Source organism: Paraburkholderia dipogonis (genome assembly GCF_042680985.1).
Lineage (GTDB): Bacteria > Pseudomonadota > Gammaproteobacteria > Burkholderiales > Burkholderiaceae > Paraburkholderia > Paraburkholderia phytofirmans.
In genome coordinates, this window is sequence record NZ_JBHUFR010000023.1 from 56156 (window position 1) to 237048 (window position 180893).

The window sequence follows — 180893 nt, forward strand, 5'->3', positions numbered from 1 at the left end:
ACGATACCGCGCGAGCCGGGCAGCAGCTCGCGCCTGGCGAGATGGTCGTAGAGAAAGAGACCGGCGCGGATCAGCCAGGCAGGGCGCAGATCGGGCATGTGCGGCATCACGAAGCGCAGCGGCCACATGATGTGCGGCGCGGCGCGCAGCAATGTCTCGCGCTCCTGCAGCGCTTTTCGCACTAGCCCGAACTCGCGGTATTCGAGGTAGCGCAAGCCGCCGTGGATCAGCTTCGTGCTGGCCGACGACGTGTGCGCCGCCAGATCGTCCTGTTCGCAGAGCAGCACCGACAGGCCGCGGCCCGCCGCATCGCGAGCAATGCCTGCGCCATTGATCCCGCCGCCCACGACGAGCAAATCGTATCTCGAGCCTTGCGTCACCTGCTGTGTCCCCTGCGTGGTATCCGGAAATTGTTTAGAAAGTCTATCGAACTGATAGTGTTCGTTTTCGAACTTTAATGAACATATTCGAAAAAGTAAAGTTCGGTTTGTTTGGACGCCCCTCTAACGGTTGTCCGGGTAGTGGCGCAACGCGCGGCCACGGACGATACTCTCGGCAGCAGCCATTTCGAGGTGAATTCATGCGTGGACTTTTGATGATCGGCACCGCAGTGCTTCTCGCGGGGTGTGTGAGCTCGCCGAGCCTGAGCGGAACGAGGGGCGCGCCGTCGTTCGCGTCGTTGCAGCAGATGTGCAGCGCCCAAACGGTCGACTACGGCAACGACGCACAAGGCGTCTACGCCGCGATGTTCGACGCGTACGTGGCGAACCGGAGCGGCAAGCTGTCGAAGGAAGATTTCTGCGCGTTCCAGACGGCGATCGCGCAGCGTCACGCGAGCCAGGGCGTGAGCAGCGATCCGCAGGTGCGCAATCAGTGGGTGGCGTTCTTCACCGATCAGCGGGCCAGGGCGCTGAGTTGGCGCGCGGCCGTCGATCCGACGTTGCGCAACGGTTGAACCTGAACGCGAGCGCTGTCTTTCCGCTCGCTTATTTCTATTTGTTTAACCGGCTCGCTTCGCGCGCAGTCAGCGCTAGCTGTGCTGCGCCTGCGCGCCGCGCCATAACATGCGGCGAATTTGCGCGAACACGGCTTCGCGCGTGAGCGCATTAACGGCGCCCGCAGGTTGCTGCGCCTGCGGCAGCGGCAACTGATTAGCCAGCGCCAGCATGGTGAAGCCGTGCAGACTCGCCCAGTACGCGTAACCGATCAGCTGCGGATCGCCTTCCAGAATGCCCGCGGCTACGAGCTTCTCGAAGTGCTCGCCGAGCATGCGCCACGCGCGCTGTGAGGCGGCGGCCAGTTCCGGATAAACACTTGCGTGCTGAGACAGATCGAACATCAACCGATAGGCGTGCGGTTCGTCGAGTGCGAACGCCACGTAGGCTTCGCTTACTACCGAGTGATCCGTTTCCGGGGCGGTCCGTGCCGCCGCTTCGAGGCGCGCCGCGAAGCGATTGAACGCCGCGGCGCGCACCATCGCGAGAATCTCGTCCTTGTCGCGGAAGTAGCGATAGGGCGTCATGGCGCTGCAACCCAGTTCTCGCGCCAGTTCACGCATCGTCACGCCTTCGGCGCCGCGCGTCGCGAATGCATTCTCGGCCACGCGCCGCATGGCTTCGCGGAATTGCTGGATGTCGTCGGGGGAGAGCGTTTTGGGCATGCGCGAGGGCAGAAAGTCCGTCGCGTCAATTTACTGTGTAAATGATTTGGGCACAACAAAGCGGACGCCGGACGGCGTCCTGCTTTTCAAACGAAGAGAGATTCAAAGTAGCAAAAGCGCGTGCCATGAAAGCACCGCGCGTGCGCCGTCACGACGCCGGACGTCAACCACCCCGTCCGGCCGCAAGACGCAATGAAAGCAACACAACTAGGAAAGACGCTTGATGGCCCGCAATGCGCTGTCGCCGCTTTCAGTCACGCGCCATTGTTCGTTGCCCGATGCGAGCCGTTCGAGTTGCACCAGCTGGCGTTCCAGCAGTGCGTCGAGTTCTTCTCGCTCCATATCGACCTGGTTCGGAGCATCCTTGACGAGCAACAACGTGGCGAATTCATGCGGACTTAGCATTGTTCTCTCCATGTCAAGCAAACGCGGACGGCCTTGCCGGCGACTGGCTCTTGCCAGTGAAGTCCGCAAAGAATCAGGCGGGAGGTGCGGCCCAAACGACAGTTTCACGCAACCGGCGCTACGCAGAATGCGGAAAGTACGCCGGGGAACTGGAGTGTAGTCAACCGCACGTTAAACACCAAATCGTCCCCAGTAAATTCTCCCTTTGACAATTGTGTGCGTGAGCGGCGGTTAGGAGCCGCGGCCAGATCCTTGATTTCACTCGAAGTTTCGCGTGCGCTGCAACATGGCGAAAAACGCCTGGCGTCACTCGGCGATATACACCTGGCAATTGGCGGCTGCGAGCGTTTCGGTCATCTCGGCTGGCGGTGCAATGTCCGTAAACAAGGCGTCGATCTGATCGAGATGGCCTTGGCGGACTAGCGCCGGGCGGCCGAATTTCGAGTTGTCGGCGGCGAGGAAAACGGTGCGCGCGTGCTGGATGATCGCCTCGGCCACCCGCACTTCGCGCGTATCGAAATCGCGCAGCGTGCCGTCAGTTTCAATGCTCGACGTGCCGATGATCGCGAAGTCCACCTTGAATTGCCGGATGAAATCGATCGCCAGTTCGCCGACGATCCCTTTATCCCACGGCCGCACAATGCCGCCCGTCACCAACACCTCGCAATCCGGATAGCCGCTCATCATGCTGGCGACGTTCAGGTTGTTGGTGATCACGCGCAGGCCGCGGTGCCGATTGAGTGCGCGCGCCACTTCTTCGGTGGTGGTGCCGAGATTGATGAAGAGCGAGGCCTGATCGGGAATGTGAGTGGCCACTAACGCCGCGATGCGCCGCTTCTCGTCATGGAACATGCGCTGACGCGCCGTATAGGATACGTTTTCGGAACTGGTCGGCAGACTTGCGCCACCGTGATAACGGCGCAGCAGGTTCATATCGGCGAGCCAGTTGACGTCGCGGCGGATCGTCTGCGGCGTCACGTCGAAGTGGGCCGCGAGGTCGTCCACGGTCACGAAGCCGTCGCGTTGCACCCACTCCAGCAGTTCCTGTTGCCGGGCATTGAGAGTCAGGCGGGGGTCTCGGGTCATGTGTCTCGGTTTCGTGGGTTTTTGTCCGCGCTGCCCGCCGCCGGCACGCCAGGCTGAACCGGTAAGCGAGTGATGCGTGAATGGCGTGAGCGTATTGTAAGACCTCCACGCGCCTTGTCTGCCAACTCGTGCGACGTGCATAAGATAGAGGACGACTGCGCGTCGATCTATTCAGCCTGTTTACGCATTTATTCATTTGATAAATGAATTTGTTTTTTGGGCCGGATCACGATGCAATCCGAGGTTCCGCGGCTGATTCATGCGTCATCCCGTCTCACCCCGCGTTCGATCTGTCTTCCAATGGTTTCCGGCGTTTTCCGCAAGCCGGGCCGCGCTTTCGAGAGTGTTCGACATGACTGGCTTCAACTGGCAAAACCCTTATCCGACGCCGCGTCTGCCTGTATTCGCGCGCAACATCGTTTCGACTTCGCATCCGCTCGCGGCGCAAGCCGGGCTGCGCATGCTGTGGAAGGGCGGCAATGCCGTCGATGCGGCGATCGCGGCCGCCGCCGCCATCACCGTGGTCGAGCCGGTCTCGTGCGGACTGGGCGGCGACGCGTTCGCGCTGGTGTGGGACGGCAAAAAGCTGCATGGTCTGAACGCGTCGGGCGTGTCGCCGGCGGCGTGGAATGTCGACTACTTCAAGCGCAAATACGGCGAGGAAAACGGTCTGGCGAAGCAACCGAAACGCGGCTGGGACGCGGTGACGGTGCCCGGCGTGATCGCCGGCTGGGAAGCGCTGCATCAGAAATTCGGCTCGCTGCCGTTCGCCGACCTGATGGAGCCGGCCATCGAAATCGCCGAGCGCGGTCACGCGGTGGCGAGCATCGTCGCTTATAAGTGGGCGGCCGCCGTGCCGGAACTGAAGGACCTGCCGGGCTTTGCGCAAACCTTCATGCCGCGCGGCCGCGCGCCGGAAGTGAGCGAACTGGTGCGCTTTCCCGGCCACGCGAAGACGCTGCGCAAGCTCGCCGAACAGGGCCCGCGCGCGTACTACGAAGGCGAGATCGCCGAGCAGATCGCCGCGTTCGCCCGTGAAGGCGGCGGCGCGCTGACGCTCGACGATCTGCGTAGCTACAAAGCGGATTGGGTCGAGCCGATCGGCAAGGATTATCGCGGCTACACGGTGCACGAGATTCCGCCGAACGGGCAGGGCATCGCGGCGCTTATCGCGCTGGGCATCCTCGAAAAATTCGATGTGAAGGAACTGGCGGTCGACAACGTCGAATCGCAGCACTTGCAGATCGAAGCCATGAAGCTGGCCTTCGCCGACGTCTACCGCTACGTCGCCGATCCGCGCTCCATGGAAGTCACGCCGGAACAGATGCTCGACGACGCCTACCTCACCTCGCGCGCCAAACTGATCGATCACAAGCGCGCCACGCAGTTCGACTTCGGCATGCCGAAGGCCGGCGGGACGATCTACATGTCGGTGGCGGACGAGCGCGGCATGATGGTCAGCTTCATCCAGTCGAACTACATGGGCTTCGGCTCGGGCATCGTGGTGCCGGATAGCGGCATCGCCATGCAGAACCGCGGCTGCGGTTTCTCGATGGACCCGAAGTCGCCGAACGTGGTGGAAGGCGGCAAGCGGCCGTTCCACACCATCATCCCGTCGTTCCTCACGCAGCAGGTGAACGGCCAGCAGGAAGCGGTGATGAGCTTCGGCGTGATGGGCGGCGACATGCAGCCGCAAGGCCATCTGCAATCCATCGTGCGAATGCTCGACTACGGTCAGCAGCCGCAGGCCGCTTGCGATGCGCCGCGCTGGAAGGTCAATCGCGATTTTACGATCGACATCGAATCGACGCTCGATCCGAAGACCGCCGAGGCGCTGCAGAAGCTCGGCCACACGATCAAGTCGGTCGACGATCCGTACATGGACTTCGGCTCCGGCCAGTACATCTGGAAGCTCGATCGCGACGATCCGGAGCGCGGCTATGTGGCGGCAAGCGATAGCCGCCGTGACGGGTTGGCTGCTGGGTTTTAGGCCAGCACTCATGCGCAAGGCGAGGCGCCGCTCAAGGCTACGCTTCGCTGCATGCACGGGCGATTCCGCGGGCATCGCCCGCTGCGCGCTAAACGCATCGCATAGATCAAATACACCGGTTGCCGGCGGCGCTCGCTTCCCGCGCGCCAGGCGTCCGGCATCAGGCATCGAGCATCAGACAGAGCAGGAGACATCATGCAGACCCACGCGTCGCCTTCGGCGACAGCTTCCCCTCATTCCGCGCACGCGCCGCTTTCCAAAGCGATGGTGCGGCGGATCGTGTTTTCGTCGTCGGTCGGCAATGCGCTCGAGTGGTTCGATTTTCTGGTCTATGGCTACTTCGCGACCATCATCGCCAAAGAGTTTTTCCCGATGCAGGACGAGTGGCTCTCCACGCTGCTTGCCATCGCCACCTTCGGCATCTCGTTCCTGATGCGCCCGCTGGGCGCGGTCGTGCTCGGCATCTACGGCGACCGCAAGGGCCGCAAGGCGGCGCTGACGCTCGCCATCGCGCTGATGATGGTCGGCACCTTCACGATGGCGGTGATGCCGCCGTATGCGTCGATTGGAATCGCCGCACCGATCCTGATTCTGCTCGCACGGCTCGTGCAAGGATTCGCGGTGGGCGGTGAGTTCGGCAGCGCGACCGCTTTCATGGTCGAACATAGCGCGTCGCGCCGCGGTTATTACGCGAGCTGGCAGTTCGCGAGCCAGGGGCTTGCGGCGATTACGGCCGCCGCGTTCGGCTCGTTGTTGACCGCATGGATGCCGCCCGCGCAACTGAATGACTGGGGCTGGCGCCTGCCGTTCGTGTTCGGTTTGCTGGTCGGCCCAGTGGGCTATTACATCCGTTCGCACCTCGACGAGACGCCGGAGTTCCTCGCGCTGCGCGAGGCGCGTGAAGCGGCCGGCGCTCGCTCGACGGCAAGCGAAGAGAAGGACGCGTCGTTCGCCAGCCAGTGGGTCAACCTGCTGCTCGCGGTCGGCATCGTCGCGCAGTCCACGGTGGGCGTCTATGTACTGCAGCTCTACATGCCGATGTACGCCGTCAAGCAGTTGCACATGCCGGCGGCGGCATCGTTCGGCGTGGTGGTGCTCAACGGCGGCCTGCAATTCCTGCTCTCGCCGGTGATGGGCGCGTTGTCCGATCGCATCGGCCGGATTCGCATCATGCTAACCACGTCCATTCTGATGGGCACGCTGATCTATCCGATGTTCGCGCTGCTGCAGTCTCATCCGACCATCGGCTGGCTGCTCCTGTTGCAGGGCACGGCGGGCATTTTCAAGGCGGCTTATTCCGGGCCGATGCCCGCATTGATGTCCGAAATCTTTCCGACGCAAGTGCGCTCGACCGGTCTTTCAATCGGTTACAGCATCGGCGTGACGATCTTCGGCGGCTTCGCGCCCACGATCGTCGAGACCTTCATTCATTTGACCGGGGACAAACTTGCGCCAAGCTACTACGTGTTGATTGCCGCGGTGCTGTCGGGTCTTTCGCTCGCGGTCGTGGCTTGGCGCATGCGCCGCGTGCGTCTGACGCAGGGCGTTCAGATCGCCTGATCGCGAGCCTTGCGCCGCTGATTCAAAGCGCGGCCATGCCCGTCAAACTTGACTGACGAGCTATCGTCACAGACTCAAGCCAGCTCTTCGAGCTGGCTTTTTTTGTGCCTCGCGCGCCGCGCCATTGTCCGACCGAATGATTCGACTACCACGCCATTGGAACTGCGGCGGCTCGGCATGGTCTGTGCTGGGTTATCTGCAGAGTTGCGAAACACCGACTAAGATGCAAGATACAAGGGGTTAACTCTAATTCAAGGCGCTGTATCAGACACGGCGGACCGGCCCGGCCGAAAGCGGGCGGTTTCGAGCAAGCTCCGCGAGTCGATACAGCTTTCGGAGCAAGACACGATGCACACTGAGCTGAACCATGTCATGCCCTGGCGGATCGAGGACATCGACCTCACCCGCATTGATCGGCAAAAGGCCGTCGCCAACGAAGATTTGCTGCTGTTGCTGTGCGCGTCTTCGTTTATCGAAAGCGGCTCCGATCTGTACACCAGCAATCTGAGCACTTTCTTTAACGGCGATCCTGAAGTCTCGGCCTGGCTCAACCAGGAGTGGGAGCCGGAAGAGCTGCAGCATGGCCGTGCGCTCAAGACGTATATCGCTTACGTGTGGCCCGAATTCGACTGGGACACGGCGTTTCGTAATTTCATGGAAGAGTATTCGCTGACCTGCTCAGTGGAGGACTTCGAAAAGACCCGCGCGCTCGAGATGGTCGCGCGCTGCGTGGTGGAAACCGGCACGGCGACCTTGTATCGCGCGATCGGCGAATGTTCGGACGAACCGGTGCTCAAGCAGATCACCGACAACATCCGCACCGACGAAGTCCGTCACTACAAGCACTTTTTCAAGTACTTCAAGAAGTACAACAAGATCGAAGGCAACGGCAGGCTCGCCGTGCTCGGCGCGCTCATGCGCCGCGTCATGGAGATCAAGAACGAAGACTCGGAGATCGCGTTGCGGCACGTGTTCGCGACGCGTTATCCGGAGCGCGTGCACGACTCGACCTATAACCGCGAGCGCGCGGCGCGTATCAATGCGCTGGTGCGGCGCAATCTGTCGGCCGACATGTGCGTGAAGATGCTGCTCAAGCCGCTCGATCTGCCGGCGCGGATTCAGCCCGGCGTGCATTACCCGCTCGCCAAGATCACGCAGCATGTGTTCTTTCGCTGATCGCCTGGCGCGAATCGCCGGCGTTGCAAATGGCCCGCTGATGCGGGCCATTTGCGTTTCGAGGCATGATGCAGGCTGGCTCACTTTTCTTCCGATCGACATCATGAGCGATTCCTCCGCACCCGAACGTCCAGTCGAACAGACCGTGTTCGATGAATGGCCCGATGCCGTGCGCGCGTTGTTCGACGGTTCGTCGCTGGCGAGCAAGACGGGTTTTACCGCGTCGCTGCTGAGCGTCGATACGAATGGCCATGTGCGCACGTCGCTGCTCGGCGTCGGCGAGTTGTACGCGCCTGATTCGCGCACGTTATGCATCGCGTTGTGGCCGCAAGCGAGGGCGACGCGCGCCATCGCGCAAAGCGGGCGCGCAGCGCTCACCTTTGTCTGCGACGCGGCGTTCTATCAGGTGCAGTTGCTTATGACGCCGCTAGCGAGCGTCGCGGGCGATGACAGCGGGCTTGTCTATCTGCACGGTTCGATCGACACGGCGGAGGCGCAAAGCGTCCGTTATGCGCGCCTGACGAGCGGCATTACGTTCGAACTGGAAGGGGAGGGAAAGGCGGTGCTCGATCGATGGGAACAGCAGATCGGGCACCTGAAGCAAGCAGCTGCCGCGGCGGGCCGGTAGTTCTCGATGCGAGACCCCGGCCGGCGACGTCGGCTAAGCCTTGAAGCCTAACGGCCGCGCTGACCGCTGCGCGTGGGCTGACCACCGCGCGGCGCGTCGTTGCGCGGCTTGGCGCCGCCCAGCAACGCACCCGGATTGCCGCCTTGCGGTTTCGCGCCTTGCGGCTTGCGCGGCGCATGCTGCGCGGCGCTGCCCTCATGCGCGACTGCGCGCGGCCGGTCGTCGTGACGCTGACCGTCGCGACGCGGCTGGCCGCCATTGCCGGCCGGCTTCGCACCTTGCGGCTTCGGCTGCTGTTGACCGTTCGCCGGGCGTTGACCCGAGCGCTGCGCCGGTTTCGCCGAACCTGCGCCATCACGTTTCGGTGCGCCTTGACCCTGACGCGGCGAACGACCACCGCCGCCGCCGCCCTGGCCGCGACGCAGAATCGGTTCTGGCTTCGCAGTCGGGTCCGGTTCGAAACCGGCGATCACTTCCTGCGGTACCGGACGCTTGATCAGCTTCTCGATGTCCTTCAACAACTGCAGTTCGTCGACGCACACCAGCGAGATCGCCTCGCCCGTCGCGCCTGCACGGCCCGTGCGGCCGATACGGTGCACGTAGTCTTCCGGCACGTTCGGCAGATCGTAGTTGACCACGTGCGGCAGCTGGTCGATATCGATACCGCGCGCGGCGATGTCGGTCGCGACCAGCACCTGCAGCGTGCCGTCCTTGAACTCGGCGAGCGCGCGCGTGCGGGCCGACTGGCTCTTGTTGCCGTGAATCGCCAGGGCGCTGATGCTGTCCTTGGTCAGTTGCTCGGCAAGACGGTTGGCGCCGTGCTTGGTGCGCGTGAACACCAGCACCTGAAACCAGTTGTGCTGCTTGATCAGATGCGTGAGCAGTTCGCGCTTCTTGTCGCGATCCACCGGGTGAATCTTTTGCGCGACCGTTTCGGCCGTCGTATTGCGGCGGGCGACTTCGATCAGCGCCGGCGAGTCGAGCAGATTGTCGGCGAGCGTCTTGATCTCGTCGGAGAAGGTGGCCGAGAACAGCAGGTTCTGCCGCTTCGGCGGCAGCTTCGCCAGCACGCGCTTGATATCGTGGATGAAGCCCATGTCGAGCATGCGATCGGCTTCGTCGAGCACGAGAATCTCGAGATGTGACAAGTCGATGGTCTTCTGCTGCATGTGGTCGAGCAAACGGCCCGGCGTCGCGACGACGATATCCACGCCGCTGCGCAACGCGCCGATCTGCGGATTGATGCCGACGCCGCCGAACATCACGGTCGACTTCAGCTTCAGATACTTGCCATACGCGCGCACGCTTTCTTCGACCTGCGCGGCCAGTTCACGCGTAGGCGTGAGAATCAGTGCGCGCACCGCGCGCTTGCCCGAGCCGGTCGTCACGGCGGGCATGGTGTTCAGACGTTGCAGGATCGGCAGCGTAAAGCCGGCGGTCTTGCCGGTGCCGGTTTGCGCGCCGGCCAGCAGGTCGCCGCCATTGAGCACGGCGGGAATCGCTTGCGTCTGGATCGGAGTCGGCGTGGTGTAGCCGAGTTCGTGTACAGCGCGGACCAACGGTTCGGACAAGCCGAGGGAATCAAAAGACATAAAAGATCTTTGCAATGCAGTTTCGCGAACGGCACACATGGGCTCCGGTAGGCATAAATGCCACACGAACACACCCGCTTGGCGTGTTCGGGGCCGAAGCCCAGATCCGTTCGCAGAGAAATCGGCGGCACGCGGGAAACGCGTGCCGAATGCTTCAACGCGCTACGCAGACACGTTGACTGGCCTTAAGTTGCATTTCGCCGCCGTGGGGTGTCATGCGACGTAGCGCGCGACACTGACGAATTGACACAGACTGCCCGCCAGTACGAACAGGTGCCAGATACCATGTCCATGCCGGATGCGCTCGTCGTTGATGAAGAAGTAGATGCCGACGCTGTAGATGACTCCGCCGGCCACGAGCCAGGCGGTACCCGCTGCCGGTAAGGCTTCAACCAGCGGGCGGACAGCCACGAGCGCGAGCCATCCCATCAGAACATACAGCACCATCGAAACGCTGCGGGTGCGTCGCCCCAGCGTCAATTCCTGCACGATGCCGAGAGCGGCAAGCCCCCAGCTTACGCCGAATAGCGACCAGCCCCACGGTCCGCGCAAGGTGACGAGCGTGAACGGAGTGTAGCTGCCGGCGATCAGCAGGTAGATCGCCGAATGGTCGCATTTCTGCAGAACCGCCTTCGCACGCGGATTGCGCACACTGTGGTAAAGCGTCGAGATAGCATACAGCACGAACAGCATCGCACCGTACACGCTGAAGCTGACCACCTTGTACGCGTCGCCGTCGAGCGCGCCCATCGTTACGAGCGTTGCAAGACCCGCCACCGACAGCACGGCGCCGACGAGGTGGGTAATGCTGTTAAAACGCTCCCCGACATGCACGATTCTTATCTCCTGCCCAGTTTCACAAGCGCCCCAGACCTGTCGCTTCGCGCCAGGCCCCCCGCAGAGGCGAGAAAACTTGGGGCGGGCCGGCGTTTTCTCAGGGTAACTACTGCCCCCATGATACCGGTCCTTCAAAAACAAAGGGCGCGGCCGCGAATTTCGCAGGCCGCGCCCCGGGTGCAACCAACGCTGCTTAGTCGAGCGGCGCCGAACGCAGATCGGACACTTGCTGCGGCGAGACGGCCGTACCGTGGTTGCCCCACGACATACGGATGTACGTCACAACCGCCGCGACTTCCTGATTCGACAGAGCTTGTGCGAACGGCGGCATGCCGTACGGATGCGGGTTGGCATCCGTGCTCGGCGGGTAACCGCCGTTCAGCACCATACGGATCGGGTTGACCGCCGAAGGCATCTGAATCGACTGGTTGTTCGCGAGCGGCGGGAAGGCCGGCGGCATGCCGAGGCCATTTTCCGCGTGACACTTCGCGCAGTTGTCGGCGTAGATCTTCTGACCTTGCTTCAACAGTTCGCCGCCGAACTTTTCCGACGTTTCGAGCTGCAGCGATTCCGGCGCTTCGCTCTTCTGCGGAATTGTCTTGAGGTACGTGGCCATCGCGTTGATGTCCGCGTCCGACATGTACTGCAGGCTGTTGTGAACCACTTCGGCCATCGGGCCAAACACCGCGCCGCGGTTCGACACGCCCGTCTTCAGCAGATCGGCGATGTCTTTGGTTTCCCAGTCGCCGAGGCCGGCTTCCTTGTTCGACGTGAGCGACGGTGCGTACCAGTTCTGCAGCGGGATCAGGCCGCCGGCAAACGCCGCCGAACTGACCGGGCCGCCCATGGCGTTGATCGACGTGTGGCACATGCCGCAATGACCGAGGCCTTCGATCAGGTACGCGCCACGGTTCCATTCGACCGATTTGGTCGGATCCGGCTTGTACTCGCCTTCACGGAAGAACAGCGTGCGCCAGCCGATCAGCATGTTGCGCTGGTTGAACGGGAATTTCAGTTCGTGCGGACGACTCGGTACGTTGACCGGCGCGACCGAACGCAGGTACGCGTAGATCGCGTCCGAGTCGGCGCGCGTGACCTTCGTGTAGCTGGTGAACGGGAAGCCCGGATACAGCAGGCTGCCGTCTTTCGAGCGGCCGGTATGCATGGCGCGATAGAAGTCGTCCTGCGTCCACTTGCCGATACCGTACTGGTCGTCAGGCGTGATGTTCGGCGTGAACATGGTGCCGAACGGCGTGGCCATGGGCAGGCCGCCGGCGAACTGCTTGCCGCCGCGCACCGTGTGGCAGGCGATACAGTCGCCGGCACGGGCGAGGTACTCGCCTTGCTTGATCAGCGCGGCCTGATCGGCGGGCGTTGCCGCCATGGCCGTGCCGTTATGCAGGTGGTCGCCGCCCGACCACAGGACGGGAACGAGTGCGGCAGCCGCAACGACGACGACTGCCGAGAGGGCGAACAAAGACTTGCGTTTCATTTGAGTGTCTCTCCCGGTGCCTTATTGCGGTTCGCTGCCGCAGGCAAGCGGAGTCTTCATCGAGCGGGCTGGAGCCGGCACGGGGTTTTGTGGGGCCTGTTGCGTGGAAAGCCAGGCGGCAACGGCGTTCACGTCTTCGTCGGTCAGACGCGTGGCGATGGTGTGCATGCAATCAGGCGCGATGGCATGGCGCGAGCCCGAGCGCCATGCGCCGAGCTGCGCGCTGATGTAGTCGGAGTGCAGGCCGACCAGACCCGGAATAGCGGGCTGCATGCCGGTCAATGTCTTGCCATGGCAGGCCGCGCAAGCCGGAATCTGCTTCGAGGTGTCGCCGTTCAGCACGATTTGCTGGCCGCGCGCGAGCGTGCTCGACGATACCGTCGGCTTGGCCGGCGGCGGATACGGAGGACGTTGTTGCGAGAAATACGTGGCGATCTGATGAAGGTAGTCGTCCGAGAGATACGTGACGAGGTAGTTCATGGGCGGGTACTTGCGGCGCCCTTCGCGGAAATTTTGCAGCTGGTTGTACAGATAGTCGGCCGGCTTGCCCGCGAGGCGAGGAAAGTAGTCGTTGTCCGTACCTTGGCCATGCGTGCCGTGGCAGGCCGTGCAGCCTTGCACGCGCGCTTCCATCGTATCGGGGGCTTTCGGTTGAGTCTGCGCTTTCGCAGCGCTATAAACGCCCGCGGAGCCGATCAGCAGAAGGGCGAGCAACGGGCGGAAAATGCGTCTTGAAGACACGCGTAACTCCATCAAAATCGGGGACCTGACCGAACTTCGAGCGGCTCGGTGTGAAGGGCAGCCGGCGCTGCGGCGACGCAGCATTCTATCATCGAAGGGTGATGATGACTATTTGGCACATTAGAGAAGGTTCCTGCTGTCACAGCCATGCGACAGTTTGACGCGCACAAGCGTTTCACGCTGCCTAACTGTTATCCAAAATTTGTCTGAGCGATCAAGGGCGCAAGGCCTGGCCGTGCACGAACTATCCATAAACCAGGTTGAACCGACGCCCGCGCGAACCATCGAAGCGTACACTTCCGGGCGCGCCGGACTTCGTCCGGTCTCGACGCGCCTGGGTCCGACGCCCACTGTTTTCCTGATCATCCGCTATCGGCCTTAAATGAAGCTACTTAATTTTTCCCGTCCGGCGTTGCGAGCGTCGATGCTCGGCGCCGCGGCGCTGCTCGTGACTTCCACGGCATTCGCCCATGCGCATCTGAGCTCGAGCGAGCCCGCCGCCAACGCCGAAGTCGCCGCGCCCTCCCAAGTGACGATTCATTTCACCGAGCCGCTCGAACCGGCTTTCAGCAAGATCGCGCTTGCCGACGCCAGCGGCAAGGCGGCCGCGCCGGCTGAGTCGCAGGTCGACAAGCAGGACGCCCGGGTCATGCATCTGCCGCTACCGCAGTTGAGCGCCGGCCGCTACGCGGTGCACTGGATCGCGGTAGCCACGGACGGCCACCGTACCCAAGGCGACTTTGCGTTTATCGTCAAATGAGCATCGACGGACTCTGGATCGGGCAGGTCGCCATGGCCGCGCTCATGAACGTCGCGTTTGCGTTTGCCGTCGGTTCGGCGTTGCTCGGCGCGTGGCTCGCCAAGGACGCCCAGCAGAAGATTTCGCCCGCGCGCCTCGCCTGGCTGCGCGCGCAACGCTCGATGCTGACGGCCACCGTCGTGCTGGTGCTCGCGGATCTCGGCTGGCTGCTGTATCAGGCCGCGTCGATGAGCGGCGTCGGGTTGCCGTCCGCCATCGGCGTGGTGCCGACCGTACTGACGCAAACCCATGTCGGTTACGGCTGGAGCCTTGCGTTTGCTGGCGCGCTGGTGCTGCTCGGCACGGCCATGGCAAGTCATACGGGCATGCTGCGCAATGCGCTCCTGTGGCTCGCGGTGGTCGCGATCGCCGCCGGCAAGGCGTCGCTGGGTCATGCGGCGGATGCCGGCCCGGCATCCGCCGCAATCGCCATGCAAACGCTGCACGTGCTAGTCACCAGCGTGTGGGGCGGTCTGGCGATGGCGGCGGGGCTCGCGGTTCTGCCAGCACTCGGCGCCTCGACCGCGCGCGGTATGTTGATCCGCACGGCGACGCAGGTGTCGAACGTGTCGGTGGTGGCGGTTGCGCTCGTGCTGCTCTCCGGCATCTTCAACGCGGTGCGGGGTTCGGGCGGCTCGTTCGAGGCGATTGAACTCAGCACGTGGGGACATGTGCTGATGCTCAAGCTTGCGCTGGTCGCGCTTGCGCTCGTGCTCGGCGGACTCAACCGCTTTCTGGCGCTGCCGCGCCTGCGCCGCACGGCCTCGACTATGGACGCCCACACCTTCGTCAACGTGCTGTATCTGGAGGCGCTGGCGATGATCGGCGTGTTCGTCGCGGCGGCCGCGCTGTCGCATAGCGTGCCGGCGTTCGCCGCGCTCGGGCTCGGCTGACGGCATGGCGCGAGGTCGTGGCGAATCGCGCGACATGAGCGGCGGCACCTGAAGCGCAATCGCGTCCGCAAGGGTTCAGGTCCGCAACGTCTCGCAAGCGCGACGTCGGCCACATAAAAAAGCGCCGCACGGCAAAAGCGTGCGGCGCAATACACACGGTCGCCTGGCGGTGGCCAGCAATCCGTTACTACACTTTTCAGGCGGCGAGCACGCGGCTCGTCCGCTCCAGGGTCTCCTCCGGAAACATCTCCTGCTGCAGCTCGCCGGCATCGCTAAACCACTGGCAGATCAGCCAGTTGCCCGGCGCGAACAGCACCGGGCCGATCCAGGTGACGGTCATCGGGCGGCCGCCTGACTTCAGCTTCAGTACGTCGCCCGCGCGAAACGTGGGTTTTGGCCGCCTCATGAGCCGCTTGGCCATTTGCATGGCGAAGCTGCGCTTATTCGAAACCAAGCCGATGGCCGAGGATCGGCGCGCAAAAGAGCGCGATGGCGCAGCCTGCGGCTTTGCCTTCCAGTTCGGCGCCCGCGGCGCGCGAGCCGTACATATGCGTCAGCAGATCGAAGAGTTGCGGCAGGCAGTACAGCACCGCGGCGCCGATGAAGCATTTCTCGACGACCGAGATGCGCCAGCCGCGTTCGAATGCGAGCGCCGCGCCGATAATGCGCAGCACGCCGAACACCACCAGCGCGCCGACGGCGGCCTGTTCGCGAAGCAGATAGTCTGGAAGGAATTCGCCCATGATTTTCCCCGATGCATTTGTTGTTTGAATGCATTTGAGCAAGGAGCGCGCCATGTTTCTGTCTGATGCCGAACGGACGGCTTGAAAACCTTTCTGGACAAGGCTTTGCGGGGATGCGCGCGGGTCTGGGCGAAGCGCGATAAACGCGCGTTAGAGCCGGTTCGGTCCGGGATGTTACGTTACTGCGACGACCCACGCGTCACGTCACCGTAACGCGCGGGCCGCATCGGCGATGCGGTCGCCGACGCAAACAAAAACGCCGCCCGCAGGCGGCGTTCCTTCACGCAATTACCATTCGGCGACGCTGCCATCCTCATGGCGCCACACCGGATTGCGCCAGCGATGGCCGACCTTGGCCATCTCCCGCACTTTCTCTTCGTTGACCTCGATGCCGAGGCCCGGGCCTTGCGGAATCGACACGAAGCCGTCTTCGTATTTGAAGACTTCCGGGTTCTTGATGTAATCGAGCAGATCGTTGCCCTGGTTGTAGTGGATGCCGAGGCTCTGTTCCTGGATGAACGCGTTGTAGCTCACCGCGTCGATCTGCAGACAGGTCGCCAGAGCGATCGGGCCGAGCGGGCAATGCAGCGCGAGCGCGACGTCATAGGCTTCCGCCATCGACGCGATCTTGCGGCACTCGGTAATGCCGCCCGCGTGCGACGCGTCCGGCTGAATGATGTCGACGTAGCCGCCCGATAGGATGTGCTTGAAGTCCCAGCGCGAGTAAAGACGCTCGCCCAGTGCGATCGGCGTGTTGGTCTGATTGACGATGTCGCGCAACGCTTCGGCGTTCTCCGACAGCACCGGCTCTTCGATGAAGAGCAGCTTGTACGGGTCGAGTTCTTTCGCCAGCACCTTGGCCATCGGCTTGTGCACGCGGCCGTGGAAATCCACGCCGATGCCGATGTTCGGTCCGACCGCCTCGCGCACGGCCGCGACGTTGTTGATGACGCCTTGCACCTTGTCGAAGGTGTCGATGATCTGCAACTCTTCCGAGCCGTTCATCTTCACGGCCTTGAAGCCGCGTTCGACCACGGCGCGTGCGTTATTGGCCACGTCGCTCGGACGGTCGCCGCCGATCCACGAATACACCTTGATCTTGTCGCGCACCTGGCCGCCGAGCAGCGCATGAATCGGCACGCCATGATGCTTGCCCTTGATGTCCCACAGCGCCTGGTCGACGCCGGCGATCGCGCTCATGGTGATCGGGCCGCCGCGATAGAAGCCCGAGCGGTACATGACCTGCCAGTGATCCTCGATCAGAAGCGGGTCTTTGCCGATCAGGTAGTCCGACAGTTCTTCCACGGCGGCCGCCACCGTGTGCGCGCGGCCTTCGACCACGGGCTCGCCCCAGCCGACGATGCCTTCGTCGGTTTCGATTTTCAGGAAGCACCAGCGCGGCGGAACGATGAAGGTTTCGACCTTGGTGATTTTCATGGTGTGCGTCTCCTTTGTCGGCCGGCGTTGGCGCTTTAGCGGCTACTCCGGCCCCGTGCAAAGCATTGGCCTTAGGCGTCTGCGAACTATTCGAGGATTCACATGCTACAACAAAAGCGCATTTAAGTACTATTAATAGTATTATTGGCCAGATAGTGGCAAGGCCTGCATCTCGGCATGCGTTGTCGAAGCAGTGATCTCACGGTTGAGATGCCGGATAATCGCGCTCGTTTCCGGGCTCGGTTCCTCTATTAATAGCGCCGCAAGGCCGCCAGGAGAAAGCTATTCAGCACGATCTGCATGGGCGTGTCGCCCATCGGCTGGCGACCGCGATTCTGCGCGGCGACTACGCGCCCGATTCGATCCTGCCGCGCGAAGCGGAGTTGATGGAAACGTTCGGCGTGAGCCGCACGGTGCTGCGCGAGGCATTGCGCACGTTGACTTCGAAAGGGCTGATCGAATCGCGTCCGCGCGTGGGAACGCGCGTGCGTCCGAAACGCGCGTGGAATCTGCTCGATGTCGACGTGCTCGACTGGTACTCGCGGGTCGCCGAGCCGATGGCTTTTGCGCTCAAGCTGCAGGAAATGCGCGAGATGATCGAGCCGTATGCCGCGAGTCTGGCGGCGGCTTCCTATACGGACGACACTTTCTACGCGCTCGCCGCGTCTCACGAAGCGATGGTGGCGGCGCGCAATGTCGACGAATGGGTGCGAGCCGATCTGCAGTTCCATTTGAGCGTGCTGACCGCGTGCAGCAACGAATTGCTGATTCCCCTCGGCACGCTGATCGAGCGCACCCTCGAAGCGCAACTGCGCCTGAATGCAAAACGCGCGGAGGTGTTCAACGCGTCGCTGGCCGAGCATACGGCGGTGTTCGAAGCGATTCGCGATCGCGACGCAGCGGCGGCGCGGGCGGCGATGGCGGCGCTGTTGGGTGTGACGCGCGGGCGGATTGAAGCTTAGACGCGGGCATCGCGCGCAGTCCGCCGCGACGGCGACTCGTCTTAGTCCATCGCGGCATGCGCCACCGACGCATCCGCCGCCTTATGCGTGGGGCGAATCAACAGCAGAAGCGGAATGACCAGCAGCGTCGCCATGAACATCAGCTTGAAGTCGTTCAGATACGCGATCATCGATGCCTGCTGCGTGATCGACGCGTTCAGTGCGGCCATGTCGTAATTCGAGCCGTTGTTGAGCATCGGCTGGACGGCGGGATTGAAGGGCGTGATATTGGCCGCGAGGTCCGCATGCGAAACCTGCGTGTTGCGCGTCATCAGCGTTTGCACGATCGAAATGCCGATACTGCTGCCGATATTGCGCATCAGGCTGTACGTCGCGGTGCCGTCCGCGCGGAGTTCCGGCGTGAGCGTCGAGAAGGTCAGCGCGCTCAGCGGCACGAACACGAGCCCAAGCCCGAAGCCCTGAATCACCCCGGGCCAGACAATGTCCGACGCCGACAGCACGATCGTGTAATGCATCATCTGCCAAAGCGCGAACGCCGAGATCAGAAAGCCGGTAAGCAGCAGAAGCCGTGCGTCGATCCGCTTCAGCAGGCGCCCGGCGAACAGCATGGCGACCATCGTGCCCGCGCCGCTCGGCGCAGTGACGAGGCCGGTGGTCGCGACCGGATAGTTCATCAGGTTCTGCAGCATGGGCGGCAGCAACGCTCGCGTCGCGTACATCACCGCGCCGATCACGAAGATGAAAAACGTCCCCGTGGCGAAGTTCGGGTCCTTCAACAATTCGTATTTGAAAAACGATTTCTTGCCGACCGTGGCCGTGTGCACGAGGAAAAACGCAAAGCTGATGGCCGCGAGCAGCGCCTCGATGACGATTTCGTTCGAGCCGAACCAGTCGAGTTGCTCGCCGCGATCGAGCATGGCCTGCAATGCGCCGATCGCGAGACCCAGCGTGGCGAAGCCGAAGGCGTCGAACTTCGCATCGTGTTTCGGTTCGCGCGCGGGCAGGAAGGTCGCCACACCGAACAGCGCGAAGGCGCCGATCGGCACGTTGATGAAAAACACCCAGCGCCAGTTGTAGCTGTCGGTGAGCCAGCCGCCGAGCGTCGGCCCGAGAATCGGTCCGACCATCACGCCCATGCCCCACACGGCCATGGCCTGCCCCTGCTTCTCGCGCGGGTTGATGTCGAGCAGGATGGACTGCGACAGCGGCACCAGCGACGCGCCGAAAATCCCTTGCAGCAAACGCGACGCGACGATCTGCGTGAGCGTCTCCGACAAACCGCACAGCGCCGACGACACCGTGAAGCCGCCGATCGCGAAGATCAGCAGACGCTTGACGCTCAGCCGGTCGGACAGCCAGCCAGTGAGCGGCGTGGCGATCGCCGCGGCGACGATGTACGAGGTCAGCACCCACGTGATTTCATCTTGCGACGCGGACAGCGTGCCCTGCATATGCGGCAGCGCCACGTTGGCGATCGTGCTGTCGAGCGTCTGGATCAACGTCGCCAGCATGATTGAGACGGTGATCATCGGGCGGTTGAGCGGCGCGGCGGCGCTGGCCGCCGGGGTGTCGGAAGACATGAATGAGCGGGTCGTCGATATACTAAGCATGCTTAGTATATCGGTTGCGCGCGTGCCCGCCATCGGGAATTATGCGGAGCCTGAATTACGCCCGTTTCAACGCTGAAAAACGAAGGTCTTTCGTATAATCCGCGCATGAAAACCCAACTCGATGAGCGCTTCGGCTTTCTGATTTCCGACGTCGGCCGCCTGACAGGCAAGCGTTTCGACGACCTCGCGAAGTCGTCGGTCGACTTGACGCGCGCGCAGTGCCGCGTGCTGGCCTATCTCGCGCACTACGGCGACATCAATCAGGCGCGGCTCGCGGACCTGCTTGAAGTCGCGCCGATCTCGGCGGGTCGTCTGCTGGATCGAATGGAAGAGGGTGGCTGGATCGAGCGGACCGCCAATCCGCAGGACCGCCGCGAGCGTCAGGTGCACATGACGCCGAAGGCCGAACGCACGCTCGGCAAGGCGCGCAAGGTCGGCGACGAAGTCGCGCTCGAAGCGCTGAACGGCTTCACCGATGAAGAAGCGAAGCAGTTGATCGCGTTGTTGCAGCGGGTGCGGGGGAACCTGAGCCGGTTGGTGGAGGACCGGTGACAGGCGGCGCGCTTCGGCGCGCCGCGTGCCGACTATTTCGACTCCGGCGTCCCCGACGCTCCCGACGGCGGCACCAACTCGAAACACGCCGGCGGCGCAACGGATGTTCTCGTTTTTGCGTCGGTCTGCTGCGGGTCGATACATTTGAAGGCGCTCTGATCGCGCTGGACGAAAATCGTGTCGGCCGGCCCCGCGTTGCCATGAGCGCCGTTCACGACGGCGACGATCTTGTAGCCGTCCTGGAGCAGCGTGGATAGCGTGGTCGCGCTGGTGCGCCACTGACTGTCGGGCGATGTCTGAGCCTGAGCGGCGCCTGCGGCAGTGCCGCTGAGAAACGCGATGGAAGCGGTAGCCACGGCAAGCGCGGCGGTGCGGAACGTCATCAAGAAACCTCCTTGAAGTTGCTGTAGTTGCAGTTCGGAAAGCCAAAACAAAAAAGCCGCTGAACCTTGCGGATCAGCGGCTTTTTCTTGCAACTGGTGGCGAATCAGGGACTCGAACCCCGGACCTGCGGATTATGATTCCGTCGCTCTAACCAACTGAGCTAATTCGCCGAAAGAAGCGAGATTATGCGGACGGCGCCGGAGGCTGTCAACCCCCGGCGCACAACTTTTTCAAGAAGCCGTTCCGTCCATCACACGCGTCAATCCTTCGCGTAGATGTCCGAGTCCTTGGTCTCCCGGACAAACAGCATGCCGACCACGAAAGTGACGAGCGCGATCACGATCGGATACCACAGCCCGGAAAAGATATTGCCCTTCGCCGCCACGATCGCGAAGGCGGTGGCCGGCAGGAAGCCGCCGAACCAGCCATTGCCGATGTGATAAGGCAGCGACATCGAGGTATAGCGGATACGCGTCGGGAACATCTCCACCAGCATCGCCGCGATCGGGCCGTAGACCATCGTCACGTAGATCATCATGATGGTCAGGATCACCACGGTCATTGGCCAGTTGATCTGCGTGGGATCGGCCTTCGGCGCGTAACCGGCGGTCTTCAGCGTCGTCGCGAGAGTCTTGTCGAACACCTTGCCTTGATCCTTGGCGTCGGCGGCCTTGCCGTCATACGTGTTGATCACCGTATCGCCGACCTTGATCTCCGCGAGCGTGCCCGCCGGCGCGGCCACATTCTCGTAGTTCAAGCCGGCCTTCGAGAGTGCGCTCTTGGCGATGTCGCAGGAACTCGTGAACTTCGCGGTGCCGACCGGGTTGAACTGGAACGAGCACTCGTCCGGATTCGCGATCACGACGATCGGCGCTTTCGCGGTCGCCGCTTCCAGTGCCGGGTTGGTGTAGTGCGCCAGCGCCTTGAACAGCGGGAAGTACGTACACGCGGCGATCAGCAGGCCGGCCATGATGATCGGCTTACGGCCGATGCGATCGGACAGCGAGCCGAAGAACAGGAAGAACGGCGTGCCGATCAGGAGCGCGATCGCGATCATGATGTTGGCGCTGCTGCCGTCCACCTTCAGCGTCTGCGTCAGGAAGAACAGCGTGTAGAACTGGCCCGTGTACCAGACCACGGCCTGGCCGGCGGTGAGGCCGATCAGCGCGAGAATCACGACCTTCAGGTTCTTCCACTGGCCAAAGGCTTCCGACAGCGGCGCCTTGGAGGTCTTGCCTTCGGACTTGATGCGCTCGAACACCGGCGATTCGTGCAGTTGCAGACGAATCCACACCGACACGGCCAGCAGGAGGATCGAGACGATGAACGGAATGCGCCAGCCCCAGGCGCCGAACGCGTCTTCACCCATTGCCGTGCGCACGCCGAGAATCACCAGCAGCGACAGGAACAGGCCGAGCGTGGCGGTCGTCTGGATCCAGGCCGTATAGAAGCCACGGCGTCCCGCCGGCGCGTGTTCGGCCACGTAGGTGGCCGCGCCGCCGTACTCGCCGCCGAGCGCGAGGCCTTGCAGCATCCGCATCGCAATGAAGATCACCGGCGACGCGAAGCCGATCGACGCGTAGCCCGGCAGGAAGCCGACCAGGAACGTCGACAGGCCCATGATCACGATGGTCACGAGGAACGTGTATTTGCGCCCGACCATATCGCCGAGCCGCCCGAACACGATCGCGCCGAACGGCCGAACCGCGAAGCCGGCCGCGAAGCTGAGCAGCGTGAAGATGAAGGCGGCAGTCGGGTTGACGCCGGAGAAGAAGCTCTTGCTGATGAAGGCCGCTAGCGAGCCGGCCAGATAGAAGTCGTACCACTCGAACACCGTACCCAGCGACGATGCGAAGATCACCCGCTTCTCTTCGCGCGTCATCGGCACGTGCGAGATTTGCCCGCCAACGGTAGCCATATTGTCGTCTCCAATATTGATATGCACGCGGTTCGCCGGTAACGGCGTTCCCGTGAAACGGATTATTGGAGTGGAAACTTACGGCGTACTGACGTGGCGGGGTGAAATTGCAGCATGTCTGTGTTGTGGGTTTTCGGCAAACATGCGCCTATCGGGCGGCAAATCGTCCTAATTCGCGCTCAACGTATCTCAATAGTGAGTCGGCACGCTGGCGCGTTCAAGTCGCGTTAGGGTAAGTCCCGCCCCGTTCATGCACATGCAAACTGACGCGCACGAGCGTGCCGGCAAGCCGCGGCGAAGTTTGATAGACGTTGTCGTCGATTGTCAGCTCGCCGCCGTGCATGGTCGCGATCTCGCGGACGATCGCAAGTCCGAGGCCGCTGCCGTCGCCTTCGCGGCCGAGAATCCGGTAGAAGCGCTCGATCACCCGAGAGCGCTCCGCGACCGGAATGCCGAGCCCGGTGTCCTCGACTTCCAGATGCACGAGCCGCGCTGCCGCGTCATGCCGCACCCTGACGGTAATGCGCCCGCCCGGCGGTGTATAGCGGATGGCATTGTCGATCAGGTTGGACAGCATTTCGCGCAGCATGACCGGATTGCCGTCTACTTCGACGGGTTCTTCAGGCGCTTCGAAGCCCAGATCCATCTGCTTGGCGAGCGCCGCCTGGACCCAGTCGCGCACTGCGTTGCGCGCGACCTCCGTCACTTCGACCGGTGTGAAAATCTGGCCTGACATGCGGTTCTCCGCGCGCGCAAGCGCGAGCAGTTGCGTGACGAGCCGCGCGGCATGCTCCGAACTGGTGGCGATCTGCTCGAGCGAGCGATGCACTTCCGCTGAGGCGTCCTGACGCAGCGCCAGTTCGGCCTGCGTGCGCAGGCCGGCAAGCGGCGTTTTCATCTGATGCGCGGCGTCCGCGATAAAGCGCTTTTGCAGCTCCATGTTCTGTTCGAGCCGCGTCAGCAGATCGTTGAACGAGGTCACGAGCGGCTCGATTTCCGGCGGCGCGCGGCGTGCCTCGAGCGGCGACAGGTCGTCCGGGCGGCGCGCGCGGATATGCGCTTGCAGCGCGTGCAGCGGCGCGAGGCCGCGCGAAAGTCCGAACCACACCAGCAGGATGGCGAGCGGCAGAATCACGAACTGCGGCAGGATCACGCCTTTGATGATGTCGTTGGCGAGCTGGCTGCGTTTGTCGAGCGTTTCGGCGACCTGCACCAGCACGGGTTGCGCGCCGGGCGTCTGCGGAAACTCGACGGTCGTGTAGGCGACGCGGATATCGTTGCCGCGCAGCACGTCGTCACGAAATTCGACGAGACCCGGCTGCGGGCGGTCTTCCTCGTGCGGCAGCGGCATGTCGCGCTCGCCGCCCACCAGTTCGCCGCGCGTGCCGAGCACCTGATAGAACACGCTGTCCACATTGTCCGCGCGCAGAAAGTCGCGCGTGGAGTCGGGCAGCGTCAGTTCCGCCACGCCGTTCACCGGATGAATCTGGCGGGCCAGCACGTAAGCGTCGGTTTCCAGTGCACGGTCGAACGGGCTGTTCGCGATCGACTTGGCGACCAGATAGGTGACCGCGAGACTCATCGGCCAAAGCAGCAGCAGCGGCGCCAGCATCCAGTCGAGAATCTCGCCGAACAGCGAGCGCGGGCGGGCCTCGGCGGCGGCTTCGGTTTCGTCTGGCGGGGCGAACGGATTGGCGTAGCGCTCGTCGCGCGCCTCGTCGAGGTCCGCCGCGTGCGCCGTAGCGCGGTCTGCGCGTGCGGACATGGGCGTCCTCTATTTGTAGTGATGGCTCGCCGGCATCGCGCCGGACGGCGGCGAGGCGGGCGGTTCGGGCTCGGCGGGCGGGGGTGTGGTCATGGCGTTCGTGCTCGCGCTTACGCTCGCCGGCGACGCCGCTTTCTCGAGGCAATAACCCAGACCGCGCACGGTGATGATGCGCACGCCGCTCGGCTCGATTTTCTTGCGCAGGCGATGCACGTAGACCTCGATCGCGTTGTTGCTAACTTCCTCGCCCCATTCGCACAGATGATCGACGAGTTGCTCCTTCGAAACCAGCCGGCCGATCCGCTGCAGCAGCACTTCGAGCAAACCCAGTTCGCGCGCCGACAGATCGATCACCTGCTCGTTGACATAGGCGATCCGGCCGACCTGGTCGAACGACAGCGAGCCGTGCCGCACGACCGTCGGGCCGCCGCCGGCACCACGCCGCGTCAGTGCGCGCACGCGTGCCTCGAGTTCGTTCAGCGCGAAGGGTTTGGCCATGTAGTCGTCGGCGCCGAGGTCGAGACCTTTGACGCGTTCGTCGACGCTGTCCGCGGCGGTCAGGATCAGCACCGGCAGGGTGGAATTGCGCGCGCGCAGGCGCCGCAACACATCGAGGCCGGACATGCGCGGCAGGCCCAGATCGAGAATCAGCAGGTCGAAAGATTGCATCGACAGCGCGGTATCCGCCTCGACGCCGCTCTTCACATGGTCGACGGCATAGGCCGATTGGCGGAGTGATCGAACCAGACCGTCCGCGAGTATGCTGTCGTCTTCGGCAATCAGAATTCGCATGGTGCGCCAGCCTGGCCTTGCCGGCACCGTGGGGTGTCCCCCGGCGCACAGCGGTCTCCGAAAATTATTGTGGGTAGTTGGGCAGCGCGACGGTAAAAATGCGCGTTCGCATGAGAATCGTGCTTGCCAAAACTACTGTTTTTTTATACAGTGTCTGGGTTTCGTGTGCTGTCCTTTCAAAGTGGGCTGCACATCTGCCTCAGACGCCGTTCATCATAGCAAAGGACGATTCATGGAAGAAAGCAAGAAAGGCTCGGCTGGACTGACGGCTGAAAAGAGCAAGGCACTCGCTGCCGCACTCGCACAGATCGAAAAGCAGTTCGGCAAAGGGTCGGTCATGCGACTCGGCGCGGGTGAGGCGGTCGAAGACATCCAGGTGGTCTCAACCGGATCGCTCGGCCTTGACATCGCTCTGGGCGTCGGCGGTTTGCCGCGTGGCCGTGTGGTCGAAATTTATGGCCCGGAATCGTCCGGTAAAACCACGCTGACGTTGCAGGTCGTCGCCGAAATGCAGAAGCTCGGCGGCACGGCAGCGTTTATCGACGCGGAACACGCGCTGGACATCCAGTACGCGGGCAAGCTCGGCGTGAACGTGAGCGAGTTGCTGGTTTCGCAGCCGGATACCGGCGAACAGGCGCTCGAAATCGCCGACGCACTCGTACGCTCGGGCTCGATCGACATGATCGTGATCGACTCGGTCGCGGCACTCGTGCCGAAGGCTGAAATCGAAGGCGAAATGGGCGATTCGCTGCCGGGTCTGCAAGCGCGTCTCATGTCGCAAGCGCTGCGCAAGCTCACCGGCACGATCAAGCGCACGAACTGTCTCGTGATCTTCATCAACCAGATCCGCATGAAGATCGGCGTGATGTTCGGCAACCCGGAAACCACCACGGGTGGTAACGCGCTGAAGTTCTACGCGTCGGTGCGTCTGGACATTCGCCGTATCGGTTCGATCAAGAAGAACGACGAAGTGATCGGCAACGAAACGCGCGTGAAGGTGGTGAAGAACAAGGTGGCTCCGCCGTTCCGCGAAGCGATTTTCGACATTCTTTACGGCGAAGGCATTTCGCGTCAGGGCGAAATTATCGATCTGGGCGTGCAGGCCAAGATCGTCGACAAGGCCGGCGCGTGGTACAGCTACAGCGGCGAACGTATCGGTCAGGGTAAGGACAACGCGCGTGAATTCCTGCGCGAAAATCCGGATATTGCTCGCGAGATCGAAAACCGTATCCGTGAATCGCTGGGCGTGAATGCCATGGCTGAAGCCGTGACCGGCGCAGCCGCTGAAGTCGCGGACGAAGAAGAGTAACCATCACGTGATACGCAAGGGCCGGCCGTTGTCCGATTCCGGACGCCACGCGGACGGCCCGCGTGATGAAGGCGACGAGTCGTTCGATCCGTTCGAATCGTTCGACGCACACGACCGCGCTGCGGGCCGCAATCCGCAGCGCGCGCAGTTTGAATCCCCATCGCCCGCAGGCTCGGATCCTTCCGAAACCACCTACACCCGCTCACGTCGCGTTCCTGGCGAGGCGAAACCCGGGCAAGACGAAGCCAAACAATCCAAACGTCCGGCACGGTCCTTAAAAGGCCGCGCGCTCGGCTATCTATCCCGCCGCGAATACAGCCGCACCGAACTGGCGCGCAAGCTGAAGCCGTTCGTCGAGGAAACCGATTCGCTCGACACCGTGCTCGATGCGCTGGAAGCGGAAAACTGGCTGTCCGATTCGCGCTTTGCCGAAAGTCTGATCCATCGCCGCTCGTCGCGATTGGGCGCGAGCCGGATCGTCGGCGAATTGAAGCAGCATTCGGTCGACCAGACGCTCGTCGAAGAGGCCAGCGCGCAATTGCGCGAAACCGAACTCGCCCGTGCGCATGCCGTTTGGCAAAAGAAGTTCGGCCGCCTGCCCGAAACGCCTGCCGAACGGGCGAAACAGCAGCGCTTTCTGGCCTCGCGCGGATTTTCAGGCGCCACGATCGGCAAAATCCTCAAGGGAATCGACGAGGAGTGGAGCGGCGAGTAGCCGCGTCGTCCGTCGTTCGCGTACAAACCCTTTGGGACGGTGCGTTCCGCTCCCAGCCGCGCACGGCGCGGCCGTGCGCGATCCGACCTGTCCCAAATACCCAGTATGCTAAAATTCGTGGGTTTTCCAATCCGGCCTTTCCTTCCCGCATGCCGCTCTCCCAGCCCGTGTCCCGTCAGTTGCGCCATCGTCGCGCAATCAGAGCGGAAGCCTATGAGCGAGCCGATGGCCTGTGGGATGTGGAAGCGTGCTTGACTGACGAGAAACCGCGCGACGTGATGCTTGCGTCGGGCGTCCGGCCCAATGGTCAGCCGATCCATGAACTCTGGCTTCGCATCACCATCGATCGCAAGCTCAATGTCGTCGACGCCGAGGCGTCGTCCGACTGGGTGCCCTATCCAGGTTTGTGCCAAGCCAGCAATCCCGCCTACCGTGCCCTCATCGGGCTCAATCTCCGTCAAAACTTCCGTCGTGAGTCTGCCCGTTTGCTCGGCGGCACGGCAGGTTGCACGCATCTCACCGAGCTGTGCGCGATCCTGCCGACCGCTGCGATTCAGGCATTCGCGGGTGAAGTCTGGAGTACCGGTGACAGCACGCCGGGCGCGAACGCAGGTTCAGGAGACGGATCGTCTAACAGCACAGGCGAGCATTCCAACGACAAACCGCCATTCCAGCTGGGACGCTGCCACGCGCTGCGTTTCGACGGCGAGGCGGTGCAGCAGTTTTATCCGCGCTGGTATGGCCGCGCTCCGTATACAGCGGATCGCGCGGCATCGTCAGGCGCAGGGGCAGTCCGCCAGACAGGCGCGGGCGGCAACGCGTCCGGCATGAACGACGGCAGCGGAAACGAAGTTCAATCCAACTCTCAGACTGAAGGGAATCACGCATGAAGATTCACGAGTACCAGGGTAAGGAAATCCTGCGGAAATTCGGCGTCGCGGTACCGCGCGGCAAGCCGGTCTTCTCGGTGGATGATGCGGTCAAGGCCGCGGAAGAGCTCGGCGGCCCGGTATGGGTCGTGAAGGCTCAGATCCACGCGGGTGGCCGTGGCAAAGGCGGCGGCGTGAAGGTCGCCAAGTCGCTGGATCAGGTTCGCGAGTACTCGGAACAGATCCTCGGCATGCAGCTCGTCACGCACCAGACCGGTCCGGAAGGCCAGAAGGTGAATCGCCTGCTGATCGAAGAAGGCGCTGACATCAAGAAGGAACTGTATGTCGGCCTCGTGATCGATCGCGTTTCGCAGAAGATCGTCGTGATGGCATCGAGCGAAGGCGGCATGGACGTCGAAGAAGTCGCGGAAAAGACCCCTGAGCTGATCCACAAGATCGCCGTCGACCCGGCGACCGGTCTGAAAGACGCCGAAGCCGACGAGCTGGCCACGAAGATCGGCGTGCCCGCCGCTTCGCTGCCGCAAGCGCGCGCGATCCTGCAAGGCCTGTACAAGGCATTCTGGGAAACCGACGCATCGCTGGCCGAAATCAACCCGCTGATCCTGACCGGCGACGGCAAGGTCATCGCGCTGGATGCCAAGTTCAACTTCGATTCGAACGCCCTGTTCCGTCACCCGGAAATCGTCGCGTATCGCGATCTGGATGAAGAAGATCCGGCTGAAGTCGAAGCGTCGAAGTTCGACCTCGCGTACATCTCGCTCGACGGCAACATCGGCTGCCTCGTGAACGGCGCCGGCCTCGCGATGGCAACGATGGACACCATCAAGCTGTTCGGCGGCGAACCGGCGAACTTCCTGGACGTTGGCGGTGGCGCCACGACCGAGAAGGTCACGGAAGCGTTCAAGATCATGCTGAAGAACCCGAACCTGACCGCGATTCTGGTCAACATTTTCGGCGGCATCATGCGCTGCGACGTGATCGCGGAAGGCGTGATCGCGGCGTCGAAGGCCGTCTCGCTGAAGGTGCCGCTCGTGGTCCGCATGAAGGGCACGAACGAAGACCTCGGCAAGAAGATGCTCGCTGAATCCGGTCTGCCGATCATCGCGGCGGACAGCATGGAAGAAGCGGCTCAGAAGGTCGTCGCGGCTGCTGCGGGCAAGGCGTAAGCCGTTCCCGAGCGCGTTCACCAGGATTACGAATGGCGGCGTGCACGCGCTGCGGGCGAGAACATTCCGCCTCGCGGCGCCGCCGCATGACGCCAAACGAACAGAGGTCAATACATGTCGATTCTGATTAACAAAGACACCAAGGTCATCACGCAGGGCATTACCGGCAAGACCGGTCAGTTCCATACGCGTGCTTGCCGTGAATATGCAAACGGCCGCGAAGCGTACGTTGCGGGCGTGAACCCGAAGCGTGCCGGCGAAGACTTCGAAGGCATTCCTATCTACGCTAGCGTCGCTGAAGCCAAGGCTGAAACGGGCGCGACCGTGTCGGTGATTTACGTGCCGCCGGCAGGCGCTGCGGCTGCGATCTGGGAAGCCGTCGAGGCCGACCTGGATCTGGCGATCTGTATCACGGAAGGCATTCCCGTTCGTGACATGATCGAGCTCAAGGCACGCATGCGCGCCGAAAACCGCAAGACGCTGCTGCTCGGACCGAACTGCCCGGGCACGATCACGCCGGACGAGCTGAAGATCGGCATCATGCCGGGTCACATTCACCGCAAGGGCCGCATCGGCGTCGTGTCGCGTTCGGGCACGCTGACGTACGAGGCAGTCGGCCAATTGACGGCGATCGGCCTCGGCCAGTCGTCGGCAGTCGGTATCGGCGGCGACCCGATCAACGGTCTGAAGCACATCGACGTGATGAAGATGTTCAACGACGATCCGGAAACGGACGCCGTCATCATGATCGGCGAGATCGGCGGTCCGGACGAAGCCAACGCGGCTGAGTGGATCAAGGACAACATGAAGAAGCCGGTGGTCGGCTTCATCGCCGGCGTCACGGCGCCTCCGGGCAAGCGCATGGGCCACGCCGGCGCGCTGATCTCGGGCGGTGCGGATACGGCTGAAGCGAAGCTGGAAATCATGGACGCGTGCGGCATCAAGGTCACGAAGAACCCGTCGGAAATGGCGCGTCTTCTGAAGGCAATGCTGTAAATCGAAATTCGCGTGCTGTCACGGCGCGTTTTTTGATACGCTTACGAAGTCCTTTCGTGAGCATGCGGTTCAAAAAGCGGGGGAGTGTAGACTCCTCCGCTTTTTTATTGGCCGCTCGCCGCATTTCTTTCTTATTCTTTCAATCATGCTCGAGTTCTTCGCCACGCTTCACTGGGGCGCCGTCATCCAGATCATCGTCATCGACATTCTGCTGGGTGGCGATAACGCGGTCGTGATCGCGCTGGCCTGCCGCAATTTGCCGCCGTCGCAACGCACGAAAGGGGTGCTGTGGGGCACGGCAGGCGCGATCGTGCTGCGCGTGGCGTTGATCGCGTTCGCGGTCGCGCTGCTCGATGTACCGCTGCTCAAGTTCGCGGGCGGACTGTTGCTGTTGTGGATCGGCGTGCGTCTGATGGCGCCCGCGCACGACCTGCATGAGAACGTCAAGCCGGCCGACAAGCTGATGTCGGCAATCAAGACCATCATCGTCGCGGACGCGGTGATGAGCCTCGACAACGTGATCGCGATCGCGGGCGCGGCTGAGGCTGCCGATCCCGAGCACCGTCTCGCGCTGGTGATTTTCGGCCTGGTGGTGAGCATTCCGTTGATCGTGTGGGGCAGCCAGCTTGTTCTGAGGCTGCTCGACCGCTTCCCGATCGTCATTACGCTCGGCGCCGGGCTGCTGGGCTGGATCGCGGGCGGGCTGATCATCAACGACCCGGCAGGCGATCGTTGGCCGATCCTCGATACGCCGTGGGCCGAATACGGCATGAGCATCGCGGGGGCGTTGTTCGTCGTCGTCCTCGGCTATCTGCTCAAGCGCCGCAACGCCCATCGCGCGGCGGCTTGAGACGCGCTCCGGTGCCGACATGAGTCGAACCACGCTGCAACGTTAGCCGTTCGGCTGACTGTCTGACACGAACGCCGCTGGCTACGATTGATACGCCTGTTCCCGATCCGTGGGGCAGGCGTTTTCGTTTCAGGAGCCTGCCGATGATCTTCACTTTGCCTTATCCACCTTACTCCCAGTCCTCGCTGGCCACGCGCTCACGATCTTGCCGGGCTGCCTGGTCAGCGCGGCTCGCGCGCGCCTGCCGACGCCTCGGCTTCGGTTTCACGCTGATCGAACTGATGATCGTGCTCGCGATCGTCGGCGTGATCGCCGCTTATGCGATTCCCGCGTATCAGGACTATCTGGCTCGCAGCCGCGTCGGCGAAGGGCTCTCGCTGGCGGCGTCCGCGCGGCTGGCGGTGGCTGAAAATGCCGCGAGCGGTAACACGTTCAGCGGCGGCTATGCCTCGCCGCCCGCCACCCGCAACGTCGAATCCATTCGGGTCGACGACGACACCGGCCAGATCACCGTCGCCTTCACGACGCGCGTCGCAGCGGTGGGTTCGAACACGCTCACGCTTGTGCCGTCGGTGCCCGACAATGCCGATGCGCCGACTGCGCGCGTCGCGTTGAGCAAGGGCAGTGTGCAGGCGGGCGCGCTCACGTGGGAATGTTTCGCGGGCGGCAAGGCGGCGTCCTCGCTGCCGGCGCCGGGCGCAGGTCCGGCACCCGCCGACGCGCCCACGTTGCCGTCGAATCTCGCCCCACCGGAGTGCCGTTCATGAGCGAATGCGACATGAGCGCGCGATAACCGCGCGAGTGAGGCGGCGTCGCAGTCGTCCGCACGTAAAAGGCTGATTTTTGGGATATTTCAGCCGGGCCGGCGCACAGCAGGAGAATTTTTTTGTATAGTGCGCCGGTTGCTGACGCCCACCGGTTCCTCGATGCCCACCCCTTTCGCGCGCTATCTGTCTTTCAATTTGTTGGCTCTCGCGTTGGTGCTGCCTTATGCAGTTGTCAACCATACGTATCCGATTCCGACCTTTTACGCTGAATTTACGGCACTCGCCTTGTATCTGGCGACCGGCGCGGGTGTCGTGCTGCTGGTGGCGAGCGCCAGGCCGCGTGTGACGTTCGCCTCGCCGGTGGTCGCGCTGGTGCCGTTGCTGTTTGGGCTGCTGCTGGTGGCGCAATCGGTGGTATTGCCGGTCTCGCAGCCTTCGATGAACTGGCTCGGCGGTGGCTATCTGCTGGCGGCCTTCATGGCGACGCATGCCGGTTATGGCTTCACGCGCGCCAAGCTCAACGAGACCGCGCTGCGCTGGGCGGCGGGGGCGTTGATCGTCGGCGGGCTGTTTGCGGTGTTTTGCCAGGTCATCCAGTTGTTTCACCTCGAAGTGCGCGTGTCACCGCTCGTGGTCGCCTATAACGTGACCGTCGAGCGCCGGCCGTTCGGCAACATGGCTCAGGCCAACCACCTCGCCACCTACATCGCGTTCGCGATGGCGGGCGCGCTGTTCCTCGTGCAAACGCGTCGGATCGCCGTAAGCATCTGGTTCCTCGTGTCGACGATTTTCGCGGTGGGCCTTGCGCTGACCGTGTCGCGCGGGCCGTGGCTGCAGATGGGTGTGATCGTGGTGGCAGGTTTCTGGATGGCGTTCGCGCAGATGCGCGACCAGTCGCAGGTGCGCCGCGGCAACCGCGAGTGGATCATTCCAATTGCGCTGGCCGTGCTGTTTTTCGTGATCAACGCGCTGATCCGTTGGGCCAACGTTCGCTATCACCTGGAACTCGGGCAGTCCGCGGCGGAGCGTTTTCAGGACGCCGGCCAGATCGCGCCGCGCCTCGCGCTGTGGAAATACGGCTGGACGATGTTCAAGACGCATCCGCTGCTGGGCGTCGGTTGGGGCGAATTTCCGAGCTATCAGTACGAGTTTGCCAAGTCGCTCGGCGGCGTCGAGATCGCCAATAATTCGCACGACATTTTCATCGATTTGCTCGCGAAGACCGGTTTGGTCGGGCTGGCGATCGTGCTGTTCGGTCTGATTACGTGGCTCGTGCGCGTGGTGCGCGCGCCGCAAAGTTCGGCACGCGTATTCGGCATTGCGCTGATCGGTGTGCTGGTCATGCACGCGCTGGTCGAATATCCGCAGCAGTACATGTTCTTCCTGTTGCCGGCCATGTTCGTGTTCGGCCTGCTGGAAACGCGGCCGCTGCGGTTCGTGCCTGCACGGCTGTCGTTCGGCGTCTTTGCCGTGGTGGTGTTCGGCGGGTTGGCCGCGCTGTATCCGGTGTATCGCGACTATGCGCGCGCCGAGGTGCTGTACTACGGCCAGCGTCCCGCCGAGCAATATCGCGCGGCCCCGTCGTTCCTGTTCCAGGCGTGGGGAGAGTATGGTCTGGCGACGCTTTTGCCGATGAATTCGACGGATCTGCCACACAAGCTCGCCATGCACAAACAGGCCATGGCGTTGTTGCCGGGCGAAACCGTGTTGCGTCGCTATGCGGTGCTGCAAGCGTTGAGCGGTGATCAGGCTGGGGCACTCGATACTGTCGAACGCCTGAAGATTTTTGCCACGGAACTGAAGGACTGGCCGTCGCAACTGAGTTACGTGTACCAGCTTTGCGACGAGCAGAAAACGCTGACCGGTTTCAAGGCGGAACTGGTCAAGCGCTACGGCATACCAGCAGCCGACGTCAACGAGGACGACGACAGCGACGAGGAGTGAGCGCTACGTTCGCTTCAAGGCTTCAAGGCTTCAAAGTTGGCGCGGGTTGACGACTCACGCAGTCGTCAACCCGCCACCCAATCCCCCGATTTCCCGCCATGCTTTTCCATCACCTTCACATCGGTGATGGTCATGCCGCGATCCACAGCCTTGCACATGTCGTACACGGTCAGTAACGCCACCTGCACGGCAGTCAGCGCTTCTGGTCGAGATGCTTATCCAGCAAGGTTCCCTGTTGATTATCAGGTTCGCCAGCACCGGCCTCAACACAGCCAATCAGTGAGTTTTTTCCAACGCAGTTGGACAGAATTTGGACAAGCAAACCCGCTTGCCCTCAGACACCGTAACCGAAAAGTCTCGTCGCGGCAACGGCGTGACCAATTCCTAGGGCAATCCTCGTGGCCGCCCGCCTGCAGAAATATTTGTTTGCCGCTGTTGAAATTCGCCAACCGGCCTCATATACTCCTCGGCCTGCCGCGAAGGTGGCGGGTTTCGTTTCGGATCCAATGTATGTCCGGGACGAAAAGTTACAACGCTGAGCCGCTGATAGGGCCTTCACGGCCCTTCGCCAGCCGATCTTGATCGTGCTGTTTTGTTCGGTGTTTTTTTAATACTTGAGTCGACTTCTATTGCGCATAGGCGCAAGGCAGCCGCTCAACTTAAGGAAACCCAACAAAATGAGCATCGAACCTGCATTTTTCTCTTACGGGCCGTTGGCCCCGAACGCGGTCCATCCGCGAAATCTCTCTCTTTTCGGTGATAAGTCCGTCCGCCGCAGCACGCCGGGCGACGACTTTGCTCGCCATGCTCTGTCTGCTCTCGCAGGAGGCCTGCAATGAGCGATATCGCCATTCCACGGGTCGATACGCCTTCTGGCGAGCAACAGATCGAGGTCGTCACCCTGAAGGACATTCAGGACCTGACGGCAGCAGTTTCGTCGCCGCCCTTCGAACAGATCGCCGCTCTTGCGCTCGACCATTTCGATGCGGTGGTCGTCGGCGTTCTTGGCCTTGACGGTGAATATCGTGGCAAGGAGTTCGTCGCCTTCAACCCGAAGCGCAACGACGCCAGCCTCGGCTCGTTCAAAATCAATAGGGAGACCGGTCGCTTCGGTGACTTTGCCGTGGACGGCTGCGCGGGCGGTGATCTGATTTCGCTCTCAGCGTTTTGCTGGGGGTGCAGCAATTCTGAAGCAGCAAAGCGGTTGCTCGATGAGCTTGCGAAGATGGACCTGGAACGGGGTGGCGCTCGTTCGTTTCCTGCGCCGCATCGTGCGACGACAGTTCCCCGTCAATCTGACGAGAAGGTTCTCGTTCAGCCTATTCCAACCGCCGCACCGCCGCTCAATCCGGAGGCCTTCGTGTACCAAGGGGAGAGCTTGGCGGCATGCTATGACTATGTGGATCAAGACCTTCGGCTGTACTTTTCCGTACTCCGCATCCGGAAATCGGACGCCAGTAAAACCTTCCGGCCCGTCAGTGCGTGGCAGCGACCGGACGGCAAGTATTTGTGGAAGGCGGAGATGCCGGCTGGGCTTCGCCCGCTGTTCGGTTTGTCCGGTTTGAAAGGATCAGAGAAGCGCACCACCGTTTTCGTCGTTGAGGGGGAGAAGACTGCGTTGGCATTGCAACAGATGCTTCCTGAATCGCCGGTCCTGACGTCGGCAGGCGGAGCAAGGGCTGCAAGTAAGTCCGACTGGTCGCCGCTTTCAGGATGTGACGTAGTCATCTGGCGGGACAACGATGAAGCGGGGCTGAAGTACCAACAGGATGTGACTGCACAGATCCGCGCGGTCGAACCGACCACGCCGATAGCTGTCGTCAATGTCGAAGCGCTGTTGCGAGCCGTGTGCGCCATGAAGGGATGGGTATATGACGACCAGATTGCCGAGCTGAAGGGCTGGGATGCCGCCGACGTTGCTGCGCTGGGCCTTGACACGTCGGTTATCACCGCTGCCATCGAACAGGCGATCGAGGTTCTTCCGGTGGATGCCCAAACTTCGGTCGTTTTGGACCGTGCGGACGAGACGACAATCGCTGGCGTTACGTGGCGATCGGGGAAGGAGTATCGGATAACCGCTGACGCCATTCAGGTTCTCAAAAAGACGGACAGCAAGAGTTTTTGGGTCAATGTCTGTTCGAAGCTGGAGATCGTCCGTCAATTGCGTGACGAGGAAGGGGCTGGTTGGAGCTTGGAGCTACGGATCCATGCTCCGGACGGAACGTCGAACACGATTGTCCTGCCGAGATCCCGATTCACGGACGCGCAGAGCCTCAAGGCGGAACTGATGGACCGCGGAGTGCTCATTTACAACTGGTTGGAACTTCAGGACTATCTCGGACATGCGATGCCGCTGGAGACGCACAAACTTGTACGAACTCCAGGTTGGCACGGTGGCGCATACGTTCAGTCATCAAAGACGTATGGTAAGCCTGATGAGGCCTTGGCACTCGACGGTATGGCCCCTGCTTGCAACGGTTTCGGGCAACAAGGTGCCCTAGATACCTGGAACAACCAGATCAGTCGACTGTGCATCGGTAACTCTAGGTTGATGTTGGCCGTGTGCGCTGCTTTGGCGGGGCCGTTGTTGCCTCTTGTTGGTGTTGAGAACGGCGGTTTTCACCTTGTCGGACCGAGCAGCGTTGGCAAAACAACGGCACTGCGGGTTGCAGCTTCAGTCTTCGGTCGACCGGACGGCTTTATTCGTTCGTGGCGTTCGACTTCGAACGGCCTCGAGTCGGTCGCCGCTGGCCTAAACGATTGCGTATTGCTGATTGACGAGATGAACCAGGCAACTCCACAGGAGGCGGGGGAAGCTGTTTATATGTTGGGCAACGGTCAGGGCAAGATCCGTATGACTCGTCACGGCGTCGCTGGTCGGCTGCTCCAGTGGAGGCTCTTGTTTATGTCGACTGGAGAGATTCCGTTGCAGCAACACTTGGAGTCGGCAGGAAAGGCCGTGCGGGCCGGGATGGAGGTCAGGCTGTTGAATATCCCGGCAAACGCGGGGTGTGGCCACGGTATGTTCGACACCCTGCATGGCTTCCAAACCAGTAAGACTCTGGCAGATCACTTGCACGCGTCGACGTCGGTAACGTATGGTGTCGCTGGCGATTCGTGGCTGGCTTATCTGACTGGCCAGATGACCGCGCACGGATACGAAGCCTTTCGTGACTCGATGCGGAACCGGTTGACGCATCTCGAAAGTCAGTTCGCCCGTCCGGATGCAGATGGTCAGGTCAACCGTGCTGCCCGACGTTTCGCATTGCTGGCTCTTGCGGGCGAGATGGCCAATGAGGCAGGAATTGGAGGTTGGGCGCCGGGCGATGCCACTGCAGCGATGCAAGTATGCTTCAACGCTTGGGTCGCAGAACGCGGCGGCGTGGGCTCCAGCGAGGAGGCGCAGGCGCTGAGGCAGGTGCAGCATTTTTTCGAGCAGTACGGACAGTCAAGTTTTCAGCGTATCGAGTCCAGCCCGATGATGGGCGACGAGTCGGCGAGCGAGTACCGTGCGATTCCTCAGCGTGCCGGATATTACCGTCAGGCAACTGACGAGTTCTATGTCCTCGCAGAGCCTTTCCGGAATCGTGTGTGTGCTGACCTGAATCTGAAGCTCGTCACTCGAGTGTTGCGTGGATATGGGCTGTTACTTGGCGGCTCTGACACAGCGACGACTGTTCGACTGCCAGGCCTGCCAAACCCGATCCGGGCCTATCGGATCTCCGGGCGGATAGTGGGCTATGCTTCAGAGCGACAACAGGATGCTGGACTAGCCAGCCATCCCGACTAAAGCAGCGGAAAGAGGTGACGGCGGTGACAGCGCCGTGACGGATGGCAAGCACGGGAAAGCCCCGCCGACATTGGCTTGTGACAATGTGACGGTTGTGACGGGTAGAAATATATGCTGCAGGCCATCGATTCCGATGAAGTCGAAAGGAGATCGGTGCCAGCGATCTTTTGCCAATTCAGCTCCAACACTGTCACAAGCGTCACAACGTCACAACCGCGTGGCGGCAAGGATTCAGTCCGTCACATTTCGGCTGACGACCGACACGGCTGTCACATAGCATTTCGTTCCGATCTGGGGGCTTCCCTCGCTGGCATCGCTCCCCGCTCCGGAAACACCACATACTCCAAATTGTCCGCCAGCCCGTCCGGCACCTTCGTGCTTCAGAACCTGCTTGGCCATTTCCGAGCAGCCAGCCTTGCTTTCCTGAATCAGTTTTCGCCTGCAAAAGAACGCGGCTTACTATGGTTTGCCGCTTAAGTCAGAGCTTGTCGTCCACACAGCGATTGCAGGAAAGTCGGAACCTTCGCCTTACTGGTAACCTGCACACGAGCGATGACGGTGTGGTCGACCCGAGCCAGCCCGTATTGCTGAGCGATGTCGGCTTGTAGTCGACACCATAGGTGACTTGTCGTCTCAGCGTCGACCATCGCCCGGTGTGCACGACCGGAGTTCGGCAATCGCAGCAACTCCGCCAGGCTTGATAAACGGTGACTTTGAGCGTGGGGGTAAATACGCCTCGCCGCGAGCATCGTACATGCAAAAGAATGTTCTGCTGACATCCCCAGAAGCGCCAGCTCAGTCTGCCAAAACCTTCGATCAAAACCCGCGTTGTGAGCCACGACGGGATGTTTGCCGACGAACAGGGCTGCTTCACGCATCACCTTCGACACGGAAGGTGCCAATACAATCATCTCGTTCGTGATGCCCGTCAGGCTAGCGACATCGGATGGGATGCGCCTGCCCGCGTTCATCAAACTCTGATAGCGGTCGACGATCTGTCCGTCACGCAAAAGAATGACGGCAATCTCGGTGGCCCGGTCGCCCTGATTCGGTGAGAGTCCGGTTGTTTCGAAGTTCCAGAACCGCAACGGTTTGCATATTTCTTCCCTTCGTTAGTCAACAGCCCAGCCGGCGGCGATCAGGTCGTCAACGGACCCGTAGAGATGTGTCTCACCACTTCTCTTGTCTGTCACTGTCAGGGTGCCCGTCATCAAGTCCCTCAAACCGATGTGGCCGAAGCGATCATCGGCATTTTTCAAATGCAGGTTGCCATCCAGCGTTACAGGCAACGACTGCAGAGCGCCCCGAGTTTGCTCGATCAACGTTTCTGACCACGGATTGTTCATTGCGTATGGTTCCCGTAAATTCACTTTTTTCCAACGAATGTAGCTAAAACAACGCCTGTTCCAATCGCTCCGCAATTAACGCAGATCGCATCTCAATGAATTCAAGGAAATTATCAAAGCTATATGACTGCATTTGAGGAATGCGATGCCGGGCCTTGAAGTTTGCGTCCTTGCCTGGCAACCATTCATCAAACGGTGTTGCGTTCTTTTCGAGATTTTCACTCGCTGTTAGTAGCTGGAGATTTGCGAGCGAATTGAAGCTCTGTAGGTAGCTCCTTATTTTCGCCTCATCATATCCGCGGTGTCTCAACCTCGCCTCGGTGAATTCCGACTTCGGGAAGATATGGTCTTCATGGTAGGCGTTATCTTTCCAATCTCTGTCAGGGTATAAAAGCGACAGGATTAAGTAGCTGTACTTCGTGCAGTAATTGATTCCCAGCAAATTCTCGACTTCAGCTTTTGAGAAGCGAGTTTCGACGCCGAGGCGCCTATTCAGAGCCTCATACGGGAATGTGCTCAGATCGGAGACTGTGCTGAACACTTCTTGAAGATTTCTCAGAGTCGTGTCCGACGATCCACCAAATACATTCTTCAACAACGTCATCGCCAACCACTTCTGGATACGCACTTGGTTAGCGACATCAGTAGCATTCGTGGACGATACGGAACCTTTGTTTCCCGACAGGCCGATATATAGAGCAACTGGAAGCAATGCTATTTTTGAAACCAAATTCTTATCACTGTACCCAAATTTGCCAATCAGATTGACTGTCGTGCCGACGCAAGCTTTGATGTTTTCCCAATTGTCCTCAATTCTTTCAAGATTGATTCTATTGAAATTTTTGACCTTGTATTGAATCGGTAGACCTTCCGTCAGGTACAGGCAGGATTTAAGAACAAAATCCTTGCCGAAAGAGTAGCCTCCATTTATAGCGTTAATTTCGTCTGTAAAAGAGTGAAGCTCTTCACGCGCATTAAGATATCGCCATTTTGCAGTAGCAGCGGATAGCAAAATATCACTGTATTCTAGCTTCTTGCCGCCAGTGTTTGTCCGAATGAAGACTTCAACGACCTTGTCATAGTCCTGCGACTTTTCTTCATAGTAGTTAAGTAGGCGTGCAGTATGGATCTTTGAGTGCAGCCTTCCGATCAACGCATTAGCGCTATCCCTTTGGTCCTCGGAGAATGCGGCGAGTTGAGTCTTAACATTCTTCTTGGCATCTTCCGCGTCATCAAAATTAAGAATATCGCCCACTAGATACCAATGCTGCGGGGAAGGATCCCGCGGATCCGGTTCAGAACTGCTCCTAAACTTGAAGTCATAGGTCAGCTCTTCGGGATTGTCGCCCTTCTCGGCAGCTTTAAGCAAGTTCAGATAAAGCTTAGTTTTGTTCCACTTGTAATAGAAGTAGCGATACGAGCCCTTTAGCCCAAGAAAAAGAGATGTCAATCGTTGTTGACCATCAAGGACCAGATAGATATCCTGGTTAATACCGTTAAGATTCGCCTCTTTGTTGTGCGGATTCTCTTGGTCAAATTCCCGAATAAATTCGTAAGCGGCCCATTGATTTTTATTCTCTTCCCTAATCTTCCAAAAAAGGAAGACACCGATAGGAAAATCTCCCATTAGGGAATCGAACAATCTCTCGATTCCGTCGGTATCCCATACATACTCTCGCTGCATGGCAGGCAAAAATGTAGTGCGATTGACGAATTCGGATACAACTTCACTTATTGTTTTCGGGTTGTAGCTCATACAGGTTTTGCGTTGAGATTAAATTAGATTCCCACCTCGGATACTTCACTCGAAGTGATTCAGCATGTGCGGATTAAAAGTGCAGGGTGTGGCTCACGGAGCATCACGCTACAAAGAGCAATCGCCTCTGCATGCAAAAAACCGGAAGCATTGATGTAGTCCATGGAATGTCGTTGATAGGAACTCAACTTTCCGTTCTCTTTTTTATTACCGCTCTGGTGTTATTTAAGACGCGTATATTTTCTTGACTTAGGTCTTGCCCGCTACCGACCTCTCCAACCCCATAGCATAGAGTTTCTGTGCGAACGCCGTCTTCTCTTCCTCAGACATACCTTTCATCAACGCTTCCAACTCTTGTCGCACGGCGTCGTTTGTCATGGTCTTCATCCTCGTCATGTGTGGACGTCTGGTTGGCCCAACCACTTGTCTACGGGCGGGCGTATCTTTCTCTACCGTGGCTAGTATCAAATTATTCTGCCGATCGCTCAAGTCACCTGCAATGTTTAGCGCATTTGTTGTTCAGGAGCTCCTGCTTCGGAAAAAGCATGAGCCCGGCGTCACTTATCTTCGCCTTACCGAAGCAACACCAACTCCGGCACAGCTTCAGCACCACACCAAACGATCGCATTCTGCTCGTACCGCTCGCCAAGCGCCATCGCAGCTTCAAGCGAAATCCCTAACACGAGAAGACTCGGTTCGCCCCAATGGTCCGTCGGATGTTGTCCTAGACCGTCAACGAATTTCAGACCGAGCTGACGAAGCTCATGCGAGAGGGCTTCCTGCCGTTTGGCATTGTCCTCATCACTACACCGTCTACTGTACGGATTCCACGCAGTAATGAAGGCGCTAGACACAACGCCCTCGTCTCTGTGCAGGGCAGCGAGGGCTTCATTCTTCTGGCCGACCTGCAAGGTAATTGGCGGGGCGCTTTCGACGCAGAAGTGTGTTTCACGATATGCTTGGATCGTGGCCGGATCGATGTTCGACGGGGTGGTCATAAGTGCCTGTTTGTTTTCTAGTCCGCTTAGTGGGACCAGTCTTCGTGTGCCAATGGCGCTCGATTTAACTCTTCGCGGTGCGCTCTCCAATGCGGCAAATGACGATCCATCAACGCCATGAAGCGATCGTTGTGGTGGCGCTCCATCAAGTGAACCATCTCATGAACGAGAATGTATTCGAGACATTGGGGCAGCTTCTTCGCTAGTTCAAGATTCACCCAAATACGGCCGGCATCGATGCTGCAGCTACCCCACTTCGTCTTCATCTTTTTGATGCCCCACGCAGCAACCTTGATACCCAGCAGCGGTTGCCATTTTTCCAGCAGCGCGGGAATTTCCGCCTTCAACTGCTCTCGGTACCAACGCTCGACGACTTTGAGACGCTGTTCGGCGTTCGTCCCCGGCCGGACCTGGATCTCCATCGTGGTTTTGTTGCGCAGTACGACCGTTGCTGGGCTGTCGTGATAGACAACTCGGATGCGGTAGCGACGCCCCTGAAAGTAATGGCTTTCGCCACTGACCATCTCCCGCTTAGACTGCCGTGGCTGGGCGTCGAACTTCTCTCGCTGCCGCCGTATCCACCCGAGCTTTCCGATTACCGCCAGGCGAATCGCGTCGTCGCTGACTGAGAGCGGCGCGGCAACGCGCACTCGTCCGTTCGGGGGGTAGACCCCGAGATGCAAGTTCTTGATCGACTTGCGGACGATTTCGACCGACAGTCCGCTCACCTTTATCTTGTGGTGAAGCTCAGTAACCATGTTGGCTCTTCACGAGATCGAGAATTGCATCAATCCGTTGATCGTCTTCGCCCAAGACCAACCTAATAGCGTTGCGGATCTTCCGGGTCTTCATTGTGTTGCTTCGCCAGTCGTCCTGACGGGCAACCAGAACCGCGTGATCGACGTTCACTGCGAGAGCTTCGTCCTTGTCCAGATTGTCGTACAGGGCCTTTTGCTCGGTGGTCTTCAGCGAAGCAGGGTAGGCAGACCCTGACGTCGGGTTTTTTGCCTTCTTGGCCAGGTTGACCAACTCGGCGAGATACTCCTCATAAGCAAGGGCATCAGCCTTGCGTTTCTCGATCAGAGCATCGAGTAACTCGGACATTTTCTCGTAGTACTTTGGATTTATGGCTTGCTCGTCGATGATAAGCTTACGAACGTTGTTCTCAATTGTTTCTGCCACCGCATCCTTGCTCTCACGAATCCCTTTTGGAAGCTTGTCTACAGCCCCGGCGCCGCGTTCAACGATAAGCTGGATCAAGGACATATCATCGAATGCGGAAATCGTCTCGCTGTCGTCAGCTCGGATGTAGGTGTCAATCAGGTGGCGCATGGCCGGTTCGTACATCTTGAGATCGATATAGTCTCCGCTGGCGAGTTTGACCTCGTTGCGAACCTTTTCGAAGTGACTCGTCTCCTCCTTCAAATCGGCAATTTCTGTCGATGTATAGCCTGCCGCGTCGAGATCGTTGGCGACGGCGGAGTAAGCGCGTATGAAGGCTGCTGCAAATTTGTACAAGGCGAGGCGTTTCGGCTCGTTCTCTTTCAACTGCGCGGCGTTACCGGAGTCTTTGGCACAGAAATATCGAAGATACGCCGCCGTGTCTTTGGGCGTTTCAACGGGTTCGCAAAGAGCCTTGATGGCCTCACGACCTTCTTCGAGATGCTCACGAGCCTTGGTCAGGCGATCCTCCAGCAGTCCGGCAACGTCGTCCTTGTCGTAGCCGTCGAGTGCACCTGCCGTGTAATCGTGAACAGCGCTACCGATGCTCTTGAATAGGTCCTTGTAGTCGATGATGTAACCATATTCCTTGTCGTCGCCATCGAGTCGGTTCACACGGCAGATTGCCTGGAACAAACCGTGATCCCGCATCTGCTTGTCGATGTACAGATAGGTTGCAGAAGGCGCGTCAAAGCCAGTCAAAAGCTTGTCGACGACGATCAGCAACTTCATCTGTCCCGGTTCGTCGATAAATTTCTTCTTGACGTCTTTTTCGAGCGAGTCAGGATCATGACCGTTCAGCATCTCGTTGTAGATTTTGTACTGGCGCAGCTTCTCAGTCGTCCCTTCAGTGCTTTCCCCCTTTATGTCCGCTGTTGATGGTTTGTAGCTGGTAACGATCGCACACTTGCCTGCAAGGTCGGTCTTGCTGAACAACTCATAATACTTGCAGGCCTGATAGATGCTGCCAGACACGAGCATGGCGTTGCCGTGGCCGCTCATCAGCCTGTCTTTCGTTGCCATGTCCATCAAAATGTCGGCAACGATCTTCTCGAGCCTAGACTGGCTGGAGAGCACCCGCTGCATGGTTCCCCATTTCTGCTTGAGCTGTGCCTTGGCAAGGTCCGTCAGCTCCTTCGTCTTAGACTCGAACCACTGATCGATCTTCTTCGGCGACGTGATGTGCTGGTCGACGTCGCGGGCTTCATAGCGGAGATCGAGGACCACTCCATCACGAACGGCTTCGTCGAACTTATACGTATGAATGTACGTTCCGAAGACTTCGAGGCTCGTGGCCTTATCGGCCTTGAGCAGTGGAGTGCCGGTAAAGCCGATGAACATCGCATTCGGCAGGATCGCCTTCATCGCTTTGTGCAATTCTCCGGATTGAGTACGGTGGCACTCGTCAACGAAAACATAGATGTCGCCCTTCGCTCGGAAGTCGGCCGGAAGCGCTCGCTTTAGCTCTTCGACGTACGCAGAAATGTCGCCACTATCTTCCTTGCCGCCGAACTTGTGGATCAGCGAGCAGAGCAGCCAAGGTGTCGTAGCATTGAGCTTTGAAATCAGATCGGCGCCGCTCTTCGTTCGATAGATTTCCTCGTTGACGCCCTTGAAGACCTTTTCGATCTGTTCATCAAGCTCTGTCCGGTCGGTGATGACGAGGACACGGGCATCCTTGACGTTTTCCCGAATCCACTTTGTCAGCCAGACCATCGTGAGGCTTTTGCCCGAGCCCTGTGTGTGCCAGATGATGCCGCCTTCCCGACGCTTCACGTGACTCTGCGCCGCCTTCACCCCGAAATACTGGTTTTGCCGGGAGAGCTTCTTGATACCTGCGTCGTACACGATGAAATCGTGAATCAACTCAAGGAAGCGAACCTTGCTGCAAACCTGGGTGACGTGACGGTCGAGCAAATTGTCGATCGGACTGTCTTCCTTCCAGGCGAGGTAGTACTTCTCCGGCGTTTCGATTGTCCCGTATCGCAGGCCTTCAGTGTCGTTGCCCGCCATGACGAACTGCATGGTCGAGAAGAAGTGCTGAATGAAGACCTTCTTCTGGTTGTCAAGGTTTTGTCGGATGCCCTCCGAAACCGAGACGGTGGATCTCTTCAGTTCAAGCACGCCTAGAGCGATGCCGTTTACATACAGCACGATGTCTGGGCGCTTTGCGCTGGCCTTCGCATCGGCACCACTGACAGTCACTTCCTCGGCAATGGCGAAATCGTTGCTGAGAGGCTGCTTCCAGTTGATGAGCCATACCGTCTGAACCTGTTCACCAATTTCTGGTTTGACCTGAACTCCATAGCGGAGCATCTCGTATATAGCCTTGTTCCGGTCATAGATGCTTTTGCTCTGGTCGCCAGCGGCCTTGTCGAGAAGATGGATTGCACGGGCGATGAGGGCGTCGTCGTAGCCACGCCGCTTGAGGAAGCTAGTCAGCAGGGCGTGGTCGATGTTCCGGTTACCGACACGGTCGATCCAGTTGCCGAGATACTCATACCCCAGCGAGTCCCGGAACAACTGAACGACACGTTCCTGCGTCTTCTTCTCGATTTGGCCGACAGTGCTCATAGGAGGCGAATTTTCCCAGTTAGCAGTTCCTGCATCATGCCTTGCTTCAGGGCACGAGTTTTGTCTTGTTTTTGTTTGAGCGCTGCGATTTCCGCGTCCATGTCAGAGAGGGCTGAGGCGATGGCTGCTTGCTCTTCCTTTGTCGCCGGGATTTGCGCCTCGAATGCGTGAACATCGTTTCGGTTTAGTGTGGGCACACCCGAACCGGTTGCAAACCTATCCAAGCCAATTCGCTTGTACAGATAAAAAATAAATCGTGGATCATTCCCCTTGAAATTGGTAACCCACAGAGCGGTGTTGTGAGGCCAGTAGTGACCCTCTACGTAGGTAACGTTCCCAATTGTTCCGGACCGACCAGTAACTACGCCAGGGCCGGTAACCCGATAGTCTGAGTGGTTGTTGAGCATGCCATTAGAGTAAACGACGGGGTAGCCACCTCGTTGCAATTTTGAAGTTGGTAAATCGAAACCGCGCTGGAGCGGTGCAACGTCTTTCAAGCGCTTCACCACCCACTTCCCACTAAACCCCGGCAAACGTTGCTTACCCGTGAGCAATTGCTGCATCGTGGCCTGCTTGATGTCACGCTTTTTGGTGATGAGTTGACCAAGCGATGAGATCAAGGCATCGACGTCAGACAGGACCTCAGAAATGGCCGCTTGCTCCACGGGGGGCGGCATCGGAACCTGAAAGTTTCGGATCTGTTCGACATTAACCCGTTTGAAGGTCGATCCGACCATTGAATTATCCAGCTGTCCAGCAATAATAGAGGACTTGAATACTTCCTGAAGGTAGTCAGTTGAGTGTACTGGACTCTTTTTTCGTAAAAGGCAAACGTCCTGCCCCATTGCGAATGGTGGATGCCATTCCTTAACTTGGGCGAGTTCGCCTACCGTAGCATTTCGACTCATGATTAGGTCGCCAGCTTGAGGTTTTCGTCCTCCCTCAATGAGTAGCGAGTAGTATCCTACTGTCGTTTGCTTGGCATTCCGCAGATCTACGAATCGGCTTTGTACCTCTCCAATGCTGGCAATCGGAATCCCATAACTGACGAACCGTGCCGTAACATGCTTACAGTCGGTCACTCCCCAAAACAGCGCCAGGCTGCCGGCTTCCCATTCATCGGGAATCACTCCCACCTCGGTCCGTTTGTACCCCGGCTTCAGTTGCATGCGAACCCCATCTTCTTCAGGTGCTCATCGACACGGGCGGCGAGTGCGTCAACCTCATCGGTCAGCTTAGGCAGTGGTGTTGCGTATCGGTCAGCCAGCTCCTTGATACGGTCAGTCAGAGCCTGTGATACACAATCAAGCTCGGTCTGGACGTCTGCGGCGAGCGTAGCAAGCCACTTGTCGTCCACGACCAACGTCTTGGTATCGTCTTCGGTCAGCTTGCTGTACTGGGCAGCAACCTTGGCATCCAGCGCCCTCAGTGCATCCTTCACTTTCCTGCTCGCCGCAGCCTCCAGCTCGATCAATTCAAGGTACTTGTTCAGAAGCTTTTGCTCATCGGCAGCATCTGAATCCTTCTTGATTTCGGCCAGGCGGGCTTTGACGGTGACTTTTGTCAGCTTGCTCTTTTCGGTCTTGGCATCGGCCAGCAACCCGTCTTCACCGCCATGTTCCTCGTCAAGCTCTTCCATCTGGCGGGAGATAGCATCTCGCTCAGCCTCGAGCTGTTCGATGGCCTTCGCCTCTTCATTGAAGTAGGGACCAACGATAAGCGAAGTCGGCATCAGATCTGTGTTCGGTTTGCCGTCGGCCAGTGCAGTCCAGCCATCATGAACCAACATGTACACATCGTCCTGCATTGTCTCAGCCCAGTACGTCATCAAGTGCTGGTAGACGTCATAGGCATCGAGAAGCGGTACGGCCTTGAACGTGTCGAGCAGGCTTTCCGAGATGGTCTCGATCAATGCCTTCGGATGGTCCCCAACCTTGATGCCGCTGAGAAGCGAGTGGTTTCCTTCCTTCCATTCATCGAAGTGGGAATGCACCGTTTCTATGAAAGACTCGAACTCCGCATGGCCGAAGATTGTTGCCTTGATCTCGCTCGCCGGAACTTTCAGTTCACTATAGGCAGCCCGATTCGTAGCGCCAAACAGAGCCGACCGGACATTCGGCAGCACTTCCCAGTAGCCGGCGAGGTCGTCAATGTCGTGGTTCGGAATACCGCCGAGCAGGTGAGCTGCGATATCTTGCAGATCTTCGGGCTCGGAACTGTCGATATACCTCGGGATATTGAGGTTGAAGTCGTTGTCAGCGATTTCCGAAACGGGCACAAGCCGCGAGAACTTCGGTATTTCGGTCTGCTTGTTGAATGCGTCAACGATCTTGTGAATGTCCTGGGCTCGCAGGCGATTCTTGTTGCCGTCCTTCACGTAGCCCTTGCTGGCATCAATCATGAAGATGCCCTTGCGGGCTGCAGCGTGTCCCTTGTCGAGAACAATGACGCAAGCCGGAATGCCCGTCCCGTAGAAGAGGTTAGCCGGGAGACCGATGATGCCCTTGATGTAACCCTGCTGCACGATTCGCTTCCGGATGACACCTTCCGCACCGCCCCGGAACAGAACTCCGTGCGGCAGAATCACCGCTCCCTTACCCGTGCTTTTTAGCGAGGTCAGAATATGAAGCAGGAAAGCGTAGTCGCCGTTCTTTTCTGGGGGAGTGCCGTAGTCAAATCGATGATACAGATCATTGGCCGGATCGAAACCGTTGCTCCAAGCCTTCGTCGAAAACGGAGGATTTGCGACGACGAAGTCAAAGGTCTTGAGATACCCGTTCGGCTGGACGAAGTGGGGGCTGGATAGCGAATTGTCCCTCCAGATTTCCGCCGTGGGGCAATCATGAAGGATCATGTTCATCTTGGCCAGTGCGGACGTGGCGTTGTCCATTTCCTGGCCGTAGATTGTTAGGTCGACGCCAGCAGAGCCCTTAGCCTCATCGTGAGCTTTGATGAGCAGCGATCCCGAGCCGCATGTCGGGTCGTAGATCGTCTGGTCGGAGCTCGTAGCGCTATCGATGCCGATCACTTTCGCCATGATGCGGGACACTTCTGCCGGGGTATAGAACTGTCCCTTCGACTTTCCTGACTCCGTGGCGAAGTGACGCATCAGATACTCGTATGCGTCGCCGAGAATGTCATCGCCTTCCGCCCGGTTCGAGCTGAAGTCGAGAGCGGGGTTGTCGAAGATGGAAACGAGATTGGACAAGCGATCAACCATGTCCTTGCCCCGGCCGAGCTTATCGGGGTCGTTGAAGTCGGCTACGTCGATTACGCCTTTGAGATCATTTGCTTCAGCGAGCTTGCTAATGATCTTATTGAGCTTGTCGCCAATTTCCTTATCGCCCTTCAGGGCAACCATGTCGGAGAAACTGCCACCGTCAGGGACGTCGAGCAGGGCGTCCGGTTGACCCGCATATTTGTCGGAAACGTACTTGACGAACAACAGGACCAGCACGTAGTCCTTGTACTGGGAGGCGTCCATGCCGCCACGAAGTTCGTCGCAGCTCTTCCAGAGGGAGCTGTACAGTTCGGATTTTTTGATCGCCATAGATTGTCTTATGCGTGATGTTGCGGATAAATCGCCTGCCTAGGCGAGGTTTTTCCAAGAGTGCCGTCTATCTTGCTGCCAGCATGGCCTTGCTGCCGAAGCTCGCCCCGATTATCATAAATGGATTGATTATACGAACTTCATTCAGCGAACCTGCTTTCCGGGGAGAATTTTTGAAATTCGAACTCCGAAAAAGTGTCTCAGAGCGCCTTCAGGGGGATCCGGACACTAGGCACAGCCGCTGAGATCGCCCGCGGGATCATGTCCATCTATCCGGCAGAGCGAGCCAAAAAGCTTGCCGGCAGTAGCGTAATTGAAAGCGACGAACAGCCTGCATCCTTGCAGAACCAGATTTTGAGCTTAGACTGGGATCCGGTATCTCGCTACGGAGCTAACGCGTTTCCCCACCCTGACGGAAAAATCAAGGTGAATGAACTTAACGTGTTTGTGAGCGTTGGCGGAACAGCGACCGAGCAACAGGAAGCATTCGTCCGCGCCGTCGAGGATCGGCTCCGCAGCGAAGGTCTCATCCCGCACACAGTTGGTCGGAACACCTTCAGTGCAGATGCGCCTCTGAAGACGGTTACAGCACTTCTGGACGAATGCTGCGGCACCGTCGTGATCGCCCTTGAGCGAAAGTACTTTCCATCTGGAATAGAAAGGCGTGGTGGCCTTAAGGAAACGCTTCTCGCCGACGTCAGATTTGCAACGCCGTGGAATCAAATTGAAGCCGCCATGGCATACAGCCGTGGTCACCCGTTGATGATAATCGTCGAGCAAGGAATATGCATGGAGGGGCTCCTTGAGCCCGGTTATGACTGGTATGTTCAATCAGTCAAGCCTGATGTCTCCGCGTTATCGACAACGGAATTCAACGGTGTCCTTTCGAGTTGGAAGCAAAAATTGTCAAAACCTCAGACGAGGCCGGCTGCGAAAAACCCAGCGGAGCTGACGATAGGCCAGCTTGTTGGCAGCATGAAAGCGGCACAACTCTGGAGCTTCCTCGCCGCAATAGCTGCGCTAGTGGCCGGCGCCTTTGCCCTTGGCGCAACGCTACATGGCGGCTGAAACTGATATGGCTCGCAGATCCTCAATGGGTGCTAACTTCGGTGTCGAGTTTGGCCACGTCGAACCCCACAATCCATTCGCCTCAGTGAAGAGCCAGCCGGGCCAGAATGTCAGCGTCGAATAGGCGGTGCGGGAAAGTGTGTGAGCGAAGCTTCGACTGATAGTAAAGCGGATCTTACGTAAGTACAAACACCCGCGAGATCAGGAGGAAGAGGCGGTGTAGATGGCGCTTCAGCAGGCTGAGAAGCTGAGTGCGGAGTGGGCGTAATAAGGGCCGGGCAACGGCAATTCGATAAAGCAAGCGTCAATCAAAAACAAAAGGAACAAGCTGCATGCCAGAGAATGACCATATCGCTCGACAAGCCGAGCTTGTTGCGAGTGAACTTTTCAGCGAATTTTTTTGGGAAAAAGTTGGGCCGACGAACCACGACTGGCCTTGTGAAGATCAACAGCGACACGAGGTTAAGACTCATCCTTGTGATGTCGTTTACTACTACGATGAGCCGTATTCCCCTCTCCGAACTTATGTTCATTGTGACCTGAAAAGTTACGCAAAGGGGACGATACAACAGGCAGCTGTGAAAGCCGCTGCCGAAAGCCTGGCAAAACAGATCGCTTGTGCCGACAGAAGTGACGACTGGCGACGACTTCATGTCCATGAACATGTTACGTACTCAGTTTGCGGACTTCTGTTTGTCTACAATCATGATGGGGAATACGAAGCCAATTTTCAGTCGAATCTTCTCGGAATTGACCCGGAAAAATTGCAGCTCCCGAAGGGGGCAAGACTTTTCGTCCTGGGGCCAAAGGAAATCTTTTGGCTGGATAACATTAGGAGTGAGGTTCAGCGAATGCGCGGCAAGAGAGTGCCAGACCTGCCGCCACCTGAATACTGCTCATATTTTCACCCTCAATTGATTCGTAGGGCGAACCTTCAAGCAGAGAAGGCAAAAGCTGCTACGCTTGAGACGCTTACCTCGCCGATCATCATTCTTGAGCACCGCGACCCAAGGGGCGGGGCGAATCGGGGGGTAGTCGTGTTTTACTCCCGTCCCGGTGAGACTTCGGACGAGTTCATGTATCTCATCGACACACTGAGGAAGTATGAACTTCTTGACAGCAGAACGAGCGTCGTGATCAAGACGTTAGGGGCTTCGCCGATCTCTTCCCCGACATTCCAAAAGGCTCAACAGCAGTTTATTGAAGGCTTGGCTGGCGCTGACGTCTACACTGATCTCGGAGGCTACGTAGATAACATTCGGTATGAGCCAATGACAGAAATAAGGTCGACGTACTCGACGATTGACTTGGGGACGTGGGAATGAGCGAGTTTCTAGATCACCTTAGCGCAAACGACAACGATATATATGACTTACTCATTTCTGGAAGGCCGCGCCTGACAGAGTCTGTATTGCGAGAGTTTGCGCGGGATCGTGGCATCTTCTGCTCTCCAGATGAGACCCGCGAGAGCTTGGCGGACTATCTTTCTATCTTACCCCACGGCTACCACGATGTAGACGCCATCGTTCGACGTCGTGAGCCCGTCCATCGTCGTGAAAAAACGACTTACGTGCGATTGGGGGCGGAACTTTCGGTGGAAGAATTGCGACTGGCTGCCGATGAATACGCGCGTGCGGCGGGTGCAAGTGAGAAGGTCATTCATCGGCCGAAGGCGCAAGGGGGCTTTGCTGTCAATGTGGTGTATGACGAATTCAATCATGCACGTGCCCGCCTGTTGCAACGTGAGCGACATGAAGCAGAGATCGAATTTCTTGTTCAAGGTGGCCAAACTGTCATTCGTCTTCCGGCCACTGACAAAGCGAAACGAGTCGCCCGGATGATTAAGGAAGGGGTGGAGCGAGAGCGGAAGGCGGTCATTCAAGAGGAGAGTATCGAACTGACTGGCTTAACTACACCAGGTTTGCGATCTCGCTTTTTCACCCGGTTGATCTCTTCACTGCCCGGATTCAAGCTTAAGAATGTCATGAGCCTGAAGGTGTCGTCTCACCGCTCAGAAGACTCCGAGGAGGACGAGGCGTTAGATTTGGAATCCGCTGGAGACGATGATGCAAGCACGGAGATGTTCGCTGCCGTTGTTCACAGTATGGCCCTTAGCGGACATAACCTCGTGCAATCGCAAGAGTATAAAGACCTTACGTCAAGAGGCTTTTTCATTACGTCGATTTCGTGGCGTTCAGAACACGCTAGTGAGCCCGCAGATATTATTCAGTTCGATGCTGGGTTTGAGGATCGCAAGCAAGGGGTCGGTTTCAAATACGCTGTCCAAGGTGCGTTTCGAGCGCATAAAGGCACGCATCGTAAAACAATCACCCATATCGTAGATGCCGAAAAAGCTGGCCTGTTGGCACTCCTTGAGGGAACTGCACAGATGGTGCTCAAAGAACTATTGGAAGAAGCACGGGAAGAAACCGAGACGAGCGTAGCGGAGGGCGATCAATGAACAGATTTCGGTGGCTCCATTCGGAATGGCCGGTATCAATGCGGGTGCTCGCTAGGCGGATTAAAGCAAAGCCATTCGATGATAGGTCGGCCCACGGTTTCGTCCTTGACCGCGCCAGGGATGACTACTTGGAGGCTCGTTACATTGAGCGCATAGAGTATACGGATACGATCGTGGATCCGTTCGGCAAAGAGCTCTTGTTCCCGCGAGTAGAATTTCGGCAGAGTTCCTTCAGAGCAATGGCAATAAATCCAGGACTTGAACTGAGAAATCCCCCGAGAAGTACTCAAGCATTGCTGAATCGTCTTTCTGAGGCTGTCGATTTCGAAGTTGCAATCAACCAGATCGACGTCAATGTAATGGATTGGGCAACACGGTTCCAGCATGCCGCACAAGCAGTGACGGTCGTTGACTCCATGCAAGTGAATGCGCTCGAGTTGGAGCCGGGGGTTGTAGCTAAGGCTATTATTAAGGGTGACAAGGATACCCGCAGCGCTTGTGCCACGCTAACCAACGGTCACAGACATACCCTTGAGAAGGTTCAGTTACGTCTGGCAGAGCGACACGAGGGAACAGTCGTTCTCACGAATTCCGGGTCTGCCACACTGAACGCAAACGATCCGACGGAAATCCTGGAGACTGCGTTGCGAGTGTCACTAAACCAAGCGGCTGGGTATATCTAATCGGCCTGCGCTTTTACTAGAGCCGCCCGCATTCGAACAATCTGCCGTCGTACGCGGGCGCCAAAGCCTTGGCGAGTGCGGAGGTTTTTCAAAAGCGGCACCAACCGGCGGACTCGATACGTTCGGGAGGGCTAAAAAAGCCCCTGCCGAGGCAAGAGCAAAGGAACGCCTTACCGCCCCAGAAAACAGCGCAGCAGCTTGTGCCCGAGCCACAGCCAGACTAACCCCACAACGATAAGCCCAAACGGCGCAACGGTAAGCAGCAGCATTAATTTAATGAGAATCATGGCGCCCCTCCCGTCACCGTCGCCGCCTTCCGTGCGAGCTTGTCCTTCAAGCTGGCCGGAACAACGCCGTTGCCAGACTCGACCGAAGGCTCAGGCACACCGTCCGCTTCAGGATAGAACTCTTCCACAACAGCAGGCACGTCTTCGCCCGACTCTTCGAACGCACCGTTGCCAAACCCCAGCCTGGCCGCCTCATCAAGCGCAGCCTGATCGAAGCCCGAGGCCTTGCGTTGGCTGTCGAGTTCCCGGGCACGACCAATAGCTTGTTCCAACGTCAGCCCCGACTGAACAAGGATGTCGACATAGTAGATTGCGGAGCGGTAGCTCCGGGTCGTCGATTTTCCTCTGAGCTTGAGTTCAAGTGGCATCGTCGACAACAAACCGCCTGACACTGCGCTGAAGTAGCGAAGCCTCGCAGCCACGGTTCTGATCGAGTTAAATGACGTGGTGCGGAAGATGAAGGAGCCCAATTCATCCTCCTCGCCCATCACGACGTTCAACCGACCGTAGGGTTTGCAGTAGCCGTTGCTGTATTGACAAGCATCGGGCGACGGACACGGCAACGACATGACGCCTTCGTTTGTGACGCGCTTGCATGTCTCGCCATTGCCAACGCAGATGGGCCTTCCGGTTTCCCGGTCGAACATCGAGAATTCCGCTCGAAGGTTCAGTTCCGGATCGTTGAACAGCACACGCACCGGAATTGCCCTCAGCTTGGCCCCCCCGTTGGCCTGGCGGAGCGCTTCGTCGAGCGGATGAAGAACCCAACCATCTCGATTCTGCACTTGGCTGGTCAGCTGGAACTCGTCCGACTTCTCGGGCAGACGTTTTCCGTTTTTCTCCACAACCCGGCCAATCGAGATCCGCCCGATGACAGGCGGCGTGATCGCAAGACCTTTCAACATAGTTGCCTCCTTGGGCTAGACTGAGACGAGAAACCGGCGTGAACCGGGTTTCGTGATGGCGTACTGCGATACCAATTCCTGGTGGTCGGCGAGTAGCTTCTTCAGGTGGATGCCGGAACTGTCCTTGCTGCGTTTGAACGACACTTCGCCAGTCTCGAAGACCGCACGGGATGCGTCGCCCATTGCCTGCTGGATGCTTTGCTTGAGCTCAGATTCAAGCTGTTCTCGGGCTTCGATTTCGGCCCTGACCGTGACGAGATCAGCAAACGTCGCTGACAGACTGCGGTCGTCGGAGAAGTCGACCGTGCTCCCGGCGTCTTTCGGAAACAGGCAACGCAACGCTCGATCAGCCGAGTCAGAGCCGTCAGCGGGCGGAGGCGTGTCGCTTTCGACGTATTGCCAGAACCGCGCTTCGAGTTCGATAAGTCGGGCAATGAGGGCGTCGTCACGTTTGATGTGATGCACCTCCAGTTTCTGGCCACATAGCAACACAGCAACGTGAGCAGCCTGCTTTCCGGTGACGGCGAGTTGATGCTGCACTTGAAGTTGAACGTACTCCGGTACGCCGTTACGCCAGAGCCGGGACCCGAACTCGCCGGCTGTTTTACATTCGAGGATCTGCACGTCAGCGGCACCGACAACTTCACGGTCCAAGTTCGCCAGCATGAATCCAACCGTGGGGTGCCGGAGAACAGCATTGACCTTCCGAACACGGTTGCCTGTTTGTTGGCTATAAGCTGCAGCGACGATGGGCTCAAGCAAGGTCCCCCAGAAGACCGGATGTGTGGTGTCGTTCGGGTCAGGCTTGTCGAGGTCTGCGTCACGCCCCGTTTTTTCAAGCCACAGCTCCAGCATGGATTTGTACGGGTTAAGGCCAACTGCCGCCGCTGCGTCGGAACCACCGATACCGTTCTTACGAACAGCAAGCCAGTCTTCTCGATCGAGATTCAACGTGTTGATTAGTCGAAGCGCAGGCCGATTTTTGACAGGCTTGTCTGCGCTGATTGCAGTGCTCATGTTTCTCTCCTAGAAATGAAAGAAGCCCGGCGAACCGAAGTTCAACCGGGCAGTTGGTGCTGCAGTGGATATGAGGAAATCTATGCTACGAGTCGGACCGCTTCGTCCCATGCCTTCTGCTTCAAAGTTGCACCGGCGCCAAACCATGCAGCATCTTGACGAGAGTCTTCGCTACGAGATCGGCGTTCGTGGTCGACATACTGGGTGACGGCGTTGAGAAGCCCCCAGGCGGTCCCTGAAGCTGAAGCCATGTCTGCGCCCTTGCCACGTCCGGCGAACAGCTCCTGGACTGCTTTGATGGCTCTGTCGTTTACTGCTAAGGGCGCACCGCCGTCTGCTGCGCTCGTCGGGTAAGTGAGGACTCGACGGAAATACGCTTCGGCTGTTGTGGGTCGAACCTTACGCTCGGACAGTGCTTTCATGCGGATCATGAATGCGTCCCAAGACGAGATGGCAACGCCTAGCTGACGCTTTACCGCTTCGCCGTCAAATTGGCTGCGATGCGGAACCTTGATGGCACTCGTGTTGTCTCCAAGCGCTATGGCGAGCGTGTTGTGACATACGACTCTGACGGACGTAAACTGCGCTGTTGTCGCCAGCGTTCCGTCGCAGGCCGTAGCCAGCAGCAGATAGCCGTTCACTTCGTCACGACCTTTGAGCGAGACGGACTGCCCGGTACGAGCCAGCGCCCACAGCTTGCGCCCGCCTTTGAGCACCCCCGCCGTTTCCAACTCGAAGCCTCCGACTTCCGTCAGGTCCTTGTAGAAGGACAAAATCTCGCCGGGCTGAACGCACTGGTAGCGATTCGACACGACGGACAGCGGCTCTTTCGTATCGCTCCGATACAGCACCTTCTGTTCCGGAAAAGCGTGGATACTTCCGAGACCATCACGACCAGCCACAAAGCGAACCTCCGCTTCTTCTATTTGCCAATTCATACCTGCCTGCTTCGCCCAGACTTCGAGGGGCTGGTTCGGGGCCAACTGATTGCCGAGGCCATGCCAGGGAGTATCCCGAACGTACGCCATGCTTTGTACCAAGTGCATTTTTGACTCCTTGAATAGACGAGCGCATCCAGCCCAGGGCGAAACCGGGCGATGCGAATCAATGAACGTGAAAAGGTCCCGCCAGAACGGCAGGACGAAAGAATCAGGCGCGGGTCAGCAGTTGGCGAAGTCCGGTCCGTACCCATCCTCTTCTCGACGAAGATTGCCAGTCAGTCGATCCTTCAGATATGCGGCGACTGCGCTGACGGCTTCGATCAACACGACCAACAGAAAGCTTACGACTGCGTTTTTCATGGTGACTCCTTGGTTGAACGGAAGCGGGGTGCTTCCTCTATTGTTCTTGTACCAAGGGGCTGCTCGAAAATTGAGCGATGGCCGATGGCAGTCATCGGCACGTCCGACGGCAACTGCCTAGCCAACCCGTAAATTTTCAAAAATTCATGGGTTCCGAAATCTCGCAGAGCATTGTCTGTCTTGGCTTTTCTGGAATTGGAAATCTCTTATATATAGATACGAATACGCAGCTATGCAGACGGCGCCGCCGACCAACGCAGCATCAAAGCCGGCACATAGGATGGGCGGTGCGTCATTTTCGCAACAGGTGCGGAAAGCCACACAGGTGTTGCACTGATCTTGGTAATCTTTTGCCGTGGTAGGGGCCGATGGCATTGCGTCACTTCGGCATGAAGCGTGATTCGATACCTGCCAAAAGCACTTGTCGACCGGAGGTCTTCACTATGCAGAGATGGATCACAAACTGGGCTGTACGCCACGCCCCTACGCCCGAAAAACAGGCTGAGCGTGCCCTAAGTGACTTACGCATGGAACTGTTTCAGGCCGAGCAACATGTGCTGGACGCGCAATTGCGTGCAGATTACTACCGAGCTCGCCTTACCTTTCTTGAAGAGGTGACGAAGAAAGGTATCGAGCAAGTTTCCGATCAGCGCAAAGGTCAACAAGAGGCGACACCGCCGTTGCGTTCAGGGCTCAAGCTCACGGCAGCGCAATAACTTCGGTCCGCAGCAAGGCGAAGCCACTACTCCTTCCAGATCTCGCTGTCGAGACTGAACTGCTCGATAACTCCCTCGACGAGTTGTCGGCGGTAGGCTGGAAGGCTGCGCAGTTGCCGAAGCAAATCCAGTTCTTCTGATGTCGGTTGAATTTTCTCGTCAGTTGGCCTAGTGCCCCTCGGTGGACGGGAGCGCTTCATGTCCGTCACACCGTATCGGAGCCACTGCTCCGATACATCCAACCAATCTGCCAAAGTCTTGATTTTGTCGACTGTCGGGCGAGCCGTGCCCGAGAGCCATTTTTGCGCTGCTTGAGGCGTGATCGGCTCTGCGGGGTGCCTGAGATTGAACTGCGTAGCAAGTTGCGACGCAGTTTCGATTTTCTTCGAGCTGCGCTTAAGGGCTTGTTTCAGCCGCGTGGCAAACGCCTTCTTTTCATCCAATTCTGGCATCGGCGCAGTGTCCGACAGATGCCACTTGTCGTGATAACCATATGGTTGTTACGGAAAACCAGATGGTTTATTCTTGCGTATCAAAATCGATAAGCGCGCAAGGGGCCATTTGTGTCAAATAAGAATGACAAGGCGTCCGCCGATAACGGGGCTGCCGTATGACTTGGGAGTTTGAGAATGCAGTGCCTCAGGGGGGCAAGAGTCCAGGTTTTGCGATCGTACTGAGCCTCTTCTGCGTCGGCGCGGGCCAAGTCTATAACGGTGATGCAACGAAAGGCGGATTCATGTTTCTCGCTGCGGTGGCCGGGGGCGTGGTGCTCGGTTTTGGGGCGTGGCTGCTAATAATTCCGCTCATCATTTATGGCATGGTCGACGCCAGCCAGACTGCGAATGCAATCAACGCTGGACTTGTACGCTCCGCCGAGGAAAGGAAAGCCGCCGCTGTGGCAGCAGCGAAGTATGAAGCCGAAACCGTATCGGCTCAGGACTTCGTCACGCAGATCGAGAAGTTGCACAGACTGTCAAGCAGCAACCTGTTGAGCGCAGAGGAGTTCGCAGAGCGGAAGAAGCAGGTTCTGCTCATGCTGCACACGCGCCGACCACGAGAGTCCGCCGAGGACTTTCTTACTGTTCTGATTCCCTTGGCTCGGAGCGAGGCACTGTCGGGCGACGAGCTGATGCAGATTAAGTCACTGGTCCTGTGATGCGGATGATGGAAATCACATTTCGCTCACTCCCCCCGGCAGAATACAGTCGATGGCGTGCCGTGAACTGCTGTCAGTCGTGGTCTGCATAGTCCTCGTTTTGATCATTATCGTCCCGATCATCGTCATCGTCATCGTCCGCGTCGTCGTCTTCATCGCCGGTACCTTCGCCTTCGGGCCGATTCAGGGGATCGTTAATATTGTCCTCGGCATAATCGACGCCATCGTCATAGTTGTCTTCGGGGTCTTCATACGGGGCGTGCTTCGTCATGACGTGCTCCTTGCAATCAATGGGCGGGACAGCTCCGCAGTTTCGGGCCGTGATGCCAGACCACGGTAACCAGGCCGACAAGTCTCTGAACCGGAGGATGGTCAAAAAAACCCTAGGCCACACAGATATCCGAGTCAATCGGCGTCAAATGACCCAGAGGTGTTGCAGGATCTGCACCTGTGACGGCCGTGACTGCATCGATGCTGAACCGTGACAGCGTAAGCCGGTATCACACAACGGATGTGACATTGTGGCGTTTGTGACACCCGTGGCCGGCATGGTCCGGTTGGCCCAAGGACCAGCACTTCAACCAGTTCTCCCCGATCAGCATGAAGTCTCGGGGGGCGACTATATGTTTTGTTCTGTCACAACTGTCACATTGTCACAAGCCTTTACTGGCAAGGCTTTGCGGGTTTTGTTGACCGTCACGACCTCGTCACAAGCGTCACGAAATCCCGTGCTTGCGGGCGACAGAACAAAAATATCGCATTCGATCATCCATCTGCTGTTGGCGAACTAAGATAAGTGTAGGCAAGAAATTGACAACAATTTGTCTTGCACTTGACAAGAAAGAAGGACAAAAGACAGCATGTTTAACATCCCAAATCACGTACGTACCGCAGTGGATCGGCTGGGCGGTCCGACCAAAACCGCACACGCAGCCTCGGTGAGTAACGCCACAGTCCACAAGTGGCTCAACGCAGGCCGAATCCCGAACATCGATAAGGCACTGATCATCGCAGCGACGTCAAACGTCGACGTCCAGCTATTGCGAGGCACACGTTGATGGATATCGCTACGCTTAGAAACGTGCTCGACCATCGAGTCGAGATCAGTCCGGTAACCGGACGGCCTAGGTTCAAGGCGATGCACAACGATGTCTTGTTCTATATCGAACGGTTGGGCGGAAGCGCCAAGGCGGCTGCTGCGCTGGGCGTCTTTCACGCTGACGTGGAACTGTGGATCGACGAACACCACGTCCCACAGCCGTTCGCCGACCAGATCCATAAGCTTACCGGCGCATACGTGTCATTGATTCGGGAGCCGCCAACGGTCGTGATCGGGGATGCATGCGTCTGGCCGCCGGTTCGGAGCGGCGACATCCAGATGAAGCTTGGCCTGCCGCCGCTTGCCGAAAACGGATCGACTACCTTGGCTGGACGCTAGTCGAGCTTCCGGGCTAGCGCCTCGGCACTTGGGTGGTAGTACCGTTTGAGCATTTGAACGGTCTGATGGCCTGTGACCGAGGCGAGTTCGACCACGTTCGGCAGCTTCTCAGCGAGCCGAGTCGTTGCCATGTGCCTCAGATCGTGAAAGCGGAAGTTTTCGATTTTTGCTCGGTGACACGCCTTTTTGAAAGCTGCGGCGACCGCCATCGATGTGATCTGGAACACCGGTCCTTCGGCGCTGTGGGGCAGGCCGGCAAGTAGGTCCACCGCCCGAATTGAAAGTGGGACTGTCCGGGCGCTACCATTCTTGGTCAGTGGCAGGAAAGCCGTGCGGGCAACCAGATTTACGTTTTGCCAGTTCAGTTCCAGCAATTCACCGCGTCGCATGGCCGTTTCCAATGCAAGCAGGACGAGGGGGCGCATCCAAGGACTACGGCGGCCCCGAGGCATCAATTCGTCGAGCAGCGTGTCCAGCTCATGCGGCCTAAGCATTCGATCCCGTCCACGTGGTGTCGCCGGCTTGCGGACCATTTCGCACGGGTTACTGATCTGGACTTGCCATTCACGGCGAGCGTGATTGATGGCGCTGGAGATGAGGGCGAGGTCACGTACCACGGTGGCCGGAGAGACCGTCTGCAGCCTCCAATCCCTGAATCGCGCAATGACTTCCGGTGTCAGATTAGCCATGCTGTAACCGGCGATCCGCTGACGCTGAATGGCCCGAATTCGGATGTGTTCGTCGGCTGCACCACGCTTGCCGGGTGTAACGGTCTCTCTGTATCGCTCGAGAACGTCCCGAAACGAAGTGTCGTTTCCACCCTTTTGCGGCAAGTGGATCCCTCGATCAAGGTTAGTTTCGACAGAGCGAGCCCATTGTGCCGCAGCGGTTTTGGAGTCAAATGTCTGGACTTCCGATGGATAGCCCTTGCGGGCGATGCGGACCTGCCACCGTCCGTTTCGTTGCCTGATTGATGCCATACGCCTTCCCATTTGGACAGGCGTTGGACAAAACTCGATTTCCGGGCTGGCGACGACCGCAACAATGCTGCGCTTTGGTGTATCCGGTCGACGGTCGAGGCGAAGCGGCGCGGGAAGAATATTCAGGCAGATCAATCGTTTGGATCAACTCGCCACCCAATCCCCCGATTTCCCGCCATGCTTTTCCATCACCTTCACATCGGTAATCGTCATCCCACGATCCACCGCCTTGCACATGTCGTACACCGTCAGCAGCCCGATCTGCACGGCAGTCAGCGCTTCCATCTCCACGCCCGTTCGCCCCAGCGTTTCTACCTGCACCGTGCAATGCACGCCCGGCAGCGTGTCATCGAGTTCGAAATCCACTTTCACGCGCGTCAGCGCGAGCGGATGACAGAGCGGAATCAGGTCGGCAGTGCGCTTCGAGCCTTGAATCGCGGCAATCCGCGCGATGCCGATCACGTCGCCCTTCTTGGCATTGCCGTCGCGAATCAGTGCAAACGTCTCCGGCAGCATGCGAATCGAGCCGCGCGCAACGGCGATGCGCCTGGTCTCCTGCTTGCCGCCGACGTCCACCATATGCGCCTGGCCGGCTGCGTCGAAATGAGTGAGTTCAGGCATGGTTGGGCTCCTTAAGAGGGCGCCTATCATAGCAGTGCGGCAAAGGCGTGCGGCGACGGTGCGCTTCCAGGGACCAAGGGCCCCGCGCCATGATTCGCGATCGGCGTAGGCGATGCGGCAATCGCCCGAATCCCCATGACACGAATCACATGAATTCCCGCGACGACTGATTACAATTGCCCCATGCCCGCTATCTTAGTCCGAGCGGCGGGCGTCGCTTTCGACTTCGTCAACTCGACCTCGCGATGCGTCCGAAACGGTTCCTCGCTGCGTTGCTCTCAATCGCGCTGGCCGCGCCGCCAGGCGCGTTCGCGCAATCGCCCGGCGGCTCGAGTATCGCGCTCAACACGTTGCCCGCGGAGCCGCCGCTAGTCAGCGGCCCGGCCGATGCCTACGCCGATCCGCTCGTGCCGTCCGACATCGCGCAGGGCGTGTTCGGCGTGTACGGCGGCGCGCAGAGCCGCTTTTCCGGCAATACCGGCGTGAACACCAATTGGCGCGCACCGATCGTCACGCAGCAGCTCCCCGATCTCGGCAACGGCGGTTCCGGCTCAATTACGCCGCAGGCCGAGCGCAAGCTGGGCGAGCGCGTGATGCGCGAACTGCGCCGCGACCCGGACTATCTCGACGACTGGCTGGTGCGCGACTATCTGAACTCGGTTGCCGCGAAACTTGCCGCGGCGGCGAGCGCGCTGTATATCGGCGGATATCGTCCGGACTTCGATCTGTTCGCCGTGCGCGACCCGCAGATCAACGCCTTCTCGCTGCCAGGCGGTTTCATCGGCGTGAACACCGGCCTGATCGTGGCCACGCAGACCGAGTCCGAGCTGGCATCGGTGCTCGGTCACGAAATGGGACACGTGTTGCAGCGGCATATCTCGCGCATGATCACGACCGGCGAACGCAGCACCTATGCGGCGCTCGCGGGCCTATTGTTCGGTGTGCTGGCCGGCGTGCTCGCGCATAGCGGCGACCTCGGCAGCGCGATTGCGATCGGCGGCCAGGCGTACGCGGTCGACAACCAGCTGCGCTTTTCGCGTTCCGCCGAGCACGAAGCGGACCGCGTCGGCTTTCTGCTGCTTGCCGGCGCCGGCTACGATCCCTACGCGATGACGACATTTTTCGGCCGCCTCGATCGTGCCGCGATGAGCGACACCGGCATTCCGGCGTATGCGCGCACGCATCCGCTGACCGGCGAACGGATTGCCGACATGGAGGACCGTGCGCGCCGCGCGCCTTACCGGCAACCGCATCAGTCGGCCGAATATGGTTTTGTGCGGGCACGGTCTCGTCTGCTGCAGGATCGCTCGCGCAGCGAGTACGGCGACGAGATTTCGCGCCTGCGCTCCGAGATCGAAGACCGCACGGCGGTCAACGTCGCGGCCAACTGGTACGGAATCGCGTACGGGCAGATGCTGCTCGAACGTTACGACGACGCGTCGGCGTCGCTGGCGTCGTCCCGCGCGGCGTTCGCGACGGGCGAACAGGCCGGGGGCGGCACGGCGCGCAGTTCGCCGAGCCTCGACGTGCTGGCCGCCGACATCGCGCGGCGCGCCGGCCGCGACGACGAGGCCGCGCGTCTGGCCGAGCTGGCGCAGAAGAGCTGGCCGCAGTCGAATGCCGCCATCGACATGCATATCCGTACCTTGCTGACCTTGCACCGTTTTGCCAATGCTCAGGCGCTTGCGCAAAAGGAGACCCGTATCCAGCCCGATCAGCCGGCCTGGTGGCTGTATCTCGCCCAGGCTAGCGCGGGCACGGGCGACGTGTTGACACAGCATCGCGCGATGGCTGAGAAGTTCGCACTCGAGGGCGCGTGGCTTTCGGCGATCCGGCAATTGAAGGATGCGCGCGATCTGAAGACGATCGGCTACTACGACCTCGCGACCGTCGACGCCAGGCTGCATGAGATGGAAAGCCGCTATCAGGAGGAGCGGCTGGACGAGAAGAGTTGAGCGCGGCCTGGTTGCCGGCGCTTAACTGGGTTCAGCGCACTGGCCTCGTCGAAGCACAGCGCCGCGCGCAGGTTAGTGCTTAAGCGCCCGCAGCCGCCGGACTCGGCACAAACCCAAACCGCGCGGCAACGTCGCCTCGCCGCACAGCCTGCAGCGGCAATACAACCTGATTGTTCCAGCGAAACTCACCGCTCATTGAATCGTCCGCCAGCGTTGCGTAATCGGAGAACACTTCCAGATCGTGGTCGTGCAAGACGGCGATTCTCGGCGGCGTTGCGCCGTCGGCAAAGAGAATGCCGCCTTCTTCATCGACGAACACCGCGGTCGGCTCGAATGGGCCGCCAGCCTGATCCTGCAGAGCAAGCACGCTGCGGGCCTCGACGCCGGCACCCGCCGATAGCCTGACCACCCACGGCGTATAGCCCAACTCAACGTACACCCGCTGCGGGCCGTTCTGGAAATACCACTGCCCGCGCTCGTCGGCGTCGTAATTCCGGTTGATGAACGCGAGCAGCGCTTCGTGGCGGATCGGCGTGCCCGGCGAACCACTTGCCTGCGCGGCCTCGTCGCGCATGCGCCAGTTGCCGCGCCTGTCGAGCATCAGCCACCCCGTGCAACTCGGCACATTCGGCCATTTGGCCAAGGCCTGCTTGACGATGTCATCCATGATCGACGTGTCGCTCCAGATAGCCGAGCACGCGCCGCGACAGCCAGTCGATGCGGCCCGGAAACGGCCCAGTCATAAAGCCGGCGTGGCCGCCATGCTCGGGTTGGTCGAGTTCCACCGCCGCCGACACTTCATGCCGCGACGGCAATGCCGCAGCCGGCAGGAACGGATCGTTGCGCGCGTTCAGCACCAGCGTCGGCACCTGAATATGCGGCAGCAGGGGGCGCGTGGTCGCCGTGCTCCAGTAGTCGTCGGTATCGCGAAAGCCGTGCAGCGGCGCGGTCACCACGTTGTCGAACTCGTACATGGTGCGGCTCGCGAGCATCGCGTCACGATCGAACAGGCCCGGAAACTGAACCAGCTTCTGCTCGGCCTTTTGCTTGAGCGTCTTCAGGAAGCTGCGCGCGTAGACAAGGCCGAAGCCCTGCGACAACGCGCGGCCGCCGGCATGCACGTCGATGGGCGTCGAGATCGCCGCGGCGGCCGAGATCACCGACACAGCGTCTTCGCGCCGCTCGCCCAGCCAGCGCAGCAGCACGTTGCCACCGAGCGACACGCCCGCCGCCACGATCGGCCCGCGATGCGCGGCGCGCAAGCGCCGCAGCACCCAGTCGACTTCGTTGCTGTCGGCGAGATGATAGAAGCGCGGCATGCGGTTCAACGCGCCGCTGCAACTGCGAAAGTGCGGCACGACGCCGTGCCAGCCGTACTCGCGCGCGGCCGCCATCAACGAAGCGGCGTAGTGCGAGCCCGAACTGCCTTCGAGGCCGTGAAACAGCACGAAGAGCGGGGCGGTGTCGGCGGGAACGTGAGGAGCGGCGCCAAGCTGGGCGTCATGTTGCACCCAGTCGAGGTCGATGAAATCGCCGTCGGGCGTGTCCCAGCGCTCACGCCGGAACGAGACGGCGGGACGGCGTGCGAACAGCGACGGGACGATGGTTTGCGCGTGCCGGTTCGGCAGCCAGAGCGGCGCGCGATAGAGCAACTCGACGGCGGCTTCGACCGTCGCTCCGGCGGCGGCCGCGGCGCGCGCGGTGCCGGAAGCCGCGGATTGATCGTGCGTCGTGCCCAAAAGGGACTTCCTGCGGGGCGTGCTCATGCCTGCTTCAGAACAAAAAAGTAAAACGCGCGGCGCACGTCAGTGCAGCGACCCCTGGCCATGCCGCATCTTCGTGGCGAACTGGCTGGCGGCCTCGTTGGGCATCGGACTCGCGTGAATGTGCGCGATGCGCCATTCGCCGCGTTCGTGGACCATCACATAAGTCGTGAACACCATGGCGGGCATGGCCTTTGGGTCGGCCGGCCGGTGCGCTTCGGCAATCGCGTAGACCACCGTGCCGAGGCTGTCGTAGACGCGGATATCAAGCGGTTCGATGGAAACCCGCGCGGTTTCGAGCTGGACCTGCAAGCCCGCGCGAATGCTGTCGAGGCCGTGCAGGTGGGAGCCGTCGGCGCAGATGCAGCTGACGAACTCTTCATCGATCCACAGGCCCATCAAGCTGTCGATATTGACCTCGGCGACGGCCTGGTAATAGGCGTTCAGGGTATCGGCGGCGGCTTCGAAGATATGGGCAAAACGTGGCATGGCTCGTCAGTCTCTTGTGCGCGGCGCGCGGTTGCGGGACAGCGGTCAGCGGGACGGTCCGGGGCACCGGACCGTCGCACCCGAGCGCCAGAATGCCCGCGCCGCAAGGCGCGAACATGACGCGACGCGCTCATGGGCGTGCGGTGTTGCGTGCAAGTGTCAGCGCGTTCAGCGTTGCGCCAGCAACATGCCGCGCAAATCGCCGAAGACCTGCTCGGCGCTCAACTGCTTCAGGCAGTTCAGATGACCGAGCGGACACTCGCGCTCAAAACAGGGGCTGCATTCGAGATGAAGCCATTGTACCTTCGCAAGCTCGGACAAGGGCGGCGTGTGGCGCGGATCGGTCGAACCGTACACGGCCACCAGCGGCCGGCGCAGCGCGGCGGCCACGTGCATCAAGCCGGAATCGTTGGTGACGACAGCGTTGGCGCGCGAGATCATCGCGCACGCCTCGCCCAGAGCGGTCTGGCCGCACAGGTTGCGCACATTCGGCGCGCGCTCGGCGATGGCCTGCGCGAGCGGCGCGTCTTTCGGCGAACCCAGCGCGACGATCTGCGTGTACGGGAACGACTGGCCGACCATTTGCGCGAGCGACGCGAAGTGCTCGGGCGGCCAGCGTTTGGCCGGCCCGTATTCGGCGCCTGGGCAGAACACCAGCAGCGGCACGCGCGTGTCGAGATTGAAGCGCGCCGAGACACGCGACGCCTCGTTCAGGTCCGCGTCGAGGCGCGGCATCGGCAGGTCGTCGGGCAGCTTGGCGCCGGGCGCGTAGGCGAGGGCGGCGTATTGGCCGACCATCGGCGGGCGCTCGTCCTTGCGCGGATTCGTATGACGCACGTTCAACAGCCCGTAGCGGCTCTCGCCGGTATAGCCGATGCGCAACGGGACGCCCGCCATCCACGGAATCAGCGCCGACTTGAGCGAGTTCGGCAGCACGTAGGCGGCGTCGTAGCCGACATCGCGCAAGTCGCTCGCCAGTTGCCAGCGGCGCAGCATTTGCAGCTTGCCGTGCGCGAGGTCCGTGGCGTAGACGTCGCGGATTTCCGGCATGCGTTCGAGTACAGGCGCGACCCACGAGGGCGCGACCGCGTCGATGACGATGCGCGGATGCAATTTCACGAGGCGCGCAAACAGCGGCTGCGCCATCAATGCGTCACCGATCCAGTTCGGTGCGATAACCAACGCGCGACGCATCAGAGTGAGTGTCCGGTGTCGAAACGAAACCCCGCGCACGACGTGCGCGAGGTTCGGGGTGTCAATGGGAATAGGCGGAACGCCGCAGCGGCGGCGCGCTTACGACGCGCTCGACCAGCCAGCGGCGTGCCGGGGCAACGCCTCAACCGGTTAGCGCGCGGTGTTCGGGATCAATGACCCTTGACCACTTCGCCGTCGCGCAGCTTGTAACGCGTGCTGCAGTACGGGCACTTGGCTTCGCCATGCGTGACGTCGATAAAGACACGCGGATGCGCGCTCCAGCGCGGCATGGCCGGGTTCGGGCAATACGCCGGCAGGTCTTTCGCCGACAGTTCGACCAGCGGCATTTCCTTGATTTCGCTCATGAGACGTTCTCGTTGTATGCAGGGTGCGTGCGGCGCGCCGGTTGATCCCGGCGCAGCGCGCGTTAGATCTTGGTCAGCCAGTTCGCGTACTTGTCGCTCTTGCCGTTCACGATATCGAAGAAGCCCGACTGCAGCTTCTCCGTGATCGGGCCGCGTGCGCCCGAGCCGATCGTGCGGTTGTCGAGTTCGCGGATCGGCGTGACTTCGGCGGCGGTGCCGGTGAAGAACGCTTCGTCGCAGGTATAGACCTCGTCGCGCGTGATGCGCTTTTCGATCACCTGGATGCCCGCGTCGCGCGCCAGCGTGATGACCGTGTCGCGCGTGATGCCGTCGAGGCACGACGACAGGTCAGGCGTGTACAGCTTGCCGTTGTTCACGAGGAAGAAGTTCTCGCCCGAGCCTTCCGACACGTAGCCGTCCACGTCGAGCAGCAGTGCTTCGTCGTAGCCGTCGGCGATGGCTTCCTGGTTGGCGAGGATCGAGTTCACGTACCAGCCCGACGCCTTGGCGCGGACCATCGACACGTTCACGTGATGGCGCGTGAACGACGAAGTCTTCACGCGGATGCCCTTGGCGATACCGTCTTCGCCGAGGTAAGCGCCCCACGGCCAGGCGGCGATCGCCACGTGGATGGTGTTGCCCTTGGCCGACACGCCGAGCTTTTCCGAACCGACCCAGATGATCGGGCGCAGGTAGCAGGATTCGAGCTTGTTTTCGCGGACCACTTCGCATTGCGCGGCGGCGAGCGTTTCATGGTCGAACGGCACGTCCATCTGGAAGATCTTGGCCGAGTTCAGCAGGCGCTTGGTGTGTTCCTGCAGACGGAAAATCGCGGTGCCGCCGTCCGCCGTCTTGTAGGCGCGTACGCCCTCGAAGACGCCCATGCCGTAATGCAGCGTGTGGGTGAGCACGTGGATCTTGGCATCGCGCCAGTCGATGAGCTTGCCATCCATCCAGATCTTGCCGTCGCGGTCGGCCATTGACATACGATTCTCCAGCGGGTGCGTTGTTAGGCGTAGCTAAGTCAGGTATAGCCAGGACCCGCATTTTAACGTCTTTTGCACACGGAACGGGCATTTGGGCGCATTCCCGACGCTATAATCCAGCGCACGCATAATTCATATCCGGATGCGCCAGCGGGTGCTTGAAGACCTGGCGCCGACTTCCCATCGTTGCAGCGCCCTTGGGCGCCCGCGTTTCGCCCCCATGCTCGCTCGCCTGTCAGATACCAATCGCCGTGCCTTTCGCGAAGGCGCGCGCGACTATTCGCCCACCCTGATGGCGATTTTTTCCTGGGGGCTGGTCACCGGCATCGCCATGAGCAAATCGGTGCTTACGTTGCCGCAGGCGCTCACGATGTCGCTGCTGTGCTACGCGGGCTCGTCGCAACTGGCGGTGCTGCCTTTGCTCGCAGCCAGGCTGCCGATCTGGACCGTGCTGCTCACGGCGGCGATGGTCAATACGCGTTTCGTGATCTTCAGCGTCGGACTCGCGCCGCATTTTTCGTATCTGCCGATGTGGCGGCGCATCGTGCTCGGCTACTTCAATGGCGACGTGATCTATCTGCTGTTCCAGAAGAAGAGCTTTCCGACCGGCTATGTGCCGGGCAAGGAGGCGTACTACTGGGGCATGGCGATTTGCAGCTGGCTATCGTGGCAGGTGTCGTCGATCGCCGGGATTCTGCTGGCGAGCCTGATTCCCGATAACTGGGGCCTCGCGCTGGCGGGCACGCTGGCTTTGCTGCCCATCATGGTCTCGGCAATCGCGACGCGCTCCACGCTGGTCGCGGTCGGCATCGCCGGTGTGGTGTCGCTGCTCGCTTTCGATCTGCCATACCGGCTCGCGCTGCCGCTCGCGGTGATCGCGGCAATCATCGCCGGCAGCGCCGCCGACCTGATGGTCGAGCGCGCCGACTTGCGCCGCATCCGCAACAGCGCCGGAGATTCCCGATGACATCCATGCAGATCTGGCTGGCCATTTTCGGCATGACCCTGGTCACCACCGTGACACGCGCGATGTTTCTAATCGGCGGCGAACGCACCGTTTTGCCGGCGCGGGTGCAGCGCATGCTGCGTTATGCGCCGGCTGCGGCGCTCGCCGCCGTGGTCCTGCCGGATGTGCTGGCGACGCCGGACGGTTTGTCGTTCGCGCCGTCGAACCATGAGTTCTACGCCACGCTGGCCGGTCTCGCGTGGTTTTTGTGGCGGCGCACCATGCTCGGCACGATTGTCGTCGGAATGGTCGTGTTCACGCTCTTGCGCCTCTTCCTGTAGTTGAAGAGGCCGGAAATGCTGCGTTGTGACGTAAACGCCGTTTGCTTCAAATACGGGACATTCGCCCGGCCGCGGGTCAGATGGCTGTGTGGATCAGTTAAAATGCTTGTTTCCGGGATAAGCGCGCCGCTGCAAGGCGCGCGGGCCGCGGCCTGGCCGCCGGCACCCGATTCAGTGGAGCCGCTGCCGTGCCTGAGCGCTGGAGTTCACCGCACTTGAGTACCGCGCGCCGTCCGCCACCGCCTTCCCATCAACTCGCACACACACGCCCATGAACAAGGTATTGCGTCTCTCCGATCTGATCGCCGAAGGCAAGCTATCCGGCAAACGCGTGTTCATCCGCGCCGATCTGAACGTGCCGCAGGACGATCAAGGCAACATCACCGAAGACACCCGTATCCGCGCTTCCGTGCCGGCCATCAAGGCCGCGCTCGACGCAGGCGCCGCCGTGATGGTCACTTCGCACCTGGGCCGCCCGACCGAAGGCGATTTCAAGCCGGAAGACTCGCTGGCGCCGGTCGCGAAGCGTCTGGCCGAACTGCTCGACCGCGACGTGCCGCTGGTGGCGAACTGGGTCGAAAACGGCGTGAACGTCGCGCCGGGCTCGGTGGTACTGCTGGAAAACTGCCGCGTCAACAAGGGCGAAAAGAAGGATTCCGACGAGCTCGCGCAGAAAATGGCGAAGCTCTGCGACATCTACGTGAACGACGCGTTCGGCACCGCGCACCGTGCTGAAGCGACCACGCACGGCATTGCCAAATACGCGCCCGTGGCGTGCGCCGGCCCGCTGCTGGCCGCCGAACTCGAAGCGCTCGGCAAGGCGCTGGGCGCGCCGAAGCGTCCGCTGGTGGCGATCGTCGCCGGCTCGAAGGTGTCCACCAAGCTGACCATTCTGAAGTCGCTGGCCGACAAGGTCGACCAACTCATCGTGGGCGGCGGCATCGCCAACACGTTCATGCTGGCTGCCGGCCTGAAGATCGGCAAGTCGCTCGCCGAGGCCGATCTGGTGAACGAAGCCAAAGCCATCATCGACGCCGCGAAAGCTCGCGGCGCCTCGGTGCCGATCCCGACCGACGTGGTCACGGCCAAAGAGTTCTCGCCGACCGCCAAGGCTGAAATCAAGGCCGTCGCCGACGTTCAAGACGACGACATGATCCTCGACATCGGACCGGAAACGGCCAAGGTGCTCGCGGCGCAACTGGAAAAAGCCGGCACGATCGTGTGGAACGGCCCGGTCGGCGTGTTCGAATTCGACCAGTTCGGCAACGGCACCAAAACGCTGGCGGATGCGATCGCCAAGTCGTCGGCGTTCTCGATTGCCGGCGGCGGCGATACGCTCGCGGCGATCGCCAAGTACGGCATCCACGACAAGATCAGCTATATCTCGACGGGCGGCGGCGCCTTCCTCGAGTTCCTCGAAGGCAAGAAGCTGCCGGCCGTCGAAGTTCTGGAATCGCGGGCTTAACGTGGCGACGCGCTCCCCAACGGCAAAGTCTGCAAAAGCGCGCGGCGGCAAGCCGCGCAACACCGCAGCAGCATCGGCAGGGGAGCGCGCGGCGCGCTCCGCCGCCACTCCGGCAGCGGCCGACCCCGCGCTTGAATTCGCGACCGGCCCAATTAGCGCCGAACAGCAGCAAGAAGAATCCGGGGCGTCCCTCGCGCGCGCGGAGTTGACCACTGCCGGTGAGGCAGCGGAATTGTCCAGCGCAGGTGCTGTGCAAACCGCTTCGCCATCCGCAGAACTCCCCGACGAAGAACTCGCCCCGCCACCGGCACCCCCCGTGCTGGTCTCGAACACCGCTTCATCCAATAAAGCGACGCTGGTTTCAACCGGCGCGCAGCCCCCGGCAGCATCCTTCGGTGCGCAGCCTCCGCATCCGACTCGCAGCGCTCTTTCCAGCGATCTCACCCAGACGAGGAGACTCATGCATCGCGCCACCAAGATTGTCGCCACCATCGGCCCGGCTTCCAATACGCCGGAAATCCTGCTGCAAATGATTCAGGCAGGGCTGGACGTGGTGCGGCTCAATTTCTCGCACGGCACCGCCGACGACCACCGCCAGCGCGCCGAATTCGTGCGCGAGGCGGCCCGTCAGGCCGGCCGCGAAGTCGCCATCATGGCCGACCTGCAAGGCCCGAAAATCCGGGTCGGCAAATTTGAAAACGGCAAGATCATGCTGGTCGCCGGCGAGCCGTTTGTGCTCGACGCCGACTGCGAACTCGGCAACGAGCAACGCGCCGGTCTGGACTACAAGGACCTGCCGCGCGACCTGAAACCGGGCGACGTGCTGTTGCTCAACGACGGCCTGATCGTGCTGAACGTTTCGCGCGTGATCGGCAACGAGATCCACACAGTCGTCAAGATCGGCGGCGAGCTGTCGAACAACAAGGGTATCAACCGCCAGGGCGGCGGCCTGTCGGCGCCTGCGCTGACCGCGAAGGACATGGAAGACATCCGCACGGCCATGTCGCTCGGTGTGGATTATGTCGCGGTATCGTTCCCGAAGAACGCCACCGACATGGAAATGGCTCGCCAACTGGCGAACATTGCCGGCGCGCCGTTCGGCATCAAGCCGAAGATGATCGCCAAGATCGAGCGCGCGGAAGCCATTCCGGCGCTGCAGGGCATTCTCGACGCATCGGACGGCATCATGGTCGCGCGCGGCGATCTGGCCGTGGAAGTGGGGAATGCCGCAGTCCCCGCGCTGCAAAAGCGGATGATCCGTATGGCGCGCGAATCGAACAAGTTCGTGATCACCGCCACGCAGATGATGGAATCGATGATCCACGCGCCGGTGCCGACCCGCGCCGAAGTGTCGGACGTCGCCAACGCTGTGCTGGATGGCACGGACGCGGTGATGCTGTCGGCGGAATCGGCGGCGGGCAAGTATCCGGTGCAGACCATCGAGACCATGGCGGCGATCTGTGTCGAAGCCGAGAAGTCGGAGCAGTCGGAGCTGGACAAGGATTTCCTCGACCGCACGTTCACGCGGATCGACCAGTCGATCGCGATGGGCGCGCTGTTCACGGCGTTCCATCTCGGCGCGAAGGCGATCGTGGCGTTGACCGAATCCGGTTCGACCGCGCTGTGGATGTCGCGTCACTGGACCCACGTGCCGATTTTCGCGCTCACGCCGCGAGTCGGCAGCGAGCGGGCCATGGCGTTGTACCGCAACGTGACGTCGCTGCACCTGGACACCAACACTGATCGCGACACGGCATTGCAGCAGGCGTTGGAGACGGTGGTCAGCAAGGGTTACGCGTCGCGCGGCGATATGGTGGTGCTGACCGTCGGCGAGCCGATGGGGCAGGCCGGCGGGACGAATACGCTGAAGATCGTGCGGGTCGGCGAGCCGTATTGAGCGCGACTGGCGCGTGGGATGGGGGCGGTGCTGAAGCGCCGGCTCCTATCGACATGCGTTCTGCTCGATCGGCACGCTCTGCGTCAAACTTGATTGGCCGAAGCAGGCTGCCATGCTCCGCGAGAGGCGGCGCACGGGCTCCAATCGCGCGTCGAGCGGTAAGGACCGCTCCGCGCTTTAGAGACTGTGTGAACGGGCATGCAGCTTGCTGCGAGACCAATTCGCCCAAAAAAAGATGCCGACGGCACAAGATTTCGTTTCAATCTATGGAGTTATTGCATGCCTCTCGTATCAATGCGTCAACTGCTGGACCACGCTGCTGAAAACGGCTACGGTCTTCCGGCATTCAACGTGAACAATCTGGAGCAGGTTCAGGCGATCATGGCGGCGGCCGACAAGGTCAACGCCCCGGTCATCATGCAGGCGTCGGCCGGCGCGCGTAAGTACGCGGGCGAAGCGTTCCTGCGTCATCTGATCGAAGCCGCGGTCGAGTCGTATCCGCACATTCCGGTCGTGATGCACCAGGATCACGGCCAGTCGCCGGCGGTCTGCATGGCGGCGATCCGCAGCGGTTTCACCAGCGTGATGATGGACGGCTCGCTCGAAGCCGACGGCAAGACGGTCGCGTCGTACGAGTACAACGTGGACGTGTCGCGCAAGGTCGTGGAAGCGGCTCACTCGATCGGCATCACGGTGGAGGCGGAGCTGGGCGTGCTCGGTTCGCTGGAAACCATGAAGGGCGACAAGGAAGACGGCCACGGCGCGGAAGGCACGATGACGCGCGAGCAGTTGTTGACCGACCCGGAGCAGGCCGCCGATTTCGTCAAGCTGACCCAGTGCGACGCGCTGGCCATTGCGATCGGTACCTCGCACGGCGCGTACAAGTTCAGCAAGAAGCCCACGGGCGATATTCTGTCGATCCAGCGCATCAAGGAAATCCACCAGCGCATTCCGAACACCCATCTGGTGATGCACGGTTCGTCGTCGGTGCCGCAGGAACTGCTGGCTGAAATCCGCGAATTCGGCGGCGACATGAAGGAAACCTACGGCGTGCCGGTCGAGGAAATCCAGGAAGGCATCAAAAACGGCGTGCGCAAGGTCAATATCGACACCGACCTGCGACTGGCCATCACCGGCGCGATCCGCCGCTACATGGCGACCAACCCGGGCAAGTTCGATCCGCGCGATTACCTCAAGCCGGCGCGCGAAGCGGCAATGAAGATCTGCGTCGAGCGCTACACGCAATTCGGCTGCGAAGGCCAGGCTGGCAAGATCAAGCCGGTTTCGCTTGATAAAATCGCGGAGAAGTACAAAGCAGGCGAGCTTTCGCAAGTCGTCCGCTAAGCTGTCAACAGGCTCCGCGCCTGGCCGTTTGGCCAGGTTGTCGTTAGACCGCCGTTCCCGCATCATCCGGGGAACGGCGTTTCCCTTTTGTTCCGGTCACACTTTTTGCCTCACTTTTAGCGAACCACGACGATGTCTACCCTCTACGAATCCACGCTCCGCTCGCTGCCGTTGCTCGGCCGCGGTAAAGTCCGCGACAACTATGCGGTGGGCAACGACCAGTTGCTGATCGTCACGACTGACCGTCTGTCGGCGTTCGACGTCATCATGGGCGAGCCGATTCCGAATAAGGGGCGCGTGCTCAACGAAATGGCGAACTTCTGGTTCGAGAAATTGAAGCATGTAGTGCCGAACCACCTGACGGGCGTCGCCCCCGAATCCGTGGTGGCGGCCGACGAGGTCGAGCAGGTCAAGGGCCGTGCGGTCGTCGTGAAGCGTCTGGAACCGATCCTCGTCGAAGCCGTGGTGCGCGGTTATCTGGCGGGCAGCGGCTGGAAAGACTACCAGGCAACCGGCTCGGTGTGCGGCGTCGAACTGCCGCCGGGCCTGCAAAACGCGCAAAAACTGCCCGAGCCGATTTTCACGCCGGCGGCCAAGGCCGAAATGGGCCATCACGACGAAAACATCACCTACAACGAGATGGAGCGCCGCATCGGCACCGAACTGTCGGCCACGATCCGCGACATCTCGATCAAGCTGTACAAGGAAGCGGCTGATTACGCGGCCACGCGCGGCATCATCATCGCGGATACGAAGTTCGAGTTCGGCCTGGACAGTCACGGCAAGCTGTATCTGATGGACGAGGCGCTGACCGCCGATTCGTCGCGCTTCTGGCCGGCCGACCAGTATCAGGTCGGCACGAATCCGCCGTCGTTCGACAAGCAGTTCGTGCGCGACTGGCTCGAAACCCAGCCGTGGAAGAAAGAGCCGCCGGCGCCGAAGCTGCCGGACGACGTGGTCACGAAGACGGGCGAGAAATACCAGGAAGCGCTCGAACGCCTGACCGGACATAAGCTCGCCTGATTGCGCGCACGGTTGGCGCCGCGCGAGAAAGCGCGCGCCGCCGTGGCTGGTCCGCTCCAGAGCAAGCCGCCTCTGCAATCACGGCCTCGCCGGGCGGCGCTAAGCGAAGACTTTGTGGCGCTTCTAACCAGGCGCCGGGCCGCCGCTAACCGTTCCGCTCCGCCGGGGCGTCTGGCGCGAAGCGATAGAGCCGGGCGCTCTCAAGAAACAAGGAAGCCGTAAGATGAGTGAAGCACAAACCGCCCATACGCATGGCGCGCCGGTTATCGGCGTGCTGATGGGCTCCAGTTCCGACTGGGAAGTCATGAAGAACGCCGTGGCCATTCTGCAGGAATTCGGCGTGCCCTACGAAGCCAAGGTCGTGTCCGCGCACCGCATGCCCGACGAAATGTTCGCCTATGCTGAAAGCGCGCGTGAGCGCGGCATTCGCGCGATCATCGCCGGTGCGGGCGGCGCGGCGCATCTGCCGGGCATGCTGGCTGCCAAGACCACGGTGCCGGTGCTCGGCGTGCCGGTGGCGAGCAAGTACCTGAAGGGCGTGGATTCGTTGCATTCGATCGTGCAGATGCCCAAGGGCGTGCCGGTTGCCACGTTTGCGATCGGTGAAGCAGGCGCGGCGAACGCGGCGCTGTTCGCGGTGTCGCTCCTGAGCGGTACGAGCGACGAGTATGCGCAGAAGCTGGCTGCGTTCCGCGTGCGCCAGAACGAAGCGGCTCACGCCATGGTGTTGCCGGCGCTGTAAGCGCACAGACTGATTGCTTGAAGACGTCCCCCTGTCCGACCCCCGGCCGGGTGCCTGCCGCCGCATTGCACGCACGCATTGCACAGAGCACCCGGCCGCGACCGACCACTAAGATGAACCCAGACAACACACCGGTTTCACCGATTCTGCCCGGCGCATGGCTTGGCATGGTCGGTGGCGGCCAGCTCGGCCGCATGTTCTGTTTTGCCGCTCAGGCCATGGGCTACCGCGTCGCCGTGCTCGATCCGGACGAAAACAGTCCGGCGGGCACCGTCGCCGATCGCCATTTGCGCGCGCCTTACGACGACGAAGCGTCGCTGACCGAACTCGCGCGGCTGTGCGCGGCGGTGTCGACCGAATTCGAGAACGTGCCGGCCGCGAGCCTCGACTTCCTCGCGCGGACTACGTTCGTGAGCCCGGCCGGGCGCTGCGTCGCCGTGGCGCAGGACCGTATTGCGGAGAAACGCTTCATTGCGTCGTCGGGCGTGACGGTCGCGCCGCACGTGGTGATCGAATCGTCGGATGCGCTGGCCGCGCTCGACGACGCGAAGCTCGAAGCCGTGCTGCCGGGTATTCTCAAGACCGCCCGCATGGGCTACGACGGCAAAGGCCAGATTCGCGTGCGCAACGCTGAGGAAGTGCGCGAGGCGCATGCTTCGCTCGCGGGCGTGCCGTGCGTGCTGGAAAAGCGCTTGCCGTTGAAGTTCGAAGTGTCCGCGCTGATCGCGCGGGCGGCGAGCGGCGCGTCGGTGGTCTATCCGCTTGCGCAGAACACGCATCGCGACGGCGTGCTGTCGCACACCATCGTCCCGGCGCCGGATGCGAGCGCCACGCTCGTCCAGCAGGCGCAACAGGCTGCGCTGCAAATCGCCGACAAGCTCGGTTACGTGGGCGTGCTGTGTGTCGAGTTCTTCATTCTCGAAGACGGTTCGCTGGTGGCCAATGAAATGGCGCCGCGCCCCCACAATTCCGGCCACTACACGGTCGACGCCTGCGCGACCAGCCAGTTCGAACAGCAGGTGCGCGCCATGACCTGTATGCCGCTAGGCGACACGCGCCAGCATTCGCCCGCTGTCATGCTGAACATTCTCGGCGATGTGTGGTTCCCGGACGGCCCGAAGCGCGCGGCGGTCACGCCGCCGTGGCACGAAGTCGCCGCCATGCCGGCAGCGCGTCTGCATCTGTACGGCAAGGAAGAGGCACGGTGCGGCCGCAAGATGGGCCACGTGAATTTCACGGCGCCAACGCTCGAAGAAGCGCGCACGGCCGGTCGCGATTGCGCGCGGCTTCTGCACATCATCACGAGCTGACACGAGCACCATGCCGGATCAACAGAAACACGCCGAAGGCGCATTGCCTGTGAGCGCCGGGCAGATCGAACACGCGGCGGCGCTGCTCGACGCGGGCGATCTGGTCGCGTTTCCCACGGAGACGGTCTACGGTCTCGGCGGCGACGCCGAGAGTCCCGATGCGGTCGCTCGTATTTACGCGGCGAAGGGCAGGCCGGCGAATCATCCGGTGATCGTGCATCTCGCGCCGCAGGGCGACCCGAACTACTGGGTCGAGCATTTGCCTGCGGAAGCGCAGCGGTTGATCGACGCGTTCTGGCCGGGCCCGCTCACGCTGATCCTGAAGCGCGCCGCGCGTATTCCCGCGGCGGTGAGCGGCGGTCAGGATTCGGTGGGATTGCGCTGCCCGTCGCATCCCGTTGCGCAAGCCTTGCTCGATGCGTTTAACGCGTTGCGAGGCGGACATGGCGGTGTTGCGGCGCCGTCGGCGAACCGGTTTGGACATGTGAGCCCGACCACGGCGCAACATGTGCGCGACGAGTTCGGCGGCGCGATTTACGTACTGGACGGCGGCGCGTCGGATGTCGGTATCGAATCGACCATTCTGGATTTGTCGCGCGGCTTCCCGGCGTTGTTGAGGCCGGGGCGTGTGACACCGCAAGATATCGCCGACGTGCTCGGCGAGGCGCCGCGCTTGCCCGACGGCTCGGACGCGACCGCGCCGCGGGCTTCGGGCACGTTGAAGGCGCATTACGCGCCGCGCACGCCGTTGGCGCTGTTGCCTTTCGTCGCGCTGGAGCCTTTGCTTGCCGCGCGGCAAGCGGATGAGCGCGTGGCGCTGGTGGCGCGTGCGTCGCGAGCCGGACATTGGGCAGACGCCCAAGGCGTGCATTTTATCGCCGCGCCTGAAGATCCGCATGTCTACGCGCGCGAACTGTATGGTTTGCTGCGGGCGCTGGATCGCGCGAACGTGACGCGGATTCTGATCGAAAAGCTGCCGGATACGATCGAGTGGATCGCGGTCAATGACCGGCTTGGCCGGGCGGCCGCAGCGTTCGAAGCACAGGGGTAGTGCCGGCAGTGCCCGGCTGCATCAGCCGCCGGAACTCTCATTCAACCCAGCAAAGAAAAACGGCGGATCGAGCCTCGATCCGCCGTTTTGCCTGCAACGTGTTGCCTGATTATTTCCCCAACCCCGTAGCAGCGATCTGCTGCTGCACGTACTGCGCGAACAGCGCGTGCAAATGCGTGCTCGGGTGCACCGTGTCCGCGAACATATAGGTCTGGTCAGCGCCAGCCACCGTATAAGTCTGCGGCGAGCAGAACAGCGACGAACCGAACTGGGCGCCGTACTGAGCCGGCGTCAGCCCGTTCGTTGCGCTCGGATTGGCCGTGGCGTACGCGGTTGCGTTGTTCTGCATCGACGTCAGGTTACACGCCGTGCCGGTGTTCGACACCGTGAAGCCCAGCGCCTGATAGTTCGGCAATTGCTGATCGATCCAGGTGAACGCGTCGGCCACGATGACCTTGCCCGTACCCACCAGGCCGAGGGCCGTCAGGTTCTGCACCAGCAGATAGTTATACGCGGCGGTAATGCCGGACAGCAGTGCAGCCGAGCCGGGCGTGCTTGCGTTGGCGGCGACGCCGAGCGGCGTGTTGCCGATGTCCGGCACCGTCGAAACGACCACGTGAGTCGCGCCCGAGTTGACGATCTTCTGGACTTGCGCGGCAAGCTGCGTGGCGGCCTGCGCGATCTGCGGGTTGGCCAGCTGCTGCAGGTAGCCGACGATAAACGCCACCTGACCGGCCTGTGAGTTCGGCAGTTTGCCGGCCTGCACGAGCAGCGGGTACTGCGTTTGCAGCGCGGCGCCGAGCGCTGTCAGATTGGCGGTGGTGCCCGCGAACTGGAAGATGTCGTTCGCGCCGCCGTTGATCAGCACCAGTTGGTTCGCGTTGAAGCTCGTATGCGCGCCCAGGTAGTTGGCCACCTGTGTCACGACCGGAACGGTCGTCGCGGCCATGTTGTTGGGCGCCCAACCCTGGCCTTGGGCGTTGACGACGTCCGAGCCGCCTTGCGCGTAGCCCAAGCCACCCGCTGCGACCAGCGGCTGGCCGAAGCCGCCGAGGTACGCCGGCGTCAACGTGTCGCCGTAGTATTCCGCGACCTTCTGGGTCCACACTTCACCCGGGTTCGTAGTGAAGCGGCCGCCGCCGAAGCTGCCTTGAATGACCGGCGAATACGTGCCGACATCCGACAGGCTGTCGCCGAACGACACGACCTGCAATTTGACTCCGCCTGCGGGCGTGCTGCTCGCGTTGTTGTTATTGTCGCTACCCCCGCCGCAAGCCGCGAGCAGAGCGAATGCCGTGCTGGCCATGGCGATCTGCGTGACACGCAGCCAATGTTGTTTCCGCGATGCTGTTTGCTTCATGTTGACGACATCTCCTCGTATGTGTGGCCCTTATGCCATGTGTTGCAGGCAGCGCCCACCGCTTAGGCGGCGTGACGACAGCTTACAGAATCTTCTACGGCCTGCGTGGTGTTTGAAACGCGGCCGTATGGTCTTGCTTCACGCGCATTGCCTCGCCCGGATTTTCACCTGAATCGAAGCGTGCTCCCGCAGAACCGGCAGCGCGCCGCGCATGATAATCCGCCGCCCACGCGGGCGGCGCAAACAGCGCGCGCAGTTTGTTGCGCCAGCCGCGCACGCTCGCGAAGTCGACCGCCATCGACGCCCATTCGTGAAACGTCGCCTTCAGCGGGTTGTAAGTGTGAAGCGGTTCGACAATGCCGTAGACCGGCGCATCGCGCGAATCCTCCTCGACGTAGCTGCCGAACAGGCGATCCCAGATCACCAGCACGCCGGCATAGTTGCGGTCGATATAGCGGTCGTTGCGCGCGTGATGCACGCGATGGATCGACGGCGTATTGAACACGTATTCGAGCCAGCCGAGTTTGCCGATGGCCTGCGTATGCACGAAAAACTGAAAGCCGAGATTGATCAGCACGATCGCGACGATCTGCTTGGGCGGAAAACCGAGCACGGCGAGCGGCGTCCAGAACAGCCACATGCCGGCGATTGGATACATCAGGCTCTGGCGGAACGCGGTCGAAAAATTCATGCGCTCCGACGAGTGATGCACGACATGCGCGGCCCACAACCAGCGCACGCGATGACTGCAACGATGGAACACGTAGTAGAGCAAATCCTGCGCGATAAACAGCACGACGAACGAGACCCAGCTCGCCTGCCATGTGTAGAGGCGATAGTGATCGTAGAAGAACGCGTAGACCGGAATGATGGCGAGCCACGCGAGCTTGTCGGCGGCTTGTTGCATCAATGCGAGCGCGGCGTTGCAGAACGTGTCGCGCCAGCTATAGAGTTGCGCGCCCGGCCGCGTGCGCCGCAGGTGCCACGCCTCCCAGCCGATGCATGCGAGAAAGACTGGCGCCATGGCGAGCAGCAGCAATTCGGCATCGAATTGCATCGTGTCTTCCTCCGTGGTCCCTGGCCGCCGCGCTGTGCGCAGCGGATGTTGTCGTTTTTGTTCGAGCGGGACCGTAGCCGATGCACAGGCCCGGCGCCACTTTCAGCGTATTACGCGCGCCTCGAACACTGCCCGACAGCGTACACGCTTGAGCACGTCGCCGCGCGCGGCTTCGCTAGAAGGAACACTCAGTGAGCGCCGCGCTTGTGCGGGTTTTTCCTGGGCTTGATGCCGCGTGATTCGACGACCGGATCGGACACCTTGGTGAAGCCCTGCGACGGTCCTTGATACACCCATTCGAGCAGCGCATCGTGCGCGGCGCGCGCGGCTTCCGAATGCGGATCGTTGATCAGGCTGACCACCACGTAACTGTTACCATCCGCCGAAGCCACGTAGCCCGCAATTGCGCGGACGTCGCGCAAGGTGCCCGTCTTGATGTGCGCATTGCCGCCCGCGCCCTGGTTGGTCAAGCGGTTTCGCATGGTGCCGTCGACGCCCGCGATCGGCAGCGACTCCACGAACACCTGCGCGACCGGACTCGCGTTGGCTCGCTGCAGTAGATCAGCGAGCGAGAGCGCGGTGACATGCTCTTCGCGCGACAGGCCCGAGCCGTTGTCGAGCGTCAGATATTCCATGTCGACGCTGTCGCGGCGCAGAAACGCCTGAATTGCGCGCGCCGATTTGGCGGTTGTCGCGGGCCCCTTTTCCTCGGCGGCGCCGATCGTCAGGAACAGGTTGCGCGCCATCGTGTTGTTGCTGAACTTGTTGATGTCGCGAACGATGTCGGATAGCACCGGCCCCTGGTGCGTCGCGACCAGTTTGGCGCCGACGGGCACCGCGCCTTCGCGCGTCGCGCCGCTGAACGTGCCGCCGGTTTGCTGCCATAGCGCGAGAAAACCGCCCGCGAAAAACGCCGAGTGGTCGAGTACCGCGACGTTGATCGTGCGCGGGCCGCAACGCATCGAATAGTCGCCGCTGAACGAGGCCACGACGGTGCCGTTCGGCTGCGGTGTGACGGTGGGCGACACCGAGGCCGCGTCGCCGCGGCACGGGCCGTTCACCGCGTGCATCTGGTTGTCGATCTGCAACTGCGCGAGCGCGGGCAGCACGTCGATCGCCACGCTGCCGTCGGGCGACGGCGTCAGCGTGAACGACAGCGACTTGAATGCATACAGCAGCGGATCGGGACCGACGTTGTACGGCGCGGTGGTGTCGTCGTCGAAGGGCGGCAGGTCGCGCGTGGACGGATCGAAGTAGCGCTTGTCGAGCACCAGCCCGCCGTCGATACCGTTGATGCCCGCCTTGTGGATCTTCTGCACGAGGTCGATCAGTTCTTCCGGCACGAGCTTCGGATCGCCTGTGCCCTGAATGTAGAGATTGCCGTGCAGCACGCCGTTGGCGTCGATGGTGCCGTCCGCGTAGGCGCTAGTGCGCCACCGGTAGTCGGGGCCGAGTATCGACAGGCCCGAGTAGGTGGTGACGAGTTTCATCGTCGAGGCGGGCATCATCGGCTTGCCGGCGTTCAGCGCGAGGATCGGCGTGCGATCGCCTACTTTCTCCACGACCACACTGATCGACGACAACGGCACGTGCGCGCGCTGCAAGCCGAGCATCACCGATTGCGGCAAGACGGTAGTGACGTTGACGCTTGGACGCGTGGCCTTGACGCGAGCCTGCGCGGCGAGCGGCAGCGATGCGGCAAAGCCGAGCGCGGCGCAGGCGAGCAGCCAGGCCGAGGCGCGCGGCGCGAAGCGGCGCGGCAGATGCATAGCGGAAGTGGTGGCCGTGGTCGAAGCGGCGCTAGCCGCGCCAGCGGACCACGCCGTATGCGTTCTCGTAGCGGCGGAAGCAGAAGCGGATCGCGCACGCAGCGCGACACGATGTACATGTGTGATGCGGCGTGCAAGAGAAACCAGAAATGCGTGCGTCATGAACGGGCGAAAAAGCAGAATGTCAGGGCGTGGGGCACGCGGCGACCCAAGGCGGCGCCGATGGATCGCGTTGGCGCGTGGACGAAAACGCCGGCCGCGCGAAGCAAAGCGCCCATTGTAGAGAGTTGCCGCCAGGCTGCGGTGGAAAATGCGCCACGCGGCGCGTAGGCGGGGAGCGGGCGCTAGAATGCGGCATCATCGAACGATTCGGAACGGATAACCATGCGCATCTTGCTAGTCGAAGACGACCGGATGATTGCTGAAGGCGTGCGCAAAGCGCTGCGCGGCGAAGGCTTCGCGGTCGACTGGGTGGAAGACGGCGAAGCGGCGCTCAGCGCGGCAGGCAGCCAGCCTTACGATCTCGTGTTGCTCGACCTGGGGCTGCCCAAACGCGACGGTCTCGACGTGCTGCGCACGCTGCGCGCGCGCGGCCACGCGCTGCCGGTATTGATCGTGACCGCGCGCGACGCCGTGGCGGATCGTGTCAAAGGCCTCGATGCCGGCGCCGACGATTACCTCGTCAAACCTTTCGATCTCGACGAACTCGGCGCTCGCATGCGCGCGCTGATCCGGCGTCAGTCCGGACGCAGCGATTCGACCATCCGGCACGGCAACCTGACGCTCGATCCGGCCTCGCATCAGGTCACGCTCGACGGCGCGCCGGTCGCGTTGTCGGCGCGTGAATTCGCACTGCTCGAGGCGCTGCTCGCGCGTCCTGGCGCCGTGCTCTCGAAGAGCCAGCTCGAAGAAAAAATGTACGGCTGGGGCGAGGAGATCGGCAGCAACACCGTCGAGGTCTACATTCACGCGCTGCGCAAAAAACTCGGCGCGGAGCTGATCCGCAACGTGCGCGGTCTGGGCTACATGATCGCGAAGGACGCCTGAACTCATGCGTTCGATTCGCCGTCAATTGCTGGTCTGGCTGCTGGCGCTGGTGCTGCTCGGCGTCGGCATCGCGGGTTGGCTGATCTACCGGCAAGCGCTTGCCGAAGCCAACGAACTTTTCGATTACCAGTTGGAGCAGATCGCCGCGGCGCTGCCGTCGGAACCGTTCTCGCAAGTGCTCGGTTCGCGCGACACCGGCGACGAAGGCATCGTGCTGCAAATCTGGAATCGCAACGGCGTGCTGATGTACTACTCGCGTCCGCGTGCGCCGCTCGCGCCGCGTGCCGAACTCGGCTTTTCGACCGAGCACACGGATCGCGGCGAGTGGCGCGTGTATGGCGCGATCGTCGGCGATAACGTGGTGCAGCTGGCGCAGCCGGTTTCCGTGCGCAACCGGCTCGCCGCGAATGTCGCGTTGCGTACGCTGTGGCCGTTGATCGTGCTGCTGCCGTTGCTCGGACTCGCGGTATGGGTGGTGATCGGTCGCGGTTTGAGGCCGTTGCGGCGCGTGACGACGGCGCTCGACGCGCGTCATCCCGAGGCGCTCGATCCCTTGCCGGACCAACGCCTGCCGCTCGAAGTGCAGCCGCTCGTGCGCGCGCTGAACGGACTGCTCGAACGGCTCGCGACCGCGCTCGACATTCAGAAAGCCTTTGTCGCCGACGCCGCGCATGAATTGCGCACACCGCTCGCCGCCGTGCAGATTCAGGCGCAACTCGTGGCGCGCGCGAAAGACGACAGTGGCCGCAGTGAAGCGCTCGCCGATCTGCAAGCCGGCGTGACGCGCGCTACACGTCTTGCCGAACAACTGCTGGCGCTCGCGCGTTCCGAACCGGACGGCCTCGCCGCCACCGACGCGATCGATCTGCGCGCGCTGCTGCAGGATTGCGTGGTGGCTTACGCGCCGCTTGCGCTCGATCGCGGCGTCGATCTCGGCATCGAGGCAACGGAATCCGCCACCGTGATCGGCGACGCCGACGCGCTGCGTGTGATGTTCAACAACCTCGTGGATAACGCAACCAAATACACGCCGCGCGGCGGACGTGTGGACGTCGGGCTGCATGTCGAAGAAGGGCACCCGGTCGTGCGGATCGCCGACAGCGGACCGGGGATCGAACCGGCCGAACGCGATCGCGTGTTCGACCGTTTCTATCGCGCGGGCGCAGGCGCGAATCGCGCTCGCACCGATGTGGCGGGCAGCGGCCTCGGTCTGGCGATCGTGCGCCGCATCGCCGTGCAGCATCATGCGGCCGTATCGCTCGACGAATCACCCGCGGGCGGCTTGCAGGTCAGCGTGCGCTTTTGAAGGCAAGGCTTTCTGTTCGTAAAGAGACTTAAACAAGGCTTAAACAAGCCTAAATAACTGGATGGAAGCGGATCTGTCGCTGCTTAAGACTCTTTTAAGCGATGCCCCGTACGCTTCGAGACATCCAAAGTCTCTTTCTCCCAGTCAGGAGTACACGATGAACGCGAAAACCTTGTCCCGCAGCGCTGTTGCAATCGCTGTCGCCGTAGCGCTTTCCGCCGGCTATGTAGCGGGGCATCGCGACGTGCCCGCGCCGCAGGTCATCTCGCCGGCGCAAGCCGCGATGATGCCCGCTGAAGCCGCCGCCAAAACCGGCATTCCCGACTTCTCGGGCCTCGTCGAAACTTACGGCCCGGCCGTGGTGAACATCAGCGCGAAGCACGTCGTCAAGCAGACGGCGCTGCGCGGCAATCCGGGCAATGGCAACGGCGGCGGCAATCAGTTGCCGATCGATCCGAGCGATCCGTTCTACCAGTTCTACAAGCACTTCTTCGGCGGCATGCCGGGCATGCAAGGCGGCGACGGCGGCGATGCGCCCGATCAGCCGAGCGCGAGCCTGGGCTCGGGATTCATCGTCAGCAATGACGGCTACATCCTGACCAATGCGCACGTGGTGGACGGCGCGAACGTCGTCACCGTGAAGCTGACCGACAAGCGCGAATTCAAGGCGAAGGTGGTCGGCGCCGACAAGCAGTCCGACGTCGCCGTGCTGAAGATCGACGCGAGCAACCTGCCGACCGTGAAGATCGGCGATCCGCGCCAGAGCAAGGTCGGCCAGTGGGTCGTCGCGATCGGCTCGCCTTACGGTTTCGATAACACGGTGACCTCGGGCATCATCAGCGCGAAGTCGCGCTCGCTGCCTAACGAGAACTACACGCCGTTCATTCAGACCGACGTGCCGGTGAATCCGGGCAATTCCGGTGGCCCGCTCTTCAATCTGCAAGGCGAAGTGATCGGTATCAACTCGATGATCTACTCGCAGACGGGCGGCTTCCAGGGCCTTTCGTTCGCCATCCCGATCAATGAGGCGATCAAGGTCAAGGACGACATCGTCAAGACCGGCCACGTGAGCCGTGGACGCCTGGGCGTCGCGGTGCAGGGCATGAATCAGACGCTCGCCAATTCGTTCGGCATGCAGAAGCCGCAAGGCGCGCTAGTCAGCTCGGTCGATCCGGGCGGCCCGGCGGCCAAGGGCGGTTTGCAGCCTGGCGACGTGATCCTGTCGGTGAACGGCGAACCTGTTGGTGACTCGGCCGATCTGCCGGCGCAGGTCGCGGGCCTGGCGCCGGGTACTTCGGCGACCGTGCAGGTCTGGCGCGACAAGGCCACCAAGGACCTGAAGGTGACCATCGGCTCGTTGGCTGATGCGAAGGTCGCCTTGGACAAGGCCGATCAGCCGACCCAGTTGCAAGGCCGGCTCGGCGTGGCGGTGCGGCCGCTGACGCCGGAAGAGAAGAGCGGCGCGTCGGTCTCGCACGGTCTGCTGGTGCAGCAATCGGGCGGCGCGGCGGAAAGCGCCGGCATTCAACCGGGCGACGTGATTCTCGCGGTCAACGGCCGGCCCATTTCGAGCGTCGATCAACTGAAGCAGATGATCGCCGGTGCCGGCAACAGCATCGCGTTGCTGATTCAGCGCGACAACGCGCAGATCTTCGTGCCGGTCGATCTCGGCTGACGAGTCGCGCGCGGCGGACGGCGCAGTCGCTCGAGCGGTTGGAAGTTTGACCGACGTTGCGGCTGATCTCATCGCGAATCGAAGTAATGCTTGCCGGTCCGTTGCATTTACTGCCAGCGGACCGGCAATTTTTATTTGGACCTTTGCATCGAAGAAGAGCGCTGTGCGCCACACGGCGTGGCGCATGGCGGTTTCCATTGACGCAGCCGGCGGCTTGGCACGCAGGTTGCGTCTGCCTTGATCCGGGCCCATTGCGGGACCGGATAAGCAGGCATAGGACCTCAACAAGGAGCGAACCGATGAAAACCCAACGCAATCAGCGAAGGATCGTAGCCGCCGCGGTTGCCGCAGCGCTCACGCTCGGTCTGGCGGGTGGCGCATACGCACAGCAGGCAAGCGAAACGACCGGCGGCACGACCACCGATCAATCCAGCGCGGGCAACGCCAACGGCGGCGGCCTGCCGCAAATCCAGCAGCAAGGCGACGTCTCGTTCGTGTCGGGCGGCGTCGGTCTCGACGAATCGAAGGCACTGCAGCAGGCGCAAAGCCAGTGGCCGCTGTCGCTGCGCTTCACGGGCCCGGGTTCCGACTTTCTCGCCGACGTTCATGTGCGCGTGGTCGATGCGCATAACGGTGAGGTGCTGAGCACCACGTCGCGCGGGCCGTATATGCTGGTGAAACTGCGCCCGGGCCGCTATACGGTGCATGCGCAGTACAAGGACCGCGACCAGTCAAAACCGGTAACGGTGCCGGCCAAGGGCACCGCGAGGGCCGCCTTCTACTGGAACACGCAGTAAGCCGGGCGCCGTTCTGGGCGGTGATGTGGCCAGCGCCGCACTCCGCGCAGGAAGGTTGCGCAATCGGCCGGACTTTGGCCGATAATGAAGCCACGGGTACCCCCGTGGCTTTTCTGTTTGCATGACCGCACACCATCACGGAGCCGAGACATGAGCGATGCCTTGACACCTCACGGGAGCTCAGGCGCGAGCACGGGCGGGCACACCATCGCGATCACCGGCAACACTCACCGGGTGCGGATGATCCACGGCGGTGTGACCATGGCCGATACGCAGGCGGGGCTGACACTGTCGGAAACCGGTCTGCCGGACGTGTTCTATTTCCCGCGTTCGGACGTGAACATGGCCAGGCTCGAGCGCTCGTCGCACACCACGCACTGTCCGTTCAAGGGCGACGCGTCGTACTTCCATCTGCGCACGGAAGACGGGCTGATCGAGAACGCCGTGTGGAGTTACGAAACGCCGCTCGAGTCGGCGATGCAGATCAAAGGGTATCTCGCGTTTTACGCTTCGCGTGTCGACCGCATCGATCAGACGTCCTGATCCCGCTGTCGCGCGTTCATCGGGGAGGCTGCCATGGAACTGAACGACGCGTTACGGATTCCGCTTGGCGCATCGGACGTCTGGGAGGCGTTGCAGGATCTTGCGCTGCTGCGCGCCAGCCTCGACAACTGCGAGTCGTTCACGCGCCTCGCGCACGGCGAATACGAATTGATCATGACCGTGCCGCTCGGTCCACTGCGCGCGCGCTACCAGGCGCGTGCCCACGTGGCCGGCCAGGATTCGGGTCCGGCGGACGCGCAGCGCCGCACCATCAACTTCAAAGCCCGCGCCGAAGGCATCGGCGCCTTGCGCGGTCAGATCGAAATACGCTTGCGCGCGGACGAAAGCGCGCACGGCGCCGATAGAGAGCGCGGTACGCGGATCGATTACACCATCTGGGCGACCTCGTCCGGCCCGCTTGCCGAACTGCCGACGCGGCAACTCGAAAACGCGCTGCATCAATTGGCCGACGACTTTTTCACCGAGTTCGAGGCTGTCGTGCGCGCCAAGCATGGGCAAGGTCCGAATCGCGCGCGCGGTTCGGCGGCGCGCCGCCAGCATGTGTTCCTGCGGCCGATCACGCTCGGCAATATGGCGCGGCGCGTGCGCTCGGATCACGGCAATGCGCTGCCCGGGCGCGCGGCCAGCGCTTCGCATGGAGCCGCGCATGGTGTATCGCATGGGGTCCCGCATCACGAGCCGAGTCCGCATGCGGTCCCGAACTGGGCCTGGGCCGCGATGATCTTTCTGGTCGCGCTACTGCTGTATGTCGCGCGCTGGATCAGCGAGCATTGAGTCTGATGGTGTCTGTCGTAGTTGTGGCGCGAGCGGTGGTTAGCGCCGCTGTCGCGCCGATGCGACTACGAAATCCTGGTGGCGTGCTACGAAACGTCGTCGGCTGAGTACAGGCGCGCGCGTCTTCACACTCACCCTCACACGCCGCGAAATTCCCGTCGCCATGCCGACGGCGACGTGCGGAACGCCTCCGCGAAATGTTGCCGTAACGAAGCGGTCGAGCCGAAGCCCGCGATGCCCGCGATCGCTTCCACCGACTCGTCGGTGCTCTCCAGCAATTGCTGCGCGCGAGCGAGCCGCTGCGCCAGCAGCCATGCACCGACAGTGGTGCCCGTGGCGAGCCGGAAGCGTCGCGTGAAGGTACGGCGGCTCATCAGCGCGCGCCCGGCCAGCGTGTCGAGCGTATGCGGCAACGTCAGATTGCCGCTCACCCAATCGAGCAGACCCGACAGCCGGTCGCCGCGCACATTCGGCGGCATCGGTTGCTGAACGTATTGCGCCTGGCCGCCTTGCCGATGCGGCGGCACCACCAGCCGACGCGCGACGTGATTCGCCACTTCGGCGCCGCACAGCTTGCGCATCACATGCAGACAGCAGTCGAGGCCGGCGGCGGTGCCGGCCGAGGTCAGCACATTGCCGTCGTCGACATAGAGCACGTTCGGGTCGAGGCGCACGCGCGGGTAGCGGCGCGCGAAGTCGTCGGCCCACGCCCAGTGCGTCGACGCCGGACGGTCGTCGAGGATGCCGGCGGCCGCCAGCACGAACGCGCCGAGGCAAAGCCCGACCAGTTGCGCGCCGCGCGCGTGGGCGGCGCGCAGCGCGTCGAGCAGCGCGGCGGGCGGTGTTTCGGCTGGGTCGCGCCAACTCGGCACGATGATCGTGTCCGCATCGGCGAGCGCTTCGAGTCCATGCGTGACGGCGATCGAAAAGCCGGCGGTGGTGGTCAGCGCGCCCGTTTCGGCCGCGCAGACGCGGAAGTCGAACTCCGGCACGCCGCCGCCGCTGCGGTCTTCGCCGAACACCACGCAGGGCACCGAAAGATGGAATGGACTGATGCGGTCGAACGCGACCACCGCGACGATGTGGCGCAGCGGTTCGCCGCGTGTCGCGACAGAGGAAGCGGAAGCAGAAGCAGAAGCAGAAGCAGAAGCAGAAGCAGAAGCAGAAGCAGAAGCAGAAGCAGAAACGGGCGTGGCCATCAGTCACCTCGAATTCCGACGATGGCCCGATTCTAGCGAATCTTGTCATTCGGGTCGCTGTCGGGAAGTTGGCCGCGAGGGAACAATGCAGTCATCGCCGCTGCTCGTTCCGAGTCCAAACCGGAGCCGGCCGCACCCCCTTTACCTGACCGAGGAATCTTGCCATGACCACACCGCGCCGTGCGCTGATCGTCATCGACGTGCAGAACGAATACGTGACCGGCGATCTGCCGATCGAATACCCGGACGTACAAAGCTCGCTCGCCAACATCGGCCGCGCGATGGATGCGGCGCAGGCCGCCGGCGTGCCGGTGGTGGTCGTGCAGAACTTCGCGCCGGCCAGCTCGCCGTTGTTCGCGCGTGGCAGCAGCGAGGCGGAGCTGCATCCCGTGGTGGGCGAGCGCGCTCGCGATCATTACGTGGAAAAGTCGCTGCCCAGCGCTTTCACCGGCACCGATCTCGCCGACTGGCTCGCCGCGCGTCAAATCGACACACTGACGGTGACCGGCTACATGACACACAACTGCGACGCGTCGACCATCAACCACGCGGTTCACTCGGGGCTGACCGTCGAATTCCTGCACGACGCGACGGGTTCGGTGCCGTATGAGAACAGCGCGGGTTTCGCCAGCGCGCAGGACATCCACCGGGTGTTCAGCGTGGTGCTGCAGTCGCGTTTCGCGGCGGTGGCGAGCACGGACGAGTGGCTCGCGGCGTTGCAGAGTGGGACGCCGTTGGAGCGGGGCAATATCTATGCTTCGAATCAGAAGGCAAGGGCGACGCGGGCCGCGGCGTAAAGAAAGCGCGGACGGTGGAGGCGTCCAGCGCTGCTATATAAGAATGCGGCGCTACGGCTCGGCGGGACAAACCAAGTAGAGAATGCGACATCACGCATGCCGCGCGTGAAACCAAGGCGGCGGGTCGCGCACCCGTCCGCCTTTTTTGCGTCGATCGCTTTCGTCAGGCGATCGGCTAACCGCCGCCGCTCCGCTGCGCATGCCCATTGCGCAACGCAGGGCTCAGCTTCAGCGCGTCGAACATGCCTTCGACCATCTGCAGGGCATGGGCGCCGAAATCCGTGGCGTCGGGCAAAAACAGCATGTCGCGCAGCGAACCGCTGACAAAGGCATGCACCATCGCGGCCGCCAGCTTCGTGTTCAGATCCGCGGGCAGTTGTCCTTTGGAGATGGCATTGCGCAGACCGCCTTGTATTTTCTGAAGCCCTTCGCGCATGTTGGTTTGATAGCGGACCATCACCGGGCCCATTTCCTCGACCAGCTCGCATTTCAGAAACAGGATGTCGAACACGCGCCGGCGACGCGGATCGTTGGCGGTGTCGCGTAGACAGACCGTGCAGATTTCCATCAGACGTCCGAGCGGATCGGGCTCGTTGGGATCTTGCGAGGCGGCTTTGAGTTCGTCCAGCGGCAAAAGCACGCGGTCGAACATTTCAGTGAACAGATCGCTTTTATGCGCGAAGTGCCAGTAGATCGCACCGCGCGTGACACCGGCGGCCTGCGCGATGTCGGCAAGCGACGTGCGCGATACGCCTTTCTCGAAGAAGACCCGTTCAGCCGCGTCAAGGATACTGTTGCGCGTCTCCTGCGCCTCTTCTTTGGTTCTTCTGACCATGTTGGAATTGACCTGCCCTGATTGTGGGGTTTTCCCGAGCGTTTTTAAGTACGCCCGATGACAATCCGTCTGCGGTTGAGCGAATTCTGAAGCAATCTTGCAAGCCCCCCCGGCCAGCAAGAGAATGAACGCACTTATACATGCATTCGTGAATGTATATATAATAGCATCCCACGATCGGATAGCCCAAGCCGTGACGACACGTTAATATCCGTCACTGTTGCCTTTCAAAACGCTCTTCGCGCCGTGCCCGGACGGGCGGCGCCGTGCGGCATTTCCCCGGTATGGCGCATTTCGCTCAGGATGCCCTGCAGGTTCGGTGTGCGTCCGCGGGTGTCCGGTCAGGCGTCGCAAGACGCATGTGTGCGCTGTCGTCCCCGGGGTAGGGATGCGCGCACTTTTTCATTCTCAGTCTTTGACAGAGGTCGCTCCATGCGCGTCGAACGGGTTCCATTCCGCTTAATCAGTGCCGCGACGGCTGCCGTATTGCTGGCAGCGTGCGGACCAAAACAATCTGCCCCGCCGCAACAGACGCCGGAAGTCGGCGTCGTCACCGTTCAGCCGACGGCCGTGCCCGTCGTCACCGAATTGCCCGGCCGCACCAGTGCCTTCCTCGTCGCGCAAGTGCGCGCGCGGGTCGACGGCATCGTGTTGCGCCGCGAGTTTACGGAAGGCGGCCAGGTCAAAGCGGGTCAACGTCTGTACAAGATCGATCCGGCGCCGTACATCGCCACGCTGAACAACGCGAAGGCAAGCCTGGCGAAGGCGCAGGCCAACCTCGTGTCGACCACGGCGCAGGCCAATCGCTACAAGGTGCTGGTTGCCGCCAACGCGGTCAGCAAGCAGGACTACGACAACGCGGTGGCTTCGGAAGGCCAGGCCGCGGCTGACGTCGCCGCGGGCAAGGCGGCGGTCGACACGGCGCAGATCAACCTCGGCTACACGGATGTGGTTTCGCCGGTGAGCGGTCAGGTCGGCATCTCGCAGGTCACGCCGGGCGCGTACGTGCAGGCAAGCGCCGCCACGTTGATGGCGACCGTGCAGACATTGGATCCGGTCTATGTGGACCTGACGCAATCGAGCCTCGACGGGCTGAAGCTGCGCCGCGACATGCAGGAAGGGCGCCTGAAGACCACGGGTCCGGACGCCGCCAGGGTGTCGCTGATTCTCGAAGACGGCCGCACCTATTCGGAGAAGGGCAAGCTGCAGTTCACCGACGTGACGGTCGATCAGGGTACCGGTTCGGTGACCGTGCGCGCGATCTTCAAGAACGCGGACAAGGTGCTGCTGCCGGGCATGTTCGTGCGCGCGCGCATCGAAGAAGGCGTCAACGAGAATGCGCTCGTCGTACCGCAAGTCGGCATCACGCACGATCAGAAGGGTCAGCCGACCGCGCTGGTCGTCGGTGACGACAATAAGGTGGCGTTGCGTCAGCTGGTCACGTCGGGCACGTACGGTTCGAACTGGGTTGTCGAAAGCGGCCTGAAGCCGGGCGACCGCGTGATCGTGCAGGGCACCGACAAGGCGAAGCCCGGCATGCAGGTCAAGACCGTTGCCGCGCAACTTCCCGCCACACCCGCTTCCGGCGCTGCTGCTCAGAGCGCGCCGGCCGCCAGCGGTGCTGCGCAGACGGCACAACCTGCCTCCGCTGCATCGGGCGCGTAATAACAGGGAGCCCGCCTCATGGCAAAGTTCTTTATTGATCGCCCGATTTTTGCATGGGTGATCGCCATTATTCTGATGCTCGCGGGTATCGCGTCGGTCTTTACGTTGCCGATCGCGCAGTACCCGACCATCGCGCCGCCGGCCGTGCAGATCAGCGCGACGTACCCGGGCGCATCGGCGAAGACGGTGGAAAACACCGTCACGCAGGTGATCGAGCAGCAGATGAGTGGTCTCGACCACTTGCTGTATCTGTCGTCCACCTCGGACGACTCGGGTACGGCAACCATCACGCTGACGTTCGCGGCCGGCACCAATCCTGACATCGCGCAGGTGCAGGTGCAGAACAAGCTGCAGCTCGCCACGCCGCTCCTGCCGCAAGCCGTGCAGCAGTTGGGCACCAAGGTCACGAAGTCGAGCAGCAGCTTCTTGCTGGTCATGGCGTTCGTGTCCGAAGACGGCAGCATGAACAAGTACGACCTGGCGAACTACGTCGCGTCGAACATTCAGGATCCGGTCAGCCGTATCGACGGCGTGGGCACGGTGACGCTGTTCGGTTCGCAGTACGCCATGCGGATCTGGCTGGACGCGAACAAGCTGACCAACTTCGGCCTCACGCCGGTGGACGTCGAAACCGCGTTGCAAGCGCAGAACGTGCAGGTCGCGGGCGGTTCGCTCGGCGGCACGCCTTCCGTGCCGGGCCAGGTGCTGCAGGCCACCATCACGGAAGCCACGCTGCTCAATACGCCTGAACAGTTCGGCAACGTGCTGCTGAAGGTGAATCAGGACGGTTCGCGTGTCCGCATCAAGGACGTGGCCCGCATCGAGCTGGGCGGCGAAAACTACAACTTCGACACCAAGTACAACGGCCAGCCGACGGCAGGCTTCGGTATTCAGCTCGCTACCGGCGCGAACGCGCTGGCCACCGCGAAGGCGGTGCGCGCGAAGATCGATGAACTGTCGAAGTACTTCCCGCACGGTCTGGTCGTGAAGTATCCGTACGACACCACGCCGTTCGTGCGCCTGTCGATCGAAGAAGTGGTCAAGACGCTGCTCGAAGGTATCGTGCTGGTGTTCCTGGTCATGTACCTGTTCCTGCAGAACCTGCGCGCCACGCTGATCCCGACGATCGCCGTGCCGGTGGTGCTGCTGGGCACGTTCGCGATCATGGGTCTGGTCGGCTTCTCGATCAACACGCTGTCCATGTTCGGCCTCGTGCTGGCAATCGGCTTGCTGGTGGACGATGCAATCGTGGTGGTGGAAAACGTCGAGCGGGTGATGCAGGAAGAGGGCTTATCGCCTCGAGATGCAACCCGCAAGGCGATGGATCAGATTACCGGCGCGCTGGTCGGCGTGGCGCTCGTGCTGTCGGCGGTGTTCGTGCCGGTGGCGTTCTCGGGCGGTTCGGTCGGCGCAATTTACCGGCAGTTCTCGCTGACGATCGTGGCGGCCATGGTGCTGTCGGTGCTGGTTGCGTTGATTCTGACGCCGGCATTGTGCGCGACGATTCTCAAGCCGATCGAACAGGGGCATCAGGAAAAAACCACCGGCTTCTTCGGCTGGTTCAACCGCACCTTCAACAAGAGCCGCGACAAGTATCACTCGGGCGTGCACCACGTGATCAAGCGCTCGGGCCGTTGGCTGATCATTTATATGGTGGTGATTTTCGCGGTCGGCCTGCTGTTCGTGAAGTTGCCCAAGTCGTTCCTGCCTGACGAAGACCAGGGCACGATGTTCGTGCTGGTGCAAACGCCGTCGGGCTCGACGCAGGAAACCACGGCGCGCGCGTTGAAGGACGTGTCCGACTATCTGCTCAATACCGAGAAGAGCATCGTCGAATCGACCTTTACCGTGAACGGCTTCAGCTTCGCCGGCCGTGGCCAGAATGCGGGTCTCGTGTTCGTGCGGATGAAGGATTACTCGCAACGTCAGCACTCGGATCAGAAGGTGCAGGCGTTGGTGGGCCGTCTCTTCATGCACTTCGGCAGCTACAAGAACGCGCTGGTGTATCCGGTGAATCCGCCGTCGATTCCTGAACTCGGCACGGCCGCGGGTTTCGACTTCGAATTGCAGGATCGCGCGGGCGTCGGACACGAAAAGCTGATGGAAGCACGCAATATGTTGCTGGGCATGGCGGCGAAAGATCCGACGCTGGCTCAGGTGCGTCCGAACGGCCTGAACGACACGCCGCAGTTCAAGGTGGATATCGACCACGAGAAGGCTTCGGCCCTCGGCGTGTCGCTGTCCGCGATCGATCAGACGTTCTCGATCGCGTGGGCGTCGCAGTACGTGAACAACTTCCTCGATACGGACGGCCGGATCAAGAAGGTGTATCTGCAAGGCGACGCGCCGTTCCGCATGAAGCCGGAAGACCTGAACGCGTGGTACGTGCGCAATACCGCGGGTGGCATGGTGCCGTTCTCGTCGTTCGCCAGCGGCACGTGGACCTACGGTTCGCCGAAGCTGGAGCGCTACAACGGTATTTCCGCGGTGGAAATCCAGGGTGCGGCGGCACCGGGCAAGTCGACCGGTCAAGCCATGACGGCCATGGAAGCGCTCGTGGCGAAGCTGCCGGCCGGCGTGGGCTACGAGTGGACGGGTCTGTCGCTGCAGGAACGCCAGTCGGGTTCGCAGGCGCCGATTCTGTACGGCATCTCGATCCTCGTCGTGTTCCTGTGTCTCGCGGCACTGTATGAAAGCTGGTCGATCCCGTTCTCGGTGATCATGGTGGTGCCGCTCGGCGTGATCGGCGCACTGCTGGCCGCTACGCTGCGCGGACTCGAGAACGACGTGTTCTTCCAGGTAGGTCTGTTGACCACGGTGGGTCTGTCGGCGAAGAACGCGATTCTGATCGTGGAATTCGCCCGCGAGCTGCAGCAGGGTGAAGGCATGGGGCCGATCGAGGCCGCGCTGGAAGCAGCGCGTCTGCGGTTGCGCCCGATTCTGATGACCTCGCTCGCGTTCATTCTCGGCGTGATGCCGCTCGCGATCAGCAACGGCGCGGGTTCGGCCAGCCAGCACGCGATCGGTACCGGCGTGATCGGCGGGATGTTGACGGCGACCTTCCTCGCCATTTTCATGATCCCGATGTTCTTCGTCGTGATCCGCGCGAAATTCGGCGGCGAAAAGGAAGACCCGGATGAGGCGCTCGCACACTACAACCAGCACCATCCGCATGACGGCCAAGGCGGCGGTTCGGCGGGCGGGTCGGCTGATGAAGGCTCGGGCAAGGACGGACATTGAGATGCAAAAACACTCTCTGATTGCAGTGGCGGTCGCGCTGTTCGCCGCGGGTTGCACGATGGCGCCGAAGTACGAGCGCCCGGCGGTGCCCACGACGAGCACCTTCCCGACCGGCGGCGTGTACGACACGCAGCCGGGCGCGACCCAGCCGGGCGCGAGCCAGACCGACGCGACCCAGACGGGCAAGCAGCAGCCCGGGGTGACGAACGCCGCGCGCAGCGCGAACGGCCAGGCCGCGGTGGATATCGGCTGGCGCGATTTCTTCGTCGATCCGCGTATGCAGCGGTTGATCGAGATCGCGCTGAAGAACAACCGCGATCTGCGCGTGTCGGTGCTGAACATGCAGGCGTCGGCGGCGCAGTACCGCATCGTTCGCGCCGGTCTGCTGCCGACGCTCGAAGCCGCGGCTTCGCAAAGCAAGCAACGTACGCCGAAGAATCTGTCATTCGCGGGGCAGACGATCACCAACACGTATTCGGTCGGTCTGAACGCGTCTTGGGAAATCGACTTCTTCGGGCGGATTCAGAGCCTGAAGGATCAGGCGTTGGCGCAATACCTGGCTACGGCTCAGGCGCGCAAGGCGGCGGAAATCTCGCTGGTCTCGCAGGTCGCGACCCAGTACATGACCGTGCTCGAGCTCGACGATCTGTTGAAAGTCACGCAGAACACGCTGAAGACCTCGCAGGAATCGTATCGGATCGCCAAGCTGCAGTTCGACAACGGCACCGGTTCGGAGCTGGATCTGCGTCAGTCGCAAACCGTGGTCGAGCAGGCTCAGGCCAACCTGCAGCAGCAGATGCGTCTGCGGGCGCAAGCGGATAACGCGCTCGTGCTGCTGATCGGCGAGCCGTTGCCGGACGATCTGCCTCCGGGCATGACGCTGGACAACCAGAACCTCCTGACCGATATTCCGGCGGGTCTGCCGTCCGACCTGCTGACGCGCCGTCCGGACATCATGGAGGCCGAGGAAAATCTGCTGGCCGCCAACGCGAACATTGGTGCGGCGCGCGCGGCGTTCTTCCCGAAGGTCTCGCTGACCGGCAGCTTCGGCACGCTCAGCCCGTCGCTCGGCGGTCTGTTCAAGCCGGGTTCGGCGGCGTGGAGCTTCGCGCCGTCGATCACGCTGCCGATCTTCGAGGGCGGCCAGAATCTCGCCAACCTCGATCTCGCCAACATCCAGAAGAAAGTCCAGATCGCCACGTATGAGAAAGCGATCCAGTCGGCCTTCCGCGATGTGGCGGACGCTCTGGCAGCGCGTGGCACGTACGATCAGCAGATTCAGGCGCTGGAGCGCAATACGTTTGCCGAACAGCGCCGGCTGGATCTGTCGAACCTGCGTTATACGAACGGTGTCGACAGCTATCTGACCGTGCTGACCGCGCAGACCGATCTGTATTCATCGCAGCAGTTGCTGGTCACGGCCCGCATGGAACGTCTGCAGAACCTGGTGACGTTGTATCAGGTACTCGGTGGCGGCTGGATTGAACATAACGGCGATCAGCCGCGTCCGGCCGATGCACCGGTCGATTACGGTGCGGCAAGCGCGCCGGTGGCGGCTTCGGCGGCCACGGCGGGTTGAGACTCGATGTAGCGTCGGGTGCGTAGGGCGGGTTTCAGTTTCAGGAAAGCCGTCCTGCGCGGCCCGTCATAAAAAAACGCCACGGCAATTGCGCCGTGGCGTTTTTTTTATCCGCAGCGCTTGCGTGATCTCTCGTTCGCGCAAGCGCCCTAAGCGTTGTGTGCCGCTCAGTGCACGTCCACTGCGCGCAGCATATCGTCGCCGCGCGGTTCGTTGCCGCCGCGTCCGTCGAAATCATGTCCGGCGCTGCGAATTTCGCACTGTGCTTTTTTCTCGCTCTTCACGCCGTTGAAGATCAGATTCAGCACCACAGCCGACACCGACGCCAACAGAATCCCGCTATGCAACAGCGGCGAGAGCGCCGGCGGCAGCTTCGAGAAGAAATGCGGCGACACCACCGGCACGAGACCCAGGCCGATACTGACCGCGACGATGAACAGGTTGTGGTGATTCTTCACGAAGTCGACCTTCGACAGCACCTTGATGCCGTTTGCCGCGACCATGCCGAACATCACGATGCCCGCGCCGCCGAGCACGAAAGCCGGCACTGACGCGACCACTTGCGCCATCTTCGGGAACAGGCCCAGCAGCACCAGAATCACGCCGCCCATCGCGCAGACAAAGCGGCTTTTCACGCCGGTCACGCCGATCAGGCCGACGTTCTGCGAGAACGAGGTATGCGGGAACGAGTTGAAGATACCGCCGATCAACGTGCCCAGGCCGTCGACGCGCAAGCCGCGCACCAGCGTCTTCTGATCGACCGGACGGTCCACCATGTCGCCGACCGCGAGGAACATGCCGGTCGATTCGATGAAGGTGACGAACATCACGGTGACCATCGTCGCGATCGAGAGCGGATCGAAGTGCGGCAGGCCGAAGTGGAACGGCATGACGAAGCCGACCCACGGCGCGTGCGTGACGCCTTCCATGTTGACGCGGCCGATCGCCAGCGCGATCACGAAGCCGGCGACAATGCCGAGCAGCACCGAGATATTGGCAAGGAAGCCCTTGGCGAACTTGTTGATCAACAGAATCAGCATCAGCACGATCAGCGAGAGGCCGAGATAGATCGGATTGCCGTAATCAGGATTGCCCACGCCGCCTGCCGCCCAGTTGATGCCGACTTCCATCAGCGACAAACCGATCACCGAGATCACCACGCCGATCACGACCGGCGGGAAGAACCGCAGCAGCTTGCCGACCGCGGGCGCGAGCAGAATGCCGACCACACCGGCCGCGATCGTCGAGCCGAAAATATCGAGAATGCCGAGCGAGGGATTGGTGCCGATCGCGACCATCGGACCGACGGCCGCGAATGTGCAACCCATGATGACCGGCAGACGAATGCCGAAAATCCACAGACCGAGCGTCTGAATCAACGTGGCGATGCCGCAGGAAAACAGGTCGGCGCTGATCAGGAACGCGATCTGGTCTTTCGGCAACTTGAGCGCCGCGCCGATGATCAGCGGCACTGCGACGGCGCCGGCATACATCACCAGAACGTGCTGAATGCCGAGCGTGAGCAACTGGCCTGCGGGCAGTCGTTCGTCGCACGGGTGAACCGTGTTCGATTGCATATCGTCTGTCTCCACCATCTGAGTTTTTGGGATGGCTCCAAGGTATCGGGGACTAAAAAGCGCAACAAGACCACTGGGGCCTATTCCGGCATTCCCGGTGACGATATGCGTGGGGGCGTTTTGAAAGCCAAAAGAAATGCGCGGACCTGGTCCATCGGCGGTCAGCCCCTTGCAGTGGCGATGTGCGGCGGTGCGTCGCGCGAGTCCGGATTGACGCGATATGTGTGAGAATCAATGAGGTGTATCTCGCTCACCGCATAGTCCTGTTTTGATGTGACTCGCGGCGCAGGCGGGTTAACCCGCGATTCGCGATTTTCGGCGTGCGTTTGGGCATGCTTTTCAAGCGCCGCGCCGATGCGGAAAAATACGCTTTTCGGGCAGCTTTCGCGTGCCCGTATTCATCCTCAATTTGACGCTCTATCGCCCATGAGTTTTCTCGGCATCGACCTCGGCACCGGTTCCCTCAAAGTCGCAATCGTCGACGAAAACGCTCGCGAGCAGGCGGTGGCGAGCGTCGCGTATCCCATCGAAACGCCGCAGGCGGGTTGGGCGGAGACATCGGTGCAAACGTGGTGGCGCGCGCTATGCGAAGCCGCCGCGCGTTTGCCCGAGGGCTTGCGTCGCGATGTGCGGGCCATCGGTTTTTCCGGGCAGATGCACGGCGTCGTGTTGACCGACGCAGCGGGCGAGGCCGTGCGGCCCGCCATGCTGTGGCCCGACACGCGCGCGCTGACCTTGCTCGACGCGTGGCCCGAGCCGCAGCCGAATCCAGTTGCGCCGGGCATGGCCGGTCCGTTGCTGCGCTGGATCGTGTTGCACGAACCGCAGTCCGCGAGCCGCACGCGCTGGGCGCTGCAGCCGAAAGACTGGCTGCGCGTCGCACTGGGCGGCGCGGTGGCGACCGATCCCTCCGACGCCTGCGCGACCGCGCTCGCCGATCCGGCCGGCGTGTGGGACGCGGCGCTGCTCGATCGGCTCGAGATTCCGCACGAATGGTTCGCGCCGCTGGCGCCGTCCTATGCGGCGGGTGGTGTGTTGTCGGAGAACGCGGCGCGGGCGCTGGGTTTGCGCGCTGGCATCGTGCTCGCCACCGGCGCGGCCGACACGCCTTGCGCCGCGCTCGGCAGCGGGCTCGCGCACGATGGCGATGCGTTGCTGACCACTGGCACCGGCGGGCAAATCGTCGTGCTGGCCGAGCACGCGCCCGCGGCGGTCAAGGGCTTGCATCGTTATCGCGCGGCGAGCGATCACTGGTATCGGATGGCGGCGATGCAGAACGTCGGCATCGCGCTCGAACGTACGCGCGGGTGGCTGTCGTATGAATGGGCCGATGCGTATCGGGACGCGTTCGGTGACGCGACGAATGCGACGAACGCGACCACCACATCCAATGCGAACACAGCGGCCGCATCCGGCCTCACGTTCCTGCCGTACCTCACCGGCGAACGCACGCCCTGGCTCAATCCGATGGCGCGCGGCGGCTGGCTCGGCCTCGCGCTCGATCACACGCGCGGCACGATGATGCGTGCCGCGTTCGAAGGCGTCGCGTTCTCGCTGCGTGCCGGCCTTGACGCGATCCGTGCGAGCGGCGCGACGGTGACGGCATTGAAGCTGGCGGGTGGCGGTTCCGTCGACGCCCGCTGGCGCCAGTTGCTCGCCGATGCGCTGAATGTCGAGTTGCACGCAGTCGATTGTCCGAATGCGGCGCCGCGTGGCGCGGCGATTCTCGGCGGTCTTGCAAGCGGGCATTGGCACGCGCGCGATCTTGCCGCGCTTGCGCCGGGCGCGACGCGTGTCGCAAGTCCGCGAGGCGATGCGGCGCTTGCCGAGCGCTATGAGCGCTTTCTCGATCTCTACGGACGAGTCGAAACATGGTTCGCCGGCACGCCGTCGCAATGAGCGAATGTCATGTCAGGTTCAGACAATGGCGTGACGCACTTTGCAATACTATTACGTTTTTCGCGCGCTAACGTATGAGTCGGCGCAGTGCGCCGAACGCCGATGATGACGTGCCCGAGTAAGGCGCACGCATGAGGCGCACGAACCAACCGCAGCACCGAATCGCAACACATGCGCGCCGCAACGCAGTCCGCCGCGACGCGCCTTGCCTCGACAGACTCATAGGAGCATTCACGATGAAGACCAAAGCAGCAATCGCATGGAAAGCCGGCGCGCCGTTGACGATCGAAGAAGTCGATCTGGAAGGGCCTCGTGCCGGTGAAGTCCTGATCGAAGTGAAGGCCACGGGCATCTGCCATACCGATTACTACACGCTCTCCGGCGCGGACCCCGAAGGCATCTTTCCGGCGATTCTCGGGCACGAAGGCGCGGGCGTGATCGTCGATACCGGTCCAGGCGTCGGCACGCTGAAGAAGGGCGATCACGTCATTCCGCTCTATACGCCGGAATGCCGTCAGTGCAAGTTCTGCCTGTCGCGCAAGACCAATCTTTGTCAGGCAATCCGTTCGACGCAAGGCAAGGGTTTGATGCCCGACTCGACCTCGCGCTTCTCGCTCGACGGCAAGCCGCTGTTTCACTACATGGGCACGTCGACGTTTTCGAACTACATCGTCGTGCCGGAAATCGCGGTGGCGAAAGTGCGTGAAGACGCGCCTTTCGACAAGATCTGCTACATCGGTTGCGGTGTGACGACCGGTGTCGGTGCGGTCGTGTATTCGGCGAAGGTCGAGGCGGGCGCGAATGTCGTGGTGTTCGGTCTCGGCGGCATCGGTTTGAATGTGATCCAGGGCGCGAAGATGGTCGGCGCGGACAAGATCATCGGTGTGGACATCAATCCGGGACGTGTCGAACTGGCGAAGAAATTCGGCATGACGCACTTCATCAACCCGAACGAAGTCGAGAACGTGGTCGATCACATCGTGCAGCTCACCGATGGCGGCGCGGACTACTCGTTCGAATGTATCGGCAACACGAAGGTGATGCGTCAGGCGCTCGAATGCACGCATAAGGGCTGGGGCCAGTCGTTCATCATCGGCGTGGCGGCGGCGGGTGAAGAGATCAGCACGCGGCCGTTCCAGCTGGTGACGGGCCGCGAGTGGAAAGGCTCGGCATTCGGCGGCGCGCGCGGCCGCACCGATGTGCCGAAGATCGTCGACTGGTACATGGAAGGCAAGATCAATATCGACGATCTGATTACGCACCGTCTGCCGCTCGAGCGCATCAACGAGGGCTTCGATCTGATGAAGAAGGGCGAGTCGATCCGCTCGGTCGTGCTGTACTAAACCGGAGGTTCCTCATGCTCGAACTCTTGTCATCGCATGCCTGTCATGGCGGCGAGCAGCGCATCTATCGGCACGACTCGCAGACCATCGGCCTGTCGATGCGCTTCTCCATCTATCTGCCGCCGCAGGCCCTGCAGGCCAACGCGAACGTGCCCGCGCTGTTCTATCTCGCGGGTCTCACTTGCACGGAAGAAACCTTTCCGGTCAAAGCCGGCGCACAGCGCTTTGCCGCGCAGCACGGCATCGCGCTGATCGCGCCGGATACCAGTCCGCGCGGCGCGGGCGTGCCGGGCGAAAGCGCGGCGTGGGACTTCGGCGTGGGCGCGGGCTTTTACGTCGATGCCACCCAGCCGCCGTGGGCGCAGCACTACCGGATGTACTCGTACGTGCGGGACGAACTGCGTGAAACGGTGCTCGCGAATCTGCCGGTGGACGGCGCGCGGCTAGGCATTTTCGGGCATTCGATGGGCGGTCACGGCGCGTTGATGCTCGCGTTGCGCAATCCGGAGATCTATCGGTCGGTGTCGGCGTTCGCGCCGATCGCCGCGCCGACGCGTTGCCCGTGGGGCGAGAAAGCGTTCAGCGGCTATCTGGGCGACGACCGCGAAGCGTGGAAGCAGTACGACGCGAGCGAACTGGTCGCGCGTACGTCGCGCAAGTTCCCGGAAGGGATTCTGGTCGATCAGGGGCTCGCGGATCAGTTCCTCGCGGAGCAACTGAATCCGGATGTGTTCGAAGCCGCTTGCGAGGCCGCAGGTCAACCGCTGACGTTGCGTCGCCATGCGGGCTACGACCACGGCTATTACTTCATCTCGACGTTCATCGAGGGTCATCTCGCGCATCACGCGAAGGTGCTGCTCGGCTGAAGTCGCGCAGGACGACGATGGCGCTATGCAGATGCAATGCCGCCATCGTCCCTGAAGACTCAATGCCGTCTCAACAAACTCCCGCCGTACACCGCCGCCGACAGCACGGTGATCCAGAAGCTCGTCGGCCAATCGGTATAGAACGCGAGCGTCAAACCGAGCCACGCCTGCAGCAGCGCGAACACCGCGGCGAGCACGAGACCCGCTGAGAGGCGCGTCGTCATGTTCTGCGCGGCGGCGGCCGGGCCGACCATCAGCGTGAACACCAGCAGCACGCCGACGATCTGCGTGCACGCCGCCACGGCGAGCGCCGCGATTGCGAGAAACAGCACGGACACGAGGCGCAACGACACGCCCTTGGCTTCGGCCAGCTCCGGCTGCAACGAAGCGAACAGCAGCGGCCGCATGATCGCCGCGAGCGCCAGCAAACTCACGACGCCCAAGCCCGCCAGCACGCCGAGCGTCGACGCATTCACGCCGAGCACGTTGCCGAACAGCAGCGCGGTGACCTGAGTCGCGTACGCGGTGAAGAAGTGCAGAAACAGCAAGCCGAAACCGAGCGACAGCGAAAGGATCACGCCGATCGCCACGTCGCGTCCGGCGAGGCGTTCGCCGAGCGCGCCCATGCCGACGCCCGCCGCCAGAGTGAAGCCGATCATCCCCCAGATCGGAGAGATGCCGATCAGCACCGCGCCGGTCGCGCCGGTGAAGCCGACGTGCGAGAGCGCGTGGCCCGCGAAGGTCTGTCCGCGCATCACCAGAAAATAGCCCACCACGCCGGCCAGCACCGCGACGATCCCCGACGCCGCGAATGCGTTCACCATGAAATCGTATTCAAACATCGTGCTTGTGTCCGTCGCGTGAGTCGTGCTGATGTGAGTGGCCATGCGAATGGGAATGCGCGTGGCCGTGGCCGCCGTTCTCGTCGTGTTCGTGCTCGTGATCGTGCTTTTCCACTTCGACGTCGCCGGACATCACGAAGATGCGGCCGTTCACGCGCATCACGTCGATCGGCGAGCCGTAGAGGCGCGACAGGACCGGCCGCGTGATCACTTCGTCGACGGTGCCGAGCGCCGCCACGCCGCTGCCGAGATACAGCACGCGATCGAGCGCGTGCAGCAGCGGGTTCAGTTCATGCGCCGAAAACAGCACCGCGATGCCGAGTTCCTGTTGCACGCGCCGCACCAGTTCGACCACGCTCTTCTGATGATGCGGATCGAGACTGATCAACGGCTCGTCGAGCAGGAGCAGCTTCGGATTGCCGAGCAGGCACTGCGCGAGCAACAGCCGCTGACGCTCGCCGCCCGACAGTTCCGACAACGGCCGCTCGGCCAGCTTGCGGCCGCCCACCAGATCCAGCACGCGTTCGACATCGGCGCGCGTGGTGGCGTCCGCATGCGGCAAGCCCCAGCGATGGCCGTCGGCGGCCATCGCGACGAAATCGCGGCCACGCACGCGGCGGCCGGCCAAGGCAGTGCGTGTCTGCGGCATATAGCCGATCGACGCGTTGCCGCGCTCGACCGATTGTCCCAGCACGCGGATCGCGCCCTGAGCGGCAGGCACGAGACCGAGCACGGCGCGCATCAGCGTCGTCTTGCCCGCGCCGTTAGGCCCGAGCACGCCGATAAATTCGCCCTGGTTCACCACGAAGCCGGTGTCGCGCAGAATCGTGCGGTCGCCGAGTTCGAGCGTGACGTGTTCGAGTTCGAGCACGGGTGCGGTGCTGGGCACACGCGCTGGCGCGCCGCGGCCAGTCTGGGTCATGGGGTTTTTCCTTTCGCGCCTGAAGCCGCAGCCGCACTGGCGCCGTTCGCATCGCCCGCGGCCAGCGCCGTGCCCAGCGCGTCGAGCTGCGTCAGCATCCACGTCTGATAGGTCTTGCCGGCCGGTTCGGTCTCGGTGACGCTCATGGTCGGCACCTTCGATTGCTGCGCGAGCTTCAACATGCGTTTGGTCAGGGCCTCGGTTGCCTGGCTGTTATAGATCAGAACACGCACGCGCTTTTCGCGCAGGTCGCGTTCGAACGCGGCGATGTCGGCCGCGCTGGCTTCGGTGTCGTTCATGGTGGCGAGCTGGAAGCGCAGATTGCGCATCGTCAGGCCCACCGCGTCGGACATGTAGCCGAACACCGGTTCGGTTGCCGTCACCGGCACGCCCGCGTAGCGGCCATGCAGCTCGGCGACCTTGGCGTCGACCGGTTTCAGCGAATCGAGAAACTTCGCGAGGTTCGCATCGTACGCCGACTTGTGCGCCGGGTCAGCCGCGACGAGCGCCTCGCTCACCGCGCGCGCCACTTTCGGCATGGTCGCCGGTTCGTACCAGAGGTGCGGATTGTCGCCGCCTTTCTTGCCGACGAGATCGGCCGCGACGATCGTCACGCGCTTCGCTCCCTTCGACGCCGCCAGCATTTTTGCCATCCACGGATCGTAGTCGGCGCCGTTGTAGACCACAAGGCTCGCATGCTGCAACGCACGCGCGGTCTTCGGGCTCGCTTCGAACAGATGCGGGTCCTGGTCCGGATTGCTGAGGATGCTCGTCACGTCGACGCGATCGCCGCCGAGTTGCTGCACCACGTCGCCGTAAAAATTCTCTGCCGCGACCACTGGGATTTTTGCATCTGCGGCCATCGCCGCGTGGCCGAACGCGAAAACGGCGGCGCTTACCGCGACGTACTTCGACAGCTTCAGCGCACGCTGTGCCCCGTTCAACATCGAGCCGAATTTCTTCATCGTTGTGTCCTGCTGCGTGAGAGTTGAATGAACCACTGACGTTATGAGGGACGTGTGCGTTATGCCGGCTTCATGGCGGCTGAAGCACCCGTGGGCCGCGCCGCGCGAGCACACAGCGCGCATAGACCGCTCAGTTCGACCACCTGCCGATGCACTTCGAAACCATGTGCCGGCGCGCTATGCGACAACTGTTCGGCGAGGTCGTCACCGGGAATCTCGACGGTCGCGCCGCAGCCGTCGCACATCAGAAACTGGCTGCGATGCGGCACGCCGACTTCGCAGCAGGCCACGAACGCGTTCTTCGATTCGATCCGATGCACGAAGCCATGCGCGAGCAGAAAATCCAGCGCGCGATATACGGTTGTCGGCGGCACACGGCCGCGTGCCGGCTCGAGCGCATTTAGCAGTTCATAAGCGCCGACCGGCCGCTCGCTGGCGACAATCGCCGCGTACACCTGACGACGCAGCGGCGTCAGCGCGAGCCCGTGCAACGCGGCATGCGCTTCCGCATGCGCGAGGCGCACGGCATGGTGTTCTGCAGCGGATGTGGCCATCGGCGGAGACTCCTGACGAAACGGTAGCAAGCGAAATCACGACCATTCGGCTTCGAAAGCGAAGCAAGGTCGCAATGATATAACGTATCTCGAAATTTTGGCAGCGGGACGAGCAGAAAGCAGATTGGCTGTCTTCGATTTCTCGTACTAGTGTTGTTCGGGGTGGATGAGGGGGTGCCGGAATCCTGCCGCGCTGCACCATCGAAATCTGCTCGGGCGCCTTGACATGGCCCGGTGCGTATCCGATCATTCGATCACTAACAGAGCAATTGTTCGCGCGATGAGCGTTCGCTCACCGCGCCTCAAGAAGCGAAACGAACCGGAGACGAGCAGTGGCGGCACGATTGCAAGACAAGGTGGCCATTCTGACGGGCGCGGCAAGCGGAATCGGTGAAGCCGTGGCGCGCCGATATCTGGACGAAGGCGCGCGCTGCGTGCTGGTCGACGTGAAGCCGGCCGACAGTTTCGGCGATTCGCTGCGTGCCACTTACGGCGATCGCGTGCTGACCGTGAGCGCCGACGTCACGCGCCGCGACGATATCCGGCGCATCGTGGCGAGTACGTTGGAGCGCTTCGGGCAAATCGACATTCTCTTCAACAACGCGGCGCTGTTCGACATGCGCCCGATCCTCGACGAATCCTGGGACGTGTTCGACCGCCTCTTCGCGGTCAACGTGAAGGGCATGTTCTTCCTGATGCAAGCCGTGGCGCGAAAGATGGTCGAGCAGGGCCACGGCGGCAAGATCATCAATATGTCGTCGCAAGCGGGGCGGCGCGGCGAGGCGCTCGTGTCGCACTACTGCGCGACCAAGGCGGCCGTGCTCAGCTACACGCAATCCGCGGCATTGGCGCTTGCGCCGCACAAGATCAATGTGAACGGCATCGCGCCGGGTGTCGTCGATACGCCGATGTGGAACGAAGTCGACGCGCTCTTCGCGCGCTATGAAAACCGCCCGCTCGGCGAGAAGAAACGCCTTGTCGGCGAAGCAGTGCCGCTCGGCCGCATGGGCGTGCCGGACGATCTGACCGGCGCCGCTCTGTTCCTCGCCTCGGCGGATGCCGACTACATCACTGCGCAAACCCTGAACGTCGACGGCGGCAACTGGATGAGCTGAGTCCGCGCCGTTCATCGTCATTTTCGTAGAACAAACGCTGCACTACATAACGTACGAGAAAGGAGACAAACACATGAAGCCAGCCCTCAAATCCACGCTAAAGGCGCTCAGTGCCGGCGCTGTCGCATGCTTTGCATTGAGCGCGTCGGCGGCGACTGTGACGATCGCCACGCTGAACAATCCGGACATGATCGAGTTGAAGAAGCTCTCGCCCGAATTCGAAAAAGCGAATCCGGACATCAAGCTGAACTGGGTGATTCTCGAAGAAAACGTGCTGCGTCAGCGCGCCACGACCGACATCACGACCGGCAGCGGCCAGTTCGACGTGATGACGATCGGCGCGTACGAAACGCCGCAATGGGGCAAGCGCGGCTGGCTCACGCCGCTCACGAACCTGCCCGCTGATTACGATCTGAACGACGTCGTGAAGACGGCCCGCGACGGCCTTTCGAGCGGCGGCCAGTTGTATGCGCTGCCGTTCTACGTCGAAAGCTCGATGACGTATTACCGCAAGGACCTGTTCGAGAAGGCCGGTCTGAAGATGCCCGACCAGCCGACTTACGACCAGATCAAGCAATTCGCCGACAAGCTCACGGACAAAGCCAACGGCATTTACGGCATCTGTCTGCGCGGCAAGGCGGGCTGGGGCGAAAACATGGCTTACGGCACGACGGTGGTGAACACCTTCGGCGGCCGCTGGTTCGACGAGAAATGGAACGCGCAGCTCACCTCGCCGGAATGGAAAAAGGCGATGACCTTCTACGTCGATCTGCTGAAGAAGGACGGCCCTCCGGGAGCGAGCTCGAATGGCTTCAACGAGAACCTGACGCTGATGTCCTCCGGCAAGTGCGCGATGTGGATCGACGCCACGGTGGCGGCCGGCATGCTCTACAACAAGCAGCAATCGCAGATTGCCGACAAGGTCGGTTTCGCGGCGGCGCCGGTCGCGGTCACGCCGAAGGGTTCGCATTGGCTGTGGGCCTGGGCGCTGGCGATTCCGAAGTCGTCGAAGCAGGCTGACGCGGCCAAGAAGTTCATCACGTGGGCCACGTCGAAGCAATATATCGAACTCGTCGCGAAGGACGAAGGCTGGGCCTCGGTGCCGCCGGGAACGCGTAAATCCACCTACGCACGCGCCGAGTACAAGCAGGCAGCACCGTTCGGCGACTTCGTGCTGAAGGCGATCGAAACGGCGGATCCGGAGCATCCGACGCTCAAGCCGGTGCCGTACACCGGTGTGCAGTTCGTCGGGATTCCTGAGTTCCAGTCGTTCGGCACCGTGGTCGGTCAGAGCATCTCCGGCGCGATTGCCGGCCAGATGACGGTCGATCAGGCGCTGGCAGCCGGCAACGCCACTGCGGATCGCGCGGTGAAGCAGGCCGGCTACCAGAAGTAAGCCACGGTCGTTACGTGGCACGCGCCGGCTGACGCCCGTCAGCCGGCTTACGCGGCACAGCGGGCCTTTCCGCCACACGTGCGCCGCGACATCGTAGGGTGTCGTCGCGGCTTCGGGCGGCGGTCCGCGCATTACCGAACAGGTGGTCAATCATGCGTCCTCTGCGCCTACCTCTCATGCATGCCCATCCCCAGACAGAAAAAGAACGCGAAACCCGCAAAGCCAACTCCGCCCGCTGGCTAGCCACGCCTTCGGTCGCGGTGCTCGTGCTGTGGATGGCGATTCCGCTCGCGATGACGATCTGGTTTTCGTTCTCGCGTTACAACCTGTTGAATCCGGATCTGAAAGGCTTCGCGGGTTTCGACAACTATAAATATCTTGCCAGCGATCCGTCGTTCGGCCCTTCGATCGGTCACACGCTCGAACTGATCATCTCGGTCCTCGTGATCACGGTGGTGGGCGGCGTGCTGATGGCGATTCTGTTCGACCGCAAGTTCTACGGGCAGGGGGTCGCGCGGCTGCTCGCCATCGCGCCGTTCTTCGTGATGCCGACCGTGAGCGCGTTGATCTGGAAGAACATGATCCTGCATCCGGTGTACGGCCTGATCGCGCAGGGCATGCGCGCCATGGGCATGCAACCGATCGACTGGTTCGCCGAATATCCCCTGACTGCCGTGATCATGATCGTCGCGTGGCAGTGGCTGCCCTTTGCTTTCCTGATTCTGTTCACCGCGATCCAGTCGCTCGATCAGGAGCAGAAGGAGGCGGCACGCATCGACGGTGCGGGTCCTTTCTCGATGTTCTTCTACATCACGCTGCCTCACCTGAAACGGGCGATCGCGGTGGTGGTGATGATGGAAACGATTTTCCTGCTGTCGATTTTCGCCGAAATCTACACGACCACGGGTGGCGGTCCGGGCACCGCGACCACCAACCTGTCGTACCTGATCTATTCGCTGGGCCTGCAACAGTTCGACGTCGGTCTCGCTTCGGCGGGCGGCATTCTCGCTGTCGTGCTGGCCAATATCGTGTCGTTCTTCCTGGTGCGGATGCTCGCGAAGAACCTTAAAGGGGAGTACGAAAAATGAGCCAGGTTGCCTCTACCCCGGTGTCGAGCCCGACCGCCATGACGGTCCCGGCGAAGTCGCCGTTCGCCGCGATCCGACGCGGCATTCCCGGCGTGATCGCGTGGCTCGTCGCCTTGTTGCTGTTCTTTCCGATCTTCTGGATGACGATCACCGCATTCAAGACGGAGCAGCAAGCGTATGCGTCGTCGCTGTTTTTCACCCCGACGCTCGATAGCTTCCGCGAGGTATTCGCGCGCAGCAATTACTTTTCGTTCGCGTGGAATTCGATACTGATCTCCGTGGGCGTGACGGTTCTGTGCCTGATCCTCGCGGTGCCGGCGGCGTATGCGATGGCCTTCTTCCCGACCCGCCGCACGCAGAAAGTGCTGCTGTGGATGCTGTCGACCAAGATGATGCCGTCGGTCGGCGTGCTGGTGCCGATCTACTTGCTGTGGAAAAACAGCGGTCTGCTGGATTCGGTGTCGGGTCTCGTGATCGTCTACACGCTGATCAATCTGCCCATCGCAGTGTGGATGTCGTTCACGTACTTCGCGGAAATTCCGCGTGACATTCTCGAAGCCGGCCGGATCGACGGCGCCGCGACGTGGCAGGAAATCGTCTATCTGCTGATGCCGATGTCGCTGCCTGGGCTCGCCTCGACTGCGCTGCTGCTCGTGATCCTTTCGTGGAACGAAGCATTCTGGAGCATCAACCTGTCCAGTTCGAACGCCGCGCCGCTGACCGTGTTCATCGCTTCGTATTCGAGTCCTGAGGGTCTCTTCTGGGCCAAGCTGTCCGCCGCTTCGCTGCTGGCGGTCGCGCCGATCCTGATCGTCGGCTGGCTGTCGCAGAAGCAACTGGTGCGCGGCCTTACCTTCGGGGCGGTCAAATGACGGCAGGCACGAGTGGAAGCACGCTCGCCGGCAATTTCGCGCTGATCTGCGATTGCGACGGCGTGCTGATCGACAGCGAAGCCGTGGCGGCGCGCATGCTGGTGCACGAACTCGAAGCGCGCTGGCCCGGCACCGACGTCGAGCCGGTCGTGCTGCCGCTGCTCGGACTGCGCATCGAGAAAGTGTTGCAAGGCACCGCGGCGCAGCTCGGCAAAAGCCTCAGCGGCGAGGATATCGATTCGATCCGGCAAGCAGTGGAAGCGGCGGCGATGCAGGCGTCGACGGTCGAAGGCATCGAAGCCGCGCTGGCTCAGGTGCCGCTCACCAAAGGCTGCGCCAGCAACAGCTTTCGCCCGTATGTGGAAACGGTGCTGACGCGCACGGGCCTCGTAAGATTTTTCGGCGATCGCCTGTTCTGCGCCGACGCGGTGCCGAATCCGAAGCCCGCGCCCGACGTCTATCTGGCGGCGGCCAAGGGTCTTGGACTCGCGCCGTCGGCATGCCTCGTGGTGGAGGACAGCGTCACGGGTGTGACGGCCGCCACTGCGGCGGGCATGACGGTGCTCGGTTTCATCGGCGGCGGTCACGCGAGCGATGCGCAGATCGATAAGCTGCATGCGGCCGGCGCGCGTCACGTCTTCGACGACATGCAGCAGTTGCCGGAACTGGTCGCGCAATGGACGCTGAGTGCGACGGCGGCCGCGCCATAAGCGGGCGGCATCGAAAGCGAATCACTGTAGCTGCCTGAGCGTCTCAAACAACTCAGGCAACCGAAATATCGGACAGGCAACACATAGCATTACACGGAGACACATCATGGCAAGCGTAACTCTGCGCAACATCAGGAAGGCGTACGACGAAAACGAAGTGATGCGCGACATCAACCTCGATATCGCGGACGGCGAGTTCGTCGTGTTCGTGGGCCCGAGCGGTTGCGGTAAATCGACGCTGATGCGGATGATCGCCGGCCTCGAAGATATCAGCGGCGGCGATCTGACCATCGACGGCATGCGCGTGAACGACGTGGCGCCCGCCAAGCGCGGCATCGCGATGGTGTTCCAGTCGTACGCGCTGTATCCGCATATGACGCTGTACGACAACATGGCGTTCGGCCTGAAACTCGCCGGCACCAAGAAGCCGGAGATCGACGCCGCGGTGCGCAACGCGGCGAAGATCCTGCACATCGACCATCTGCTGGATCGCAAGCCGAAGCAGTTGTCGGGCGGGCAGCGTCAGCGCGTGGCGATCGGCCGCGCGATCACGCGCAAGCCGAAAGTGTTTCTGTTCGACGAACCGTTGTCGAATCTCGACGCTGCCTTGCGCGTGAAAATGCGCCTCGAGTTCGCGCGTCTGCATGACGAACTGAAGACCACGATGATCTACGTGACGCACGATCAGGTCGAGGCCATGACGCTGGCGGACAAGATCGTGGTGCTGTCGGCGGGCAATCTGGAGCAGGTCGGCAGCCCGACCATGCTATATCACGCGCCGGCCAACCGTTTCGTCGCGGGATTCATCGGTTCGCCGAAGATGAACTTCATGGAAGGCGTGGTGCAGTCGGTCACGCATGACGGCGTCACGGTGCGCTACGAAACCGGCGAGACGCAGCGCGTCGCGGTGGAACCGGCCGCGGTGAAGCAGGGCGACAAGGTGACGGTCGGCATTCGCCCCGAGCATCTGCACGTAGGCATGGCCGACGACGGCATCTCGGCCCGCACGATGGCGGTCGAGTCGCTCGGCGACGCGGCGTATCTGTACGCGGAATCGAGCGTCGCCCCGGACGGATTGATCGCGCGCATTCCGCCGCTCGAACGTCATACGAAAGGCGAGACGCAAAAACTCGGCGCCACGCCGGAGCATTGCCATCTGTTCGACAGCGCAGGGAAAGCATTCCAGCGTAAGATCGTCGAAGTGCTGGCCGCGTGACGATTGTGAAAGCGGCGGGCGCGCCGCTTTCCTTTCAACCACGCCCCGGAAACGCTCATGGCCGCCTACGTCGTCATTACGCGCGAGAAAACGCTCGACCCCGCAAAGCTGGACGAATACAAACAGGTTGCGCCTGCAACCTTCGAGCAGCATCCGGTCATGATGCTGGCGAGCCACGGCCGCAAGGAAGTCGTGGAAGGTCCGCCGATCGACGAAATCCTGATCCTCGAATTCGCCAGCTACGACGAAGCGATTGCCTGGTATCGCAGCCCGGAGTATCAGGCCGTCAGCGAAACGCGTCTGCAGGGCGGGGAATACCGGATCATCATCACCGAAGGCCTGCCGGCGATGTAGCGCAGCTTTGGCGCAGGCCGTCCGCTTACGCCTCGAGCGCGGCTCTCGCGCATGATTCGTCGGTCACCAATCCTGACAGCCAGCCGCCTTTGAGCACCGCGATCAGCGCTTCACGTTTGCGCTCCCCGCCAGCAAAACCAATGGTCGGGCGCTGCGGCGGCGAGTCGAGCGCGATGCTCGTCACGCGCCGGCCGGTCGGCGATTCGACGTGCGCGCCGGCTGCGTCGATCGGCAGTCCGAGCATTTCAGCCACCGCGCCGTTCTGCGTCAACTCTTTCACTTCGGCCGATGTAATGAATCCGTCTTCGAGCAGCGGACATTTCGGCCCGATATTGCCGATGCCGACAAACGCCACGTCGGCCTGCGCCGACAGCGATTCGACGATCCGATAAAGCCGGTGATTGCACCACTGCGCGCGTTCCGCTTCGCTATCGGCGAGCAGCGGCGCGGGCAGCAGAAAATGCTTTCCGCCCGTCTTCTCCGAAATGTGCAGCGCGACGTCGTAGCGGTTCGAGGAGCCGTCCTGGGCGATCGCTCCGACCATCGATACCAGCCGATGCTGCGGACGGTCAAGCTGGGCGATCTGATCGACGGCGGCCTTCAGCGTCCGGCCGCTGCTCACCGCGACCACCATCGGTTTTTCCTCGCCGAGATAGCGCTCCATCACCTGCGCGCCGGCCACCGCCAGCTTGCGGTCGACCTCGTCGGAGGTGTCGCTATCGATCGGCACCACTTCGCACATGCTCAGGCCGTAGCGCTTCGACAGTTGATCGGCGAGCGCGAGGCAGTCCGCCAGTTTGTGATCGACGCGCACACGAATCAGATTCTTTTCCACCGCGAAGGCGACCAGCCGTTGCGCGACCGGGCGCGACACCTGCAGCTTCTCGGCGATCTCGTTCTGGGTGTTGCCGGCGACGTAGTAGAGCCACGCGGCGCGGGTAGCAAGATCTAATTTTTCTGTGGACTTGGGCACGGTGACGGTTCGCTTGAAGTGCGCCGATGATAGCAGCCGGTCGTCGCGCTTCAACTAACTCTGGCGCGGCAACCGGCTGCGGATTGCCGGTCAGGCAAGCGGTTGCCGCGCGGGGTCGAACAACGGCCGCACGTGGCGGTAGAGCGCGCGATACGCTTCGAGCCGCGCGCGCAGTTCGGCATGGCGGCGCGGGTTCGGTGTGAACTCCTTGGCGATCGGCGGCTTGGTCAGCACGGTGGCCGGATCGCCGCCGGCCGCCAGCCAGCCGAGGCGTGCCGCGCCGAGCGCCGCGCCGGTCTCGCCGCCGCCGTGCTTGCGGGTGGCGGTGTCGAGGGCGTCTGCGAGCAATTGGGCCCAGTAGTCGCTGCGGGCGCCGCCGCCGAGCAGCGACAGCGCCTTTGCTTCCGTGCCGGCCGCGCGCAGCGCGTCGAGGCCGTCGGTGAGCGCGAGCGTGACGCCTTCGAGCACCGCGTAGCCGAGCAACGCGCGATCCGTTGCGTGCGTCATGCCGAAGAACACGCCTTGCGCATACGGGTCGTTGTGCGGCGTGCGTTCGCCCGACAGATAGGGCAGAAAGAGCGGTGCGGTGTTCAACGCGTCTGCGGGAAGCGCCTCGATTTCGGCGAGCAGGGTCGGTTCGTCGGTGGAAGTCAGCTTGCAGACCCAGCGCAGACAACTCGCGGCGGAGAGCACCACGCTCATCTGATGCCAGCGATCCGGAATCGCGTGACAGAACGCGTGCACCGCCGAAGCCGGATTCGGCCGGAAGCTGTCGCCGACCACGCACAGCACGCCCGACGTGCCGAGTGAAACGAAGCCGTCGCCGGGTTGCGTCGCGCCGATGCCGATCGCGCTGGTGGCGTTGTCGCCGCCGCCGGCCGCGACGATAACGCCGTCGCTCAGGCCAAATTCACGCGCAACCGATGGCAGCAGCGTGCCGGACGGCTCGCTGCCTTCGGCGAGGCTCGGCATCTGCGCACGCGACATATTGCAGGCCGCGAGCAGCGAGTCCGACCAGTCGCGTTTGGCGACATCGAGCCACAGCGTGCCGGCCGCATCGGATGGATCGGACACCTTGCCGCCGGTCAGTTGCAGGCGCAAGTAATCCTTCGGCAGCAACACGCAGGCGGTTTGCGCAAAAATCTCGGGTTCGTGGCGCGCGACCCAAAGCAGCTTCGGCGCGGTGAAACCGGGCATGGCGAGATTGCCGGCCACGCTGTGCAACTCAGGCGCGCGCTCGGTCAACTCCGCGCATTCCTTGTCGCTGCGCATGTCGTTCCACAGGATCGCGGGACGCAGCACGCGGTCCTGCGCATCCAGCAGCACGGCGCCGTGCATCTGACCCGACAGGCCGATGCCGCGAATCTGCGCGAACTCGTCAGGATGCCTGGCGCGCAACGCGGCGAGCGCGGTACGCGTACCAGCCCACCAATCTTCGGGATTCTGCTCGGCCCAGCGCTGATGCGGGCGCGAAACGGTGAATGGTGAGCCTGCGGTGCCGATCACGCGTCCGTCGGAGGCGAGCAGCAGAACTTTCACTTCGGACGTGCCGAGGTCGATGCCGAGATACATGGGCGCGGAACCTTCGTCGTTGGAGATGCGCTACTTTAGCCGCACATGGCGCGCGGTGCCATGCGCATTAAGCCTGGCTGAGCCTGGCTTGGCGTGGCACGTGTGCGCTTCGATGCCGCGCGGTGCGCGGCCCTTATGAATCATCAAGTCAATCATCGAGTCAGCGGCGTTCAAACCGCGCCGCGTTTGGCGAGCCATACATCGACGCGCGCCAACGCGCCTTCCAGCGCCGATTCCAGTTCCGGCGTTTGCGCCATGCTGCCCCACAGCAGACGGTCGGCGGCGAACGCTTTCAATGGATCGGGCGCCTCGAAGAAAGCACGCGCGACACGCTCATCCATCACGCCGTCCTGATACGTGTAGGGCAACTCGCCGGCGCTCCAGCGATCGAGAAAGCGGAAGAACAGGGCGGGCAGCATGGCTGTCGCCGCGGGCGTGACGCCGCGCTCGAAACACTCCGACAACGTCGGCGCGATAAATCCGGGCAGCTTCGAAAAGCCATCTGCCGCGACGCGCTGGTTCGTGTCCTGGATATAAGGATTGCTGAAGCGCTCGAGCACCACGTCGCGATAGCGTTCGAGATCGAGCGGACTCGGCGTGAGGCACGGAATTACGTCTTCGGTCACGTACTCGTAGGCGAATTTGTTGATGTCCGCGTCGAGCGTGCCCTCGTGAATATAGTTCAGCCCGACCAGCGTACCCGCCCACGCGATGCAGCTATGCGTCGCGTTGAGAATGCGGATCTTCGCCTCTTCATACGGCATCACCGAGTCGACCAGTTCCGCGCCGACTTTTTCCCACGCCGGGCGTCCCGCGATGAAGTTGTCTTCGATCACCCATTGGATGAACGCTTCGCCCATCACCGGAGCGGCGTCGTCGACACCGGTGGCGGCCTTGACGCGCTCGCGCACGTCCGGCGTAGGGCGCGGTGTGATGCGGTCGACCATCGAACTGGGACTGGCGGTGTTGTCGTCGAACCATTGCGCCAGTTCGCTCGCGCCGCGCCGTTCGAGAAACTCGCTCATGCCCGCGTGGAAGCGCTCGCCGTTGCTGCGCAGGTTGTCGCAAGTCTGCAGCGTGACCGGGCCCGCGCCGCCTTTCATGCGCGCGTCGAGAATCGCGGCCAGCGCGCCGTAGATGGTGGTGTGGCCGCCTTCGAGGTCGGCCGCGAGATCGGGGTTGGCGGTGTCGAGTTCGTCCTGCTCGTCGAGGTAATAGCCGCCTTCGGTGACGGTGAACGCGATGATCTTGCAGGCCGGGTCGGCGCCCGCTTCGATCAGCGCGTCGAGACTTTCGGTCCACGGCACGACGCGCTCGATCGAACGAATCGTCTCGTAGGCGCGCTCACCTTGAGGCGTGACAGTCTCGAGCGTGTAGACGCCGTTTTGCGCAGCGAGCGCTTCGAGCACAGCGTTCATGTCGCTGCGGATATTGCCGACCGTCAGCGACCAGTGCGGCTCGCCCGCGACGCTGGCCTCGTTCAATCGATGGAGATACCACGCCTGATGCGCGCGATGAAACGATCCCGCGCCGATGTGCAGGATCACGTGTGCGGCCGCGCCGCTGTCTTGCCCGCTGTTCATGTGCGTCTCCTGAATGTCCTTGCTCGCACCGCTCGTAGCGTGCGTTTCTTCTTGGGTTGGAGCATTTGCTCTGCATGTGAGCGAATGATCGTACCCGACGAAACGAAAGTCAAGGCGACGAAGTACGGTTTTTTGTGGCGCAGCGCCGCGCAGCGGGGCTTTTCAGCGCGATGGGCAGTCCGCCGCAGCGTGATGGACGCGTGTTGCCGAGCGTATTGCATTGCATCAAATTTGACATCGGCCGCGCCAGGACTAACCCGAATGCAAAAAAGTATCGGTCCGCGGTTTCATTTCTAGTGGTGAATAGCGCGCCGGAAGACTACTTTTGCTATACAAGACGAAGACTAGCGGCGCACGAGGCGGCCGCTTCATGGAGACAGACAGTGCAACCCGATCTCGAACTCGTGGCCGTACGTCGTGACGAATCGTTCAAAGTATGGTCGCACGGCTATCCGTACCGTACGGTGCGCTGGCACTTTCATCCGGAATACGAAATTCATCTGATCGTCGCGACCACCGGCAAGATGTTCGTCGGCGATCACATCAGCAACTACACGCCCGGCAACCTCGTGTTGATGGGGCCGAACCTGCCGCACAACTGGGTGAGCGATGTGCCGGAGGGCGAGACCATCGCGCAGCGCAATCTGGTCGTGCAATTCGGGCAGGAGTTCGTGTCGGGCTGCATCGACAGTTTTCCGGAGTGGCGTCAGGTCGAAGCGTTGCTTGCCGATTCGCGCCGCGGCATCTCGTTCGGCGCGCAAACGAGCGCGGCGATCCAGCCGCTGTTCCTCGAATTGCTGGCCGCGCGCGGCCTGCGCCGGCTGGTTCTGTTCATGTCGATGCTCGAAATCCTGATGAACGCCGAGGATCGCGAGACGCTCGCGAGTCCGGCTTATCAGGCCGATCCAACCAGTTTCGCGTCGACGCGCATCAATCACGTGCTCTCGTATATCGGCAAAAACCTCGCGAACGAATTGCGCGAGTCGGACCTTGCGCAACTCGCGGGCCAGAGCGTCAGCGCATTCTCGCGTTATTTCCGCCGCCATACCGGCCTGCCGTTCGTGCAGTACGTGAACCGCATGCGCATCAATCTCGCGTGCCAGTTGCTCACCGACGACGACCTGAGCGTAACGGATATCTGTTTCAAGGCGGGCTTTAACAACCTGTCGAATTTCAACCGGCAGTTTCTCGCGGTAAAGGGCATGGCGCCTTCGAAATTCCGCCACTATCAGCAATTGAACGACGCGAGTCGCGACGCCTCCGAAGAAGCCGCCGCGCGCGGCGTGGGTATCGACGACGCCCCCGCCATCGTGCTCGCGCCGGGTCTGCCGCGCAGCGCTGCCGCTTATCCACCGACGTAGTCCCAAGCCCAGGCTTTCCGCCGAAGCGTTTTATTTCACCTGCGTTTCAACACGTATCGCGCTGTCCCACGACAGCGTGAGGGACGTGCTCACTTTTAATAATGGAGACAACCATGACGCAATCCCTTTCGAAGCCGGCCTCGTTGAAGACTTTCGCACGCAGCACGGCGGCGCTGGCGACGCTCGCCTTCGGCTTGTCGTTCATCGCCGCGCCGGCCGCGCAAGCCGCGCCGCTGAAAATCGGCATGACGTTTCAGGAGCTCAACAACCCGTACTTCGTGACGATGCAAAAAGCGCTGAACGACGCGGCTGCTTCCATCGGCGCGACGGTTGTCGTCACCGACGCGCACCACGATGTCAGCAAGCAGGTCAGCGACGTGGAAGACATGCTGCAGAAGAAGATCGACATCCTGCTCGTGAATCCGACCGATTCGACCGGCATCCAGTCGGCGGTGACCTCGGCGAAGAAAGCGGGCGTGGTGGTGGTCGCCGTCGATGCGAACGCCAATGGTCCGGTCGATTCGTTCGTCGGTTCCAAGAACTACGACGCGGGCGAGATGGCTTGCGAGTATCTGGCCAAATCGATCGGCGGCAGCGGCGAAGTGGCGATTCTCGACGGCATTCCGGTCGTGCCGATTCTCGAACGCGTGCGCGGCTGCAAGGCGGCGCTCGCGAAAGCGCCAGGCGTGAAGCTCGTGGATACGCAGAACGGTAAGCAGGAACGCGCGACCGCGTTGTCCGTCACCGAGAACATGATTCAGGCGCATCCAAATTTGAAGGGCGTGTTCAGCGTGAACGATGGCGGCTCGATGGGCGCGCTCTCGGCGATCGAATCGTCGGGTAAGGACATCAAGCTGACCAGCGTCGACGGCGCGCCGGAAGCGATTGCCGCGATCCAGAAGCCGAACTCCAAGTTCATCGAAACGTCCGCGCAATTTCCCGCAGACCAGGTGCGCATTGCACTCGGCATCGCGCTCGCGAAGAAGTGGGGCGCTAATGTGCCGAAGACCATTCCTGTCGACGTGAAAATGATCGACAAGAGCAATGCCAAGGGTTTCAGCTGGTAAGCCGAACGTCCGTTGTCGCGTCGAGTAAAAGCGGGGCAACGGACAGCAGAGGAGGACCCGATGGACACGATACTCAAGCTCGACAACATCACCAAAAGTTTTCCAGGCGTGAAGGCGCTGCAAGGCATTCATCTGGAAATCGTGCGCGGCGAGATTCACGCGTTGCTTGGCGAAAACGGCGCCGGCAAATCGACGTTGATGAAAATCCTGTGCGGCATCTATCAGCCGGACGAAGGCACGATCACGATCGACAACGAAGCCCGCCACTTCACGAACTATCACGACGCGGTGGCGGCCGGCGTCGGCATTGTGTTTCAGGAGTTCAGCCTGATTCCGTATCTGAACGCGGTGGAGAACATGTTCCTCGGCCGCGAATTGAAGAACGGCTTGGGCCTGCTCGAACGCGGCAAGATGCGGCGCGCGGCGGCGGCGATTTTTCAGCGGCTCGGCGTGACGATCGATCTGTCGGTGCCGATTCGCGAACTCTCGGTGGCGCAGCAGCAGTTCGTCGAAATCGGCAAGGCGCTCTCGCTGGAGGCGCGCATTCTGATTCTGGACGAGCCCACCGCCACGCTCACGCCCGCCGAAGCCGAGCATCTGTTCGCGATCATGCGCGAGCTGAAGCAGCAGGGCGTCGCGATGATTTTTATCTCGCACCACCTCGAAGAGATTTTCGAAGTGTGCGACCGCATTACCGTTCTGCGCGATGGCCAGTATGTCGGCATGACCGAGGTCGCACAATCCAATGTCGGGCATCTGGTGGAGATGATGGTGGGGCGCCGCATCGAAAACAGCTTTCCGCCGAAGCCGCCGCTGCGTGCCGACGCGAAGATCGTGCTCGATGTCGAGAAGCTTCAGTTGCTCAAGGACAGCCCCGTGTTGAGCTTTACGCTGCGTGAAGGAGAGATTCTCGGCTTCGCGGGACTGGTCGGCTCGGGGCGCACGGAAACCGCGCTCGCTGTGATCGGCGCGGATCCGGCCTACGTGAAGGAGCTTCGCATCAACGGTACGTCGGCCAGGTTATCCGATCCCGCCGATGCGTTGCGCGCCGGCGTCGGCATTCTGCCCGAAAGCCGCAAGACCGAAGGCCTGATCACCGACTTCTCGATCAAGCAGAACATCTCGATCAACAACCTCGGCAAGTATCGCTCGTTGCGTTTCTTCATCGACCAGCGCAGCGAAGCGCGCGCGACCGCCGACATCATGAAACGCGTGGGCGTCAAAGCGCCGACCATGCATACGGAAGTCGCGACGCTCTCCGGCGGCAATCAGCAGAAGGTGGTGATCGCGCGCTGGCTGAATCACCACACCAACATCCTGATCTTCGACGAACCGACGCGCGGCATCGACGTCGGCGCCAAAGCCGAAATCTATCTGCTGATGCGCGAACTCACCGCGCGCGGCTACTCGATCATCATGATCTCGTCCGAACTGCCGGAGATCGTCGGCATGTGCGACCGCGTCGCCGTGTTCCGGCAGGGCCGCATCGAAGCGATGCTCGAAGGCGACGCGATCGACTCGAACGCCGTGATGACCTATGCAACTGCCGGCTCTCGTGGAGCAACACATGAACACGCCTAATCCTTCCTCTTCACCCAAGACCTCCGCTGTCAGCAGCGATACGCCGGGAGCGCCGGTGCGTTTCACGTGGGCCGCATTGAAACGCTCCACGCTGTTCTATCCGTTCATCGGCTTGCTGGTGGTCTGCATCGTGATGGTGTTCGCGAGCGATAGTTTTCTCTCCGGGGCGAACATCGAGAACGTGCTGCGCCAGGTGTCGATCAACGCGATCATCGCCGTGGGCATGACGTGCGTGATTTTGACCGGCGGTATCGATCTTTCCGTGGGCTCCGTCATGGCGCTGGCTGGCACGCTCGCCGCGGGTTTGATGGTGGCCGGCATGAACGCGGTCGCCGCGCTGGCAATCGGTATTGCGGTCGGCCTCGGCTTCGGCGCGGCGAACGGTTTCTTCGTGGCCTTTGCCGGCATGCCGCCGATCATCGTCACGCTCGCGACGATGGGCATCGCGCGCGGCCTCGCGCTGATCTACACAGGCGGTTATCCGATCGACGGCTTGCCGGACTGGGTGAGCTTCTTCGGCAGCGGCAAGATTCTCGGCGTGCAGGCGCCCGTCGTGATCATGGCGGTGATCTATGTGATCGCGTGGGTCCTGCTGGAGCGCATGCCGTTCGGCCGCTATGTCTATGCGATTGGCGGCAACGAACAGGCCACGCGTCTGTCCGGCGTGCGCGTGGCGCGCGTCAAGCTGATCGTCTACACGATTGCCGGTTTGACGTCCGCCTTCGCCGCCATTGTGTTGACCGCGCGTTTGATGAGCGGGCAGCCGAACGCCGGCGTCGGCTTCGAACTCGACGCCATCGCCGCAGTGGTGATGGGCGGCACGTCGATCTCCGGCGGCCGCGGCTCGATCATCGGCACGTTGATCGGCGCGCTGCTGCTCGGTGTGTTGAACAACGGCCTGAACATGGTCGGCGTGAATCCGTATGTGCAGAACGTGATCAAGGGCGGAATCATTTTGCTCGCGATTTACATCAGCCGCGACCGCAGAAAGTAATTCTTCAACGACTTCCACTTTTAAGCAGGACCATGCAATGACGACTCGATCCACAGACCACGACCAGCAGAACATGACAGCCATCGTCTGTCATGCACCGAAAGATTATCGCGTCGAACAGGTGTCGAAACCTCGCGCGGGTGCGTACGAACTGGTGATCCGCATTGCCGCGTGCGGGATTTGCGCGAGCGACTGCAAATGTCATTCGGGCGCGAAGATGTTCTGGGGCGGCCCGAGCCCTTGGGTGAAAGCGCCGGTGATTCCGGGCCACGAGTTCTTCGGTTTCGTGGAAGAAATCGGCGAAGGCGCGGCCGATCACTTCGGCGTGAAGATGGGCGACCGCGTGATCGCCGAACAGATCGTGCCGTGCGGCAAATGCCGCTATTGCAAATCCGGCCAGTACTGGATGTGCGAGGTGCACAACATCTTCGGCTTCCAGCGCGAAGTCGCCGACGGCGGCATGGCCGAATACATGCGCATTCCGCCGACGGCGATTGTCCACAAGATTCCCGACGGCATTTCGCCGGAAGACGCCGCGATCATCGAACCGCTCGCCTGCGCGATCCACACGGTCAATCGTGGCGAAGTGCAACTCGACGATGTCGTGGTGATCGCCGGCGCCGGTCCGCTCGGTTTGATGATGACGCAAATCGCGCATCTGAAAACGCCGAAGAAACTGGTGGTGATCGATCTGGTCGAAGAGCGCCTCGCGCTCGCCCGCGAGTATGGCGCCGACGTGACGATCAACCCGAAACAGGACGACGCGCTGGCGATCATCCACTCGCTCACGGACGGTTATGGCTGCGATGTGTATATTGAAACCACAGGTGCGCCGATTGGCGTGAATCAGGGCATGGACCTGATTCGCAAGCTCGGGCGCTTCGTCGAGTTTTCGGTGTTCGGTGCGGATACGACGCTGGATTGGTCGGTGATCGGCGACCGCAAGGAACTCGACGTACGCGGCGCGCACCTCGGACCGTATTGCTATCCGATCGCGATCGATCTGCTGGCGCGCGGGCTGGTTACATCGAAAGGCATTGTCACGCACGGCTTTTCGCTGGAAGAATGGGACGAGGCGATCAAGATCGCTAACTCGCTCGATTCGATCAAGGTGTTGCTGAAGCCGCGCGCCTGAGCGTCGATCGTGGTCGGAGTACGAGCGGCATCTAAACGGAGACAGTATGGATTACGTCATCGGCGTCGATATCGGCACGCAGAGCACCAAGGCGCTGCTGGTCGATCAGCACGGCGCGATCGTCGCGCAGCATGCGTCGAGCTATCAGCCGGATACGCCCAAGCCGCTGTGGGCTGAACAATGGCCCGCGGTCTGGTTGAAGGCGGTGGTGGAGTGTATCGCTGCATGCGTTGCCAAGGCGAAAGAGGCGGGCGTCGCGGCGAAGTCGATCAAAGCCGTGTGCGTGAGCAGCCTGTACGGCGGTTCCGGCATTCCGGTGGATAGCGAAATGCGGCCGCTGTATCCCTGTTTGATCTGGATGGATCGGCGCGCCACCGAGCAGGTCGAATGGGTGCGCAACAACGTCGATCTCGAACGGCTCTACACGATCACCGGCAACGGCGTGGATAGTTACTACGGCTACACGAAGATGCTGTGGCTGCGCGATCACGAACCGGACGTGTGGTCACATACGCGTTATTTCCTGCCGCCGAATGCGTACGTGATCTACATGCTGACTGGCGAGGTGGCGGTCGATCATAGTTCGGCGGGCAATATCGGCGGCATCTACGACATTGGCAAACGCGACTGGTCCGACGAAGCGCTCGACATGCTCGGCATTCCCGCGACAATGATGCCGGAGCGGCTGGTCGAATCGTCGGACGTGGTAGGCGGCTTGCTGTCGCAGTGGGTCGAGCAGCTTGGTCTCGACGCGGGCACGGCGATCGTCGCGGGTGGCGTGGACGCGGCGATGGCGACGTTCGCGGCCGGCGTCACGCGCGCCGGGCAACATGTCGCGATGATCGGCACGAGCATGTGCTGGGGCTATATCAACCAGAGCGTCGACGCGCGGCATGGGTTGATCAGCATGCCGCATGTGTTCAATGGCCAGCGCGATATTTATGTGTTCGGCGGGGCGATTACGGCGGGCGCGTCGGTGACCTGGTATCGCGAGCAGTTCTGTCACGCGGAGATCGAGGCCGCGCGCGCGACGCCGCACGGCGATCCGCATCGCTTGCTGGAAGAGTCGGCTGAGAAGGTGCCGGCCGGCTCAGATGGCGTGATGTTCCTGCCGTATCTGATGGGCGAGCGTAGTCCGGTGTGGGATGCCAAGGCGAGCGGTGCGTTCGTCGGACTGAGCCTGTTTCATACACGCGCGCATTTGTATCGCGCGGTGCTGGAGGGCGTAACTTTTGCGTTGAAGCACAACATCGAGGCGGGGCGCAAAGGCGCGCAGTCGCTGGACGACAAACTGATCGTGGTGGGCGGCGCCGCGCATTCGGATCTGTGGATGCAGATTATCGCGGACGTCACCGGGTATCCGGTTTATACCATCGAGCAGGACGTGGAGGCGGCGATGGGGGCTGCTTTGCTGGCGGCTGTCGGTGTCGGGCTGGTGTCGCGTGAAGAGGCGCAGAGCGGATGGGTCACGCTGGTTGAACGCGCGGAGCCGAACGCACAACGGATGGCGTTGTACGAGCAAAGGTACGGCGTTTATACAGATTTGTATCCGGCGTTGAAGCCGGTCATGCATCGGTTGCAGACATCATGAATGCTACTTTCGATTTTTCTGGTCGGTCGATTCTTGTGACGGGTGCTTCAAGTGGAATTGGGCGCGCGACTGTTGAGGCGTTGTGTGCGTCGGGCGCTAATGTGGTGGCTGCCGCGCGTAACGTGAATGAGCTTGCGCGGTTGGCGGAGGAAACGGGCTGCGAGCCTTTAGTGGTTGATGTGAGCGATGAAGCGGCTATCGGTGACGCGTTGGGTTCGCTCGATGTGTTCGATGGGCTCGTGAATTGCGCGGGAATTGCGTTGCTTGAACGTGCTGTGGATACGACCGGTGCCAGTTTTGATCGGGTGATGGCGGTGAATGCGCGGGGCGCTGTGCTGGTGGCCAAGCATGTGGCGCGGGGGATGATCGATGCTCAACGCGGTGGCAGTATTGTTAATGTTTCCAGTCAGGCCGCGCTTGTTGCCTTGGATGATCATTTGAGTTATTCGGCTTCCAAGGCTGCGCTCGATGCTGTTACGCGGGCTCTGTGTGTTGAGTTGGGGCCGTTTGGGATTCGGGTTAATAGCGTGAATCCTACGGTTACGTTGACACCTATGGCGGTGCTGGCCTGGAGTGATCCGGTTAAGCGGGATCCCGCGCTTAAGGCTATTCCGTTGCGGCGGTTTGCTGAGTCTGCTGAGGTTGCGGCGCCGATTTTGTTTTTGTTGAGTGAGGGGGCTTCTATGATTAGTGGGGTTTGTTTGGCTGTTGATGGGGGGTATACGGCTAGGTGAGGGGTTCTTTTTCGCGTGTGACGGGTTGTTTATCTGTGATCCTAAGTTTTTTGGCCTTTCCTTGATTTGCTTGTGGTCTATTAGCGTTGCCCCTGTGCGGGGCGGCACCTACTTCTCTTTGCCGCCGCAAAGAGAAGTAGGCAAGAGAAAGCGGCTCACACCGCTAATTCGTAAGTGGGGACATCGCGCAGCCGCGGTAGTGGCTCATCTGGAATCTGTGCTCTCGCGCATTCGGCGCCTGTGACACAGCACTCATTCTTCCCGCCTCGCGCTGCGCGCTCGCCGGAGCGGTCTGCTTCGAACTGGCGGTTGTGTTGCGACGTCTGGGTCCACCGGCTTTGCCTCGGTAACGCCACAATGGGGGTCATTGTTTTAGAGGCCCGGGCGCTGGATCGATCTCATGTTGCTGTACGAGATACTCGCCAAGGCGTGGATTTTGAATGCTGGGGCCTTCTGACGCGAAGGTGCCCACGAAACCGGAAGCCATCAACGACATCCCACCGAGGCGAAGCCGACGGCCCCCACCGCGCACAAATGCACCCGCTGGTTCCAAGCGGACCGTTCCGGCGAGCGCGGAGCGCGAGGCGGGAAGAATGAGTGCTGTGTCACAGGCGCCGACTGCGCGAGAGCACAGATTCCAGATGAGCCACTACCGCGGCTGCGCGGGGGACCCGCTTAAGAATTAGCGGTGTGAGCCGCTTTCTCTTGCCTACTTCTCTTTGCGGCGGCAAAGAGAAGTAGGTGCCGCCCCGCACAGGGGCAACGCTAATAGACCACAAAAAAATCAAGGAAAGGCCAAAACGTTAGGATCACAGACAATATAGGCGACCAACAAAAACCCCTAACTAAAGCATAGTCCGAACATGCCAAAGCTCCGGAAACAAAACCACATCCAACATCTTCCGAAGATAAGTAGCCCCACTAGTCCCGCCGGTCCCTTGCTTAAACCCAATAATCCTCTCAACAGTAGTCACATGCCTAAACCTCCACTGCCGAAAAGCATCCTCAAGATCCACAAGCTCCTCAGCCATCTCATAGAGCTCCCAATGCTGGGAAGGATTCCGATAAACCTCCAACCAGGCCGCTTCAACAGAAGCATCATGCACAGTAGGCAGAGTCCAATCCCTGTCCAACCTGGAGGCTGAAATCGCAAACCCGCGCCGAGCGAGCAACCGAACAACTTCATCGTAAAAGGAGGGCGCTTCCAGCGAAGCCTTAACCTCGGCCAGCACATCAGCCCGATGCGCATGCGGCTTCAGCATCTGCTCGTTTTTATTGCCGAGCAAAAACTCAATCTGCCGATACTGATAAGACTGAAACCCGGAAGAACTTCCCAAGTAAGGCCGCATAGCCGTGTATTCAGACGGCGTCATAGTCGCGAGAACACTCCAGGCCTGCACGAGCTGCTCCATGATCCGCGACACGCGCGCGAGCATCTTGAACGCCGGCGGCAGCTCATCCCGATGCACGGCCTGCAGCGCCGCTCGCAACTCATACAACGCGAGCTTCATCCACAACTCGCTGGTCTGATGCTGAATGATGAACAGCATCTCGTTGTGATCCGGCGACAACGGATGCTGCGCATCCAACACCGTCCCCAGCGACAGATAATCGCCATAACTCATCGACTCAGAAAAATCGAGCTGCGCATCATGCCAGCCATCGCCTGAATCGACGGCCTGGGTAGTCACGTTAGAAGCGACAGCCCCATGCCCAAACGGACATCCCTGCGCAGGCTTTTCTTCCGGCAACCCCGGTGTTTGCATATGATCGGTCATCGCGCGCTCCTCAGGTTACTGCGCCGCGTGCGGCGAATTCAGGTGCCCGCCAGGTTTCCTTCACGAGCACCTCGCGCAACGTTTCCACCGCGTCCCATACATCGACAAAGCGCGTATACAGCGGCGTAAAACCAAACCGCAACACATGCGGCTCACGATAATCACCGATCACCCCACGCGCAATCAGCGCCTGCATCACCTCATACCCATGCGGATGCTCGAAGCTCGCATGCGAGCCACGCTGCGCATGCTCACGCGGGGTGACGAGCGTCAACGGAAATTCACTGCAACGCGCTTCGACCAGTTCGATGAACAGATCGGTCAACGCCAGCGACTTCTTGCGCACCGCCTGCATGTCGGTTTGCAAAAACACATCGAGTCCGCACTCGACGAGCGCCATCGACACCATCGGCTGCGTGCCGCACAAAAAGCGCCCAATGCCGTCGTCAGGCTGATACGCCGGATCCATCTTGAACGGCGCGCGATGTCCCCACCAGCCGGATAGCGGCTGCGCGAATTCATTCTGATGACGCTTAGGCACCCACACGAACGCAGGCGAACCCGGCCCGCCATTCAGATACTTATACGTGCAGCCCACCGCATAATCCGCGCCGACGCCGTTCAGATCGACTGGCACCGCGCCCGCCGAATGCGCCAGATCCCACAGCGCGAGCGCGCCCTTGTCGTGGATCAGCCTGGTGAGCGCAGCCATGTCGTGCATGTAGCCGGTGCGGTAGTTCACGTGCGTGATCATCGCGATGGCTGTGTCGTCGCCGATCGCGGCGGGGAGTTCGGACGGATCGTCGACGAGGCGCAGTTCATAACCGCGGTCGAGCTGCTCGATCAAACCTTGCGCGATGTACAGGTCCGTTGGGAAATTCGAACGCTCGGAAACGATCACGCGACGCTTCGGATCTCGCGCATTCGCGACCCGCACGGCGGCCGACAGCAGCTTGAACAGATTGATCGAAATCGTATCGGTGACGACCACTTCGTTTTCCGCCGCGCCGATCAACGGCGCGAGTTTGTTGCCGAGGCGGCGCGGCAGCTCGAACCAGCCGGCGGTGTTCCAACTACGAATCAGGCCTTCGCCCCATTCGGCGCCGATCACGGTCTGTGCGCGCTGCGCGGCGGCCGCGGGCGGCACGCCCAGCGAATTGCCGTCGAGATAGATGGTGGTCGGCGACAGCGCGAACTGATCGCGCAACGTCGCGAGAGGATCGGCGCTGTCGAGCGCTAGGGCTTCGTCACGGTGGTTCATGGTGATTCCGTCAGTCAGATGGAGATGTTCATTGCGGTTCCGGCAGCGCGCGCAGAATCGCGCGCACCGGGCTTGCGTCGAGTGTGGTCAGCTTGAGCGGCAGCGCGATCAGTTCGTAGTCGCCGGGCGCGACATCGTCGAGCACGATGCCTTCGAGAATCGCCATGCGATGCGCGCGGATCCGGTGGTGTGCATCCATCGTCTTCGATTCCTGCGGGTCGAGCGATGGCGTATCGATGCCGATCAGCTTCACGCCGCGCGCCGCCAGCAGGTCGATGGTGTCCGGCGCGACCGCGCAGAACGCGCTGTCCCAGGCGGCGGTCGGCGCGTTTCTGTAAGTGCGCAGTAAGACTCGCGGCGGCAGGTCGTCGAGCGAGCCGGTCAGGTGTTGTGGCGTCACAACAGGCAATGCGCCGATGCAATGAATCACGCGGCATCGGCCGAGGTAAGCGTCGAGCGGTACTTCGCCGATGGCGTCGCCTTCGGCGTCATAGTGCAGCGGGGCATCGGTGTGCGCGCCGGTATGCGGCGACAGCGTCAGCCGCGCGACGTTGACGGGCGAGCCCGCCTCCATGCGCCACACGCGCTCGATGCCCACCGGCGTGTCGCCGGGCCAGACGGGCGTGGCCGTATCGACGGCAGGGGTGATGTCCCAAAGTGTTGGCATAGTCGCATCGGCGGTTTGTGTCTATCCGGGAATGATAGGTGGCTTGCCGCGAAATGTGATTGCGAAAAAATCTCCTTCTGCGCCGTGTCTTGGAACATAATTTGATTCAAACGGGAAAGGGAGACCGAATATGAACGCGATCTCGCTCGACGCCACCGATTGCCGTATCTTGACGGTGCTTCAGCAAGAAGGACGGATCAGCAATCTCGACCTCGCGGAGCGCATTTCGCTCTCGCCATCAGCCTGTCTGCGACGCCTGCGCCTGCTCGAAGAGCAGGGCGTCATCGAACACTACCGCGCGTGTCTGAATCGGGAAGTGCTGGGTTTCGAACTGGAAGCGTTCGTGCAGGTGTCCATGCGCAACGACCAGGAGAACTGGCACGAACGCTTCGCGGAAGCGGTGCGCGACTGGCCGGAAGTGGTCGGCGCGTTCGTCGTGACCGGCGAGACGCACTATCTGCTGCGAGTCCTCGCGCACAACCTCAAACATTATTCGGATTTCGTGCTGCAGCGTCTCTACAAGGCGCCGGGCGTGATGGATATTCGTTCGAATATCGTGCTGCAGACGCTCAAGGAAGATTCGGGCGTACCGGTTTCGCTGGTGAAGAAAACCGGTGGGCATAGCGCCGCGCATAACGATCGCTGAGTGTGCGCGGCGGCGCGTTCAAAGCAAGTCGAGTCCGTGAAACAGGCCGTTCTGAAACACCAGCGGTGAAATCTCCGCGGCATTTTCGTGCACGCCGCAGCGCTCCACTTCGCCGACAAAAATCACGTGGTCGCCTTCTTCGTAACGGCTGCGGTTATGGCATTCGAACCAGGCGAGCGCGCCGTCGAGCACCGGCATGCCGGTGTCGCCTTCTGCGTGCGACACGCCTTCGAAGCGATCGCCCTTCACGGTCGCAAAGCGCTTGCATAAATCGAGCTGCGACGAAGCCAGCACATTGACCACGTAGTGACTGTTGGCGCGGAACACCGGCATCGACGCCGAACGCGTGGCCAGACTCCACAGCACGAGCGGCGGATTGAGCGAAACCGAATTAAATGAACTGGCCGTGATGCCGATCAACTGGCCGGACGCCGCGCGCGTTGTAATAACGGTGACGCCGGTGGCAAATTGGCTGAGCGCCTGTTTGAAGGCGTTCTGGTCGAAGTTCGGCGGGCTGGCGTGCTTCATCGGGCGCCGGTCCCTGGCGCAAACCGGGGGAGCGCCGGGCTGGACCCATCTCGCGTGCCGCTGGAAACAAATGATTCGAAAGTCATAGTGAAAATCGTCGATTTGCCCCAATTCTAACTGCAATCGCGGCGGATCGGCCGCGACCCCAGCCGGTGAATGAAAAAGCCGCTAAGCTGGAAGGCTCGGATGGTGGCATGAGCGTTGCGGCGAACCGTGGACCGGCATCGGCCGACTATGTGTTTGAAGGAGCGAGCAGCATGAGTCAGACAGGCGAAGTCGCCACCCTGGGTGGCGGGTGTTTCTGGTGCCTCGAAGCGGTATACCTGGGCGTCGACGGTGTGGGCGCGGTGGAGTCGGGCTACGCGGGCGGCCAGACCCAGCGTCCGACCTACGAGCAGGTGTGCGACGGCGAAACCGGCCATGCCGAAGTCGTGAAAGTCGACTTCGATCCGGCGAAGATCAGCTATCGCGAGATTCTCGATATCTTCTTTGCGATCCACGATCCGACGCAGTTGAACCGGCAGGGCAACGACGTCGGCACGCAATACCGCTCGGTGGTCTTCACGCATTCCGACCCGCAGCGGGAAACGGCGCTGCAGGCCATTCGCGAGATCGGTGAACAACGCATTTACGACGGCCAGATCGTCACACAAGTGCTGCCGCTTGACGGCAATTACTGGCCCGCCGAGGCTTATCACCAGAATTATTTTGCGCGTCACCCGAATCAGGGCTACTGCTCGTTCGTAGTGGCGCCGAAGGTGGCGAAGTTTCGTCAGAAGTTTGCTCACCGGATCAGGGCGAGCTAGCGGCATGAGCGGCGGCTTGTGCGTGGCTCAGGCGTCGGAGCTGGGCGGCTGCTCGTTCTCTTCGGACGGCGCAGGTGCGTGATCGTCGTGCTCATGCTCATGAGCGAGCCGCGAGTACGCGTCGATGATCGCCCGCGCCAGCTCCACACAACTCAGCGGCGCCGAGCCTTCCGCTTTATTGTTGATCGCGATTACCACCGGCTGGCCGGCCAGCGCGTAGCGCGCGGCCAGTTCGGCGAGTGACGCGCGGGTCGCCGGGTCCTCATCGACCAACTGGTTGAACGGTTCGTACCTGGCCTTCGCCTGTTCGTATTTGAAGCCGCCGTGCAGGCTCCAGCGCACGATCAGCGGCCCGGCCGGTTCACCGTCCAGCAACGCAAGCGCCGCGGCTTGGCGCAACGGATCGGGCATGCGCGCGTGAATTCCGACGCAATAGCGCACGCCCGTCGTTTTGAGCGTACGTATGAAGCGCGGCGTAAGCAGACTTCCATCACGGATTTCGATCGCGTAGCAGGCGCTGTCCGGCAGCTTCGGCAAGGCCATCAGAAATTCGGCCAGCCGTTCAATGAACACCGCCGGCTGCGCGAGCATCTGATCCGGCAGCGGCGAAAGCTGGAACACGAGCGCGCCGGCTTTGGCGCCGAGCCCTTCGAGACAGGGCGTGACGAAATCGTCGATCGCCATCTGCGCGTTCAGAAAGCACGGATTCATCGAGACCGGTTCGCCGCGTTCGGCGCGCACGGTGGCGTCGGTGATCGTCATCGGGGCTTTCACGATGAAGCGGAAATGCTCCGGTACCTGCTGCGCGTAACGCAAATACTCGGTGACCGTGAGCGCCTGATAAAACGACCGGTCGATGCTGACCGTCTTCAGCAGGGGATGCGCGCCGTAGGCCGTGAGACCCTCGCGCGACAGTTTGCTGTTGCTGTATTCGTCGCCGTAGACGATGCCGTTCCAGCCCGGAAACGACCAGGTCGACGTGCCGAGGTGGATTTGCGGCGGTAGTTGTGCCGCAAGCGCGAGAAGTTCGGGCGAGGGCGGGGCGGCGACGATTTCGCGAGTGCGGCGTTTTTTGGGGGCGTCGGCGGGCGCGGTGATGGCTTCGGTTGGCGCTGCTGCATCGTCCTCCTGCCACAAAGAGCCGACGTCTGGAGCCTTTGTCGCGCGCGGCTGACGCCGGCGCTCGGGCTGCGTCGCGGCGGCGGGTGCCGCGGATGCGTTAGCTGGCGAGCCTGCCTGCTGAACGGTCTGCTGATTCAGCCGAGCGGCGTCAGCGTCCGCCCCGGCGGCTACGGCGGCCGCAGCAGTGCCAGTGGCCCCGCTCGTCCCACGCGATACCTTCACCGCGCCATCGCCGTTTGCCGTCGCCGTGTCTACCGGCATCCCGAACAGATCGAACTGCACGCCTTCGCCATCGGCGCCAGCCTCGCTCTCGACCGGCTGTTCAACTTCGCTTGTCCCGCTTGGGTCCATCGGTGTTCGACCTGCTGTTCAAAGGTTTGCGCCACGTCGCCCGTTCATGCGCGGCGCCGCGGCGCAACCGTATCACAGCGGCTTGTCGTACATGAAGCGGCGCGACCACGGCAGGGTTTTCGCGCTGCGGCCGGCTTTGCGGCAGACCACCTGGTAGATCGAGACGTCGTCGTTTTCGAAAGCGTAGGCGCAACCGGCGAGGTACACGCGCCAGATGCGGAATTTCTCGTCGTCGACGAGCTTGCGGGCTTCCTCCGCATGCGCTTCGAAATTCTCCGCCCAGATGTCCAGCGTGTGCGCATAGTGACGGCGCAGGCTTTCGACGTCAACCGCTTCGAGCCCGCCGCGCTGCATCGATTCGAGCGCAAGGCTGATATGCGGGAGCTCGCCGTCCGGAAACACATAGCGGTCGATGAATTCCCCGCCGCCGAGCGCGGTCTCGCCGCTGTCCGAATCGCTCGACGTAATACCGTGATTCATGGCGATGCCGTCGTCGGCCAGCAGATCGTGCATTTTCTCGAAGTAGCCCGGCAGATTCTTGCGGCCCACGTGCTCGAACATGCCGACGCTCGTGATGCGATCGAATTGCCCTTCGATGTCGCGATAATCCTGCAGACGAATCTCGATCTGGCCTTCCAGACCCGCCGCCTTCACGCGCGCCGTGGCGAGATCGAACTGGTTCTGCGAGAGCGTCACGCCCACACACTGCGCGCCGAACTTCTGCGCCGCGCGCAGAACGAGCGCGCCCCAGCCGCAGCCGATATCGAGCAGGCGCTGCCCGGGTTTCAACTGGATCTTGGTAAGGATGTGGTCGATCTTCTTGATCTGCGCGGTCGGAAGATCTTCGTCGCCGTTCTCGAAGTACGCGCACGAGTACACCATGTTCTCGTCGAGCCACAGCTTGTAGAACTCGTTCGAGACGTCGTAGTGATACTGGATCGCCTTCTTGTCCGAGGCTTTCGAATGATTGAAGTAGCGCCGCACGCGTGCCAGCTTGCTCGCGCTGTTGACGGTATTGCGCGCCAGCTGATAGCTGATATTGATGATGTCCGACAGCTTGCCTTCAATGTCGATCTTGCCCTTCACGTACGCCTCGCCGAGATTGTCGAGGCTCGGTTCGAGCAGATAGGGCAGCGCCGTGGCGCTTTTGACGTGTAGCGTGACCTGGGGCGCCGCGAACTGCCCGAAGTCATGTTGCTGGCCGTCCCACAGCACGAGTCGTGCGGGTACGTCAGCCTTGCTTTTTACTTCTTCCACCCACTGCGCCAGCTTCTTCTCCCAGAACATGTGATCTCTCCGTGTCCGTTGAATTAAAGCAAAGCCTGTGTGGATCGCAGCTCCGTGCGGCGCGACTCCCATGCCGCGAGTTGCCATCCGGCCGCCGCGCGCTGCTGCGTTGGCAACGCGGTTGCGGCGTTGTATTTCGATTCAAGGCGATAGGCGGGAGATTTGCCAGTCGCTGTGTTCGCCTGAGCGCGTGTAGAGCAAGCGGTCGTGAAGGCGCGACGGCCGGCCCTGCCAGAATTCGATTGCTTCGGGCACCAAACGATAACCGCCCCAGTGCGGTGGTCGCGGTGGCTGGTCGCCGTATTGCAAGCTGATTTCGCGTTCGCGTGTTTCGAGCTGCGAGCGGCTTTCAATTAGCTGACTCTGATTCGAGGCCCATGCACCGATGCGTGAACCGAGCGGGCGCGACGCGAAATATGCGTCGCTTTCTTCCGCGCTGGTTTTGACGATGCGGCCTTCAACGCGCACCTGGCGTTCGAGTTCGATCCAGTAGAAAAGCAGGCTGGCGTAGGGATTGGCGGCCAGTTCGCGGCCTTTACGGCTTTCATAATTGGTGAAGAACACGAAGCCGCGTTCGTCGACGCCCTTGATCAGGACGATGCGCGCCGACGGCCGACCACGCGAGTCGACCGTGGCCAGCGTCATGGTATTCGGTTCGGGCAATTTGGCGTCGACCGCTTGTTGAAACCACGTATCGAATTGACGAAACGGGTTACGGTCGATATCGGCAACGTCCAAAGAACCCAGCGAATAGTTTTTTCGAAGTTCGGCGAGTGAGGTCATGTTCTTATGCGAACGCTACAGTTCAATCAGTATAGCTAAGCCGCTAATTTTTTGCCCGCAACCACATCAAGGTCCGGCGCGGTGCGTTCATGCGTGCCGGCGTATATGGCTCTCGGTGCCGCGCTTTTCGCGGCGATGCACTTCGACGCCTTCAGGCAAAATACGGGGTTGCGTACGCCTTGCGTCGCCACTTCGTGTTTTTGCCTGACCACCGAGCCCTGCCATCATGTCCAGCACCACCGCGCAAACCGATCTTACTACCAGCCTCGACGGGAAAGAAACCGCTGACCGTGAGCGGCGCTTCGGCGGCATCGCGCGTTTGTACGGCGCGCCGGCGCTCGCCGCGTTCGAAGGCGCGCACGTCGCGGTGATCGGCATTGGCGGCGTGGGGTCGTGGGTGGCCGAGGCGCTGGCGCGCAGCGCGGTCGGCACGCTGACGCTGATCGACCTCGACAACGTTGCCGAGAGCAACACTAACCGGCAGATCCACGCGCTCGACGGCAACTACGGAAAACCGAAGGTCGAAGCCATGGCCGAACGCATCGCGGCGATCAATCCGTTTTGCGACGTGCGCCTGATCGAGGACTTCGTCGAGCCGGATAACTTCGAGTCGACGCTCGGCGGCGGCTTCGACTATGTGATCGACGCGATCGACAGCGTGCGCACCAAGACCGCGTTGATCGCATGGTGCGTGGAGAAGAAGCAGCCGTTGATCACGGTCGGCGGCGCGGGCGGCCAACTCGACCCGACGCGCATTCGCATCGACGATCTCGCGCTGACGATCCAGGATCCTTTACTGTCGAAAGTGCGCGGGCAACTGCGCAAACAGCACGGCTTTCCGCGTGGCCCAAAGGCGAAGTTCAAGGTGAGCGCGGTGTATTCCGACGAACCGTTGATCTACCCGGAAGCCGCCGTCTGCGATATCGACGAGGAGGCCGAGCACGTCGCCACGTCGCCGGGCCACACCGGGCCGGTCGGCTTGAACTGCGCGGGGTTCGGTTCGAGCGTGTGCGTGACGGCGAGCTTCGGATTTGCCGCAGCCGCGCACGTGCTGCGGGCATTGGCCAAGCAGGCGACGGCTTGAGGTGGTTCGCGCCGCGACGAGTGCGCGGCGCATTCAGGCGCGGCTGGGGCGCCGCGCTTGAATATCGATTGATCCAGTCAGATCAGAACAACGAAGCGCTCAGCTTGCGCCGCCATTGCGACACCAGCTCCGGCTGATGCGCGGCCAGATCGAACACCGAGAGCATCGTCTTACGGCCGATATCGTCGCGGAACGTGCGGTCGCGTTGCACGATCGCCAGCAATTGTTCGAGCGCTTCCGCGTATTTGCGGCGGGCGATAAACGCGCTAGCCAGATCGAAACGCGCTTCGAGATCGGCCGGCTCGGCCGCGACCTTTGCTTCCAGCGCGTCCGTGGGCGGCAGGTCCGCGGCGGCGTCCACGGCGTCGAGGCGTGTCTTGATCGCGTTGAAACGCGCGTCGATACCTTGCGTCGTTTTCGGCGACAGCAGATCGACTTCGTTGCGCGCCTCGTCGAGACGATTGTCTTCGAGCAGCAATTCAATGCGGTCCATGCGCGCTTCGTCGTAACCCGGGTCGTAGGCGAGGGCGGCTTGCAGCGCGTCGTACGCATCTTCGCGGCGGCCTTCGGCTAGCGCGGTTTGCGCTTCGAGACGCGCGGCGTCCGCGCCTTGCGGCACGAGCCGCTCAAGAAACTCGCGCAACTGTCCTTCCGGCAGCACGCCGACGAACTGATCGACCGCACGTCCGTCGGCAAAAGCCATGACGTGCGGAATGCTGCGCACCTGGAAGTGCGCGGCCAGTTCCTGGTTCTCGTCTACGTTCACCTTCACGAGCTTCCATTTGCCGGCGGCTTCGGCTTCGAGCTTTTCCAGCATCGGGCCGAGGGTCTTGCACGGGCCGCACCAGGGCGCCCAGAAATCGACCAGCACGGGGGCCAGTGTCGACGCCGCGATGACGTCCTGTTCGAAAGTGGCCAGAGTGGTGTCCATTGCGTCCTCGTCGATAAAACGGTCTGTTGACTATTTGGGGCCGAACACCGGGGATTCAATGCTGCCCGAAGCGCTTGCGCTCACTTGCGATGCTTGTCTGCGTGGCTTATCCGCGTTGCTTACCTGCGTTGCTTACCTGCGTTGCTTACCTGCGCGGTTAATTGCGTGGCTCACTTGCGCTGGGGCAGCGGAATCCATTCGGTTTCGCCCGGCACCTTGCCCATTTCCTGATTAGTCCACGCCAGCTTCGCGGCTTCGATTTTCTCACGTGAACTGGCAACGAAATTCCACTCGATGAAGCGCTCGCCATCCAGCTTTTCGCCGCCGAGCAGCATGACACGCGCGCCGTGGGTGCTCGCCAGCGTCACCGTTTCGTCGAGCGCGAGCACCGCCATCTGGCCGACTTCGAGCGACGTGCCGTCGATCTCCAGATCGCCGTCGACGAGATAGACGCCGCGTTCCTCGTGCTCCGGTTCGAGCGCGAAGGCGCCGCCCGGTGCGAATTCGCCGGCCACATACAGCGTGCCGGAGAACGTCGCGACCGGCGAGGTTGCGCCGAACGCCGTGCCCGCGATCACCCGCAGCGTGACGCCGTTGCGCTCGACCACCGGCAAGGTATCAGCGGCGTGATGCGCGAACGACGGTTCGATCTCTTCGTCGTCGAGCGGCAACGCGACCCACGTTTGAATGCCGTGCATGGTCTGGCCGCTCGCGCGGTCCTCGTCCGGCGTGCGCTCGGAATGGACGATGCCGCGCCCGGCCGTCATCCAGTTGACGTCGCCGGGGACGATTTTTTGCATCGAGCCGAGGCTGTCGCGGTGCATGATCGCGCCTTCGAACAGATAGGTCACCGTGGCCAAACCGATATGCGGATGCGGCCGCACGTCGAGGCCCACGCCGGGTTCGAGCGTGGCCGGGCCCATGTGATCGAAGAAGATGAACGGGCCGATCAGGCGCGCCGCCATGGCCGGCAGCACGCGCCGCACGCTCAGACTGCCGACGTCGCGCAGATGCGGTTTGAGGACTGCTTTGATCGAGGAGGACATGGCAGGCTCGGTTGGAATGGTGGGAGGGAATTATTGTTCAATGGACGATTCTACTGCGGTGAGCCTAACGACGACGGCTCGGCGACATGTCGGCGCTCCGGGAATCCGTAGCGCGGGGCGGTGCCGGACGCTGCCGCCTCCGCTAAACTGCCGGATCGAACAATCAACTGGAGTCCGGCATGTCGCCGAAGGATTTGCTGCTCGCGATGATCGTGGTCGTCGCGTGGGGCGTCAATTTTGTCGTGATCAAGGTGGGTCTGCATGGTGTGCCGCCCATGCTGCTCGGCGCGCTGCGCTTTGCGCTCGCTGCCGTGCCGGCGGTGTTTTTCATCAAACGGCCCAATTTGCCGTGGCGCTGGCTGATCGCGTACGGCGCGACGATTTCGTTCGGCCAGTTCGCGTTCCTGTTCACGGCCATGTATGTCGGCATGCCGGCCGGACTGGCTTCGCTGGTGCTGCAGGCGCAGGCGTTCTTCACGCTGATTTTCGCCGCCATGTTCCTGCATGAGCGCTTGCGCCTGCCGAATGTGGTGGGTTTGCTGATCGCGGCGGGCGGCCTTGCCGTGATCGGCATGCAAGGCGGCCATGCCATGACACTGGCCGGTTTTGTCCTCACCTTGTGCGCCGCGTGTTCGTGGGCGCTCGGCAACATCGTCACGAAGAAGGTCGGACGGGTCGATCTCGTCGCGCTGGTGGTGTGGGGCAGCCTGATTCCGCCGCTGCCGTTTTTCGCGTTGTCGTACGTGCTCGAGGGGCCGCAGCGGATCGTTGCGGCGCTATCCGGCATCAGCGCGACGTCGATCTTCGCCATCGTGTATCTCGCGTTTATCGCGACGCTGATCGGCTACGGATTGTGGAGCCGTCTGCTGTCGCGCTATCCGGCGAGCCAGGTCGCGCCGTTTTCGCTGCTGGTGCCGATTGTCGGTCTCGCGTCGGCGTCGCTGTTTCTCGACGAGCAACTGTCCGCGGCGCAGATCGCGGGCGCTTTGCTGGTCATGGCGGGGTTGGCCGTGAACGTGTTCGGCGGCTGGGCCGTGCAGCGGTTTTCACTCACGCGTTGAGCGGCCGGCTGGCCTGAACGATGACGAAAAAACGGCCGCGTCGAGCGGCCGTTTCCATCGCAACATTGCGTCGCCTACGTAAGCATCACGTCATGCGGTTCTTCGCGAGCGGTGGATTCGCCGCAAAATAACGCTTGATGCCGGTCATGATCGCATCGGCCATCTTCTCGCGGTACGCGTCGTCGTTCAGGCGGCGCTCTTCGTCCGGGTTGCTGATGAAGGCGGTTTCCACGAGGATCGACGGGATGTCCGGCGCCTTCAGCACCGCGAACCCTGCCTGTTCGACCGAGCCCTTGTGCAGCTTGTTGATGCCGCCGATTTCCTTCAGCACGAAGTTGCCGTAACGCATCGAGTCGCGAATCTGCGCGGTGGTCGACATATCGAACAGCGCGCGGTTCACGGTGGCGTCGGCGGACTTGATGTTGATGCCGCCGATCTCATCCGACGAGTTCTCCTTGTTCGCCATCCAGCGCGCCGCGGCGCTCGTGGCGCCATGCTCCGACAGCGCGAACACCGACGAGCCCTTGGCGTCGGGCGTGGTGAACGCATCCGCGTGGATCGACACGAACAGGTCCGCGCCGACGCGCCGCGCCTTCTGCACGCGTACGTTCAGCGGCACGAAGAAGTCGGCGTCGCGCGTCATCATGGCGCGCATGTTCGGTTGCGCGTCGATCTTTGCGCGCAGCTTCTTCGCGATGTCGAGCGCGACGTGTTTCTCGTACGTGCCCGAACCGCCGATCGCACCGGGATCTTCGCCGCCATGGCCCGGATCGATCGCGACGGTCAACAGACGCACCGTATTGCTCTTGCCGGACTTGGGATTGGTGAACGCGTAGGTATCGTCGCTGCCGGCGTCGTCCGCGCCCAGCGTGCTGGCGCTGTTGCCCTTGTTGCGGGCGATGGCCGTGGGCGGCGCCACGGGCGCAGCAGGCGTGGCCGGCTTGCCGAGGATCGGTGGAGCGGGCGTCGGCGCGACATGCACCGGCGGACGCGGCACGCTCGGTGCGGAGCCGCTGCCGCTGTTCTGCGCGTAACGCTCGAAGAAAGCCTCGCTGTTGTCGGCGGTGGGCGGCGTGGTGCCGGGACCGCTCAGCGTGGCGGGCGGCGGTGCGGCGTTCTCTTCGTTCAGCGTCTGCTGCTTGCGTTCCGTCTGCGCAAGCAGATCCATCAGCGGATCGGGCGCGACCGCGGGATACAGGTCGAACACCAGCCGATACTTGTACGCGCCGACCGGCGGCAGCGTGAACACCTGCGGCTTCACCGAGCCCTTCAGGTCGAACACCATGCGCACCACGTGCGGCTGATATTGCCCGACGCGCACCGACGAGATCTGCGGATCGTTCGGCGTGATCTTCGACACGAGGTCTTTCAACGCCTGGTCCAGATCGAGACCGCTCAGATCGACCACCAGCCGGTCCGGTCCCTGCAGCAGCTGCTGCGCGTTCTGCAGCGGCTGATCGGATTCGATCGTCACGCGCGTGTAGTCGCGCGCCGGCCAGACCCGCACGCCGAGCACCGAACTCGCCCATGCGAGACGCGGCGCGACGAGGCCGAGCACCAGCGTGGACGCGCCCGCGCGCAGAATCTGCCGGCGCCGCCAGTTATGCGTTGCGGTAGCCGCCGATTCGATCGAGCGGAACGGTTTGATCAACATCTTTCGAGACATGCCTTTCCTGATTCGCTGTATGCCCGTGCGACGAGGACACGGCCGTCGCTTTCATTCTCGTTGTGATTATCGAGGTCGAGCGAGAAGACAAGATCCGGCACGCCCAGCAGACGCCCCGCGCGCTGCGGCCATTCGACGAGACAGATCGCGCCGCTGTCGAAGTACTCGCGAAAGCCCGCGTCGGCCCATTCGGCCGGATCGGTGAATCTATACAGATCGAAGTGATAGAGCGCGAGTTCCCCAGCGGGCCGCTCGAGCACGTAAGGTTCGACGAGTGTGTAAGTGGGACTGCGCACGCGGCCGGTGTGGCCGAGGCCGCGCAAGGTTGCGCGCACGAGCGTGGTTTTGCCGGCGCCGAGGTCGCCGATGAGTTGCACTTGCAGTCCGTAGAACGCCTTGTCGCCATCCGCGCCCGGCGTGCGTTGCGCGGCTTCGCGCACGCTTTCGATCGCCTGCGCGAAGCGCTCGCCGAATGCCATGGTGGCGGCTTCGTCCGCGAGCGCGAAGGTGCGTTCGAGCAGGACGTTGGCGGGCGGTTGGATCGCGAGATCGGGATTGGCAGGCATTCTCGTAAAATGGCGTGATGAACCGAAGTCCGGAGTCCCCTGTTTCCTGCACGCCTGCGTCTAGCGACGATGCGCGTGCCGAGCGTCATTTCGATGAAGCGGCGCTGAAGGCGCTCGCGCTGAACATCAAAACGTGGGGCCGTGAACTGGGTTTCGGAGCGGTCGGCATTAGCGATACCGATCTCTCCGCCGCCGAAGCGCCGCTTGCAGCCTGGCTGGAAGCGGGTTGCCACGGCGAGATGGATTATATGGCGAAACACGGCATGAAACGCGCGCGGCCCGCCGAGCTTGTGGCCGGCACGCGACGTGTGATTACGGCGCGCATCGCTTATTTGCCCGCGCAGACATTGAGCGGAAAGGCGCGCGAAAGCGCTTTGCAGGACGGCCCGCTCACGCAGGACTGGCGCGCAGCCGAGCATGCGCGGCTCGCGGACCCGTCGGCGGCGGTCGTATCGATCTATGCGCGCGGTCGCGACTATCACAAGGTGATGCGTAACCGTTTGCAACATCTCGCCGAGAAAATCGAAGCCGAGATCGGCGCGTTCGGCTACCGCGTATTTACCGATTCGGCGCCGGTGCTGGAAGTAGAACTTGCGCAGAAGGCCGGCATCGGCTGGCGCGGCAAGCATACGTTGTTGCTGCAACGTGATGCGGGTTCGCTGTTTTTTCTCGGCGAGATTTATGTCGACGTGCCGTTGCCGACCGACGCCGACACCATGCCCGAAGTCGCGCCCGAAACGCCGGGCTCGCATTGCGGAAGTTGCACGCGCTGTATCGGCGCGTGTCCGACCGGGGCGATCGTCGCGCCTTACAAGGTCGATGCACGTCTCTGCATTTCCTATCTCACGATCGAATTGAAGGGCAGTATTCCCCTGGAATTACGGCCGCTAATCGGCAATCGCGTGTATGGGTGCGACGATTGCCAGCTCGTGTGTCCATGGAACAAGTTCGCACAGGCCGCGCCGGTCGCGGATTTCGACGTGCGGCATGGGCTCGATCGCGCGTCGTTGGTCGAGCTGTTCGCATGGAGCGCGGACGAGTTCGATACGCGCATGCAGGGCAGCGCGATTCGCCGCATCGGTTACGAGAGCTGGCTGCGCAATCTCGCGGTGGGCATGGGCAACGCGCTGCGTGCGTCGCCGGACAGTTTGAGCGAGCCGGCGCGCGAGGCGATCGTACAGGCGCTGAGAATGCGTGCGGATGACGCGTCCGCCGTCGTGCGCGAGCATGTGGAATGGGCTTTGGAAGCGGCGTAAAGTAGCGGCAAACCGGGCGGTGCGTCGTGTGCCAGGCGTGCCTGCGCCGCATGCAGGTACGCGACCTTGCAATCCCGAACGCCCGCGCCAGTGAGGAGCAGACAATCATGTTCAACGCAGTGATCGATGCGCCGTTCGGCAAGGTCGGCATTCGCCTCGAAGGCGAGGCCGTGCGCGAGATCGTCTATCTGCCGGATTCGATGCAGAACGTCGCGCCCGACACGCCGTTGGCGAGACAGGCAGCCGAGCAGATCGAACGATATTTCGAGCGCGCGTCGGCGAAGTTCGAGTTGCCGCTGGCCCCGGTCGGCACCGCGTTTCAGAAGCGCGTGTGGCAGGCCATCAGCGACATTCCGCCGGGCGTCGTGCTGACCTACGGTCAACTGGCGAGGCAACTCGGCAGCGCGCCGCGCGCGGTCGGTCAGGCGTGCGGCGCCAATTACTTTCCGATCGTGATTCCCTGTCATCGGGTGGTGAGTTCGAGCGGCATCGGCGGTTTCGCGAATCACGCGGAAGAGGGTTTCTTCCGCAATATCAAGCGCTGGCTATTGGCGCATGAAGGCATTCCCTACGCATGAGCGATACGTTGATCGACGACGCGGCCACCGCGTCACCTCTGTTCGTCTCCAGCTCGGCGTCGATCGATGCATTCTGCGACGCGCTGTGGCTCGAGCACGGACTGTCGCGCAACACGCTCGACGCGTACCGCCGCGATCTGCGGCTCTTTTGCGAATGGCTCGCGCAGAGCCGCAACGCCTCGCTCGACACCGCAAGCGAAGCCGATCTGAACGCCTATAGCGCCGCGCGGCAGAAAGACAAATCGACTTCGGCGAACCGGCGGCTTTCCGTATTTCGCCGCTATTACGGCTGGGCCGTTCGCGAGCATCGCACCAAGGCCGATCCGACGGTGCGCATCCGCTCGGCGAAACAGCCGCCGCGTTTTCCGTCGACGCTCAGCGAGGCACAAGTCGAAGCGCTGCTCGGCGCGCCCGATATCGATACGTCTTTGGGCCTGCGCGATCGCACGATGCTGGAGCTGATGTACGCGAGCGGCTTGCGCGTAACTGAACTCGTCACGTTGAAGACTGTGGAAGTCGGCCTGAACGAAGGCGTGGTGCGTGTCATGGGCAAGGGTTCGAAGGAGCGGCTGATTCCGTTCGGCGAAGAAGCGCATAGCTGGATCGAGCGCTATCTGCGCGAAGCGCGGCCCGCGTTGCTCGGCGCGCGCGCGACCGACGCGCTGTTCGTGACGAACCGCGCCGAAGGCATGACGCGCCAGCAGTTCTGGAACATCATCAAGCGTCACGCCGTGGTGGCCGGTGTGCATGCGCCGCTCTCGCCGCATACCTTGCGGCATGCGTTCGCCACGCATCTGCTCAATCACGGCGCCGACCTGCGCGTCGTGCAACTGCTGCTCGGCCACACGGATATCTCGACCACGCAGATCTATACGCACGTGGCGCGGGAGCGGTTGAAGTCGCTGCATGCGCAGCATCATCCGCGAGGTTGATGCGCGCTTGCGTGTGTGCTTGCGCTCCGTTCAGAGAGACTCGCGCAGCCGGTGCTTGAGAATCTTGCCCGTCGATGCCGCCGGCAACGCGGCGAGGACTTTGACTTCGGCCGGACGTTTGTAAGGCGCGAGACGCTCGCCGCACCAATCGATCAATTCGGCGGGCGCCACCGTCGCGCCCGCAAGCAACTCGACGAACGCGACCACTTCCTCGTTACCTTCCACCGCGCGTCCGATCACCGCCGACTGCACGACTTGCGGATGCGCGTTCAGCACATGTTCGACTTCGGCCGGATACACGTTGAAACCCGAGCGAATGATCAGCTCCTTGCTGCGCCCGACGACATGCAACGCGCCGTCCGCGTCCTGCCGTGCAAGATCGCCGGTTTTGAGCCAGCCGTCTTCGGTGACGACCGCACGTGTCTGCTCCGGGCTGCGGTAGTAGCCCAGCATCACGTTGGGGCCGCGCACCCATAGCTCGCCGATGTCGCCCTTCGCCGCGTCGATGCCGTCGAGCCCGACGAAACGCACCTCGACGCCCGGAATGACCTCGCCGACGGAGCAATCGCTACGCGGCGCATCGAGCATGGTGTGCGACACGGTCGGGCTGCTCTCGGTCATGCCGTAGCCGTTATGCAGCGGCAGACCGTAGACGCTTTCCACCTGCGCTTTCAAGGCGGCGTCGAGCGGCGAGCCGCCCGAATAGGCGAAACGCAATTGCGGCGCGGACCACGCGTGACCGTGTGTCTGCAGATGTTCGAGCAGTTTGGCGTGCATCGCCGGCACGCCCTGGAAAATCGACACGCGTTCTTCGGCGAGGGCCCGGCGCACGGCTTCCGGCGCGAAACGCGGCACCAGCCGCAAGGTCGCGCCCGCATGCAGGCTGCCCAGACAGACGGACGCGAAACCGTAGACATGCGAGATCGGAAGCACAGCATAGACGACATCGTCCGGGCCGACTTTGCGCAAGCGGCTCGAGATCGCGGCGATGAACAGCAGATTGCGGTGCGACAGCATCACACCCTTTGGCGCGCCGGTGGTGCCCGTGGTGTAAATCAACGCGGCGCACTGGCGCTCGCTTGCGGCTTCGACCGGTTCGGCGACGGCCGCGCTATCCACCGTGTACGACCAGTCGCCGATGTCCGGCATGACGGCGGGTGCCCTGGCGGCGTGATGGCGCTCTGCGTGCAGCTTGGCGTCGGCCGAGCTTTCCGTGGCGTAGGCGACTACGCGAGGCTGCGCGTGCGCACGGATCGAGTCGAGTTCGGCGGCGGACAGGCGCGCGTTCGAGACCAACGCCCATGCATCGAGCCGGGCGGTCGCGAACAGCAGCACGATCTGCACGATGCTGTTTTCCGCGACGATCATCACGCGATCGCCGCCGCGTACGCCCCATTCGCGCAGCAGCGCGGTGGCGGCATCGACGGCCTCCAGCAGTTGCGCGCTGGTGAGGCGGCGCGCATCCTCGATCAGGGCGATGTGCTGCGGATCGCGCGCGGCGGCCAGCGCCGGAATGTCGGCGATGCGTGCGGGCAGGGCCGCCAGCAACGCGGGGATGTCGATCGTGGAACGGGTGGGCGAATCGAAGCTCAACGTTGTCTCCTTTGTCGACCGGAGTTGACGCTTTAGCGTCTTACTCCGGTCCCATGCACTGTGTGCGGTCGACCGGAGTTGACGCTTTAGCGTCTTACTCCGATCCCATACAAAGCACTTACTCCAGTCCCATGCAAGTTTCCAAAAAACAATACGGTGCCCAGCGTGCGTCGCGCGAGGATATTTGCGAACGATCGTGCCACAGCCGCCGGACCCGCACAATTAGCCGTTCGGCAAATAGCCGTTGTGCAAAGTCGCCATTACAATGCGCCGATGAGCAAATCCAGACACGTCTCCGAAACGCCGGCCACGCAGTTTCTGCGCCGCCATGGCGTCGCTTTCGGCGAACATCCTTATGATTACGTCGAGCACGGCGGCACCGGAGAATCGGCGCGCCAGCTCGGAGTGGACGAGCATCACGTCGTGAAAACGCTGGTGATGGAAGACGAGCACGCCAAGCCGCTGATCGTGCTGATGCACGGCGACCGCACAGTCAGCACCAAGAACCTCGCGCGGCAAATCGGCGCGAAGCGTGTCGAGCCGTGCAAGCCCGAGGTGGCGAACCGGCATTCAGGCTATCTGATCGGCGGCACTTCGCCGTTCGGCACGAAGAAGCAGATGCCGGTGTACGTCGAGTCGAGCATTCTCGAGATGGACAATATCTGGCTGAACGGCGGCCGGCGCGGTTTTCTGGTCAGCATCGACCCCAAGGTGCTGACGGAGTTGCTGGCGGCCAGGGCGGTGCAGTGCGCGAGCGTCGATTGACGTTTGCCTGAATGTTTTGCAAGCGCGCGGGTTCGGTAGAATGTGCGCCGCTTTATTCCGAGTTGCGCGCCCTGTTGCGGTTGGGGTATCGAGTTTCAGACCGCCGATCCTTATAAGAGTCCCAGATGCAAAACCTGATCGTTGCTGTCGTTGCTTACCTGATCGGTTCGGTGTCGTTCGCCGTGATCGTGAGCGCCGCGATGGGCCTCGACGACCCGCGCTCGTATGGCTCGGGCAACCCCGGCGCCACCAACGTGCTGCGCAGCGGCAGCAAGAAGGCCGCGATTCTCACGCTGATCGGCGACGCATTCAAGGGCTGGCTGCCGGTGTGGTTCGTCGTGCACTACGGCGCGCGTTACGGGCTCGACGAGACTTCGGTGGCGATTGCGTCGGTGGCCGTGTTTCTCGGTCACCTGTATCCGGTTTTCTTCCGCTTCAAGGGCGGCAAGGGCGTGGCGACCGCGGCGGGCGTGCTGCTCGCGATCAATCCGATTCTCGGCGTGGCGACTTTGCTGACGTGGCTGATCGTGGCGTTCTTCACGCGCTATTCGTCGCTGGCGGCATTGGCCGCGGCGGTGTTCGCGCCGATCTTCGACGGTTTTCTGTTCGGACCGCATGTCATTGCGCTGGCGATCGTGGTGATGAGTTCGTTGCTGGTGTGGCGGCATCGCGGAAATATCGCCAAGCTGATGCGTGGGCAGGAGAGCCGCATCGGTGACAAGAAGAAGGCGGATGCGGCGGCGAAGCCGGCGGGAGGGAGCGACGTTTGAACAGCGCTGCTTTGGTGCTGTGTTCCCGGGTGACTTAGTGCCCTGGTGGTGAGTACTCTGCGCATCGATATGCGCGGCGTCGCGCAGATGCCGCGTGGAGCATACCGGCAACCGCTATAGACAGATGCACGTGCTTGCGCGCCGGCAGTTTAGAGGTTAGTGCGCCGTGCCCGGTGCTGAGTTACCCGGCGTTTGACGCTCATCGCCCGGCACGCCTGTCATGTGCGGCGGGGCGCGCGCGTGTTCTGCGGCCGCACGCGCGCACGGCTGCCCCTCTCTCAAGGGTTTCGTCGTGAACCCGACCCGCTCCGCTCCGCGGATCTAGCCGCTCTACTTCTTCGGGACGCCTTGGCCGCCCTGTATCAGCAACTCAATCGCGGAAGTTATTGAAGTCCAGCGGCGTATCGGTCACATCCTTGCGCAGCATGGCGATCACGCTTTGCAGGTCGTCGCGCTTGCCGCCGGTGATGCGCACCGCGTCGCCCTGAATGCTCGCCTGGACCTTGATCTTGCTGTCCTTCACGAGGCGCACGATTTTCTTCGACAGATCGCCCGACACGCCTTTCTTGATCTTGATAACCTGCTTCACCTTATCACCGCCGATCTTCTCGATCTTGCCGTGGTCGAGGAAGCGCACGTCCACGTTACGCTTGGCCATTTTCGACAGCAGCACGTCTTTGACCTGACCGAGTTTGAAATCGTCGTCCGCGTAAGCCGTGATTTCGTTTTCCTTGTGCTCCACGCGCGCGTCCGACCCCTTGAAGTCGAAGCGCGTTGAAATTTCCTTGTTGGACTGCTCGATCGCGTTCTTGACTTCGATCATGTTCGCTTCGCAGACGACGTCAAACGATGGCATTTTTTTCTCCCAATAGTGCTGCGGTGCGTGACGCAACCGGGCGGCTGCTCACGGGGCACTCGCTATAATCACGGACCGGACGTCATTTTACCGACGCCACTCCCTTTTGCCCAAGGCCGCCGCGCATAGTCGCCCGGCGGGGGCCCGAAGCCGGTTGCATCGGCTGCTTTATTCGTTGTTCCATTTGTCGTTTCACGGTTCTCATTCCGATGTCCCAATCCGATTCCGCCGCGTTCATCGCCGGCTTTCCGCTGAAGGCGCACAACACCTTCGGGTTCGATGTGCGCGCGCAGTTCGCCTGCCGCATCGAGCGTGAAGAGCAACTGATGGCCGCGGTGCGCGATCCGCGCGCGGCCGGCTTGCCGCGCCTTGTGCTGGGCGGCGGCAGTAATGTCGTTCTGACCGGCGATTTTGGCGGACTCGCGCTGCTGATCGCGCTGCGGGGGCGCCGCATCGTGCGCGAGGACGATGACGCATGGTACGTCGAAGCGGCCGGCGGCGAGCCGTGGCATGAGTTCGTCGGCTGGACTTTGGCGCAAGGCTTGCCGGGTCTCGAGAACCTCGCGTTGATTCCGGGGACGGTGGGCGCGGCGCCGATTCAGAACATCGGCGCGTACGGGTTGGAGGTGGTCGAGCGCTTCGCGTCGCTGCGCGCCGTGGAGCTGGCTACCGGCGACGTCGTCGAAATGGATGCGCACTCGTGCCGCTTCGGCTATCGCGACAGTTTTTTCAAGCGGGACGGGCGCGACCGTTTCGTGATCACGTCGGTGACGTTCCGTTTGCCGAAGGTCTGGCAGCCGCGTGCAGGCTACGCTGATCTCGCTCGCGAATTGGCCGCAAAGGGCCATGCCGATACGCCGCCTACCGCGCAGGCGATCTTCGACGCGGTCGTGGCGGTGCGGCGCGCCAAGCTACCCGATCCGTTGGAACTGGGCAATGCCGGCAGTTTCTTCAAGAATCCAGTGATCGAGGCGGCGCAGTTCGAGGCGCTGAAGACCACAGAACCAGATGTCGTGTCGTACCTTCAGCCGGATGGACGGGTGAAACTTGCCGCGGGCTGGCTGATCGATCGATGCGGCTGGAAAGGTCGCGCGGTGGGCGCGGCGGCCGTCCATGAGCGGCAGGCGCTCGTGCTGGTGAATCGCGGCGGCGCGAGCGGGACGGAGGTGCTGGCGCTTGCGAAAGCGATTCAGCGCGATGTGCTCGAGCGGTTTGGGGTGGAGTTGGAAGCGGAGCCGGTTTGTTTGTGATGCTCTGAATCGGCTTAGTCCGCGCGTAGGCGATAAAAAAGGCGCCGGGAGGAGACTCCTGGCGCCTTTTTTGCGTTTGCGCTTCCGTCTGGGCCCGCACCTCGCGGCGCTCAACCTCGCCTACGCGAAGTTAGCCTCACAGAAGCTCCCCAGCTTAATCACGCTGACGGCGCGCGTTTTCCGCAATCCGCATACGCAGCGCGTTCAGCTTGATGAAGCCGCCAGCGTCGGCCTGGTTGTAGGCGCCGCCGTCGTCGTCGAACGTGGCAATGGTCTTGTCGAACAGCGTTTCCTTCGAATCGCGCGCGACCACCGATACGCTGCCCTTGTACAGCTTGACACGTACCCAGCCGTTGACCTTCTCTTGCGTATGGTCGATCAGCACCTGAATCGCGCGACGCTCCGGGCTCCACCAGTAGCCGTTATAAATCAGCGACGCGTAACGCGCCATCAGATCGTCTTTCAGGTGAGCCACTTCACGGTCCAGCGTGATCGACTCGATGCCGCGGTGCGCCTTGAGCATGATCGTGCCGCCCGGCGTTTCATAGCAGCCGCGCGACTTCATGCCGACGTAACGGTTTTCCACCAGATCCAGACGGCCGATGCCGTGCTTGCCGCCCAGACGGTTCAACTCGGTCAGCATTTCCGCGGCCGACAAACGCTTGCCGTTGATCGCAACCGGATCGCCGTGCTCGTATTCGATGTCGATGAATTCAGCCTGGTCCGGCGCCTGTTCCGGCGACACCGTCCAACGCCACATATCGGCTTCGGCTTCCGCCTTCGGGTCTTCCAGGTGACGGCCTTCGAACGAAATGTGCAGCAGGTTCGCGTCCATCGAATACGGCGCGCCGCCTTGCTTGTGCTTCATTTCGATCGGAATTCCGGCCTTTTCCGCGTACGCGAGCAGCTTTTCGCGCGACAGCAGATCCCATTCACGCCACGGCGCGATCACCTTGATGCCCGGTTCCAGCGCGTAGTAACCGAGTTCGAAGCGAACCTGGTCGTTGCCCTTCCCGGTTGCGCCGTGCGACACCGCTTGCGCGCCGGTGGCGCGGGCGATTTCGATCTGACGCTTGGCGATCAGCGGACGCGCGATCGACGTGCCCAGCAGGTATTCGCCTTCATAGATCGTGTTGGCGCGGAACATCGGGAACACGAAGTCACGCACGAACTCTTCGCGCAGGTCTTCGATAAAGATGTTGTCCTGCTTGATGCCGAGTTGCAGGGCTTTCTTGCGCGCCGGTTCCAGCTCTTCGCCCTGGCCGATGTCGGCCGTGAACGTGACGACTTCGGCGTCGTAATTGTCCTGCAACCACTTCAGGATGACGGAGGTGTCGAGGCCGCCCGAATAGGCGAGCACGACTTTCTTGATATCGCTCATGGTGAACTCGTAGCTGGAAAAAGCGGGAAAACAAGGCGCGCCGGCGGTTCCGGAGCGCGGAAAACCACTATTTTGACACTAAACCGCAGGCTGCCCGCGTTTTTGGGGGCGTTGCGGTGTTGAAGCCGGGTCCGCTTACGGCCGGTCGCGGCCGTGGACGCCGGCTCGATGCGCGGCGCTAAACGTGGATGCCTTGCCTCGTATTCAAGGCCCCGTCGCGCTTCACGCAGATGCCGCTCAACTTGCTGACTGGGCGGCTCGCTCAGTGATTCAGCTTGCCGAGCAGCAGGTATTCCATCAAGGCCTTTTGCACATGGAGACGATTTTCAGCCTCGTCCCACACGACGCTTTGCGGGCCGTCGATCACTTCCGCGCTGACTTCCTCGCCGCGATGGGCGGGCAGACAGTGCATGAAGAGCGCATCCGGATTGGCGCGCGCCATCATGTCGGCGTCGACGCACCAGTCGGCGAAGGCTTTCTTGCGCGCTTCGTTTTCGGCTTCGAAGCCCATGCTGGTCCAGACGTCGGTGGTGACCAGATCCGCGCCGGCGCAGGCCTCGTTCGGATCGTCGAATTCTTCGTAGAACGGCGCGCTTTCGGCAGCGACCATGGCACGGTCGAGCTTGTAGCCCGGCGGCGTGGAAAGGCGCAGCTTGAAGCCGAGAATCTGCGCGGCTTCGATCCACGTGTACAGCATGTTGTTGGCGTCGCCGACCCACGCAACCGTCTTGCCGCGAATCGGACCGCGATGCTCGAAGTACGTGAAGATGTCCGCCAGCACCTGGCACGGGTGATATTCGTTGGTCAGTCCGTTGATCACCGGCACGCGCGAATTCTCGGAGAAGCGCTGGAGAATATCCTGGCCGAATGTGCGGATCATGATGATGTCGACCATGCGCGAGATCACCTGCGCGGCATCTTCGATCGGTTCGCCGCGGCCGAGTTGCGTGTCACGCGTGCTCATGAAAACGGCGTGGCCGCCCAACTGGAAGATGCCGGCTTCGAACGACAGGCGCGTGCGTGTCGAATTTTTTTCGAAGATCATCGCCAGCGTGCGATCGTGCAGCGGATGGTAAGTCTCGTAGTTCTTGAATTTGCGTTTCAGAATGCGCGCGCGTTCCAGCACGTACTCGTAGTCTTCCAGCGAGAAATCCTTGAACTGCAGGTAGTGGCGAATTTTCTTGGCGGTCATGAAACAAATACGGCGGTCTCACCCGGCAGGATTGCCGGACGGCGCCGCCGTCGTTTGTGGTAACTCAATGCAGCATAAAGGATTTCGCCCGGTTTGACGAGTCGGCCAAAAGGCTGGGCAAGCTGTCTGAAAGCCTCGCGGGGCCCTCAGACGAGTCTTGTGTGCGCTGCGGAAAAGGGTCCGCTGCGCTATAATCTACGGGTTATCCCAAAGCCCAGCAGGCCAGTATTCCGCTTGGCCGGCCTCGGCTCGCGCGGTTCGGAACGACCTGCTCGCGGTGCGCCGTCATGACGAGCGCCAACGCGGCTTAGCCGGCTCTTCGCGGTTCTGGTGGTGTGGTTGCCATCGCGGCATGGTCGGCGAGTTCCAGGAAATTCAGAGCCGTTGCACCGTCCGTTTTGCCGCCACCCCGCTGGGCAGTCACACAGGTATTCCTACATGGCCGAAGCAGCTCCAACCGAATATTTCATTCAGGGCATCACGTCGAAGGGAAAAAAGTTTCGGCCGAGCGACTGGTCGGAGCGTCTCGCAGGCGTCATGGCCTGCTTCGGCCCCGGCGCAAGGAAGGGGCCGAACGCTTATATGCAGTACTCGTTGTACGTCCGCCCGACCATGATCGGCGACCTCAAGTGCGTGATTCTCGATTCGCGCTTGCGCGACATCGAACCCATGGCTTTCGACTTCGTCCTCAACTTTGCTAAAGACAACGACCTCGTCGTGACGGAGGCGTGCGAGCTGCAACTCGAGCACGCCACGCCGCAAGAGAAAAGGCATGTGATCTAGCGCGAAGCTGCCGGATCGGCAAAAGCAAAAGCACAAAGAACAAAAAGCAAAAAACCCGCTGGCAGCGGGTTTTTTTTCGTTCTGGCCGTCAGTGATGGGAGCGACGAACTATGCGATGCAGCGCGGATCCTGTCGGTCCGAAGCAAAAAAGCCCGCCGAGGCGGGCCTTTCTGTGCAGCGGAAACAGGAGGTAGCCCACCGAAGCGGGCTGACCGGAATTACTGCGCTGCGGACGCTTGCAGACCCTTGATGGCTGCAGCGAGGCGGCTCTTATGGCGAGCTGCCTTGTTCTTGTGAACGATGTTCTTGTCGGCGATGATGTCGATAGTCTTCGACGATGCCTGGAAGATTTCAGCGGCCTTAGCCTTGTCGCCGGCGTCGATCGCCTTGCGGACAGCCTTGATAGCCGTGCGGAACTTCGAGCGCAGTGCCGAGTTATGCGAGTTAGCCTTGGCGGCCTGGCGGGCGCGCTTGCGTGCTTGTGCGGAGTTAGCCATGACGGTTCCTTATCCTGTTCCTGTTTCCAGTACCTGACCTTCAAGTGGTGAGGTGCTGCTTTTAGATCGAACTCTTGGAAGCGATTGCCCAAGAGCGCAAAAGTGTCGAAAAAATCGATCGGACTACGCGAAGGCAGGCCTATGTTTTCGGGGTGTGCGAAGGTCTTGGCAGGCGCTGTGGCGCCGCTCCAAACCCCGTCCGAAAATTGAGCGAGCTTCGAAACCGGCGATTATAGCAACAAAATCAGGCACGTGGCAACGGGAAAGCGGCAGGAAGGCCTGCCGCCCTGTTGCGCAAAGTCCGGCGCCTACTTGGCAGCCATTTAGCGCAAGCGTGCCGCAGCCCGGCCGGAAAGTGGAGGCGGGGCGTGGCCGGTGGGTCCGGAACCGCACGGCCGCGCTACAAAAAAAGCGCCGATTCGCTTATCCGATCGAACGTCCGCGCGGCAAAACGGTCCGAATCGCGTTCCGGCTCGTCGTCCGCACTCGCGGCACCCGTATAATAAGCGCCCCATGAATCTATTCCGAGCCCTGCTGACGGTCAGCGGCTTCACGCTGCTGTCGCGCGTGACCGGACTGGCCCGCGAAACGCTGATCGCACGCGCGTTCGGTGCCAGTCAATACACTGACGCGTTTTACGTCGCCTTCCGCATTCCGAACCTGCTGCGCCGCATCTCCGCCGAAGGCGCGTTCTCGCAGGCCTTCGTGCCGATCCTCGCGGAGTTCAAGAACAGCCAAGGTCACGACGCCACCAAAGCGCTGGTCGACGCCACCTCGACGGTGCTCGCCTGGGCGCTCGCGATCCTCTCGCTGATCGGCGTCGTAGGCGCGTCGGGCGTGGTGTTCATCGTCGCCTCGGGCCTCGCGCACGAAGGTCAGGCGTACGCGCTCGCGGTGACCATGACGCGCATCATGTTCCCGTACATCATTTTCATTTCGCTGACGTCGCTGGCGTCGGGCGTGCTGAATACGTACAAGAACTTTTCGCTGCCGGCGTTCGCGCCGGTTCTGCTGAACGTCGCGTTCATCGTCGCCGCGGTGTTCGTCGCGCCGCGTCTGCAAACGCCGGTCTATGCGCTCGCGTGGGCGGTGATCGCCGGCGGCGTGCTGCAGTTCCTCGTGCAGTTGCCGGGTCTGAAGAAGATCGACATGATTCCGCGCATCGGATTGAATCCGGTGAAAGCGCTCGCGCATCGCGGCGTCAAGCGCGTGCTGTCGAAGATGGTGCCCGCGATGTTCGCCGTCTCGGTCGCGCAGATCAGCCTGATCATCAACACGAATATCGCGTCGCGCATCGGGCCGGGCGCCGTGTCGTGGATCAATTACGCCGACCGGCTGATGGAGTTTCCGACCGCGCTGCTGGGCGTCGCGCTCGGCACGATCCTGCTGCCGAGCCTTTCAAAAGCGCACGTCGACGCCGACCCGCACGAGTATTCGTCTCTGCTCGACTGGGGCTTGCGCGTCACCTTCCTGCTGGCCGCGCCGAGCGCCGTCGCACTGTTTTTCTTCGCGCAGCCGCTGACGGCCACGCTGTTCCACTACGGCAAGTTCGACGGCAATTCGGTGGTGATGGTCGCCCGCGCGTTGTCGGCGTATGGCGTCGGCCTGATCGGCCTGATTCTCATCAAGATTCTCGCGCCGGGTTTCTACGCGAAGCAGGACATCAAGACGCCGGTGAAGATCGGCGTCGGCGTGCTGATCCTCACGCAGCTGAGCAACTATGTGTTCGTGCCGATCTTCGCGCATGCTGGTTTGACGCTGAGCGTCGGGCTCGGCGCTTGCGGTAATGCGTTGCTGCTGTTTCTCGGGCTGCGCAAGCGTGGCATCTATACGCCGTCGAGCGGCTGGCTCAAATTCTTCGTGCAGTTGTTCGGCGCCTGTCTGGTGCTGGCCGGCACGATGCATTGGCTGGCCATCAGCTTCGACTGGATCGGCATGCATAGCCGCCCGGTCGACCGCATGGTGCTGCTCGCGGCGTGCCTCGTGCTGTTCGCGGCGCTATATTTCGGTATGCTTTGGCTGATGGGCTTCAAGTACGCGTATTTCAAAAGGCGAGTGAAGTGATCACGATGACGCGGGTTCTCGACTATTTCAGCACGCTTGTCGCCGAAGATGAGAGTCTTCCGCTGACCGAGGCGGCGCTCTCGCTCGCGCAGGACGCCTATCCCGATCTCGATCTGCAAGGCACGCTCGCCGAGATCGACGAACTCGTGGTGCGCTTGCAGCGGCGCATGCCGGACGACGCCGACATCAAGCAGAAGGTCGGCATTCTGAACCGGTTCTTCTTTCGCGAACTGGGTTTCGCCAGCAATCTCAACGACTATTACGACCCCGACAACAGCCATCTGAACGCCGTGCTCAAACGTCGCCGCGGCATTCCGATTTCGCTGGCGGTGCTGTATCTGGAAATGGCTGAACAGATCGGCGTACCGGTGCGCGGCGTGTCGTTTCCCGGCCACTTCCTCTTACGCGTGACCACGCCGGACGGCGACGTGATGCTCGATCCGACCAGCGGCCATTCGCTGTCCGAATCGGAGATGGTGGAGATGCTGGAGCCATACGTGGCGTCGGCGGGCGAATCGGTGAGCCGGGCGCTGCGCATGCTGCTGCAACCGGCCACGCGCCGCGAGATCATCGCGCGTATGCTGCGCAATCTGAAGTCGACATATCTTCAGACGGAACGTTGGCAACGTCTGCTGGCGGTGCAGCAGCGTCTCGTAATCCTGCTGCCGGAAAGTATCGAAGAAGTGCGCGATCGCGGCTTCGCGTATGCGCGGCTCGATTATCTGCGCCCCGCGCTCGAAGACCTGGAGCGTTATCTCGGCGACCGGCCGGATGCCGAGGACGCAACCGTGGTGGAATCGCAATTACACGAACTGCGTCAGCGTACTCAGCACGACGACCGCGAATAAGCACGTCCACGCAACGGGCATTGCGACCACGGCTCAAAACAAAAGGCCTGCACATGAATGATCATGTGCAGGCCTTTTTCTCTAGCGCGGCTGTTTTGTGAAACCGCGCGGTGTCTGCCAGCTTACTTCGGCTGCATCCGGATCGCGCCGTCCAGACGAATCACTTCGCCGTTGAGCATCGGATTGTCGAAGATCTGCTTGGCCAGCATCGCGTATTCGACCGGTTTGCCGAGACGCGGCGGGAACGGCACCATTGCGCCGAGGGCGTCCTGCACTTCCTGCGGCATGCCGAGCAGCATGGGCGTTTCGAAGATGCCCGGTGCGATCGTCATCACGCGGATCGCGTTGCGCGACAGGTCGCGTGCGATAGGCAACGTCATGCCGGCCACGCCGGCCTTGGATGCCGCATAAGCCGCCTGGCCGATCTGGCCGTCAAACGCGGCCACCGACGCCGTGTTGATGATCACGCCGCGCTCGCCATTCGCGTTCGGCTCGTTCTTCGACATGGCCGCGGCGGCGAGCCGGACCATGTTGAAGGTGCCGATCAGATTAATCGAGATGGTGCGCGAGAACGCGTCGAGCGGATGGGGGCCGTCCTTGCCGACTGTCTTGACGGCCGGCGCGACGCCCGCGCAATTGACCAGACCGCGCAGCGTGCCGAGCCTGGTGGCGGCTTCGACGGCCTGGGTGGCGTCGTCTTCGCGGCTCACGTCGCATTTGACGAACACACCGCCGAGTTCCTGCGCGAGCGCTTCGCCGGCATCCACGTTCAGGTCGGCGAGTACCACTTTGCCGCCGTTTTCGACGAACAGGCGTGCCGTGGCTGCGCCCAGTCCTGATGCACCGCCGGTGATCAGGAAAACGTTGTCACGAATCTCCATGTCTTCTCCTTTGCTACGGTTCAGTAATGTCTGGATCGAATATCTTTTCGATGATCGATTGTAACGGCTATGCTGCGATGCGGAAAGCGCAGCGGACAGGCTGAAAATTGCACGCGCTGGCGGCGTGCACACAGAGCAAATCGCTACGGATGGCTAATTAATACCAGGTGTGTGCGAGAAGAAACCGTTCACGGCACTCGAACCATCCGCTGCATAAAAAAACCCGCCGGCAAGGGCGGGTCTTTCCTGAAGCGAACACAAACGGAAACACGCTTACTTCAACGCCTCGAACGCGCGGTCACGAATTTCGTCGACGCTGCCGAGACCCGAAATGCGCCGATACTGCGGCGCCGTCAACGGAGTCGACGAATCGCCGTTCTTCGCCCAGGTGTTGTAATACTCGATCAGCGGCTTGGTTTGCGCCTCGTACACTTCCAGACGCTTCTTGACGGTTTCTTCCTTGTCGTCGTCGCGTTGGATCAGCGGTTCGCCGGTCACGTCGTCCACGCCTTCGACCTTCGGCGGATTGAACTTGACGTGATACGTACGGCCCGACGCGGCGTGCGAGCGGCGGCCGCTCATGCGCACGATGATCTCGTCGAACGGCACGTCGATTTCCAGCACGTAGTCGATCGGAACGCCGGCCTGCTTCATGGCTTCAGCTTGCGGGATGGTGCGCGGAAAACCGTCGAACAGATAGCCGTTCGCACAATCCGGCTGCTGCAGACGCTCTTTCACCAGATTGATGATCAGCTCGTCCGTGACCAGCTCGCCCGCATCCATGAAGCGCTTCGCTTCGAGGCCGAGCGGCGTGCCGGCCTTGACGGCCGCGCGCAGCATGTCGCCGGTGGAAATCTGCGGAATGCCGAATTTTTCCTTGATGAAGTTTGCCTGAGTGCCCTTACCCGCGCCGGGTGCACCCAAAAGGATCAAACGCATGTGATATCTCCAGATCTATGTAAATTCTTTGGCGGCGCTGCGGACATCCCACGAAAAGCCGAGGGACCCGCATCGGCTGCCGTTCGGGTCTCGCGCTGCACGTCGACGACGGCGCTGCAAGACGATAACGGCGCGACCGGGCAAACCCTGGCTCTCGCGTGTAGCGGGAGGCGCGCACAACCGTCCGATTATGCCATGGGTTTTTACGCTCAAGACCCGAATAAAGCCTGCACGCGCGCGAGATCGGCGGGTGTGTCCACACCGGGCAGCGGCACGTCGTGCGTGACGAGCACGGCGATCCGCTCGCCGTGCCACATCGCGCGCAATTGTTCGAGTGCTTCAACCTGTTCGATCGGCGAAATCGCGAGGCTGGGGTACGTGCGCAGGAATTGCGCGCGATAGGCATACAGCCCGATATGCCGATGAACCACCGCGGGCGCATGAGGCGCGGGCATTGACTCGACATTCGGCCAATGTGGCTGGTAGGCGTCGCGTGCCCAAGGAATCGGCGCGCGCGAAAAGTACAGCGCGACGCCGCGCGCGTCGAGCACGACCTTGACGACGTTCGGGTTAAAAATTTCAGCAGGATCGGTGATCGGATGCGCGGCGGTGGCGATCGCGCAGCCGTGGCTTGCCGCAAGGTGCGACGCAACGCCGCACACGAGCGCCGGATCGATCAGTGGTTCATCGCCCTGCACGTTGACCACGATCGTGTCGTCGCTCCAGCCGAACTGCGCCGCGACCTCCGCGAGACGGTCCGTGCCGGACGGATGGTCCGCGCGCGTCAACACGGCTTCGAAGCCGTGGTCGCGGGCGGCGTCGAGCACCGCTTGCGCGTCCGAGGCGACCAGCACCTGCTGCGCGCCCGATTCGCGCGCGCGTTCGGCGACCCGCACCACCATCGGCTTGCCGCCAATGTCGGCGAGCGGCTTGTTGGGCAGACGCGTCGAGGCGAGCCGGGCCGGCACGACGGCGATAAACGGGGGAGTGGCGGGGTTGGCGTGGGTCATCGGCAGGACAGGCACAAAGACGGGCGGCGATAAGCCGGAGGAAAGCGGCCGCGCATGCAGCGCGGCTGCGGACGGGCAAGACGACGAATGCGAAAGCGCCGCGCGCGAGGGCGGTTTGGCTCAGGCCACGGAGCCCGGATTCAGATCGACCGGCGTGCCTTCCACGGTCTGCCGTGCTTCGTCGACCAGCATGACGGGGATGCCGTCGCGAATCGGATAGGCCAGCTTGTCCGCATTGCAGATCAGCTCCTGCGCGGCGCGATCGTAGCTGAGCGGGCCCTTGCAGATCGGGCAAACGAGAATTTCAAGCAGGCGAGCGTCCACGGACTTTCTCCACAACTAATGCAATGAGGCGATGATCGAGCGCGGCTTCGACCGGGACTACCCAGATGCGCGCGTCGTGCCAGGACCCTAATTTTACCGCATCCTTTTCCGTTACCAGGATGGCGTCGGCGTCCACATCGGCAAAAGGATTGCGCTCGAACGCGTAGTGATCGGGCAGCGCGCGGGTGGCGGGCGTGATACCGGCGGCGCGCAGCGTGGCGAAAAAACGCTCCGGCGCGCCGATGCCGGCCGCGGCCAGCACGCGATCGCCGCTGAACTGCGCGAGCGGACGGCGTAAGGCGGGATTGTCCAGATGCCATGCGTCGGCGGGCGCGAGTTGCAGCGCGAAGGTATTCGGCCACGCCGGCAGCGTGCGTGCATACGGATCGTTGATGAGCGTCGCGTCGCGGCGGCGCGACAGCGGCTCGCGCAGCGGTCCGGCCGGCAGCAGGAAACCGTTGCCGCCGAGCCGGTGATCGAACACGACCAGTTCGGCGTCGCGTTTGAGCCGGTAATGCTGCAAACCGTCGTCGCTCACGATCACGTCGACTTCGCGGTGCGCGGCGCACAGCGCCTGCGCGGCCGCCACGCGATCCGGACAGACCCACACCGGCGCGCCGGTGCGGCGTGCGATCAGAAGCGGCTCGTCGCCGCCGACACTTGCCGCCGAGGTCGGCGTGACGCGCGTCGGCGATTTGACGCGCGCGCCGTAGCCGCGCGACACGACGCCGGGTTTAAAGCCCGCGGCGCGTAACGCTTCGACCAGCGCGATCACGGTCGGTGTCTTGCCGGTGCCGCCGACGGTCACATTGCCGACCACCACCACGGGCACGCCGATGCGAACCGATTTCAACCAGCCGAACGAAAACGCTGCGCGGCGCGCGGCGGCAATTGCGCCGAACACGCACGCGAACGGCGACAGCGCCCAGGCGAGCGGCCCGCGCTGCTGCCATTCGCGCGCGAGGCGTGCCTCGAAACGGTTACCGACGTCGCTCATGGGCACGTCGCGCAAACGACCGGCGCGCCGTTCGGGCAAAGGCAGCCGAACGGCGGCGTGAACGAGCTAGGCGCAATACGCGGGGCAAGCATCAACGCGGGTCTCCGGACTATCGAAAGTGAGGCGAAAATGAATCTGGCGGGCGTGGCGGCGCACTTGCGCAGTGTGCCGCAATGCTCGACGCTGCGGGGCGTTCGGCATGCCGTCGAACCCGCCACTCTAGCGCGCTGGCGTCCCGCCCGGCAAGTCGCGCGCCGTGCGCCGCGCGACGAATAGCGCTTCGAGCGTCACTCCCAGCCTGTGGATAACTTTGTGGAGAACCTGCCGTCCGACAGGCGGAGAGGGCCGTTCCGCGCGCCCGTTATCGGCAATCATTCTCTTTAGTGAGATGTAAACACCATATAAATCAACGACATGCCTGGAATTCATGCGGCCCGGCGGGCGATCTGGCGGGATCTGTCTGGCGGGTCCCGCCATGTGGACACTTTTAACAATTCGAGCGCCGCGCTGGACGGCGATGGCCGGTCGGTCTATCGTCTGTCCGGCCAGCCACACTTATTCCTCGCATGAATCCCGAAAGCCCTTTTTCCTCGTCGGCTGCGCCCGGCGGTGAAGTCGTCGTTCCCGTTTCCGCGCTCAATCGCGCGATCGGCACGATGCTCGAACGTTCGTTTCCTCTCGTCTGGGTTGCCGGCGAAGTGTCGAATTTCACGCGTGCCGCGAGCGGTCATTGGTACTTCTCGATCAAGGACGCGCAAGCGCAGATGCGCTGCGTGATGTTCCGCGGGCGGGCGCAATACGCCGAATTCACCCCGCGCGAGGGCGACCGCATCGAAGTGCGCGCGCTGGTGACGATGTACGAGCCGCGCGGCGAACTGCAACTGAATGTGGAAGCGGTGCGGCGCACCGGACAAGGGCGTCTCTACGAAGCGTTCCTCCGGTTGAAAGCGCAACTCGAAGCCGAGGGTCTCTTTGCCGCCGAACGCAAACGTGCGCTGCCGTCGCATCCGCGTGCGGTCGGCATCGTCACGTCGTTGCAGGCCGCGGCGTTGCGCGACGTCCTGACCACGCTGTCGCGGCGCGCCCCGCACATTCCGGTGATCGTCTATCCGGCGCCGGTGCAGGGCGTCGGCGTGAGCGGCAAGCTCGCGGCGATGGTCGACGCCGCCAACGCACGGCGCGAGGTCGACGTGCTGATCGTGTGCCGCGGCGGCGGCTCGATCGAAGACCTGTGGGCGTTCAATGAAGAAGTGTTGGCGCGCGCGATTGCGGAAAGCGCGATTCCCGTAGTCAGCGGCGTGGGCCACGAAACCGATTTCACGATCGCCGATTTCGCCGCGGACGTGCGCGCGCCCACACCGACCGGCGCCGCCGAACTTGTCAGTCCGCAGCGCGTGCTGCTGCTGCGCGAACTCGACCATCGTCACGCGACGCTCGCGCGCGGTTTCGGCCGCATGATGGAGCGACGCGCCCAGCAACTCGACTGGCTCGCGCGCCGGCTGGTGTCGCCGGCCGAGCGGCTCGCGCGGCAACGCACGCATTTGCAGCAATTGAGCGTGCGGCTCGCGTCGGCGGGGGCGCGTCCGGCGCGTGACGCGCGAGCGCGGTTTTCGCTGCTGCAGATGCGCTGGCAGCGCTGGCGTCCCGATCTCGCCGGGCATCGGACGAAACTTGGCAATCTCTCGCAACGTCTGGACGCAGCTTTATTACGTCAGCATGAACGTCAGACCGCGCGCATCGACACGCTTGCCGCACGTCTCGAAGTGCTGAGTCCGCAGCGTACGCTGGAGCGTGGCTACGCTGCCGTGCTCGACGCCCAGAGCGGGCGAGCGGTGCGCGCGCCGTCGTCGTTGAAGCCGGGGCGGCGCCTCACGGTGCATCTCGCGGAGGGCGCCGCAGACATCGCGCTGGCCGATGTGCAACCACGTCTGACCGACGGTTTCTGACACTTCGCCGACGGCATCCGTTGCCGTACTTTTGACTGTCGCGAGGGTCGGGCGCACTGAGTGAACAAGCATTAATTGCGCTGTGAATGCAGCATGTTCGCCGATGCCGGGCATAAAGTCCGTTGGTTTGCGGGGTTATTCCAACTCGCCTACAATCGAGTGCTCAAAAGCGTTATCCGCAGACTCCCCCACAACAGATACAGACACAAGGAAAGCACCATGGAACATACGCTCCCGCCGCTGCCGTTCGCGAAAAACGCACTCGTTCCGCACATGTCGGAAGAGACGCTCGAATATCACTACGGCAAGCATCACCAGACCTATGTGACCAACCTGAACAATCTGATCAAGGGCACGGAGTTCGAGAACCTGTCGCTTGAAGAAATCGTCAAGAAGGCATCGGGCGGCGTGTTCAACAACGCGGCTCAAGTGTGGAACCACACGTTCTTCTGGAACAGCCTGTCGCCGCAAGGTGGCGGTGCACCGACCGGCGCGCTCGCCGACGCGATCAACGCCAAGTGGGGTTCGTTCGACAAGTTCAAGGAAGAGTTCGCCAAGACCGCAGTCGGCACGTTCGGCTCGGGCTGGGCATGGCTGGTGAAGAAGGCCGACGGTTCGCTCGACCTGGTGTCGACGAGTAACGCCGCCACGCCGCTGACCACCGACGCGAAAGCACTGCTGACGATCGACGTGTGGGAACACGCTTACTACATCGACTACCGCAATGCGCGTCCGAAGTTCGTCGAAGCGTACTGGAACATTGCCAACTGGGAATTCGCGTCGAAGAACTTCGCGTGATCGCGTGAGATTGCCGGTAAGTTTGAACACGGCGCTTGCGGCTGGGTGATCCGGTCACGGCGTCGAGAGTCAGGCTCCGCAGCAGCAGGAAGAAAAGCCCTCGAATGCGAGGGCTTTTCTTTTTCCTGGCGTGCTTGCATTCGGGCAAAAGTGCGTCAAAGAGTTTCGAAGGGTCTCGATGCGTCTCGTGACGGAAATGCATAGGATTGCTTTTCACGCGACACAACGCATGAATCTTTGTCACAGTTGGTAACGGCACCGCAGCTTCCAATCGGCATTCAGCCTGCCGATGGCGCGTCCGGATGCCGGCGGAAAAAATACGGTAACTATCTCGTAAACAACGCGCTCGCAAATTGGCCTAACGTATGTTTCCCCTATGAAGAAACGTGCGCCACCATGATCTCAAGTCCTAAATCGATACGCGTCGCACTGCCTGTGGCAGCGGTCGCACTGGCGCTCCTCGGCGGTTGCGCGGTGGTGCCGCCGAGCGCGCCTTCCATCGTCGCGCTGCCGCGCAGCGGCGAGCCACTCAATCAGTTCCAGCAAGACGACTACACCTGCCGCGACTACGCTTATCGCTCGACCAACGCGAGCGGCGCCTCGCAGGCCGCGACCACGAACAGCGTCAATAGCGCGGCTCTTGGCACGCTAGGCGGTGCCGCTGTCGGGGCGCTGATTGGCGCGGCGGCGGGCAATGCGGGCGCGGGTGCGGCCATTGGCGCGGGCAGCGGATTGCTGGTCGGCGGCGCTGCCGGCGCGAACGGTGCGCAGTATGCGGGCGGCAGCCTTCAGGCGCAGTACGATGCGGCGTACGCGCAGTGCATGACGTCGAAGGGCAATACGATTTCGCAGCCGCAGATGCCGGTCTATGCGCCGCAGCCGGTGTACGCGCCACAACCGGTATATGTTGCTCCGCCGCCGCGTTATTACGGGCCGCCGCCGGTAATGTATGCCCCCTATCCGTACTACTGATCGAATGCCGCCGAGCCTGCGCATCGACTGAATCGCGTCGCCGTCATGTATTGCCTCGTATGGCGGAGAGAGGCGACACGATGGCGATAAACGCCTTTGCAAAGGGCGTACGGTTAATCAGCCGTATGGGCGATGAATGTATTCAGGGAGCGGGAGACGCGCGTGGCGGACTCCTCTCTTACGGCTCGCGACGCGAGTCACGGCGCGCACCGTTCTTTGTGCGGAGTTGACCGTCGCGTCGTTCAGGAGACGAGGCGAACATGCGAATCTCGCAAGCTGGCGTTGAGACTTCCGGGCTAGGCGCATGGACCCGTCGGGGCACGATAGTGGCGCTGATCGCCGTTGCCTCCTGTTTTGCGTCGTGTGGCGGTGGTGGTTCGGGCGGCACGTCCGGCGTGGCGTCCGGGTCGGCGAGCGGAAGCGGAAGTGGCACGTCGGGCGGCTCGGGTTCAGGCACGGGAAGCGGCGCTACGGGTTCGGGTACGGGCAGCGGTTCGACCACCGGCACAGGCACCGGCACTGGAACGAACGGCACGGGCAACACGCCGTCGGCAGTGACGGCTTACGCCACCGATGTCCTCATGCATCACAACGATCTCGGCCGCACCGGTCAGATGCTCGCCGAGACCACGCTCACGCTGGCGAACGTCAATTCGGCGAGTTTCGGCAAAGTCGCGTTTCTTGCCGCGGACGGCAAAGTCGACGGACAGCCGCTCTTCGTCACCAGCCTGTCGATCGGCGGCACGGCGCACGACGTGGTGTACGTGGTCACGGAGCACGATAGCGTCTACGCCTACGACGCGAACTCGTTCGCGCAACTCTGGAAGGTCTCGCTGATCGGCAGCGGCGAAGTGCCCAGCGACGACCACGGATGCCAGGACATCACCCCCGAGATCGGCATTACGTCGACGCCGGTCATCGACCGCAGTCGCGGCGCGAACGGCGTGCTGTATGCCGTCGCGATGACGAAGGACAGTGGCGGCGGCTACCATCACCGGCTGCACGCGCTCGATCTGGCGACCGGCGCCGAAGTGCTCGGCGGCCCGACGGAAATCGCGGCGACTTATCCGGGCAACGGCGCGGGCAGCGTCAACGGCGTGATTACCTTCAACCCGTCGCTGCATACGGAGCGCGCGGCACTCACGCTGGTCGGCGGTAACATCTATATGGGTTGGACCGCGCACTGCATGGGAGGCTCGTACACAGGCTGGATGATGGCCTATAGCGCCGACACGCTGAAACAGACGAGCGTGCTCAACATCACGCCGAACGGCAGTCAGGGCTCGATCTGGATGGCCGGCTCGGGCATGGCGTCGGACGGCACGTCGCTCTATGTCGTGGACGGCAACGGCACGTTCGGCACCACGCTGAATGCGGCGGGCTTTCCCGCGGACGGCGACTTCGGCGACTCCATGATGAAGCTTTCGTTGGGCAACCTGCAGGTCACCGACTATTTCGCGATGTCGGACGTGGTCACGCAAGCGGCCGCAGACAACGACTTCGGCTCGGGCGGCGCGATGGTGTTGCCGGATCAGACCACGGCAAGTGGCGTGGTCAAGCATCTGGCGGTGGCGGCCGGCAAGGACAACAATATCTACGTTGTCGATCGCGATTCGATGGGCAAATTCAACCCGACGTCGAACAATATCTGGCAGGAGCTGATCGGCACGCTGGCGGGAGGCATCTGGGGATCGCCGGCTTACTACAACGGCGTGGTCTATTACGGCGGCCTGAACGACAACCTGAAGGCGTTGCCGGTCTCGGGGGCGTTTCTCGCGACGACCGCCGCGTCGAGGAGCCCGACCACGTTCGCGTATCCTGGGGCGACACCGGCCGTGTCGGCGAACGGCACGAGCAACGGGATTGTCTGGGCGGCGGAAAACGGCACGACCGGCGCTCTGCATGCCTATAACGCCGGCAACCTTGCGGTCGAGTTGTACAACAGCAATCAGGCCGGCACGCGCGATCAATGGGGCGCGGGCAACAAATTCATCACGCCGATGATCGCGCGCGGCAAGGTGTATGTCGGCGCTACCAATGGCGTCGCGGTGTTCGGGCTGTTGTGAGAGAAAGGGATCGCGAAGGCTGTGTGTTTGCCGCTGAGTTTGTGTAGCGAGAGTTTGTGTAGCGGCACGCACATCGGCGCCGCTACACGTCATGCCGAATGCAAGACACTCACTCCGCGTCGCTCGTCGCGGCCGTCTTACGCGGACGACGACTGCGCGCCGCAGTTTTGCGCGCGGCCTTTTTTGCCGGCGCGGGTGCTTCTTCCGCTGCGGCAGTCGCGGCCGGTGACTCAGCAGGTGCAGCGATTTCCGGAATGTCGTCGATGCTTCGCGTCGCGGCTTTCTTCGCTTTCTTTGCAGCCGTCTTGCGTGGCGCGCGTTCGTTGCGACGCTTGGATTGCTTCGCCCCTGTGTTCCGCTCGTCTGCCTGGCTCCCCGAGCCGTCCGGTTCCTCGGCCGTCACGGTTTCCGGCACCGCCGAAGGCGTTTCCGGCAGTTCAAAAACGAACTGGGCATTTTCCGGCGTTTGCGCGTGCACTTCGTCCGTTCCAGGCTGAGCGCTGCCGCTCTGTTCGACGACCGTACGCTCTTCGTGAGCGGTCTCCTGCTGGCCGCGTCCTGCTTTGCGATTGCCTCGCCCCCGACGACGCGATTCGTGTTTGCCGCCGGACTCGGCGATCACCGTTTCGGCGACCTGTGCCTCATACAACTGTTCCGCCGATTCGACGATGTCAGCAGGCTCGCCCGTGTTGTCGCCGGGCACATTCGCAGCCGTGCTCCGATAGACATAAGCGCCCGACTTCTCGTCGCGGCCGAATTCGAGCAGCCCGCGAGCATGCGCTTCTTCGAGCAGATTGCCGAAAGCGCGAAAGCCGTAGTACGTCTCGTTGAAATCCGGCTTGCGGCGCTTGATTGCGTTCTTCAGCACCGACGCCCAGATCTTGCCGCTGTCGCCGCGTTCGGACGCGAGCGCGTCGAACGTTTGCACCGCGATCTCGACCGCCTTGGTGCGGCGTTTTTCGAGGTCTTCCTTGTTGCGGGTCTTCTCCTCGTCGGGCGCACGCTTGGCCGCCGGCTGGGCGGACTGTTGCGGGCGCGACGACTCGCGCTTGGCGACCGTGCGCTGACTCTCGCGCACGAGGTCGTCATAAAAAAAGAACTCGTCGCAGTTCGCGATCAGCAGATCCGACGTGGATTGCTGCACGCCGACCCCGATCACCTGCTTCGCGTTCTCACGCAGCTTCGACACCAGCGGCGAAAAATCCGAGTCGCCGCTGATGATCACGAACGTATTGACGTGCGACTTCGTGTAGCAGAGGTCGAGCGCGTCGACCACGAGCCGGATATCGGCGGAATTCTTGCCCGATTGGCGCACGTGGGGAATCTCGATCAATTCGAAATTGGCCTCGTGCATCGCGCCTTTGAAACTCTTGTAGCGATCCCAGTCGCAATACGCTTTCTTCACGACGATGCTGCCCTTGAGCAGCAGACGTTCGAGCACCAGCTTGATATCGAACTTGTCGTACTTCGCGTCACGCACGCCGAGTGCGACGTTTTCGAAGTCGCAGAATAGCGCCATGCTGACGGTTTCGTTGGATGACGCCATGGTTTTCTCCATTGAAGCGATCGTCGAACTCGACGAATCGCGACCATGATAGCGATTCCAGCGGAGGTGATCAGCTTTTGTGTTCCGGGCGCACCGATGCGCACGGCACGAACCCGCGACGGCGCGCGCTTCTTGTGACGTTCTCCAGGTGCTTTTCAGGTCAGTCGACACTGCGCCTGAGCAGTTTCAGGATCGCAGTTCTACGGCGTGGTTAGCAGTGAATTCGCTACGCGGCCCATCGCGCTACCTGTCCATGTGATACGGCGCGACATTCAGCGCCGCGCGTGTTTCCAGCACCTCGTCGACGAGACCGTACGTCTTCGCGGACTGCGCTGACATGAAGTTGTCGCGGTCGGTGTCGCGGGCGATTTCCTCGATGCTGCGCCCGGTGCGCTCCGCCATCATGGCGTTCAACCGCTCTCGCAAATAGAGCACCTCCTTCGCCTGAATCTCGACGTCCGCCGCCGTGCCCTGGCTGCCGCCTGACGGCTGGTGAATCATGATGCGCGCGTTGGGCAGCGCATACCGTTTGCCGCGCTGGCCGGCGGTCAGCAGAAAGGTGCCCATGCTCGCGGCAAAGCCGGTGCACAGAGTCGATACCTCCGGTTTGATGAACTGCATGGTGTCGTAGATCGCGAGGCCGTCGTACACGGAACCGCCCGGCGAATTGATGTAAAAAGAAATATCCTTGTCGGGATTCTCGGACTCCAGAAACAGCAGTTGCGCGACAATCAGACTGGCCGATTGCTCGTTCACGGGCCCGACCAGAAACACGATGCGCTCGCGCAGCAGACGCGAATAGATGTCGTAGGCGCGCTCGCCGCGACCGGACTGTTCGATCACGGTGGGCACGAGGCCGAGGCCCGTAATGTTTGGATAGTTCGAATGCATATTGTCCTCGCGTATGCGGCCTGGGTGACCGCGGTTTGTGTGGAGCGCGTGGCTTCATGGCACGAAGCCTCCTGACCGTGCCTGCGCCGATCTGGAACCTGCGCATTCTTTGCGTGGGTTGTTGTCCGTATGACGACGCGACGAAGCGCGACGTGACAGAAATATTTTTTTGCGGGGCTGTCACATCGTTGGATGCCCAGCCGTCAAGACAAAAAGAATCAGGATGTCGGCGCGCGCCCGGTTTACTTCGCGGGCAAGGTGCCGCGCGCTTTTCACCACGCACGATCTGGAGGTCTACATATGACGGAACAAGGAATCGACAAGGCATCCAGCTTCGAGGCCGCGCGCCCCCGCCTGCTTGCGCTGGCGTACCGGATGCTCGGCAGCCGCGCCGAAGCGGAAGACGTGGTGCAGGACGTCGGATTGAAATGGCACCTCGCGGACACGCAGGAACTGCAGGTGCCCGCCGCCTGGCTCACCACGATCACCACGCGGGTGGCGATCGACAGGCTACGGCGTGTGCAGCGCGAACGCGCCTCACAGGTCGCCGGCTGGTTGCCGGAGTTGTGGCTCGACGAGGTGGCGCCATCGGCGGAAGAACTGGCCTTGCGCGCGGCGGAGATGTCCTATGGCGTGATGCTGCTGCTCGAGCGCCTGAAACCGGACGAGCGGGCCGCGTTCGTGTTGCACGAAGCCTTTGATTGCGACTACGCGGAAATCGCCGCCATACTGGAGCGAACACCGGCGGCCTGCCGGCAGATCGTCCATCGGGCCAAGGCGCGCGTGCAACGCGCGGGCGCGCCGATCGAGCCACCGGATCCCGCCGCGCATGCCTGGATCGTGGAGCGCTTGCGCACGGTGCTGGAGGCGCAGGATCGGGTCGGTCTCTTGCAGCTCTTCAGTGACGCGCCGGAGGTGGTCAGCGACGCGCCTGTGTGCGCAGCTGTGAGCACGTGCGAACCGGCGGCGGCAGGGTGGATGGACACGGTAACGTCGCTCGTCGAGCACGCGAGCAACGCGGAGACAGTGTCGGTGGCGGGCACACTGTGTATCGCCTTGCTCTTCGAGGGCGACGTCGTCGGGGTGCTCGACGTGTCCACGAACAGCTTGGGAGATGGCTCAACGAAGATCGTCTCCATGCGTGTGGTGACGAGCACGGCGCGTCTGCAGGCCACCAACAGCATGCTGGGCCGCGCGGCGGTCAAGCAACTGCTTGCACGGATCCAGCAGCGCGCTATGAGCTCAGTTGCGGTGGGCTGCGACTTCCCAGTTGATGTCCACGCATAGCACCTGCGTGCCCGTCGGTGTGTGCGCGGCGATCGAGGCGGTCACGCACAGATGCGCTTCGTTGATGGACAGATAAGGCGGGGTGAGATGCACGTGGCCGGGCGTGCGCATCGCCTGGATGAAGTACGGCCGGCGTTCCCAGCTGGCGCCTTCCGAATGCAGAAGCGGGCGAAAACGCTTGGCGCGTTGCGAGGCGCGCCCCGGCGGGAGCACGTTGTCGCCGATCTGCCGGCCCGACCCGTCGAGCACGAAGCAGCGTGCCGTCTCGCCGAGCATCAGGAGCGGCGCAGTGGCTTGCGCAACGGACTCGCCGGCCACCAGTTGCGCGGCAGCCGTTTCGAGGGCCGTGACATACGGTGCGAGCCGCGCCGATTGTGCGTGTTCACGCGCGGTAACCCGTTCGCGCAGCGCCGCGGAGAGCGAGTCCATCAAACCGGCCGCCGCTTGCGGCTTGACCGGTTCGACGCTCGGGCCCGCGAAGAAGGCGCCTTGCACGAAGTCCACGTTGCATTCGAGCGCGATCAGCGCATCGCGTTCGGTGCTCAGGCCGCCCATCAGTACCAGTTGGCCGGATTCGTGCAGCAGCGAGACGAGGCCCGGCAGTACGCGCTCAATGTGAGAGTGCTCGCTGGCTTGCGCGAGAATGCAGCGGTCGAGCGTGACGATGTCCGGCCGCAGATTCCACACGCGGTCAATGTTCGAATGTTTCGCGCCAAAGCCGTCGAGCGCGATCAGGAAGCCGGATTTACGCAACGCATCGACGATTTCGGCAAAGCGCGTCGTTTCGCCGCCCGCCTGTTCGGACACTTCGAGCACCACGCGCTGCGGCGGCAGGCCGAGCGCCTTGAGGCCGGCGAGCAGCGCGTCGCCGTAACTGGTGTCCATCAGCGCGGCGGGGTGCAGGCTCAGGAAGAGCCATTCGTCGTGACTGTCGAACGCGTTGAAGTTGCCCAGATGCAGCGATTCGGCGAGCCGTCCGAGTTCGAGCAGGTCGCCGCGTCGCGCGGCTTGCGTGAAAACCTCGTGGGACGGCACTTGCAGCGCGTGTTCATCGTGGGCGCGGAGCGACGCGTGATAACCGATCGCGCGCCGGTGCGATACGGAGAAAACCGGCTGGAACACGCTGAAAACGGTGTAGCCGCCGTACAGAACGGTGCGCCGGGAACCTTCGTCGCCGGCCATCGGGCGCGGCGGCTGGAAGCCGGGAGGATCGAGGTCGATCATGCTCATCATGTCAGTCGTGTGGAGGTGGCTGCGCGCCTGCATGCTCGGCACTGGTTCGCACGCGCAAAATGTGAGTTTACAGGATAGGCCAGCAAGAACTATGCGCGTGCGGAAACACAGCACGCGCGCCGGATTGTCACACTCGGATAAGACGATTGTGCGCCAGTACGGGCGCGAAGACGACGTTGCGCACTTTGCTGGTGCGGCCCGCGCCCCGTTGCGGGTCAGCGGCGGGGCTGGTGATCAGCGGGCACGCATCAGGTCCGTTCGGACGGATCGGTCTTCTTCGCGGGCGTGCGAATGTCCGGCGAGAGTTGCGCGAAGATCCACGACGAGCCAGCCGTGATAATGCCGACACACAGGAACGTCGCGTGGAACGCGGGCAGCGAGTTGGCGGCCGTCACGCGCGGCAGCAGGCCGGTGAAGGTCGCGAGCAGGGCGCCGGCAACGGTCACGCCGAGACTCATCGATAGCATCTGGACCAGCGAAAACAGGCTGTTGCCGCTGCTCGCGCCGCCGGTGCCCAAGTCCTTGAGCGTCAACGTGTTCATCGCGGTGAACTGGATCGAGTTGACGCCGCCGAAGAACGCCAATTGCACGAGGCGCAGCCACAGGGGCTGGTTCGCGGCCGTGAGCGCGAAACTCGCCATGGTCAGGCCGACCAGCACCGTGTTGACGATCAGTACGCGTCGATAGCTGTGCTTGATGATCAGGCGCGTCACGAGGCGTTTGGACGCCATGCCCGCAGCCGCCACCGGCAACATCATCATGCCGGCTTCGAAGGCGCTATAGCCGAGACTCACCTGCAATAGCAGCGGAATCAGATAGGGCATCGCGCCGCTGCCGATCCGCGCGAACAGATTGCCGAGCAGGCCGACGCTGAAGGTGTGGATCTTGAAGAGGTCGAGCGAGAAAATCGGCGAGGGCTCGCGCACGGCGTGCAAACCGTAGGCGACAAAACAGCCGAGGCTCAAGATCAGCAGCACCAGCACCGTGGCGTGCTGAATGCCGAACTCGGTACGCCCGTCGAGCGCGAACGAAATCGCCACCATGCCGGCGATCAGCAACAGATAGCCTTTCATGTCGAATTTGGCGACATGTTCGTTCCGGCTATCCGGCATGAAGATGAACGTGGCAATGCAACCCACGATCCCGACCGGCACGTTGATCAGAAAGATCCAGTGCCACGAGGCGATCTTCACGAGCCAGCCGCCGAGCGTGGGGCCGATCAGCGGTCCGATGAGACCCGGGATCGCCACGAACGAGAGCGCCGGCAAATAGCGTTCGGCCGGAAAGGTGCGCAGCACGGCGAGCCGTCCAACCGGCAGCAGCATTGCCCCGCCCACGCCCTGCATGATGCGGAAGGCCACCAGTTGATTCAGCGTGTGCGCGTTCGCGCACAGCAACGAGGCGACAGCGAACACGAGGATCGCGCTGAAGAACACGCGGCGCGTGCCGAGCTTGTCGGCGAGCCAGCCGGACACCGGGATCATGACGGCCATCGTCAGCGAATAGGCGATCACTACCGATTGCATGCGCAACGGCAACTCGCCGAGGCTCGTTGCCATCGCGGGGAGCGCGGTGTTGACGATGGTCGAGTCGAGCGTCTGCATGAAGAAGCCCGTGGCGACGACCCACAGCATCACGGTGAGCGAGCGGGGTGAAGGTGTACTGGACGTAGTGGGAGCGGCGGCGGGCGGAGTCGGCGTGGACATGGAGGGCGGCTAAGCGCGCAGGGACGGGCTGGGACTCGCTATTCTAGGGAAAAGCGCGGGCCGGCGCTCATTCAACTCATTCCGACGCCGGCAGCGCCGCCGCCGCGCGAAAGAACGCCTGCGCGCGCGGATCGTTACCGAATGCGATGTGAATTCTGGTCCACGGGCTCACTTCCATATTCGGCCGGAAGTGATTGCCCGGCACGACCGTCACCCCCAGCGGCACGCCGCATTCCACCAGCCGTTCCGCATTGGCGACATGCGGCACGCGAGCCCACACGAATTTCCCGCCTGCGGGCTTGTCGAAAATTTCCCAGCCCGCGTCTTCGAGCGTCTGAATGGTCGAGCCGAGCGCGTCGCGCATACGCCGACGCAGGCGCTCCAGATACTTGCGATACGCGCCGCGCTCCAGCATCGCCACGGCGACCGCTTCGGCAAAACGCGAGCCGCCGATGCTCGTCAGCATCTTGATGTCGACCAGATCTTTGATAATCGCGTGGCTCGCCACCACACAGCCAATCCGCAGCGAGGACGACAGCGTCTTCGACAGTCCGCCCACATAGATCACGTGTTCGAGCTGGTCGAGCGTGGCGAGCCGATCGGTGAGATCGGTCTGAAAATCGGCGTAGATATCGTCTTCGATGATCGAGAAGCCGTGCTCACGCGCCAGCTGCAGCAGCCGGAAGGCCACCGGCGGCGCCACGTTGGTGCCCGTCGGATTGTGGAACACGGTGTTGATGAACAGCAGCTTGGGCCGATGCGACTTCAACTGCTCCTGCATCACGTCCAGATCGGGACCGTTGCGTGTGCGCGGAATGCCGACCAGTTTCACGCCATGCAGCTTCAGCAGACCGTGGAGGTTGTAGTAACCGGGGTCTTCGACAAAGATCGTGTCGCCTGCCTTGAGCATGTAGCGCATCAGCAGATCGAGCGCCTGGCTTGCGCCGTTGGTGATGAGGATCTGCGACGTGTCAGCCTGAATCCCCAACTGGCCGATGCGGCTCTGCAGATGCTCGCGCAAAGTCAGATTGCCGAGCGGGGTGGCGTAATCGACCATGCTCGCAAGATCGGTGCGCGACACGTGGCGGATTGCCTGCGCGATGCTGTCCGCGTCGCGCCACGCTTCAGGAATAAAGCCGCTGCCAAGCTTGAGCGTTTCGCCCGGATGGTTGAACTGCTGCAGAAGATGGTCCGACTCGTCCTCGGCGCGGCGCGGATCCGAGGAGCCCTGGCACTGCGTGCTCGCCGGCTGGCGATCGGCGACATAAAAACCGGAGCCGTGGCGCGAGTCGACATAGCCGAGCGACACCAGCCGGTCATACGCCTCGATCACAGGAAAGCGGCTCACGCCGTAGTCGGCGGAGAACTGGCGAATCGACGGCAGCTTCGAGCCGGGGTGGGCGATGCGTGAGCGGATCCACGCCGTGACGCCGGTGACGATCTGTTCGGTCAGCGGCACGCCGTTGTCCCGATCGAGCTGGATTTCGAGTTTCATGAGAATCCTCCTTCACCGCACCGCGGGCCGGATGCGCCCGAACTCTGCGCAAAGAACCCGCTGCCCGCGTCAACTGTCCGGTTTTTCAACTGAACAGTTCCGATAGAAGTGTTCGGAACTGTGCATGGGTAACCGATCATCGCACGTCAATAATCGGTACAACAGAAAAGTTCTTTGAAGGAGAGAGCGATGCGTGAAGTCCGGATTTTCGAATTGGAACATGACGAGCCCACGACGGCCTGGCGTGTCGCGCGTCCGTCGATCTTCAAGGTCGTCTCGGGCGAGATCTGGCTGACTATCGAGGGCGACAGCGAGGATCACTGGCTCGCGACCGGCCAGTCGATCGAACTGCCGCGTCGGGCGGTGGCGTGGATCAGCGCGGGTCAGTCTGGCGCGCGCTTCGCGCTGGCGAGCGGCTCCGAGCGCACCGCAACGAAGCCGATGTCGGGCTCGCCGGTCTTGAACTGGCTGCCGCGCTGGCTCGGCGCAGCCTGACGATTCGCGAGGTCCATCGAGCCGGGTCCGCGGCGTCTTAGTTCGGCCCGGCAGCCTCATATTCGCCGATGTAACGCGCGCGCGGCCGGATCAAGCGGCCGTCGCGCGTCTGTTCCATGGCATGCGCAATCCAGCCGACCACCCGGCCGACCGCGAACAGCGTGAAGGCCGAGCCCGCCGGCAACGCCAGCACACGCTCGATGGCGGCAAGCGCGAAGTCCACGGTCGGCTCCGCGCCGGTCGTATCGCGCACCGTACGCGCCAATTCCATTACCTCGGCGAAAGGCGAACGCACCGGCGCGCAGTCAGCGAGCATGGTTAACAACAGCCGCGCCCGCGGGTCGCCGTCCGGATAAAGCGGATGACCGAAGCCCGACAGCACCGGCCCGTGAGCGCCGTGTTCGACGCGGGCGAGGCGATTAGCCAGATAGCGGTCGAGATCGGGCGCGCGCGCGGCTTCTTCGAGCAGCGCGGCGATGCGCACCGTTTCGCCGCCATGACGCGGGCCCGACAAGGCGGCGAGACCGCCCGCCACCGCGCCGAACAGATGCGTCCCCGTCGATGTAATGCAGCGCACCGTGAAGGTCGACGCGTTCAATTCATGATCCGCGCAGGCCACCAGCGCCACGCGCAGCAAGCCAGCCTGCTGGCGGTTACGCACGTGCCACGCTAAAGCCAGTTGCCGATGCAGCGGCTCGTTCGAGGGCGCCGCCGAGATCATCGCGGCGGCCAGCAGGCGCATGACGGCGCAAGCCGTATCGAGTTGCGCGTCGCGGCCGAGCGCCCACACTCGCGGCATTTGTGCCGCCGCGGCCGGCAGCAGCACGAGCGCGCGATCGAGCGGCGTGCTGTCGCCCCACAGTTTGAGCCACGCAGCCCATTGAGCGGTGGCGAACGGCACGGCCGGCGCATCGGTAATGCGCCGTGTGCTGCATTCCCACAGCAGCGCCGCGATGTCCTCGATCGACGCGCTTTGCGCCAGTTCCATCGCATCGTGCCCGCGATACAGCAAGCGTCCATCGGCCACCAGCGTGATGGACGATTCCAGCACCGGCACGCCCCAGTCCAGCACCTTTTGAGCGACCTTGCCCGCGCGCTTGCCGTCTTCCTTGCGGCGCGCGAGGCGCCGCACTTCGCCGGCGTCGTAGAGACGATGCTTGCCTTGCGCATCTGGCGACGAACTGAGCATGCCGCGGCTCACATAAGCATAGAGTGTGGCCAAGCTGATGCCGAGCGTGGCGGCGGCTTCAGCAGCGGTCAGGAAGTTGGAGGTCGGCATGGAAATGTGCGGAAACCGAAGAAATCAATATATATTGATTATCATAATCAAGATTGATTGCGACGAGGCGGAATTCTAGACTCGGTTCACTTCTTCCTGTCTCGCGATGGACGACATGACACCTGAACTCGCTCTCAAACATATCTGGACGCTCGCCGGATGCGATCCGACCGCGCTGCATTCCGTGACGCTGAGCGGCGCCGAGCCGGGCTTGCCTTCGGTCTACCGGGTCGGCAGCCTGGCTTCGGCGAGCATCGCCGCGACCGGCCTTGCCGCGGCCGAATATCAGCGTTTGCGCACAGGGCACCGGCAGCACATGACGGTGGAGATGCGGCGCGCGCTGGCGTCGTTTCGCAGCGAGCGCTATTTGCGTGTCGACGACGGGCCGCCGCCCGCCTTGCGCGATCCGGTCACGGGTTTCTACGAAACACGCGACGGCCGCTGGATTCAACTGCATACGAACTTCGCGCATCATCTGCAGGGCGTATTGCAGGTGCTCGGCTGCGAGAACGATCCCACTGCCGTGGCCAGCGCGATTCGCAATTGGGACGGCGCGACGCTCGATCAAACCCTCGCTGACGCCGGCCTCTGCGCGGCGTTGATTCGCACGCCCGACGAGTGGGCCGCGCTCGATCAGGCGAAAGCGATCGCGGGCCTGCCGCTCTTCGAGATCGAGCGCGTCGGCGACGCGCCGGCCGAGCCGCCGCGTGAGTCCGACGCGGATCGGCCGCTGGCGGGCGTGCGGGTGCTGGATCTGTCGCGCATCATTGCCGGTCCGGTGGCCGGGCGAGCGCTCGCGCAGCACGGCGCGGACGTGTTGATGATCAACGGGCCGCATCTGCCGAACATCGCGCCGCTGGTGATCGACAACGGGCGTGGCAAGCGTTCGGCTCTCGCCGATCTGCGCGACGCGGCGGGGCGTGAGGTGTTGCGCGGCCTCGCCGCCGACGCCGATGTATTTCTGCAGGCATATCGCCCGGGAGCGCTGGCCGCGCGCGGTTTCGGTCCGGAGGAACTGGCGCGTGTGCGGCCGGGGATCGTCTATGTCTCGGTGTCGGCTTATGGGCATCAGGGGCCGTGGGCGCAACGGCGCGGGTTCGATAGTCTGGTGCAGTCGGCGAGCGGGATTGCCTTCACTGAGCGGCAGGCGGCGGGGTGGAACGAGCCCAAGCATTTGCCTTGTCAGGCGCTGGATCATGCGACCGGGTATCTCGCGGCATTCGGCGCGATGGTCGCATTGGCGCGGCGCGCTACCGAAGGTGGAAGCTGGCATGTCCGCGTCTCGCTCGCGCAAACCGGCCGGTGGCTGCAATCGTTAGGGCAGATTGCCGATGGCTGGCAAGCGCCCGACGTCACGCTCGACGATGTGCGCGATTGCCTCACGACCGTGGAGTCGGAGTTTGGACGCGTGCTAGGCGTGCAGCCGGCTGAGGTTTTGGACGAGACGCCTGCGTACTTCGCGCTGCCGCCGGCCCGAATAGGCGCGCACGAAGCTAAGTGGACGTGAGGACCTCGGGTCCGCTGGCTCGCGGTGAGGCGTGTGCCGACACATAACCAACGCACGCCCCGCGCACAGTGCAAAAGGCCAGCTACTTCCTCAACTCCGCCACGAAGTCGTAGTAATCGTTACGGCAGTACGTATCGGTCAACTCGATCGCGCGCTGATCAGAGGTGTAGCCCACGCGCGTGATCAACAGCAAGGCCTCGTTCGGCGCGATGCTCATTTGCTGCGCGATTTCCTCGCTCGCGTTCACCGCACGAAAATGCTGCAACGCGCGGACAATCGTCAGTCCACGATTCTCCAGATACGTGTAGAGCGAATCGCCAATCGCCTGAGGATCGGGAATCACCGCAGCGGGGAAGGTGGAATTCTCAACGGCCATCACAATGCCGTCGGCCATCCGCAAGCGGCGCAACCGCGTCACCGCCGCCGCAGGCGATAGACCGAGCTGAATCACCTCGTCGCGATTAGCCGGCAAAATTTCGCGCGACAGCCACTTCGAACTCGGCGTGAACCCGCGCCGCCGCAGCATTTCGCTAAAGCTCGACAGACGCGACAGCGGATCTTCGTAGCGTGGTGTGATGAAACTGCCCGCGCCCTGAGTGCGTCGAATCAAACCCTGCTCGACCAGCAAGGCAATCGCCTTGCGTGACGTGATGCGCGATACGCCGAGCGCCTCGGAGAGCACACGCTCCGAAGGCAGCGCCTCGCCCGCGTTCCAGCGGTTCTCGTGGATGGCCGCGCCAAGCTTGCGAGCCAGTTGCAGATATAGCGGCGTGTCGTTTTCCGGGTCCGGGCGCAGGTCGCGCCAGCGGTCTTCCGAGGCAGAGGTCATGGAGCTCACGCAAGAAGGGCAAGCGGCAATTCTATGACATCGGCGCGCTGCGTTATAGCGGGCTTTTGCCTGGTGCCCGGTCGAATGCCCGTTGAACGGCTAAACTCGTCGCTAGGATTTTCGTGGCACGCGCCGCGCATTCGCTTGCGCAGCGACATTGCCGACCACTGAGCCACTTCGAGGAGTCAGCATGACGAGCGACATCGCAAGCGTGAGCCTGCCCGACGGCGAACGCATTCCGCAACTGGGGCAGGGCACCTGGGAGATGGGAGAAACGCCGGCGCGGCGTGCCGGCGAGATCGACGCGCTGCGTTGCGGCATCGAGCTCGGCATGACGTTGATTGATACGGCGGAAATGTACGGCGACGGCGCGACCGAATCGCTACTCGGTGAAGCGCTGGCCGGATTGCGCGACAAGGTGTTTCTGGTCAGCAAGGTGTATCCGCACAACGCCAGCCGACGCGGCGTGATCGCGGCCTGCGAGCAAAGCCTCAAGCGTCTGAAGACCGATCGGCTCGATCTCTATCTGCTGCACTGGCGTGGCTCGGTGCCGCTCGCGGAGACGGTCGAGGGCTTCGACGCGTTACGCCGGGCGGGCAAGATCCGCCATTGGGGCGTCAGCAACTTCGACACCGAGGACATGGAAGAACTCGTCGCCACGCCGGGCGGCGATGCCTGCGCGACCAATCAGATTCTCTACAACGTGGCGCGCCGCGGGCCGGAGTTCGATCTGCTGCCGTGGCTCGCCGCGCGCAGGATGCCGGGCATGGCGTACAGCCCGGTCGATCACGCGCGCTTGCCCAAGCGCTCGCCGCTCGACGATATCGCCGACTCGCGCGGCGTCTCGGTGTTTCAGATCGCGCTCGCGTGGGTGCTGCGCCAGCCCGGCGTGTTCGCGATTCCGAAAGCGGCGCGCGTCGAGCACGTGCGCGACAACCATTGCGCGTCGCAATTGCAACTCGGCGCCGATGAACTGGCCGCTATCGACGCTCACTTCAAACCGCCGCGCGGCAAGCGGCCGCTCGAAATGCTGTAAGCGCGGCGCGCTTTGTCAATTGCAGCTGTGGTGCATGTGGACGGAGCCGAGCACCGCGACTTCCGCGGGCGTGTGCTTGAGCGAATCTTCGTTGACCTGGGCGGCGTCCGCGACGAATTCGTCGACGATCGACGATACCTGCACATTGCGCAGGCACAGCGACACGCGCTGCGTTTCATTGGCGGGCAACGCGCTGCGTTGACCGAGGAACAGCACACCGTACTGATAGCCGTGGATGATCCCGCGAATCGCGCCGACGCATTGGCCTTGCGCGACATTGTCGGTTTTCTGCTTGCAGGTTTGCGCGAGCGAATAGGCGGAGAAGGTGGGGTCGACCGGCGGGGCGGCCTGCGACAGTGTTGGTGAGAGCGGCTGTGGTGTTTGGGCCGTTTGTGCTGTTTGCGTTTGCGCCGACGTTTGCGCCGGTGTTTGAGCATGAGCGAGCGATGCAAGGCCGAGCGCGGCGGCGATCAACAGACCGGTGGCCACGCGTGCCGCGGAGGGAAGGACGTTTCGTTGCATGTTGTGGTGCCCTCATATCGAACGTTGAATCTGATATGAGGCGATCGCTTCGGTTTGGTTCCAGGCGCGCGCGCACGGGCGGCCGATTGTTCGAGTTCTTGCCGCCTACGGGCACGTCGGCGTGCACGGTTCGAGTGTGCGGTCCTGACGCGCGGTCCAGATTCGCGCCACCGCGGGTGTCGCCCGCTTATATGCATCGCTCGAACCGACCGGTCTCGTGCGGTGACGCTCGACCGGGGGATCGAGACATCACCGCCGATACCGGCGGATAGCGAACGGTAAATCGGAATGTGACGCTGGTGCGGTCAGGACGCGGGGGCACCCCAACCCAAGACCGGGCGATTGCTAGTGCCCGTTCCCTCCACCATTGCCACCACCGTTACCGCCGCCACCCTTGCCGCCGTTGCCGCCGCC

The 180893-nt window shown here is 62.1% G+C and carries 164 protein-coding genes, 1 tRNA gene and 2 pseudogenes (1 of these 167 cut by a window edge); 84 read left to right on the plus strand and 83 right to left on the minus strand.

What is annotated here, in order from left to right; translation table 11 throughout:
- A protein-coding gene (glpD, locus tag ACFSNN_RS28820) for a glycerol-3-phosphate dehydrogenase (protein ID WP_134457857.1) crosses the window boundary here: on the minus strand, positions 1 to 380 show its 5' portion. The gene continues 1150 nt to the left of window position 1, outside the view; only the first 380 of its 1530 coding nucleotides appear in the window; it begins with the start codon at positions 378 to 380; its stop codon lies off the left edge, out of view.
- A gap of 200 nt (positions 381 to 580) precedes the next feature.
- Here glpD and ACFSNN_RS28825 point away from each other — a divergent pair, with 200 nt between their 5' ends.
- Positions 581 to 955, plus strand: coding sequence for a hypothetical protein (locus ACFSNN_RS28825; RefSeq protein ID WP_134457858.1), 375 nt, complete (start codon positions 581 to 583; stop codon positions 953 to 955).
- 75 nt (positions 956 to 1030) lie between these two features.
- Here the strand turns inward: ACFSNN_RS28825 and ACFSNN_RS28830 are convergent, their stop codons facing one another.
- The 3 genes from ACFSNN_RS28830 to ACFSNN_RS28840 all read right to left on the minus strand — a co-directional run bounded on the left by ACFSNN_RS28830 (position 1031) and on the right by ACFSNN_RS28840 (position 3151).
- Positions 1031 to 1660 carry a TetR/AcrR family transcriptional regulator gene (locus ACFSNN_RS28830; protein ID WP_134457859.1) on the minus strand — a complete coding sequence of 210 codons (630 nt, stop codon included), beginning with the start codon at positions 1658 to 1660 and terminating at the stop codon, positions 1031 to 1033.
- 207 nt (positions 1661 to 1867) lie between these two features.
- Positions 1868 to 2065: a hypothetical protein gene (locus ACFSNN_RS28835; protein WP_006049938.1), complete on the minus strand. Its 198-nt coding sequence runs from the start codon at positions 2063 to 2065 to the stop codon at positions 1868 to 1870.
- A gap of 306 nt (positions 2066 to 2371) precedes the next feature.
- Complete coding sequence (locus ACFSNN_RS28840) at positions 2372 to 3151, minus strand: DeoR/GlpR family DNA-binding transcription regulator (RefSeq protein ID WP_134457860.1); 780 nt, start codon at positions 3149 to 3151, stop codon at positions 2372 to 2374.
- Positions 3152 to 3503: 352 nt separating this feature from the next.
- On the opposite strand from ACFSNN_RS28840, the gene ggt reads away from it, so the two are divergent.
- The 4 genes from ggt (at position 3504) to ACFSNN_RS28860 (ending at position 8505) form a co-directional block, all read left to right on the plus strand.
- Positions 3504 to 5141 carry a gamma-glutamyltransferase gene (ggt, locus tag ACFSNN_RS28845; protein ID WP_134457861.1) on the plus strand — a complete coding sequence of 546 codons (1638 nt, stop codon included), beginning with the start codon at positions 3504 to 3506 and terminating at the stop codon, positions 5139 to 5141.
- Between the two features lie 195 nt (positions 5142 to 5336).
- The gene (locus tag ACFSNN_RS28850) at positions 5337 to 6701 is read left to right on the plus strand and encodes an MFS transporter (RefSeq protein WP_134457862.1); all 1365 of its coding nucleotides are present in this window, start codon (positions 5337 to 5339) and stop codon (positions 6699 to 6701) included.
- Positions 6702 to 7049: 348 nt separating this feature from the next.
- Positions 7050 to 7877: a ferritin-like domain-containing protein gene (locus tag ACFSNN_RS28855; protein WP_012434272.1), complete on the plus strand. Its 828-nt coding sequence runs from the start codon at positions 7050 to 7052 to the stop codon at positions 7875 to 7877.
- A gap of 103 nt (positions 7878 to 7980) precedes the next feature.
- Positions 7981 to 8505: a hypothetical protein gene (locus ACFSNN_RS28860; RefSeq protein ID WP_134457863.1), complete on the plus strand. Its 525-nt coding sequence runs from the start codon at positions 7981 to 7983 to the stop codon at positions 8503 to 8505.
- 47 nt (positions 8506 to 8552) lie between these two features.
- On the opposite strand, the gene ACFSNN_RS28865 is transcribed toward ACFSNN_RS28860, so the two are convergent.
- The 4 genes from ACFSNN_RS28865 to ACFSNN_RS28880 all read right to left on the minus strand — a co-directional run bounded on the left by ACFSNN_RS28865 (position 8553) and on the right by ACFSNN_RS28880 (position 13179).
- Complete coding sequence (locus ACFSNN_RS28865; RefSeq protein ID WP_134457864.1) at positions 8553 to 10097, minus strand: DEAD/DEAH box helicase; 1545 nt, start codon at positions 10095 to 10097, stop codon at positions 8553 to 8555.
- A 213-nt stretch (positions 10098 to 10310) separates the two neighbouring features.
- The gene (gene trhA, locus ACFSNN_RS28870) at positions 10311 to 10931 is read right to left on the minus strand and encodes a PAQR family membrane homeostasis protein TrhA (RefSeq protein ID WP_012434269.1); all 621 of its coding nucleotides are present in this window, start codon (positions 10929 to 10931) and stop codon (positions 10311 to 10313) included.
- Positions 10932 to 11127: 196 nt separating this feature from the next.
- The gene (locus ACFSNN_RS28875) at positions 11128 to 12426 is read right to left on the minus strand and encodes a c-type cytochrome (RefSeq protein ID WP_121307202.1); all 1299 of its coding nucleotides are present in this window, start codon (positions 12424 to 12426) and stop codon (positions 11128 to 11130) included.
- 21 nt (positions 12427 to 12447) lie between these two features.
- Positions 12448 to 13179 carry a c-type cytochrome gene (locus tag ACFSNN_RS28880; protein ID WP_134457865.1) on the minus strand — a complete coding sequence of 244 codons (732 nt, stop codon included), beginning with the start codon at positions 13177 to 13179 and terminating at the stop codon, positions 12448 to 12450.
- A gap of 370 nt (positions 13180 to 13549) precedes the next feature.
- Between ACFSNN_RS28880 and copC the strand changes: the two genes are divergently transcribed.
- Both copC and ACFSNN_RS28890 read left to right on the plus strand, forming a co-directional pair.
- The gene (gene copC / locus ACFSNN_RS28885) at positions 13550 to 13927 is read left to right on the plus strand and encodes a copper homeostasis periplasmic binding protein CopC (protein WP_134457866.1); all 378 of its coding nucleotides are present in this window, start codon (positions 13550 to 13552) and stop codon (positions 13925 to 13927) included.
- Positions 13924 to 14859: a CopD family protein gene (locus ACFSNN_RS28890; RefSeq protein ID WP_134457867.1), complete on the plus strand. Its 936-nt coding sequence runs from the start codon at positions 13924 to 13926 to the stop codon at positions 14857 to 14859. The genes copC and ACFSNN_RS28890 overlap by 4 nt, the downstream gene beginning before the upstream one ends.
- Positions 14860 to 15055: 196 nt before the next feature.
- Here the strand turns inward: ACFSNN_RS28890 and ACFSNN_RS28895 are convergent, their stop codons facing one another.
- From ACFSNN_RS28895 to dgoD, 3 genes are all read right to left on the minus strand, one after another.
- Positions 15056 to 15286 carry a YodC family protein gene (locus ACFSNN_RS28895; protein ID WP_166799274.1) on the minus strand — a complete coding sequence of 77 codons (231 nt, stop codon included), beginning with the start codon at positions 15284 to 15286 and terminating at the stop codon, positions 15056 to 15058.
- Between the two features lie 13 nt (positions 15287 to 15299).
- Positions 15300 to 15602, minus strand: coding sequence for a hypothetical protein (locus ACFSNN_RS28900; RefSeq protein WP_012434263.1), 303 nt, complete (start codon positions 15600 to 15602; stop codon positions 15300 to 15302).
- A gap of 288 nt (positions 15603 to 15890) precedes the next feature.
- A complete protein-coding gene (gene dgoD, locus ACFSNN_RS28905) occupies positions 15891 to 17039 on the minus strand; it encodes a galactonate dehydratase (RefSeq protein ID WP_134457868.1) in 1149 nt (382 codons plus the stop codon).
- Between the two features lie 284 nt (positions 17040 to 17323).
- Here dgoD and ACFSNN_RS28910 point away from each other — a divergent pair, with 284 nt between their 5' ends.
- Positions 17324 to 18001, plus strand: coding sequence for a FadR/GntR family transcriptional regulator (locus tag ACFSNN_RS28910; protein ID WP_244322860.1), 678 nt, complete (start codon positions 17324 to 17326; stop codon positions 17999 to 18001).
- A gap of 41 nt (positions 18002 to 18042) precedes the next feature.
- Here ACFSNN_RS28910 and ACFSNN_RS28915 read toward each other — a convergent pair whose 3' ends face one another.
- Positions 18043 to 19581: a DHA2 family efflux MFS transporter permease subunit gene (locus ACFSNN_RS28915; protein ID WP_134457870.1), complete on the minus strand. Its 1539-nt coding sequence runs from the start codon at positions 19579 to 19581 to the stop codon at positions 18043 to 18045.
- A gap of 135 nt (positions 19582 to 19716) precedes the next feature.
- Here ACFSNN_RS28915 and ACFSNN_RS28920 point away from each other — a divergent pair, with 135 nt between their 5' ends.
- A complete protein-coding gene (locus tag ACFSNN_RS28920; protein ID WP_134457871.1) occupies positions 19717 to 20163 on the plus strand; it encodes a MarR family winged helix-turn-helix transcriptional regulator in 447 nt (148 codons plus the stop codon).
- A 32-nt stretch (positions 20164 to 20195) separates the two neighbouring features.
- Here the strand turns inward: ACFSNN_RS28920 and ACFSNN_RS28925 are convergent, their stop codons facing one another.
- From ACFSNN_RS28925 to ACFSNN_RS28945, 5 genes are all read right to left on the minus strand, one after another.
- A complete protein-coding gene (locus ACFSNN_RS28925; RefSeq protein ID WP_134457872.1) occupies positions 20196 to 20546 on the minus strand; it encodes a hypothetical protein in 351 nt (116 codons plus the stop codon).
- 94 nt (positions 20547 to 20640) lie between these two features.
- Positions 20641 to 20717, minus strand: a tRNA-Met gene (locus ACFSNN_RS28930).
- Between the two features lie 89 nt (positions 20718 to 20806).
- Positions 20807 to 22465, minus strand: a complete 1659-nt coding sequence (locus tag ACFSNN_RS28935) for an MFS transporter (protein ID WP_134457873.1) — start codon at positions 22463 to 22465, stop codon at positions 20807 to 20809.
- Between the two features lie 217 nt (positions 22466 to 22682).
- Positions 22683 to 24230, minus strand: a complete 1548-nt coding sequence (locus ACFSNN_RS28940) for a sensor histidine kinase (protein ID WP_134457874.1) — start codon at positions 24228 to 24230, stop codon at positions 22683 to 22685.
- A 9-nt stretch (positions 24231 to 24239) separates the two neighbouring features.
- The gene (locus ACFSNN_RS28945) at positions 24240 to 25022 is read right to left on the minus strand and encodes a response regulator transcription factor (RefSeq protein ID WP_134457875.1); all 783 of its coding nucleotides are present in this window, start codon (positions 25020 to 25022) and stop codon (positions 24240 to 24242) included.
- 232 nt (positions 25023 to 25254) lie between these two features.
- On the opposite strand from ACFSNN_RS28945, the gene recA reads away from it, so the two are divergent.
- From recA to ACFSNN_RS28985, 8 genes are all read left to right on the plus strand, one after another.
- Positions 25255 to 26331: a recombinase RecA gene (gene recA, locus ACFSNN_RS28950; protein WP_134457876.1), complete on the plus strand. Its 1077-nt coding sequence runs from the start codon at positions 25255 to 25257 to the stop codon at positions 26329 to 26331.
- Positions 26332 to 26338: 7 nt separating this feature from the next.
- Positions 26339 to 27046, plus strand: coding sequence for a recombination regulator RecX (gene recX, locus ACFSNN_RS28955; protein WP_134457877.1), 708 nt, complete (start codon positions 26339 to 26341; stop codon positions 27044 to 27046).
- 149 nt (positions 27047 to 27195) lie between these two features.
- Entirely contained in the window at positions 27196 to 27936 is a 741-nt protein-coding gene (locus tag ACFSNN_RS28960; RefSeq protein WP_134457878.1) for a DUF2889 domain-containing protein, read from the plus strand.
- Positions 27933 to 29102, plus strand: coding sequence for an ADP-forming succinate--CoA ligase subunit beta (gene sucC, locus ACFSNN_RS28965; protein WP_012434252.1), 1170 nt, complete (start codon positions 27933 to 27935; stop codon positions 29100 to 29102). The genes ACFSNN_RS28960 and sucC overlap by 4 nt, the downstream gene beginning before the upstream one ends.
- A 114-nt stretch (positions 29103 to 29216) precedes the next feature.
- Positions 29217 to 30098 carry a succinate--CoA ligase subunit alpha gene (gene sucD, locus ACFSNN_RS28970; RefSeq protein WP_091799342.1) on the plus strand — a complete coding sequence of 294 codons (882 nt, stop codon included), beginning with the start codon at positions 29217 to 29219 and terminating at the stop codon, positions 30096 to 30098.
- Between the two features lie 145 nt (positions 30099 to 30243).
- Positions 30244 to 30948, plus strand: a complete 705-nt coding sequence (locus ACFSNN_RS28975; RefSeq protein ID WP_134457879.1) for a TerC family protein — start codon at positions 30244 to 30246, stop codon at positions 30946 to 30948.
- A gap of 143 nt (positions 30949 to 31091) precedes the next feature.
- Positions 31092 to 31715 (plus strand): pilin, encoded by a 624-nt coding sequence (locus ACFSNN_RS28980; protein ID WP_134457880.1) that lies wholly within the window; start codon positions 31092 to 31094, stop codon positions 31713 to 31715.
- A gap of 159 nt (positions 31716 to 31874) precedes the next feature.
- Complete coding sequence (locus ACFSNN_RS28985) at positions 31875 to 33659, plus strand: PglL family O-oligosaccharyltransferase (protein ID WP_134457881.1); 1785 nt, start codon at positions 31875 to 31877, stop codon at positions 33657 to 33659.
- 65 nt (positions 33660 to 33724) lie between these two features.
- On the opposite strand, the pseudogene ACFSNN_RS28990 reads toward ACFSNN_RS28985, so the two are convergent.
- Positions 33725 to 33862: pseudogene (locus ACFSNN_RS28990) on the minus strand (cyclic pyranopterin monophosphate synthase MoaC); the annotation flags it as partial.
- 632 nt (positions 33863 to 34494) lie between these two features.
- On the opposite strand from ACFSNN_RS28990, the gene ACFSNN_RS28995 reads away from it, so the two are divergent.
- Complete coding sequence (locus tag ACFSNN_RS28995) at positions 34495 to 37449, plus strand: DUF927 domain-containing protein (RefSeq protein WP_134457882.1); 2955 nt, start codon at positions 34495 to 34497, stop codon at positions 37447 to 37449.
- Between the two features lie 473 nt (positions 37450 to 37922).
- Here the strand turns inward: ACFSNN_RS28995 and ACFSNN_RS29000 are convergent.
- The 9 genes and pseudogenes from ACFSNN_RS29000 to ACFSNN_RS29040 form a co-directional block, all read right to left on the minus strand.
- Positions 37923 to 38547 (minus strand): annotated as a pseudogene (locus tag ACFSNN_RS29000) (3'-5' exonuclease).
- 14 nt (positions 38548 to 38561) lie between these two features.
- Entirely contained in the window at positions 38562 to 38795 is a 234-nt protein-coding gene (locus tag ACFSNN_RS29005; protein ID WP_134457883.1) for a hypothetical protein, read from the minus strand.
- Between the two features lie 43 nt (positions 38796 to 38838).
- A complete protein-coding gene (locus tag ACFSNN_RS29010) occupies positions 38839 to 40551 on the minus strand; it encodes a DUF262 domain-containing protein (protein WP_134457884.1) in 1713 nt (570 codons plus the stop codon).
- Positions 40552 to 40800: 249 nt separating this feature from the next.
- Complete coding sequence (locus ACFSNN_RS29015; RefSeq protein WP_279631138.1) at positions 40801 to 40929, minus strand: hypothetical protein; 129 nt, start codon at positions 40927 to 40929, stop codon at positions 40801 to 40803.
- 194 nt (positions 40930 to 41123) lie between these two features.
- Complete coding sequence (locus ACFSNN_RS29020) at positions 41124 to 41549, minus strand: DUF3293 domain-containing protein (protein WP_134457885.1); 426 nt, start codon at positions 41547 to 41549, stop codon at positions 41124 to 41126.
- A gap of 26 nt (positions 41550 to 41575) precedes the next feature.
- On the minus strand, positions 41576 to 42307 hold the full coding sequence (locus ACFSNN_RS29025; protein WP_134457886.1) for a M48 family metallopeptidase: 732 nt from the start codon (positions 42305 to 42307) through the stop codon (positions 41576 to 41578).
- Positions 42297 to 45344 carry a type I restriction endonuclease subunit R gene (locus ACFSNN_RS29030; RefSeq protein WP_377688891.1) on the minus strand — a complete coding sequence of 1016 codons (3048 nt, stop codon included), beginning with the start codon at positions 45342 to 45344 and terminating at the stop codon, positions 42297 to 42299. Before ACFSNN_RS29030 ends, ACFSNN_RS29025 begins: the two co-directional genes overlap by 11 nt.
- Positions 45341 to 46513, minus strand: a complete 1173-nt coding sequence (locus tag ACFSNN_RS29035) for a restriction endonuclease subunit S (protein ID WP_208949500.1) — start codon at positions 46511 to 46513, stop codon at positions 45341 to 45343. Before ACFSNN_RS29035 ends, ACFSNN_RS29030 begins: the two co-directional genes overlap by 4 nt.
- Positions 46504 to 48894, minus strand: coding sequence for a type I restriction-modification system subunit M (locus tag ACFSNN_RS29040; RefSeq protein ID WP_134457888.1), 2391 nt, complete (start codon positions 48892 to 48894; stop codon positions 46504 to 46506). Before ACFSNN_RS29040 ends, ACFSNN_RS29035 begins: the two co-directional genes overlap by 10 nt.
- A 261-nt stretch (positions 48895 to 49155) precedes the next feature.
- Between ACFSNN_RS29040 and ACFSNN_RS29045 the strand changes: the two genes are divergently transcribed.
- The 4 genes from ACFSNN_RS29045 to ACFSNN_RS29060 all read left to right on the plus strand — a co-directional run bounded on the left by ACFSNN_RS29045 (position 49156) and on the right by ACFSNN_RS29060 (position 53106).
- Positions 49156 to 49962: a hypothetical protein gene (locus ACFSNN_RS29045; protein WP_208949501.1), complete on the plus strand. Its 807-nt coding sequence runs from the start codon at positions 49156 to 49158 to the stop codon at positions 49960 to 49962.
- Between the two features lie 332 nt (positions 49963 to 50294).
- Entirely contained in the window at positions 50295 to 51287 is a 993-nt protein-coding gene (locus ACFSNN_RS29050; protein ID WP_377688892.1) for a PD-(D/E)XK nuclease domain-containing protein, read from the plus strand.
- The gene (locus ACFSNN_RS29055; RefSeq protein ID WP_134457890.1) at positions 51284 to 52423 is read left to right on the plus strand and encodes a hypothetical protein; all 1140 of its coding nucleotides are present in this window, start codon (positions 51284 to 51286) and stop codon (positions 52421 to 52423) included. Before ACFSNN_RS29050 ends, ACFSNN_RS29055 begins: the two co-directional genes overlap by 4 nt.
- A gap of 173 nt (positions 52424 to 52596) precedes the next feature.
- The gene (locus ACFSNN_RS29060) at positions 52597 to 53106 is read left to right on the plus strand and encodes a hypothetical protein (protein ID WP_244322812.1); all 510 of its coding nucleotides are present in this window, start codon (positions 52597 to 52599) and stop codon (positions 53104 to 53106) included.
- A gap of 283 nt (positions 53107 to 53389) precedes the next feature.
- Here the strand turns inward: ACFSNN_RS29060 and ACFSNN_RS29065 are convergent, their stop codons facing one another.
- The 4 genes from ACFSNN_RS29065 to ACFSNN_RS29080 form a co-directional block, all read right to left on the minus strand.
- Positions 53390 to 54298, minus strand: coding sequence for a recombination directionality factor (locus tag ACFSNN_RS29065; RefSeq protein WP_377688893.1), 909 nt, complete (start codon positions 54296 to 54298; stop codon positions 53390 to 53392).
- 15 nt (positions 54299 to 54313) lie between these two features.
- Positions 54314 to 55315 carry a YqaJ viral recombinase family nuclease gene (locus ACFSNN_RS29070; RefSeq protein WP_134457892.1) on the minus strand — a complete coding sequence of 334 codons (1002 nt, stop codon included), beginning with the start codon at positions 55313 to 55315 and terminating at the stop codon, positions 54314 to 54316.
- A gap of 80 nt (positions 55316 to 55395) precedes the next feature.
- The gene (locus ACFSNN_RS29075; protein ID WP_134457893.1) at positions 55396 to 56361 is read right to left on the minus strand and encodes a DUF932 domain-containing protein; all 966 of its coding nucleotides are present in this window, start codon (positions 56359 to 56361) and stop codon (positions 55396 to 55398) included.
- A gap of 114 nt (positions 56362 to 56475) precedes the next feature.
- Entirely contained in the window at positions 56476 to 56616 is a 141-nt protein-coding gene (locus ACFSNN_RS29080) for a hypothetical protein (RefSeq protein ID WP_166799275.1), read from the minus strand.
- Between the two features lie 527 nt (positions 56617 to 57143).
- On the opposite strand from ACFSNN_RS29080, the gene ACFSNN_RS29085 reads away from it, so the two are divergent.
- Positions 57144 to 57332, plus strand: coding sequence for a hypothetical protein (locus ACFSNN_RS29085; RefSeq protein WP_377690174.1), 189 nt, complete (start codon positions 57144 to 57146; stop codon positions 57330 to 57332).
- Between the two features lie 26 nt (positions 57333 to 57358).
- Here ACFSNN_RS29085 and ACFSNN_RS29090 read toward each other — a convergent pair whose 3' ends face one another.
- Entirely contained in the window at positions 57359 to 57784 is a 426-nt protein-coding gene (locus ACFSNN_RS29090) for a transcriptional regulator (RefSeq protein WP_134457895.1), read from the minus strand.
- Positions 57785 to 57942: 158 nt separating this feature from the next.
- Between ACFSNN_RS29090 and ACFSNN_RS29095 the strand changes: the two genes are divergently transcribed.
- Positions 57943 to 58488, plus strand: a complete 546-nt coding sequence (locus tag ACFSNN_RS29095; RefSeq protein ID WP_377690176.1) for a hypothetical protein — start codon at positions 57943 to 57945, stop codon at positions 58486 to 58488.
- Between the two features lie 73 nt (positions 58489 to 58561).
- Here the strand turns inward: ACFSNN_RS29095 and ACFSNN_RS29100 are convergent, their stop codons facing one another.
- On the minus strand, positions 58562 to 58759 hold the full coding sequence (locus tag ACFSNN_RS29100; RefSeq protein ID WP_134457897.1) for a hypothetical protein: 198 nt from the start codon (positions 58757 to 58759) through the stop codon (positions 58562 to 58564).
- Positions 58760 to 59348: 589 nt separating this feature from the next.
- Here ACFSNN_RS29100 and ACFSNN_RS29105 point away from each other — a divergent pair.
- Both ACFSNN_RS29105 and ACFSNN_RS29110 read left to right on the plus strand, forming a co-directional pair.
- Positions 59349 to 59546 (plus strand): carph-isopro domain-containing protein, encoded by a 198-nt coding sequence (locus ACFSNN_RS29105; RefSeq protein WP_377690178.1) that lies wholly within the window; start codon positions 59349 to 59351, stop codon positions 59544 to 59546.
- A complete protein-coding gene (locus tag ACFSNN_RS29110; protein ID WP_134457898.1) occupies positions 59546 to 59926 on the plus strand; it encodes a hypothetical protein in 381 nt (126 codons plus the stop codon). The genes ACFSNN_RS29105 and ACFSNN_RS29110 overlap by 1 nt, the downstream gene beginning before the upstream one ends.
- On the opposite strand, the gene ACFSNN_RS29115 is transcribed toward ACFSNN_RS29110, so the two are convergent.
- On the minus strand, positions 59923 to 60906 hold the full coding sequence (locus ACFSNN_RS29115) for a tyrosine-type recombinase/integrase (protein WP_134457899.1): 984 nt from the start codon (positions 60904 to 60906) through the stop codon (positions 59923 to 59925). The two genes, ACFSNN_RS29110 and ACFSNN_RS29115, sit on opposite strands and share 4 nt — an antisense overlap.
- Positions 60907 to 61050: 144 nt before the next feature.
- Positions 61051 to 61527, minus strand: a complete 477-nt coding sequence (moaC, locus tag ACFSNN_RS29120; protein WP_134457900.1) for a cyclic pyranopterin monophosphate synthase MoaC — start codon at positions 61525 to 61527, stop codon at positions 61051 to 61053.
- Between the two features lie 245 nt (positions 61528 to 61772).
- Between moaC and ACFSNN_RS29125 the strand changes: the two genes are divergently transcribed.
- On the plus strand, positions 61773 to 63482 hold the full coding sequence (locus ACFSNN_RS29125) for a M48 family metalloprotease (RefSeq protein WP_134457901.1): 1710 nt from the start codon (positions 61773 to 61775) through the stop codon (positions 63480 to 63482).
- 79 nt (positions 63483 to 63561) lie between these two features.
- On the opposite strand, the gene ACFSNN_RS29130 is transcribed toward ACFSNN_RS29125, so the two are convergent.
- The 6 genes from ACFSNN_RS29130 to ACFSNN_RS29155 all read right to left on the minus strand — a co-directional run bounded on the left by ACFSNN_RS29130 (position 63562) and on the right by ACFSNN_RS29155 (position 68279).
- Entirely contained in the window at positions 63562 to 64149 is a 588-nt protein-coding gene (locus ACFSNN_RS29130; protein WP_134457902.1) for a DUF2946 family protein, read from the minus strand.
- Entirely contained in the window at positions 64142 to 65248 is a 1107-nt protein-coding gene (locus ACFSNN_RS29135) for a hydrolase (RefSeq protein WP_208949502.1), read from the minus strand. Before ACFSNN_RS29135 ends, ACFSNN_RS29130 begins: the two co-directional genes overlap by 8 nt.
- Positions 65249 to 65287: 39 nt before the next feature.
- On the minus strand, positions 65288 to 65734 hold the full coding sequence (locus ACFSNN_RS29140) for a nuclear transport factor 2 family protein (protein ID WP_134457903.1): 447 nt from the start codon (positions 65732 to 65734) through the stop codon (positions 65288 to 65290).
- Positions 65735 to 65902: 168 nt separating this feature from the next.
- The gene (gene waaF, locus ACFSNN_RS29145) at positions 65903 to 66928 is read right to left on the minus strand and encodes a lipopolysaccharide heptosyltransferase II (protein WP_134457904.1); all 1026 of its coding nucleotides are present in this window, start codon (positions 66926 to 66928) and stop codon (positions 65903 to 65905) included.
- Between the two features lie 170 nt (positions 66929 to 67098).
- Entirely contained in the window at positions 67099 to 67293 is a 195-nt protein-coding gene (locus ACFSNN_RS29150; RefSeq protein WP_007180502.1) for a zinc-finger domain-containing protein, read from the minus strand.
- A 62-nt stretch (positions 67294 to 67355) separates the two neighbouring features.
- Positions 67356 to 68279, minus strand: a complete 924-nt coding sequence (locus ACFSNN_RS29155) for a branched-chain amino acid transaminase (RefSeq protein ID WP_012434241.1) — start codon at positions 68277 to 68279, stop codon at positions 67356 to 67358.
- A 220-nt stretch (positions 68280 to 68499) separates the two neighbouring features.
- Between ACFSNN_RS29155 and ACFSNN_RS29160 the strand changes: the two genes are divergently transcribed.
- The 9 genes from ACFSNN_RS29160 to ACFSNN_RS29200 all read left to right on the plus strand — a co-directional run bounded on the left by ACFSNN_RS29160 (position 68500) and on the right by ACFSNN_RS29200 (position 78398).
- Positions 68500 to 69246: an AzlC family ABC transporter permease gene (locus tag ACFSNN_RS29160; protein ID WP_134457905.1), complete on the plus strand. Its 747-nt coding sequence runs from the start codon at positions 68500 to 68502 to the stop codon at positions 69244 to 69246.
- Positions 69243 to 69566 carry an AzlD domain-containing protein gene (locus ACFSNN_RS29165; RefSeq protein ID WP_134457906.1) on the plus strand — a complete coding sequence of 108 codons (324 nt, stop codon included), beginning with the start codon at positions 69243 to 69245 and terminating at the stop codon, positions 69564 to 69566. The genes ACFSNN_RS29160 and ACFSNN_RS29165 overlap by 4 nt, the downstream gene beginning before the upstream one ends.
- Before the next feature lie 271 nt (positions 69567 to 69837).
- Entirely contained in the window at positions 69838 to 71031 is a 1194-nt protein-coding gene (locus ACFSNN_RS29170) for a phosphoglycerate kinase (RefSeq protein ID WP_134457907.1), read from the plus strand.
- A gap of 460 nt (positions 71032 to 71491) precedes the next feature.
- Entirely contained in the window at positions 71492 to 72928 is a 1437-nt protein-coding gene (pyk, locus tag ACFSNN_RS29175) for a pyruvate kinase (protein WP_012434237.1), read from the plus strand.
- A gap of 279 nt (positions 72929 to 73207) precedes the next feature.
- A complete protein-coding gene (fba, locus tag ACFSNN_RS29180) occupies positions 73208 to 74272 on the plus strand; it encodes a class II fructose-bisphosphate aldolase (protein ID WP_106284084.1) in 1065 nt (354 codons plus the stop codon).
- A 132-nt stretch (positions 74273 to 74404) separates the two neighbouring features.
- Positions 74405 to 75295, plus strand: coding sequence for a phosphoribosylaminoimidazolesuccinocarboxamide synthase (locus tag ACFSNN_RS29185; protein ID WP_134457908.1), 891 nt, complete (start codon positions 74405 to 74407; stop codon positions 75293 to 75295).
- A 223-nt stretch (positions 75296 to 75518) separates the two neighbouring features.
- Positions 75519 to 76037 carry a 5-(carboxyamino)imidazole ribonucleotide mutase gene (gene purE, locus ACFSNN_RS29190; protein ID WP_106284085.1) on the plus strand — a complete coding sequence of 173 codons (519 nt, stop codon included), beginning with the start codon at positions 75519 to 75521 and terminating at the stop codon, positions 76035 to 76037.
- 113 nt (positions 76038 to 76150) lie between these two features.
- Entirely contained in the window at positions 76151 to 77347 is a 1197-nt protein-coding gene (locus tag ACFSNN_RS29195; RefSeq protein ID WP_134457909.1) for a 5-(carboxyamino)imidazole ribonucleotide synthase, read from the plus strand.
- A 10-nt stretch (positions 77348 to 77357) separates the two neighbouring features.
- On the plus strand, positions 77358 to 78398 hold the full coding sequence (locus ACFSNN_RS29200) for an L-threonylcarbamoyladenylate synthase (protein WP_134457910.1): 1041 nt from the start codon (positions 77358 to 77360) through the stop codon (positions 78396 to 78398).
- A gap of 109 nt (positions 78399 to 78507) precedes the next feature.
- Here ACFSNN_RS29200 and ACFSNN_RS29205 read toward each other — a convergent pair whose 3' ends face one another.
- From ACFSNN_RS29205 to dacB, 3 genes are all read right to left on the minus strand, one after another.
- Positions 78508 to 79758: an SGNH/GDSL hydrolase family protein gene (locus ACFSNN_RS29205; RefSeq protein WP_134457911.1), complete on the minus strand. Its 1251-nt coding sequence runs from the start codon at positions 79756 to 79758 to the stop codon at positions 78508 to 78510.
- Positions 79759 to 79852: 94 nt separating this feature from the next.
- Positions 79853 to 80815, minus strand: a complete 963-nt coding sequence (locus ACFSNN_RS29210) for a sterol desaturase family protein (protein WP_134457912.1) — start codon at positions 80813 to 80815, stop codon at positions 79853 to 79855.
- 188 nt (positions 80816 to 81003) lie between these two features.
- Positions 81004 to 82746: a D-alanyl-D-alanine carboxypeptidase/D-alanyl-D-alanine endopeptidase gene (gene dacB, locus ACFSNN_RS29215; protein ID WP_134457913.1), complete on the minus strand. Its 1743-nt coding sequence runs from the start codon at positions 82744 to 82746 to the stop codon at positions 81004 to 81006.
- Positions 82747 to 82968: 222 nt separating this feature from the next.
- On the opposite strand from dacB, the gene ACFSNN_RS29220 reads away from it, so the two are divergent.
- The 6 genes from ACFSNN_RS29220 to ACFSNN_RS29245 all read left to right on the plus strand — a co-directional run bounded on the left by ACFSNN_RS29220 (position 82969) and on the right by ACFSNN_RS29245 (position 88747).
- Positions 82969 to 83631: a response regulator gene (locus ACFSNN_RS29220; RefSeq protein WP_012434228.1), complete on the plus strand. Its 663-nt coding sequence runs from the start codon at positions 82969 to 82971 to the stop codon at positions 83629 to 83631.
- Between the two features lie 4 nt (positions 83632 to 83635).
- Complete coding sequence (locus ACFSNN_RS29225; protein ID WP_134457914.1) at positions 83636 to 84937, plus strand: ATP-binding protein; 1302 nt, start codon at positions 83636 to 83638, stop codon at positions 84935 to 84937.
- 157 nt (positions 84938 to 85094) lie between these two features.
- Complete coding sequence (locus ACFSNN_RS29230; RefSeq protein WP_134457915.1) at positions 85095 to 86612, plus strand: DegQ family serine endoprotease; 1518 nt, start codon at positions 85095 to 85097, stop codon at positions 86610 to 86612.
- Positions 86613 to 86911: 299 nt separating this feature from the next.
- Positions 86912 to 87409: a carboxypeptidase-like regulatory domain-containing protein gene (locus ACFSNN_RS29235; RefSeq protein WP_134457916.1), complete on the plus strand. Its 498-nt coding sequence runs from the start codon at positions 86912 to 86914 to the stop codon at positions 87407 to 87409.
- 150 nt (positions 87410 to 87559) lie between these two features.
- The gene (locus ACFSNN_RS29240) at positions 87560 to 87952 is read left to right on the plus strand and encodes a DUF427 domain-containing protein (protein WP_012434224.1); all 393 of its coding nucleotides are present in this window, start codon (positions 87560 to 87562) and stop codon (positions 87950 to 87952) included.
- A 33-nt stretch (positions 87953 to 87985) separates the two neighbouring features.
- Positions 87986 to 88747: a CoxG family protein gene (locus tag ACFSNN_RS29245; RefSeq protein ID WP_134457917.1), complete on the plus strand. Its 762-nt coding sequence runs from the start codon at positions 87986 to 87988 to the stop codon at positions 88745 to 88747.
- A 137-nt stretch (positions 88748 to 88884) separates the two neighbouring features.
- On the opposite strand, the gene ACFSNN_RS29250 is transcribed toward ACFSNN_RS29245, so the two are convergent.
- Positions 88885 to 89946 carry a helix-turn-helix domain-containing protein gene (locus tag ACFSNN_RS29250; RefSeq protein WP_244322813.1) on the minus strand — a complete coding sequence of 354 codons (1062 nt, stop codon included), beginning with the start codon at positions 89944 to 89946 and terminating at the stop codon, positions 88885 to 88887.
- Positions 89947 to 90110: 164 nt separating this feature from the next.
- On the opposite strand from ACFSNN_RS29250, the gene ACFSNN_RS29255 reads away from it, so the two are divergent.
- Positions 90111 to 90743: a cysteine hydrolase family protein gene (locus ACFSNN_RS29255; RefSeq protein ID WP_134457919.1), complete on the plus strand. Its 633-nt coding sequence runs from the start codon at positions 90111 to 90113 to the stop codon at positions 90741 to 90743.
- Between the two features lie 175 nt (positions 90744 to 90918).
- Here ACFSNN_RS29255 and ACFSNN_RS29260 read toward each other — a convergent pair whose 3' ends face one another.
- Positions 90919 to 91578 (minus strand): TetR family transcriptional regulator, encoded by a 660-nt coding sequence (locus ACFSNN_RS29260; protein ID WP_134459112.1) that lies wholly within the window; start codon positions 91576 to 91578, stop codon positions 90919 to 90921.
- Positions 91579 to 92010: 432 nt separating this feature from the next.
- On the opposite strand from ACFSNN_RS29260, the gene ACFSNN_RS29265 reads away from it, so the two are divergent.
- The 3 genes from ACFSNN_RS29265 to ACFSNN_RS29275 are packed head-to-tail and all read left to right on the plus strand — an operon-like array spanning position 92011 to position 98062.
- A complete protein-coding gene (locus tag ACFSNN_RS29265) occupies positions 92011 to 93243 on the plus strand; it encodes an efflux RND transporter periplasmic adaptor subunit (protein ID WP_134457920.1) in 1233 nt (410 codons plus the stop codon).
- 18 nt (positions 93244 to 93261) lie between these two features.
- On the plus strand, positions 93262 to 96483 hold the full coding sequence (locus tag ACFSNN_RS29270; RefSeq protein WP_134457921.1) for an efflux RND transporter permease subunit: 3222 nt from the start codon (positions 93262 to 93264) through the stop codon (positions 96481 to 96483).
- A gap of 1 nt (position 96484) precedes the next feature.
- Positions 96485 to 98062, plus strand: a complete 1578-nt coding sequence (locus tag ACFSNN_RS29275) for an efflux transporter outer membrane subunit (protein ID WP_134457922.1) — start codon at positions 96485 to 96487, stop codon at positions 98060 to 98062.
- 167 nt (positions 98063 to 98229) lie between these two features.
- Here the strand turns inward: ACFSNN_RS29275 and ACFSNN_RS29280 are convergent, their stop codons facing one another.
- A complete protein-coding gene (locus tag ACFSNN_RS29280; RefSeq protein ID WP_134457923.1) occupies positions 98230 to 99639 on the minus strand; it encodes a nucleobase:cation symporter-2 family protein in 1410 nt (469 codons plus the stop codon).
- A gap of 426 nt (positions 99640 to 100065) precedes the next feature.
- Here ACFSNN_RS29280 and ACFSNN_RS29285 point away from each other — a divergent pair, with 426 nt between their 5' ends.
- The 3 genes from ACFSNN_RS29285 (at position 100066) to fghA (ending at position 103747) form a co-directional block, all read left to right on the plus strand.
- Positions 100066 to 101538, plus strand: a complete 1473-nt coding sequence (locus ACFSNN_RS29285; protein WP_134457924.1) for a xylulokinase — start codon at positions 100066 to 100068, stop codon at positions 101536 to 101538.
- A 236-nt stretch (positions 101539 to 101774) separates the two neighbouring features.
- Positions 101775 to 102881, plus strand: a complete 1107-nt coding sequence (locus tag ACFSNN_RS29290) for an S-(hydroxymethyl)glutathione dehydrogenase/class III alcohol dehydrogenase (RefSeq protein ID WP_132373288.1) — start codon at positions 101775 to 101777, stop codon at positions 102879 to 102881.
- Positions 102882 to 102895: 14 nt separating this feature from the next.
- On the plus strand, positions 102896 to 103747 hold the full coding sequence (gene fghA, locus ACFSNN_RS29295) for an S-formylglutathione hydrolase (protein ID WP_134457925.1): 852 nt from the start codon (positions 102896 to 102898) through the stop codon (positions 103745 to 103747).
- A gap of 59 nt (positions 103748 to 103806) precedes the next feature.
- Here fghA and ACFSNN_RS29300 read toward each other — a convergent pair whose 3' ends face one another.
- Genes ACFSNN_RS29300 through ACFSNN_RS29315 form a run of 4 tightly spaced genes read right to left on the minus strand, consistent with a single transcriptional unit; the run spans position 103807 to position 107030 of the window.
- The gene (locus ACFSNN_RS29300; protein WP_134457926.1) at positions 103807 to 104589 is read right to left on the minus strand and encodes a metal ABC transporter permease; all 783 of its coding nucleotides are present in this window, start codon (positions 104587 to 104589) and stop codon (positions 103807 to 103809) included.
- Positions 104582 to 105511, minus strand: coding sequence for an ABC transporter ATP-binding protein (locus ACFSNN_RS29305; RefSeq protein ID WP_134457927.1), 930 nt, complete (start codon positions 105509 to 105511; stop codon positions 104582 to 104584). The genes ACFSNN_RS29300 and ACFSNN_RS29305 overlap by 8 nt, the downstream gene beginning before the upstream one ends.
- Complete coding sequence (locus ACFSNN_RS29310; protein ID WP_134457928.1) at positions 105508 to 106476, minus strand: metal ABC transporter solute-binding protein; 969 nt, start codon at positions 106474 to 106476, stop codon at positions 105508 to 105510. Before ACFSNN_RS29310 ends, ACFSNN_RS29305 begins: the two co-directional genes overlap by 4 nt.
- Before the next feature lie 59 nt (positions 106477 to 106535).
- Complete coding sequence (locus ACFSNN_RS29315) at positions 106536 to 107030, minus strand: Fur family transcriptional regulator (RefSeq protein ID WP_134457929.1); 495 nt, start codon at positions 107028 to 107030, stop codon at positions 106536 to 106538.
- Between the two features lie 332 nt (positions 107031 to 107362).
- Here ACFSNN_RS29315 and ACFSNN_RS29320 point away from each other — a divergent pair, with 332 nt between their 5' ends.
- The 7 genes from ACFSNN_RS29320 to ACFSNN_RS29350 all read left to right on the plus strand — a co-directional run bounded on the left by ACFSNN_RS29320 (position 107363) and on the right by ACFSNN_RS29350 (position 113781).
- Complete coding sequence (locus ACFSNN_RS29320) at positions 107363 to 108145, plus strand: L-iditol 2-dehydrogenase (RefSeq protein ID WP_134457930.1); 783 nt, start codon at positions 107363 to 107365, stop codon at positions 108143 to 108145.
- A gap of 73 nt (positions 108146 to 108218) precedes the next feature.
- Complete coding sequence (locus ACFSNN_RS29325; RefSeq protein WP_134457931.1) at positions 108219 to 109541, plus strand: ABC transporter substrate-binding protein; 1323 nt, start codon at positions 108219 to 108221, stop codon at positions 109539 to 109541.
- 152 nt (positions 109542 to 109693) lie between these two features.
- Positions 109694 to 110629 (plus strand): carbohydrate ABC transporter permease, encoded by a 936-nt coding sequence (locus tag ACFSNN_RS29330; RefSeq protein ID WP_134457932.1) that lies wholly within the window; start codon positions 109694 to 109696, stop codon positions 110627 to 110629.
- 38 nt (positions 110630 to 110667) lie between these two features.
- The gene (locus ACFSNN_RS29335; protein WP_244322862.1) at positions 110668 to 111501 is read left to right on the plus strand and encodes a carbohydrate ABC transporter permease; all 834 of its coding nucleotides are present in this window, start codon (positions 110668 to 110670) and stop codon (positions 111499 to 111501) included.
- Complete coding sequence (locus tag ACFSNN_RS29340; RefSeq protein WP_134457934.1) at positions 111498 to 112211, plus strand: HAD family hydrolase; 714 nt, start codon at positions 111498 to 111500, stop codon at positions 112209 to 112211. The genes ACFSNN_RS29335 and ACFSNN_RS29340 overlap by 4 nt, the downstream gene beginning before the upstream one ends.
- Positions 112212 to 112317: 106 nt before the next feature.
- Positions 112318 to 113427 carry an ABC transporter ATP-binding protein gene (locus ACFSNN_RS29345; RefSeq protein WP_134457935.1) on the plus strand — a complete coding sequence of 370 codons (1110 nt, stop codon included), beginning with the start codon at positions 112318 to 112320 and terminating at the stop codon, positions 113425 to 113427.
- A 57-nt stretch (positions 113428 to 113484) separates the two neighbouring features.
- Complete coding sequence (locus ACFSNN_RS29350) at positions 113485 to 113781, plus strand: DUF1330 domain-containing protein (protein ID WP_134457936.1); 297 nt, start codon at positions 113485 to 113487, stop codon at positions 113779 to 113781.
- A gap of 25 nt (positions 113782 to 113806) precedes the next feature.
- Here the strand turns inward: ACFSNN_RS29350 and ACFSNN_RS29355 are convergent, their stop codons facing one another.
- The 3 genes from ACFSNN_RS29355 to dalD all read right to left on the minus strand — a co-directional run bounded on the left by ACFSNN_RS29355 (position 113807) and on the right by dalD (position 117909).
- A complete protein-coding gene (locus ACFSNN_RS29355) occupies positions 113807 to 114754 on the minus strand; it encodes a sugar-binding transcriptional regulator (RefSeq protein ID WP_134457937.1) in 948 nt (315 codons plus the stop codon).
- A gap of 90 nt (positions 114755 to 114844) precedes the next feature.
- Complete coding sequence (gene xylB, locus ACFSNN_RS29360) at positions 114845 to 116326, minus strand: xylulokinase (RefSeq protein WP_134457938.1); 1482 nt, start codon at positions 116324 to 116326, stop codon at positions 114845 to 114847.
- 170 nt (positions 116327 to 116496) lie between these two features.
- On the minus strand, positions 116497 to 117909 hold the full coding sequence (dalD, locus tag ACFSNN_RS29365) for a D-arabinitol 4-dehydrogenase (protein WP_134457939.1): 1413 nt from the start codon (positions 117907 to 117909) through the stop codon (positions 116497 to 116499).
- 383 nt (positions 117910 to 118292) lie between these two features.
- On the opposite strand from dalD, the gene ACFSNN_RS29370 reads away from it, so the two are divergent.
- The 7 genes from ACFSNN_RS29370 to ACFSNN_RS29400 all read left to right on the plus strand — a co-directional run bounded on the left by ACFSNN_RS29370 (position 118293) and on the right by ACFSNN_RS29400 (position 126372).
- Positions 118293 to 119270: an AraC family transcriptional regulator gene (locus ACFSNN_RS29370; RefSeq protein ID WP_012434198.1), complete on the plus strand. Its 978-nt coding sequence runs from the start codon at positions 118293 to 118295 to the stop codon at positions 119268 to 119270.
- Between the two features lie 113 nt (positions 119271 to 119383).
- Positions 119384 to 120337, plus strand: a complete 954-nt coding sequence (locus tag ACFSNN_RS29375; protein WP_134457940.1) for an ABC transporter substrate-binding protein — start codon at positions 119384 to 119386, stop codon at positions 120335 to 120337.
- Between the two features lie 60 nt (positions 120338 to 120397).
- On the plus strand, positions 120398 to 121918 hold the full coding sequence (locus ACFSNN_RS29380; RefSeq protein ID WP_134457941.1) for a sugar ABC transporter ATP-binding protein: 1521 nt from the start codon (positions 120398 to 120400) through the stop codon (positions 121916 to 121918).
- Entirely contained in the window at positions 121905 to 122912 is a 1008-nt protein-coding gene (locus tag ACFSNN_RS29385) for an ABC transporter permease (protein WP_134457942.1), read from the plus strand. The genes ACFSNN_RS29380 and ACFSNN_RS29385 overlap by 14 nt, the downstream gene beginning before the upstream one ends.
- Before the next feature lie 37 nt (positions 122913 to 122949).
- Positions 122950 to 124047: an alcohol dehydrogenase catalytic domain-containing protein gene (locus tag ACFSNN_RS29390; RefSeq protein ID WP_134457943.1), complete on the plus strand. Its 1098-nt coding sequence runs from the start codon at positions 122950 to 122952 to the stop codon at positions 124045 to 124047.
- Between the two features lie 46 nt (positions 124048 to 124093).
- The gene (locus tag ACFSNN_RS29395; protein WP_134457944.1) at positions 124094 to 125638 is read left to right on the plus strand and encodes an FGGY-family carbohydrate kinase; all 1545 of its coding nucleotides are present in this window, start codon (positions 124094 to 124096) and stop codon (positions 125636 to 125638) included.
- Positions 125635 to 126372, plus strand: a complete 738-nt coding sequence (locus tag ACFSNN_RS29400; RefSeq protein WP_134457945.1) for an SDR family oxidoreductase — start codon at positions 125635 to 125637, stop codon at positions 126370 to 126372. The genes ACFSNN_RS29395 and ACFSNN_RS29400 overlap by 4 nt, the downstream gene beginning before the upstream one ends.
- Before the next feature lie 845 nt (positions 126373 to 127217).
- On the opposite strand, the gene kynA is transcribed toward ACFSNN_RS29400, so the two are convergent.
- Genes kynA through kynB form a run of 3 tightly spaced genes read right to left on the minus strand, consistent with a single transcriptional unit; the run spans position 127218 to position 130078 of the window.
- Positions 127218 to 128150 carry a tryptophan 2,3-dioxygenase gene (kynA, locus tag ACFSNN_RS29405; protein ID WP_134457946.1) on the minus strand — a complete coding sequence of 311 codons (933 nt, stop codon included), beginning with the start codon at positions 128148 to 128150 and terminating at the stop codon, positions 127218 to 127220.
- Positions 128151 to 128160: 10 nt separating this feature from the next.
- Positions 128161 to 129411, minus strand: coding sequence for a kynureninase (gene kynU, locus ACFSNN_RS29410; protein WP_134457947.1), 1251 nt, complete (start codon positions 129409 to 129411; stop codon positions 128161 to 128163).
- Between the two features lie 28 nt (positions 129412 to 129439).
- Entirely contained in the window at positions 129440 to 130078 is a 639-nt protein-coding gene (gene kynB, locus ACFSNN_RS29415) for an arylformamidase (RefSeq protein ID WP_134457948.1), read from the minus strand.
- Positions 130079 to 130208: 130 nt separating this feature from the next.
- Between kynB and ACFSNN_RS29420 the strand changes: the two genes are divergently transcribed.
- Positions 130209 to 130724 (plus strand): Lrp/AsnC family transcriptional regulator, encoded by a 516-nt coding sequence (locus ACFSNN_RS29420; protein WP_012434188.1) that lies wholly within the window; start codon positions 130209 to 130211, stop codon positions 130722 to 130724.
- 18 nt (positions 130725 to 130742) lie between these two features.
- Here ACFSNN_RS29420 and ACFSNN_RS29425 read toward each other — a convergent pair whose 3' ends face one another.
- Positions 130743 to 131252 (minus strand): flavin reductase family protein, encoded by a 510-nt coding sequence (locus ACFSNN_RS29425; protein WP_134457949.1) that lies wholly within the window; start codon positions 131250 to 131252, stop codon positions 130743 to 130745.
- 257 nt (positions 131253 to 131509) lie between these two features.
- Here ACFSNN_RS29425 and msrA point away from each other — a divergent pair, with 257 nt between their 5' ends.
- Positions 131510 to 132058: a peptide-methionine (S)-S-oxide reductase MsrA gene (gene msrA / locus ACFSNN_RS29430; protein WP_134457950.1), complete on the plus strand. Its 549-nt coding sequence runs from the start codon at positions 131510 to 131512 to the stop codon at positions 132056 to 132058.
- Between the two features lie 27 nt (positions 132059 to 132085).
- Here msrA and ACFSNN_RS29435 read toward each other — a convergent pair whose 3' ends face one another.
- The 3 genes from ACFSNN_RS29435 to pdxH form a co-directional block, all read right to left on the minus strand.
- Positions 132086 to 133531 (minus strand): DUF72 domain-containing protein, encoded by a 1446-nt coding sequence (locus tag ACFSNN_RS29435; RefSeq protein ID WP_134457951.1) that lies wholly within the window; start codon positions 133529 to 133531, stop codon positions 132086 to 132088.
- 72 nt (positions 133532 to 133603) lie between these two features.
- Positions 133604 to 134818: an SAM-dependent methyltransferase gene (locus tag ACFSNN_RS29440; protein WP_134457952.1), complete on the minus strand. Its 1215-nt coding sequence runs from the start codon at positions 134816 to 134818 to the stop codon at positions 133604 to 133606.
- A 141-nt stretch (positions 134819 to 134959) separates the two neighbouring features.
- Positions 134960 to 135601, minus strand: coding sequence for a pyridoxamine 5'-phosphate oxidase (gene pdxH / locus ACFSNN_RS29445; protein WP_134457953.1), 642 nt, complete (start codon positions 135599 to 135601; stop codon positions 134960 to 134962).
- A 226-nt stretch (positions 135602 to 135827) separates the two neighbouring features.
- Between pdxH and tcdA the strand changes: the two genes are divergently transcribed.
- Entirely contained in the window at positions 135828 to 136685 is an 858-nt protein-coding gene (tcdA, locus tag ACFSNN_RS29450; protein WP_134457954.1) for a tRNA cyclic N6-threonylcarbamoyladenosine(37) synthase TcdA, read from the plus strand.
- 82 nt (positions 136686 to 136767) lie between these two features.
- On the opposite strand, the gene trxA is transcribed toward tcdA, so the two are convergent.
- Complete coding sequence (gene trxA / locus ACFSNN_RS29455) at positions 136768 to 137616, minus strand: thioredoxin (RefSeq protein ID WP_134457955.1); 849 nt, start codon at positions 137614 to 137616, stop codon at positions 136768 to 136770.
- 170 nt (positions 137617 to 137786) lie between these two features.
- Positions 137787 to 138662, minus strand: a complete 876-nt coding sequence (locus ACFSNN_RS29460) for a pirin family protein (RefSeq protein WP_134457956.1) — start codon at positions 138660 to 138662, stop codon at positions 137787 to 137789.
- 179 nt (positions 138663 to 138841) lie between these two features.
- On the opposite strand from ACFSNN_RS29460, the gene ACFSNN_RS29465 reads away from it, so the two are divergent.
- Positions 138842 to 139723, plus strand: coding sequence for an EamA family transporter (locus tag ACFSNN_RS29465; RefSeq protein WP_134457957.1), 882 nt, complete (start codon positions 138842 to 138844; stop codon positions 139721 to 139723).
- 85 nt (positions 139724 to 139808) lie between these two features.
- Here the strand turns inward: ACFSNN_RS29465 and ACFSNN_RS29470 are convergent, their stop codons facing one another.
- Both ACFSNN_RS29470 and tsaE read right to left on the minus strand, forming a co-directional pair.
- Entirely contained in the window at positions 139809 to 141389 is a 1581-nt protein-coding gene (locus tag ACFSNN_RS29470) for an N-acetylmuramoyl-L-alanine amidase (RefSeq protein ID WP_134457958.1), read from the minus strand.
- Positions 141371 to 141955, minus strand: a complete 585-nt coding sequence (gene tsaE, locus ACFSNN_RS29475) for a tRNA (adenosine(37)-N6)-threonylcarbamoyltransferase complex ATPase subunit type 1 TsaE (protein ID WP_134457959.1) — start codon at positions 141953 to 141955, stop codon at positions 141371 to 141373. Before tsaE ends, ACFSNN_RS29470 begins: the two co-directional genes overlap by 19 nt.
- 17 nt (positions 141956 to 141972) lie before the next feature.
- Between tsaE and queG the strand changes: the two genes are divergently transcribed.
- From queG to xerD, 3 genes are all read left to right on the plus strand, one after another.
- A complete protein-coding gene (gene queG / locus ACFSNN_RS29480) occupies positions 141973 to 143211 on the plus strand; it encodes a tRNA epoxyqueuosine(34) reductase QueG (protein ID WP_134457960.1) in 1239 nt (412 codons plus the stop codon).
- 107 nt (positions 143212 to 143318) lie between these two features.
- A complete protein-coding gene (locus tag ACFSNN_RS29485) occupies positions 143319 to 143789 on the plus strand; it encodes a methylated-DNA--[protein]-cysteine S-methyltransferase (protein ID WP_134457961.1) in 471 nt (156 codons plus the stop codon).
- On the plus strand, positions 143786 to 144721 hold the full coding sequence (xerD, locus tag ACFSNN_RS29490; RefSeq protein ID WP_134457962.1) for a site-specific tyrosine recombinase XerD: 936 nt from the start codon (positions 143786 to 143788) through the stop codon (positions 144719 to 144721). Before ACFSNN_RS29485 ends, xerD begins: the two co-directional genes overlap by 4 nt.
- 30 nt (positions 144722 to 144751) lie before the next feature.
- Here xerD and ACFSNN_RS29495 read toward each other — a convergent pair whose 3' ends face one another.
- On the minus strand, positions 144752 to 146314 hold the full coding sequence (locus tag ACFSNN_RS29495) for a class I adenylate-forming enzyme family protein (RefSeq protein WP_134457963.1): 1563 nt from the start codon (positions 146312 to 146314) through the stop codon (positions 144752 to 144754).
- Positions 146315 to 146587: 273 nt separating this feature from the next.
- On the opposite strand from ACFSNN_RS29495, the gene ybaK reads away from it, so the two are divergent.
- Positions 146588 to 147079 (plus strand): Cys-tRNA(Pro) deacylase, encoded by a 492-nt coding sequence (ybaK, locus tag ACFSNN_RS29500; protein WP_134457964.1) that lies wholly within the window; start codon positions 146588 to 146590, stop codon positions 147077 to 147079.
- 125 nt (positions 147080 to 147204) lie between these two features.
- Positions 147205 to 147849 carry a glycerol-3-phosphate 1-O-acyltransferase PlsY gene (plsY, locus tag ACFSNN_RS29505; RefSeq protein ID WP_106314214.1) on the plus strand — a complete coding sequence of 215 codons (645 nt, stop codon included), beginning with the start codon at positions 147205 to 147207 and terminating at the stop codon, positions 147847 to 147849.
- A gap of 370 nt (positions 147850 to 148219) precedes the next feature.
- On the opposite strand, the gene ACFSNN_RS29510 is transcribed toward plsY, so the two are convergent.
- Positions 148220 to 148705 carry a YajQ family cyclic di-GMP-binding protein gene (locus ACFSNN_RS29510; protein WP_012434170.1) on the minus strand — a complete coding sequence of 162 codons (486 nt, stop codon included), beginning with the start codon at positions 148703 to 148705 and terminating at the stop codon, positions 148220 to 148222.
- A 209-nt stretch (positions 148706 to 148914) separates the two neighbouring features.
- On the opposite strand from ACFSNN_RS29510, the gene murB reads away from it, so the two are divergent.
- Positions 148915 to 149955: a UDP-N-acetylmuramate dehydrogenase gene (gene murB, locus ACFSNN_RS29515; RefSeq protein WP_134457965.1), complete on the plus strand. Its 1041-nt coding sequence runs from the start codon at positions 148915 to 148917 to the stop codon at positions 149953 to 149955.
- A gap of 154 nt (positions 149956 to 150109) precedes the next feature.
- On the opposite strand, the gene ACFSNN_RS29520 is transcribed toward murB, so the two are convergent.
- On the minus strand, positions 150110 to 151336 hold the full coding sequence (locus ACFSNN_RS29520) for an argininosuccinate synthase (protein WP_134457966.1): 1227 nt from the start codon (positions 151334 to 151336) through the stop codon (positions 150110 to 150112).
- 262 nt (positions 151337 to 151598) lie between these two features.
- Positions 151599 to 152528 (minus strand): ornithine carbamoyltransferase, encoded by a 930-nt coding sequence (gene argF, locus ACFSNN_RS29525; RefSeq protein WP_095418379.1) that lies wholly within the window; start codon positions 152526 to 152528, stop codon positions 151599 to 151601.
- A gap of 438 nt (positions 152529 to 152966) precedes the next feature.
- On the opposite strand from argF, the gene ACFSNN_RS29530 reads away from it, so the two are divergent.
- Complete coding sequence (locus tag ACFSNN_RS29530) at positions 152967 to 153311, plus strand: DUF3579 domain-containing protein (RefSeq protein ID WP_106314211.1); 345 nt, start codon at positions 152967 to 152969, stop codon at positions 153309 to 153311.
- A gap of 218 nt (positions 153312 to 153529) precedes the next feature.
- Here the strand turns inward: ACFSNN_RS29530 and rpsT are convergent, their stop codons facing one another.
- Positions 153530 to 153808 carry a 30S ribosomal protein S20 gene (rpsT, locus tag ACFSNN_RS29535; protein ID WP_012434165.1) on the minus strand — a complete coding sequence of 93 codons (279 nt, stop codon included), beginning with the start codon at positions 153806 to 153808 and terminating at the stop codon, positions 153530 to 153532.
- Between the two features lie 513 nt (positions 153809 to 154321).
- On the opposite strand from rpsT, the gene murJ reads away from it, so the two are divergent.
- Complete coding sequence (gene murJ / locus ACFSNN_RS29540) at positions 154322 to 155872, plus strand: murein biosynthesis integral membrane protein MurJ (protein WP_134457967.1); 1551 nt, start codon at positions 154322 to 154324, stop codon at positions 155870 to 155872.
- A gap of 5 nt (positions 155873 to 155877) precedes the next feature.
- A complete protein-coding gene (locus ACFSNN_RS29545; RefSeq protein ID WP_012434163.1) occupies positions 155878 to 156720 on the plus strand; it encodes a SirB1 family protein in 843 nt (280 codons plus the stop codon).
- A 122-nt stretch (positions 156721 to 156842) separates the two neighbouring features.
- Here the strand turns inward: ACFSNN_RS29545 and ACFSNN_RS29550 are convergent, their stop codons facing one another.
- The 5 genes from ACFSNN_RS29550 to lpxK form a co-directional block, all read right to left on the minus strand.
- Positions 156843 to 157601, minus strand: coding sequence for a 3-hydroxyacyl-CoA dehydrogenase (locus tag ACFSNN_RS29550; protein WP_134457968.1), 759 nt, complete (start codon positions 157599 to 157601; stop codon positions 156843 to 156845).
- 273 nt (positions 157602 to 157874) lie between these two features.
- Positions 157875 to 158540 carry an adenylate kinase gene (adk, locus tag ACFSNN_RS29555; RefSeq protein ID WP_134457969.1) on the minus strand — a complete coding sequence of 222 codons (666 nt, stop codon included), beginning with the start codon at positions 158538 to 158540 and terminating at the stop codon, positions 157875 to 157877.
- Positions 158541 to 158749: 209 nt separating this feature from the next.
- Positions 158750 to 159550 carry a 3-deoxy-manno-octulosonate cytidylyltransferase gene (gene kdsB / locus ACFSNN_RS29560; RefSeq protein ID WP_134457970.1) on the minus strand — a complete coding sequence of 267 codons (801 nt, stop codon included), beginning with the start codon at positions 159548 to 159550 and terminating at the stop codon, positions 158750 to 158752.
- 120 nt (positions 159551 to 159670) lie between these two features.
- Complete coding sequence (locus tag ACFSNN_RS29565) at positions 159671 to 159874, minus strand: Trm112 family protein (RefSeq protein ID WP_007180583.1); 204 nt, start codon at positions 159872 to 159874, stop codon at positions 159671 to 159673.
- Entirely contained in the window at positions 159855 to 160871 is a 1017-nt protein-coding gene (gene lpxK, locus ACFSNN_RS29570) for a tetraacyldisaccharide 4'-kinase (protein WP_134457971.1), read from the minus strand. The genes ACFSNN_RS29565 and lpxK overlap by 20 nt, the downstream gene beginning before the upstream one ends.
- Positions 160872 to 161437: 566 nt before the next feature.
- On the opposite strand from lpxK, the gene xseA reads away from it, so the two are divergent.
- From xseA to ACFSNN_RS29590, 4 genes are all read left to right on the plus strand, one after another.
- Complete coding sequence (gene xseA / locus ACFSNN_RS29575; RefSeq protein ID WP_134457972.1) at positions 161438 to 162817, plus strand: exodeoxyribonuclease VII large subunit; 1380 nt, start codon at positions 161438 to 161440, stop codon at positions 162815 to 162817.
- 219 nt (positions 162818 to 163036) lie between these two features.
- Positions 163037 to 163615: a superoxide dismutase [Fe] gene (gene sodB, locus ACFSNN_RS29580; RefSeq protein ID WP_106314205.1), complete on the plus strand. Its 579-nt coding sequence runs from the start codon at positions 163037 to 163039 to the stop codon at positions 163613 to 163615.
- 396 nt (positions 163616 to 164011) lie between these two features.
- Positions 164012 to 164587, plus strand: coding sequence for a YMGG-like glycine zipper-containing protein (locus ACFSNN_RS29585; protein ID WP_134457973.1), 576 nt, complete (start codon positions 164012 to 164014; stop codon positions 164585 to 164587).
- A 260-nt stretch (positions 164588 to 164847) separates the two neighbouring features.
- A complete protein-coding gene (locus tag ACFSNN_RS29590; RefSeq protein WP_134457974.1) occupies positions 164848 to 166653 on the plus strand; it encodes a PQQ-binding-like beta-propeller repeat protein in 1806 nt (601 codons plus the stop codon).
- Between the two features lie 109 nt (positions 166654 to 166762).
- On the opposite strand, the gene ACFSNN_RS29595 is transcribed toward ACFSNN_RS29590, so the two are convergent.
- Together ACFSNN_RS29595 and clpP are read right to left on the minus strand one after the other, a co-directional pair.
- Positions 166763 to 168199 (minus strand): NYN domain-containing protein, encoded by a 1437-nt coding sequence (locus ACFSNN_RS29595; protein WP_134457975.1) that lies wholly within the window; start codon positions 168197 to 168199, stop codon positions 166763 to 166765.
- A 243-nt stretch (positions 168200 to 168442) separates the two neighbouring features.
- On the minus strand, positions 168443 to 169090 hold the full coding sequence (clpP, locus tag ACFSNN_RS29600; protein WP_134457976.1) for an ATP-dependent Clp endopeptidase proteolytic subunit ClpP: 648 nt from the start codon (positions 169088 to 169090) through the stop codon (positions 168443 to 168445).
- 300 nt (positions 169091 to 169390) lie between these two features.
- Between clpP and ACFSNN_RS29605 the strand changes: the two genes are divergently transcribed.
- A complete protein-coding gene (locus ACFSNN_RS29605) occupies positions 169391 to 170377 on the plus strand; it encodes a sigma-70 family RNA polymerase sigma factor (RefSeq protein ID WP_134457977.1) in 987 nt (328 codons plus the stop codon).
- Here ACFSNN_RS29605 and ACFSNN_RS29610 read toward each other — a convergent pair.
- The 3 genes from ACFSNN_RS29610 to ACFSNN_RS29620 all read right to left on the minus strand — a co-directional run bounded on the left by ACFSNN_RS29610 (position 170333) and on the right by ACFSNN_RS29620 (position 174811).
- Complete coding sequence (locus tag ACFSNN_RS29610; RefSeq protein ID WP_041759031.1) at positions 170333 to 171607, minus strand: EAL domain-containing protein; 1275 nt, start codon at positions 171605 to 171607, stop codon at positions 170333 to 170335. The two genes, ACFSNN_RS29605 and ACFSNN_RS29610, sit on opposite strands and share 45 nt — an antisense overlap.
- 251 nt (positions 171608 to 171858) lie before the next feature.
- A complete protein-coding gene (gene mdtD / locus ACFSNN_RS29615) occupies positions 171859 to 173316 on the minus strand; it encodes a multidrug transporter subunit MdtD (protein WP_134457978.1) in 1458 nt (485 codons plus the stop codon).
- Between the two features lie 76 nt (positions 173317 to 173392).
- The gene (locus tag ACFSNN_RS29620) at positions 173393 to 174811 is read right to left on the minus strand and encodes an aminotransferase-like domain-containing protein (RefSeq protein ID WP_134457979.1); all 1419 of its coding nucleotides are present in this window, start codon (positions 174809 to 174811) and stop codon (positions 173393 to 173395) included.
- Between the two features lie 189 nt (positions 174812 to 175000).
- On the opposite strand from ACFSNN_RS29620, the gene ACFSNN_RS29625 reads away from it, so the two are divergent.
- Positions 175001 to 175306: a DUF2917 domain-containing protein gene (locus ACFSNN_RS29625; protein ID WP_134457980.1), complete on the plus strand. Its 306-nt coding sequence runs from the start codon at positions 175001 to 175003 to the stop codon at positions 175304 to 175306.
- A 37-nt stretch (positions 175307 to 175343) separates the two neighbouring features.
- On the opposite strand, the gene ACFSNN_RS29630 is transcribed toward ACFSNN_RS29625, so the two are convergent.
- A complete protein-coding gene (locus ACFSNN_RS29630; protein ID WP_134457981.1) occupies positions 175344 to 176585 on the minus strand; it encodes a citrate/2-methylcitrate synthase in 1242 nt (413 codons plus the stop codon).
- A gap of 115 nt (positions 176586 to 176700) precedes the next feature.
- Here ACFSNN_RS29630 and ACFSNN_RS29635 point away from each other — a divergent pair, with 115 nt between their 5' ends.
- Entirely contained in the window at positions 176701 to 178092 is a 1392-nt protein-coding gene (locus ACFSNN_RS29635; protein ID WP_134457982.1) for a CoA transferase, read from the plus strand.
- Positions 178093 to 178174: 82 nt separating this feature from the next.
- Here the strand turns inward: ACFSNN_RS29635 and ACFSNN_RS29640 are convergent, their stop codons facing one another.
- Positions 178175 to 178921 carry a GntR family transcriptional regulator gene (locus ACFSNN_RS29640; protein ID WP_134457983.1) on the minus strand — a complete coding sequence of 249 codons (747 nt, stop codon included), beginning with the start codon at positions 178919 to 178921 and terminating at the stop codon, positions 178175 to 178177.
- Positions 178922 to 179111: 190 nt separating this feature from the next.
- Here ACFSNN_RS29640 and ACFSNN_RS29645 point away from each other — a divergent pair, with 190 nt between their 5' ends.
- Positions 179112 to 179957, plus strand: a complete 846-nt coding sequence (locus ACFSNN_RS29645; protein WP_134457984.1) for an aldo/keto reductase — start codon at positions 179112 to 179114, stop codon at positions 179955 to 179957.
- Between the two features lie 15 nt (positions 179958 to 179972).
- Here ACFSNN_RS29645 and ACFSNN_RS29650 read toward each other — a convergent pair whose 3' ends face one another.
- Positions 179973 to 180479, minus strand: a complete 507-nt coding sequence (locus ACFSNN_RS29650) for a Rap1a/Tai family immunity protein (protein WP_134457985.1) — start codon at positions 180477 to 180479, stop codon at positions 179973 to 179975.
- Between the last annotated feature and the right edge of the window lie 414 nt (positions 180480 to 180893).

Excerpts from the sequence above, each read along its gene's own strand:
- ACFSNN_RS29425 (WP_134457949.1), bottom strand. The coding sequence starts at position 131,252 with ATGAAGCACGCCAGCCCGCCGAACTTCGACCAGAACGCCTTCAAACAG.
- ACFSNN_RS29595 (WP_134457975.1), bottom strand. The coding sequence starts at position 168,199 with ATGGCGTCATCCAACGAAACCGTCAGCATGGCGCTATTCTGCGACTTC.
- ACFSNN_RS29070 (WP_134457892.1), bottom strand. The coding sequence starts at position 55,315 with ATGAGCACTGCAATCAGCGCAGACAAGCCTGTCAAAAATCGGCCTGCG.
- ACFSNN_RS29285 (WP_134457924.1), top strand. The coding sequence starts at position 100,066 with ATGAGTTTTCTCGGCATCGACCTCGGCACCGGTTCCCTCAAAGTCGCA.
- adk (WP_134457969.1), bottom strand. The coding sequence starts at position 158,540 with ATGCGTTTGATCCTTTTGGGTGCACCCGGCGCGGGTAAGGGCACTCAG.
- ACFSNN_RS29380 (WP_134457941.1), top strand. The coding sequence starts at position 120,398 with ATGGACACGATACTCAAGCTCGACAACATCACCAAAAGTTTTCCAGGC.
- ACFSNN_RS29275 (WP_134457922.1), top strand. The coding sequence starts at position 96,485 with ATGCAAAAACACTCTCTGATTGCAGTGGCGGTCGCGCTGTTCGCCGCG.
- ACFSNN_RS28835 (WP_006049938.1), bottom strand. The coding sequence starts at position 2,065 with ATGCTAAGTCCGCATGAATTCGCCACGTTGTTGCTCGTCAAGGATGCT.
- ACFSNN_RS29090 (WP_134457895.1), bottom strand. The coding sequence starts at position 57,784 with ATGCCAGAATTGGATGAAAAGAAGGCGTTTGCCACGCGGCTGAAACAA.
- ACFSNN_RS29635 (WP_134457982.1), top strand. The coding sequence starts at position 176,701 with ATGACACCTGAACTCGCTCTCAAACATATCTGGACGCTCGCCGGATGC.
- ACFSNN_RS29435 (WP_134457951.1), bottom strand. The coding sequence starts at position 133,531 with ATGGACCCAAGCGGGACAAGCGAAGTTGAACAGCCGGTCGAGAGCGAG.
- ACFSNN_RS28840 (WP_134457860.1), bottom strand. The coding sequence starts at position 3,151 with ATGACCCGAGACCCCCGCCTGACTCTCAATGCCCGGCAACAGGAACTG.
- ACFSNN_RS29130 (WP_134457902.1), bottom strand. The coding sequence starts at position 64,149 with ATGGATGACATCGTCAAGCAGGCCTTGGCCAAATGGCCGAATGTGCCG.
- ACFSNN_RS29610 (WP_041759031.1), bottom strand. The coding sequence starts at position 171,607 with ATGAGCATGATCGACCTCGATCCTCCCGGCTTCCAGCCGCCGCGCCCG.
- ACFSNN_RS29325 (WP_134457931.1), top strand. The coding sequence starts at position 108,219 with ATGAAGCCAGCCCTCAAATCCACGCTAAAGGCGCTCAGTGCCGGCGCT.
- ACFSNN_RS29460 (WP_134457956.1), bottom strand. The coding sequence starts at position 138,662 with ATGTCCTCCTCGATCAAAGCAGTCCTCAAACCGCATCTGCGCGACGTC.
- ACFSNN_RS29255 (WP_134457919.1), top strand. The coding sequence starts at position 90,111 with ATGACCACACCGCGCCGTGCGCTGATCGTCATCGACGTGCAGAACGAA.
- ACFSNN_RS29585 (WP_134457973.1), top strand. The coding sequence starts at position 164,012 with ATGATCTCAAGTCCTAAATCGATACGCGTCGCACTGCCTGTGGCAGCG.
- ACFSNN_RS29230 (WP_134457915.1), top strand. The coding sequence starts at position 85,095 with ATGAACGCGAAAACCTTGTCCCGCAGCGCTGTTGCAATCGCTGTCGCC.
- ACFSNN_RS29055 (WP_134457890.1), top strand. The coding sequence starts at position 51,284 with ATGAGCGAGTTTCTAGATCACCTTAGCGCAAACGACAACGATATATAT.
- pyk (WP_012434237.1), top strand. The coding sequence starts at position 71,492 with ATGCATCGCGCCACCAAGATTGTCGCCACCATCGGCCCGGCTTCCAAT.
- kdsB (WP_134457970.1), bottom strand. The coding sequence starts at position 159,550 with ATGACCCACGCCAACCCCGCCACTCCCCCGTTTATCGCCGTCGTGCCG.
- ACFSNN_RS29220 (WP_012434228.1), top strand. The coding sequence starts at position 82,969 with ATGCGCATCTTGCTAGTCGAAGACGACCGGATGATTGCTGAAGGCGTG.
- fghA (WP_134457925.1), top strand. The coding sequence starts at position 102,896 with ATGCTCGAACTCTTGTCATCGCATGCCTGTCATGGCGGCGAGCAGCGC.
- ACFSNN_RS29195 (WP_134457909.1), top strand. The coding sequence starts at position 76,151 with ATGAACCCAGACAACACACCGGTTTCACCGATTCTGCCCGGCGCATGG.
- ACFSNN_RS29170 (WP_134457907.1), top strand. The coding sequence starts at position 69,838 with ATGAACAAGGTATTGCGTCTCTCCGATCTGATCGCCGAAGGCAAGCTA.
- lpxK (WP_134457971.1), bottom strand. The coding sequence starts at position 160,871 with ATGAGCGACGTCGGTAACCGTTTCGAGGCACGCCTCGCGCGCGAATGG.
- kynA (WP_134457946.1), bottom strand. The coding sequence starts at position 128,150 with ATGACCGATCATATGCAAACACCGGGGTTGCCGGAAGAAAAGCCTGCG.
- ACFSNN_RS29135 (WP_208949502.1), bottom strand. The coding sequence starts at position 65,248 with ATGAGCACGCCCCGCAGGAAGTCCCTTTTGGGCACGACGCACGATCAA.
- trxA (WP_134457955.1), bottom strand. The coding sequence starts at position 137,616 with ATGGACACCACTCTGGCCACTTTCGAACAGGACGTCATCGCGGCGTCG.
- ACFSNN_RS29265 (WP_134457920.1), top strand. The coding sequence starts at position 92,011 with ATGCGCGTCGAACGGGTTCCATTCCGCTTAATCAGTGCCGCGACGGCT.
- tsaE (WP_134457959.1), bottom strand. The coding sequence starts at position 141,955 with ATGCCTGCCAATCCCGATCTCGCGATCCAACCGCCCGCCAACGTCCTG.
- msrA (WP_134457950.1), top strand. The coding sequence starts at position 131,510 with ATGAGTCAGACAGGCGAAGTCGCCACCCTGGGTGGCGGGTGTTTCTGG.
- pdxH (WP_134457953.1), bottom strand. The coding sequence starts at position 135,601 with ATGACCTCACTCGCCGAACTTCGAAAAAACTATTCGCTGGGTTCTTTG.
- ACFSNN_RS29485 (WP_134457961.1), top strand. The coding sequence starts at position 143,319 with ATGTTCAACGCAGTGATCGATGCGCCGTTCGGCAAGGTCGGCATTCGC.
- ACFSNN_RS28915 (WP_134457870.1), bottom strand. The coding sequence starts at position 19,581 with ATGTCTTCCGACACCCCGGCGGCCAGCGCCGCCGCGCCGCTCAACCGC.
- kynB (WP_134457948.1), bottom strand. The coding sequence starts at position 130,078 with ATGCCAACACTTTGGGACATCACCCCTGCCGTCGATACGGCCACGCCC.
- dalD (WP_134457939.1), bottom strand. The coding sequence starts at position 117,909 with ATGAACAGCGGGCAAGACAGCGGCGCGGCCGCACACGTGATCCTGCAC.
- ACFSNN_RS28995 (WP_134457882.1), top strand. The coding sequence starts at position 34,495 with ATGAGCGATATCGCCATTCCACGGGTCGATACGCCTTCTGGCGAGCAA.
- xylB (WP_134457938.1), bottom strand. The coding sequence starts at position 116,326 with ATGTATCTCGGCATCGACCTCGGCACGTCCGAAGTGAAAGTTCTGCTG.
- ACFSNN_RS28890 (WP_134457867.1), top strand. The coding sequence starts at position 13,924 with ATGAGCATCGACGGACTCTGGATCGGGCAGGTCGCCATGGCCGCGCTC.
- ACFSNN_RS28945 (WP_134457875.1), bottom strand. The coding sequence starts at position 25,022 with ATGCGAATTCTGATTGCCGAAGACGACAGCATACTCGCGGACGGTCTG.
- ACFSNN_RS29080 (WP_166799275.1), bottom strand. The coding sequence starts at position 56,616 with ATGAAAAACGCAGTCGTAAGCTTTCTGTTGGTCGTGTTGATCGAAGCC.
- ACFSNN_RS29245 (WP_134457917.1), top strand. The coding sequence starts at position 87,986 with ATGGAACTGAACGACGCGTTACGGATTCCGCTTGGCGCATCGGACGTC.
- ACFSNN_RS29290 (WP_132373288.1), top strand. The coding sequence starts at position 101,775 with ATGAAGACCAAAGCAGCAATCGCATGGAAAGCCGGCGCGCCGTTGACG.
- ACFSNN_RS29650 (WP_134457985.1), bottom strand. The coding sequence starts at position 180,479 with ATGCAACGAAACGTCCTTCCCTCCGCGGCACGCGTGGCCACCGGTCTG.
- ACFSNN_RS29620 (WP_134457979.1), bottom strand. The coding sequence starts at position 174,811 with ATGAAACTCGAAATCCAGCTCGATCGGGACAACGGCGTGCCGCTGACC.
- ACFSNN_RS29160 (WP_134457905.1), top strand. The coding sequence starts at position 68,500 with ATGCTCGCTCGCCTGTCAGATACCAATCGCCGTGCCTTTCGCGAAGGC.
- xerD (WP_134457962.1), top strand. The coding sequence starts at position 143,786 with ATGAGCGATACGTTGATCGACGACGCGGCCACCGCGTCACCTCTGTTC.
- ACFSNN_RS28860 (WP_134457863.1), top strand. The coding sequence starts at position 7,981 with ATGAGCGATTCCTCCGCACCCGAACGTCCAGTCGAACAGACCGTGTTC.
- ACFSNN_RS28825 (WP_134457858.1), top strand. The coding sequence starts at position 581 with ATGCGTGGACTTTTGATGATCGGCACCGCAGTGCTTCTCGCGGGGTGT.
- ACFSNN_RS29085 (WP_377690174.1), top strand. The coding sequence starts at position 57,144 with ATGGAACTGTTTCAGGCCGAGCAACATGTGCTGGACGCGCAATTGCGT.
- ACFSNN_RS29045 (WP_208949501.1), top strand. The coding sequence starts at position 49,156 with ATGTCCATCTATCCGGCAGAGCGAGCCAAAAAGCTTGCCGGCAGTAGC.
- ACFSNN_RS29125 (WP_134457901.1), top strand. The coding sequence starts at position 61,773 with ATGCGTCCGAAACGGTTCCTCGCTGCGTTGCTCTCAATCGCGCTGGCC.
- ACFSNN_RS28940 (WP_134457874.1), bottom strand. The coding sequence starts at position 24,230 with ATGTCCGCACGCGCAGACCGCGCTACGGCGCACGCGGCGGACCTCGAC.
- sodB (WP_106314205.1), top strand. The coding sequence starts at position 163,037 with ATGGAACATACGCTCCCGCCGCTGCCGTTCGCGAAAAACGCACTCGTT.
- argF (WP_095418379.1), bottom strand. The coding sequence starts at position 152,528 with ATGACCGCCAAGAAAATTCGCCACTACCTGCAGTTCAAGGATTTCTCG.
- dacB (WP_134457913.1), bottom strand. The coding sequence starts at position 82,746 with ATGACGCACGCATTTCTGGTTTCTCTTGCACGCCGCATCACACATGTA.
- ACFSNN_RS28895 (WP_166799274.1), bottom strand. The coding sequence starts at position 15,286 with ATGCAAATGGCCAAGCGGCTCATGAGGCGGCCAAAACCCACGTTTCGC.
- clpP (WP_134457976.1), bottom strand. The coding sequence starts at position 169,090 with ATGCATTCGAACTATCCAAACATTACGGGCCTCGGCCTCGTGCCCACC.
- fba (WP_106284084.1), top strand. The coding sequence starts at position 73,208 with ATGCCTCTCGTATCAATGCGTCAACTGCTGGACCACGCTGCTGAAAAC.
- ggt (WP_134457861.1), top strand. The coding sequence starts at position 3,504 with ATGACTGGCTTCAACTGGCAAAACCCTTATCCGACGCCGCGTCTGCCT.
- recA (WP_134457876.1), top strand. The coding sequence starts at position 25,255 with ATGGAAGAAAGCAAGAAAGGCTCGGCTGGACTGACGGCTGAAAAGAGC.
- sucC (WP_012434252.1), top strand. The coding sequence starts at position 27,933 with ATGAAGATTCACGAGTACCAGGGTAAGGAAATCCTGCGGAAATTCGGC.
- ACFSNN_RS29140 (WP_134457903.1), bottom strand. The coding sequence starts at position 65,734 with ATGCCACGTTTTGCCCATATCTTCGAAGCCGCCGCCGATACCCTGAAC.
- ACFSNN_RS28960 (WP_134457878.1), top strand. The coding sequence starts at position 27,196 with ATGCCGCTCTCCCAGCCCGTGTCCCGTCAGTTGCGCCATCGTCGCGCA.
- ACFSNN_RS29270 (WP_134457921.1), top strand. The coding sequence starts at position 93,262 with ATGGCAAAGTTCTTTATTGATCGCCCGATTTTTGCATGGGTGATCGCC.
- ACFSNN_RS29010 (WP_134457884.1), bottom strand. The coding sequence starts at position 40,551 with ATGAGCTACAACCCGAAAACAATAAGTGAAGTTGTATCCGAATTCGTC.
- plsY (WP_106314214.1), top strand. The coding sequence starts at position 147,205 with ATGCAAAACCTGATCGTTGCTGTCGTTGCTTACCTGATCGGTTCGGTG.
- ACFSNN_RS29165 (WP_134457906.1), top strand. The coding sequence starts at position 69,243 with ATGACATCCATGCAGATCTGGCTGGCCATTTTCGGCATGACCCTGGTC.
- ACFSNN_RS29440 (WP_134457952.1), bottom strand. The coding sequence starts at position 134,818 with ATGTTCTGGGAGAAGAAGCTGGCGCAGTGGGTGGAAGAAGTAAAAAGC.
- ACFSNN_RS29155 (WP_012434241.1), bottom strand. The coding sequence starts at position 68,279 with ATGTCAATGGCCGACCGCGACGGCAAGATCTGGATGGATGGCAAGCTC.
- ACFSNN_RS29100 (WP_134457897.1), bottom strand. The coding sequence starts at position 58,759 with ATGACGAAGCACGCCCCGTATGAAGACCCCGAAGACAACTATGACGAT.
- ACFSNN_RS29300 (WP_134457926.1), bottom strand. The coding sequence starts at position 104,589 with ATGTTTGAATACGATTTCATGGTGAACGCATTCGCGGCGTCGGGGATC.
- ACFSNN_RS29040 (WP_134457888.1), bottom strand. The coding sequence starts at position 48,894 with ATGGCGATCAAAAAATCCGAACTGTACAGCTCCCTCTGGAAGAGCTGC.
- sucD (WP_091799342.1), top strand. The coding sequence starts at position 29,217 with ATGTCGATTCTGATTAACAAAGACACCAAGGTCATCACGCAGGGCATT.
- ACFSNN_RS29390 (WP_134457943.1), top strand. The coding sequence starts at position 122,950 with ATGACGACTCGATCCACAGACCACGACCAGCAGAACATGACAGCCATC.
- ACFSNN_RS29035 (WP_208949500.1), bottom strand. The coding sequence starts at position 46,513 with ATGCAACTGAAGCCGGGGTACAAACGGACCGAGGTGGGAGTGATTCCC.
- ACFSNN_RS29150 (WP_007180502.1), bottom strand. The coding sequence starts at position 67,293 with ATGAGCGAAATCAAGGAAATGCCGCTGGTCGAACTGTCGGCGAAAGAC.
- ACFSNN_RS29465 (WP_134457957.1), top strand. The coding sequence starts at position 138,842 with ATGTCGCCGAAGGATTTGCTGCTCGCGATGATCGTGGTCGTCGCGTGG.
- ACFSNN_RS29395 (WP_134457944.1), top strand. The coding sequence starts at position 124,094 with ATGGATTACGTCATCGGCGTCGATATCGGCACGCAGAGCACCAAGGCG.
- ACFSNN_RS29260 (WP_134459112.1), bottom strand. The coding sequence starts at position 91,578 with ATGGTCAGAAGAACCAAAGAAGAGGCGCAGGAGACGCGCAACAGTATC.
- ACFSNN_RS29630 (WP_134457981.1), bottom strand. The coding sequence starts at position 176,585 with ATGCCGACCTCCAACTTCCTGACCGCTGCTGAAGCCGCCGCCACGCTC.
- kynU (WP_134457947.1), bottom strand. The coding sequence starts at position 129,411 with ATGAACCACCGTGACGAAGCCCTAGCGCTCGACAGCGCCGATCCTCTC.
- ACFSNN_RS29375 (WP_134457940.1), top strand. The coding sequence starts at position 119,384 with ATGACGCAATCCCTTTCGAAGCCGGCCTCGTTGAAGACTTTCGCACGC.
- ACFSNN_RS29305 (WP_134457927.1), bottom strand. The coding sequence starts at position 105,511 with ATGACCCAGACTGGCCGCGGCGCGCCAGCGCGTGTGCCCAGCACCGCA.
- ACFSNN_RS29200 (WP_134457910.1), top strand. The coding sequence starts at position 77,358 with ATGCCGGATCAACAGAAACACGCCGAAGGCGCATTGCCTGTGAGCGCC.
- ACFSNN_RS29345 (WP_134457935.1), top strand. The coding sequence starts at position 112,318 with ATGGCAAGCGTAACTCTGCGCAACATCAGGAAGGCGTACGACGAAAAC.
- murB (WP_134457965.1), top strand. The coding sequence starts at position 148,915 with ATGTCCCAATCCGATTCCGCCGCGTTCATCGCCGGCTTTCCGCTGAAG.
- ACFSNN_RS29115 (WP_134457899.1), bottom strand. The coding sequence starts at position 60,906 with ATGGCATCAATCAGGCAACGAAACGGACGGTGGCAGGTCCGCATCGCC.
- ACFSNN_RS29065 (WP_377688893.1), bottom strand. The coding sequence starts at position 54,298 with ATGTTGAAAGGTCTTGCGATCACGCCGCCTGTCATCGGGCGGATCTCG.
- ACFSNN_RS29005 (WP_134457883.1), bottom strand. The coding sequence starts at position 38,795 with ATGAACAATCCGTGGTCAGAAACGTTGATCGAGCAAACTCGGGGCGCT.
- waaF (WP_134457904.1), bottom strand. The coding sequence starts at position 66,928 with ATGCGTCGCGCGTTGGTTATCGCACCGAACTGGATCGGTGACGCATTG.
- ACFSNN_RS29310 (WP_134457928.1), bottom strand. The coding sequence starts at position 106,476 with ATGAAGAAATTCGGCTCGATGTTGAACGGGGCACAGCGTGCGCTGAAG.
- ACFSNN_RS28900 (WP_012434263.1), bottom strand. The coding sequence starts at position 15,602 with ATGGGCGAATTCCTTCCAGACTATCTGCTTCGCGAACAGGCCGCCGTC.
- ACFSNN_RS29235 (WP_134457916.1), top strand. The coding sequence starts at position 86,912 with ATGAAAACCCAACGCAATCAGCGAAGGATCGTAGCCGCCGCGGTTGCC.
- ACFSNN_RS29020 (WP_134457885.1), bottom strand. The coding sequence starts at position 41,549 with ATGACCACCCCGTCGAACATCGATCCGGCCACGATCCAAGCATATCGT.
- ACFSNN_RS29030 (WP_377688891.1), bottom strand. The coding sequence starts at position 45,344 with ATGAGCACTGTCGGCCAAATCGAGAAGAAGACGCAGGAACGTGTCGTT.
- ybaK (WP_134457964.1), top strand. The coding sequence starts at position 146,588 with ATGAGCAAATCCAGACACGTCTCCGAAACGCCGGCCACGCAGTTTCTG.
- ACFSNN_RS29470 (WP_134457958.1), bottom strand. The coding sequence starts at position 141,389 with ATGTCTCGAAAGATGTTGATCAAACCGTTCCGCTCGATCGAATCGGCG.
- ACFSNN_RS28830 (WP_134457859.1), bottom strand. The coding sequence starts at position 1,660 with ATGCCCAAAACGCTCTCCCCCGACGACATCCAGCAATTCCGCGAAGCC.
- purE (WP_106284085.1), top strand. The coding sequence starts at position 75,519 with ATGAGTGAAGCACAAACCGCCCATACGCATGGCGCGCCGGTTATCGGC.
- ACFSNN_RS29340 (WP_134457934.1), top strand. The coding sequence starts at position 111,498 with ATGACGGCAGGCACGAGTGGAAGCACGCTCGCCGGCAATTTCGCGCTG.
- ACFSNN_RS29095 (WP_377690176.1), top strand. The coding sequence starts at position 57,943 with ATGACTTGGGAGTTTGAGAATGCAGTGCCTCAGGGGGGCAAGAGTCCA.
- dgoD (WP_134457868.1), bottom strand. The coding sequence starts at position 17,039 with ATGAAAATCACCAAGGTCGAAACCTTCATCGTTCCGCCGCGCTGGTGC.
- ACFSNN_RS28985 (WP_134457881.1), top strand. The coding sequence starts at position 31,875 with ATGCCCACCCCTTTCGCGCGCTATCTGTCTTTCAATTTGTTGGCTCTC.
- ACFSNN_RS29330 (WP_134457932.1), top strand. The coding sequence starts at position 109,694 with ATGCGTCCTCTGCGCCTACCTCTCATGCATGCCCATCCCCAGACAGAA.
- ACFSNN_RS29225 (WP_134457914.1), top strand. The coding sequence starts at position 83,636 with ATGCGTTCGATTCGCCGTCAATTGCTGGTCTGGCTGCTGGCGCTGGTG.
- ACFSNN_RS28925 (WP_134457872.1), bottom strand. The coding sequence starts at position 20,546 with ATGACGTTCCGCACCGCCGCGCTTGCCGTGGCTACCGCTTCCATCGCG.
- murJ (WP_134457967.1), top strand. The coding sequence starts at position 154,322 with ATGAATCTATTCCGAGCCCTGCTGACGGTCAGCGGCTTCACGCTGCTG.
- ACFSNN_RS28850 (WP_134457862.1), top strand. The coding sequence starts at position 5,337 with ATGCAGACCCACGCGTCGCCTTCGGCGACAGCTTCCCCTCATTCCGCG.
- ACFSNN_RS29550 (WP_134457968.1), bottom strand. The coding sequence starts at position 157,601 with ATGGAGATTCGTGACAACGTTTTCCTGATCACCGGCGGTGCATCAGGA.
- ACFSNN_RS29315 (WP_134457929.1), bottom strand. The coding sequence starts at position 107,030 with ATGGCCACATCCGCTGCAGAACACCATGCCGTGCGCCTCGCGCATGCG.
- copC (WP_134457866.1), top strand. The coding sequence starts at position 13,550 with ATGAAGCTACTTAATTTTTCCCGTCCGGCGTTGCGAGCGTCGATGCTC.
- ACFSNN_RS28880 (WP_134457865.1), bottom strand. The coding sequence starts at position 13,179 with ATGGAGTTACGCGTGTCTTCAAGACGCATTTTCCGCCCGTTGCTCGCC.
- ACFSNN_RS29205 (WP_134457911.1), bottom strand. The coding sequence starts at position 79,758 with ATGAAGCAAACAGCATCGCGGAAACAACATTGGCTGCGTGTCACGCAG.
- ACFSNN_RS29420 (WP_012434188.1), top strand. The coding sequence starts at position 130,209 with ATGAACGCGATCTCGCTCGACGCCACCGATTGCCGTATCTTGACGGTG.
- ACFSNN_RS29280 (WP_134457923.1), bottom strand. The coding sequence starts at position 99,639 with ATGCAATCGAACACGGTTCACCCGTGCGACGAACGACTGCCCGCAGGC.
- ACFSNN_RS29335 (WP_244322862.1), top strand. The coding sequence starts at position 110,668 with ATGACGGTCCCGGCGAAGTCGCCGTTCGCCGCGATCCGACGCGGCATT.
- ACFSNN_RS29105 (WP_377690178.1), top strand. The coding sequence starts at position 59,349 with ATGTTTAACATCCCAAATCACGTACGTACCGCAGTGGATCGGCTGGGC.
- xseA (WP_134457972.1), top strand. The coding sequence starts at position 161,438 with ATGAATCCCGAAAGCCCTTTTTCCTCGTCGGCTGCGCCCGGCGGTGAA.
- ACFSNN_RS28920 (WP_134457871.1), top strand. The coding sequence starts at position 19,717 with ATGAAAACCCAACTCGATGAGCGCTTCGGCTTTCTGATTTCCGACGTC.
- ACFSNN_RS29625 (WP_134457980.1), top strand. The coding sequence starts at position 175,001 with ATGCGTGAAGTCCGGATTTTCGAATTGGAACATGACGAGCCCACGACG.
- ACFSNN_RS29530 (WP_106314211.1), top strand. The coding sequence starts at position 152,967 with ATGGCCGAAGCAGCTCCAACCGAATATTTCATTCAGGGCATCACGTCG.
- ACFSNN_RS28875 (WP_121307202.1), bottom strand. The coding sequence starts at position 12,426 with ATGAAACGCAAGTCTTTGTTCGCCCTCTCGGCAGTCGTCGTCGTTGCG.
- ACFSNN_RS29400 (WP_134457945.1), top strand. The coding sequence starts at position 125,635 with ATGAATGCTACTTTCGATTTTTCTGGTCGGTCGATTCTTGTGACGGGT.
- ACFSNN_RS29640 (WP_134457983.1), bottom strand. The coding sequence starts at position 178,921 with ATGACCTCTGCCTCGGAAGACCGCTGGCGCGACCTGCGCCCGGACCCG.
- ACFSNN_RS29250 (WP_244322813.1), bottom strand. The coding sequence starts at position 89,946 with ATGGCCACGCCCGTTTCTGCTTCTGCTTCTGCTTCTGCTTCTGCTTCT.
- ACFSNN_RS29185 (WP_134457908.1), top strand. The coding sequence starts at position 74,405 with ATGTCTACCCTCTACGAATCCACGCTCCGCTCGCTGCCGTTGCTCGGC.
- ACFSNN_RS28980 (WP_134457880.1), top strand. The coding sequence starts at position 31,092 with ATGATCTTCACTTTGCCTTATCCACCTTACTCCCAGTCCTCGCTGGCC.
- ACFSNN_RS29520 (WP_134457966.1), bottom strand. The coding sequence starts at position 151,336 with ATGAGCGATATCAAGAAAGTCGTGCTCGCCTATTCGGGCGGCCTCGAC.
- ACFSNN_RS28975 (WP_134457879.1), top strand. The coding sequence starts at position 30,244 with ATGCTCGAGTTCTTCGCCACGCTTCACTGGGGCGCCGTCATCCAGATC.
- ACFSNN_RS29240 (WP_012434224.1), top strand. The coding sequence starts at position 87,560 with ATGAGCGATGCCTTGACACCTCACGGGAGCTCAGGCGCGAGCACGGGC.
- ACFSNN_RS29015 (WP_279631138.1), bottom strand. The coding sequence starts at position 40,929 with ATGACAAACGACGCCGTGCGACAAGAGTTGGAAGCGTTGATGAAAGGT.
- ACFSNN_RS28935 (WP_134457873.1), bottom strand. The coding sequence starts at position 22,465 with ATGGCTACCGTTGGCGGGCAAATCTCGCACGTGCCGATGACGCGCGAA.
- ACFSNN_RS28865 (WP_134457864.1), bottom strand. The coding sequence starts at position 10,097 with ATGTCTTTTGATTCCCTCGGCTTGTCCGAACCGTTGGTCCGCGCTGTA.
- ACFSNN_RS29210 (WP_134457912.1), bottom strand. The coding sequence starts at position 80,815 with ATGCAATTCGATGCCGAATTGCTGCTGCTCGCCATGGCGCCAGTCTTT.
- ACFSNN_RS29385 (WP_134457942.1), top strand. The coding sequence starts at position 121,905 with ATGAACACGCCTAATCCTTCCTCTTCACCCAAGACCTCCGCTGTCAGC.
- ACFSNN_RS29510 (WP_012434170.1), bottom strand. The coding sequence starts at position 148,705 with ATGCCATCGTTTGACGTCGTCTGCGAAGCGAACATGATCGAAGTCAAG.
- ACFSNN_RS29545 (WP_012434163.1), top strand. The coding sequence starts at position 155,878 with ATGACGCGGGTTCTCGACTATTTCAGCACGCTTGTCGCCGAAGATGAG.
- ACFSNN_RS29110 (WP_134457898.1), top strand. The coding sequence starts at position 59,546 with ATGGATATCGCTACGCTTAGAAACGTGCTCGACCATCGAGTCGAGATC.
- ACFSNN_RS28855 (WP_012434272.1), top strand. The coding sequence starts at position 7,050 with ATGCACACTGAGCTGAACCATGTCATGCCCTGGCGGATCGAGGACATC.
- ACFSNN_RS29605 (WP_134457977.1), top strand. The coding sequence starts at position 169,391 with ATGACGGAACAAGGAATCGACAAGGCATCCAGCTTCGAGGCCGCGCGC.
- queG (WP_134457960.1), top strand. The coding sequence starts at position 141,973 with ATGAACCGAAGTCCGGAGTCCCCTGTTTCCTGCACGCCTGCGTCTAGC.
- ACFSNN_RS29075 (WP_134457893.1), bottom strand. The coding sequence starts at position 56,361 with ATGCACTTGGTACAAAGCATGGCGTACGTTCGGGATACTCCCTGGCAT.
- moaC (WP_134457900.1), bottom strand. The coding sequence starts at position 61,527 with ATGCCTGAACTCACTCATTTCGACGCAGCCGGCCAGGCGCATATGGTG.
- rpsT (WP_012434165.1), bottom strand. The coding sequence starts at position 153,808 with ATGGCTAACTCCGCACAAGCACGCAAGCGCGCCCGCCAGGCCGCCAAG.
- ACFSNN_RS29645 (WP_134457984.1), top strand. The coding sequence starts at position 179,112 with ATGACGAGCGACATCGCAAGCGTGAGCCTGCCCGACGGCGAACGCATT.
- ACFSNN_RS29050 (WP_377688892.1), top strand. The coding sequence starts at position 50,295 with ATGCCAGAGAATGACCATATCGCTCGACAAGCCGAGCTTGTTGCGAGT.
- mdtD (WP_134457978.1), bottom strand. The coding sequence starts at position 173,316 with ATGTCCACGCCGACTCCGCCCGCCGCCGCTCCCACTACGTCCAGTACA.
- ACFSNN_RS29590 (WP_134457974.1), top strand. The coding sequence starts at position 164,848 with ATGCGAATCTCGCAAGCTGGCGTTGAGACTTCCGGGCTAGGCGCATGG.
- ACFSNN_RS29025 (WP_134457886.1), bottom strand. The coding sequence starts at position 42,307 with ATGGTTACTGAGCTTCACCACAAGATAAAGGTGAGCGGACTGTCGGTC.
- tcdA (WP_134457954.1), top strand. The coding sequence starts at position 135,828 with ATGTCCAGCACCACCGCGCAAACCGATCTTACTACCAGCCTCGACGGG.
- ACFSNN_RS29350 (WP_134457936.1), top strand. The coding sequence starts at position 113,485 with ATGGCCGCCTACGTCGTCATTACGCGCGAGAAAACGCTCGACCCCGCA.